The organism is Dactylosporangium sp. CA-152071 (genome assembly GCF_050936335.1).
GTDB classification, from domain to species: Bacteria; Actinomycetota; Actinomycetes; order Mycobacteriales; family Micromonosporaceae; genus Dactylosporangium; species Dactylosporangium maewongense.
In genome coordinates this window covers 3224500-3455185 of sequence record NZ_JBNJMZ010000002.1, presented here as the reverse complement: position 1 = coordinate 3455185, position 230686 = coordinate 3224500, and the positions used below count along the sequence as shown (strand labels likewise).

Annotated in this window: 218 protein-coding genes, 1 tRNA gene and 4 pseudogenes (2 of these 223 running past the window's edge); 138 read left to right on the top strand and 85 right to left on the bottom strand. The window is 69.9% G+C overall.

What is annotated here, in order from left to right; genetic code table 11:
- The 47 genes and pseudogenes from ACQEVZ_RS55610 to ACQEVZ_RS55380 all read left to right on the top strand — a co-directional run.
- A protein-coding gene (locus ACQEVZ_RS55610) for a conjugal transfer protein TrbL family protein (RefSeq protein WP_433384078.1) crosses the window boundary here: on the top strand, positions 1–38 show its final stretch. 949 nt of this gene lie to the left of the window's left edge; 38 of the gene's 987 nt are visible here — the last part of the coding sequence; its start codon lies off the left edge, out of view; the stop codon is at positions 36–38.
- 14 nt (positions 39–52) lie between these two features.
- Positions 53–991: a PrgI family protein gene (locus ACQEVZ_RS55605; protein WP_433384076.1), complete on the top strand. Its 939-nt coding sequence runs from the start codon at positions 53–55 to the stop codon at positions 989–991.
- Positions 988–2778 (top strand): VirB4 family type IV secretion system protein, encoded by a 1791-nt coding sequence (locus ACQEVZ_RS55600; protein ID WP_433384074.1) that lies wholly within the window; start codon positions 988–990, stop codon positions 2776–2778. The genes ACQEVZ_RS55605 and ACQEVZ_RS55600 overlap by 4 nt, the downstream gene beginning before the upstream one ends.
- 10 nt (positions 2779–2788) lie before the next feature.
- Entirely contained in the window at positions 2789–5335 is a 2547-nt protein-coding gene (locus ACQEVZ_RS55595; protein WP_433384072.1) for a type IV secretion system DNA-binding domain-containing protein, read from the top strand.
- Between the two features lie 18 nt (positions 5336–5353).
- Positions 5354–5446: pseudogene (locus ACQEVZ_RS55590) on the top strand (GP88 family protein); the annotation flags it as partial.
- 148 nt (positions 5447–5594) lie between these two features.
- Positions 5595–6731, top strand: a complete 1137-nt coding sequence (locus ACQEVZ_RS55585; RefSeq protein WP_433384070.1) for a replication-relaxation family protein — start codon at positions 5595–5597, stop codon at positions 6729–6731.
- A 218-nt stretch (positions 6732–6949) separates the two neighbouring features.
- A complete protein-coding gene (locus ACQEVZ_RS55580; RefSeq protein WP_433384068.1) occupies positions 6950–7156 on the top strand; it encodes a hypothetical protein in 207 nt (68 codons plus the stop codon).
- 483 nt (positions 7157–7639) lie between these two features.
- Positions 7640–8296, top strand: a complete 657-nt coding sequence (locus tag ACQEVZ_RS55575; protein ID WP_433384066.1) for a hypothetical protein — start codon at positions 7640–7642, stop codon at positions 8294–8296.
- Positions 8297–8389: 93 nt separating this feature from the next.
- Positions 8390–9181, top strand: coding sequence for a GGDEF domain-containing protein (locus tag ACQEVZ_RS55570; RefSeq protein WP_433384064.1), 792 nt, complete (start codon positions 8390–8392; stop codon positions 9179–9181).
- A gap of 44 nt (positions 9182–9225) precedes the next feature.
- Positions 9226–9567, top strand: a complete 342-nt coding sequence (locus ACQEVZ_RS55565) for a hypothetical protein (RefSeq protein WP_433384062.1) — start codon at positions 9226–9228, stop codon at positions 9565–9567.
- Positions 9564–9965, top strand: coding sequence for a hypothetical protein (locus ACQEVZ_RS55560; RefSeq protein ID WP_433384060.1), 402 nt, complete (start codon positions 9564–9566; stop codon positions 9963–9965). Before ACQEVZ_RS55565 ends, ACQEVZ_RS55560 begins: the two co-directional genes overlap by 4 nt.
- A 16-nt stretch (positions 9966–9981) precedes the next feature.
- A complete protein-coding gene (locus ACQEVZ_RS55555; RefSeq protein WP_433384058.1) occupies positions 9982–10521 on the top strand; it encodes a hypothetical protein in 540 nt (179 codons plus the stop codon).
- Between the two features lie 107 nt (positions 10522–10628).
- Positions 10629–11303: a hypothetical protein gene (locus tag ACQEVZ_RS55550; RefSeq protein ID WP_433384056.1), complete on the top strand. Its 675-nt coding sequence runs from the start codon at positions 10629–10631 to the stop codon at positions 11301–11303.
- 251 nt (positions 11304–11554) lie between these two features.
- Positions 11555–12925 (top strand): hypothetical protein, encoded by a 1371-nt coding sequence (locus ACQEVZ_RS55545; RefSeq protein ID WP_433384054.1) that lies wholly within the window; start codon positions 11555–11557, stop codon positions 12923–12925.
- A 124-nt stretch (positions 12926–13049) separates the two neighbouring features.
- Complete coding sequence (locus ACQEVZ_RS55540) at positions 13050–13625, top strand: hypothetical protein (protein ID WP_433384052.1); 576 nt, start codon at positions 13050–13052, stop codon at positions 13623–13625.
- Between the two features lie 217 nt (positions 13626–13842).
- Positions 13843–14265, top strand: coding sequence for a hypothetical protein (locus ACQEVZ_RS55535; RefSeq protein ID WP_433384050.1), 423 nt, complete (start codon positions 13843–13845; stop codon positions 14263–14265).
- 185 nt (positions 14266–14450) lie between these two features.
- Positions 14451–15482 carry an ArdC family protein gene (locus ACQEVZ_RS55530; protein ID WP_433384048.1) on the top strand — a complete coding sequence of 344 codons (1032 nt, stop codon included), beginning with the start codon at positions 14451–14453 and terminating at the stop codon, positions 15480–15482.
- A 166-nt stretch (positions 15483–15648) separates the two neighbouring features.
- Positions 15649–16380 (top strand): hypothetical protein, encoded by a 732-nt coding sequence (locus ACQEVZ_RS55525; protein WP_433384046.1) that lies wholly within the window; start codon positions 15649–15651, stop codon positions 16378–16380.
- Positions 16381–16408: 28 nt separating this feature from the next.
- Positions 16409–17083: a hypothetical protein gene (locus ACQEVZ_RS55520; protein WP_433384044.1), complete on the top strand. Its 675-nt coding sequence runs from the start codon at positions 16409–16411 to the stop codon at positions 17081–17083.
- A gap of 129 nt (positions 17084–17212) precedes the next feature.
- The gene (locus ACQEVZ_RS55515; protein ID WP_433384042.1) at positions 17213–17791 is read left to right on the top strand and encodes an RNA polymerase sigma factor; all 579 of its coding nucleotides are present in this window, start codon (positions 17213–17215) and stop codon (positions 17789–17791) included.
- On the top strand, positions 17788–18192 hold the full coding sequence (locus ACQEVZ_RS55510; RefSeq protein WP_433384040.1) for a hypothetical protein: 405 nt from the start codon (positions 17788–17790) through the stop codon (positions 18190–18192). The genes ACQEVZ_RS55515 and ACQEVZ_RS55510 overlap by 4 nt, the downstream gene beginning before the upstream one ends.
- Positions 18189–18812 (top strand): hypothetical protein, encoded by a 624-nt coding sequence (locus ACQEVZ_RS55505; protein WP_433384038.1) that lies wholly within the window; start codon positions 18189–18191, stop codon positions 18810–18812. Before ACQEVZ_RS55510 ends, ACQEVZ_RS55505 begins: the two co-directional genes overlap by 4 nt.
- A 97-nt stretch (positions 18813–18909) precedes the next feature.
- The gene (locus tag ACQEVZ_RS55500; RefSeq protein WP_433384036.1) at positions 18910–19599 is read left to right on the top strand and encodes a GGDEF domain-containing protein; all 690 of its coding nucleotides are present in this window, start codon (positions 18910–18912) and stop codon (positions 19597–19599) included.
- Complete coding sequence (locus tag ACQEVZ_RS55495) at positions 19596–19892, top strand: hypothetical protein (RefSeq protein ID WP_433384034.1); 297 nt, start codon at positions 19596–19598, stop codon at positions 19890–19892. Before ACQEVZ_RS55500 ends, ACQEVZ_RS55495 begins: the two co-directional genes overlap by 4 nt.
- Complete coding sequence (locus ACQEVZ_RS55490) at positions 19889–20344, top strand: hypothetical protein (RefSeq protein ID WP_433384032.1); 456 nt, start codon at positions 19889–19891, stop codon at positions 20342–20344. The genes ACQEVZ_RS55495 and ACQEVZ_RS55490 overlap by 4 nt, the downstream gene beginning before the upstream one ends.
- Positions 20341–20706 (top strand): hypothetical protein, encoded by a 366-nt coding sequence (locus ACQEVZ_RS55485; RefSeq protein ID WP_433384030.1) that lies wholly within the window; start codon positions 20341–20343, stop codon positions 20704–20706. The genes ACQEVZ_RS55490 and ACQEVZ_RS55485 overlap by 4 nt, the downstream gene beginning before the upstream one ends.
- A 210-nt stretch (positions 20707–20916) precedes the next feature.
- Positions 20917–21495 carry a hypothetical protein gene (locus ACQEVZ_RS55480; protein ID WP_433384028.1) on the top strand — a complete coding sequence of 193 codons (579 nt, stop codon included), beginning with the start codon at positions 20917–20919 and terminating at the stop codon, positions 21493–21495.
- Complete coding sequence (locus ACQEVZ_RS55475) at positions 21492–21878, top strand: hypothetical protein (RefSeq protein WP_433384026.1); 387 nt, start codon at positions 21492–21494, stop codon at positions 21876–21878. The genes ACQEVZ_RS55480 and ACQEVZ_RS55475 overlap by 4 nt, the downstream gene beginning before the upstream one ends.
- Before the next feature lie 286 nt (positions 21879–22164).
- On the top strand, positions 22165–22809 hold the full coding sequence (locus tag ACQEVZ_RS55470) for a hypothetical protein (protein ID WP_433384024.1): 645 nt from the start codon (positions 22165–22167) through the stop codon (positions 22807–22809).
- On the top strand, positions 22806–23045 hold the full coding sequence (locus ACQEVZ_RS55465) for a hypothetical protein (protein ID WP_433384022.1): 240 nt from the start codon (positions 22806–22808) through the stop codon (positions 23043–23045). Before ACQEVZ_RS55470 ends, ACQEVZ_RS55465 begins: the two co-directional genes overlap by 4 nt.
- Positions 23046–23196: 151 nt before the next feature.
- Positions 23197–24318 carry a hypothetical protein gene (locus ACQEVZ_RS55460; RefSeq protein ID WP_433384020.1) on the top strand — a complete coding sequence of 374 codons (1122 nt, stop codon included), beginning with the start codon at positions 23197–23199 and terminating at the stop codon, positions 24316–24318.
- 140 nt (positions 24319–24458) lie between these two features.
- On the top strand, positions 24459–25538 hold the full coding sequence (locus ACQEVZ_RS55455) for a C40 family peptidase (RefSeq protein WP_433384018.1): 1080 nt from the start codon (positions 24459–24461) through the stop codon (positions 25536–25538).
- 191 nt (positions 25539–25729) lie between these two features.
- Entirely contained in the window at positions 25730–26380 is a 651-nt protein-coding gene (locus ACQEVZ_RS55450) for a hypothetical protein (RefSeq protein WP_433384016.1), read from the top strand.
- A 178-nt stretch (positions 26381–26558) separates the two neighbouring features.
- Entirely contained in the window at positions 26559–26927 is a 369-nt protein-coding gene (locus tag ACQEVZ_RS55445) for a hypothetical protein (RefSeq protein WP_433384014.1), read from the top strand.
- 736 nt (positions 26928–27663) lie between these two features.
- Positions 27664–27993 (top strand): hypothetical protein, encoded by a 330-nt coding sequence (locus ACQEVZ_RS55440; RefSeq protein ID WP_433384012.1) that lies wholly within the window; start codon positions 27664–27666, stop codon positions 27991–27993.
- Positions 27990–28274, top strand: coding sequence for a hypothetical protein (locus ACQEVZ_RS55435; protein ID WP_433384010.1), 285 nt, complete (start codon positions 27990–27992; stop codon positions 28272–28274). The genes ACQEVZ_RS55440 and ACQEVZ_RS55435 overlap by 4 nt, the downstream gene beginning before the upstream one ends.
- A complete protein-coding gene (locus ACQEVZ_RS55430) occupies positions 28264–28581 on the top strand; it encodes a hypothetical protein (protein WP_433384008.1) in 318 nt (105 codons plus the stop codon). The genes ACQEVZ_RS55435 and ACQEVZ_RS55430 overlap by 11 nt, the downstream gene beginning before the upstream one ends.
- A gap of 151 nt (positions 28582–28732) precedes the next feature.
- Complete coding sequence (locus ACQEVZ_RS55425; protein ID WP_433384006.1) at positions 28733–29818, top strand: hypothetical protein; 1086 nt, start codon at positions 28733–28735, stop codon at positions 29816–29818.
- A gap of 396 nt (positions 29819–30214) precedes the next feature.
- A complete protein-coding gene (locus tag ACQEVZ_RS55420; protein WP_433384004.1) occupies positions 30215–30763 on the top strand; it encodes a hypothetical protein in 549 nt (182 codons plus the stop codon).
- A 38-nt stretch (positions 30764–30801) separates the two neighbouring features.
- A complete protein-coding gene (locus ACQEVZ_RS55415; RefSeq protein ID WP_433384002.1) occupies positions 30802–31047 on the top strand; it encodes a hypothetical protein in 246 nt (81 codons plus the stop codon).
- 2069 nt (positions 31048–33116) lie between these two features.
- Entirely contained in the window at positions 33117–33257 is a 141-nt protein-coding gene (locus tag ACQEVZ_RS55410) for a hypothetical protein (RefSeq protein WP_433384000.1), read from the top strand.
- 315 nt (positions 33258–33572) lie between these two features.
- A complete protein-coding gene (locus tag ACQEVZ_RS55405) occupies positions 33573–33983 on the top strand; it encodes a hypothetical protein (protein ID WP_433383998.1) in 411 nt (136 codons plus the stop codon).
- A 332-nt stretch (positions 33984–34315) separates the two neighbouring features.
- Positions 34316–36751: a BTAD domain-containing putative transcriptional regulator gene (locus ACQEVZ_RS55400; protein ID WP_433383996.1), complete on the top strand. Its 2436-nt coding sequence runs from the start codon at positions 34316–34318 to the stop codon at positions 36749–36751.
- A gap of 309 nt (positions 36752–37060) precedes the next feature.
- Positions 37061–38752: a hypothetical protein gene (locus ACQEVZ_RS55395; protein WP_433383994.1), complete on the top strand. Its 1692-nt coding sequence runs from the start codon at positions 37061–37063 to the stop codon at positions 38750–38752.
- Between the two features lie 614 nt (positions 38753–39366).
- On the top strand, positions 39367–41055 hold the full coding sequence (locus tag ACQEVZ_RS55390; protein WP_433383992.1) for an N-6 DNA methylase: 1689 nt from the start codon (positions 39367–39369) through the stop codon (positions 41053–41055).
- Positions 41056–41119: 64 nt separating this feature from the next.
- On the top strand, positions 41120–41611 hold the full coding sequence (locus ACQEVZ_RS55385) for a winged helix-turn-helix domain-containing protein (protein WP_433383990.1): 492 nt from the start codon (positions 41120–41122) through the stop codon (positions 41609–41611).
- Positions 41590–42027 (top strand): annotated as a pseudogene (locus ACQEVZ_RS55380) (transposase); the annotation flags it as partial. The gene ACQEVZ_RS55385 and the pseudogene ACQEVZ_RS55380, both read left to right, overlap by 22 nt.
- 42 nt (positions 42028–42069) lie before the next feature.
- Here ACQEVZ_RS55380 and ACQEVZ_RS55375 read toward each other — a convergent pair.
- Both ACQEVZ_RS55375 and ACQEVZ_RS55370 read right to left on the bottom strand, forming a co-directional pair.
- Positions 42070–44241, bottom strand: a complete 2172-nt coding sequence (locus ACQEVZ_RS55375) for a recombinase family protein (protein ID WP_433374136.1) — start codon at positions 44239–44241, stop codon at positions 42070–42072.
- A gap of 328 nt (positions 44242–44569) precedes the next feature.
- Positions 44570–44695 (bottom strand): hypothetical protein, encoded by a 126-nt coding sequence (locus ACQEVZ_RS55370; protein ID WP_433383988.1) that lies wholly within the window; start codon positions 44693–44695, stop codon positions 44570–44572.
- Positions 44696–44744: 49 nt separating this feature from the next.
- Here ACQEVZ_RS55370 and ACQEVZ_RS55365 point away from each other — a divergent pair, with 49 nt between their 5' ends.
- The gene (locus ACQEVZ_RS55365) at positions 44745–45476 is read left to right on the top strand and encodes a hypothetical protein (RefSeq protein ID WP_433383986.1); all 732 of its coding nucleotides are present in this window, start codon (positions 44745–44747) and stop codon (positions 45474–45476) included.
- Positions 45477–45519: 43 nt separating this feature from the next.
- Here the strand turns inward: ACQEVZ_RS55365 and ACQEVZ_RS55360 are convergent, their stop codons facing one another.
- On the bottom strand, positions 45520–46959 hold the full coding sequence (locus ACQEVZ_RS55360; protein WP_433383984.1) for an IS701 family transposase: 1440 nt from the start codon (positions 46957–46959) through the stop codon (positions 45520–45522).
- Between the two features lie 263 nt (positions 46960–47222).
- On the opposite strand from ACQEVZ_RS55360, the gene ACQEVZ_RS55355 reads away from it, so the two are divergent.
- A complete protein-coding gene (locus ACQEVZ_RS55355) occupies positions 47223–48116 on the top strand; it encodes an IS5 family transposase (protein ID WP_433383982.1) in 894 nt (297 codons plus the stop codon).
- A gap of 207 nt (positions 48117–48323) precedes the next feature.
- Here ACQEVZ_RS55355 and ACQEVZ_RS55350 read toward each other — a convergent pair whose 3' ends face one another.
- On the bottom strand, positions 48324–49004 hold the full coding sequence (locus tag ACQEVZ_RS55350) for a transposase (protein ID WP_433377256.1): 681 nt from the start codon (positions 49002–49004) through the stop codon (positions 48324–48326).
- Positions 49005–49552: 548 nt separating this feature from the next.
- A pseudogene (locus ACQEVZ_RS55345) lies at positions 49553–49798 on the bottom strand (transposase); the annotation flags it as partial.
- Between the two features lie 290 nt (positions 49799–50088).
- Between ACQEVZ_RS55345 and ACQEVZ_RS55340 the strand changes: the two are divergent.
- The 8 genes and pseudogenes from ACQEVZ_RS55340 (at position 50089) to ACQEVZ_RS55305 (ending at position 60912) form a co-directional block, all read left to right on the top strand.
- Positions 50089–51339 (top strand): IS4 family transposase, encoded by a 1251-nt coding sequence (locus ACQEVZ_RS55340; RefSeq protein ID WP_433376599.1) that lies wholly within the window; start codon positions 50089–50091, stop codon positions 51337–51339.
- 486 nt (positions 51340–51825) lie between these two features.
- A complete protein-coding gene (locus ACQEVZ_RS55335; protein ID WP_354895541.1) occupies positions 51826–53274 on the top strand; it encodes a carph-isopro domain-containing protein in 1449 nt (482 codons plus the stop codon).
- Positions 53271–53759 (top strand): FAD-dependent oxidoreductase, encoded by a 489-nt coding sequence (locus ACQEVZ_RS55330; RefSeq protein WP_433383980.1) that lies wholly within the window; start codon positions 53271–53273, stop codon positions 53757–53759. The genes ACQEVZ_RS55335 and ACQEVZ_RS55330 overlap by 4 nt, the downstream gene beginning before the upstream one ends.
- Entirely contained in the window at positions 53759–54850 is a 1092-nt protein-coding gene (locus ACQEVZ_RS55325; RefSeq protein WP_433376193.1) for an IS630 family transposase, read from the top strand. Before ACQEVZ_RS55330 ends, ACQEVZ_RS55325 begins: the two co-directional genes overlap by 1 nt.
- Positions 54851–54877: 27 nt before the next feature.
- A pseudogene (locus ACQEVZ_RS55320) lies at positions 54878–55399 on the top strand (FAD-dependent oxidoreductase); the annotation flags it as partial.
- A 284-nt stretch (positions 55400–55683) separates the two neighbouring features.
- Positions 55684–57432 carry a hypothetical protein gene (locus tag ACQEVZ_RS55315; protein ID WP_433383978.1) on the top strand — a complete coding sequence of 583 codons (1749 nt, stop codon included), beginning with the start codon at positions 55684–55686 and terminating at the stop codon, positions 57430–57432.
- Complete coding sequence (locus ACQEVZ_RS55310; protein WP_433383976.1) at positions 57429–59678, top strand: AfsR/SARP family transcriptional regulator; 2250 nt, start codon at positions 57429–57431, stop codon at positions 59676–59678. Before ACQEVZ_RS55315 ends, ACQEVZ_RS55310 begins: the two co-directional genes overlap by 4 nt.
- A 244-nt stretch (positions 59679–59922) precedes the next feature.
- Positions 59923–60912 carry a hypothetical protein gene (locus ACQEVZ_RS55305; RefSeq protein ID WP_433383974.1) on the top strand — a complete coding sequence of 330 codons (990 nt, stop codon included), beginning with the start codon at positions 59923–59925 and terminating at the stop codon, positions 60910–60912.
- Positions 60913–60977: 65 nt separating this feature from the next.
- Here the strand turns inward: ACQEVZ_RS55305 and ACQEVZ_RS55300 are convergent, their stop codons facing one another.
- Positions 60978–61664: a sulfotransferase domain-containing protein gene (locus ACQEVZ_RS55300; protein WP_433383972.1), complete on the bottom strand. Its 687-nt coding sequence runs from the start codon at positions 61662–61664 to the stop codon at positions 60978–60980.
- Between the two features lie 66 nt (positions 61665–61730).
- On the opposite strand from ACQEVZ_RS55300, the gene ACQEVZ_RS55295 reads away from it, so the two are divergent.
- On the top strand, positions 61731–61934 hold the full coding sequence (locus ACQEVZ_RS55295) for a hypothetical protein (RefSeq protein ID WP_433383970.1): 204 nt from the start codon (positions 61731–61733) through the stop codon (positions 61932–61934).
- Between the two features lie 7 nt (positions 61935–61941).
- On the opposite strand, the gene ACQEVZ_RS55290 is transcribed toward ACQEVZ_RS55295, so the two are convergent.
- The 4 genes from ACQEVZ_RS55290 to ACQEVZ_RS55275 all read right to left on the bottom strand — a co-directional run bounded on the left by ACQEVZ_RS55290 (position 61942) and on the right by ACQEVZ_RS55275 (position 67797).
- A complete protein-coding gene (locus ACQEVZ_RS55290; RefSeq protein WP_433383968.1) occupies positions 61942–62736 on the bottom strand; it encodes a hypothetical protein in 795 nt (264 codons plus the stop codon).
- 185 nt (positions 62737–62921) lie between these two features.
- Positions 62922–64358 (bottom strand): IS1380 family transposase, encoded by a 1437-nt coding sequence (locus ACQEVZ_RS55285; RefSeq protein ID WP_433359550.1) that lies wholly within the window; start codon positions 64356–64358, stop codon positions 62922–62924.
- A gap of 298 nt (positions 64359–64656) precedes the next feature.
- On the bottom strand, positions 64657–66093 hold the full coding sequence (locus ACQEVZ_RS55280) for an IS1380 family transposase (protein WP_433359550.1): 1437 nt from the start codon (positions 66091–66093) through the stop codon (positions 64657–64659).
- 270 nt (positions 66094–66363) lie between these two features.
- Entirely contained in the window at positions 66364–67797 is a 1434-nt protein-coding gene (locus tag ACQEVZ_RS55275; protein WP_433383966.1) for an IS1380 family transposase, read from the bottom strand.
- A gap of 1008 nt (positions 67798–68805) precedes the next feature.
- Between ACQEVZ_RS55275 and ACQEVZ_RS55270 the strand changes: the two genes are divergently transcribed.
- From ACQEVZ_RS55270 to ACQEVZ_RS55255, 4 genes are all read left to right on the top strand, one after another.
- On the top strand, positions 68806–69252 hold the full coding sequence (locus ACQEVZ_RS55270) for a hypothetical protein (RefSeq protein WP_433383964.1): 447 nt from the start codon (positions 68806–68808) through the stop codon (positions 69250–69252).
- An 814-nt stretch (positions 69253–70066) separates the two neighbouring features.
- Positions 70067–71383: an ISAs1 family transposase gene (locus tag ACQEVZ_RS55265; protein ID WP_433383962.1), complete on the top strand. Its 1317-nt coding sequence runs from the start codon at positions 70067–70069 to the stop codon at positions 71381–71383.
- Between the two features lie 174 nt (positions 71384–71557).
- Positions 71558–75571 (top strand): OTU domain-containing protein, encoded by a 4014-nt coding sequence (locus ACQEVZ_RS55260; protein ID WP_433383960.1) that lies wholly within the window; start codon positions 71558–71560, stop codon positions 75569–75571.
- 58 nt (positions 75572–75629) lie between these two features.
- Positions 75630–76037, top strand: coding sequence for a hypothetical protein (locus tag ACQEVZ_RS55255; RefSeq protein WP_433383958.1), 408 nt, complete (start codon positions 75630–75632; stop codon positions 76035–76037).
- Between the two features lie 194 nt (positions 76038–76231).
- Here ACQEVZ_RS55255 and ACQEVZ_RS55250 read toward each other — a convergent pair whose 3' ends face one another.
- Complete coding sequence (locus ACQEVZ_RS55250) at positions 76232–77317, bottom strand: ISL3 family transposase (protein WP_433383956.1); 1086 nt, start codon at positions 77315–77317, stop codon at positions 76232–76234.
- A 183-nt stretch (positions 77318–77500) separates the two neighbouring features.
- On the opposite strand from ACQEVZ_RS55250, the gene ACQEVZ_RS55245 reads away from it, so the two are divergent.
- Genes ACQEVZ_RS55245 through ACQEVZ_RS55235 form a run of 3 tightly spaced genes read left to right on the top strand, consistent with a single transcriptional unit; the run spans position 77501 to position 80477 of the window.
- Positions 77501–78577, top strand: coding sequence for a tyrosine-type recombinase/integrase (locus tag ACQEVZ_RS55245; protein WP_433383954.1), 1077 nt, complete (start codon positions 77501–77503; stop codon positions 78575–78577).
- The gene (locus ACQEVZ_RS55240) at positions 78574–78891 is read left to right on the top strand and encodes a helix-turn-helix domain-containing protein (protein WP_433383952.1); all 318 of its coding nucleotides are present in this window, start codon (positions 78574–78576) and stop codon (positions 78889–78891) included. The genes ACQEVZ_RS55245 and ACQEVZ_RS55240 overlap by 4 nt, the downstream gene beginning before the upstream one ends.
- Complete coding sequence (locus ACQEVZ_RS55235) at positions 78891–80477, top strand: integrase (RefSeq protein ID WP_433383950.1); 1587 nt, start codon at positions 78891–78893, stop codon at positions 80475–80477. Before ACQEVZ_RS55240 ends, ACQEVZ_RS55235 begins: the two co-directional genes overlap by 1 nt.
- Before the next feature lie 61 nt (positions 80478–80538).
- On the opposite strand, the gene ACQEVZ_RS55230 is transcribed toward ACQEVZ_RS55235, so the two are convergent.
- Positions 80539–80979, bottom strand: a complete 441-nt coding sequence (locus ACQEVZ_RS55230) for a transposase family protein (protein WP_433386184.1) — start codon at positions 80977–80979, stop codon at positions 80539–80541.
- A 63-nt stretch (positions 80980–81042) separates the two neighbouring features.
- Here ACQEVZ_RS55230 and ACQEVZ_RS55225 point away from each other — a divergent pair, with 63 nt between their 5' ends.
- Positions 81043–81579 (top strand): hypothetical protein, encoded by a 537-nt coding sequence (locus tag ACQEVZ_RS55225; RefSeq protein ID WP_433386246.1) that lies wholly within the window; start codon positions 81043–81045, stop codon positions 81577–81579.
- A gap of 265 nt (positions 81580–81844) precedes the next feature.
- On the opposite strand, the gene ACQEVZ_RS55220 is transcribed toward ACQEVZ_RS55225, so the two are convergent.
- Genes ACQEVZ_RS55220 through ACQEVZ_RS55200 form a run of 5 tightly spaced genes read right to left on the bottom strand, consistent with a single transcriptional unit; the run spans position 81845 to position 85976 of the window.
- The gene (locus tag ACQEVZ_RS55220) at positions 81845–82471 is read right to left on the bottom strand and encodes a hypothetical protein (protein WP_433383948.1); all 627 of its coding nucleotides are present in this window, start codon (positions 82469–82471) and stop codon (positions 81845–81847) included.
- A gap of 7 nt (positions 82472–82478) precedes the next feature.
- Positions 82479–83675: an NUDIX domain-containing protein gene (locus ACQEVZ_RS55215; RefSeq protein ID WP_433383946.1), complete on the bottom strand. Its 1197-nt coding sequence runs from the start codon at positions 83673–83675 to the stop codon at positions 82479–82481.
- Positions 83672–84241, bottom strand: coding sequence for a hypothetical protein (locus ACQEVZ_RS55210; protein WP_433383944.1), 570 nt, complete (start codon positions 84239–84241; stop codon positions 83672–83674). The genes ACQEVZ_RS55215 and ACQEVZ_RS55210 overlap by 4 nt, the downstream gene beginning before the upstream one ends.
- Positions 84238–85176, bottom strand: a complete 939-nt coding sequence (locus ACQEVZ_RS55205) for a hypothetical protein (RefSeq protein ID WP_433383942.1) — start codon at positions 85174–85176, stop codon at positions 84238–84240. Before ACQEVZ_RS55205 ends, ACQEVZ_RS55210 begins: the two co-directional genes overlap by 4 nt.
- The gene (locus ACQEVZ_RS55200) at positions 85173–85976 is read right to left on the bottom strand and encodes a class I SAM-dependent methyltransferase (protein WP_433383940.1); all 804 of its coding nucleotides are present in this window, start codon (positions 85974–85976) and stop codon (positions 85173–85175) included. Before ACQEVZ_RS55200 ends, ACQEVZ_RS55205 begins: the two co-directional genes overlap by 4 nt.
- Before the next feature lie 313 nt (positions 85977–86289).
- Here ACQEVZ_RS55200 and ACQEVZ_RS55195 point away from each other — a divergent pair, with 313 nt between their 5' ends.
- The 3 genes from ACQEVZ_RS55195 (at position 86290) to ACQEVZ_RS55185 (ending at position 89442) form a co-directional block, all read left to right on the top strand.
- Complete coding sequence (locus tag ACQEVZ_RS55195; protein WP_433383938.1) at positions 86290–86649, top strand: GNAT family N-acetyltransferase; 360 nt, start codon at positions 86290–86292, stop codon at positions 86647–86649.
- 202 nt (positions 86650–86851) lie between these two features.
- Positions 86852–87784 (top strand): hypothetical protein, encoded by a 933-nt coding sequence (locus ACQEVZ_RS55190; RefSeq protein WP_433383936.1) that lies wholly within the window; start codon positions 86852–86854, stop codon positions 87782–87784.
- 221 nt (positions 87785–88005) lie between these two features.
- Positions 88006–89442: an IS1380 family transposase gene (locus tag ACQEVZ_RS55185; protein WP_433359550.1), complete on the top strand. Its 1437-nt coding sequence runs from the start codon at positions 88006–88008 to the stop codon at positions 89440–89442.
- Positions 89443–89919: 477 nt separating this feature from the next.
- Here ACQEVZ_RS55185 and ACQEVZ_RS55180 read toward each other — a convergent pair whose 3' ends face one another.
- Positions 89920–90294, bottom strand: coding sequence for a hypothetical protein (locus tag ACQEVZ_RS55180; RefSeq protein WP_433383934.1), 375 nt, complete (start codon positions 90292–90294; stop codon positions 89920–89922).
- 561 nt (positions 90295–90855) lie between these two features.
- On the opposite strand from ACQEVZ_RS55180, the gene ACQEVZ_RS55175 reads away from it, so the two are divergent.
- The 3 genes from ACQEVZ_RS55175 (at position 90856) to ACQEVZ_RS55165 (ending at position 93318) form a co-directional block, all read left to right on the top strand.
- On the top strand, positions 90856–91113 hold the full coding sequence (locus ACQEVZ_RS55175; RefSeq protein WP_433383932.1) for a hypothetical protein: 258 nt from the start codon (positions 90856–90858) through the stop codon (positions 91111–91113).
- 70 nt (positions 91114–91183) lie between these two features.
- Positions 91184–91522, top strand: a complete 339-nt coding sequence (locus ACQEVZ_RS55170; protein WP_433383930.1) for a hypothetical protein — start codon at positions 91184–91186, stop codon at positions 91520–91522.
- Positions 91523–91611: 89 nt separating this feature from the next.
- A complete protein-coding gene (locus tag ACQEVZ_RS55165; protein ID WP_433383928.1) occupies positions 91612–93318 on the top strand; it encodes an MFS transporter in 1707 nt (568 codons plus the stop codon).
- Positions 93319–93507: 189 nt separating this feature from the next.
- Here ACQEVZ_RS55165 and ACQEVZ_RS55160 read toward each other — a convergent pair whose 3' ends face one another.
- The 19 genes from ACQEVZ_RS55160 to ACQEVZ_RS55070 form a co-directional block, all read right to left on the bottom strand.
- On the bottom strand, positions 93508–94122 hold the full coding sequence (locus ACQEVZ_RS55160; protein WP_433383926.1) for a topology modulation protein: 615 nt from the start codon (positions 94120–94122) through the stop codon (positions 93508–93510).
- Positions 94119–94637 (bottom strand): NUDIX domain-containing protein, encoded by a 519-nt coding sequence (locus ACQEVZ_RS55155; protein WP_433383924.1) that lies wholly within the window; start codon positions 94635–94637, stop codon positions 94119–94121. Before ACQEVZ_RS55155 ends, ACQEVZ_RS55160 begins: the two co-directional genes overlap by 4 nt.
- Positions 94624–95226, bottom strand: coding sequence for an NUDIX domain-containing protein (locus tag ACQEVZ_RS55150; RefSeq protein ID WP_433383922.1), 603 nt, complete (start codon positions 95224–95226; stop codon positions 94624–94626). The genes ACQEVZ_RS55155 and ACQEVZ_RS55150 overlap by 14 nt, the downstream gene beginning before the upstream one ends.
- Entirely contained in the window at positions 95223–95771 is a 549-nt protein-coding gene (locus ACQEVZ_RS55145) for a GNAT family N-acetyltransferase (protein WP_433383920.1), read from the bottom strand. The genes ACQEVZ_RS55150 and ACQEVZ_RS55145 overlap by 4 nt, the downstream gene beginning before the upstream one ends.
- Positions 95765–96949, bottom strand: coding sequence for an NUDIX domain-containing protein (locus ACQEVZ_RS55140; RefSeq protein ID WP_433383918.1), 1185 nt, complete (start codon positions 96947–96949; stop codon positions 95765–95767). The genes ACQEVZ_RS55145 and ACQEVZ_RS55140 overlap by 7 nt, the downstream gene beginning before the upstream one ends.
- Positions 96946–98184, bottom strand: a complete 1239-nt coding sequence (gene fxlM / locus ACQEVZ_RS55135) for a methyltransferase, FxLD system (RefSeq protein WP_433383916.1) — start codon at positions 98182–98184, stop codon at positions 96946–96948. Before fxlM ends, ACQEVZ_RS55140 begins: the two co-directional genes overlap by 4 nt.
- 516 nt (positions 98185–98700) lie before the next feature.
- Positions 98701–99861: an MFS transporter gene (locus tag ACQEVZ_RS55130; RefSeq protein WP_433386182.1), complete on the bottom strand. Its 1161-nt coding sequence runs from the start codon at positions 99859–99861 to the stop codon at positions 98701–98703.
- 485 nt (positions 99862–100346) lie between these two features.
- Positions 100347–100883: a DUF6879 family protein gene (locus tag ACQEVZ_RS55125; protein ID WP_433383914.1), complete on the bottom strand. Its 537-nt coding sequence runs from the start codon at positions 100881–100883 to the stop codon at positions 100347–100349.
- A gap of 131 nt (positions 100884–101014) precedes the next feature.
- Positions 101015–101395, bottom strand: a complete 381-nt coding sequence (locus ACQEVZ_RS55120) for a MazG-like family protein (RefSeq protein WP_433383912.1) — start codon at positions 101393–101395, stop codon at positions 101015–101017.
- Positions 101396–101408: 13 nt separating this feature from the next.
- Positions 101409–101906, bottom strand: coding sequence for an AAA family ATPase (locus tag ACQEVZ_RS55115; RefSeq protein WP_433383910.1), 498 nt, complete (start codon positions 101904–101906; stop codon positions 101409–101411).
- Complete coding sequence (locus tag ACQEVZ_RS55110) at positions 101903–102838, bottom strand: nucleoside 2-deoxyribosyltransferase (RefSeq protein WP_433383908.1); 936 nt, start codon at positions 102836–102838, stop codon at positions 101903–101905. The genes ACQEVZ_RS55115 and ACQEVZ_RS55110 overlap by 4 nt, the downstream gene beginning before the upstream one ends.
- A gap of 2 nt (positions 102839–102840) precedes the next feature.
- Complete coding sequence (locus tag ACQEVZ_RS55105; RefSeq protein WP_433383906.1) at positions 102841–103653, bottom strand: PfkB family carbohydrate kinase; 813 nt, start codon at positions 103651–103653, stop codon at positions 102841–102843.
- Positions 103650–104501: a hypothetical protein gene (locus tag ACQEVZ_RS55100; RefSeq protein WP_433383904.1), complete on the bottom strand. Its 852-nt coding sequence runs from the start codon at positions 104499–104501 to the stop codon at positions 103650–103652. Before ACQEVZ_RS55100 ends, ACQEVZ_RS55105 begins: the two co-directional genes overlap by 4 nt.
- A complete protein-coding gene (locus tag ACQEVZ_RS55095) occupies positions 104498–105208 on the bottom strand; it encodes an aspartate/glutamate racemase family protein (protein WP_433383902.1) in 711 nt (236 codons plus the stop codon). Before ACQEVZ_RS55095 ends, ACQEVZ_RS55100 begins: the two co-directional genes overlap by 4 nt.
- Positions 105198–106712, bottom strand: a complete 1515-nt coding sequence (locus ACQEVZ_RS55090; RefSeq protein ID WP_433383900.1) for a radical SAM protein — start codon at positions 106710–106712, stop codon at positions 105198–105200. Before ACQEVZ_RS55090 ends, ACQEVZ_RS55095 begins: the two co-directional genes overlap by 11 nt.
- Positions 106713–106906: 194 nt before the next feature.
- Complete coding sequence (locus tag ACQEVZ_RS55085) at positions 106907–107320, bottom strand: NUDIX hydrolase (RefSeq protein WP_433383898.1); 414 nt, start codon at positions 107318–107320, stop codon at positions 106907–106909.
- Positions 107321–107381: 61 nt separating this feature from the next.
- Positions 107382–108242: a helix-turn-helix domain-containing protein gene (locus ACQEVZ_RS55080; protein ID WP_433383896.1), complete on the bottom strand. Its 861-nt coding sequence runs from the start codon at positions 108240–108242 to the stop codon at positions 107382–107384.
- A gap of 9 nt (positions 108243–108251) precedes the next feature.
- Positions 108252–108770 carry a DUF6879 family protein gene (locus ACQEVZ_RS55075; protein ID WP_433383894.1) on the bottom strand — a complete coding sequence of 173 codons (519 nt, stop codon included), beginning with the start codon at positions 108768–108770 and terminating at the stop codon, positions 108252–108254.
- Positions 108770–109012 carry a hypothetical protein gene (locus ACQEVZ_RS55070; protein ID WP_433383892.1) on the bottom strand — a complete coding sequence of 81 codons (243 nt, stop codon included), beginning with the start codon at positions 109010–109012 and terminating at the stop codon, positions 108770–108772. The genes ACQEVZ_RS55075 and ACQEVZ_RS55070 overlap by 1 nt, the downstream gene beginning before the upstream one ends.
- A gap of 262 nt (positions 109013–109274) precedes the next feature.
- Here ACQEVZ_RS55070 and ACQEVZ_RS55065 point away from each other — a divergent pair, with 262 nt between their 5' ends.
- Positions 109275–110240: a helix-turn-helix domain-containing protein gene (locus ACQEVZ_RS55065; protein ID WP_433383890.1), complete on the top strand. Its 966-nt coding sequence runs from the start codon at positions 109275–109277 to the stop codon at positions 110238–110240.
- On the opposite strand, the gene ACQEVZ_RS55060 is transcribed toward ACQEVZ_RS55065, so the two are convergent.
- Together ACQEVZ_RS55060 and ACQEVZ_RS55055 are read right to left on the bottom strand one after the other, a co-directional pair.
- Complete coding sequence (locus ACQEVZ_RS55060; protein WP_433383888.1) at positions 110237–110632, bottom strand: VOC family protein; 396 nt, start codon at positions 110630–110632, stop codon at positions 110237–110239. The genes ACQEVZ_RS55065 and ACQEVZ_RS55060 overlap by 4 nt on opposite strands.
- Positions 110633–110676: 44 nt before the next feature.
- Positions 110677–111936 (bottom strand): ATP-grasp domain-containing protein, encoded by a 1260-nt coding sequence (locus ACQEVZ_RS55055; RefSeq protein ID WP_433383886.1) that lies wholly within the window; start codon positions 111934–111936, stop codon positions 110677–110679.
- Between the two features lie 48 nt (positions 111937–111984).
- On the opposite strand from ACQEVZ_RS55055, the gene ACQEVZ_RS55050 reads away from it, so the two are divergent.
- Positions 111985–112710, top strand: a complete 726-nt coding sequence (locus ACQEVZ_RS55050) for a DNA alkylation repair protein (protein WP_433383884.1) — start codon at positions 111985–111987, stop codon at positions 112708–112710.
- A gap of 13 nt (positions 112711–112723) precedes the next feature.
- Here the strand turns inward: ACQEVZ_RS55050 and ACQEVZ_RS55045 are convergent, their stop codons facing one another.
- The 7 genes from ACQEVZ_RS55045 to ACQEVZ_RS55015 all read right to left on the bottom strand — a co-directional run bounded on the left by ACQEVZ_RS55045 (position 112724) and on the right by ACQEVZ_RS55015 (position 121824).
- Positions 112724–114154 carry a cation:proton antiporter gene (locus tag ACQEVZ_RS55045; RefSeq protein WP_433383882.1) on the bottom strand — a complete coding sequence of 477 codons (1431 nt, stop codon included), beginning with the start codon at positions 114152–114154 and terminating at the stop codon, positions 112724–112726.
- Positions 114151–115197, bottom strand: coding sequence for a pyridoxal phosphate-dependent aminotransferase (locus ACQEVZ_RS55040; RefSeq protein WP_433383880.1), 1047 nt, complete (start codon positions 115195–115197; stop codon positions 114151–114153). The genes ACQEVZ_RS55045 and ACQEVZ_RS55040 overlap by 4 nt, the downstream gene beginning before the upstream one ends.
- A complete protein-coding gene (locus tag ACQEVZ_RS55035) occupies positions 115194–116273 on the bottom strand; it encodes a hypothetical protein (RefSeq protein WP_433383878.1) in 1080 nt (359 codons plus the stop codon). Before ACQEVZ_RS55035 ends, ACQEVZ_RS55040 begins: the two co-directional genes overlap by 4 nt.
- Positions 116266–117465, bottom strand: a complete 1200-nt coding sequence (locus ACQEVZ_RS55030; RefSeq protein ID WP_433383876.1) for a pyridoxal phosphate-dependent aminotransferase — start codon at positions 117463–117465, stop codon at positions 116266–116268. Before ACQEVZ_RS55030 ends, ACQEVZ_RS55035 begins: the two co-directional genes overlap by 8 nt.
- Positions 117462–118913 carry a coproporphyrinogen-III oxidase family protein gene (locus tag ACQEVZ_RS55025; protein ID WP_433383874.1) on the bottom strand — a complete coding sequence of 484 codons (1452 nt, stop codon included), beginning with the start codon at positions 118911–118913 and terminating at the stop codon, positions 117462–117464. Before ACQEVZ_RS55025 ends, ACQEVZ_RS55030 begins: the two co-directional genes overlap by 4 nt.
- Positions 118914–119536: 623 nt before the next feature.
- On the bottom strand, positions 119537–120454 hold the full coding sequence (locus ACQEVZ_RS55020; protein ID WP_433383872.1) for a phosphotransferase family protein: 918 nt from the start codon (positions 120452–120454) through the stop codon (positions 119537–119539).
- Positions 120451–121824 (bottom strand): tetratricopeptide repeat protein, encoded by a 1374-nt coding sequence (locus ACQEVZ_RS55015; protein ID WP_433383870.1) that lies wholly within the window; start codon positions 121822–121824, stop codon positions 120451–120453. Before ACQEVZ_RS55015 ends, ACQEVZ_RS55020 begins: the two co-directional genes overlap by 4 nt.
- Positions 121825–122163: 339 nt before the next feature.
- Here ACQEVZ_RS55015 and ACQEVZ_RS55010 point away from each other — a divergent pair, with 339 nt between their 5' ends.
- The 19 genes from ACQEVZ_RS55010 to ACQEVZ_RS54920 all read left to right on the top strand — a co-directional run bounded on the left by ACQEVZ_RS55010 (position 122164) and on the right by ACQEVZ_RS54920 (position 143166).
- Entirely contained in the window at positions 122164–123825 is a 1662-nt protein-coding gene (locus ACQEVZ_RS55010) for a helix-turn-helix domain-containing protein (protein WP_433383868.1), read from the top strand.
- Positions 123826–124335: 510 nt separating this feature from the next.
- Positions 124336–126861: a sensor histidine kinase gene (locus ACQEVZ_RS55005; RefSeq protein WP_433383866.1), complete on the top strand. Its 2526-nt coding sequence runs from the start codon at positions 124336–124338 to the stop codon at positions 126859–126861.
- A 26-nt stretch (positions 126862–126887) separates the two neighbouring features.
- Positions 126888–127313: a roadblock/LC7 domain-containing protein gene (locus tag ACQEVZ_RS55000; protein ID WP_433383864.1), complete on the top strand. Its 426-nt coding sequence runs from the start codon at positions 126888–126890 to the stop codon at positions 127311–127313.
- Positions 127314–127390: 77 nt separating this feature from the next.
- Entirely contained in the window at positions 127391–127969 is a 579-nt protein-coding gene (locus ACQEVZ_RS54995) for a GTP-binding protein (protein WP_433386180.1), read from the top strand.
- A gap of 30 nt (positions 127970–127999) precedes the next feature.
- Positions 128000–129208, top strand: coding sequence for an ABC transporter substrate-binding protein (locus tag ACQEVZ_RS54990; RefSeq protein ID WP_433383862.1), 1209 nt, complete (start codon positions 128000–128002; stop codon positions 129206–129208).
- Between the two features lie 58 nt (positions 129209–129266).
- Entirely contained in the window at positions 129267–130148 is an 882-nt protein-coding gene (locus tag ACQEVZ_RS54985; protein ID WP_433383860.1) for an ABC transporter permease subunit, read from the top strand.
- Positions 130145–131146 carry a branched-chain amino acid ABC transporter permease gene (locus tag ACQEVZ_RS54980; protein ID WP_433383858.1) on the top strand — a complete coding sequence of 334 codons (1002 nt, stop codon included), beginning with the start codon at positions 130145–130147 and terminating at the stop codon, positions 131144–131146. The genes ACQEVZ_RS54985 and ACQEVZ_RS54980 overlap by 4 nt, the downstream gene beginning before the upstream one ends.
- Positions 131143–131904: an ABC transporter ATP-binding protein gene (locus tag ACQEVZ_RS54975; RefSeq protein ID WP_433383856.1), complete on the top strand. Its 762-nt coding sequence runs from the start codon at positions 131143–131145 to the stop codon at positions 131902–131904. Before ACQEVZ_RS54980 ends, ACQEVZ_RS54975 begins: the two co-directional genes overlap by 4 nt.
- Before the next feature lie 2 nt (positions 131905–131906).
- Positions 131907–132758, top strand: coding sequence for an ABC transporter ATP-binding protein (locus ACQEVZ_RS54970; RefSeq protein ID WP_433383854.1), 852 nt, complete (start codon positions 131907–131909; stop codon positions 132756–132758).
- Entirely contained in the window at positions 132755–133576 is an 822-nt protein-coding gene (locus ACQEVZ_RS54965) for a class I SAM-dependent methyltransferase (protein WP_433383852.1), read from the top strand. The genes ACQEVZ_RS54970 and ACQEVZ_RS54965 overlap by 4 nt, the downstream gene beginning before the upstream one ends.
- Positions 133577–133899: 323 nt before the next feature.
- Complete coding sequence (locus ACQEVZ_RS54960) at positions 133900–135297, top strand: hypothetical protein (protein ID WP_433383850.1); 1398 nt, start codon at positions 133900–133902, stop codon at positions 135295–135297.
- Positions 135298–135308: 11 nt separating this feature from the next.
- Positions 135309–136232 carry an SAM-dependent methyltransferase gene (locus ACQEVZ_RS54955; protein WP_433383848.1) on the top strand — a complete coding sequence of 308 codons (924 nt, stop codon included), beginning with the start codon at positions 135309–135311 and terminating at the stop codon, positions 136230–136232.
- Positions 136233–136535: 303 nt separating this feature from the next.
- On the top strand, positions 136536–137423 hold the full coding sequence (locus ACQEVZ_RS54950) for a hypothetical protein (RefSeq protein ID WP_433383846.1): 888 nt from the start codon (positions 136536–136538) through the stop codon (positions 137421–137423).
- A gap of 100 nt (positions 137424–137523) precedes the next feature.
- A complete protein-coding gene (locus tag ACQEVZ_RS54945; RefSeq protein WP_433383844.1) occupies positions 137524–138360 on the top strand; it encodes a hypothetical protein in 837 nt (278 codons plus the stop codon).
- Positions 138361–138700: 340 nt separating this feature from the next.
- The gene (locus ACQEVZ_RS54940; RefSeq protein ID WP_433383842.1) at positions 138701–139552 is read left to right on the top strand and encodes an endonuclease/exonuclease/phosphatase family protein; all 852 of its coding nucleotides are present in this window, start codon (positions 138701–138703) and stop codon (positions 139550–139552) included.
- A 227-nt stretch (positions 139553–139779) separates the two neighbouring features.
- A complete protein-coding gene (locus tag ACQEVZ_RS54935; protein WP_433383840.1) occupies positions 139780–140697 on the top strand; it encodes a S1 family peptidase in 918 nt (305 codons plus the stop codon).
- Positions 140698–140880: 183 nt separating this feature from the next.
- Positions 140881–141228, top strand: coding sequence for a histone-like nucleoid-structuring protein Lsr2 (locus ACQEVZ_RS54930; RefSeq protein ID WP_433383838.1), 348 nt, complete (start codon positions 140881–140883; stop codon positions 141226–141228).
- 398 nt (positions 141229–141626) lie between these two features.
- On the top strand, positions 141627–142352 hold the full coding sequence (locus ACQEVZ_RS54925) for a hypothetical protein (RefSeq protein ID WP_433383836.1): 726 nt from the start codon (positions 141627–141629) through the stop codon (positions 142350–142352).
- Between the two features lie 352 nt (positions 142353–142704).
- The gene (locus tag ACQEVZ_RS54920; protein WP_433383834.1) at positions 142705–143166 is read left to right on the top strand and encodes a hypothetical protein; all 462 of its coding nucleotides are present in this window, start codon (positions 142705–142707) and stop codon (positions 143164–143166) included.
- A 60-nt stretch (positions 143167–143226) separates the two neighbouring features.
- On the opposite strand, the gene ACQEVZ_RS54915 is transcribed toward ACQEVZ_RS54920, so the two are convergent.
- The 4 genes from ACQEVZ_RS54915 to ACQEVZ_RS54900 form a co-directional block, all read right to left on the bottom strand.
- Entirely contained in the window at positions 143227–143790 is a 564-nt protein-coding gene (locus ACQEVZ_RS54915; protein ID WP_433383832.1) for a hypothetical protein, read from the bottom strand.
- A 138-nt stretch (positions 143791–143928) separates the two neighbouring features.
- Positions 143929–145338, bottom strand: a complete 1410-nt coding sequence (locus tag ACQEVZ_RS54910; RefSeq protein WP_433383830.1) for a DNA primase family protein — start codon at positions 145336–145338, stop codon at positions 143929–143931.
- A 291-nt stretch (positions 145339–145629) separates the two neighbouring features.
- Positions 145630–146640: a tyrosine-type recombinase/integrase gene (locus tag ACQEVZ_RS54905; protein ID WP_433383828.1), complete on the bottom strand. Its 1011-nt coding sequence runs from the start codon at positions 146638–146640 to the stop codon at positions 145630–145632.
- Between the two features lie 419 nt (positions 146641–147059).
- Positions 147060–148766 (bottom strand): hypothetical protein, encoded by a 1707-nt coding sequence (locus tag ACQEVZ_RS54900; protein ID WP_433383826.1) that lies wholly within the window; start codon positions 148764–148766, stop codon positions 147060–147062.
- A 205-nt stretch (positions 148767–148971) separates the two neighbouring features.
- Here ACQEVZ_RS54900 and ACQEVZ_RS54895 point away from each other — a divergent pair, with 205 nt between their 5' ends.
- On the top strand, positions 148972–152862 hold the full coding sequence (locus ACQEVZ_RS54895) for a hypothetical protein (RefSeq protein WP_433383824.1): 3891 nt from the start codon (positions 148972–148974) through the stop codon (positions 152860–152862).
- Positions 152863–153301: 439 nt separating this feature from the next.
- Here ACQEVZ_RS54895 and ACQEVZ_RS54890 read toward each other — a convergent pair whose 3' ends face one another.
- On the bottom strand, positions 153302–154489 hold the full coding sequence (locus ACQEVZ_RS54890; RefSeq protein WP_433383822.1) for a hypothetical protein: 1188 nt from the start codon (positions 154487–154489) through the stop codon (positions 153302–153304).
- Positions 154490–154819: 330 nt separating this feature from the next.
- On the opposite strand from ACQEVZ_RS54890, the gene ACQEVZ_RS54885 reads away from it, so the two are divergent.
- Both ACQEVZ_RS54885 and ACQEVZ_RS54880 read left to right on the top strand, forming a co-directional pair.
- A complete protein-coding gene (locus ACQEVZ_RS54885; protein WP_433383820.1) occupies positions 154820–155341 on the top strand; it encodes a hypothetical protein in 522 nt (173 codons plus the stop codon).
- Positions 155342–155380: 39 nt separating this feature from the next.
- Positions 155381–156202, top strand: coding sequence for a hypothetical protein (locus tag ACQEVZ_RS54880; RefSeq protein WP_433383818.1), 822 nt, complete (start codon positions 155381–155383; stop codon positions 156200–156202).
- Positions 156203–156251: 49 nt separating this feature from the next.
- On the opposite strand, the gene ACQEVZ_RS54875 is transcribed toward ACQEVZ_RS54880, so the two are convergent.
- From ACQEVZ_RS54875 to ACQEVZ_RS54865, 3 genes are read right to left on the bottom strand one after another with little or no spacing between them, the layout of a single operon-like run.
- Positions 156252–157064, bottom strand: a complete 813-nt coding sequence (locus ACQEVZ_RS54875; protein WP_433376252.1) for an ExeA family protein — start codon at positions 157062–157064, stop codon at positions 156252–156254.
- Complete coding sequence (locus ACQEVZ_RS54870) at positions 157061–158449, bottom strand: DDE-type integrase/transposase/recombinase (RefSeq protein WP_433376255.1); 1389 nt, start codon at positions 158447–158449, stop codon at positions 157061–157063. Before ACQEVZ_RS54870 ends, ACQEVZ_RS54875 begins: the two co-directional genes overlap by 4 nt.
- A 49-nt stretch (positions 158450–158498) precedes the next feature.
- Positions 158499–158711 carry a hypothetical protein gene (locus ACQEVZ_RS54865; RefSeq protein WP_433383816.1) on the bottom strand — a complete coding sequence of 71 codons (213 nt, stop codon included), beginning with the start codon at positions 158709–158711 and terminating at the stop codon, positions 158499–158501.
- Positions 158712–159215: 504 nt separating this feature from the next.
- Between ACQEVZ_RS54865 and ACQEVZ_RS54860 the strand changes: the two genes are divergently transcribed.
- On the top strand, positions 159216–159386 hold the full coding sequence (locus tag ACQEVZ_RS54860) for a hypothetical protein (protein ID WP_433383814.1): 171 nt from the start codon (positions 159216–159218) through the stop codon (positions 159384–159386).
- Between the two features lie 426 nt (positions 159387–159812).
- Positions 159813–159992 carry a hypothetical protein gene (locus ACQEVZ_RS54855; RefSeq protein ID WP_433383812.1) on the top strand — a complete coding sequence of 60 codons (180 nt, stop codon included), beginning with the start codon at positions 159813–159815 and terminating at the stop codon, positions 159990–159992.
- Positions 159993–160152: 160 nt separating this feature from the next.
- Here the strand turns inward: ACQEVZ_RS54855 and ACQEVZ_RS54850 are convergent, their stop codons facing one another.
- Positions 160153–160365 (bottom strand): hypothetical protein, encoded by a 213-nt coding sequence (locus ACQEVZ_RS54850; RefSeq protein WP_433383810.1) that lies wholly within the window; start codon positions 160363–160365, stop codon positions 160153–160155.
- 239 nt (positions 160366–160604) lie between these two features.
- On the opposite strand from ACQEVZ_RS54850, the gene ACQEVZ_RS54845 reads away from it, so the two are divergent.
- Complete coding sequence (locus tag ACQEVZ_RS54845; protein WP_433383808.1) at positions 160605–161144, top strand: hypothetical protein; 540 nt, start codon at positions 160605–160607, stop codon at positions 161142–161144.
- Positions 161145–161493: 349 nt separating this feature from the next.
- On the opposite strand, the gene ACQEVZ_RS54840 is transcribed toward ACQEVZ_RS54845, so the two are convergent.
- The 6 genes from ACQEVZ_RS54840 to ACQEVZ_RS54815 all read right to left on the bottom strand — a co-directional run bounded on the left by ACQEVZ_RS54840 (position 161494) and on the right by ACQEVZ_RS54815 (position 165847).
- Positions 161494–162525, bottom strand: coding sequence for a tyrosine-type recombinase/integrase (locus ACQEVZ_RS54840; protein ID WP_433383806.1), 1032 nt, complete (start codon positions 162523–162525; stop codon positions 161494–161496).
- A gap of 598 nt (positions 162526–163123) precedes the next feature.
- Positions 163124–164149 (bottom strand): tyrosine-type recombinase/integrase, encoded by a 1026-nt coding sequence (locus ACQEVZ_RS54835; protein ID WP_433383804.1) that lies wholly within the window; start codon positions 164147–164149, stop codon positions 163124–163126.
- Entirely contained in the window at positions 164146–164703 is a 558-nt protein-coding gene (locus ACQEVZ_RS54830) for a hypothetical protein (RefSeq protein ID WP_433383802.1), read from the bottom strand. Before ACQEVZ_RS54830 ends, ACQEVZ_RS54835 begins: the two co-directional genes overlap by 4 nt.
- A 33-nt stretch (positions 164704–164736) precedes the next feature.
- Positions 164737–164822: transfer RNA gene (locus ACQEVZ_RS54825), tRNA-Leu, on the bottom strand.
- Positions 164823–165004: 182 nt separating this feature from the next.
- Positions 165005–165151: a GPGG-motif small membrane protein gene (locus ACQEVZ_RS54820; protein WP_169788941.1), complete on the bottom strand. Its 147-nt coding sequence runs from the start codon at positions 165149–165151 to the stop codon at positions 165005–165007.
- Between the two features lie 51 nt (positions 165152–165202).
- Positions 165203–165847, bottom strand: a complete 645-nt coding sequence (locus ACQEVZ_RS54815) for a hemerythrin domain-containing protein (protein WP_360559811.1) — start codon at positions 165845–165847, stop codon at positions 165203–165205.
- A gap of 143 nt (positions 165848–165990) precedes the next feature.
- Between ACQEVZ_RS54815 and ACQEVZ_RS54810 the strand changes: the two genes are divergently transcribed.
- The 4 genes from ACQEVZ_RS54810 (at position 165991) to ACQEVZ_RS54795 (ending at position 170164) form a co-directional block, all read left to right on the top strand.
- Positions 165991–166821 (top strand): SGNH/GDSL hydrolase family protein, encoded by an 831-nt coding sequence (locus tag ACQEVZ_RS54810; RefSeq protein ID WP_433383799.1) that lies wholly within the window; start codon positions 165991–165993, stop codon positions 166819–166821.
- Positions 166822–166904: 83 nt separating this feature from the next.
- The gene (locus ACQEVZ_RS54805; protein WP_344502139.1) at positions 166905–168206 is read left to right on the top strand and encodes a M20/M25/M40 family metallo-hydrolase; all 1302 of its coding nucleotides are present in this window, start codon (positions 166905–166907) and stop codon (positions 168204–168206) included.
- A gap of 43 nt (positions 168207–168249) precedes the next feature.
- Positions 168250–168960 carry a hypothetical protein gene (locus ACQEVZ_RS54800; RefSeq protein ID WP_433383797.1) on the top strand — a complete coding sequence of 237 codons (711 nt, stop codon included), beginning with the start codon at positions 168250–168252 and terminating at the stop codon, positions 168958–168960.
- A 970-nt stretch (positions 168961–169930) separates the two neighbouring features.
- Positions 169931–170164, top strand: a complete 234-nt coding sequence (locus ACQEVZ_RS54795; RefSeq protein ID WP_433383795.1) for a hypothetical protein — start codon at positions 169931–169933, stop codon at positions 170162–170164.
- Between the two features lie 81 nt (positions 170165–170245).
- On the opposite strand, the gene ACQEVZ_RS54790 is transcribed toward ACQEVZ_RS54795, so the two are convergent.
- From ACQEVZ_RS54790 to ACQEVZ_RS54780, 3 genes are read right to left on the bottom strand one after another with little or no spacing between them, the layout of a single operon-like run.
- Positions 170246–170437 carry a DUF5703 family protein gene (locus ACQEVZ_RS54790; protein ID WP_327010753.1) on the bottom strand — a complete coding sequence of 64 codons (192 nt, stop codon included), beginning with the start codon at positions 170435–170437 and terminating at the stop codon, positions 170246–170248.
- Positions 170438–170449: 12 nt separating this feature from the next.
- Positions 170450–171406, bottom strand: coding sequence for a YncE family protein (locus ACQEVZ_RS54785; protein ID WP_433383792.1), 957 nt, complete (start codon positions 171404–171406; stop codon positions 170450–170452).
- A 10-nt stretch (positions 171407–171416) separates the two neighbouring features.
- A complete protein-coding gene (locus tag ACQEVZ_RS54780; protein WP_344502144.1) occupies positions 171417–172388 on the bottom strand; it encodes an aldo/keto reductase in 972 nt (323 codons plus the stop codon).
- Between the two features lie 105 nt (positions 172389–172493).
- Between ACQEVZ_RS54780 and ACQEVZ_RS54775 the strand changes: the two genes are divergently transcribed.
- The 5 genes from ACQEVZ_RS54775 (at position 172494) to mshC (ending at position 177076) form a co-directional block, all read left to right on the top strand.
- Positions 172494–173543 (top strand): LLM class F420-dependent oxidoreductase, encoded by a 1050-nt coding sequence (locus ACQEVZ_RS54775; protein ID WP_433383790.1) that lies wholly within the window; start codon positions 172494–172496, stop codon positions 173541–173543.
- Positions 173540–174238, top strand: a complete 699-nt coding sequence (locus tag ACQEVZ_RS54770; RefSeq protein ID WP_344502146.1) for an MSMEG_4193 family putative phosphomutase — start codon at positions 173540–173542, stop codon at positions 174236–174238. The genes ACQEVZ_RS54775 and ACQEVZ_RS54770 overlap by 4 nt, the downstream gene beginning before the upstream one ends.
- A 140-nt stretch (positions 174239–174378) precedes the next feature.
- A complete protein-coding gene (locus ACQEVZ_RS54765; RefSeq protein WP_344502147.1) occupies positions 174379–174942 on the top strand; it encodes a DUF3090 domain-containing protein in 564 nt (187 codons plus the stop codon).
- Between the two features lie 5 nt (positions 174943–174947).
- Complete coding sequence (locus ACQEVZ_RS54760; protein ID WP_433383787.1) at positions 174948–175751, top strand: SCO1664 family protein; 804 nt, start codon at positions 174948–174950, stop codon at positions 175749–175751.
- Between the two features lie 74 nt (positions 175752–175825).
- Entirely contained in the window at positions 175826–177076 is a 1251-nt protein-coding gene (gene mshC, locus ACQEVZ_RS54755) for a cysteine--1-D-myo-inosityl 2-amino-2-deoxy-alpha-D-glucopyranoside ligase (protein WP_433383785.1), read from the top strand.
- Positions 177077–177587: 511 nt separating this feature from the next.
- On the opposite strand, the gene ACQEVZ_RS54750 is transcribed toward mshC, so the two are convergent.
- Entirely contained in the window at positions 177588–178463 is an 876-nt protein-coding gene (locus tag ACQEVZ_RS54750) for a LysR family transcriptional regulator (RefSeq protein WP_433383783.1), read from the bottom strand.
- A gap of 72 nt (positions 178464–178535) precedes the next feature.
- Here ACQEVZ_RS54750 and ACQEVZ_RS54745 point away from each other — a divergent pair, with 72 nt between their 5' ends.
- The 3 genes from ACQEVZ_RS54745 to mctP all read left to right on the top strand — a co-directional run bounded on the left by ACQEVZ_RS54745 (position 178536) and on the right by mctP (position 181600).
- The gene (locus ACQEVZ_RS54745; protein ID WP_433383781.1) at positions 178536–179462 is read left to right on the top strand and encodes a threonine ammonia-lyase; all 927 of its coding nucleotides are present in this window, start codon (positions 178536–178538) and stop codon (positions 179460–179462) included.
- 254 nt (positions 179463–179716) lie between these two features.
- Positions 179717–179938, top strand: coding sequence for a DUF3311 domain-containing protein (locus tag ACQEVZ_RS54740; RefSeq protein WP_433383779.1), 222 nt, complete (start codon positions 179717–179719; stop codon positions 179936–179938).
- Positions 179939–179944: 6 nt separating this feature from the next.
- Positions 179945–181600 (top strand): monocarboxylate uptake permease MctP, encoded by a 1656-nt coding sequence (gene mctP / locus ACQEVZ_RS54735; protein WP_433383777.1) that lies wholly within the window; start codon positions 179945–179947, stop codon positions 181598–181600.
- A 78-nt stretch (positions 181601–181678) separates the two neighbouring features.
- Here mctP and ACQEVZ_RS54730 read toward each other — a convergent pair whose 3' ends face one another.
- The 3 genes from ACQEVZ_RS54730 to ACQEVZ_RS54720 all read right to left on the bottom strand — a co-directional run bounded on the left by ACQEVZ_RS54730 (position 181679) and on the right by ACQEVZ_RS54720 (position 184288).
- Positions 181679–182776, bottom strand: a complete 1098-nt coding sequence (locus ACQEVZ_RS54730) for a hypothetical protein (RefSeq protein ID WP_433383775.1) — start codon at positions 182774–182776, stop codon at positions 181679–181681.
- On the bottom strand, positions 182712–183302 hold the full coding sequence (locus ACQEVZ_RS54725) for a SigE family RNA polymerase sigma factor (protein WP_433383773.1): 591 nt from the start codon (positions 183300–183302) through the stop codon (positions 182712–182714). The genes ACQEVZ_RS54730 and ACQEVZ_RS54725 overlap by 65 nt, the downstream gene beginning before the upstream one ends.
- Positions 183303–183493: 191 nt before the next feature.
- A complete protein-coding gene (locus tag ACQEVZ_RS54720) occupies positions 183494–184288 on the bottom strand; it encodes a GntR family transcriptional regulator (RefSeq protein WP_344502155.1) in 795 nt (264 codons plus the stop codon).
- A 126-nt stretch (positions 184289–184414) separates the two neighbouring features.
- Between ACQEVZ_RS54720 and ACQEVZ_RS54715 the strand changes: the two genes are divergently transcribed.
- Positions 184415–185629: a pyridoxal phosphate-dependent aminotransferase gene (locus ACQEVZ_RS54715; RefSeq protein ID WP_433383770.1), complete on the top strand. Its 1215-nt coding sequence runs from the start codon at positions 184415–184417 to the stop codon at positions 185627–185629.
- 12 nt (positions 185630–185641) lie between these two features.
- Here ACQEVZ_RS54715 and ACQEVZ_RS54710 read toward each other — a convergent pair whose 3' ends face one another.
- Complete coding sequence (locus ACQEVZ_RS54710; RefSeq protein ID WP_344502157.1) at positions 185642–186526, bottom strand: PAC2 family protein; 885 nt, start codon at positions 186524–186526, stop codon at positions 185642–185644.
- Positions 186527–186630: 104 nt separating this feature from the next.
- On the opposite strand from ACQEVZ_RS54710, the gene ACQEVZ_RS54705 reads away from it, so the two are divergent.
- Together ACQEVZ_RS54705 and ACQEVZ_RS54700 are read left to right on the top strand one after the other, a co-directional pair.
- Positions 186631–187593, top strand: a complete 963-nt coding sequence (locus tag ACQEVZ_RS54705) for a ketopantoate reductase family protein (RefSeq protein ID WP_344502158.1) — start codon at positions 186631–186633, stop codon at positions 187591–187593.
- A gap of 54 nt (positions 187594–187647) precedes the next feature.
- Positions 187648–188283 (top strand): HAD family hydrolase, encoded by a 636-nt coding sequence (locus ACQEVZ_RS54700; protein WP_344502341.1) that lies wholly within the window; start codon positions 187648–187650, stop codon positions 188281–188283.
- A 164-nt stretch (positions 188284–188447) separates the two neighbouring features.
- Here the strand turns inward: ACQEVZ_RS54700 and ACQEVZ_RS54695 are convergent, their stop codons facing one another.
- The 7 genes from ACQEVZ_RS54695 to ACQEVZ_RS54665 all read right to left on the bottom strand — a co-directional run bounded on the left by ACQEVZ_RS54695 (position 188448) and on the right by ACQEVZ_RS54665 (position 199658).
- Positions 188448–191012, bottom strand: coding sequence for an ABC transporter permease (locus ACQEVZ_RS54695; RefSeq protein WP_433383767.1), 2565 nt, complete (start codon positions 191010–191012; stop codon positions 188448–188450).
- Positions 191013–191014: 2 nt separating this feature from the next.
- Positions 191015–191770: an ABC transporter ATP-binding protein gene (locus tag ACQEVZ_RS54690; protein WP_344502160.1), complete on the bottom strand. Its 756-nt coding sequence runs from the start codon at positions 191768–191770 to the stop codon at positions 191015–191017.
- A 224-nt stretch (positions 191771–191994) separates the two neighbouring features.
- Positions 191995–194544 (bottom strand): ABC transporter permease, encoded by a 2550-nt coding sequence (locus ACQEVZ_RS54685; protein WP_433383764.1) that lies wholly within the window; start codon positions 194542–194544, stop codon positions 191995–191997.
- A gap of 3 nt (positions 194545–194547) precedes the next feature.
- Positions 194548–195345, bottom strand: a complete 798-nt coding sequence (locus ACQEVZ_RS54680) for an ABC transporter ATP-binding protein (RefSeq protein WP_433383762.1) — start codon at positions 195343–195345, stop codon at positions 194548–194550.
- A 104-nt stretch (positions 195346–195449) separates the two neighbouring features.
- The gene (locus tag ACQEVZ_RS54675; RefSeq protein WP_425552192.1) at positions 195450–196055 is read right to left on the bottom strand and encodes a response regulator; all 606 of its coding nucleotides are present in this window, start codon (positions 196053–196055) and stop codon (positions 195450–195452) included.
- Between the two features lie 80 nt (positions 196056–196135).
- Positions 196136–197344: a sensor histidine kinase gene (locus ACQEVZ_RS54670; protein WP_354902711.1), complete on the bottom strand. Its 1209-nt coding sequence runs from the start codon at positions 197342–197344 to the stop codon at positions 196136–196138.
- Between the two features lie 1459 nt (positions 197345–198803).
- On the bottom strand, positions 198804–199658 hold the full coding sequence (locus ACQEVZ_RS54665) for a RecB family exonuclease (RefSeq protein WP_433383760.1): 855 nt from the start codon (positions 199656–199658) through the stop codon (positions 198804–198806).
- A gap of 79 nt (positions 199659–199737) precedes the next feature.
- On the opposite strand from ACQEVZ_RS54665, the gene ACQEVZ_RS54660 reads away from it, so the two are divergent.
- From ACQEVZ_RS54660 to ACQEVZ_RS54650, 3 genes are read left to right on the top strand one after another with little or no spacing between them, the layout of a single operon-like run.
- A complete protein-coding gene (locus ACQEVZ_RS54660; protein WP_433383757.1) occupies positions 199738–200940 on the top strand; it encodes a site-2 protease family protein in 1203 nt (400 codons plus the stop codon).
- Positions 200937–201872: a tRNA (adenine-N1)-methyltransferase gene (locus ACQEVZ_RS54655; protein WP_354902713.1), complete on the top strand. Its 936-nt coding sequence runs from the start codon at positions 200937–200939 to the stop codon at positions 201870–201872. Before ACQEVZ_RS54660 ends, ACQEVZ_RS54655 begins: the two co-directional genes overlap by 4 nt.
- Positions 201850–202419 carry a hypothetical protein gene (locus ACQEVZ_RS54650; RefSeq protein WP_033362888.1) on the top strand — a complete coding sequence of 190 codons (570 nt, stop codon included), beginning with the start codon at positions 201850–201852 and terminating at the stop codon, positions 202417–202419. Before ACQEVZ_RS54655 ends, ACQEVZ_RS54650 begins: the two co-directional genes overlap by 23 nt.
- Positions 202420–202423: 4 nt before the next feature.
- Here the strand turns inward: ACQEVZ_RS54650 and ACQEVZ_RS54645 are convergent, their stop codons facing one another.
- Positions 202424–202699 (bottom strand): ferredoxin, encoded by a 276-nt coding sequence (locus tag ACQEVZ_RS54645; RefSeq protein WP_344502167.1) that lies wholly within the window; start codon positions 202697–202699, stop codon positions 202424–202426.
- 146 nt (positions 202700–202845) lie between these two features.
- On the opposite strand from ACQEVZ_RS54645, the gene arc reads away from it, so the two are divergent.
- A complete protein-coding gene (gene arc, locus ACQEVZ_RS54640; protein WP_344502168.1) occupies positions 202846–204612 on the top strand; it encodes a proteasome ATPase in 1767 nt (588 codons plus the stop codon).
- 761 nt (positions 204613–205373) lie between these two features.
- On the opposite strand, the gene ACQEVZ_RS54635 is transcribed toward arc, so the two are convergent.
- A complete protein-coding gene (locus ACQEVZ_RS54635; protein WP_433383754.1) occupies positions 205374–206663 on the bottom strand; it encodes a condensation domain-containing protein in 1290 nt (429 codons plus the stop codon).
- Between the two features lie 107 nt (positions 206664–206770).
- Here ACQEVZ_RS54635 and dop point away from each other — a divergent pair, with 107 nt between their 5' ends.
- The 6 genes from dop to ACQEVZ_RS54605 all read left to right on the top strand — a co-directional run bounded on the left by dop (position 206771) and on the right by ACQEVZ_RS54605 (position 211196).
- Positions 206771–208288, top strand: coding sequence for a depupylase/deamidase Dop (gene dop, locus ACQEVZ_RS54630; protein ID WP_360572679.1), 1518 nt, complete (start codon positions 206771–206773; stop codon positions 208286–208288).
- 45 nt (positions 208289–208333) lie between these two features.
- Complete coding sequence (locus ACQEVZ_RS54625; RefSeq protein WP_033362892.1) at positions 208334–208549, top strand: ubiquitin-like protein Pup; 216 nt, start codon at positions 208334–208336, stop codon at positions 208547–208549.
- 97 nt (positions 208550–208646) lie between these two features.
- Positions 208647–209486: a proteasome subunit beta gene (gene prcB / locus ACQEVZ_RS54620; protein WP_344502173.1), complete on the top strand. Its 840-nt coding sequence runs from the start codon at positions 208647–208649 to the stop codon at positions 209484–209486.
- A gap of 60 nt (positions 209487–209546) precedes the next feature.
- Positions 209547–210395, top strand: coding sequence for a proteasome subunit alpha (prcA, locus tag ACQEVZ_RS54615; protein WP_433383751.1), 849 nt, complete (start codon positions 209547–209549; stop codon positions 210393–210395).
- Between the two features lie 208 nt (positions 210396–210603).
- The gene (locus tag ACQEVZ_RS54610; protein ID WP_360572683.1) at positions 210604–210879 is read left to right on the top strand and encodes a hypothetical protein; all 276 of its coding nucleotides are present in this window, start codon (positions 210604–210606) and stop codon (positions 210877–210879) included.
- Entirely contained in the window at positions 210876–211196 is a 321-nt protein-coding gene (locus ACQEVZ_RS54605; protein ID WP_344502176.1) for a hypothetical protein, read from the top strand. The genes ACQEVZ_RS54610 and ACQEVZ_RS54605 overlap by 4 nt, the downstream gene beginning before the upstream one ends.
- Before the next feature lie 230 nt (positions 211197–211426).
- On the opposite strand, the gene ACQEVZ_RS54600 is transcribed toward ACQEVZ_RS54605, so the two are convergent.
- Genes ACQEVZ_RS54600 through rfbB form a run of 4 tightly spaced genes read right to left on the bottom strand, consistent with a single transcriptional unit; the run spans position 211427 to position 214380 of the window.
- On the bottom strand, positions 211427–212128 hold the full coding sequence (locus ACQEVZ_RS54600) for a glycosyltransferase family 2 protein (protein ID WP_344502177.1): 702 nt from the start codon (positions 212126–212128) through the stop codon (positions 211427–211429).
- On the bottom strand, positions 212115–212525 hold the full coding sequence (locus ACQEVZ_RS54595; protein WP_344502178.1) for a DUF2304 domain-containing protein: 411 nt from the start codon (positions 212523–212525) through the stop codon (positions 212115–212117). Before ACQEVZ_RS54595 ends, ACQEVZ_RS54600 begins: the two co-directional genes overlap by 14 nt.
- The gene (gene rfbD, locus ACQEVZ_RS54590; protein ID WP_344502179.1) at positions 212522–213406 is read right to left on the bottom strand and encodes a dTDP-4-dehydrorhamnose reductase; all 885 of its coding nucleotides are present in this window, start codon (positions 213404–213406) and stop codon (positions 212522–212524) included. The genes ACQEVZ_RS54595 and rfbD overlap by 4 nt, the downstream gene beginning before the upstream one ends.
- Positions 213403–214380, bottom strand: coding sequence for a dTDP-glucose 4,6-dehydratase (gene rfbB / locus ACQEVZ_RS54585; RefSeq protein ID WP_433383748.1), 978 nt, complete (start codon positions 214378–214380; stop codon positions 213403–213405). Before rfbB ends, rfbD begins: the two co-directional genes overlap by 4 nt.
- Before the next feature lie 73 nt (positions 214381–214453).
- Here rfbB and rfbA point away from each other — a divergent pair, with 73 nt between their 5' ends.
- From rfbA to ACQEVZ_RS54560, 5 genes are all read left to right on the top strand, one after another.
- Complete coding sequence (gene rfbA, locus ACQEVZ_RS54580) at positions 214454–215323, top strand: glucose-1-phosphate thymidylyltransferase RfbA (protein WP_344502181.1); 870 nt, start codon at positions 214454–214456, stop codon at positions 215321–215323.
- Positions 215324–215387: 64 nt separating this feature from the next.
- Positions 215388–215987: a dTDP-4-dehydrorhamnose 3,5-epimerase family protein gene (locus tag ACQEVZ_RS54575; protein ID WP_344502182.1), complete on the top strand. Its 600-nt coding sequence runs from the start codon at positions 215388–215390 to the stop codon at positions 215985–215987.
- Between the two features lie 35 nt (positions 215988–216022).
- Complete coding sequence (gene pafA / locus ACQEVZ_RS54570) at positions 216023–217381, top strand: Pup--protein ligase (RefSeq protein ID WP_360572691.1); 1359 nt, start codon at positions 216023–216025, stop codon at positions 217379–217381.
- 25 nt (positions 217382–217406) lie between these two features.
- Positions 217407–217634, top strand: coding sequence for a hypothetical protein (locus ACQEVZ_RS54565; RefSeq protein ID WP_433383745.1), 228 nt, complete (start codon positions 217407–217409; stop codon positions 217632–217634).
- Positions 217631–218296, top strand: coding sequence for a hypothetical protein (locus ACQEVZ_RS54560; protein WP_433383743.1), 666 nt, complete (start codon positions 217631–217633; stop codon positions 218294–218296). The genes ACQEVZ_RS54565 and ACQEVZ_RS54560 overlap by 4 nt, the downstream gene beginning before the upstream one ends.
- On the opposite strand, the gene ACQEVZ_RS54555 is transcribed toward ACQEVZ_RS54560, so the two are convergent.
- The gene (locus ACQEVZ_RS54555; RefSeq protein WP_433383741.1) at positions 218264–219376 is read right to left on the bottom strand and encodes a DUF3866 family protein; all 1113 of its coding nucleotides are present in this window, start codon (positions 219374–219376) and stop codon (positions 218264–218266) included. The genes ACQEVZ_RS54560 and ACQEVZ_RS54555 overlap by 33 nt on opposite strands.
- Before the next feature lie 105 nt (positions 219377–219481).
- Between ACQEVZ_RS54555 and ACQEVZ_RS54550 the strand changes: the two genes are divergently transcribed.
- The 6 genes from ACQEVZ_RS54550 (at position 219482) to ACQEVZ_RS54525 (ending at position 224692) form a co-directional block, all read left to right on the top strand.
- Complete coding sequence (locus ACQEVZ_RS54550; protein WP_433383739.1) at positions 219482–220477, top strand: helix-turn-helix transcriptional regulator; 996 nt, start codon at positions 219482–219484, stop codon at positions 220475–220477.
- On the top strand, positions 220474–221439 hold the full coding sequence (locus tag ACQEVZ_RS54545; RefSeq protein ID WP_433383737.1) for a helix-turn-helix transcriptional regulator: 966 nt from the start codon (positions 220474–220476) through the stop codon (positions 221437–221439). Before ACQEVZ_RS54550 ends, ACQEVZ_RS54545 begins: the two co-directional genes overlap by 4 nt.
- Positions 221440–221460: 21 nt before the next feature.
- Complete coding sequence (locus tag ACQEVZ_RS54540) at positions 221461–221745, top strand: hypothetical protein (RefSeq protein ID WP_344502189.1); 285 nt, start codon at positions 221461–221463, stop codon at positions 221743–221745.
- Positions 221746–221941: 196 nt separating this feature from the next.
- Positions 221942–222208, top strand: a complete 267-nt coding sequence (gene tatA, locus ACQEVZ_RS54535; protein ID WP_344502190.1) for a Sec-independent protein translocase subunit TatA — start codon at positions 221942–221944, stop codon at positions 222206–222208.
- Between the two features lie 83 nt (positions 222209–222291).
- A complete protein-coding gene (gene tatC, locus ACQEVZ_RS54530; protein WP_433386177.1) occupies positions 222292–223194 on the top strand; it encodes a twin-arginine translocase subunit TatC in 903 nt (300 codons plus the stop codon).
- 619 nt (positions 223195–223813) lie between these two features.
- The gene (locus tag ACQEVZ_RS54525; protein ID WP_433383735.1) at positions 223814–224692 is read left to right on the top strand and encodes a diacylglycerol kinase; all 879 of its coding nucleotides are present in this window, start codon (positions 223814–223816) and stop codon (positions 224690–224692) included.
- On the opposite strand, the gene ACQEVZ_RS54520 is transcribed toward ACQEVZ_RS54525, so the two are convergent.
- Both ACQEVZ_RS54520 and ACQEVZ_RS54515 read right to left on the bottom strand, forming a co-directional pair.
- Positions 224689–225063, bottom strand: a complete 375-nt coding sequence (locus ACQEVZ_RS54520; protein WP_344502193.1) for an Hsp20/alpha crystallin family protein — start codon at positions 225061–225063, stop codon at positions 224689–224691. The two genes, ACQEVZ_RS54525 and ACQEVZ_RS54520, sit on opposite strands and share 4 nt — an antisense overlap.
- A 114-nt stretch (positions 225064–225177) precedes the next feature.
- Positions 225178–225918, bottom strand: a complete 741-nt coding sequence (locus ACQEVZ_RS54515) for an HAD family hydrolase (protein WP_344502194.1) — start codon at positions 225916–225918, stop codon at positions 225178–225180.
- A 21-nt stretch (positions 225919–225939) separates the two neighbouring features.
- Between ACQEVZ_RS54515 and ACQEVZ_RS54510 the strand changes: the two genes are divergently transcribed.
- The 3 genes from ACQEVZ_RS54510 to ACQEVZ_RS54500 all read left to right on the top strand — a co-directional run.
- The gene (locus ACQEVZ_RS54510) at positions 225940–228657 is read left to right on the top strand and encodes a DEAD/DEAH box helicase (protein WP_433383732.1); all 2718 of its coding nucleotides are present in this window, start codon (positions 225940–225942) and stop codon (positions 228655–228657) included.
- Positions 228658–228757: 100 nt separating this feature from the next.
- Entirely contained in the window at positions 228758–229672 is a 915-nt protein-coding gene (locus tag ACQEVZ_RS54505; protein WP_433383730.1) for an MHYT domain-containing protein, read from the top strand.
- Between the two features lie 703 nt (positions 229673–230375).
- Positions 230376–230686, top strand: partial view of a glycogen/starch/alpha-glucan phosphorylase gene (locus ACQEVZ_RS54500; RefSeq protein WP_433383728.1) — the start only. Its footprint extends 2170 nt past the window's final position; 311 of the gene's 2481 nt are visible here — the first part of the coding sequence; its start codon is at positions 230376–230378; the stop codon falls past the right edge of the window.

The window sequence follows — 230686 nt, the reverse complement described above, 5'->3', positions numbered from 1 at the left end:
CTAGGCCGGCCGCCAAGGTCGGCTGGCCCACCAAGTAGGAGCTGGGTTTCCCATGCGCAACAACGAACCTGACAGCACACCCAGAGCCCGAATTCCGGCCGACGTCGACACCCCGGACAAGATCGTCTACGGGTTGACGGCCAGGCAGCTGGCGGTCCTCGCGGTCGCCGGGGTCATCGGCTACGGCGTCTTCAAAGCCGTCGGGCATCTGCTGCCGGCGCCCGTGCTGATCGCCGTCCTCACCCCCGTGGCGGGAGCGGCGATCGTGCTGGCGCTCGGCCGCCGCGACGGCCTGTCCATGGACATGTGGCTCCTCGCGGCGATCCGGCACACCCGCCGCCCCCGGCATCTCGCGCCGGCGGCGGGCGGCAAGACGATCCCGGCGCCCGGCTGGGCGCCGGAGGTGCCCGCAGCCACGCCACCGGCGGTGCTGCGGCTACCGGCGAAGGCGATCGCCGAGTCCGGCATCATCGACGCCGGTTCCCACGCCGTCGCGCTCGTCGCGTGCACAACGGTCAACATCAACCTGCGTACCGGCGACGAGCAGGCGGCGCTGCTCGGCGCGTACGGGCGGTGGCTCAACTCCCTCAACGGCCCAGTCCAGGTGGTCATCTCCGCCCAGCGGGTCGACCTGTCCAGCCACGCCCAACGCATCGCCGACGGCGCCGAGACCATCGGCAACCAGGCCCTCGCCGAGGCGGCCCGCGACTACGCCGGTTTCCTCGACGACCTCGCCGCCCGGCGGGATCCGTTGTGGCGCACCGTCACCATCGCCGTCACCGCCGCCGGTGAGAAGGGCCGCGACACCGAAGTGTCGCGACGGGCCGAGCACGCGGCGTCGGCGCTGTCGTCGCTGGGGATCCAGACCGCCGTCCTGGACGGCGGCCGGGTCACCAGCGTCCTGACCACCGCCGTCGACCCCTACACCCCGACCGATGCCAGCTGGCCCCGGTCGCGTCCGGACGCCGTCATCACGAGAGGCACATCATGAACCTGCTGTCCAGAAAGCGAAACGTGAACGTCGACACCGCGAACCCGGCCGATACGGCCGGGCTCGCGGCCGTTCTGGGCCCTGCCGGGGTCCGCGACACCCCCCGATACCTGCAGGTCGGTGACGGGTACGCCGCGACGCTGATCGTCACCGGGTTCCCCGCCGAAGTCGGCCCAGCCTGGCTGGATCCGCTGCTGGCCTGGCCGGGACGCCTCGACGTGGTCATCTACATCGACCCCATGACCCCGCAGGCTGCGGCAGCGCGGCTGCGCCGCCAGCGGGCCCGGTTCGAGTCCAACCGCCGCGCCGACGCCGACAAGGGCCGCCTCGCTGACCCGATGACCGAGGCCGCCGCCGACGACGCGGCCGAGATGGCCGACCGGATCGCCCGCGGCCACTCCCGCATGTTCAGAGTCGGCCTGTACTGCACGGTCCACGCACCGTCGGTCGAGGAACTCGAAGAGGCGGTCGCGCACGTACGGGCCACCGCCGCGTCCGTGTTGCTGGACACCCAACCGGCGACGTTCCGGCAACTGCAGGGCTGGACCAGCACGTTGCCCCTCGCCACCGACAGCCTCGGGATGCGCCGGGTCATGGACACCGACGCCATCGCCTCCGCGTTCCCCCTCGCCAGCTCGGACCTGCCGGCGCCGCTGCCGGGCGAGGCCGGCGACACCGGCGGCATGCTCTACGGCCTCAACCCCGACTCCAATGGGATCGTCTGGTGGGACCGCTGGTCCCAGCACAACCACAACAGCGTCGTCCTCGCCAGAAGCGGTGCCGGGAAGTCGTACTTCATCAAGCTCGAAGTCATCCGGTCCCTCGCCGACGGCGTCCACGTCGCCTGCATCGACCCGGAGGACGAGTACATCCGCCTCGCCGACGCCGTCGGCGGGATCACCATCCAACTCGGCGTCGCCGGGGTCCGGCTCAACCCCCTGGACATCCCGGCCGGTGACCGCCGCGACGACGCCCTCACGAGGCGGGCCTTGTTCGTCCACACCCTGGTCGCGGTGCTGATGGGACAGCAGCCGCCGCCGAGTGAACGGGCGGCCCTGGACAAGGCGATCATCGCCGCGTACGCCGCCGTCGGGATCTCCAACGACCCGGCGACGTGGCGGCGCCGGCCGCCGCTGCTCCGCGACGTCGGCGCCGCCCTCGAAGCGCTCGGCACCGACGCCGGCGACACCCTCGCGGCCAGGCTCACCCCGTGGACGACCGGGTCGTTCCGGGACCTGTTCGACGGGCCGACCACCACCGTGCCGGCCGGGCAGCTGGTCGTGTGGTCCACCCGGCAGCTCGCCGATGAGCTGCGCGCCCCCGGCATGCTCCTGGCCCTGGACGCGATCTGGCGCGAAGTCGACGCCCCCGCTATCCGGGCCGCCAACCCACCGCGGCGCCTGGTCATCGTCGACGAGGCATGGACCCTGCTCCGCGACGGCGAAGGCGCCAAGTTCCTGTTCCGCCTGTCCAAGGCCGCGCGGAAACGGCGGGCCGGGGTCTCGGTCATCACCCAGGACGCCGCTGACCTGCTCGGCTCCGACCTCGGCCAGGCCGTCATCTCCAACGCCGCGACCCAGATCCTGATGCGGCAGTCCCCGCAGGCCATCGACGCCGTCGCCGACGCGTTCGGCCTGACCTCCGGCGAAGCCCGGGTCCTGCTCGCCGCCAGAAGGGGCGAGGGCGTCCTGCTGTCCGGCACCCACCGGGTGTCCTTCCAGGCCGTCGCCTCCAAAAAGGAACACCGCCTCTGCGTAGGTGAACTCGACCTCACCGACGACGAATAAGGGAGCCCACATGTCACCCCAGCACGCGCCCGCGTCTCCACCTGCACCGTCGCCTGTCCAGCCCGGCGGGCTGCCGCCGCTGTCGCAGCACCTCCTCGACGCCGTCACCGATACGGTCGCCTGGTGCGTCGCCCGGCCGTGCCTCGCCGCGATCCTGGTCGTGCTGCTCATCGCCGCCCTGCTCGGCCGGGCGGTCCTCGCCGGCCGCCGGACCACGGCGATGAACGCACACGGGCAGCTGATCACGATCACGCCGCCGCCGGAGGTCGACCCGGCCGGCGCCGCGGTCTTCTGGGCCACCCTCGCCGAGATCACCACCCCCGGCCGGCGCCGCCGCTGGCGCGACGGCCGGTCCCACATCGCCGTGGAATACCGGTGGGCCGGACGGCAGCTCACCATCGCGGTCTGGGTGCCCGGCACCCTGCAGATCGGGCCGATCCAGGCCGCGATCCGCGGCGCCTGGCCCGGCGCGTCCTGCACCGCCGACGACGCCACCACGCCGCTGCCGGCCGGTGGCGTCGCCGTCGGCGGGGCCCTCGCCCCGACCCTGCCGGCCTGGTACCCCCTGGAAACCGACCACGACAACGACCCGATGCGGACCCTCATCGCCGCCGCGAGCGGGCTGCACAACGCCGAAGCCGCGTGCGTGCAGATCCTGGCCCGCCCGGCCAGCACCCGGCAGCTGCGCCGACTGCGCCATGGTGTCGCCGCGCTGCGCACCGGCCACCGCCCCACCAACCTGCTCGACCCGGCCAGCTGGCTGTGGATGGGCCTCAACCTGATGTCGGAACTGCTCGGCCCGACCCGGCGGCCGGCCGCCCGGCCGACCACCGCGGCCACAAACCCGGCGCTGCTGCGGGCCGACCCGCAGCGCGACCGCGACGGCAAAGGCGCCGTCGACAAGCTCGCTGGCCCGCAGTGGGAAGTCGCCATCCGGTACGCCGTCGCCCACGCCAACCCGCGCAACGGCGACACCGACACGCTCATGCCACGCCTCGTCACCCTCACGCACGGTCTCGCGTCCGCGTTCGGGGCGTGGGCCGGCCGCAACCGGCTGCGCCGGCTCACACTGCCCCACCCGCAGGCGGTCCTCGCGTTGCGGCCGCTCCGACGCGGGTTCCTGCTCAACACCGGCGAACTGGCCAGCATCGCCGCGCTCCCGCACGACATTGCCGTCCCCGGCCTGACCCGGGCGCGGGCCAAACCGATGCCGGCCCCGGTCGAGGTGCCGACCGGCGGACGCGGGACGAAGGTCATCGGCAAGGCCGACGTCGGCGGCCACTCGGTGGCCATGGCCATCGCCGACGCCCGCCAGCACACCCACATCCTCGGCAGCACCGGCTCCGGCAAGTCCACCCTGGAACTCAACATGATCATGGATGACATCCGCGCCGGCCGCGGCACGATCGTCATCGACCCGAAAGGCGACCTGGTCACCGACGTCCTCGACCGGATCCCGGCGAACCTGGCCCACAAGGTCGCCATCATCGACCCGGACCAGAACCCGGGCGCGACCCTCAACCCCCTCGCCGGCGACGACCACGACCTGGTCGTGGACAACATCGTGTCGATCTTCTCCAAAATCTTCACCAAGCACTGGGGACCACGGATCGACGACGTGCTGCGGGTGTCGTGCCTGACCCTGCTGCGCAGGGCCAACGCCACGTTGACGCTCGTGCCGCCGCTGCTCAACGACAAGCAGTTTCGGCACGTGTTCACGTCCGACCTCGACGACCCTGAGGGGCTACGAGGGTTCTGGGAGTGGTTCGAGTCAACGCCACCACCACTCCGTGCTCAGGTGATCGGCCCGGTGCTCGCGAGGCTCCGGGCTTTTTTGTTGCGCGACTTCGTCCGTCGCACCCTCGGCACCCCGCAGTCCAGCATCGACATGACCAAGATCCTCGACGGCGGGATCCTCCTGGTCCGGCTGCCGAAAGGTCAGATCGGTGAGGAGACCGCCCGGTTGATGGGTTCGTTCGTGGTCGCCTCGGCGTGGCAGGCGGCCACTGCCCGCGCCCGGCTGCCCGAGGCGAAGCGCCGCGACGCGACGATGTACATCGACGAAGCCCACAACTTCCTGAACCTGCCGGGGTCGGTCGGGGACATGTTGGCCGAGGCCCGGGGCTACCACTTCTCGATGGTCCTCGCCCATCAGAACCTCAGCCAGATGCCACGCGAGACGCAGATGGCGCTGTCCGCCAACGCCCGCAACAAGATTTTCTTCAGCTGCGCACCGGAGGACGCGCATCAGCTCGGCCGGCACACCATGCCCGAACTCGACGAACACGACCTGAGCCACATGGACGCGTTCCGGGCGGCGGCCCGCCTCGTCGTCAACGGGCGGGAGACACCGGCGTTCACGCTGCACACCAACCCGCCACGGCCGGTCGTAGGTGAAGCCCTCGCGGTCCGTCAGGCCGCGGCGGACGCGGTCTCGACCGCACCCAACAAGCCGGCGGCGATCGCCACCCTCGCCGGCGTCGGCCCGAAGCCGGCCGAGCCCGACGAGCCGGAGGAGGCCGACGGCGCGGCCGAGCCCGACAGCGCAGACGAATAGCAGAGGCCCGACGTCGACGGCGCCTGGGTCCGCATCCACGACGCCGGCGACTTCCACTCCGACTTTCCGGCCGCCTGGCTACGCATCTGCCGGGCCCGGCCCGCCGTCACCGCCACGACGCTGCCGCAGCCACCTGTTGGGGCGATCCGGCTCGGCCTCGCCCCGGTCGTGGCCCCGGCCTGGCCTCGGCGCAGCCGTGGTCACCGTACTGCCGGCCCCAGGCCGGCCCACTCACCCAACACCGCAGCTAGGAGCCCTCATGCCTGCATCCGCCGACGCCCGACAGTTCCCTGTAGGGGACCTCTCGGTGGGGAATACTGCTTCCCCAGCTTCATACGGCAGTCCGCCTTCAATCCATCCATCAACTCCCTCTTTCCTGTCTCCCGCCTCCTCGCCTTCTTCGTCCTCCCTTTCTTCTCCTATGTCGTCTCCCTCCGTTCCTTCGCCTCCGCCTGCATCCTCACCGTCAACCGTTCCTTCGTCCTCGCCCACTGCTCCGCCGTCGTCCTCTGCTCACTCCTCTTCCTCCTCGGCCCTTCTCGACATCTCCACCCGTCTTCGTCCTCGCGACTACACCATCGCCCACCTTCTCGATCAACACATCGTGCTCACCACCACCCAGCTCTCCCTCGTCTTCTTCGACAGTCCGACGACCTGCCAACACCGGCTGCACGCGCTTCGCCGGCTCCGCTTCATCGACCGGTTCGTCCGGAACCGACCCGGCGCACCTCGCCCGCTCTGCTGGGTTTCTGGACCGCTGTCCGCCCGCTATGTCGCGCTCTCCGGCGACAACACCCCGCCGACGCTCAAGGCACTGCGGGAACGCCAGGACCGGATCTTCTCCAGCCCCAGGCTGGATCACCTGCTCGGCATCAACGAGTTCTTCATCCAACTGCTCGTGCACGCCCGGCACAACCCGCAGACCCGGCTGGCCCGGTGGTGGTCCGAACGCGACACCAGCGCCGCCTACGGGCGACGAGTCCAGCCCGACGGGCACGGAGTGTGGGTCGACGGCGGACGCAGCGTCGGGTTCTTCCTGGAGTACGACACCGGGACCGAGCCACTCGGAAAGTTGATCGGCAAGATCGCCTCCCACCGCCGGCTGCGCAACGACGGCGGCCCCTCCTACCCGGTCCTGTTCGTCCTGCCCTCCCGGGCACGGGAACAGAACCTGCACCGCCGATTCGCCGAAGGCATGGACGGAGGGGTCGTCGTGGCGACCACCAGCCCGGACAGCGGCACCGATCCCGCCGGCGCCGTATGGCGCCTGGTCGGCAACGGCAGGCACCGGCTGACACTCGCGGACCTGAACAGCTCCCATGGACAGACCGGCCCGATCAATCCAGGGACGCCGACACCCGCCCAGGACCCGCTGCTGGTCCTGGGCGACCGGTAGCACCACCCAACCCACGACCCTGCCCTGTTGGGTGGCGACCCAACAGGGCAGGGGTCGCCACCCAACAGACCGGCCGTGTGCGGGCCACCTGCGCGGCCGTTCACCCAACAGCGCAGGTCAGGGCCGTCGCGGCCCGCGATCCGCCGAGCCCTGTACGCCCCGGCCCTGGTACCGCTCCAACCATCCACCGGCCGTGCCCGTGGCTGTGCGTCGCCGGGATGCTCGCCGGGTTCACCGTCGACGTCACCGACGCCACGTGGCCCGCCTGGTACTTCGTCGTAGACATCGTGCCCGCCATCGGTGACGTGACCTGCTCGGCATCGAAGCCGACGGCCTGCGTATCGAACGCCGCCTGCCCACCCGCAGCCGCGGTTGAGCACCCGGCGAACCCGATGAGCCCAACCCGCCTGGACGTCAGCTGCTGAACCACTGGACCGGTGCTGGCGCACGCACCGCCGGTCGACCAGTCGCGCCGCCCAACACCCGGTTCGGTAAACCAACAGGGCAGACCCGCACCCAACAGGCGGCCACCAACCCGGTCTTCTTCACCGCCGATTCACCCAACAGCCCAGCTCAGCGCCGGTTTCGGTCGGCAGCGCGGTTCGGGTCTGCTGTTGGGTGGCGGGCTTACGGTGAAGGCTCATTCATTGAAACCCCCCAGCTCCACCCACCATCGGGCTCCTCGCCCACGACCGCGGTAGCAACCGCCCACCCGCTTCGGCCGGTCGGCCTGCCACCTCCCGTCGGCGCCACGCCCAACCCGCACCACCCGCGCTTTCCACTGCGCCCCTCCGGTCTACCGGAGCTGCTCCACCCCGCGACACGTGTCGCATCTCCGTCTTTCAGCCCCCTCGTGCTGAGGCGATCCCACACACCCGCGCACCCCTTCACCGAAGGTGACCTTCACCATGCCCGAGACGTCCCGGACCATCGTGTGCCTGCCTCAGGCCACCCCCATCGACACCCTCGAAGCCACCGCCGCCGCGCTCCTGCCCGGCATCTCCTCACCGACTGCGGTGAACCACTTCCGCACCACCCGCCGACTCTTCACCGGCAAACTCCTCAACGCTTCCAAGCACACCGCCGCCGGCGGGCCGCTCGGACTGCTCGACCTCGACGCCATGGCCGCTGCTGGCCGCCTCTCCTACTACCATCGCTACACCGTCTGGCACCGCGTCGTCGCTCAGACGAAGCCCGCCCAGCCGTTCTGGACCTTCTACGACCGTCACGCGGCCGACAAGAAGAAGTACACCCTCACCCAAGCCCAACAGGGCTACCTCGCTCAGCCCCGCATCGCCGCGATGCGTACCTACAACCTCCTGCCCAACCGGGTCATGGATCTGTCCACCAACCACCTGGAGGCCTTCCAAGCCGGGTGCGACACCTACACCCACGTCGGTGGGCTCACGGCCGTACCGGCCAACGCCCTGCTCACCGTCACCGGTAACCACTTCAAACCCACCACCGGCCGGCTGTCGGACCTGCTCACCTACCTCGACCAAGCCCACACCTACCTGCGGACCCTCACCGCCAAACATCAACTCGTTGCCCTCACCGGCAACTGACCCTTCCTCCACGAAAGGCGAACCGGGACCCCCGGTTCGCCTTTCGGCGTCTTCACACCCTTCAACCCCTCAGTGCCAAGGAGCTGCCTGCTCATGTCCACCTTCCGCGACCTCCTCGACCTCATCCCACGACCCGGCCACCGCACCCGACCCCTCACGTACGCCATCTGCGTCCTACTCCTGATGCTGGTGATGATCGCCCTCATCGACCCGTACAGCACGTACGGCACCGTGATCATGGTCGTGCTGGCGATCAGCCAGGTGCTGTTCATCCACGTCAACGCTGCCCGGCGTGACCGCGAACGCGACGCCCGAGAACATGCCCTGCTGGCCGAACTGGCCGAGGCCAACACCGACGGCGTCACCGGCCTGCGCACCCGCCGGTTCATCTACCGGCACCTCGACGCGACCCCCACCGACACCGCGGTCACCGTCGCGTTCTGCGACGCCGACGGTCTCAAGGCCATCAACACCCGGCTCAGCCACGCCGCCGGCGACGGCTACCTCGCCGCCCTGGCCGAACGGCTCGCCCACGCCCTGCTACCCGACGATCTCCTCGTCCGGCTCGGCGGTGACGAGTTCGCCATCGCGACCTCCCAACCACCCCACCAGCTCGCCGCCGCCCTCGCCCGAGCGCTGCAGCACGAAACGGCGCTCATCGCCGGCGAGGCAATGCCGGTCCTGGCGAGCGTCGGCATATTCCCGACCACCGGCGGCGACGCCCACACCGCGCTCGGCTGTGCGGAGGCCGCCATGCGCACCGCGAAACAGCGCCGCAGCTGCATCGAGCACTACGACCCGTGCCGCGACGGGATCCCGCTGCCCCGCGGCGTGCGGCCCGCCGCGCGGCCCCGCGACCAGCAGCCGCAGCCGGCCGACGAGTAGCCACCCTGAACCATCACCGATCCCCAAGGAAGGGACAGCACATCGTGAGCACCATCATCCGCAGCATCGACCGCGGTGTCCGCACCATCGACACCAGCCAGGTCACCATCACCGAACTCGTCTGGGCCGACGGCGGGCGCTCGTTCGAGGCGCACCTGGCCGACGGCACCGACCTCACCGAGGACGGCTGCTTCGACGAGTACCCCACCGACGAGCAGCTGCGCGAGCTGCTCCACCACCGCCCCGGCTGCTGGACCTGCCCCGGCTGCCGCCGCCACATCGACGACACCCAGGCCGACCTGATCGTCGACCACGTCCGCGACTGCGACCTCGTCGACGGCGCCGGCCACTCGATCACACCCACGACCTATGGAGGCCATTCATGAACAGCCCTTCCCACCTGACCACCCTCGACGGTGACGTCCACGTCGTCGACTACTTCGACGTGTATCGCTGTGAGCCGGAAGCGACCTATCCGATCCCGGCGGTCCGCGACGGCGATCCCGTGCTGGAGATCCGGATCGTCGCCGCGGGCGGAGGCAAGATCGGCGCCGTGTATCCGGACAACGGCTGGATCTACGGCGTCTGGCTCGACGGTGCCCTGGTGTGTTCCGGCGCCGACCTGCGCTCCGGCGGCATCGCCCACACCCACCGGCAGATGGCGGCCATCCTCGCCGACTACCTCACCGACGACGCCCCGGCGCTACTGCGTGGACAGGGCGACCGGCTCAGTCAGTGGTCCGACGACGAGCGCCGCGGCACGGAAGGCGGCAGTGATGTCTGACGACCCGGATTCGACCGTGACCGATGACCGCCACCCCGGCTGGCGGGCCCGCGTGGTCCACGACGAGTACGCCGGTGAACCCGACGGTGACGCCCTGGCCCCGGCTCTGGTGACCGCTGCGCGGACGACGCCATACCTGGCCAAGGGCGTGTACGTGCCGCACGCCGCCAACATGATCCTCGCCGCCTGGCACTCACTGGGCCGGGACCTGTTCCAGCGTTACCTGAGGATGTTCCACGGCGTCACGGCGATCGCCGTCGCATTCAACCGGGACACCGACGTGTGGTGCTTCGACACCGCCGACTTCCGGCGCCACGTTGGGATCACCACCACACCGGCGGACCTCGCCAGCGAACGCGCCGAATGGCAGGCGTGGCTGGACGGTGAGGTCTACGGCGTCATCGTCGAGCGGCGCCGGGCCGGCACCACGACCTGGGACGACGGCACCACCGCCGCGGTCGAGCAGTGGCTGGAGGTCGAGTCCGTGTGGGGCATGTACGGCCACGCCTACGCCAGGGAAGAGGCCGCCGACCTGCTGCATACCTGCGCCGCCTGATCGCACCCGGTATCACCCGCGCCGCCGAGCCCTTCGGGCCGGGCGGCTTCTTGCGTTCTACCCCCCGCCCGCGACCGCGGCGGCCAACACGAAAGGAAACCCCGACGATGAACGACAGCGTGATCATCGAACACGGCTACTACCTGATCGACACCACCGCCTGGACCGAGCAGCGCGTCGGACAACCCGACGAGGACCTGACCGCATCGTTGCGGGAGTTCGTCAACCTGGACGTCTTCACCGAGTACCGGTCCGGCATGGACATCTCGGCCCGCATGCAGCTGTGGTGCGCCGCCCGCGACTGGGCGATCGCCGAGGGCGCGCCGATCTACCACGACCACGGTTGCCTGACCTGCCCGGTCAACATCGTGCTGGCCTCCAGCCCGCAGCCCGACGGCGGCGCGTACGCGCTCGTGCAGCAGGAGGGCGACCGGCCGACCGTCTACCTGGACATCACCAGCGACGACGGCTACTGGAACCAGGTCCGCGCCGTGGACATCGTCTGCCCCGAGGGGCACCGATGGACGTGGAACGACGACACCAGCCTGCTCGACGGGAACGGCCACGAGACCACCATCGCCGCCCTGTTCGGCCCTGGCCGGCAAGCACCCTTCACGCCGTGCCGGGACTGCGCCCGCTTCGACGACGGCGCCACCGACGTCATGTGCGACTGCGGTGACTCGGCCGTCATCTACTGCCCGACCTGTGACCGCCGCTGCCGGCTGACCCTCCCCGACGTCCCCACCTACCCGCAGCGCACGCAGGACGGCACCGCCGCCTGATCGGGCGACCGCCTCTCCAGCCGCTCGCAGCGCCCGCTATCCGGCGATGCCCGCCGGGTCGGGAACGCGTGCCGCTCGACGCCGACCACGTCGGCGATCTGCTCAGGCGGTTCTGGTAGCCGACCAGACCGCAACCACCCATCCGCTTGACCTTCCGGGACACCGCGCCAGCCGCGTGCCACACCCCCGGGAGACCGGGGATGGGTATGTCGGCCGGCGCGGTGCCCTGGTGACCTCCGAAGGAGACCACCATGCCCGACACGTCACCGCTGTCCTTCCAGCCGGCCGCGCCGATCGAGTCGCTGCTGGCCACCGTCGCGCTGAACCAGACCGCCTCCGAAGGAATGCGGGCGATGATGGACCGCCAGTCGGAGTTCCCGAGCCCGCTGCAGGCCCAGCTGACCGGTATCGCCCTGGACCCCTACGGACGCCAGGTCGCTGACCAGGCGCTGGACACCTACTGGTCCGACGGACCACGCCGCGAAGCCCTCCTGGGCTCCAGCCGCACCGACCGGGAAATCGTCATCGGCAGTGGGTTCCACGCCGCCGTGTACGCCGCCACCCGAGTCCTCAGCGGCTACCCGAAGCCGCTCGTGCTGGAACGCTCCGACCGCGCCGGCGGCACCTTCGCGATGACCGGCCGGCCGACGTTCAACCTCAACTCCCGCAACCGCCCGGGAAGCGCCGGACTGGCCGGCGACCAGGGCGCGAGCCTGAACTACCTGCCCGGCGCCCCGATCCAGGCCGCGAACGTGTCCATGTCGGAGTTCCAGACCAACACCGACATGGCCTTTGTCATCCGGCTTGCGCTGGCGCAGTACGCCGATGTGGTCACCTCCACCAACGTGCGGGCCGTCACCCAGGACGGCGCAGGAGTGGGAATCGACTTCGAGGACCGCGACTCGATCGGCGCCGGACGGGTCATCGACGCGCGAGGGCTCGGGGACCCCGACCCCCAGAACGCCGCCAACGGCACCACCATCCTCGCCTTCCCGCAGTTCATGCAACGCATGGCCACCCTGTGGCCGCTGCGGGGCGTGCGCCGCGCTGCGGTGGTCGGCGGCGGTGACTCCGCCAAATGCGCGGTCGAATCGTTCCTCGGCGTCGCGCCGCAGCCGTTCATGGCCGCCGCGGCCCTGGACACGGTGGAACGCATCGACTGGTACTCCGACCAGCTGCCCACCACCTGCGACGACTGGCAGGACCAGATCCGTGGCCGATACCAGGCCATCGGCCGCTACCTTCGCGCCGACCGGTTCGGCGTCCGGCGCCTCAACGTGGTGACCCGCAGGGCCCGGCCCGTCGCGCTGCCCGGCATGGCGCTCATCGACGGCCGTACCTACGACCTGGTCATCCTCTGCACCGGCAACCAAGAGACGGACATCGACGGACTCGACCTCGCGTCCTTCGACGAATACTCCCTCCCGGACGGCTCCGTCGTCGCCCGTCAGCACTACAACCTGCCGGCGTTCCGGGTCGGGCCGCACGCCTGCCTGCCCTTCACCCCGCGAGAGCGAGAAGACGGCATCGCCGACATCGCCGCCAACGCCGTGTCGATGTTCCGCACGGCCACCAAGACCGCGGCCCTCGCGGCGACCCTTCGCCCTGTAGCGCAGGACTGACCCCCTCCTGCAAGCAGCGGGCCTACCGGCAGGGCACACGTCCTGGCCTCCCGCTGAATCACCTCGCCGTCCTCCCCGGGTGGCGTGCGCGAGCCCCCTTACAGCCGCAAGGAAGGAACGACCCATGAGCGCTTGGATCGTCGGATCTGATCATCTCGACCTGTTGCTCACCGCCGCGCAGTCCTGGGACCTGCTGAACCGCGACGACGCGGATGAGACCGGCCGGATGCTGTGGCGGGAAAACCTGGACAGCGTCGCCCACCTCTACCCGGCCGACCGCGACGGCGACCGGCCCGGCCCGCTCGACTTCACGGACCGCGACGTCGACGCCTACCACTTCCAGCCGTACCCCGGCCCGGTTGACCCTGAGGTCGTAGGACAGGCTGCGGCGTCACTGGACTACCAGTCCTGTGAACACCCCGGCTGGGAGGCCAGCCCGGCGTGCGCCTTCGTGACCCGCCTCAAGGCTGAGGCCCGCAACCGCACCAGCGCCTACATCGCCGACCACGGGCCGGTCGACCTGGCCCTGCAACCGCCCGGCGACCGCGGCTGGTACGTCATGGTCAATCTGCAGGGTCAGCGTCAGAACGTGTGCAGCGACGGCTGGCATGTCCCCGACCGTGACGTGTTCATCCGCGCCGCAGCGCTCCGCCTCCCGCCGCAGCGTTCCGACGCGCCACCGGCGAGCACCACCAAGTAGGCCGCTGCCGCTCACGCAGATCGCCTGCCGCTGAGTTCGAGCCCACCCGGATCTCGTCGACACCGGCGAACCGACAGCACGCCGGTCTTGATCCACCCGTACTCCGCTCCATCCACGGCCGTTGCCCGGCCGCTCACCCGCGCATCCGCGCAACCCCGGGCACGGCCGAATGGTCGTGCCCGGGTTCTGCCCGCACCACCTGCGAAGGAGCCCTCTCATGAACCTCAATCCATCCACCGTCATGCCGGTCGACCAGCTGCGCATCGGCCAGCCCGTCCACGTCAACTCCCGCACCGCCTGGCTGCCCGCCGTGGTCACCTCCATCGCCCGGACCGCAGTCGGCGTCGAACTGCGCACCCCCGGGGAAACCCCGCTGACCGGTGTCGTGCCGCCGTGGGTGATCCGTCCCGCCGACGGCGTGCGGCTGCTGCCCGTGCAGCGGGCGTCCTCCGGCGACCAGGTCTTCAAGTTCGACGGCACCACCCAAACCGTCGCCGCGCCGGCCTGGGAAGGCCGCGACGGCTGGTGGTTCGTCACCTTCACCGACGGCCACCGCGCCTGCCTACCGGCCGGGACCGTGCTGCGCCTGGTCGACGACACACCGTCAGTCACCGTCAACGGCCAGCCACTCAACTACTGACCGCCCAACCATCCCGCCACAGTCCGGAAGGACATCCAACTGGCCGCCTTCGGCCGGCTAACCCGCTGACCGGCGCCCCGACCCCGGGGTGTCGCGGTCCCACACCTCGTGCCCACGGGCAGGTTGGGGCCGCTGGTCCCAACCTGTCCGCCGCCACGAGGCGGGGAAAAAGGAGGGCCACCCTGATGGCCAAGCAGTCCACCACCCAATCCACCGAGGAACGAGACGAGTTCCTCGCCAAGATCAAAGCCGACTTCGACGAGCGGCTGACCCGGATCGCCGCCGACCCGGCCCAATGGCTGGAGTTCATCGAGCAGGTCGCCGCGTTCGGCGCCCGGTACACCCTCAGCAACCAACTGCTGCTGCTGATGCAGGCCGCAGAGCGCGGCATCGAACCGCAGTTCTTCCTGCCGTACGGCAAGAAAGACAAGTCCACGGGCTGGCTGAAGGAGCAGCGGCAGGTCCGGCTCGGCGAGACCGCCTTCAAGATCTGGGCGCCGATCAAACGTCGACCCAGCGAAGAGGAGGCCGCGAAATGGGAGGCGCAAGGCCGCAAGGTCAGGCGCGACGACCGCGGCCGTCCCGTCGTCCAGGTCGTCGGGTTCCGGCTGGTGAACACGTTCGAGCTGAGCCAGACCGACGGCGCACCGTTCGAAGTTCCCTCGATCCAGCGCACCCGCCGGCTCAAGGCGATCGGCGGTGCCACCGCGCAGCTGCTGACCGGCGAGGACCCCACCGACGCCTACGACGACGTCGTCAAGCTCATCAAGGACGCCGGCTACTCCTTCGAACTGGCACCGCCCGGCAGCCGGTACCTCGGCCAGGCCAACGGCGTCACCGTCACCGGCGCCACCGTCCGCGCGGTGAAGGTCCGCGACGACGTCAGCGGCGCGCAGCGGGTCAAGACGACCGTCCACGAGCTGGCGCACATCCGCTGCGAGCACGCCGACGGCACCCGGCTCGGCGAGGACCTGCACCGGGGCCGCAAGGAGACCGAAGCCGAAAGCGTCGCGCACATCGTGTGCAAGGCGCTGGGGCTCGACACCCAGGCGTACAGCGACGCGTACGTCCTCGGCTGGGCCGACGGTGACCTCGGCCTGGTCAAGGCGTGCGCTGACACCGTGCTGAAGGTGGCCAAGGCCATCCTCGCCGGCCTCACCCCCACGCTCGCCGATACCGGCGAATCCAATGCCGACGACGAGCTGCAGGCGGCCTGACCCACATCGGGTCACCGGCCAGCTGCTGCCGCGGCGTTCCGGTCTGAGGGCCAACCACTTCACCGCAACGGCCGTCCGCGCAGTCCGCGCGGACGGCCGGTTCGCCATGCCCACAACGAAGAAGGGACATCAGATGGGAGCACGCGCCGTCATCGCTATCGATGCAATGATCGGAGCTCAGACCACCGCGCAGCGCTGGTTCCGCTCCGGCTCCGCCAGCCCCGAGTTCCAGGTTCCGCACCTGGCCGACTTCTACACCTGGACCGTCGAGCAGCACCAGCCGCTGACCGTGGCCAGCTACCTGCGGTACGCCGCCGACCATCCGGGTTCCCTGCCCGACGACGAGTCCGCCGATCTGGGTCGCGTACCCGGCGACCTCAGCTACCTCTACCGGTTGACCCTCGACGGGGACCAGCACGGGTTGCACCTGGAGGTCTACGACCTGTCGACGCGTCCGCTGGGCCGCGGGGGCAGGCTCGGCAGGCCGGTCGAATCCCTCACCCAGGCCGACCTGTACGAGGCCGCCGCCCGCTGGTGCGACACGGTCGCGGCGCGGTGCGAGCGGTACGCCGACACCAACGCCGGGATACCGATGCCCGGTGGCGAGCCGCAGATCTGGCTGGATCGGGCCGCCGGCTACCGCCAGCGGCACACCTCGACGCCGATCCACGCGGTCGCCGTGAACCTGGCCGCCGCGTTCCACCCGGCGACGTTCGACGTCGTCCAGCCATCCATCCAGGTCGCCGGGGTGTGGGTGTTCGCCTTCATCAATCCTGACGGCGTTCTGCAGGTCTCGGTGCACCTGGACGAGACCGAGCTGTGGCTGCTGAGCCCGGCCAGCACCGTCCCGATCCGGGTCACCGTCCAGGGCACCGACGTCTTCACCGCCGACGCCTGAGCACCCACCACTCCCACGGAGGTATGACATGACCGACCCCAGGCACCACAAGGAATCCGCGCCGGTATTGGCAACCACCGACAGCGGCGAACCGGTGATCGTCTACGACCCGGCCGCCGCCCGGCAGTGGCTGCTCGACGGCGCCGCCGCCGAGTACGGCATCGACGACACGTTCAGCACCGTCGAACTGAGCATCGTCGCCCGGCTGGAGGAACTGCTGGCCGCGCTCGGATACGACGCCGTTGCCGGCGTCTGGACGATCCGGCTCCCGCTGACGAACGTGCTGATCTGGCGCACCGCCGACGGCGACGGTGTCGACGGCTGCGGCATCGTCACCGCCGACCTGACCATCAACGGCCAGGCGATCCGGCTGGCCACCCGCCACCAGGGCTTCGACGGCTTCACCCAGCACTCCGAGACCAGCGGCATCGAGGCCGCCGTCGAAGCACTCGGCCACGTCGCCGGCCTCGTCAACACAGAAGCCGACCTGCTGCGCGCGGCGCTGACGCCGAAGGGCGTATACACCGTGCTCGGCGTCTGGCAGGAAGACAAGGCGATCCCCGTCGGCGTCATCGCCGGCCGGCACGAGGTGACCGGCGGCGACGACAGCGACGACGAGCAAGGGCTGTGGGCCCTCGCGGTCGAAGCACCCGACGTCGACACCGCCGAGCGGGCCGCCATCGAGGAGATGCACGCCGGCTAACAGCACCGGCGGATCCCGCCACGCACCGCACCACTTTTTGGCCGTTGCCCGGCCACCTCGCGCATCCGCGCACCGGGCACGGCTATCAGGCCGTGCCCGGACCCATCCCCGTTTCAGGGAGGCTCCGACATGGCACCCAGCACCACCACGCCCGCCCGCCCCGACCGGCGGCGCACCGCCACCAGCCCGCAGGCCGTGGCCTTGCTCCACGAAGCCCAGGCCGGCAGCAGCGACGCGTTCGCCGAGCTGTACCACACCTACCGCGACCTGATCACCCGGTACGTGTGGGTCCGTGTCCACCACCGCGACGCCGTCGACGACCTGGTCCACGACACCTTCGTTGACGCTCTCGCCAAGCTCGCCACCGCCGACGACGACGTGGTGTCGTGGCTGCTGCGGCTGGCGTCGCACGCCTGCTACCGCCACATGTGGGCCAACCGCCGGCACATCCGGGCCGCCTACGAGCTGCACGCGCAGCCCCTCCCCACGGCCGCGCCGGCGCCCGACAGCCAGCGGATCAACCTCCTCGCCGCGCTGATCGCCGCCGCGCCGCTCACCGACAACCAGCGCCAAGCCCTCCAGCTGCGCCTGGACGGCTACTCCCGCGAAGTCGCCGCGACCGAGATGGACCGCACCCGCAACGCGGTGCGGTGGCTGGAAGCCGAAGCCGTCCGCCGGCTGCGCAGCATCGCGGACGGTGCGCTGTGACCACACCCACCCCAGCAGCCGACCCGTCGGACGTCGCTGGAATGGAGCTGCACCGGCTGTGCACGTTCGAGCTTGATCTCACCTGCGGGCACTGCGTCACGGTCAGCCGTAACGGCTGGTACCCGGTGTCGGTCTCCTGCTGCGACCGGCTCGGCGGGTCCTGGTTCGACGGCCGTTACTACGCCTTCTCCTCCGACGTCGAGTACGTCCGGTGCCTGTCGGAGCGCTACGAGCACCGACCGCCCGGCGCCTGGCGCGAACCCACCGTCCTGGTGGCCCGCCGGCCCCGGACGGACGACCCGTTCACACCGGTGCACACCTGGCAGTCCGCCAGCGCTGGCCGTTTCCCTGTCCGGGTCGGCGGCCCGTACAACACCCCCCACCTCGAAGGAGCATCGTGACCAACGAATCCCTGACCGTGGGGCAGATCTTCGCCTCCCACACCGACCGGCTGCCCGCCGTGAAACTGCCCGACCTGCCCCGCAGCGGCATCCTCGTCGGCCAGGACAGCAGCGGCCACATCGAACTGGCCGGCGACAGCGTGATCCTGCCCGTCGACCCCGACACCCGCGCCGAGCTGATCACCGACCCGGTCACCCGAGCATGGCTGCTCACCGAGGCGTTCGCCCGCACCCGGCGCACCTACCTGTGGGCCGTCGGGGAACTCGCCACCGAGCGTCAGCACGTCCAGGACGCCCGCCAGGACCGCGAACGGCTCCTCGGTGACGTCCGTGCGTTCCTGGTCGAGCGGGTCCGCGACGGGCAGCTCGACCAGCAGGACGCCAACGCCTTCCTGCGCCGCCACCACCTGCCGGCGTACGCGCCTCGGCTGCGGGTGGCCTACACCGTCACCGGCGAGTTCGAGATCGACGGCGAGCACGACCCCGAAGACGGCCGGCTCGACCACCTCATCGCCGTCGACCTCGACGGGATCACCAACGTCGACCGGGGCACTGAACGCCACCAGGTCCAGGTCACCTCGACGCGCATCGACGTCGACCACCGTCCCGGGCACGCCTGAACCCCAGGCGCCACCCATCGACGAGGTGAGGGCAGCCGGCGGCTACCGGCTGCCCTCGCACACCTCCAGCCTCACGGAGAGGAGGTGTGGGCATCCAGTGTCCACCCTTCAGATCGTCCTGCTCGTCCTCGCCTCGGCCAGCACCGCCGGCCTCGCGTGGACGCTGCACCGCAACACCGTGCTGCGCCGACGCCACGACCGCGCGCTGTACCTGGCCTCCCACGACCGGCTGACCGGACTACGGACCCGCGCGGTGCTGCTGGCCGACCTCACCCGGCTGCACGCCGCCGGCCGGCCGATCCTGCTCGCGATCGTCAACGTCGACCAGTTCGCCCAGATCAACCGCTGGTGCGGGTACCGCGGCGGCGACCAGCTGCTGACCCTGCTCGCCGGCGTCACCCAGCACCAGGCATCGCTGCACCGCGGCGCCGCGTACCGACTCGGCCGCGACGAAATGGCTGTGCTCTGGCCCGACCAGACGGCCGCCGACAGCGACGCACTCACCGCGGCCCTGCTCGCGGCGCTCAACCGGCCGGTGGAGGTGGCGCTGTCCCGGCACAGCATCGACGTCGGCGTGACGGCGTCGATGGGCCTGGCCGCGATCACCGGCCGGGGAACCCCGCCGGGGCCAATCGTGCTGGGCCGCGCCAACACGGCGCTGCAGGTCGCCAAACGCACCCGAGGGGTCGCCGTCCTGTGGCAGCCCGGCATGCCCGTTCTCGAACGCCGCCGCACCGCCGCGGACACGGCCGGCGACGACACCCACCGAGAGGAAAGCCAGTCATGAACAAGCCCAAGCTATCGGCCCTGCGACACCTGACGTCCGTGTTCGGCGACCAAACCCGGGTCGAACACCTCGCGGCGGCGCTGCGCACGGCCGCCGAGCACCACACCGAACTGGCCGAGCACCTGCGCACCCGCCGGGACGCCGGGCACTTCAACGGACCCAACTCCCTCATCTCCCACGACGGCGCGCAGATGCTCGCCGACGACCACGACCGTCGCGCGGGCACCTACACCGAACTGGCCGACCTCGTGCACACGGCGCTGGAAGCCCACGACGAGGAAGGCCCCCGATGAACGCCTCCACCGCGTGGACCATCGCGGTCGCCGACACCGCCAACCTCGGCCACCCGTCGCCGGCGTACGTCGTCACCGCCGCCGGGCGCGCTGAGGCAATCGAGTCCGTGACCGCCCAGCACACCGCGACCACCCACATCCCGGCCGACCGGGTCCTCATCGTCGACGCCCGTCCGGGCACCCCACCCGCCGACGCGTGCGACGGTTGGTCGGACCTGCGCGGCGTCACAGCGCTGCGGATCGTCGTGGAACCCGGCGACGTCCGGCGGCTCGCCCGGCTGCGGCTTCGGCTGCGGCGCTGGCAGGCAGCCATGCACGTCCACGCGCAGCAGCAGAACATCGACAGCGCCGCCGAGATCCCACCGCCGGCGTGGCACGAGTACCTCGACGAAGCCGAGGCGATCACCGAAACCCTGGCAGCGCTGCTGCTGGCCGACCGGGGGCGCTCATGACGACGCTGCCGCCGCTGGTGCCGATCCCGACCACCGTCAACGGCTACCCGGTGATCACGGCCATCCGCGAACAGGAACGCGACCAGTCGTGGGTCGTCATCTGCCGCCGCACCGAGCGGGCAGCCCACTTCGGTGACCAGCCGCTGTACGTCGTCTGGCACGTCCGGCATGCCGACGGGGCCTACCACGCCGAGAACGGCGACTACGGCCCCCACCACGGCCTGACCTGGGTCCAGGCGCAGCGATCACTGCACCGACGAGCGGATCTGAGCACGTACGGACCGCCGCCGCCCCCGGCCGCCGGCAGCGCCGCCGACGGTGAGCACACCGGGTCCCGCACCGAGGGACACCGTCCCGCCTGACCGGCAGCCCAGCCCACAGCCCGGCCCCGCCGTCGGCGCGGCTGGGCTGTTCGCTGCCCGAACATCCCACGCCCCAGACCCGGGGCGCCATCTGGAGAGGACCACGATGAGCGACCTGCCTGCCCTGCTCGATGAGGGCACCGATCACACCGCCACCACCTGCCTGGCGTGCGGCGCCACCGCCCAGATCGGCCACCTGCCGATCTGCTCGTGGAAACGCTGAGCGCCGACACCAGCCGCACCTGGCTGATCTCCGGCCTGCAGCACAACCTCACCCCGGCACGTCGGCTCCGGTTCTCCGAGCAGATCCCGCAGCTGCGCTGGGTGCGGCCGGTCGACCAGCCGAGCCTGCCGTTCTCCACCGGGGCGCTGATCAACGAGATCGTGCCGCGGATGGGCATCGGCCGGCACGTCGCCGCGATCGGGTACAACGCCCTCGCCACGGTGCCGGTCACCGACTGCGGCTGCACCGATGTGTGGCGCTGCCGCTGCGACTTCGAGGGCCACCGGTTCCAGTTCGCGCACGCCGACCTGTGGCCGGACTACAGCCTGCTCGGGCTCAAGGTCCGCTACCAGACCAGCTGGTCGCACATGTGGCTGCTCGACAACGGACTCGGCGCCATCTGGGTCGCCGAAGACGTCACCACCATTGCGGCGGCGACGAGCCCGATCACCCGCCGCTGCTACCTGGGCTGGTGCGACACCTGCCCCGGACAGGCCACAGCCGCACCCGACGCGCAGCCGGCGCCGTGCACCTGCCCCTGCCACCACCAAGGAGACCCGCAGTGAACACCGAACCCGCACCAGACACGCTGGTCGTTGCCGCCGTTGAGCGGCCCGACCCGCCGCGCCACGACGCCCAGCAGACCGAGCACGCCTACCAGGCCTACGTGGCGTGCTTCATCGACGCCACCCAGGCGCTGCTGCACCTGAGCCACAACGCCGGCATTGCCGTGGCGTACATGGACCGCGGCTACATCGAAGCCGACCGGGGCGCTCCGCTCACCGATGAGCAGTGGCAGGAGATCCAGTTCCGGCTGGAGACCTACGACGATCACGTCTCCTACACCGACTCCAACTCCCTCTACCTCGACCAGATCTTCGCCAGCGCCGACATCCCGCGCTGGCCCGACGACAACACCGCCGGCGGTGACAAAACCATGGAGCCGTAACCGCTCCGCGCCGAACCGGGTGACCATCCGGTCGCCGTCTGCTCTGCGACTCACACCGGCGCCGCTCCTCGGATCGCCTGACGTCGCCGCGACTTTCGCGACGCTCGTCGGCACATCGCCGCAGGTCGCCTTGACGTCGCCGCGACTTCGCGACCCATCCTGCAGCGTCGGCGACTCCGCCCGACGCTTCCACGCACCGACGCCGCGAGCAGCGCACCCCGCACCCGGCGTCGGCCGGTTGTGGCTGCCCGCGGCGTCGGTGCCAACCGATCAGGAGGCAACACCGATGCCCAGCACTTCGAAGCCGGCGGTCACCCTGCACCACCGGACCTTCACCATCGACGCACAGTCGTGGACCGCCGCCTACACCACCGCACGGGTCGCCGACCTCGACGACGCGCTGCTGTCGTTCGACGATGCCCTGCACGACCACGTGCGACGCCTCGACCGGCTCACCGTCGCCACGCTGTTCATCCGCGCCCGCTGCGGCGCGCTGTGGTCGCATCAGCCGCACACGGGCATCTTCGACACCCGCGACGGCGCCGACGACCCCCTGGCCGTCCGGTTCAACCGAGAGTTCGTCGCTGTCGGGTTCACCGACCCCCGACACGGCGACTGCGTCATCGTCATGGACGCGACCTTCCACGGCTACCACCTACCGGTCACCTATCAGCAGCGTCCGGGCGTCGACTGGCGTTGGCTGCATGCGGTCACCCTGCGGCGCCCGGCGCGGCACCGGTGGTTGCTCGACCGCGGCCTGCTCTACAACGCCGACGACAGCCGGCTGCCGCTGTACTGCCGCGATGACCAGTTCATCGACGATCCGGCCGGCACCCGGCTGCGGTGCCCGTCCTGCGGGGCGGCCACCGAACTGACGCTGCTGCCCCTCGCCGTGGACGCCATCGTCCCGACCGGGGACTCGGCGCCGTGACCGGGACGAACCGTGACGGCCGGCCGCGGCTGGCTGACGGGGCGCTGGCCCCGCTGCTGCTCGACCACATGAACACCTACGCCGGCCGGGACTTCAGCCCCTACGACCTGGCCAAGGCGCTCGGCCGCTCCCACGGGGCGATCCGGACCCGGCTGCTGGCGCTCGCCGACACCGGCGAGGTCGTCCGCACCCGCATCCGGCCGGCCCGGTTCCGGACCGCACGCCCCACTTCCTGATCCCGTCACCGGCGGCACGTCACCGTGCCCGCCGCAGCGGGACGCCCACGCCCATCCGGCCAGCGTCCCGCTTGGGGCGCTGGCCTGCGTCCACGCAGGAGGAACCCATGTACTCCAGCAGTCCCCGCCACCGCCGCCCGGCAGGTGCGCCGTGAAAGCCAACGCCAACGCCAGCACCGCTGAGCACAGCACAGCCGCGGAGAAAGCGGCCTGGATCTTCTACGTCATCGCCGCGGCCGGATCGACGATCGGCCAGATCTGGGTCGGCGTCGTCACCCCGCCGTGGCCCGACAGCTTCCCCTGGTGGCTACGGGCGATCCTCGTCCTGCCGTTCGCGGTCGTCATCGACCTCGGCGGCGTGGTCACCAGCGCGTTCGCCGACGCCCGGCAGCGCCTCGGCGAGCCGGCCACGATGTGGCGGATCCTGTCGGCCGGCTCCGTCACCGTCGGTGTCGCCATCAACATCATCGGTCACCACGACGTGCTGTACCTGGCCGCCGTGTTCGGCGGCCTCGGCGTGTTCGCGTACAGCATCTGGCTCGGGCACAGTGCCGCCCGCCGCCGTGACGCGCTGCGGGCCGCCGGGAAACTCGCCGACACCGCCCCCGACTTCGGGTTCGCCCAGCGCCGGCGTGAACCCGAGGTCACCCGCCGCGCCTCGGCGCTCGCGGTCGAGCACGGCTACGGCGTGCACGAATCGCTGACGGTCGCCCGGCAGCAGTTGCGTGTCGAACGGCGCAACGCCGCCCTCGCCGCGCACATCGAGAAGCACATGCGGGCCCAGCACGAAGATCCGGTGCTCGCCTCGATCGCGGTGACGACGGCCGACATCGACGCCGTGGCAACCCGGCTGATGGAGCTGTTCGACGCCGAGGCGTGGGCCCAGTCCCTCAGCGTTCAGCTGGTGCCGCCGTCCGTGGCCGGAGTGGTCGAGCCGCCGCCGGTCGCCGACGACCACCCCGAGCGCGCACCCAGGCCCGCTCCCGGGCCCGAGGTCGTGCTGCCGCCCGCGGATGTGCTCAAGCGGGTGCCGACCAAGCAGGCCGAGTACGACCGGTGGCGGCAGTTGTGGGCGGAGCTCGTCGCCGAGCCCGACGTCGACAACAAGGTGTTCGCCGACCGGCACGGAATCTCGGTCCGGCAGGTCCAGTGGATCCGCGCCGTCGGCGTGACCCGACTGCTGGACTCGCCCATCCCGCCGGCCGGGCGCTTGGTCCAGCTCGCGCAGCTGGCCCAGTCCAACGGTCACGCACCCCTGGAAACCGTCTCGTAAACCTCCACCGCGGGTGGGTCACATCGCCGTGACCCACCCGCGGCCCGTCGAGGCGCCCGAGACCGCTCAGCCCCATGGCAACCCGCTGTGGCACCACCTCGAAGGGACACCATCGTGAACAGCACCATCGGAGGCCGGACGTGACCGGCCGCGCCGTCAAGGCGCTCATCGCCATCGTGCTCGGCATCGGCGTCTGCTGCGTCGGCGGGCTCATGGGTCTCAGCGGTGCCGCATCAGCCTGCACCCCGACGATCAACCCCGGCTCCGCCGCCTCGGCGACCGCGCTGCCGGGCACGTCGACCGCCACCGCACCGCCGTCGGACCTGACCGGCTACGACCGCGAGCAACTGTCCAACGCGGCGACCATCGCCGCGGTCGGTACCGGCCGGGGTATCCCCACCCGGGGCCTGGTCATCGCGGTGGCCACCGCGATCCAGGAATCGTCGCTGCGCAACCTCGGCGACCTCGGCGACCACGACTCCCTCGGACTGTTCCAGCAACGTCCCAGCCAGGGATGGGGGACCCCGGAACAGCTCCGCGATCCCGTCTACGCCTCCAACAAGTTCTTCGACAAGCTCCTGACCGTCCCGAACTGGGAACAGCTGCCTCTCACCGAGGCGGCGCAGGCGGTCCAGCGCAGTGCCTACCCCGACGCCTACGCGAAGTGGGAGGTCGACGCCGCAGCCCTGGTCGGCGTTTCCTACGGCATGTACGGCGGCTGCACCGACGGCGACGGCATGTCCGGCGACGGGGCAGCGCTACCCGCCGACTTTGCCCTTCCCGCCAACACACCGGACGCGGTGGCGCTTGCCATCTTCTGGGCGTTCGAGCAGCTGGGCACGCCCTACACGTTCGGTGGCTCGTGCACCGAACCGCATTCCGGCGACCCGTCCAAGCAGTGCGACTGCTCCAGCCTGATGCAACAGGCGTACCGCAACGGTGGGATCAGCCTGCCCCGGGTCACCGACGACCAACAGCACGTCGGCATCCAGGTCGCCGGAGTCGCCGACCTGCTGCCCGGGGACCTGATCTTCATCCCAGGGTCGGACGGCACAATGTCCGACCCCGGCCACGTCGGCATGTACATCGGCGGCGGCCTGCTCATCCAGGCCCCGCACACCGGCGACGTCGTCAAACTGTCGCAGGTCTCCGCCTGGCGCCAAATCGCGACGATCCGCCGGGTGGTCACCTGGCCGCCGCCGGCGGTCGCCGCCACCTGATCGCACACCCGCAGGGAACAGCTGGCCGGCTACCAGCCGTCAGCGGCATCCGCACGCTGCGGTAGCTCCACCCGGCGCGCACCAATCGCGCCACCACGCAAGAACCCACCACGGGCGTCGCACGCCACCCCCGCCCGTGGTGGGCCGGCGGCACGTGCGTCACCCGTCCACTATGGACGGAGCAAATGCTGATGACCAAATCCCGCACCAAGAGCAGCACATCACCGCTGCACGACCGCAACGAACACACCTCCGGCTCAGACGTGGCCTCTCTGGTCGCCACGACCATGTCCGATCTCGGGGGGCTGTTCTCGGCGATGGACTGGGCCGAGGACGAGATCAAGCGAGCGACTCGCCGGCACCCCGACCAGGCCGACATGCTGTACCACGCGTTCAGCCTCGTCCAGCCGCGCGACATCGGCACGGGCATGGGCGCCGAGTTCGTCTACCGCGCCCACGTCCGCGAGCTGCTGGAGCGCATCGCGGCCGGCGCCGACACCCGCATCCCCACCGCAGCGGAGCTATGCCTGGTCTGCACCCAGGTCAGCCTGCAGGTACCGCTGCACGGTGCGCTCGCCGGCCTCTACTTCCGCATGTGGCTGCGAGCGTTCCCAGACCGCCCGATCGCCTCGGACCAGGCTGCCGAGCAGGTGCACTACGAGCGGCTGCACGGCACGCAGATCGACGAGTACGAGGCGATGCTGCGCCGTAAGGCGGCCGATCCGAACCGTCTCCTGGCCGACATCGACTGCGCCGGCCGGCACCACGGCAAGGACGTCACCTGCCGGTACGCGACACCCCCGGACACCGGCCAGGAGGACCGGCAGGTCACGTCAGCCTGACCCGGGATCGACCACAACACGCCCGGCCGACGTCGGAGCAGCCGCCGACGGCCAGCGCGCGGGCACCCACCCCGCCGACCCGGTGAGGCCCTACGCCCCGACGGAGCGACCGCCTACGCGGCTACTCGCACCACCACGCCTACCGACGCACACATCACCGACAGAGAGGCAACCGCGCATGTTCAACCAGCTCGATCCCGCCGTCGTCCGGCACTGCGTCTTCATCGCGCAGCAGGACACCCTGACCCTCATTGACGACCGCACCGCGAAGCAGATCGCCGACGCCTACACCTGGTCCTGGGTCACCTGCTGGTTCGCCGGTGAGGGCGAGATCGGCCACGCGATCATGGGCGAGGCGTTCTACCTCGACCCCGCCGGCCGCCTCATGCACGCCCTGTTCGGCTGGTGGCACCGGTCCGCCGACACCCCGGACGGCACCGAATACGCGCCGGACGAGGTCCACGTCGTCACCGCCATGCAGAACTACCTTATCGACCGGGTGCGCCACAGCGCCCTCGGCCCGGTCCAGGGATGGCGACAGCTGTAACACCACTGTGGCCCCGCTCGTGGGCCGCGCGGACGTCTGCATCGACATCCCGGCCCGCGCGCCTTCGACGCTCACCGTCTCCGCCCCGGTCCTCGACGTGCCAACGGGCATGTCGATCCGCATCACCATCGGAAAGGCAGCCCATGTTCCATACCAAGTTCCCCGCGAAGGCGTTCGACGCGCAGGGACAGCACACCGGCCCCGGGCCCTGGCTCGACCTGCTCCGCGAAGCCAACGGCGTTCACCACGGACTCTTCGGTGAGCCCGACTCGGTCGGCCCGTGGTGGGCCGGCGGCTCCGTCGAGGTGTACGCCCACGCCAGGGTGATCCACCACCTCGACGACTCGGCTCCGTGGTCGCGCTCGACGAGCTGGGCGACCAGGTCCTCACCGCGGCAGACACGATGCTCCGGGCCAGGCAAGCCGAAGGTCGCTGACACAAACCAGCGCAACGATGATCCGCCCGGATCTGACGACGGTCCGCTGAACCGGCAGATCGCGCCCGCCTGGTCCAGGCAGCCGACATCGCCGCGCGATACCGGCCGAGCCGCACGCACACGTGGCCCTGCTCCTTCGCGCCTGACGCGTACGCCTGCAACTCCGCCGGCGTAGCCGCGCCACACAATCCCCGCTTGGGGCAACCGCCATCAGGTGGCCCGCCCGAACGGGGCGGCCACTCCATGCGCGGTTGCCCCGAGCGCCAGGCCCCTCAGGGCCACGCCTCGGAAGGAACGCACGTGAGCGACGAAGCCAGCACCACACCCCGGACCGCCGATCGGGAGCCACCAACACTCGCGAGCGAGCACCAGTCTGTCGCCGCTGAGGGAACCTGGGCGCCCATGTTCAGCGCTCAGCAGGTGACCGACGCGCTCAACCGCGCGGCCGACGACATTCTCGACGCGGTAGACGCCGGCGACGAAGGCCTGCGCGACGCGATGAACCTTGTGGTCAACGCGACCGCCGCCTACCTGACCGGTCAGGCGCACAACCTTCTGGAGGTTGTGCGGCAGGGCTACGAGAACGACTACCCGACCGTTCTGAGCTGGATCGAGGTGGCGGTCCGATGAGTCGGTGGGAGGAACAGTCCGACCGACGGCGCGCCGCGATCAATGCGGTCCTCGACTCGCAACGCGGCGCCGAATATCTGCACTACGCCGACGCTGATCGCGGTTTTGCCGCGTGGCTTCTGGTTGCCGACGTCACCTGCGCCCAGCAGTTCGCACTGTCGATCTTCGATCTCGCCGACTGGTCCTGGCGCGATGCCTACGACGCGGGCGAGCGGCCCGGGACCGCGCTGCGTCACGCGTTGGAAGCCGATGACGTCGTCGGGATCCACGATGGCGAATAGCCGCCGCTCCCGCAACGCCCGGCATGTCGTGGAAGTCAACGAAGTTCTGGTATTCGCCACCCGTCGCGGCAGCGACTGGTGGGTGTGGTTCCTCATTGCGCACCGCAACACCGGTCGCATCACCGACGTTGCGGTGAGCCTCGGCGGGGCCATCTGCCACGTCGCCTGTGACAGCCGTGAAGACGCCCAATGGCTTGCCACGGCCATGGTCGAGGAGCACGGACTACCCAAAGCGGCCGTGAAGGCGCGTTCACTCCAAGACCGCCAGGCACCCGCGCCGTCCGCCGCCAAGCCCGAGGACCGGTAACACCAGACGCCGGTTACCGGCCCGAGCACCATTCGGCCGCCGCGCTCGCCCGCCGATCGCGTTCGCGGCGCACTGACAGCAGCCGGCCACCCTCGAACTGTCGCCCAGGCCACCGCAGCGCGCGGCGGCCCCTTCAGCACAAGGAGCAACCATGTCCCATCCACCGTCCGGCAACGTCCCCGACGGGCACTCCCACGAGCTGAGCTACCTGCATCCCGACCGGTTGCGGATCGGCGGGGTCGGAGTCTTCGCCGGCGACTGGGCCTGGGTCGACGGACCGAACGGACCACGTATTCCGGTCGGGTTCGTCGGCACCTTCATCGACACGCAGAACGGCTCGGCCGTGTTCGCCTGTACCCGCGACGTCGCGGAGGCGATCGTCGCCGAGCAGCACCGCCTACGGGGCCAGGAACGCAACCGGCTCGCCGATCTCGGGTTGACCGGCGAAGAACTGGACACGCAGGTCGATGACATCCCACCGATGCACTTCGACGGCGATGAACTCGTCGTCGACGAACGCCGCAACCACGGCGAGGACGACGGCGAGACACGGATCGGGCCCGGCGACGACGGACGGTACGTCCTCGACGGCTGGTCATGGACCGCTGTCGACCCGACCGCCTGCGACCGCATCGCCGGCACCATTCCGGTCTACGGTCAGCACCAGGAGTTCGTCATGCTGACCCACTCGCCGATGCGCGCACCGCACGATCGTCTCACCGTGACCGCGGTGCGCTACCTGGAGACCCATGGCGGCGTCGCCTACACCGCCGACGTGACCCTCGATGGCCTGCCAGCAGGCACGATCGAGAACGCCGGCCACGGCGGAGCGACCATGTTCCGGCCCCGCGGCAACCGATTCGGTTGGCGCGACCTGGAACAGTTCGTCGCCGGATGCCGGTGGCAGGGCATGCCGGCGGACGAGGAACAGGTCGTCCAGGCGCTCGTCAACGAGCACGAGATCGGTGACGCGACTGCTGCCGCCGACGCGCTCGGGCGCCGACTGATCCGACTGCTCGACGACCACGCCAACATCGCGGCCACCTTCACCACCGAACGGATACCCGCGAGCGTCGCCGCACGCCATGCGTGGGCGGCTCGCCTCACCGCGACCGAAGGCCCCCACCATCCGTATCTGGCCGTGTTCCGGTGGCAGTTCTGGACCGGTCGTCACTGGACCGACCTCGCTCTTCCCATCAGCACCGCACACACCAACTGGCAGGACGCCGCCGAATGAACGGTTCCACCGTCCGCATTCCCGCGTCGGCGAGCATCGAGCGTGGCCGGTGGCGTCCGCGGACGCCACCGGCGCGGACCGAACACCGCGAAGGCCGCTGACGGCACCAGCCGACGACGACCCGCCCGGCGCTGACGTCGGCACGCTGACATCGCAGATCGACCCCGGTCGCCTCCGCAGGGCCGGCATCACCGCGCACGACCGCAGCGCCTGACACAACCATCACCGCGTCTCGGCACGTGCACCTGCGCCGGATGACGCCACACCAGCACCACCACTCCACTCGGGGGGAACCGCCATCAGGTGGCCGCCCCGAACGGGGCGAGCGCATCTGCGTAGCGGTTCCCCCCGAGTGCCATGCCCGCCAGACGGGCGCACCTCGGAAGGGAAACGCACGTGAGCAACGAACCCATCGGCGAACACGAGCCGATCGACTGGCACGCCGCAGCGGCCCGCCAGCAGCAGCACAACCTCGCACTGATCCGCACCGCCCTCGGCGACGTCGGCGACCTCGACCAGAACGAGCAGCAGTTCATCGCCCAGATCGCCTGGAACGGCGGACACCTCGAACTCGCCTCCCTGCTACGCAAAGCCCGACAGGCGACCCAGATCGCACCGACCGAGCCGGCCGCCGACGTACCGGCAGACACCGCCGACCAGGTCGTCGGCGAGCATGACGCCCCGGCCGGCGACACCACTGCGGACGGAGACGAACTCGACGCCTGGCTGCGCGAATACCGCACCTTCGACGGCGTCGCGGTAACGGTGGGCCTGCTGGTCTGGACCAACGAGGCCCGGCAGGGCGAGGTCACCAAGGTCGCCGACTGGCCCGGCGACGTCGGCCGTGAGCACGACGTCTGGCACGAGGTGACCTACCCCGACGGTCGCCGGGTGCACATGAACCGCGAACGGATGTCCACCCGCGACCCGTTCGGAAACGCCTGATGGCCGCCCGTGGCGCGAAGCCCACAAACTCCGCGTGGGTGACGCACTACACCTTCGTCCGCGACTGGCACTACAGCGACGACGACGCGGCCGTGATCGCGGTCAAGGCCGACCTGTCGCTCGACGACCCGTACGCCGACGCCGAGACACGGGCCTTCGCTGCCGGCGATGAGCACTGGGCGGCCTGGCTGGCCGGCGACTCGTTCGAGAACGCCACCTTTCTCGTGCTCGTCGCCTTCATCGACCTGACCGACCACGTCGAGATCGCCCTCCTTCGGGCCTGACCGACCGTCGGACCAGCAACCACGTCAGCTCGGCCGGTGGAAGGTCCGCGACCCGTGTCGCCGGTCCAGCGGCCGAGCTGCGCCCTCTGCACACACGAACGTGAAGGAGTAACGCACGCCATGAGGACCATCCGCGCGCTGTACTTCAGCGCCACCATCATCACCCTCGTCGGCACCGACACCAACGCCTACGGCGAGCCGTGCGAACCCGGCCAGGGCTACAACGAGCAGTCCGGTCACTGGTGCCCGGACCGGTCCTACTGGACCGTGTCCGCCGACCGCAGCCAGGCCCGACCCGACATCTACCCCGAGCGCGGGCCACGGGCCCCGGGCCAATGGCTCGCCGACCGGCTCACGGCCCGGCTCGGCACCCCAGAAACCCTCGACGGCCACACCTTCTACGGCGCCCGGCAGGCCATCCACCCGGGGCGTCTCACCGGCCCCCGATCGGAGGTGCCCGGTCTCCTGTTCGGCTCCGGCACCCTGCTCGGCGACGCCATCGCCGCCAGCCGGCTGCGCTGCGCCCCGGTGGGGCCTGCGCACCCTGAACGCGGCCGGACACGCGCACGGGTTCACCGACAGCGAGATCGCCGACGCCGCCGAGCTGCTCGGCCTTGCCACTGGCGACGCACCGGCCATCGAACCCCGATCCGACGGCCGCTGACCTCTCCACACCTTCCGTGGGCGCAGGCCCCGAGCAGTCCAGCTAGGCCCCTGGTGGCTGCTGGCCGCCGAGCCGCCCTCCGACCGGAATCATCCCGGCAGCCGGCAGCCGCCTGCCCGCCGTCAACCCCGAGGATTGGACACCCGATGCGACTACTCCTCGCCACCCCCACCGTGGGCGCGAAGGTACAACAGATCGAGGCCGACCGGCACCGGTTTCGGCTGGCACACGATGCACCCGACGACGCACGTCGTCACCGTCGACGGCGACCGGCTGCGCTACCAACTCCACGCCCGCCCGACAGCCTCGCCCACGGCGAACCCGCCCACGACCAGATCACCGCATACACAGCAGTCGCCGGCGGGCTGTCGATACCCGGAGAGCCGGTCGCCGTGACCTACACCGCCGAGCCGCACAGCGGCCCGGCACCATACGGCGCCCCCGAACCGGCTCCACCCAGCGCAGCGTCGCCGGCCCGACGATCCCAACACGTCCCTGGTAGGCGAGCGGCTGGACACTCGCTTACCAGGTGACCACGCGGAGCGTTCGCCGTTTGACCGGCAGGAAAACGCCCGCCGCGCCGGCTCTCCGCCTGCCGGAGCCGTCGGTGGCCAGCCCGGCCGTCACCGTCGGCTCCGTCGTTCCGCGGCCCCCCACCCAGCGGTATTCAAGCGACGTGCCCGCTAGGCACGACCGGCGTCTTTTTGGCACCCAAGAACGTTACTCAGTGTCATGGACCAGCTACTACGCTTGGTTTGGTGTGGCGCGCATCGACGGCGAAGTCCTAGCGCATGGCAACGCTGTGGCCACTGCGCGGCGGTCATCGGCGGTGGCGACGCTGCCAAGTGCGCTGTCGAGTCGTTCCTGGGTATCGCGCCGCAGCCGTACCTGGCCGCGGCGGCCCTGGACCATGTGGAACGCATCGACTGATACCCCGACGAACTGCCCACCACCTGCGACAGCCGGCGGGACCATGTCCGTGGCCGGTACCAGGCGATCGGCCGCTCCCTGCGCCCCGACCGTTTCGGGGTACGACGACTCAACGTGATGGCGCGCCGGACGCGGCCTGTGCCGCTGCCTGGCACGACCCTCATCGACGGACGCACCTACGATCTTGTCATCGTCTGCACCGGCAACCGGGAGACGAGCATCCCGGGCTCGAGTTCGCGTCCTTCGACGAGTACCCGGTCGCTGATGGGACCGTCGCGGCCCGTCGGCACTTCACCCTGCCGGCGTTTCGGGTCGGGCCGCACGCACGCCTGCCGTTCACCCGGCAGGAGCGCGAAGACGGCATCGCCGACATCACCGCCAACGCGGTCTCGATGTTCCGCACCGCGACCAAGACGGCCGTCCTGGCGGCAACCCTGTCGCCCGTGACACAACCTTGACCCAGGCTTCCTACCTGGTGCCATCGCCGCGACCGGCACGCCGTCGACGACCGCCGACCGGCGTCGACCGCTGCTTCGAGGACGACGGCGACGACACCGGCATCGAGGGCGGCACCGGCATGACCGGTGACGCCGGCAGCGGCAGCGCCGTCCAGTAGCGGGCCTGCGGGCGCCGCAACCGCAAGCAACCAGGACCCTCAAGGGCATCGCCGGCTTCGGTCGCCCTTGACGGGCGCCGGTCGGCGATGCACGTGCGCAGTGGACGGAGTACGGTCCTATGACCCACACCGCGACCTCCACGGGCCGCCAGCCTGATCCGGCCGCCCTCATCGAGGCAGAAACCGGTTCGTTGTTCGCCGCGATGGGCTGGGCGGACGACGAGATCGCTGCGGCCGGCTGGCGCTACCCCGCCCAGGCCGACCTGCTGCGCCACGCGTTCAGCGTGCTGACACCCCCGCCATGCCGGGCCCGGCATGGGCACCGAGTTCGTCTACTGCGGCCACGTCCGGGAACTGCTCGGGCGGGTCGCCGCCGGCGCGGACCTGCGGCCCGCGACCGAGATCTGCCTGACGTTGTCGGAGGTCAGCGCGCAGGCCCCGATGCACGGCCCGGGGGCAGGCTTGTACGTGCGCATGTGGCTCGCGGCGTTCCCCGACGGCCCAGTCACCGCCGACCAGGCCGACAACCAGCGCCACTATGAGCACCTGCACGGCCCGCAGATCGACGAGCTCGAAACGACGATGCGCCGCAAGGGCCGCCGTCCCCGATCGGCGGCTCGGCAACATCGAGTGCACCGGTCGTCATCACGGCACGGACGTCGCCTGCCGCTTCGCCGCCGGCTGACACCGCGGATCTCGGTCCGCTCGACCCTGCCAACCCTGTAGGGGCCGGCCGACGATCGGTTTGACGGTGTCCGGTCGGCGCTCGGCAAGGGCGGCCGTCCGCCATGCGACGCGACCCCCCGGGTCGATCCGACCCCTCGCGCGGACCGGCAGGCACGGACGCCGCCAATGTGATCGACGCCTGGGGTGCACTGTGACCTGCGGTGTTACCGCTGTGATCCGTGTGACTTGCTGTTACTGCGACTTCGGCCCTCTGACGGCCGGATCCGACTTACGGTGTTCATGTTTGTCGATTCGTACCGATGGACGGGAGATCACTCGCGATGGCTCGTCATTCTTCGATGGCCGGCGTTGCCGTCAGTCTGGGGTTCGCTATGACCGTTCGTGTGCTGCGGTGGCTCGCCGCAGCATTAGCCTTGTTCACCGGTCTGGTCTGCCTACCTGGCCTGCTCTTGACCGTGCAGTCCGCGCTGTGGAGCAATCTCGACCGGGCCGAGATCATGCAGCAGCCGCTGTCCACGGCCACGGTGGTGCTGGCCGCAGTGGGCGCGGGTTGGCTGTTGTGGGGTTGGCTGCTCACCGCAACGATCCTGGATGTTGTCGCGGTGCTGCGGGGCGTCGGTGCTGTCCGGGCGCGGCTGCCGGTGCCGCTGCATCATGCGGTGAGCGCCGTTGCCGGCGGCGCGGCGATGCTGCTGCAACCGTCCGCTGCGCTGGCTACCGGGGCTGGGCCGCTCGCCGGCGACACGGCGGGGCACGTGTCGGTGCAGGCGACGTATCCGGCGGCGTCGCCGCCGGCAGCCGCCGTCATCGTGGATGGCGACGGCCTCGTGCTGGTCGGGTCCGATGCCGCTGGTGGACCGGCGCTGCAACCGCGGTCCTACACGGTGCGCCGCGGGGACACGCTGACTCGGATCGCCGCCCGGCAGATCGGTGACGCGAACCGGTGGCCGGAGATCTTCACACTCAACCGAGGCGTGCACTTCGACAGGGTCGGCGGGACGTTCACCAATCCGAATCTGATCTACCCGGGGTGGACCCTGCGGCTGCCCGGCGTCGATCCTGCTGTGCCGGTCCCGACCGAATCCGCTCCCTCACCGGGAACGTCGGCGGCGTCCTCAGGCGAGCAGATCAGCCCCGCGATGGCGGCGAGCGCGTCACCGGTTGCCACGCCGGCCGCATCCACCGTGTCAGGTCCGGCTGCGGCGACCGCATCAGACCCGGACTCGGACTCGGATGGAGCCGACGCCCTGCCGTGGCTGCTGCTGGCGGGCGGGGCCGCAGCGGTGGGAGCAGCAGCGTTCCGGCGTCAGCGGTCACAGCCACGACGCACCAGCACGCCGGCCGGAGCATCACGTCCGGCCAGGACGTCCGCCCGGAACGCCGGCCCCTGCGGACACCGCCCGACCCGCGATCGCGACGCTCCCGCCGCCGGCCGGTCCGCCGCGGTCGCCGACGCCGCAACGGACCTGCCACCCGCCCCGGTCGCCAACGACACGCACCGCATCGTGGCGGCACCATCGCCGACGCCAGGCGACACCACGGACCGCGTCGTTGCCGTACGGGCCCGAATCGGCGCGCTGCTGGAGGACCGGCACAGCAATACGGCGATCGTCATCTGCGCTGACACGCTCGCCGCGCTCGCGCCGGACGTGCCGCCCCGGGCGGGTTTGACGGTCACCGGCACCCTGGCCGAGGCGATCCGGCTGCTGGAGACCGAGGTGCTGCACCGCACGCGGCTCCTCGTCGAACACGACGTCGCCGACATCGCTGACCTCGACGGGTCTGTCGGCGTCGCCGCCGATGGTGCCGCGGCCGGGCTACCGGCCGTCACGTTCATCGTGCAGCCATCCGACGAGCACCTGCGGGCGAGGATCACCGCGCTGCTCGGCCAAGGCGAACACCTCGGCATCGACGGCATCGTGCTCGACATGCCGTCCGGCATCGTCGCACCCGACGCCGACCCCGGCAGCGGTCACCGCGACATCACCCACGACCAGCCTCCACCACCGGCGACCAGACCGGGCCCGCATCCGACCAAGGTGCGGATCCGGGTCTTCGGCACCATCGCGGTCCTGCACGCCGACGACCGGACCGTCAACGGCCTGCGCAGCCATGCCCGTGAGCTGCTGACGTATCTGACAGTCCACCGCACCGGCGCGGCGCTATCGGACATCATGGAAGCGATCTGGCCCGACGCCACCGTCTCCCGCGCCGAGGAACGCCTGTCCACCGTGGTCTGGAACCTGCGGCACAGCATCCGCACCGCCGCCGGCGATCACAGCGTGCAACCGGTCATCAACACCGGCGGCCGGTACCACCTCAACCCGAACCTCCTCGACATCGACGCCTGGCGGCTCGACGACGCCCTGTCCGCCGCACGGCACCACCCGACCGGACAGCAGACGGCGCTCCAGGCGGCGCTGCGGACGGCGGTGGCGGCGCACACCGGCGACCTCGCCGGTGACCTGCCGTACGGGTGGATCGAGGCGGACCATCACGCCTGCCGGCAGCAGGGCATCACCGCCCGCCGGCAGCTCGCCGAACTCGTCAGGACCAGCGATCCCGGCGAGGCAGCCGATCTGCTCGACCAGGCCGCGGACCTCCAACCGGCCGACGATGCACTGGCCCGCGATGCCATCACCGCCCTCGCCCACGCCGGCGACACCGAACGGGTCACCGCTCGGTGGGAACGACTCCGGTCCGCGCTCGCCGACATCGGGGAACATCCAGAAGCAGCGTCCGTCGCCCTCTACACACAGCTCCAAGGCCGTTCCACCACCTCGACGGGCAGGCAACGCCATGCCTGACGCAACAACGTGCACCCACGGCACGAACCGTCCAACGCCCACGCCCGGCACGCGGCGCCGTACCGCTCCCCCGGCACTCTCCCGGCAGACCGCCCGGATCCACCTTCCGCATCCCGAGGTGCACCGACGGACACGCCCCGACGTGGCAGCCACCACGCCTGCCCGGCACCGCCTGCCTCAACGGTCGGCATCGGGCACCGCCACCGACACGCCGCGCACGCCGCCACGGCGAAGCCTCCCAGCCACCGCCACGGCGGTCGCAGCCGACCAGCCGGATACGGTCGGGTCGAGCAGCGTCGGGCACCTCCGATGATCGTCGTGTTGGAGCCGGAACTGCTGGCGCAGCTGCAGCGGCTCGACGCCCGGGCCAACACCACCACCGCGGAGAACCTCGACGACGAGCTCGCCGCCGCGGTCCGCCGAGCCGCGCGGATGCGGCGGCTCTTCTACGCCGTGGTCCTCGTCGTGGCCCTGTACGGAGCCGCGACCGGCGCCGTCGCCACCTTCCATCTGCCGTGGTGGATCGCGGTCGGTGGAGTCGTCGCGCTGGAACTCGGTGGAGTCGTGTTCCTCAACGACGCCGACACCCGCCGACGACTCGGCGAACACGCACACCTGTCCCGGCTCGTCGGCGGTGTCATCGCCGGCGCGGCCGCCACGTTCAACGCCGCCACCCACGACAGCGCGCTCCTCGGCGGGTTCTTCGCCCTGATGAGCGGCCTCGGGTTCGTCAGCTGGTGGATCGATGTGGAGAACCAGCGCCGCGACCGGCTCCGCGCCCGCGGCCAGCTGCCGCCACCCGCACCGAGATACGAGCTGTGGGGCCACTCGATCCGCCACCCGATCATCACTGCCAGAGCACGCAGTCTCGCCAAGGCCCATCCGGAACTCGGCCTGTACGGATCGCTCGAGGCCGCGCTGATCGTCAGACGACGCGAGCGGCGCAACACGGCACTCGCCGACGTACTGCGGGCCCGCATCCGCAACGCTGTCGGCGATGACCTGGCCGCCATCGCCACATCCACCTTCGACGTCGACGAAATCGCCCGGCGGCTCAGCGCGGACCCAGACTATGACGGCTTCACCGCGCTGCTGGCCACCGAGCTCACCGCGGAACGGATCCTGCAGGGCCGCGACGATCACATTGCAGAGAGCGTCCACGAACCACTCGGTCGCAACCGTCGTTCGGCAACCCCTGCGCTCCGCCCGACTCACGCAGATGACCATGGGGAGGACAGCGCGCGTACCGCGACCCACCAAGCACGGCGCAGGTCAACCCGACCACCGGCGAACGCTCAACCGTCACGGGTCGCAGAACCCCGACGTCTGTCGGCACCGCTGCCGAAGCCTGCAGCACCGTCCGGAATAGCTGCATCCCGAGCCCTTAAGGCAACACCGTTCGTCACCGTTGACGGTGCGGGCCCAGCAGGGCCCGTCGAAGGACTCGCCGCCGCAGACGAGCGCCCTGGCGCCAAGGCCGATCGGCAAACCAGCGACACCGGCCATCCGACCCGCGGGACCGTCCAGGTCAAGATGATCGACGGCCCGATGATCGTCGGCAACGACGGACGGCCCGTTCGGGGACTTCGCGCCAAAAGCCTCGAACTGTTGGCGTTTCTCGTCGTGCACCGGTCCGGCGCGGCCATCACCGAGATCCTCGACGCCGTGTGGCAAGGCGTGCCAGCCGAGAAAGCCAGCCAACGGCTGTCGACAGTCGTCAGCAACCTCCGCAACGCCATGCGGGAGGTACTGAGGACCGGGACACCCACACAGGTCGCTGGCCCAGCGGCGCCAGAACCGATCATCAACACCGGCGGCCGCTACCACCTCAACCGGGAGGTCGTCATCGTCGACCACTGGGAACTGATCGACGCAACGAGACCAACGGATGTCGAAATGATCGGTAGCAGCCTCGGCCTCACAGACGGAGACGCACTCCGCCTTGCTGACAGCCTCGAATACCCATGGCTGAGGCAGGCGAGACCGCAAGCAGACTCTTAATCTGCGGGTTGTAGGTTCAAGTCCTACGCGGCGTACAGCATGAAACAGGCCACGACCTGGGGCAACGTCCCGATGTCGTGGCCTGTTTGCTATCCACAGTAGACACTCGTGTGATCCGCGTGTGATCTGCAACCAGCGGAACATGCCGCTACCGGGGGACATCAGGCGACACCGGACGCCCAGTTGCGTCAGTTACGTAAGTTCGTCGGGGCCATTGCGGGCGCCGTGCGCCGGGGTCGTTGAGGGAGAAGCCGCAGGCGCAGTCGAGGGCGTTACGGCGATGCCGACCGAGGAGCCGTTGGGCAGGCGAAACCGGTCTGGAGGCGCACGTCCACCGCGGACCTCCTTAGGATCGAATCGGCGACCGGGTCAGCGAAACGCGAACCGGCTTCTACTGGTCGCCGGTGACCCGCTACCGGTGACCCCGGTCCGGCGCGGTAGCGGCCCGTAACGCGGGGTAGCCGTCAGATTGGTAGCGCCCGGGTGATCAACATCCCTCAGGACGAGCGTCCCTGTTCACGCTGCCGTGCGAGCAAAGTTGATCGGGTTCGACCGCCCTCCTAAGGTTACGCTCGGGGTTTGCGCTGTGCAACCACGTAAGTCGAAGGCGGGCTATGCGCAAGTTGACGTTGCCGCAGCTGGAGCGGCATTTGTTCGCGGCTGCGGACATTCTCCGCGGCAAAATGGACGCCTCGGAATTCAAGGAATATATCTTCGGAATGCTGTTCCTGAAGCGTTCCTCCGATGTCTTCGAGGCGGCCCGCAAGCAGGTGCTGGACCGGGAGGAGAAAGCCGGCCGGTCAGTGGAGCAGGCCACGCTGCGCGCAGACTCCCCAGACAGCTACACGACGACGTTCTTCGTCCCGGAGCCCGCGCGCTGGGAGACGTTACGCAAGCTGCACGCCAACGTCGGAAGCGGACTCAACAAGGCGCTCGCCTCGCTGGAGGAGCACAACCCCGCACTCGCCGGGGTGCTCCAGCACATCGATTTCAACCGCACGGTCGGGCAATCCACGATCCCCGACAAGAAGCTGCGGGACTTGATCACGCACTTCAACCGCTACGAGTTGCGCAACGAGGACTTCGAGTTCCCGGACCTACTGGGAGCGGCGTACGAGTACCTGATCGGGGAGTTTGCGGACTCGGCGGGCAAGAAGGGCGGCGAGTTCTACACGCCCCGATCTGTTGTACGCATGATGGTGCGGCTGGTCAAGCCCCAGCAACGGATGAGCGTCTATGACCCGTGTTCCGGCTCGGGCGGTATGTTGATCCACGCCAAGGAGTTCGTCGAGGAACACGGCGGCGACCCGCGCGACCTGGACCTGTGCGGGCAGGAATACAACGGCGGTGTCTGGGCGATCTCGAAGATGAACCTACTGCTGCACGGCATCCCCGACGCCGACATCCGCAACGGGGACACCCTCGCCGAACCCCTGCACCCCGAGGGCGGATACCTGAAGACGTTCGACCGGGTGCTGTCCAACCCTCCATTCTCGCTGAACTACAGCAGGGAGGGGATGGAGCATCCGGAGCGGTTTCGCTGGGGCTGGGCTCCGGAGGGCGGCAAGAAGGCCGACCTGATGTTCGCCCAACACATGGTGTCGGTGTTGAAGACGGGCGGGATCGCTGCGACGGTCATGCCGCACGGCGTGCTGTTCCGGGGTGGCGCGGAGCGGGTGATTCGAACCGCGATGCTGGACGACGACATCATCGAGGCCGTGATCGGCCTGCCGCCGAACCTGTTCTATGGCACCGGCATCCCCGCCTGCGTGCTCGTATTACGAGCGCCCAATTCGAAGCCCGCTGGCCGGGCCGGACGGGTCCTGTTCATCAACGCCGACGCCGAGTTCCAGACCGGGCGGGCGCAGAACTACGTGCTGCCCGAGCACATCGAGAAGATCGTCGCCACATTCGAGGAGTTCGCCGACGTGTCCGGCTATGCCCGGGTCGTCACCCGTGCTGAGCTGACGGAGAACGACGACAACCTCAACATCCGCCGGTACGCCGACAATGCCCCGCCGCCGGAGCCGCACGATGTGCGGGCCCACCTGCTCGGTGGCGTACCGAGGGCGGAAGTCGCGGCCAAGGCGGACCTCTTCGGGGCCTACGGCCTGGACCCGGCGCGGGCCTTCACCGACCGGGACAACGCTTACCTCGACTTCGCGCCGGGCGTCAAGCGCGCGTCGCTGGCCGCGCTGATCACTGAAGATCCGGGGGTACGCGCACGCGAGCGCATCATGCATGAGGCGCTCGACGCCTGGTGGGCGGATCACCAGAAGCTGCTACAGATCTTGAAAGTCTAGGTTGATCGATGGCTGGTCGGCGTGTCGCCGTGACATCGTTCGATGGGTTTTGTAGGCCTGATGGATGAGATACCCGGATGGTGGCGGTCTGTCCGCGCAGCAGCGGGCGAAGCGGGAGCAGGTGCGGCTGCAGGCGGCGGAGTGGTTCGCCGAGGAGGTGCCGGTAGCGGAGGTGGCGGCGCGGTTGCGGGTGTCGCAGACGGCCGTGTTCGGCTGGCGCCAGCGGTGGCGGCGAGGTGGAGTACAGGCCCTCGCTTCGAAAGGGCCTGGTGGCAACCGGTGCCGGCTGAACGGTTCGCAACGACGGCGGCTCGCCGACGCTCTGGATGAGGGCCCAGCGGTGCACGGATTCGACGCTGATCAGCGATGGACCCTCGCGCGGGTGTCGGATCTGATCGCCCGGATGTTCCGCACCCGATACACCCTGCGCGGCACCGCGTACCTGTTGCACCGCATGGGTTTCAGCGTTCAAGTGCCGAAGCACCGGCCGGTCGAGCGGGACGAGGACGCGGTCGTGACGTGGCGGCGGGAGGTATGGCCGGCGGGAAAACGGTAGCGGCGCAGCGCGACGCATGGCTCGTCTTCGAAGACGAAGCGGGTCAGACGCTGCGCCCACCGAAGGTGCGCACCTGGGGACGCCGCGGCCACACACCGGTGGTTCCCGTATCGGGCAAGGGATCCGGGCGGGTCTCGATCGCCGGCCTCGTCTGTGTCAAACCCGGCCACCGGTCCCGGTTCATCTACCGCACCATGCTGCACCGCGGCCGGCGCGGCGAGCGGCGCAGCTTCGCCGAGACCGACTACATCCGCCTGCTCGACGCCGCGCACCAGCAACTCGGCGGCCCGATCGTGCTGTGCTGGGACAACCTCAACACGCATGTCAGCGCCGCGATGCGGCAACTCATCGCAGCCAGGGACTGGCTCCACGTCATCCGGCTGCCCGCCTACGCACCAGACCTCAACCCCACCGAGATGGGGTTGTCTCAGTGCGAGTGTTGTAGGTCTCGCTATGCATCAGGGCTGGCCTCCTCGTTCGTCTGGCGTGTGGGTTGGGTTGACTGGGTTGGCTCGGTCGAGCCAGTGGCGGCGGTTGTGATAGCCGGCGGGGAGTTGGTGCAGTGTCCGGAGCCGTTGCACCTCGGCCTGGTCGGCGGTGATGACCCACCGGTAGGGCGGGCGGGTGTCCTGCCGGCCGTTGATCCAGCCCCGTCGTAGCCAGGTGAACAGGGTGGCCATCGGCATACCGATCTCGGCGGCGAGGGTGGACAGCCACCACTGGTCGCCGGCGAGTTCGCCGTGGTCGGTGCGCCGGTCGGTGTCGAGGCCGGGGCGGATGCCGAGACGGCGGATCAGGTGCTGGATCTCGCCTGGGTTGAAGCGTTCGCCGCCGTGGGGCGGGCGCAGCCCATCCGCGGCCAGAGCCGCCGAGATCGCGGCGCTGGTCAGCCCCTGACCGGCCAGGTCTCGGATCCGGTCGACCAGCCGCGGGTAGTAGGACAGCTGATCGATGTGGGCGACCGGCCGGGTCAGGTCGGCGTCGGTGTGCGCGCCGCCGGCCCAGACCACGGTGACGTGGACCCGCTCGCTGGCCCCCTCAGCGGTGACCCGGACGCCGTCGATGATGGTGCGCAGCAGCGTTTTGCGGTCGGTGTGGGTGGTGGTTGACGCGTCCCACAGTGCCGGGATGTCGGTGGCCAGGGCGCGGATCTGGGTGAGTTCGGTGGCCGTCAACCGGGCGGGGCGGGCCTGCTGGTGCCGCTCGTATTCGTCGGCCAGTCGTGCGTGCGCGGCCAGGGTGTCTTCCCAGTCGCGTTCCAGTTGCCGCACGACGAGGCGGTTTTCCGGCTCGGCCAGTTGGTAGCAGCGCCGCGCCCGGTCGCAGGCGGTCGCCGCGCGTTCCAGGCGCTGCCGCCAGATCCGGTCGACCTCGGTGCGGTGCGCCTCGATCTGCGTCGCCGCGGTCACCGACAGCTCCAACGCGGCCGGGGCCAACGCCGACAACGCCTGGGCAACGACGTAGTCGTCGAGGAAGGCACCGGCCATCTGCTGGCACAGCGGCTCGCCGTAGGTGTGGCGGCGGTGGGTGCAGGCGTAGCGGTGGATGCCGCCGTGCTGGTTGGCTTCGTAGATGGTCTGCATCCGCCGCCCGCAGATACCGCAGATCACCAGCCCGGCCAGCAGACCAGGCCCGTCGCGGGGCGCCCCGACCGCGTCGGCGGTGGCCCGGTTGGCGGCCAGCCGGGCCAGGTTCCGCTCGTACTGCTCGACGCTGATGTAGGCCGGCAGCGCGTCCTCGATGCGCACCAGCCACTGCTCGGCGTCGAGCCGGCGCACCCGGACCGCCTCGCCGCTGCGGTACCGCCGTCCCGGATCGGTGCGGCTGCGCCCGTAGGCGTAGATCCCGGCATAGGCCGGGTTGCGCAGCATGTTGCTCAACCCCTGCTGGTGCGGCGGCCGCCAGACCAGCCCGCCCTGGTCCGGGCCACTGCGCTGCCGCATCCCGATCTGCACCTGGTGCTCGACCAGGAACCGCAGCACCGCATGCACCGTGCCCAACCGCTCAAACAGCGCGAACACCAGGCGGATCACGGCCTGCACCTGCTCATCGGGGTCGAAAGCGACCTCACCACCGGCCCGACGGACATACCCGGCCGGCAGCGGGACCGCCAACGCGCCCCGGCTGGCCTTGGCCAGCCGACCCGACGCCATCCGCTGCTTGATCAGATGCAGCTCGACCTGCGTCATCGTGCCCTTCAACCCGAGCAAGAGCCGATCGTTGTACCAATTCGGATCGTAGACGCCATCACCGTCGGCCAGCAGCGCCCCAGCCAGGCAACACAACTCGATCAACTGATACCAGTCCTGCCCAGCCCGGGCCAGCCGGGACATGTCCAGACCCAGCACCAGGCCGACATGCCCCATGGTGATCTCCGCGACCAGCCGGGCGAACCCCGGCCGCGCCGCCGCGTTGGCCGCCGACCGCCCCAGATCCTCGTCGATCACCAGCACCCGCGAGGCCGGCCACCCCAACGCCGTCGCCCGCTCGACCAGGCCGTACTGCAACCGCGTCGACTCGCCGTGGTCGAGCACCTGCTGCCGGGAAGACTGCCGGACATACACCACCGCCAGCCGATCGTGGTGCCGACCCTCGATCTTCTCCTGGCCACATTCACGCAGCGGCATCATGATCACCGCCGTTCCCGCTGACCACCGGGCCAGGCGCAGCCGCCGCTCGCTCCAGCAGCATGCTCAGGGTCCGCAGCGCATCCCGCCGGTTCCTCTGCGGCAACCACCCCCACAGCCCCGCCGCCGGGATCCCCGTCAACGTGCGGATCTGGGGAGGGTATCCATGCGTGCGCCGTCCATGACACGCCGCCTTCGTCCAGGTCGCGCGCCCGCAGCCGCTCGACCAACCTGGCCAGCCGAAGCAGGCCCTCACTACCGATGATCGGCGTGCTCACACCCACTTGTCCAACGATCCTCGCACTGTGACAAGCCGACTGAGGGCGTGTGGTCACACCTCAAACGCAGCATCGGCAACCTCGCCATCCATGGCGTCGGGCAGCTCCATACCATCATCAAGAACCGGCTCAAAAGCATCCAGTACCGGCCCGACCTGATCAACGGCTTCCTCGCCCACGCCGGACTGACCCTCGACCCCGACTCAACCTAGCCATTCAAGATCTGTAGTGGACCTGCCCGGCACCGGGCGGCTGATGGCGACGCGTACTGAGCTGCTGGAGTCGTTCGGCGTGGCGCTGCTGCCGGCCGGACTACTCGACTGCTACCAGGTCGCGGGAGTCATCGTGCGCTGGTGGGAAGCGAACCAGTTCGATCTACGCACGCACGCCACGCACGGCTTCGGCGGCGTCATCGACGGTTGGGTCACCACGATCGAAACCGCAATCGAGGACGAGACCGCCAAGACCAACCCGTTGGACCACAAGCTGGTGCCCGCGCTCGTGCCCAGCTATGTGGAGCAACTCGGTTTGCTGGACGCGAAGATCACCGAACTGGACACCCAGATCAAGGCAGCGACCGCTGGCGGCGACGACGAGGACGAAGCCGCCGAGGAGGAGCCTGAGGAGACTCTCAGCCCAGAGGAGCTGAAGCGGATCAAGGGTGAACTGGCGAAGGCCAAGAAGCAGCAGAAGGCGATGAAACAGCAGCTCATCGCGACGCTGGATATGGCCCGGGTAACGCTCAGCCAGGAGCAGGAGCACGAGTTGGTACTCGGGCTGTGGCGACAGGACCTGGCCAGTCAGCTCGACGCGTATGTGGTCGCGCATCGGCGCAAACTCATCGCCGCCCTGGAAAACTGGTGGAATAAATACGCCGTCTCGCTTTCCCAACTCGAAGCCCAGCGCGACGAAGCAACCGCCAAACTCGCCTCATACCTCAAGGACCTCGGCTATGCGTAACTGGGCGCTTCCGCAAAATTGGGATCTGGTGCCCTTGGCATCCCTAGCGGTAGTTTGTTAGCTCAGGTGGTACAGGTACAGGGGTTGTCCACTTGCGACGGCGTCGAGGAGTGCCTGGAGCTCGGCGGGTGGGGGCCTGTTCGACCACGCCCGCCAACAGCGCCGCAACATGATCCAGGGAACGAGCCAGCCGCGGACCTCCCGGATGGTTCGGGGCCAGCACAGGGCTGCCGACGGCCTGCCGGGTGCGGGTCCCCCTCTCTCGAGCACCGGGATCAGGGGGTGGTGCTGCTGGCTGTGACGGTGCTCGATCTGCTAACCAGGCATCCCAGCAGAAGCAAAACGCGCAGTTGACCAGGGTCTGATGGCGACGGATGGCGGTGTCGGAACGGGCTTGGAAATCGGCCCACCCGAGTTCGTCCTTGACCTGCTTGTAGCCCTGCTCGATCCAGTGCCGGATCCCATAGATCCACACGATCTCCGCCAGGTCCGCGGGTGGATGAGGGCTGTCGACAGCCCGGGGGCCGCCGAGTCGAGGCAGATCGGTGGCCAGATACCAGGTGGCCTTCTCCGGCAGGGTGGCCGGGTCGGCGGTGGCCACGACCAGCCGGGTCGTCCCGTCCGGCCCCCACCAGCCCAGCCGCGCCTCGGCGGCCCACCACGTCTGGGTATGCCCGTCGCGGAACGTCCGGGGCGCCGGCGTCCAGTCGCCCGGCTCTTCGGGACTGTTCCAGGCCAGGTCGCGGGCAGCGTCGACGGGGGTGTACGCCTGGTCTGCGTAGGCCCATGTCCCCCGGTGCGGTTTGAGGGCCATGACGAATGGCAGTCCCGCCGCGCGGAGGTCGGCCCGGAAGCCGTCCTGGTCGCCGTAGGCACAGTCGGCGGCCACCGCGCGGAAGACCACGCCCGACTGACGGGCTTGCACGGCCAGGTCGGCAGCGATCTGCAGCTTGGTGCGGAAGTCTGGGTCGTGCTTGCCTTTCGGGAAGTGGTGCGCGGGGGTGTAGGGCACCGCATGCAGCGGGTAGTACAGCCGCTCGTCGGCCCACAGGGTGGTCACGGTGACGATCCCGCGGTCGGTCTTGCCATAGCGGCCCAGCCACTGGTTGCCCACATGCGCGGTGGCGGTACCGTCCTTGCGGTCACCGGAATCGTCGACGACCAGCACCCCACCGGCATGCGGCGCGGTGGCGGGATCAGCCAGCAGCAACTCCACCCGCCGGGCGTTGACCTGCTCATGGTCCCAGGTGGACTCCGACAGGAAGAACTGCAGCCGTTGTACCGCCGGATGCTGAGCCCCGATGACCGGCTCAGCCCCGGCCAGACAGGTCAACGTCTTGTTCCGGTCACGCGGCGCGAGCAGCCCGGTCAGGTACTCACGAAACCCCCGACGCTGGGCCAGCCTGCCGAACAGATCATCGAAGCGGGCAGCGTAGCCCTCCAACGAACCCGGCGCCGGTGGACACCGACGACGCACAGTCATCGCTCACACCTCAGCAAACCTACAAAAGTCCGAACACTTCACGGCTATTACTGCCCAGAAGCCGCAGGCAACAAACTACCGCTAGCTGGTCTGGACTGTTCGCCGCCCACAGCTAACGCAGGAACGGCGAACAGGGCCCCTAGGGCGCGTTTCATAAGTGGGTGCCTGCGCGGGGTGAAGTCACGGCGTGGCGGTGATCGATAATTGAAGAGGTCTCCGGTAGATGGTTCAGCGACCAAGCAGAACTGCATACCGGAGACCTCGTGGCCACCTTATCGGTGACGAGGCGGCACGACCTGACCGACGCGCAGTGGGCGGCGCTTGAGCCGCTGCTACCTGCCGCGCCGGTGCGGGGTCGTCCGCCGAAGTGGACAAGACGACAGCTCATCGACGCGATCCGGTGGCGGATCCGGGTCGGGTCGCCGTGGCGGGACGTACCAGCCGAGTACGCACCCTGGCAGACCGTCTACGGACTGTTCCGCCGCTGGCAGCGGGACGGCACCTGGGCCGCGGTCCTGGCCGCGGCGCAGAGTGTCGCGGACGCGGACGGCCGCATCGTCTGGGACGTCAGCATCGACTCCACGACCAGCCGCGCCCATCAGCATGCCGCCGGCGCCCGCCACGACGGGCACCTGCAGAAGGAACCACCCGGCGGCGTCCACGACGAACCCGCCGACCACGCACTCGGCCGCTCCCGCGGCGGCCTGACCACCAAGACCCATCTGGCCTGCGAGCAAGGCCAGAAAGTCCTGGCCTTTACCGTCACCGCCGGTCAACGCGGCGACAGCCCGCAGTTCATCCCCGTCCTGGGCAACATCCGAGTCGCCCGACCCGGAGGCGGACGTCCCCGGACCCGCCCGGACCTGGTCCTGGCGGACAAGGCCTACACCTCCAAAGGCAACCGGCAGCACCTGCGTTCCCGCGGGATCAAAGCCTGCATCCCCAGCAAGAGCGACCAGGACGCCCACCGCAAAGCCAAAGGATCAAAAGGCGGTAGACCGCCAGCGTTCGACCCGATCGTCTACCGGCAACGCCACGCCGTCGAATGCGGCATCAACCGCCTCAAACGACACCACGGCGTCGCCACCCGGTACGACAAACTCGCCGTCCGCTACCAGGCAGTCCTCACCATCACCATCATCACCGAATGGCTCTGACCGGGTTTATGAAACGCGCCCTAGGTGACTGGTGTTAAACGATGGTCTGGCCCTGCGGGCCAGACCATCGTTTGTTTGGTTGGGGGTGTGGGGTGTTGAGGGGCCGGTGGCAGGTGTGGGTGTGGAAGTTTGTTGCTGGGTTGGGGTTGTGGGGTTTGTGGCGCCTTGGACTGCTGTGGCGTGGGTGGTGGGTCTGCTGTGTTGTGGTCAGGCGGTGGTGAGGGTCCTGCCTCGGGTGGTGTGGGTGAGGCCGAGGGTGGCGAGTCTGGCGAGGTTGACTGCGGCGGCGAGGAGGTTGAAGTCGGCGGCGATGCGGATGCGTCCGCGCATGCGGGCGCGTCGTCCGCCGTGGCGGCGGCGCATGAGGTGCGCGATTTTGCGTTCGACTTTGGGTCTGGTGGCGCGGTAGTCGGCCTTCCAGGCGGGGTCTTGTTGGCGGGTGCGGGCGGCGGTGAGGCGGGTCTCGTGGTGGCCGATGGTGATGCTGCGGCCGGTCTTGGAGTCGGTGCACTGCCCGCGGAGTGGGCAGGTGGCGCAGGCAGCGCCGAAGTCGGCCTTGCCGGCGTGCCGGGGGTGGTCCTTGACCTTCCGGATCGTTCTGACGGTCCCGTTGGGGCAGGTGACCCGCTGTTCGTCGAGGTCGATGTCGAAGCGGTCCTTGGTGAACTTCCCGGCGGGTGCGACGGGTGGCTGGACCTTGGTCTTGGCGTCGATCCCGGCGCGGTCGAGCCGGTCGAGGATCTCTCCGGCGCCGTAGGCGGCATCGCCATAGACCGCGGCGGTGCCGTCATCAGGTCCGTCGGCGGGGTCGGTGAGGTCGGTGATGAGGTCGGCGACGGGGTCGACGTCGCCGGTGTTGCCGGCGGTGACCGCGGTTGCGGTGACGATTTCGCTGTCGGGGTCGACAGCGACGTGGCCTTGTAGCCGTCGAAGCCGCGGTGGTTGGTCTTGTGTCCGTGCCGGGCCTCGGGATCGACGGTGGAGATGACCCGGTCCGCGGCGACCTTCCGCGCGATCCGCAGTGTGCCGTCCGGCCCGGTTTCCAGGTCCTGGCCCAGCACCGTGGCGAGCAGCCGCATCGCCTGGGTGACCGGCTCGGGAAGGTCGTCGCGGCCGTCCAGCGCGGCCAGGAGCGCGTGGCCGTCCCGGGCGCGGGAGTCGATCAGGACTTCCCGGGCGGGTTTGTCGTCCCAGTCGATCAGCGGTTTGCCGGAACTGGTGTAGTCGTCACCGCTGCCCAGCCTGGCCAGGACGGCCCGTAACGGCTGGACCAACTCGGGGCCGGCGACGCTGAGCAGACCGCGGATCGCGGAACGGATCAGTGTGATCGTGTCCATCGTGGCGACCGCGTCATACAACGGCGTGGAATCAAGGACTCTGCGCCGCCCGATCAGCCCGGCGTTGCGGGCCGCGGCGAGGGCCACCTCGAAGATCCGGTCCGGGCGGCTCGAACGGCGCAGCCGTTCCCGCATGTCGACCAGGACGGTGTGCGCGAACCCGACCCGGCCTGCACCGTCCCAGCCACCGACCCCGGCGGCATACCGCCAGCGGGCGTCGAACGTGAACCGGTCCACCGCCTCCCGATCCGACAAGCCTTCCAGCCGTTGCAGGACCATCACCGCCGCGACCACCGACGGTGGCACCGACCGGCGACCGACCGGCGCGAACAGATCGGCGAACATCCCGTCCGGAAACAGCGCGTCACGATGTTCGTGCAGAAAAGCGAAGATCGAGTTCGTCGGCAACGTCTCCCCGCAGAACCGGGACACCGCATCCAGCAGATCCAACTGCTGCGAAGCCCTTCCCAACGCCATCACGACATACTACCTGAAATAGATACAAAACGATGGTCTGACCCGCAGGGCCAGACCATCGTTTAACACCAGTCACCTAGAACCAATGCCGTTCAGATAGGCCGTGTGTTGAGGTCAGCGTGGTGAGCTGACGTCGATGGTGGTGGCCGGTACGGTGGCTGGCCGTGACGTCATCGGTGGCAGAGGCGGGACCGCGGGGTCGGCTGACCGACCATATCGAGTTGGGTGTGCTGTCGGCCCGGTTCGGTCGTGACCTCCTCGAAGAGGTCCTCAACCGGACCGGTCGGCGGGAGCAGCGGTCCCGGCGGCTGCCGGCGCACGTGATGATCCGGTATGTCATCGCGATGGGGTTGTTCTCGGCCGAGTCGTATGACGAGGTGATGCGCCGGCTGGTCGGGAATCTGCGCAGGCTCGGTTCCTGGAACGACGGATGGCAGGTCCCGGTGAAATCGGCGATCACCCAGGCGCGGCAGCGGCTCGGGCCGGAACCGGTGCAGGCGCTGTTCGAGCGGGCGGCGGTGCCTCTGGCGGGGCCGGGGACGAAAGGCGCCTGGCTGGGCCGGCGCAGGTTGATGGCGATCGACGCGACCAGTTTCGATGTCGCCGACACTCCGGACAATGTGGAACGGTTCGGTCGGATGGGGTCGGGGCCGAAAGCGTCGGCGTATCCGAAACTGCACGTCGCCGCCCTCGCGGAGTGCGGCAGTCACGCGGTGGTCGGTGCGGTGCTGGGCGGCTGCCGGACCGGGGAACGGACCCTGGCCGCCGGTCTGACCCGGACGGTCGGTCCCGGGATGCTGGTGATGGCCGATGCCGGCCTGTACTCCTACGAACTGTTCACCGCGTTCGCCGCGACCGGCGCGGACCTGGTCTGGCGGATCGGGGCATCGGTGTCGGTCGGGCACCTGCGCTGGCTGCCGGACGGCTCCTACCAGGCGCTGATCTACGCCCCCGGCCTGACCGCGGCCCGCCGGGCCCGGCTCGCCGAAGACGCCACCGCCGGCCGGGACATCCCACCCGCACTGGCACGACACGTCCGGGTGGTCGAGTACACGGTCCCGGACCGCAATCCCGACGGCGACCTGATTGTCGTGATCACCACCGTCACCGACCCCCACGACATCCCCGCCGTCGAACTGGCCGAGGCGTATCACCAGCGCTGGGAGGAGGAATCCGCCCTCGACGAGATCAAAACCGACCTGCGAGGGCCCGGCGGAATCCTCCGGTCGAAGACCCCGGACCTGGTCGAACAACAACTCTGGGGCCTCCTGCTGGCCCACTACGCCATCCGCGCGCTGCTGCTGGAGGCCGCCGACCCCGCCGGCTACGACCCCGACCGGATGTCATTCGTCAAAGGCCTCCGAGTCGTGCGCCGCCAGGTCACCGACCAGGCGGCTATCACCCCCTGAACACCTTTCCGCAGCCCTCGGCGACGCGCTCGACGAAATCCGGGCCCAACCCAACCCACCACGCCGCGAACGGACCTGCCCCCGCGTCATCAAACGCGCCCGGCACAACTCCTACCGCGTCAAACGACCAACCGACCGGACCACCCGCCACCCCGGACCACCAACACCACTACTGGCCTGCCCCGACGGCCTTATCTGAACGGCATTGCCCCTAGAACCGTCAAACGCGCTCAACGTCTGACGTCCGCATCGTTCGCAGTTGCAATGGCAGTCACGCACATGAGACTGGCGGCGCATCGTACGAACCTCACGTCACCACTTCCCACGCTGTTGTGCAGATTGGTAGTGCCGATGGCTTGTTCAGCACACCTCGCCGTTCGCGATGCCGGAACGTCATCAGACCGTCAAAAACGTCAATCAGATGCACATGGCGGCGAACACAATCAGCTAACCTTGCGTTGCCCTGCGACAGCCCAAGGAGCAGCCTTGCCAGCGCCGTCAGATCGCACCAATCCCGCCCTCGCTGCGCGTCTGAGCGAAGCTGGTTTGACGCCACGAGCGCTGGCGCGCGAACTTAACCGGCTTCTGGGTGTGGGCACCCTGGCTGAGACCGCGCCGTACTACTGGCGCGATGCCGGCGGCGTTCCTCGCACCCCCCTGCCCGCTCTGACCGCGTACGTCGTCTCCCGCCGGCTTGGCAAAATCGTCACTGCTAGTGACCTTTGGCCCGGGCGAAGCGAGGTCGGTGATGGCACACTGATACTCGACGCCAGCGCGGGCATGACCGGACCGTGGTCGCTCACGAGCACGATGCTGATCGCGGAAGACTGGCTGTTGGGTGGGCTAATGGACCGCAGGATGTTCCTATCCGTGTCGGGGGCTGCCCTCACACGAGCGGTAGGGATTTACCTCGACACCCAGGGCGGCGAGGCGCCTACTACCCTTCCTGCCGCCGCATCGGTTGACGATCCACTTGTCGATCAGATCGAGGAGATCGTGCCTCGTTTGCAGGTTCTCGACGACGAACAGGGTGGCGGGACCGGCCTCAACTACGTCGATGCCCAGATGCGAGCGGTCCTGTTAGTGCTCCGCGACGGTGCCCACTCAGACGGCGTGCGCCGACGGCTGCTCTATGCAGTTGCCGACCTGGCGCAGCTTGCAGGCTGGAAGGCGATCGATGCGGCTCGGCCTGGGCTAGCTCAGCGGTACTTGTTCACCGGGCTCCGCGCCGCACATGAAGCAGGATATCGCGCAATGGAGGCGCACATCCTCGCAGATCTCTCGTTCCAGGCAGCTTCACTTGGCGACACCTCCGATGGCGTAGCGCTCGGAGAAGCTGCTCGACGGATCTCGGAGCGGTCCGCCGAGAGCGTCCGGGCATCGGTGCAGTCAAGACTCTCGTATGCATACGCCGCTGCCGGACGTCTAGATGACTGCGAACGAAGCTGGAAGCGTTCACATGACCACCTCGCCCAACGCCAAGTCGAGCGCGATCCTCCTTGGATGTACTACCTCACGGCCAACCACCTCGATTGCCAAGCCGGATACGCCATGGTGCTCGCCGGGCGGCAATCAGTCGCTGCTGGAGACGGCGCAAGCGGACGCGCACAGCTTCGTCACGGTGCAGCGCTCCTGCGAAAAGGCGCCTACGCTCGTAAACCTGACCTCCCATACCAGCGCCGCGCGCTGTACGAAGGTGCATGGCTGGCCCTTGCCTACACTGCTCACGGCAAGCTGGACGACGCCTGCGAGGTAACAGAGCTAGCGCTTCCTCGCCTCGACCGGGTGCGCTCGCCACGCAGTACAGCGCTCCTCGGCGTTCTAGCAACCGAACTTCGCCGAAGGAAGCGCAACCACACCGTCGCGGACCTATTGCCCAAGTTGGAGACGGCGCTGAGCAACCAAGCAGTCCAACGTCTAACGTCACTCTCGTGAACGAGGCGAAGCCAGACGCGATCGTGATCGGCGCTGGCGTGTCCGGGCTGACCACAGCAATGTGCCTCGCCGAGGCCGGCACCCGCGTCGCTATCTGGACCTCTGAGCCCACCGAGGCAACAACATCGATGGCGGCTGGAGCGATGTGGGGCCCGTATCACGTCGAGCCACTCGACATGGTGACGGCCTGGAGTTCCGTCACGCTCGAAGCGTTGCAAGAACTTGCAACGCAAACCGGTGCAGGCGTACGGCTGGTCCCCGGCGTTGAAGCAGCACGCCATGAGGTCGACCCACCGTCGTGGGGCAATCAGCTCGACGGGTTCCGAATGTGCGACCGCAGTGAACTGCCACCGGGATTTTCAACAGGATGGCGATACACAGCGCCGCTCGTCGACATGTCGATGTACCTCACATATCTCCGGCGACGACTAGTGTCACGTGATGCTGGTTGCGTTATGTCGGGTCGGTCGTTGATCCTGGTGTGATGCTGACCGAGGGCCAGACCGCGGAGTTGCGGGCGGTGATCAACAGCCGGGACGTGCCGGCGGTGGTGGCGACCCGGGCGCGGATCGTGTTGTGGATGGCGGAGGGCCGGCGCCGTAAGGACGTCGCCGGGTTGGCCGGGGTGTCACTGCCCACTGTGGACCGTTGGGTACAGCGGTACGCGGACAACGGTCTGGCCGGTCTGGAAGACGGCTCCCACGCCGCGCCGCGGGAGCAGGTCCCGGCCGCGGTGAGGGCCCGGGTCCTGGCGCTGACCCGTGCCACACCGCCGGTGGAGACCGGGTTGTCGCACTGGTCGTCCCGGCAACTGGCCGCATACCTCAAACGGGCCGAGGGCGTGTCGGTGTCCTGGCACTACGTCGCGAAACTGTGGCGGGACAACAAGCTGCAGCCGCACCGGCAGGGCACCTTCAAGCTGTCGAGGGACCCCCGCTTCGCCGAGAAGGTCGCCGACATCGTCGGGCTCTACCTCGACCCGCCCGGCGGCGCGGTCGTCCTGTCGATCGACGAAAAGACCCAAGTCCAAGCTCTGGACCGGACCCAGCCGTTGCTGCCGCTGGACTTCGGGGTGACCGAGCAACGCACCCACGACTACCGACGGCACGGCATCACCAACCTGTTCGCCGCCCTGGACGTCGCCACCGGGCAGGTCACCGCCGACTGCCAGCCCGTCCGCGACGGCGCCCGGTTCCTGGCCTTCCTGCGCAAAGCCGTGAAACCCCATGCCGGCAAAGAGATCCACGTGGTGCTGGACAACCTGTCCACCCACGGCACCCCCGAGGTCCGGGCCTGGCTGGCCGCACACCCGAACGTCACGTTCCACTACACCCCGACCGGCAGCAGCTGGCTGAACATGATCGAGATCTGGTTCGGACTCATCACCCGCCAGTCCATCCGCCGCGGCACGTTCACCTCGGTCAACGCCCTCATCGTCCGCATCCGCGACTACGTCGCGCACTGGAACGCCGAAGCCAAGCCATTCACCTGGACCGCCACCGCCGACGAGATCCTCGCCAAGGTCCGCTGGGTCCAGGCCAGCGTCAAACAACTCGTCGAGAACAACGCGAAGTAACGACACCAGAATCACGCGACACTAGATGCCAACGGTGTCCAGATCCATCGGCAACGTGTAGCAGCGTTAGTGGAGATGGTTGGCAAAGCGGACGTCATCGTCAACTGTGCCGGCCTCGGCGCACGCGACCTGGTTCCCGACCCCGGCGTCTTCCCCGTCCGCGGGCAGATCGTTGTCGTCAAGAACCCAGGCATCACAGAGTTCTTCTCGGAAGACACGGGAGCGGGCGAAGACCTCCTTCACTACTACCCACACCAAAACACGGTCGTGCTGGGTGGAACCGCCCAGCCGGGTAGCTGGAACCCCAACTCCGATCCTGAGACCGCCGCGGCGATCGTCCGTCGATGCGCAGAGGTTGAACCAAGCTTGGGGGGTGCGGAAATCATCGCGCACCGTGTCGGACTTCGACCAACGCGTAGCCGAGTCCGAGTCGACAGCGAACAGCTGAACGGAACTCGAATAGTCCACAACTACGGCCATGGCGGCGCCGGGGTAACCCTCTCCTGGGGATGTGCAATGACCGCAACAAAGCTCGCGTTGGCCGCCTGACACTCATTGGAGCCGGCTCGTTCAAGGCCGCTCCCGCCTCGTGGATCAATGGGGTGTCCTCATTGCGCTGGAGCACGAGGCGGCTCGGCGCCCTGGGTGCGGTGGAGTACTCAAAGACCGAGCCACAGCTACTCATCTTCGGCTGTATGTGACGTCCAGGTCACCTTCGGTTGACAAATACAGTTAAGAATTCCAATGTGTCGATTGGCGATAAGGTCCGGCTTGGGCTGGACTTCGGGCCATCTCGGTTGCGGGCTGCGGTTGCTTGGCCGGATGGCACTGCGATGGTGCTTCCGTTGGCTGGGGTCGGCTGGCTCGACACCAGCGCGCTGGCCGATGCTGGCTTGGCCGCGGCCGCGGCGGCGCGGACGCGGGTGCGAGGTGAGGGTTCGGGCCGCGGCAAGGAAGGCACCCAGCCGCAACCGAATGAATCTGCGGTGGTGGCGTTGTTTCGGCAGGTTGCGTCGGCAGCGCGGCAGGCTGTTGGTGGCGATGTCGATGTGGTGACGCTTGCGGTTCCGGCTGGATGGAGTTCCCGGCGCGCGGCGGCATTGCGTGATGCGTGTCAGCGCGCTGGGCTGGGTGTCGGGAAGCTGGTAACCGCGCCAGTGGCGGTGGGCTGGCATCTGCTCGCTGGTGGTGTCCAGTTGCCGGCGGGCGCTTCGGTTCTGGTGTGTCAGGTTGGGCAGGACGACTGCACCGCAACGGTGCTACGCCGGACCGAGACCGGCTTCGAGGGCCTGTCCAGTGTGGATTCCTCGACGGTGGCCGCTGGGATGGCTGGTCCGGGAGCCGACGTTCTTGATGCTCATGGCGTCATTGGAGCTGGCGTGTCCGTGGGTGATGTCGCTGTTCGTGCTGTTGTTGGTGCGCAGTTGCCCTTGGGGTCGCTCGGGTTGGTGTGCGCGGTCGGCTCGGTAGCGGACAGCCCGCAGGTTGCTGAGGATCTCGCGCGGGCGACGGGTGTGGCGCCGAAGGTGGTGGCGGAGGCTGATCTGGCGGTGGTGTTGGGGGCGGTGCAGGCGCCGACGTCGGCGCCTGTGGTGGATGCGGCGCCGGAGGTTGGCTGGTTGGACTTGATGGCCGCGATGGTGCCGGTGGTGTGGTCGGTGGTGCTGTTCTGGCAGGTCCTTGCTGGTGGTGAGCGGTACGGGCTGCGGGAGAAGGTGTTTGACCGGGGGATGGTGCTTGCCGCGTGGGGTGGGCTCGCGGTGGCTGCGCAGCTCGGGATGGTAGCGGTGGTGGGCGGGTTGGCGGTGACGACCGCATTGCGTGGTGGTGCTGGAGAGGCTGGAGGTGGTGGCACGGCCTTGGTCGGCTGGGTGCGGCATCGGCTGCTCGCGCTGGCGTTGGTGGGTGGCGCGGCGGGTGGGCTGCTGGTGGCAGCGGTGTTCGCGATGATCGCGGCCGGATACTTCGATCTGGATGTGGGGCCGTTGCTGCGGTGGTCGGTGTTGCCGGTCCTGCCGACTGCGGTGGTCGTGATGATCCTTGCGTTGGTGGTGTGGCGTCGGCCGGAACCGCCTGGCGGGTCGTGGTTGACGTGGCTGCGGTTTCCGCCAGCGGTGACGATGTTGGCCGGCGCAGGTGCGTTGCTGGTGTCGTTCGATGAGCACGGCAGCCCGTTGGTGTTGAATCTGCTCGCTTGGCAGTTGGAGCAGTGGTTCCCGACGACCGGCGTGGAGATCATCGGCCCTGTCGGGCGGCTGGGCGGGGCGTGTATCGGCGCGGCGGTGGGCCTGCTCGTCGTACGCCGAGTCCTGCACCGCCTGCTGGTGGCGGTGCCATTGGCGCTGCTGGTCGCTGGGACGCTGGTCTGGCGGATCACTGGGACGGTCGCCGTCGGGTTCTCGCTCGCTGTCGCTGGTTGGTGGGCAGCCCGGACAGCGTGGCTGCTGCTACGGCCGAAGCTGCTCACCCCGCCGCCGGAGCCGGCTGAGCAACCACACCCGAGCAATGTAGGCCAGCCTGGTTGGGCGAACGACGGTTCTGGTTCGGGCTTGCCGTCTCACGGCGCAGGGGGCGGCTGGTGATCGGTCGGCTGTTCCGCAGCGTCGTCTCTGGGCTCGGGTTGCTGCTCGTGCTCGCCGGGTTGCCGGCGGGGCTGGTGATGGTGCAGCGGGCGGCGCAGTGGGATTGGCGGCAGGTTGTCGTGGATCCGCTGTCGGAGGGCGGCGCGGTGGCGGCGGTCGTCACCGCGGGGTGGTTGCTGTGGCTGGCCCTGCTGTGGATGGTCGTGCTCGATGCCGTTGACACCGTCCGGCGTGTTGGGCGGGCTCCTCGACTTCCGGTGCCGCTGCATGCCGCAGTGACCGCACTGGTCAGCGGGGTCCTGCTGGCGGTCGAGGCGGCCCGGGGCGGTGGCACTACAGGTCCGGCAGATCATGATGTGCGCGCCTCAACCGCTGCAGTCGCGCCACAGGCCGTTCACGGACCTCGTGACGCAGGAGGCGTTGTCCCGGCGGCCGGCGAGGGTGCCGCGGCCCGCTCGGTGTTGGCGGTTATGGGTGTGGAGGTGCCGGGTGGGTGGCTGCCGGTGCCGGTCGCTGCTGCCATCACCGCGGCGGCAACGCTCGTGTGGGCGCAACGGCGTCGCCAGTACCTACCGCAACCTCCTGGCAGGTGGCGTCGCCACGATGAGGACCTGGCACCGTTGCCGCCCGCGGTGGACCGCATCGCCCGGCTGACCCGCTCAGCGATGGAGGCCGACGCCAACCACACTGCAACGGCCTCGGACGACGTCGACGTGCTGGAACCGGACGCAGTGAGGGTGTGGTCGGTCGAGGAGATGCTGCCGCCCGCCGGCGTCGCTCTCGTCGGGCCAGGCGCAGACGACGCCGCCCGCGGCCTCCTGATCGCTGTCACCATCGGGCAGACCGCCAGCACGGAGGTGCTGGTTTCAGAACGCCTGTGGCGGGCGCTGCTCGGCGCCGACACCGAGGCCAATAATTCCGGACCAGTTCAGGTCGTCGCCGACGACGCGCGGCGGCCGGCCTCGTCAGCACCCAAGAGTTCAGGAGCAACCACGATCGTCGTCCTTGCCGACGCGGCAACGGCGAGCATGCCAGTCCAACCAAGGAGCCCGGCAGCAGGTGACGACGCCACAGTCCGGACCGTCATGATCGGCACGGCGGCAAGTCTGCCCACGTGGCATGTGGCTAGCGACGGTCGACTACACGCGGTGGCTGGGCCTACGCCGGTCCCCGGCCGGCTGCCCGTGCTGAACCTGCCCACGGCACGCACGTTGCTCGGCGCACTCGGCGTCACAACACCCATCGTCGGGAACCTCGATGCTCCAATCGACGGCCCTGTCCAGCCCTCCGATCAACAGCACAGCAGCCACGCCATGCCCGGCACCTGGTCAGCAGACACCTCGAGTAGCCACCCGACAGGCATACCTGCCGGTGGGTCGCACCCGCTGTCGTGGCCAGAGCCCCCGCCGGAGGAAGCCGATCAGCCGCGGCGGCTCCTGGTCCGCGTCCTCGGTGTCCCTGCGATCCTGATGCCGCACCCGGACGGCAGCCACAGCCCGGTGCAGATCCGCCGGTCCGCTGGCCAACAGATGCTTGTACTGCTCGCCGTGCACCGCGCCGGGCTGAGCGCGGCAGATCTGAAAGAATCGGTTTGGCCGGATACCCCCAGCCGCGCTGCGCACCGCAGCTTCCAGACCACCATGTCCGAGCTCCGCCGCACCCTGCACGACGCCGCCCACGTTCCCGTGCTCCTGCAACGCCAGCGACGCGGCGACCCCACCGGGGCGTGGTACCGCCTCGACACCAGCACCGTCCAGGTTGACCTCTGGCGACTCCAAGCCCAGCTTAATGCGGCGGCAGCCACCATCGATGCGGTCCACCGCCGCCAGCTGCTCACCGAAGTCGTTGGCCTCTGCCGCGCCGATGCGTCCGGTGAACTCGCGCGGGGTTGGGATTACGAGTGGCTTGCCGCCGTCCGGGAGCACGTCACCCGCCATCAGATCGACGTGCTCACCCACCTCGCCGAAACCGAGCCCGACCCGTCGACGGCAATCCAGCTCCTGCGGCAGGCGCTGCACGTGTCCCCGACGAACGAGGCCGTCCACCGCAGGCTGATGACCCTGCACGCAGCCGCCGGCGACAGCACCGCAATGCGCCGCGCCGCCGCCACCTACACCGAGCACCTCGCCGAGCATCACCTCCCGCAGGACCCGACGACCGTGCACCCGCTCGACACACCGCGCCCGGCACAGGCGGCACGACACGGTCCGTCCGCATCCACGAGGAACGAGCATGCAGACCCCTGACCAGCAACAACACGCGGCACCCCCCGGCCAGGACCACACCGCCGATCAGTCGACCACATCCGCCCACGGAGACGGAGCCTCAGCCACCAACCGCGCGACTCTCACCGTGCTGGTCGCCTTCGGCACGCCACGCGCTGCGCAGATCCGGCCCGGTCAACGCGTCCGGCTTCCCCGACTGCCCGACACGCAACGCCCGCCGGTTGTCGCGCCGTCACGGGGGCCCGCGGCACGGACCCGGCGCCGTGTGCTGCAGGCCGGAGCCCTCGTCGTCGCGGTCGTCATCGGAGTTGTCGCCGTCATCGCTTTCCTCAGCACGTCCGGACCCGGCCCGCAGGCCCTCGTCCGCGACTTCTTCAGCCAGCTGACCGCCCGCGACACCAGCCGGCTCCCCGCCGCCGCACCCTGCTCGATGAACCCGCTGTGCCAGCCGGCGGCGCTGCGGACCAGCTACCAACCACCGGAGCGTCTGCGCATCGACAGCGACGTCTCGCAGACACCGTCATCGTCCAGGTCTGGGGCGAAGCAGCGGTACCTCGAGATCTCCTACGACGTCGACGGACAACACCTGACCGACACCGTCACCGTGCGGTACAAGCGCACCGGCCTCTTCAGCGGCTTCTGGTCCATCTCCGAACTGCCAGGCTCCACCATCACCATGCCCAAACCCGCAATCGCCACCGTCACCCTCGCCGCCGCCGAACTCGACAAGGCGAACCCCGACGAGCCGTGGACATTCTGGGCGCCGCCCGGCCGCTACACCGCCACCAGACCCGGCACCGCACTCTACGAACCCGCCGAAGCCACCGCCGTCGTCTCCGATACCCCAGTCACTATCGACCTGCCTGCCACTCTCAAACCAGCCCTCACCACCAACGTCGAGCAGCAACTCCGCGACCGCATCGACGCCTGCGCAGCGCAGCGCGTGTTCAAACCCGACACCGACGTGACCTCACCCAACCTGCACACCTGCCCGATGGTGCACCTCACCCCGTACACGATCACCACCGACCCGCAATGGACCGTACAGCGGTACCCCACCATCCGACTCGACACCCGCCCCGACGGCATCGTCACCGTCACCACCATCACGCCCGGCAAGGTCACCATCCACTACCAATGGACGCTGTCCATCCTCGAACCCCGCGACTGGAACACCGTCGACGCCACCTACGACCTCAACGTCGACGGATTCCTCCGCGACGTCGACGGCAAGACCGAATGGATTGCGGGCTAACCTTTGGCAGGCGACGCCCAGACAGTGATTGCGTTACCGTCGCTGTCAGATCCGAACGACTAAGGTCAGCAGCCTGCAATTGCACGGATCGCCTCAGCGCCTGCCGCGCATGCCCGACGCAGGGCTGCATATTCAGCCGCAGGAAGATTGACGGCATTGCCAGCTTGATGATTCGAAAGAAGACTCGAGGAGCGTTCGATCCATCCTGTTGTTGGTGCCGCTCCAATGAAGTCGACCATTCGCTCCAGCTGGAACGCGGGGTTAGCTACCAGAGCTTCGTAGGAAACGTGCAGCACGGAATCCTGTCCGAATTCCTGGAGCTGGCGCACTCCCTCGCACACCAACTCCGACCAGAGCAAGCCAAACGATTCAATTGAAATTGATTCGTCGAACAGTAGTTCCTTCGAGTAATGATGCCCTGCCGCCATTGCCAAGCCCGCCGGAAGCATCGGTGCATGTGCTGCGGTTAGGTCGAAGTCGTCGATACCCAACAACTGTGATGCCATCCTGCGGAGCATCAGACATCGAAACCCGGCATGGCGACTCATCGAGAGTGCGCAGTCAGGCCCATTACGGTAGAGATGGATGTACCTACCCTCGGGAAACGTACGTCGAAGATGAGTCAGCCAACGGTAGGAGTAGCCAGATCGCTCTACGGTTATGCGTCCACCGAAGTGTTGGGCCAGCCAATTGAAAAGACTGAGATAATGACTACGTAGATCCCGTGTTGGCCATCGATAGACGTCACCCATCAGAGCTACCTGCAGGCGCTCGTCCGTGACCTCGCACGCAGCCTGCACAGCCTGCGGACACACCGGATGACGATTGAATCCGAAGGATTCGTTGCGCCGGATCTACCGCTCGCTCTTCAAACGCTGCTACGGGAAGTGGCCGCGCCGCCGACCCCGCCCGTCGAAGACGAATGGGGTACTAAGGCATTGCAACAGGAGCAGGTCGCGGTCGACGAAATGCTGCTGTTCCTGAGAGAAGTGCAGGGTGGAGGAAAGCAAGAGGACCGGTAGAACTTTGTTACTCGGTCATGGCGTCTGCGGCCCCTGGTTCCGTAGCGAAGCGGAAGCCGATCTCCTCGATACCTCTGGGGTCAGGGTCGCCTCGTTCAACCAGTTCCCGGATGATCAGGCTACGCAACGCGGCCCGTAGCTGCGCCATCGTCAGTCGAGGCTTGTCATCGTGCGAACCGTCGGAGTCGCTGGTCACCAGCGCAGCGCCGAACGCGTCCTGGACAAACGTCACATTGCGTTTCCCCGCGTGCAGGTAGCCGGATCGCAGCTGGTAGGCGTACTTGAAGGCGGCCTTAACCTTATTCTGGTCGTCTCCGAACTCTGGTCCCCGCGGACGCGGGTCTGACCACGATCCTTCGATGGGGCGCGCGCCGGCTGGATCCGCGAACACGCCCCACTCGTACGACCGGACCGGTTCCGACCAGAAGCCCTCGTGCAACCGAGTGCTCGCGTAGGTTGCGAAGGTCTCGGCAAGTTTGATCTGCTGGTCCTTCATTAGGCGAGTGCGCAACGCCGAGGCCTGCTCCTCGCCGAGCCGGTGCTTAGCAATGAAATTTTCCCAGCCCTTTGATTTGTCCCAATCTTGCCACTCGCTCGGCGGGTTGCCGAATCGTTGGGCGAGGCACTCGATACCGCCGACAGCGAGTGCATAGGCGCCAGCGAGATCTCGCGTCATCAGCAATGCGGCACAGTAATGCATGTGGATGGCAGCGCTCAACGCCGCCATGTCGTCCTCTGGGAGACTGGTCAGCCGGGCGACCACTTCGCGAAATCGCGGATCGATTTCCTTCCATGCTGGCATAGGTGCACTTAGCCCTGATCCACCGATGAGGTTTCGATGCTCGGCTGGTCTGAGTTCATGATCTTGGGTGTTGGTCGGGCGCGTGGGGGTGACCGGCCGGGTTGCCGGTGCGCTCCGTGTCTCGGTGGGGTCTGTCGTTGTGGGGTGGCCGGCGTCGGCTGCGAGTGACTGTCCTGTGTGGATGGTCAGGTGGGTGGGGCGTGCGCGGTGGTGAACAGTCGTAGCCAGTTGTGTTGCCAGGGCCAGTGTTGCGGTAGGTGGATGGTGACCTCGCGGGCGTGTCGGCTGATCCGGCCGGCGACGTTGATCAGGTGTCGGCGGATGGTGGCGGCGCGGGCTGTGGCGTGGGGTCGTCCGGCCAGGGTGGCGGCGGTGCGGGTGAGGTTGTGGGCGATGGCGATGCAGGTCAGCCAGGCGTTGTTGGCGGTGAACCGGCCGGAGGGTAGATGGGCGAGGGGTCCGTCGATGAGTTCGGCGAAGACCTGTTCGATGATGGCGTGGCCGCGGTGCTGGGCTTCGGCCTGGACGAGCACGTAGGGGCTGTCGGTGAACGCGGCGTGGTACCGCCACACGGTGAACAGCTCACCTTGACCATCCACTGTGGACTTGTTCAGGTCTGGGACGCGACGCGCGATGAGCCGGGCGGTGACTTCGTGGCGGGTGCCTTCGAACGCGGTGTAGGTGGTCTCGGCGATCTGTGCGCGGGAGATGAACCGCTGCTGGTCCTCATCCCAGACCGGTTGCGGGTAGCGGATCTCGGTCCAGGCGTCCTCGTCGATCGCGGTGATCGCCGCGCGGACCTTGGCGTCGATGCGGACCGTGACGGAGAACCGCACCCTGGCCCGGCGGCAGGCGGTGATCACCGTGCGGGAGTAGAACGCCGAGTCCGCACGGACCATGATCTCAGCCGCCACCGTTGCGGCTGTCGTCGCGGCGGTGGCGGGTTGGGCTGCTTGGGCTGCCAGGACCGCTTTGGTGGTGGCGACGGCCTCGGCGATCAGCGATGCCGCTCCGCGGGCTGAGCCGGCGTTGCCGGCGCGCAGCTGGGTCGCGGCGATCACCGGCGCCGCGTCCGGGGTGCTGATCGTGGCCACCAGGGGGTTCAGGCCACGCAGCAGCACCTGGTAGCCGCCGACCTTGGCGTGACCGAACCCGGCGCCCTGCTTCTGCTTGCCGTACACCCTGCGCAGCAGCGAGTCGACGTCGACGAACGTGACCGCGCCGGCGCTGGGCAGCAACCGGGCCTGTCCGGCCATCCGGACCAGGAACTGCCGCGACGCTGCCTGCAACTGCCGGACGTGGCCATGGGTGAACGTCCGCAGGAACGACCCCAGCGTCGAGGGCGCATACACCCCGTCGAACAGCAGCGGCATCCCACCGTGACGCAACACGTCCAGATCGTCGATCGAGTCCGCACCGGTCACCATGCCCGCCACGATCGCAGCGACCTTCCCCGCCGCGTTGGACCCCTTGTCCGTTGGCACACGCAGCCGAGCAGCCACGATGCCGTGCAGGTCACACCGCTGGGCGAGGGTCATCACCGGCTCCACACCAGCGCACGACACCAGATTCGGATCATCAAACGATGCGCGCACCCGCGTCGCGCCGTGCGATATTCTCACCTCGACGGTGCCCTCTCGAACCGGACGATGGAAGCCTCAAGAACCTCTATCTTTCCAGCTCGCGAGGGCATCGTCGCGCCCGGCCCATCACGGTCACATCAATTCGTCGGTGGATCAGGGCTTAGCCCTGATCCACCGATGAGGTTTCGATGCTCGGCTGGTCTGAGTTCATGATCTTGGGTGTTGGTCGGGCGCGTGGGGGTGACCGGCCGGGTTGCCGGTGCGCTCCGTGTCTCGGTGGGGTCTGTCGTTGTGGGGTGGCCGGCGTCGGCTGCGAGTGACTGTCCTGTGTGGATGGTCAGGTGGGTGGGGCGTGCGCGGTGGTGAACAGTCGTAGCCAGTTGTGTTGCCAGGGCCAGTGTTGCGGTAGGTGGATGGTGACCTCGCGGGCGTGTCGGCTGATCCGGCCGGCGACGTTGATCAGGTGTCGGCGGATGGTGGCGGCGCGGGCTGTGGCGTGGGGTCGTCCGGCCAGGGTGGCGGCGGTGCGGGTGAGGTTGTGGGCGATGGCGATGCAGGTCAGCCAGGCGTTGTTGGCGGTGAACCGGCCGGAGGGTAGATGGGCGAGGGGTCCGTCGATGAGTTCGGCGAAGACCTGTTCGATGATGGCGTGGCCGCGGTGCTGGGCTTCGGCCTGGACGAGCACGTAGGGGCTGTCGGTGAACGCGGCGTGGTACCGCCACACGGTGAACAGCTCACCTTGACCATCCACTGTGGACTTGTTCAGGTCTGGGACGCGACGCGCGATGAGCCGGGCGGTGACTTCGTGGCGGGTGCCTTCGAACGCGGTGTAGGTGGTCTCGGCGATCTGTGCGCGGGAGATGAACCGCTGCTGGTCCTCATCCCAGACCGGTTGCGGGTAGCGGATCTCGGTCCAGGCGTCCTCGTCGATCGCGGTGATCGCCGCGCGGACCTTGGCGTCGATGCGGACCGTGACGGAGAACCGCACCCTGGCCCGGCGGCAGGCGGTGATCACCGTGCGGGAGTAGAACGCCGAGTCCGCACGGACCATGATCTCAGCCGCCACCGTTGCGGCTGTCGTCGCGGCGGTGGCGGGTTGGGCTGCTTGGGCTGCCAGGACCGCTTTGGTGGTGGCGACGGCCTCGGCGATCAGCGATGCCGCTCCGCGGGCTGAGCCGGCGTTGCCGGCGCGCAGCTGGGTCGCGGCGATCACCGGCGCCGCGTCCGGGGTGCTGATCGTGGCCACCAGGGGGTTCAGGCCACGCAGCAGCACCTGGTAGCCGCCGACCTTGGCGTGACCGAACCCGGCGCCCTGCTTCTGCTTGCCGTACACCCTGCGCAGCAGCGAGTCGACGTCGACGAACGTGACCGCGCCGGCGCTGGGCAGCAACCGGGCCTGTCCGGCCATCCGGACCAGGAACTGCCGCGACGCTGCCTGCAACTGCCGGACGTGGCCATGGGTGAACGTCCGCAGGAACGACCCCAGCGTCGAGGGCGCATACACCCCGTCGAACAGCAGCGGCATCCCACCGTGACGCAACACGTCCAGATCGTCGATCGAGTCCGCACCGGTCACCATGCCCGCCACGATCGCAGCGACCTTCCCCGCCGCGTTGGACCCCTTGTCCGTTGGCACACGCAGCCGAGCAGCCACGATGCCGTGCAGGTCACACCGCTGGGCGAGGGTCATCACCGGCTCCACACCAGCGCACGACACCAGATTCGGATCATCAAACGATGCGCGCACCCGCGTCGCGCCGTGCGATATTCTCACCTCGACGGTGCCCTCTCGAACCGGACGATGGAAGCCTCAAGAACCTCTATCTTTCCAGCTCGCGAGGGCATCGTCGCGCCCGGCCCATCACGGTCACATCAATTCGTCGGTGGATCAGGGCTTAGCCTCGGTCTTTCGTTACCAGTCGATCATGGCGACTGAGGCCGGTTTGTTGATCTTTGTTCGGGTCGCGGGTCGTGCGGGCGTGCCGAGGTCCCGGCGCGTTGGCCGGTTTCCTCCGTGCGGTGTCGACGCGATCGGGTGTGGGTGTCAGCCGGTCGGGCGTGGTAGCTCGTTGAGGCGGGTGAACGCGGTGGTCAGATCTGTTGCCCAGGGCCAGGTCTCGGCGATGCGGAGTCGGGTTCGGCGGGCGGTGCGGGTGAGGCGTGCGGCGACGTGCAGGAGCCGGTAGCGCAGCTTCTTGGGTTCGGCGGTGGCGAGTTCACCGTCCAGGAGCAGCATCTGGGTCCATGCGATCAGGTCGATGCCGGTGAGGGCGAGTTCCAGCCACGCGGCGTTGATCGCGAAGACCCGGGACGGGAACCGGCCGAAGCCGGTGTCCTTGCCGGTGCGGATGCGGTCCTCGACCCGGGCGTGGGCGCGGTGGCGGGCTTCCAGGTACTGGATCGAGCCGCCGGTGGGGTCGCCGGGTGGGGTGTCGGTGGCTGTCACCTGGTGGCGCATGCCCTCGATGGTGTCGAACAGCGACAGTTGGGCGCCGGGGTGCGGCCGTTCCCGGCGGACGATGAACCGGGTCCCGGCCGGGTAGCCGTCGTCAGGGACCAGACCGGTCAGTTCGCAGACCTCCGCGCCGTCGCGGGGTTCGCCGTCGCTGTCCAGTGCCGGTACCCATTGCAGGTGCTGTTTGGCGGTCAGGATCGCCTGACGGATCGGTTCGGTGATCGCGACGCCGACGGAGAACCGGGCGTCCAGGCCGCGCTCGCGCAGGCCGCGGATGTGGGCGAGGAGGCCGTGAGTGCAGCCGGCGGAGTCCGACCGGATCAGGATCGGTGTGCCGTGCCGCAGCTGGTCGGGGATCTGTGCCAGGGCTTCGTCCAGGACGGTGACGTGGTCGGCGGTGGTGTTCGACCCGGCCCGACCTTCGCGCAGCATCCCGGACAGCGCCTCACGGGTGTTGTCCAGGAAGCAGAACAACGGATGGTAGCCAAACGTCCGTTTCCACCTCGGGGTCGCCGCTTCCTTCTCCGAGTGGCACAGCACGATGGACGCGTCCAGATCCAGGACCAGACCAGGGACCGTCCGACCCGCCGCCGACGCCTCGGGCAGACCGCCGCGGGTCTCGATCCGTTGCGCCCACGCCAGTTCCCGAGCCTGGGCACGGGCGTCGCGGAGCCGGCCGAGGACCGTATCGTCCATGTCGGACAGCAGCCGCCACGCGGTCGGGTCCGACGCCACCGGCCCGAACAGGTCCGCCTGATCCCGCAGCACCGCCAGATCCGAGATCGCCTCACCGCCGTCGGCGAGCATCACCGCCAGATCCACCGCGACCCGGCCCGGGTCATGCACACCGCGCCGCTGCCGCAACCCGGCCAAGGCATCACCACACGCCGCGGTCAAGCCGGTCACCTCAGCAACGTCGGCGAGGAGCCGTGCGCCGGCGTGACCGACCACGCCACGCCCGTCAGCACTCACGATGATCTTCGGACGCGATCCGGTAGCCTTCACTCGGCAGGTGCCTTCCATGGCGGACGATCAGGGCCTTCGACAAGCCAGATCATCCCAGATGGCAGGCACCTTCCTCATTTCCGATCATGAACCACGGGCAGGCTTGCTGAAAGACCCGGGTTAGTGTCGAATCGACCTGACCCGTTACCGGAATCGCGAAAGGGTGCTCTTGCCCCTCCACATGTACGAAGACTTCCGGGGCGACCTGGCATCGACGGTCGGTAACGAGAGTGAACAACGCTCCCAGCATAGCTGCGCGTCCATGCGCATCGAAGCGGGCGTCTGGCTCAGACGTGATGAACCCCAGTAGCGTCACGGCCGAGGCGTCCTCTCCCGGAACCTGCAATTGGCTCTGGGGATGGGCAGCGACCAGTCCATCGCCGGAGGCTGGCTGTAGCCCAGGGTGCACCATCCGGAGCTGCTCGAACGTTGGCCTCACACCGAGAGGATGGTTCCGGAGACCGTCAATCCATGCCCGCAGGCGGCCAGCGCCAGTGGGGTCTTCATCCGGAATGTTCACCACGGCCTCCTCGTTGAGATCACCCGGCCAGAACATGCCTGTGCTGGCCCGATATCTACGGGTGCCGACACCATCGCTGATCGGCGCGGTTTATCATCACACGAGTCTGGGCTGCAGGTGACGTGACCTTCCGAGATGCGAATCGTTGTGCGCAGAATTCAGGAGTAGCCGTCGTGTCCCGAAGTCCCAGGGCTGCTGCACTCGGCTTAAGGTTCTGCCTGTTTCTGGCGAAGCGCATCGGACGCACTTGTCGTGCAGAGATGTGCTGGGCGCTCGTCGCTTCGTGGTTACCCGCGTGCTGGGCAGCGCGAACTGACCATCGAGTGCGCCATAACCGACTGTGCTGGCGCCGCTGTTTGTTCCGCAGTATCGAGGGAGCTGCCGCCGGAAGAGGTGATCGAGTCAGCTGCGGCCCGGCTGCGGCCGACGATCCTCAGCGAGAACCAGACCAGCGCGGAGGCGAACAGCGAGGTCGAGCCGACGACTGAGTGTGCGAGACTCAACGCATGAGCGACATGATCACGTGGGTAGAGCCACAGATGACGATCCTTCGCGGCAGGCTCAGGCCCAACTTTGCCGATGACGACCGTTTCAATGCCGCGTGGTGGGGACAGAACGCAGGCATCGGGCCGCCTGCTCATCAGTGGCGTTCGTACATCCGACGGGGCGAGGAGGCTGCCCGACTTCTTCTCAGTTTCAGTTTTCGCACCCACTCGCTCGATTCGGCCGAGCGGGCTCTGATGATCTGGAGCTTTGAGGTTCGGCAAGATCTGCGCTGCAGTGGAAGCTATGTGGGCACAAATATCATCAATCAGCTCGTAGACGAGTACCGCGATCGAGAGATCTATATTGGATCATCTCCTAGTTCCGCGACCTTCTGGGCGAGGTTCGGATGGCCCATGTGTGACTGCGATGAATGCGAGGGTCGCGGCTTCATCGTTCACCGGCCCTGATGTTCCATGCTGGACACGAGGGCCTCGCCGAGCAGGTTCCCGTTAGTACCCTGGCCGACATCGGTCACGTCGCATGAGGCCCCGATCCCCGAGTCTCGGCTGCACTGCCTCACGCTGCTCGCTGGCTGACTTTAATTTCGGTCTTTCACTCCTGAGTCTCGTTCCGAACTGTTTGGGAGGCTGAGTTCTGTTGGTCGCATGGAAGGGTTCCCGTGTCCGCGCACGGACAGCGCCTATTTCCGCGCCTACCAAAGATGAAGATGACGACGCCGATTACTGCGATACAACGAACCCGGAACTCGCACCGCTCGGCCCGCGCATGGATTCGCTGTGGACAGTTCCGTCGTCGTGGCGCCCGTCCTGCTGGGCGCCTGGTCCGGAGCCTCGTTGACCGCCGCTGGACAATTCGCGATGTGGTGGTTGTTTCCGCAGGGCTTGACATCACCAGGGCCGGCGCCCCGCACGCCAGGACCGGTTCCGTCCTTGCTCACAACCGAATGGTTCGCCGCGACCTACACCACCGTCGTCTGACGGCCGTCCTGTCCAGCCGCCAACCTCTCGACTACGGGCCACTCTTCCCGTCAGGCCGAGCGCTCGCTCATCGGAACCTGTCAAGTCAACTGAGACAGTTTCTTGATTTTGTTTAGCTTTGTGCTGGTGGAAGGTTGGTCGCCGCCCACGGCCCCGGCGTTGTTCCGGCTTGAGGTGTTCTGTCCGTGTTGAGGATCGGACAGGGCGGGAGTTGTGGGACGAGCGCGACTTCTGATGATCTTTTGGGTGTCTAGTCCTGAAGATCATCCGTGGAGTCGCGCTCGTGTCGTCATCTTCCCTGATCGACCCTGTTGTTGGCCACCTTGCTGATCTGGCGTTGTGGGAGGCCGAACTCGCCGCGGACCGGGACGGCGTCGATCCGTTGTCGGTGGCGTCGCCGCTGGTGCAGCGGTTGCGGCAGGTGCCGGACCCGCGCCGGTTACGAGGGCTTCGCCATCCGCTGCTGGTGGTTCTGGTCCTGACCGCGTGCGCGACGCTGGTGGCGGGCAACGACTGCGTGACGGCGATCCGGCAGTGGGCGGCGCGGACCCCGCAGGATGTCCTGCACCGTCTCGGAGCTCGGCGTAACCCGCTGACCGGCCGGTACCTGGTGCCCAGCGAACGCACCTTCCGGCGGGTCCTGGCCGGCCTGGACGGTGACGCCCTGGATGCGGCGACCTGCGGCTACGCCGCCGACGTGGTGCGTGGTGACGCCCCGCCTCCGGTGATTGCCGCCACCGCTGACGAACCGGCCGAGCGTGAGCAGCGCCGCGCCGCGGTCCGGGCGGTAACCCACCCGGCGCCGGCAGGGCTGCTGCCCGCGGTCGCGATCGACGGGAAGCTCTTGCACGGCACCCGCACCGAAGCTGGGCAGGTGTTCCTGGTCGCCGCGGTCACCCACGAGCGCGGGGTGATCCTGGGTCAGCGCCAGGTCGGCGACAAGCGAGGCGAGACCACCGTGATCCCCGACCTGCTCGCACCCCTGGACGTGGCCGGCATGCTGCTGACCCTCGACGCGCTGCACACGACGAAGCAGACCGCCCGGCTGATCACCGGACCGCTGAACGCCCACTACCTGCTGATCCTGAAGGGTAACCAGCCCCTCGCGCTGCAGGCCGCGCAAGCGCTGCTATCCGGCACCGACACCGAGTTCGCCGACCGCACCAGCGTCACCGACGATCGGGGACACGGACGTACCGAACGCCGGACCCTACGCGTCGCACTCTGCCACGACACGGTGTTCCCCGGCGCCCGGCAAGTCTTCCGGCTACGCCGCGACACCGGCGGCCTCGACGGCGTACGCACCAGCAAAGAAATCATCCACGGCATCGTCAGCCTCGACGCAGAGCAGGCCACCCCGGCACACCTCAACCACTACGCGAGAGGGCACTGGACTGTCGAGGACCGTCTACATCGGACCCGGGACGTGACCTTCCATGAGGACGACTCCCAGCTCAGAACCGGCACCGCACCACGCGCTGCGGCCACCTTCCGCAACCTGGCCCTGAACACCTTCCGCCTCGCCGGACGCGCCAACATCGCCCACGCCCGCCGCGACCTACACGACCGCACCGACACCTTCGCCGTCTACGGCATCTAACAAACCGTGATCAAAACCGACAAAGAAGAACAACGCCGGGGCCCAAGGTCCCCTGAATGGGGTCGGGGTTGGTTCTGGTGAGGGATGTGTGGTTGTCGATGGTTGTGGGGGTAGTTTGGGGGGATGTCGCAGCCGGGTTTTTGGGATTTTGATGGTTTGTCGTCCGGGTTTGATGTGGACGGGCTGGCGATGGCGATGGATGGGCTCGTGGTGGATGGGCTCGTGGTGGATGGGCTTGATGTGGGTGCTGGTGGTGGTGTGCCGGTCCCGGTGGGTGTGGTGCTCGCTGGGGGTGGTGTTGGTGGGGTGGTTTCCGGGGTTGGGGTGGGTGGGTGGGCGGGTGCGGGTTCTGTTGCCGTGTCTGCTGGGGGGTTTGTGTCGTTGTCGCCTCCTGCTGATGCCGCGTTCGGTGTCGGTTTTGTGGACGGTGACGGGTGGCTGGAGGTTGCCGGGCAGTCGATCTTTCTGGGGGCGGGTGATGGTGGTGTGGCCCCGTTGGGGCAGGTCTGGTTTTGGCATGACCGCACGACGGTGTGGGTGCAGTGGACTGGCGGGCTGCAGATGTACGGCAGGTTCCCTGCAGAGCTCACCGATGCGCAGTGGGACCAGGCGGTTGTTGCAGGGCCGTTGTGGGTTGCCGGGCTGGCTGACGAGGTGTTTGAGCGTTGGGCGGATGAGTGGTTCGAGCGTGTGGGTGAGGTGCCCGCGGATGGGGATTGTTTCTTTCACACGCTGCTTGCTGTGCTGCCTGCCGAGTTTTGGCGGGACAGGCTTGGGATCGACGGTTCGGTGGTTGGGTTGCGGGGTTGGTTGGCCGATCGGCTCACGGAGGATCTCAATTCGGGGGATAGTTGGTTCGCGCCGTTCTTGACGGTTCCTGAGGATGTGTTTGGTTGGGGGGATGCCGAGTGGTTGGCTCTTCGGAATGGGTGGGTCCGTCAGATCCGTGAGCCTGGGCAGTGGAACAACCAGATCGGCGATCTTGCCGCTCACCTGTTCGTGCGGTCGACGGGAGTTCCGCTGCACGTGTACATGCCCGGGTGGGCGGTTCCCATTGATCCGCCCGGGTTGCCGGTCGGGTTCCCGGGCTGGCGCAACGAGCGTGTCCCGGTCGTGCTGCACCGCCAGCACTGGCAGGCTGTCAGGTACCGCCGGGACCGGCAGCCACCCGCCGGGGGCTGGGCCGCGCTCCAACTGCCGGACATCCCCGACTTCCGGCGAGCCTGGCACGCCAGCGGCCAGCCCTCCCCATTCCACAGCGTCCCCACCAACCCCACCACCACCAACCCCACCACCACCAGCGACCCCGCCATCAGCGACCCCGCCAGCACTGGGCTGGGTGGGGGTGATTTCCTGTCGGCGGTGCTCGCGGCGGCTCCGGTCGAGGTCCAGCAGGCCCTCGGGATCGACCGTGTCCCTACCGTCTCGACGGTTGAGTCCTGGCTGGCCGGCCTGCTCATGGGCGATCTCACCTCGGCGGAGGCCGGCGGTCAGAGCTGGTCTTCCGGCGTGTTCGTCGATCGGGACGGCGCTGCCGAGCCGGACGTGCCGCAGCAGCGGTTGATCGACTGGATCCTGACGGGTCAGGCGAACATGGCCACAGCAGACCCAGCGGCAGCGGGCTCGGCGGCAGATGTGTTCGTGCGGTATTTCGTCACCGTATCGGGCCTGCCGGTGCAGGTCACCGACGAAGGTGGGAACGTAACCCACATCGATCCGGCCGGGTTCGTGACCGACCCGACGCACCCACGGATACGGCTCTACCGCTGGACCGACGGCCGCTACCAAGCACTCCCGAGCGGATGGTCATCGTTGCCCCCCAACGACGCGGTCACCGGCTTCGGCGCGGTCTCGAAGAGCGGGGACCTGGGGATTGCCGGAAGGCACATCCCTGTGGGGGTTGATGTCGTTCGGGGCCTCCCGGACGACGGTAGGGGGGTCAAGTATTCGTTTACCCGGGACAGACTGTGGCTGGAGAGGCTCTTCGACGGACAGAAATTTGCAAGGCTATTCAGCCCACCGTTCACTGACGTGGAGTTGCACGACGCGCGGACTCGTGCGAATCGTGCGCCGCAGGTCGAGAGTGGATGGTCTTCGCAGCCTCCCAGCGACGCGGTCACCGGCGTCGGCACGATCTCGAAGCGCGGGAACCTGGGGATTGCCGGAAGGCAGATCCCTGTGGGGGGTGATGTCGTTCGGGGCCTCCCGGACGACAAAAGGCGGGTCAAGTATTCGGTTACCCGGGACAGACTGTGGCTGGAGAGGCTCTTCGACGGACAGAAATTTGCAAGGCTATTCAGCCCACCGTTCACTGACGCGGAGTTGCACAACGCGCGGACTCGTGCGAATCGTGCGCCGCAGGTCGAGAGTGGATGGTCTTCGCAGCCTCCCAGCGACGCGGTCACCGGCATCGGCACGGTCACGAAGAGCGGGGAGCTGTGGATTGCCGCAAGGCACATCCCTGTGGGGGTTGATGTCGTTCGGGGCCTCCCGGACGACAAAAGGCGGGTCAAGTATTCGGTTACCCGGGACGGACTGTGGCTGGAGAGGCTCTCCGACGGACAGAAATTTGCAAGGCGAATCAGCCCACCGCTCACTGACGCGGAGTTGCACGACGCGCGGACTCGTGCGAATCGTGCGCCGAAGGTCGAGAGTGGATGGTCTTCGCAGCCCCCCAGCGACGCGGTCACCGGCATCGGCACGATCACGACGAAAGGGCACCTGGGGATTGCCGGAAAGCACATCTACCTGGGGGTTGATGTCGTTCGAGACCTCCCGGACGACAAAAGGCGGGTCAAGTATTCGTTTACCCGGGACGGACTGTGGCTGGAGAGGCTCTTCGACGGACAGAGATTTGAAATGCTAATCAGCCAACCGTTCACTGACGCGGAGTTGCCCAACGCGCGGACTCGTGCGAATCGTGCGAATCGTGCGCCGAAGGTCGAGAGTGGATGGTCTTCGCAGCCCCCCAGCGACGCGGTCACCGGTGTCGGCACGCTCTCGACGAAAGGGCAGCTGGGGATTGCCGGAAGGCAGATCTCTGTGGGGGTTGATGTCGTTCGGGGCCTCCCGGACGACAAAAGGCGGGTCAAGTATTCGGTTACCCAGGACGGACTGTGGCTGGAGAGGCTCTTCGACGGACAGAAATTTGCAAGGCGAATCAGCCAACCGTTCACTGACGCGGAGTTGCACGACGCGCGGACTCGTGCGAATCGTGCGCCGCAGGTCGGGAGTGGATGGTCTTCGGAGCCTCCCCCGGATGCCGTCGAGCACACCGGCACCGTCACGAACCACGGGTCGCTGCGGGTCGGCAGAAGGATGTTCTATTTGGGGAAGGCTGTCGTCCCCCGAGATGCCTCGAAGGACGAGAGGCAGGCCAAATGTTGGTATACCGGTACTGAGCTATGGGTGCAGATGATTGAGGGCGGACACCGAGTGCAGGTCTCACTCGGTGGGCCGCTCGCTGATCCAGCCTGGGGCGGGGCGTCGGTGGGTGGGGGTGGGCTGGGTCGGGTGGGGGCGTTGCCGTTGCCGCAGTTGATGGACAGCGACGGCGGTGAGGAGTCGGAGTTGCAGCAGTGGCTGGCCATCGACGCGGTAGCGGATCCGGCGGCGTCGTGGGCTGCCTTCGACGCTGTCAGGGACTACCTCACCAGTGATGCGGCGGGTCATGCGCTGGATGCGTTGATCGCCGCCGTCTGGCCGGGCGGCGACCGGTTGTGGACGGATCGGGCGTTGCTGGCGCTGGCCCGGCAGGGGCAGGTGGACTTCGGATACCAGTATCTACTGTCCGGTGATCGCAGCGTGGCGCCCTTGCTGAGGGTGGCCGGGCCGGAACAGTTGTGGGCGTGGGCGGATCTGGTACGCAGCGCTGGGTTCGGGGAAGGGCGGGCCACACTGCTGGAAGCAGTCGCCTCAGCACTGATACCCGGAACCACCGAGTCAGTGACAGCCCGGCTGGCCGCCTCACGCGGTGAGATTGACGTGCAGGAGCGGATAGCCGGAACCACCGAGTCAGTGACAGCCCGGCTGGCCGCCTCACGCGGTGAGATTGACGTGCATGAGCGGATAGCCGTGGTACACGCCCTGTCCGCAATAGCAGCGGCGGTTTCCCCACAACTCCGGACTGCTCTCAACAAGGTAGCGACCACCCTACTCGGATGCCCCCTCCCTGTCACGCTGATGTGAGACAGCCCGTCTACCAGGGGATACTCTTCCTGGACAGTTGCGAGGAGAGATCATCAGCATGACGTCGAAGCCCCACGAGAACCCGGATCCGGACGCTCGACCCCAGCGGCGGACATTCACCGCAGAGTTCAAAGCGCGGATCCTGGCCGAGTACGACGCGGCGCCGGATGCGGCGGCTCGTGGGGCGATCCTGCGCCGGGAACGGCTCTACGGGTCACACATTCTCGACTGGCGCAAGGCCCGGGATGCCGGAGCCGCGGCTGGCCTGACGGACCGGCGGCAATCGGCTGCGCGGGCAGCGAAGAAGGCCGAGAACGCCGAACTTGCCCGCCTTCAGCGGGAGAACGCTCGGCTGCAGGCCAAGCTGGCCAAGACCGAGACCGCCCTGTCGATCATGGGAAAAGTTCCTTCGCTGCTCTTTGAGCGGGCCCGTTCCGGGCTGAAAATGATCGCGGCCGCTCGCTGACGCCGTGTGCGCTTGGTCTTCGAGGCCGTGGAAAAGTCGGGTGTGGGGAGCTGCGTCATGGGCCCTTCATTGTTGCTTCGAGCACGCGGATCAGCTTCGCTTTCGTTTCCAGCAGCTCCCGCGGGCGGCCGCCCTGTGTCGTCGCTCACGGAATTCGGCTCTGGCACTCATTCGGTGATCGGCGGATGGGGATGTCAGTGCTGGGCGAGGATACGTTTGCGGAGCAGGTCGAGGTTGGCGCGGCCGTACATGGCGCGTTTGATGGCCTTGGCTCTGGTGACGGCGCCTTCGACTGCTCCTGAGCTGTGGGGCAGGGTGAGGCCGTTGGTGATGGCGTCCTGGTCGCGGCGCATGCCGATGGCGAGGGATCGCAGTGCGGGAAGGTCGTCGCCCTCGATCGTGGTGAGCCAGCGTTCGAGGTTGCCGCCTTGCCGTCCGGTCATCATGACGGCGAAGGCGCGCACGTATTCGGCGGTGCGGTCGAGTTCGGGGCAGCGGTCCCGGATCTGGCGAAGATAGGCGCGGTCGGCATCCGTGAGCCGGTCAGGTCTGGTCATGATCCATCGGGTCGCGTGGCGCGGCTTGATCGGGCGTGGCCCGGGTTGCGGGATGTGGTGGTGGCCGCGGAACTGGTGCAGGAAGCGTCGGACGGTCAGCTTGCCGCCGCGGTAGCCCTGCTCGAGCAGTTCCCGGAACAGCGCTGCGGCGTCGGTCTGGCCGTGGTTCCAGCGTTCGATCAGGTAGGCCTTGAACGGGTCGAGTTTGGTCACCCGGTGCGTGGCCTTGAACAGCAGCTCGTCGAGGCTTTCGGCGCGGGCGAACCGTCTGACCGTTCCCCGCTCCAGGTTGAGCTCCCGGCAGATCGCGCTGAGGGACTTGCCTTGGGCCAGCAGCGTCTGCACTGCGGCGTAGCGTTCCTGAGTTCGGGTGACCAGGCGCCGTTCGCGGCCGTGGACGTCGCGGACGCCGTCAGGCGCAAGTGCGGTCTGCACGGGTGCCGGTTCGGGCTGCTCCTCGGCGGCGGGTTCGGGCGGGTGCAAGCAGGCCCGGTGGGCCAGTACCGTCTTCTCGACGGCCTCGCCGAGGTTGGCCCACAGGTGGTAGCGGTCGGCGACCTGGATCGCGTTCGGGGCGCCGGCTCGGGCGCCGATCGCGTAGTTGCCGCCGCGGTCGCGGCAGATGACACGCACGCCAGGATGCTGGCGCAGCCAGTCGGCGAACGCGTCCGCGCTGCGGTCGGGCAGCACGTCGATCGGCCGGTGCGTCGCCATATCGAGCATAAGAAACAACCCTGGGGTTCCCGGGTGTGCTGGCCAGTACTGGAGTCCGTTGCAGGTCGCTGACGTGGTCTTCTGTCACCTGGTTGTCTCGTCGTCGGCGAGTTGACGTTACTTCAGAAATCTTGAGTCGTTGTCGTCTGCGGTGACCGGTTTGCGGTCGCGGTGAAGGCGAGGAGACTCGGGTTGAGGTTGGCGGCGGTCCGGGATCTGCGCGATGCGCGGCGACCGGCGACGGCCGAGCAGATCGCCGACTTCGAGACCGATGTGCTGGCCGGGTTCGTGCTGGCGCGGTCCTCGGCGGGGCTGTCGGACTCGACGATCCGTGGCGATGTCGGGCATCTGGAGCAGGTTCGGACCTGGCTCGGCCGGCCGTTGTGGGACATGCAGCCGGCGGACGCCGACGCGTATTTCGGCCGGGTGATCCGCGACGCAGCCAAGGGGACACGTCTGGCGCGGGCACAGACGCTCAAGACGTACTTCGCGTTCCTGGAGTTGCGGCACAAGGTCGAGATCCATCAGATGACCGGTCGGGTGGTCGAGTGCCCGATCGACGAGCTGAACCGGCCCCGCGGCGGGGTGGAGAGCAGGCTGCGGATTCCACCGTCGGAGGCCGAGATGGGCCGGTTGTTCGGTGGCTGGCGGGACGAACTCGCGACATGCCGGAAGTTCGCGCCGACGGCCCGCAACTACGCGGCGGCACGGTTGATGTCGGAGATCGGGCTGCGCGTGAACGAGGCCCGCCAGCTGGACCTGCACGACATCAAGTGGGACCTGGGCCGGTTCGGCAAGGTCCACGTCCGCTACGGCAAGGGCAAACGCGGCTCCGGGCCGCGGGAACGGATCGTGCCGCTGGTCAACAACGCGGGACGGACGTTGCGCTGGTTCATCGAGGACGTGTGGGGACACTTCGACGACGATCACGCCCGGCCGGGCGCGCCGTTGTTCCCGTCCGAACGCCGCAACACCGACGGCAGCTGCGCCCGCGTCGGCGACGACGCCCTGCGGGTGGGACTCGCCGACGCCGCGGCTCGGCACCTTCCACAGTGGACGGATGCGCTCACCCCGCACGTGTTGCGGCATTTCTGCGCGTCTCAGCTATATCAGGGTGGACTGGATCTGGTGTCGATCCAGGAGGTGCTCGGCCACTCCTGGATCGCGACCACCATGCACTACATCCACGTCCACCGGACGCACGTCGAGGACGCCTGGGTTGCGGGACAGCAACGCGCGGCCGACCGGCTGAAAGGACTGCTGCAGTGAAATGGAACCTGCGCCTGGCCGCGGCCCAGCGCGGCGTCTGGAAAGCCAGCGAGCTGCAACAGATGCTCGCCGAACGTGGTCTGGTCATCTCCGCCGGGAAGATGTCCGGCCTGTGGTCGGGCAACCCGGCCAGCATCAAGCTCGACGACCTCGACGTCATCTGCGCCGTGCTCGGCTGCGGCGTTGCCGATGTCCTCATCCCGGAGCCGGACAAGGTCCGCCAGCCCGACGCCGCCCCGGGCCGCATCGCCGCAGTGGCTGGGACCCGGGTGACCCCACGGCGTCGTGACGGCCGATCGCTGCCGCCGGCCTGATGGGCGGGATCTCGCCGCACAAGGCAGCCGCCAGTTGCGCCGAGTGCTTCGCCTGGGGTGTCCTGCCCGGCTCGTGCTGCCGCGCCTGCTACACCTTCCGCGGGCTGCATGATCGCGGCGAGTGCAGCGCATGCCGCCGTGTCGTCCCGGTCAACAAGGGCTACTGCCGGCTGTGCTGGCTGCAGGCCCTGCACGATGCGAAGGCGGCCGGCCACACGCACGTCTCGGCGCCGTTTCTGCACGCCGTGCGCCATCAGCAGTTGTTCTTCGCCCGGATGCACCGGGACTTCTACCGACTGCCGGGACGCGAGCGTCTCGGCAAACGCGGGCGCCGCGCCGCACCGGCACCGGCCGCCGCACCCGAACGGCCGGCAGCGAGCTGGGTGCAGCTGCGCCTGCCCTTTCACAGCGGCCGTGACTTCGTCGGTTTCGACCGCCGCCGTCATGCCGACCTGACCAACCCCGCTCTGGTGCAAGCCCGCCACATCGCGCAGGCCCTGGCGGCGTCCCGCGGCTGGAGCCGATGGGTCGCGAAAGACGTCGACCGAGCCTTGGTCATCCTGCTGTCCGGCCACAACGGCGACGACCGGCTCCGCTACACCGAACTGGCCCCGGCACTGCGCCTGCGCGGGCTGACGATCGAGCGCACCATCGACGTCCTCGACCGGGCGGGGCTGTTCCACGACGACAAACCCGCAGCATTCGACGCGTGGCTCGACCGCAAACTCGGCGCGCTCCCCCCGGCCATCCGAACCACCGTCGAGGCATGGCTGCGAACGCTCCGCGACGGCGGCCCACGCACCCGCGCCCGCAACCCCGAAACCGCCTGGAGCTACCTCAACGCCATCAGGCCGCTGCTGCTGCACTGGTCGGATCAGCACGCACACCTGCGCGAGGTGACCCGCCAGGACGTCCTCGACGCCACCGCCACGCTGCACGGCAGCAAGCGGCACATCACGCTCAGCATCCTGCGCTCGCTGTTCCGGCACGCCAAGAAGACCGGCACGATCTTCCGTGATCCCACGACCCGCATCCGGCCAACCCGGGTCGAGCCCACCGCGATCCTGCCCCTGCAACCAGCCGATATCCACGAAGCGATCAACGCAGCGACAACACCGGCCTACCGCGTCGCCGTCGTCCTGGCCACGGTGCACGCCGCCCGCTCCAAAGACATCCTCACCCTGCGCCTCGACGACGTCGACATCGGCAACCGTCGTCTCGTCCTCGCCGGCCGCGTCCGCCCGCTCGACAACCTCACCCGCGACACGATCCTCGAGTGGCTCGAGCAGCGCCGAACCCGATGGCCGAACACCGCTAACCCGCACCTGCTCATCAACCGCATCACCGCGCTGGAAACCGGACCGGTCAGCAGAGTCTGGATCACCCGCGCCTTCTGGGGGCTCACCGCCACCCTCGAACGACTTCACACCGACCGCCAACTCGAAGAAGCCCTCGTCCACGGCCCCGACCCGCTCCACCTCACCGCCGTGTTCGGCATCCACGAGAACACCGCCATCCGATACGCCCACGCCGCACGACAAATCCTCGAACAAGGCGCCGAGCAGCACGACACCGGTTCGCCATGAACACAAGGCCACACCACACCGCCCGGCCTTCGAACACCCTCGGGTTCCCGATGAACAACGCTCAGTCGAGCTGAACCCACGGCGGAGGGATGGTCGCGTAGTTCTGACCTTTCTTGATCGCGAAGTCGTCGACGCCAAGCACCTCCGGCGCCTGGACTGGGCGGTCTGGGATGCGGCGGATGATACGCAGCAACGTCATCCGGTTGACCGGGACTTCGAGCGCGTCGGTCATCCGCGCACCCGGCCGGCCGCCCAGCGCCAAAGCGATAGTCTCCAGGACGCCGCCGGCCAACTGGGTCCGACGTGCATACCGTGAAGCCAGGCCGCTCTGCTCGGCGAAGATCTTCCGGTCGCAGCTGGCATCGGTGCAGAAGAACCTGCGCACCATCAGCCGGATCAGCACCCGACGCCCAGCAATCGCCAGATCGGCCAACCGACGCCGATACCGGCTATGCACCCTCACAGACGTCCCGCGGCAGCTCGGGCACGATGCCGCCGACACGACGCACCGCGCCTCCACATGAACGCTCGACTCCGCCAACACAACCCGGTCCACCACAACGCCATGCAGATGCGGGAACAACGCGCCAACAAGCTCCACAAGGGAACGATCAAACCATCAAGATCAGTCGATCACCGGATGAGTGCCAGAGCCGAATTCCGTGAGCGACGACAGTTCGCTGCGCTGGACGTGCGGAGCGGGGACCGAGCCATACGACTGATCGACGACTCCGCGGTGCGCACGGCCCGCGAGCGGGTCGACGAACTCCGCGACCTCGCCAGGCGAGTGGGCGCGAACGCCGACGACGCGGTGCGCCGTGTCGGCTACCGGGAGATCGTCGAGGCCGCCGGCGCGGCGTTGGCCCCGGGCTCACCGGCCACCGTGTTTGTGTGGAGCCTGTGCAGCGGCATCACGCACGGGGACTTCTGGACCACCTTGAATGCCGCCGAGCGGGTCGAACTCCCGGGTGCGCCGGCGGGGATGGTGTCGTTCAAAGTCACAGCGGACGTCGAGAAGCTGAGGTTCGCGACAGATGTCGCCGTGAATATGACCCTGCTGGGCTGGCGCCTGCATGACGAACGATCCCGTGCGCCGTACTGAGGTGTCTGACCAGACCTGTCATCAGGTGACGCCGTCGAGCGCAGGGGCGACGACGATCGGTCCGGCGTGCATGCTCGACCGGGCGATCGGCATGGAGTCCGGCAGAACCAATATCCGGATCGAGCACGTCGCCCAAGCGCAGCGCCCGCACGCCGCCGAACCGAACGTCGCCGTATTCCTGCAGCACGGCCTGGTCCATCACTCGCCGGCACCCGGCGATATCCCGGAGCTTCCAAGGCGCTCGAGGGCGATGCGCTCGTCGGCGTCACTTGACGTCCTGGATGGCAGCAGCTGCGGCGGCGACGGTTTCGCCGAGTTCAGCGTCGGCGGCGAGGACGAGTTGTGCGGCGCCGGTGGGAAAGGTGTCGGCCCGGAACTCGCGGAGAAAGGTGTGGAGGTACCGCAGGTAGGCGGCGTCGCGGCGTTCGTGATCGGTGAGGCGGTCCATGATCTCGTCGTAGGTGGTGGTGGCGAGCTCGATCGACAGACACGGCCGGGTGGCGGTGAGGCGACGGACGGCCGTGCCGAGTTCGACGGCGAGCTCGTCGGCCGCGCCGGGTGGGCCGGGCTGCGAGTTGGTGGCGAGGTGGGCTCGGGCGGAGGCGGCGACGGTCCGCGGGCCGCGGTCGACGAGCACGACCTCGTGTGGGCTGCTGAGCCGTTGGAGTGCGTTGATCCGGGCGTGTTGGGCGGTCAGTAGGTCAGCGGCGACGGCTGCGGCGGGTGTGGTGGTGACCCAGGTGCGGAAGGCGTCGGGGGTGGGGACGGCGGGCAGGTACGTCCACAGCGGTGGGGCGGTGATCGTGGCGTGGGTCGGCAGCTGCTGGACGAGGTGGTTGATCAGCGTGGTCTTGCCGGTGCCGTCGACTCCTTCGACGAAGACGACCACCATCGTCGGCTCACCCGGTTGCCGCTGGCTGGTGGAGCCGGCGGATGAGGTCGTCGATGGCTGCGGCGGCGTGGCCGGCCAGTTGCTCGGCGGTGTCGAGGTCGGGTGCTCCGCCGCGCCGGAAGGCGTCGTAGTCACGAAGAAGATGGGTGATGCGGGCGCCGGGATGGTGGCGGTCCAGGACGTCGACGAGCGCGGGCAGGCGGAGGTCGGCCTGCTCGTCGATGGTGAGGGCGGCGAGGCGGGCGGCGCTGCAGGTGACGGACAGGATGCGGCGGGCCCGGTCGCGGCGGGCGGGGATGCCGCTCGCGGGTTGGGCGGCGCGGTCGGCGGCGAACGTGTGCAGGTCCGTGAGCGCGGCGTGAGGGTCGGGTTCGGCGGGTGGCGGCTGGGTGGTGGGTGCGGCGCCGGCGATGACCGCGACGTCGACGCCGATGCGGCGCAGCGCGGTCTGCAGTTTCGTGTCGTGGAGCGGCCCGGCGGGCGGGACGCGCCGGCCGGTGTCGTCGGCGACGTGCAGCGAGATCGGCGCGCCGAGGCGGGTGGCGGTGCCGGTGACGAGCCCGGTGAGGGTGGCGGTGAGGTCGTCGTTGCGGGGGAGGCCGTAGGCGATGAGGTCGATGTCGCTCCAGCCGTCGACGAAGTCGCCGCGGGCGGCGGAGCCGCAGACGGCGATCCCTGCGGTGGGGTGTGGGTCGAGCAGTGGCTGCGCGGCGGCGGCGATGTCGCGGACGGCGGCGTCGAGCACGGTGCTGAACGGCAGCGGGCCGTTGCCGCGCCACCTGGCGATGGTCGCGGCGCGGTCGAGGAAGGCGACGAATCCGGGGTGGCTTGCCGTGGTGGCGGCGTCGGCCGGGGTGTGCCAGCGGGCCTCGGTGAACCCTTCCCCGGCCGCTGCGGTGGCGGTGGTGTTGTCGGTGGTGAGCAGGAACCAGTCGACGGTCTTGGCTGCCGGGACGGCGTCGTGGTCGGTGAACTGGTAGGACTCGCGGCCGAGGTAGCCGGCGTACCGCAGTCCGGTCAGGCCGGCTTCTTCGGTGACTTCGCGCAGGGCTGCCGCGAGGGGTGCCTCGCCTGGTTCGAGCCGGCCTTTCGGCGCCACGGTCTGTCGCTCGCCGTTGGCGCGGGTCTGGTCGAGCATCAGCAGCCGGGGGTCGGTGACGCCGGTGGCGACGACGGCTCCGGCAGAGGCGTACAGGCGGGTCATCTGGTTCCTTCGGGACGGGTCAGCTGGTCGAGGATCGATGCGAGTTGCTGGAGGTAGTCGTCGCGGTTGGTGTCGTTGTTGATCCAGTGCTCGGCGATGGCGCGCCACCGGTCGAGCTGTTCGGTGACGCGTTTGCGGGCGTCCTTGGCATCCAGCATGCTCGCCGCGTCCGCGAGGTCCAGGTGCCGGTCCGCGGCGAGCCGCTGGAGCCTGACCGCGCGGGGGGCGGTGATGAACACGATCCGACATGGGGCCGGCCACGCCGTTCGGGCCGCTTCGGCGAGGCTCGTGTCGATGAAGCTCTCGACGAGCACCGCCCGCCGGTCGGCGGGGATGTCGATGGTGAGGAGCCGGTCGATGAACTCGCTGTGGTCGAACCCTTCCCGCATCGGTACGCCCTCGTGGACGGCGGGCACGCCGGAGGTGAGGCAGGTCAGGATCGTGCGGATCTTCACCCGGTGGACGCCGCGGGCGGCGAGGTAGGCACCGGCGGTCGATTTGCCGGACTCGCTGGTCCCGGCGAGCAGCAGCAGCGGCGGGCGCAGGTCGTTCTGTGACGTCCTCATGGCGTCACCGTCGCAAGGGCGGCGCTGGCCGCGGTGACACTTGCGGGCAGGTCGGCTGGCGCGCCGATCCCGACCCGGTACGCGGGCACGGCCGCGAGCTGGCGCAGCACGCCGCCGGTTCCTTCGGCCGGGAGCGGCTGGTGCGCGAGCGGCCGTCCGGTCGGATCGACCACGTCCTGGACGCCGGTGAAGATCGAGACATGGTCGAGGGCCGGATTCGCGAGTTTGGCGAGGTGATCGGTGACCGCGGAGCGCAGCAGCAGCCGCGCATGGGCCTCGCCGACCGGCTCGACCTGGCCGGCTGGGATGCCGCGGTCGGGGATGAGGATCAGCCGCAGCGGCGCGTCGTGCGGTGCTGTCGCCGCCACGTCGCGCAGGTCGTCCGGGTACCGCAGCCGCGTCGCGCCGAGCGACGGCGCCGTGTAGGGCGCCATGTCCGCCCGCACATGCCACGGCAGCGTCGGCGCCGCCGACAGCAGCAGATCGCTTCGCGTCGTGTGCGTGAACGCGAACTCGTCCACCAGCAGGTGGCCGTGGTCGCGGGCCAGGGCCAGGGCGAGAGACGTCTTGCCCTGGCCGAGGCCACCGTCGAGGACCGCTACCCCCGCACCGCCGGCGACCGTGAACACGCTGCCGTGCAGCAGCGCGTGGCTGCCCGCCGCCCGTTCCAGATAGGCGACCCCGCGGGTGACCGCCTGCAGCACCCCGATCAGGACGGTGTGCTCCACCGCACCGGCCGGAGGGGTCAAGGTGATCAGCCGACGATCGTCGTCGACGACAAGACGCGCGCCGCCGGCGCGGCGTACCAGCACCCGGTGGGTCGGCCCGCCGGCGCTGCCGGCGTCGGTGATCCGGTGCACGAAGTCGGCGACCGGACCGTCCTCGACGTCGATGCCAGCGGTGAACGCGCCGAGCCGGAGCCGCCGCATGGTCACGCCACGTCCGGCTTGGTGAGCACGAGCCACATCGAGTAGGCACCGTGCCGGGCCCGGACCGGCGTGGACGAGCCGGACAGCAGCCCACGTTCGCTGGTGACGGTTGTGAAGGCACCCAGGTCGCAGGCGGCGGCGAGTTGCCGGAGTTCCCGGGCGGTGGTCAGGTGGGCGTAGCCGGGCGCCGCGCCGCTGGCCTTGTTCGCCAGGTACAGGATGTCGCGGTCCGGCAGCGGCAGCGACCGGCCTCCGCCCCACCGGCGCACGGCGCGCGCGAGCTGCTCGAGCAGGTTCGCGGCGCGGATCAGACCGAACCGCCCCCGGAAGTACCAGTTGAACGCCTCGACGAGCACGGTTCCGCCGGGCGCGCAGACTCGCCACAGTTCGCGCAGCGTTGCCAGGCGCTCCTGCGGCGTCGGCAGCGCGTTGAACGAGAACCGCAGACACCAGACCTGGTCGAAGCTCCCGTCCGGGAACGGCAGGTCGGTCATGCTCGCGCAGACGTACCCGACGCTCGGTGCCGCCGCACGGGCCGCCGCGAGCGCAGCCCCGTTGACGTCGACACCGACGATGTCTCCACCCCGCGCAGCGACCGCCCCGGTGACCCGCCCGGCGCCGCAGCCGACGTCGAGGATCCGGGCGCCGACGCCGAACCGGGTCAACAGCCGCTCCTCGCACGGGCGCAGCGGCGCATGCTGGTAGAAGCCCGTCTCACCGGCGTAGTGCACGCCGTTCAAGGCGCGGATCATCGATCCGTACCCGGCCGCTGCAAGCTGCGGATCGAGCGTCAGGACGGGTGTCATCCCTCGATCACCAGACCGGGCAGGTACGATGCTGGAGGCGCGTTCTCAACGACGCCACCTCTCTGTAGTCGTCCGACAACGTTGAGATGCTAGTCGATGTCGGCGTCGACGCCCACCGGAATCGGCCGTCGCGGCCGGACTGATGCAGTCGCGATCCTGATCGTGGTCATGTGACTTTGCGCGTTAGTTGACGGCGAATTTGCACGCTAGTTGGCGGACGCTGGCGCCTGCACGAGTTCAGCGATCCGGCCCGTCCGCCGCGACGGTGAGTGGGCGGCATGACCGGTCATGGCTGCCGATACCCTAGGCCGCCATGACCTCTGAACCAGCGGCCCGCGAGTGGTGGACCGAGGACGCCATGGACGCCCCCAACCTCCTGGTGATCAAGGTCGGTCCGTCCGGGCAGCGGGCCAGGCGGGCTCGCGCGACCCTGCAACCGGACGCCTCCGACGAGCATTTGTGGCACCTGCGAAACGTCGCCACCGACACGGGCTTCGAACGACAGGGCTGGGGCCGGCACTTGCTGGAGGCCGTGCGCGCATGGGCCGCTCCCGGCGGGTTCACTGTCCGGACGCTCGGCGCGACCAATGAAGCGGACGGGTTCTACGTTGCGTGCGGGTGCCGGCTGGACGACGACGTCGACGAGTACATCGTCGCCGGCCCGGGTCTGTAGCCATGACGCGGTCAGGTGCGACGACAGGCTGGCCGCAGGGCCGGCAAAGGCGCGTACCCAGAGCTCGCTTGCGGGGGTCCGGACCAATCCGGCGGGCATGTCGTCGATGGGCTTCCCGTACGGTTGGTTCCGCCGGGAAGAGGCCCACCGCTCGTCGTAAAACTGGCGGCGCTCCGCTGCCCTCGGCTCGTAGGCTTCCCGAGTGAATGCCGACCAGTTCATCGCCTCGGCGCAGGAGCACGGCCAAGACGCCTTTCGCAACAAGGCTCAAGGGCGTGCCGGTGCCGCCGCTCTCCACCTCGGTGTCATGCTCGAGCACCTCGCCAAGGCGTATCTGGTCCGGCAGAACCCCGCCTACATCGTCGATGCCAGGACCTTCGACAATCTCCTGGCCGTGGGCGGCCACGCAAGGCACCTCAAGCCCAATTACAGGCTTAAGACGATCACCGCCCGGGAAGCCCTCAGGCGATTCGCGCAGATGAACCCGCCGTTCCAGGTGACCGCGGGCCTTGACCTGGTCATTGACGCCCGAGACGGCGCCGCGCACGCGGGCGACCGCGCCGAGGACGTGGATCAAATCTTCCACGCCGCGGTGTCCGCAGCCCAGAAGCTGCTCATGGCGGTGAGTCACGACGAGTCGGCGTTCTGGTCTGACTATGCCGAAACAGTGAAAACGATCTTGAATCGGCATAGCGACAAGGTCCGCGCGTCCGTCCAACTGCGCATCGACCAAGCCGCCCGCGACTACAAACAGCGCTTCGGCACCCAGGACGCTGAGACGACCGCGATGATCGCGGCCGCACTCGACGTTGCGTCGTCGGCCGCGGACGTTGATGAATCCGCCCGTGCAGCCTGCCCAGCGTGTGGACACGCCGGACTCGTCCAAGGCCAAGTCGATGTCCACTGGGACGCCGACTACGAGAGCGACTTCGACGGTTCGTACCTCAGCGCCGTCTACGGCACGCTCGTTCTCTACCCGAGCAGATTCCGTTGTCCGTGTTGCCAACTCCAGCTCGATGGTGACGAACTCGCCGTTGTCCCTGCCCTAGCCGATTCGCGGGAGCTGCGGGACCTAACGGACGAGGAGATCGCCGACTACCACACCGATCCCGACGTTGACCGTAAAGATCGCTGACGACAGCCACACGTCCGCCGACGTCTGCTGCGCCGACCAGCCCGTTGCCCGCCGACCGCTCGGGAGATGCAGCGGTCCGCGATCGCCGATAGTCGGCTAAGCCCTGATCCACCGACGAATTGATGTGACCGTGATGGGCCGGGCGCGACGATGCCCTCGCGAGCTGGAAAGATAGAGGTTCTTGAGGCTTCCATCGTCCGGTTCGAGAGGGCACCGTCGAGGTGAGAATATCGCACGGCGCGACGCGGGTGCGCGCATCGTTTGATGATCCGAATCTGGTGTCGTGCGCTGGTGTGGAGCCGGTGATGACCCTCGCCCAGCGGTGTGACCTGCACGGCATCGTGGCTGCTCGGCTGCGTGTGCCAACGGACAAGGGGTCCAACGCGGCGGGGAAGGTCGCTGCGATCGTGGCGGGCATGGTGACCGGTGCGGACTCGATCGACGATCTGGACGTGTTGCGTCACGGTGGGATGCCGCTGCTGTTCGACGGGGTGTATGCGCCCTCGACGCTGGGGTCGTTCCTGCGGACGTTCACCCATGGCCACGTCCGGCAGTTGCAGGCAGCGTCGCGGCAGTTCCTGGTCCGGATGGCCGGACAGGCCCGGTTGCTGCCCAGCGCCGGCGCGGTCACGTTCGTCGACGTCGACTCGCTGCTGCGCAGGGTGTACGGCAAGCAGAAGCAGGGCGCCGGGTTCGGTCACGCCAAGGTCGGCGGCTACCAGGTGCTGCTGCGTGGCCTGAACCCCCTGGTGGCCACGATCAGCACCCCGGACGCGGCGCCGGTGATCGCCGCGACCCAGCTGCGCGCCGGCAACGCCGGCTCAGCCCGCGGAGCGGCATCGCTGATCGCCGAGGCCGTCGCCACCACCAAAGCGGTCCTGGCAGCCCAAGCAGCCCAACCCGCCACCGCCGCGACGACAGCCGCAACGGTGGCGGCTGAGATCATGGTCCGTGCGGACTCGGCGTTCTACTCCCGCACGGTGATCACCGCCTGCCGCCGGGCCAGGGTGCGGTTCTCCGTCACGGTCCGCATCGACGCCAAGGTCCGCGCGGCGATCACCGCGATCGACGAGGACGCCTGGACCGAGATCCGCTACCCGCAACCGGTCTGGGATGAGGACCAGCAGCGGTTCATCTCCCGCGCACAGATCGCCGAGACCACCTACACCGCGTTCGAAGGCACCCGCCACGAAGTCACCGCCCGGCTCATCGCGCGTCGCGTCCCAGACCTGAACAAGTCCACAGTGGATGGTCAAGGTGAGCTGTTCACCGTGTGGCGGTACCACGCCGCGTTCACCGACAGCCCCTACGTGCTCGTCCAGGCCGAAGCCCAGCACCGCGGCCACGCCATCATCGAACAGGTCTTCGCCGAACTCATCGACGGACCCCTCGCCCATCTACCCTCCGGCCGGTTCACCGCCAACAACGCCTGGCTGACCTGCATCGCCATCGCCCACAACCTCACCCGCACCGCCGCCACCCTGGCCGGACGACCCCACGCCACAGCCCGCGCCGCCACCATCCGCCGACACCTGATCAACGTCGCCGGCCGGATCAGCCGACACGCCCGCGAGGTCACCATCCACCTACCGCAACACTGGCCCTGGCAACACAACTGGCTACGACTGTTCACCACCGCGCACGCCCCACCCACCTGACCATCCACACAGGACAGTCACTCGCAGCCGACGCCGGCCACCCCACAACGACAGACCCCACCGAGACACGGAGCGCACCGGCAACCCGGCCGGTCACCCCCACGCGCCCGACCAACACCCAAGATCATGAACTCAGACCAGCCGAGCATCGAAACCTCATCGGTGGATCAGGGCTAAGCAGCCGACCAGTCCGCCAACTCCGGTGGACTACATCCGCCAACTAGCGTGGACAGTCACACTTGATCGTTGTGACTTTGCACGATTGCTGGCGGAGATTTGCGCGTGACTTGGCGAACTCAAGCGGTGCGGATGCGGGGTCTGAGCGTTGCCAAGGTAGATCGGCGCTTGTGTCGTAACCCGGCGGGCCGAGCCGCTGCGATCTTGCACGCGCCACCTGCACACCCACGTAGTGGACGCGGTCCCCGACCGGAGCCATCACCTTCACCCTGCCGGGCGGTTCGAACGGCGTTTCACCGGTCAGAGGGTGTAGGTCGGCTGCTGGCCGGAGCCGTAGATCCAGCGGTCGCCTTCGGCCGGCGTGGGAGTGCTGCCCCAGCACGTGTAGCTCAGCACCACGTGTGCCTTGCCGCCGCCCGAGGGGACGCCGGTGACGTTCACGTAGGCCACGCCGGTGGTGCTGCCGCGCCACGATCCGCCGATGTAGGGGCCCTGGTCGGTGCCGGTGATGTCGACGCCGTTGAGGCTTCGCAGGCCGAAGGACTTGGGGCAGTGCCACGAGCCGACCCGGAATCCAACGGTCTGGGTCGACGCCATGGCTGGGGAGGCGATGAGCAGCTGCGCCGCGGCAGCGACTGCGCCGACGACGACGACGCTGATGAGCTTGCGGTTCATGTCCGGTCTCCAGTCGACGGCGAAATGGGGCGACGCGGGCCAAAGCGGCCGACGACGCACGTGCCTTCGCCAGTATGGATCGGCCGCCTCCCGACCGTATCGAGCGAGTGGATGCCGAAGACGAGCATGCTGACCCTTGCGTTCCACCAGGCAGACCCGCGCTGTCGACAAGCGGCGTAACCCCAGCGAGTGAGAGCCAGTTAGGCGCCGCAGGGCAACTAGAAGTTGTCCGGAAACGCGAGGCCGCCCACAGCAACCTCGAAGACTGGTCACAGTGCTGCTGCAGAATCTGTTGCCAGCCCAGCCGCCAGCTCACGTGCATAAACTCCGCCAACTATCGCGCAAAGTCACAGGTCATAGTTTCGGCGTGTCGGCCAACCCGTCCGGCGTGTCGTACGGATGTTCGACATTGGGTTGTGTTGGTGCTGTCGGTGTCGCACGTGGCGGCCTACGGTGCCCGTGACGTCGGCCGGTTAGCGGCCGACACGAGTTCGGGGGTGTGCGATGTCGGGCGTGGTGCCACGGGCGCGACAGCGGCGGACGACGGGTTACACGGTGGAGGTGCGGGTCGCTGGCGAGGCGGGGGTGCTGAGCACCGGCTACGCCGACGAGGGCACCCTGCGCCGGTTGGATCTGCGGGTCGGGGTCCACGGGTCGCACCTGTCCGGGCTCGCGGAAGCGATCGCTGTGGCGGTCACGGTGGGCCTGCAGCACGGTGCGCCCGCCGCCGAGTACGTGTCCGTGCTCCGGCTGGCGGTCGATCCCGGCTCGGCGGAGCCGGTCGCGCTGGACCTGCTCACCGCCGGTGCCGGCCGCTGACACCGAACCCGGCCGTTTCAGGGTGCCGACCGCCGTGACGGCGAGGTTCGCTCACGGTTCTGTGGATGCGGTGCAGGCGCTGAACGTGGGCACGATGAGCCGCGGCTGGCGGGTGATCGTCAGCTGCGGTTCGGCGGCGGTGAAGGAGGTCCTGGATGTCGACGTGACCGCCGTGCGCCGGGAGGTCGCCGCGTGCCGGGCCCCTGCGGCGTTGGGGCTACCGGTTCCCGGGCCGGTGACGGCGGACGACGGTGCGCACGTCTTGGAGGACGGCGGTGCGGCGTCCACCGCCGCCCGCCGGGTCGACGGCGTCAGCCGATCGGGTGCGGACCTGGGCGCGGACGAGGCATGGCACGCGGGGTCGCGGACGCGCCGGGACGAGGTACGACAGGCGCTGCCGTGCAGGTGACCCGACCGGGTCCGCCCTCGGGGCCAGCCACCGACGCCGCGGACGGCAGGTGGGTGCGCGATTGGCGGTGGCTGTGGCGAGCGTATGCGGTGAGCGAGGCCGGCACCGCGGTCGGCGCGGGTGCGCTGCCGCTGCTCGCGGTCCTGGTCCTGGACGCGACGGAGCTGCAGGTGTCGCTGCTCGCCGCGGTGTCCGGGGTGGCCGCTGCACTCGCGGTGCTGCCGCTGGCGCCGTGGGTCGAGCGGCACCGCAAACGCCCGGCGATGATCGCCGCCGACCTGGCGAGGTTCGTCGTGCTGGGCAGCGTTCCCGTCGCTGTGGCGGCCGGTCGGTTGACGTACGGGCAGCTGCTGCTGGTCGCGTCGGTGCAGACCGCGGCGTCGATGGTGTTCAACGCCGCCGGCGGCGCCCATCTTAAGCAGCTCGTCCCGGCCGGGTGGCGGCCGCGGGCGGCGAGCCGGTTCGAGACGACGATGTGGACTGCGACGTTCACCGGCCCGCCGGTCGGTGGGCTGCTGCTGGCATGGATCGGGCCGGCCGCGACCGTCACTGTCGACGCCGTGACCTTCCTTGGCTCCGCGGCCGGCATCCGCAGGCTGCGGACCCCCGAACCAGTACCAGCCGCAGCGCTGCCGGACGGCGCAGGGAATGCCAGGATCGGTGTGGCCGGGTGGGCGCGGCAGATGGCGGGCGGTTGGCGGTACATCGCCGCGCATCGGGTGCTGCGGGCGTTGTACGCCAACGCGATGGTGTTCGGTGGCGCGCTGATGGCGGCCGTGCCGCTGACGACCGTGCTGATGCTGCGGGACCTCGGGTTCACTCCATGGCAGTACGGCCTCGCGCTCGGCCTGCCCGCCGCCGGCGGCATCGCCGGCTCCCTGGCCGCACCGAGGCTGCTGACCCGGTGGCCGCTGCCGACCGTTTTGCTCGCCACCGGCGCCGCCCGCGCCGCCTGGCTCGGCGCGATCCCGCTCGCACCGCCCGGGACGGCCGGACTGGTCGTAATCGTGACGGCGGACACGCTGCTGCTCGCCTGCGCCGGCGCCTTCAACCCGCTGTTCGCCACGTACCGGATGCAGGCCACCACCGACGAGTACATGACCCGCGTCATCACCGCCTGGTCGGTCAGCTCCAAGACGATCCAGCCGATCTGCATCGTCGCCGGCGGGGTGATCGCCGCAGCGACCAGCCCGCGCACCGCGATCGCGGTCGCCGCTGCCGCGGTCGCCGCGTCCGCGCTGCTACTGCCGTGGCGGGCGATTCACCACCCGGCAGCCAACGGCCACGTGACCGACCGGTCAGGCGATCACCCTGCCAGCCACGACAACGAACAGCCCGATGCCGTCGAAGACCGAGGAGCCACACTGATGTCCACCACTGCCAGCACCAACGGGCTTCGGATCCGCACCGGCAGCTGCCTGTGCGGGAAGATCCGTTTCACCGTCACTGGGACACCCGACTACCCGCACGTGTGCAGCTGCCCGCACTGTCAGAAGCGCGCTGGCGGGCCGCTGCAGTCGTGGGTCGGGTTCCCGCTGCAAGGGCTGCAGTGGACCGGAGACGGCGGCGAACCGACCTGGTACGCGACGTACCCCGAACAGACGAAACGTGGATTCTGCCCCGTCTGCGGCAGCCACCTCGCGGCGCTCGACGACGGCGACACCACCATCGGCATCAACGTGACCGCGCTGGACGACCAGGCCGGCGAGGACCTGGTCCCGGTCAACCAGTCGTTCCGCGGTCACGCGGTCGCCTGGCTGCAGCAGGTACCCGACACCCAGCACAGCACCGGCTGACCCGGCGGAACCCGGCACCGCTCTCCAGCCACCAACCGGCGGCGACGCCCAGAAGCAGCGGAGCCTCGCGTACCGCCGCACATGAGCACAGGCCGGATGCCTCCAGGGTCCGCCGCGTTGCGGGTGTGCTGCACCCATCGATGCCGAGGCGGGCGACTGGCGGCAACCAACCCTCCAGCCGGGACGTCGTCAGCCGTCTGTCGGGTCGTGGCCGAGGCGCGCGATGAGCTGGTCGGCCTGGCGGCGGCTGGTCACCTCGATCAGCGTGGCGTGCGGGCCGTGCTCGGCGATGCAGGCCCGGACGCGCGGGGCGAAGCGGCGACGGAAGGACAGCACATACCGCAGGACGGCGATGGTGATGCGATCGTACACGCCGTCGGCGTGCTGGCCGCCGCGGTAGCGCAGCCGGCGGACGAGGATGCCGGACAGGCAGACCAGCGGCGGCAGGTCCAGGAAGATGATCGTGTCCGCGGCGGCGAACCGGATCGGCATGGACGCCAGGGAGTTGCCGTCGATGATCCACCGTTCGCCCGCAATGACTGCCTGTTGCGCGGCGACGAACTGCGGTTCCGGCACCACCTGCCAGCAGCTGTCGTACCGCAACGCATCGAGGTGAGTGACGGGGAGGTCGAGGTGCGTGCTGAGCCGGTTGGCCAGGACCGTTTTGCCGGCGCCGCCGGAACCGACGATCGCGATCCGCTGCACGAATCTGCCACCGGCCTGCTGGGAGCCCAGGACGGGCCCGCAGCCAGTGTCAGCCAGCACGGCGAAGCCATCGTCCTCGGCCGTCTGCGCGTCGGTCACCGCTCGGCCGTGGTCGGTGCAGGCCAGCTCGGCCAGTCCATGGACGCGTACCGGCGGCCGGTGCGGTACAGCTCGATGCCGATGGCGGTGTAGCGCAGCAGCGGTGCCGGCAGCGCGTCCTGTGGCGCCCACAGCAGCTGCGCGCATTTGTCCGGCTCGGTGATGACTGGTTCGCCGTGCCGGGCCGGGTCGGCCTCGAGGTGGAAGAACACGCCGACGCGGGGTGTGCTGTCGGGCGGGTACCAGTGCGTCAACGCGACCATCTGCAACTCGTTCGGGGGCAGCCGCAGGCCGGTCTCCTCGAACGCCTCACGGGCCATCCCGTGTTCGAGGGCCTCGCCAGGCACGAGTTTGCCCGACGGGGTGTCCCAGGTGCCGGCGGCGAACCCGCCCTGCCGCAGCCCGACGAGCAGGTCAGGGCCGCGGGTGTAGAGCAGCAGCAGGTCCACTGGCACGCCGAACCCGGGTGCGGTCTGGGCGTCTGCGGGGTGCTCGACGTCGTCAGGTTGCCGCATGAGGGCTCCGTTCGTCGAGGAGGCGTCCGAGTTTGTCCAGCAGGCGGTGCATGTGCGGGTCGGTCCGGTCGGCAGACCACGCCGCGACGGTCGTGCGGGCGAACCAGCCGGCGTCGGTGAACTCGCCGGGGTCCGCACGGATCGTGGCGGCAGGGTCGACGGCGATGATGTGCCACAGGGTGCAGTCAGTGTGCTGCCCGGGGCCGACGGTCCGGGTGACAGTGAGGAAGCACGGAAGACCGTCCGGGGTGAGCGGGTGCGGCCGGGCGGTGACGGCCAGTTCCTCTTCGGCCTCCCGCACGACGGTCTCCCATGGCGTCTCGCCCGGTTCGACATGCCCGCCGGGCGGCAGCCATAGTCCCGCCTTGCGGTGTGCGACGAGGAACAGCCGGTCGTTGCGTGCGTCGTACGGCAGGAAGTAGGTGACGAGGTGCTGTGCTGGCTGGTCGGGCGGCACCTGCCGGTACAGTTCGCTGCCGCTCTCGATCCAGGCGAGCACGTACGCGCGGTCGGCGGTCTCCCGCTCGTCGTGCGGCACCAGCGCGGCCACCAGGTCCCGCAGTGTCTCCCGCTCCGCCGCCGCCGTCATCGGTCCATCGCCTCTTCCTGGTCTGCGTTGTTCGTTCGCCGGACGTCGGTGTCCGTCGGTGTGAGGTCGAGCTGGAAGACCGGCCGGTCCCGGCCTGGGCCCTTGAAATCCCGGATCACCTGGATGCCGTCGACCGTGTAGTCGCCGGGCAGGTTCCGGAATCCCAACTGTGTCCACGCGGCGAGTGCCGCGGCGTTGCCCGGGGCGCAGGTCAGCGTGAGCCTGTCGCAGCCCCACGCCCGTGCCTGCGCAGCGACCGACGCCAGCAGCGCCCGGGCCACACCGGCGCGGCGATGGTCGGGACGGACGGCGACGTCCTGGACGTAGACGGTGCCGGGTTCCACCTGGCTCCGCATCGCGATCACTGCCCCGACCATCCGCCCGTCCGTGGTGTCGCCGTCAACGGCGACGGGGCAGGTGGCGGCGAACAGGTGCGCGTAGAGCCAGTAGTCGGAAGCGCCGCGGACCGTGACGTACGGTGCGCCAAGCCGCATCAGCGCCACGAGGTCGTCGAGGCGGTCGGCGCGCAGCGGCTCGATCAACATTCCGTCGCCCCGATCTGGGAGATCGGGTAGACCCGCATCACGACACCGGCGTCCTGCAGTTCCCGCTCGAAGTCGGCGGGGTCGTTGGCCGCGACCCCGGCGTCATTGAGGATGCGTCGCACCGTCGGATGCGGCCGGACCCGGCTCGGCTCGGCCAGCACCACGGCGTCCACGTGGTGCCCGCCCGCCCCGACGCGGACCGCGCCGGAGTGGGCGAGGAACGCGAACATCAGGAACCGGTAGCCGGCGCCGTCCGGGCCGTGCCCGCTGATGTCGTACACGCCGGTCGGGGTGAGCGCGTCAACGTCAACGCCGGCCTCCTCGCGGGCCTCGCGGCGAGCGGCGTCCTCAAACGCCTCGCCGGGTTCGACCTTCCCGCCGGGCAGTAGCAGCGATCCGGCGTACGGACCCCGCTGCTGCCGGACGAACACCACCTGGCCGTCCCCGGCCGGGACGATCGCCAGCGCCGCCACGACCAGAGGCGCAGCGGTCTGCCCGGCGGGCGCGGGACCGCCGCCCACGGCGAGGCCCTCAGCCGGGTGTGGTGCCGGCGCTGCGGCCTTCTCTGCGCAGCGGGGACAGGTGACCGGGCACGGAGCAAGGGGCGCCGCAGCTGTGAGGGCGCTGCGGTGCAGGATCGTGGTCACGGTGTCCTCAAGCGTCGAGTCGGCGCCGATGACGTGCTCACCGGCGACGCCGAGCACGTCCCGCTCGTGATACCAGCCGGTCATGTCCGCCGCCGTGAACCCGACCGTGTACCCGGGCGCGGCAGCGCGAGCCTGGTGGCGGCGCAACGTCTCCGCCAAGGGGATGTCGAGGTAGAAGACATGACTCGGCCCTGGGTGCTCGGCGACCGGCTGCCGGAGCACGGCGCCGTGGTGCACGGCGGAGAGAATGCCTTCGAGGACCACGTGGTAGCCGAGCCGCAATGCGCTGAGGACGGTGTCGGCGATGAACTGCGGCGCGACCGGATCGAAGTCCGGGTGTTCATGTTCGCGCAGGACGATCCGGCGATGCTCGTCCTGCTCGATCAGCGCGCAGCCACGGCCGTACCGGGCACGGACCTCCCGCGCGATGGTGCTCTTGCCGCTGCCGGAGTTGCCGCGGACAACGACCAGGACGGGGAAGTGCGGGGAATTTCCTTGGATGCAAGCAGCAGCGGCTTCAGCGGCTGTCATCGGCCGGCACCTGGCCAGGTGAGCGCGATCCGGGTGTGCCGGCGCTGCACGACCAGCCGCAGATGGTCCGGGTCTGTGCTCGGCAGCGCGACGAGGGCGGGATGTACGGTTATGGCCGGGCCGGTGCCGGTGCGGTGGTGCTGGGCCCAGTCGGCTGTGAGGTCGACGAGGTCCTGGGTGAGTGCGACGGCGTCGGGTCCGAAGCCGTGCGCGCCGCATTGCCAGAGGTCGCCTTCGTCGTGGCGGCGGATGGCGAGGTAGGCGAGGCTGTCGCTGGTGAGCAGGGTGGGGCAGAAGAACCGGTCCTGCGGGTCGAGCAGCCCGGCGGTGCGCTGCCGGTCGACGGTGAAGATGCCGTAGGGGCGGGGTTGGCTGGCCAGCCAGAGGTGCAGCGAGTCGAACGAGGCGTCCATCGGCAGCATCACCGGTGACCACGCGTCGGTCCGTGGCCCGTCAAGGGCGGCGCGCAGCGCGTCTGCGTCGATCTGGGTGGTTGGGTCGTCCAGGCCGAGGACCGCGTCCTCGCCCCGCAGCGGTATCCGCCGGATCGGATCGCGGCCGTTGCCCTGCATCGGCACGAATCCGCACTGGAACGGCCCTGTCGCGGCCAGCAGGTCGCCGTCACGTTCCAGGGTCAGGCTGCGGGTGTGGGCGCGCATCCGCACCGGCGCGACTAGTCTCCCGCCAGCGGCGAGCTGGTCGGTCCAGGCGGGCGGTACGTCGCTGGTCTCGACCGTCACCAGCACGACGTCGTAGGGGCCGTCGGCGGCGTAGCCGTGCTCGCCGTCGCTGTGGACGACCTGCACGTGTGGGTAGCCGGCCGTGGTGAGCGCTGACTGGGCGGCGGCGACGACGTCGGCGTCGATGTCGAGGCTCACCACGTGACCGGTGGGGCCGACGAGTTCGGCGATCAGTGCGGCGTTGCAACCTCCGGAGCCGATCTCCAGTACCCGCGATCCCGGGCCGATCCGGGCCTGTTCCAGCATCCGCGCCTGGAGCCAGGCCGCGGACACCGAGCTCATGGCTCGGCCGTCGGGCTGCCGTTTGGTGATGACGGCGTTGTACGCGCCGTACACGTCGGTGAGGTCCGTGCCTGGCGGGGTGAACCGTTCGCGGGGTACCGCCAGCATGGCGCGTGCGACGGCGTCGGTGGTGATCGCGCCGTCTGCGGTCAGCTGTGCGACGAGACGCTGCCGGAGTTCGGCGGCGGACGATGCGGCGACTTCGGTTGTCAAGGCGAGGTCCTTCCAGGGTGAAACGTGATGTCTTGGAAGCTGGTGGTGGCGTCCATGCGCTGATCGCCGCTCCGAGAGGGCTGGGCTGCCCTCAGGCGTCGTTGCAGCGTGCACGGCGCGGGCCGTGGCGGCGGTGTTCCACGGTCGACGCACCGGCTCGCCGCTGATGACGTCGCCGGCTGGGTGCCGCTGGCCTGCCGGGGCGCGAGCGCAAGATCGCATCCTGGCCGGTCAATCTCCCGCTCATGCGACATCGACTCCTCCGTGGACCGGCAGTCGTCGGTAGGTTAGGCACCGACGAGTCACGGTGACAGCGCACACGCCGGGCCGCATCGAACATGTGTCCAACACGCCGGACCGTTCCGGCGACACGCCGGAACGACAACCGGCGGGCAGGCGGGCACCAATCGGTGGTGGTCCTGGTAGCCGCGCAGCGAGCTTCGACATCCTGGCCGTTTGTCGGACGGCGGGCCTCGCGGTCGCGGCGAGCGGTGCATCGCGATACGGCATCGGCAGTCATCGCGGCTCTGGGTCGCGCTTGGATGACGTCGGCGTAGCGGGCTGGAAGGCTTGCCTGCAGAGCAGGACGGCCGCCGACACGAGGACACCGCCGACGGCTGCGACGAGCGGCAGGCTGGTGAGGTGGCCTGCTGCGACGATGAGGGAGCCGACGGCGGAGCCGGCTACGACGCCGAGCTGGAAGGCGATGCCGGAGACGGCGTTGACGGTGTCGGTGTGTGGTCCGGTAGTGTGCCGGAGCGCGACGAGGGATGTCAGCACGGCCAGGGCGGCGAACGAGGCGCCCCATGCCACCACGAGCCCCAGTCCGACGCTCGGCAGGTGCAGCGCAGGTGTGAGCCAGATGCCGGTCAGCGCGAGCGTGAACGCGGCAGCGGCCACTGCGGTTGCGGCACGGGGGCGTCGGTCGACGAACCGACCCGCGACCGAACTGGCCGCGACCGCTGCAGCACCGTACCCGAGCAGCAGCCATGCGAGATCAATGCCGTGGACGTCCAGACGTCCGGCGACGTACGGGGCGAGGAACGTGAACGCGACGAAGTGCGCGGCCGAGACCGTCAGGGTGACGGCGAGGACAACCGCAAGGGCGGGGCGGCGCAGCACCGTGACCAGGCTGGGCCCGTCGTGTTGCCGTTCGTGGCCCGGCACCGCGGGAAGCAGTAGTGACGCTGCACCGGCCAGCAGCAACGCCGATACGGCGAGCACGACCACGGTGGTGCGCCATCCAGCTGCCTGACCGAGGTAGGTGGCCAGCGGCGTCCCGGCGACCAGCGCGGAAGCGCTACCGACCATGACCCGCGCGCCGGCGCGACCTTGCACCGCGGGCTCGGCGAGACGGATCGCGGTCGGGACGGCCACCGCGAACAGCAGACCGTGGCCGAGCGCGGCGATCGCGCGCGCGGCGGCGAAGACCGCGATGTGCCCGGCCGCCGCCGCGGCCAGGTGCCCGCCACCGAACACGAGCAGGCTGGTCACCAGGATCGCCCGCCGGTCCAGGCGGGCCGTCCAATGGGCCAGCGGAACCGACGACAGCCCGGCGACGAAAGCGTAGCCACTGATAGCGAATCCCACTTGATCATCGGTGGCGTGCAGCCGGGCGGCGATCTCGCGGACCAGACCGAACGGGGTCGTCTCACCGGTCACCACCAGAAACGCCATCACGGCCAGCACCGCGATCGCATGCCGAGGCCCGCCGAGGACGGATGTGCGCGGGGATGCGATGGGCGCGTGCGCCACGACGCCTACCTGGGCCCGCTAGCGACGGATACCGCCGCCTCGAGATGCGTCGCGAAGAGCCCGCCGTGCCGGGTGCCGGTGGTGCGATCGTCGCCGTGCTCCTCCAGTCCGGAGGGGAACTCACGCGGCCGCGCGCTGCATCGGGGGAACGGAAAGCCTGGCACGGTTCGAACCTAACCGGGATGGTTGTTGGCCGGCGGCGCTCAGCCGGGTACACCTTGACGGGACCGAAGGTGTACCCGAGCCGCCTTTCGGCTGCATCCGGGCCGGTGATCGCGACGGTGTGGTGTACCCGCCAAGCCGTGCGGCAGTGACTACCCGGCTACATGCGAGCACCTCTGCGCTGAGCCGTCATGCGGATTTGGCGGAGCCGGAAACGCAGTTCTACGCGGGCCTGGGCGCGCGTCCTAACCGGGTCGGTACTCACCGGCTGAGATGCCGCTGGCCCAGACCGCTGCGAACGTATCCAAGCAGCGCTGGACAGTCGCAGCGTCTTCGGTGATCTCGAACGCGGTGTTGGTGCCGTCGCCGGCGTAGTGCAGGAACATCGCCACGCGATCGTCGAAGACGTAGAAGTCCCCGGCGCCGGGAAGCAAGACATCGATCAGCTGGCGGCGACCTACGTAGCGGATATCCTCGCCGGCCTCGACGAACCGCTCGACGTGATTGAACGTCCACCGTTGGTAGTCGCTGAGCGGCTCGGACACCACTCTGGCGCGGCGGCACGTTCGTCCAGCGGCGCGGTGGCCGCGCAGCATCTCCAGCCACCATCCGAGCCAACCGTAGTCGTCGGTCTCACCGCGTCGCCACTTGGCCATGTGCGGCAGCTCCACCTCGGTCCCGTACGCGTCGCGGGTCTCCAGGTGGACGAATGAAGCGGTGATGCCGCGGCACAGCGTGTTTAGGTCCTCGTAGCTGGCCGGTCGAAGGGGCGTCGCGGTCACGGTTGCTGACCGAATGGCAGCCGGTCGGGAATCTCCACGCTTGTCGCTCCCTAGGCATCGATCATGCTTGTGGCACGTGCGGACTCTACGGTCGCCGATCTCGGGCGCCCGCCGATGCGGCCATGGGGCGATCAGCCTTCAGCGACGCGATGCATGGTGCCGCTGGCAGGGTCGCGTTCGTATCGGCGTGCCGCGTTCTTGTGCAGTTTGCGTTCGATCTCCGACTGCAGGTCACACCCGGTCATCTCGGCGAGGCTGAACAGGAAGAGTGCCACGTCAGCGAGTTCTTCACCGAGCTCAGGCTGCTGCCGACGCCAGGCGTTGAACGCTTCTGCGAGTTCGCCGTGCAGCAGACCGAACTCCAGCGCTACATCGGTGGTGTTGAAGCCCTTGGCTTGCTTGTTCTCCCAGGCCAGCTTCTGGGCTGCTCGGACGTCCAAGGATCCTCCGTTCGCCGGGCGCGACAGGAGGAGTTTAGTGGTGCCGCGCGGCGGCGCCGACCAGAGCCGCATGTGACCTTGGAGTTCACTCGAGTGGGTCGGTAACCGTGCAGACTCGGATGACCGTGAGGTGGTTGCTGAGGTCGTCGATAACGGCGTCGTAGCGGTCGAGGAGGTGCTGGAGTTGGTCGAGGCTCGGTACGTGTTCGCGTTGGCGGGCGCGGAGCCGGGACTGGAGGACGGCTGGATTGGCGGTGAGGTGGACGAGGACGCCGCCGTGCTCGGCGACGAGCGCGGCCAGTTGACGGCTTTGTTCGATGGTGAGCCGGCTGGTACTACGCAAGATCGGCCCGTACACCAGCTCGCTGACGAAGGCCCGGTCGAGCACCCGTCGACCTGGCGCGGTCACAAGGCCGTGGTAGCGGGCGGCGAGATCGACGGTGCTCGGGGTGGCGGGGGAATGGATGACGATGTAGCCATAGAACTCCGCGAGCCTGGCGGCCGTGGTGCTCTTGCCGACGCCGTCGCAACCTTCCAGCAGAACAAGGCGGTATCCGGCGAGGCGATCCGTGATCGCGGTCACGAACGGCGGCCTGTGGGCTCGCGCCAGGCGAGCTCGTGACGCTGGTCGGCGGCATACTGGATCATGAGATTGCGGTAGTTCGGCTCCCGCCCGTCGGCGAACGTCCATCCGCCTGCGTTGGTGAGGACGATGATTCGTCGGCCGGTGGCCCGGCTCGCGCCGATCATGATTGCCGCGCCCGGCGGGGTCTCGGGTCCGCGGACATCCACGAGCAGGGTGCCGGCGCGGTGGAGCGCATCCCAGTCGTTGCGGGCGCTGGCCGACGGGTCCGCGCTGGCACCGTGCCGGGATGCGCTGACGGTGTTCGCCACCGGGATGCCGGCGATGGTTGTCGCTCTTGCGGTGTCGCACGGCGCGTATGGGTTCGGCTCGTAGAACGCGGTGGTTGGGTCCCCGGCCGGGCGTGTGCCGGCGGGAAGTCGGATGGTGCCGACCAGGGCGTCGACGGCGCGGTCGACCGCAGCCTGCAACTGGTCGTCGTTGCGGCTCATGTACGTGGTGAAACGGTTTCGGCCCGCCCGCAACGGTCCGAGCCGGGGCGCCCGGATGATCTGCGGTGCGACCAGCTGCAGCAGCGGGTCAGGAAACGCGAGTTCAGGCCCTTGCTCGCTGCCGCCGTATGTCTGGAAGTCGGTGGTGAGCACGACAACGGGCACGCCGCGGTGCGCGGCGTAGCCGATCTCCATGCAGACGCCGTCGTCGAGGCTTGGTCCGTGCAGGATGGCCAGCATGCCGTCGAGGTGATCGAGGCGTTCGCGGTCGAGCTCGTACAGGCGGCGGCCTTTGACGTCGGCGTGGAGGTTCTCCTCGTCGGTGTCGCAGAACGGTAGGAAGATCTGGTCCTCGCCGATTCGGTCAGCGAGCGCGGCGGCGGCGAGGCCGCCGATCCGGCGGTCGTGCGCGGCGAACAGCCGGTGCGCGACGTAGTACATGCTCAACCTCTCTCGCCCGGGTCGGGGCGTGGTGCGGCGATGTGCTCGGACGCGGCGGAGACGGCACGGAGCAGCGCGTCCGCGTCGGTATGGCCTGCGTGGCACCCGGCCAGAAAGTCTCCGATGAGGGTGTCGCCCGCTCCGGTGGGGTCGGCCGCCGTGGTAGCGGGCGGGGTGACGGTGGCGGTGACGGCTCCGTGCCGGTAGCACACGGCGCGGCGCGGGCCGTCGGTGACGACCAGCAGCGGTAGCCGGTCAGGCGAGATGACACCGACGAGGATGGCGTGCTCGGCGGCGTTGACGAAGACGCCGCTGGTGGCCGGGAGCCAGGCCACGGTCAACGGGATGAGGTTTTCGGCGCTGCTGGCGAAGAAGTCCACGCTGACCTGGACACCGGGGGTGTGGAGCAGCGCGCCGAGCACGGTGTCCGGGTCGAGCGGGCGGCGGCATGACACATGCCATCGCCGGAAGCGGGGCGCGAGGGACAAGACGTGGACGGTGAGCGCGGCGGCGGCTCCGACGTGGCTCTCGACCCTGTGCACCTGGTCGTCGGCGTCGTAGTGCAGGTCGAACCGGGCTGACGGCCCCGCCTCGGTTCGGACGTGGTCGAGTACGAGGTGATCAGCGGCCTGCCGGGAGAGTTCGGCGGTGAGGTCGGCGCCGATGACCGCGATCGGCGCGGCGGCCATGCCGGCGCGGGCGGCGCCTTGGGCAATGTGCCAGGCAGCGCCGCCGACGAACGCGCGGCTGGGTTTGCGCGGGTGGCTGGTGCGGATGTGGGCAACGTTGCCGGCAACGGCGAGCACACCGGTCATGGCCGGCGTGCCTGATGCCCGCAGCCGATGACCGTTGTGCAGACGGGGCGGCGCTGGCAGACGTCGGGGTGGGGCCGATTGAGGTAGCGGCGCTTGAAGTAGATCAGGACGAGGTGCACCCACCACGTCGGTGCTACCCCGTCCGGCAACGTCACGGCGTGCTGCTTGGCGGCGATCAGGTCGCGGTAGTCGGCGGCGCGGGCTGCGACGGCGTCCTGCAGCACGCGGCGCATGTGCTCGTGGGCGATCGGCCCGCTGGGTAGCGGCAGGCCTAGGACGGGTGCGAGGTGGGCGACCATGCCGCTGTCGACCGGGATGATCCCGCAGTGGTAGCCGCGGGCGTACAGGGCCGCGCACTGCGCGACCTTGTACGACGCCTGCCGGACCTTGGCCGCGAAGGCGGCGATGAACGCGTTTGCCGGCATCGCCTGCGGATCGACGCCGGCGGCGGTGTAGCCGTTGAGAAACTCGTCCAGGGACCGCAGGTAGGTGATCCTTGCCTCAGGCAGGCCGAGCGGGGTGACGAGGCCGGTGAGCTCGTCGTCCGCCATGCCCGTCAGGGTGTCGAAGGAGCGGGCGTCGGCGTCGGCGATGACGCGCGCGTACGTGCTGATCATGTTGTAGGAGACGCGGGTGCTCCAGCCGGCGGCGAGCATCCGCATCCGGGGATCGGCGATGGTGATCGGCCACCACCGGTTGTTGTCGTGGTTGGCCTCTACGTCGGCGCGCACGTCGTCGAGGTCGGCGGCGCGGTCGACGAGCCGGAACAGTCGCCGCCGAAGCGCCGCGGGCCGCACGTGCGGGGCGGATCGGGGCGCCGGGGCGGTCCGGGTGGACGGTCTGCTCATCGCTGCTGCGCCGTTCGGGCGATCTGGATGGCCTGCCAGGCCAGGGCCAGGTTGGACGAGAGCGCCGGGATGCCGAGCTGCGCTTCGAGGTCGGGCAGCACGCCGAGGGTCGGCCAGGCAGTGCAGGACAGCACGAGCGCGTCGGCGTTCGCTCGCGCCGCGGCGGGCAGCCGATCGACGAGACCGCGGAGGTCGTCGGCGGTGATGGCGGTGTAGTCGCGCAGCACGTCCAGGTCCAGACAGGACTCTGCGACAACTTCGACGCCGTGTGCCGCGAATGCCTCGACTTCCCGTGCGGTCCACGCCGTCGGGTATGGCGTGGCCAGGACGATCCGCGGTGCGTGCAGCCGGCGCAGCCCGGCCAGCAGCGCCTCGAACGCGCCGACGAGCTCGGCGGTGCCCGGTGCCGCCGGCGTGGTGAACCCGATCGTCGTGCAGCCCAGCAGGACCCCGGCCAGGTCGAGCCGGGCGAACTGGGCGAGCGCGGCCGGGACACCGGCCGTGAGCTGTTGCAGGAACGCATCGGACTCGCGGTACCGTTCGGCGGGCACGATCCGCGCGTAGTGCAACACGACCGGCTCACCGCACAGTTGCGGCAGCTCGCTCTCGATCATCGTGTTCGCCCACGGCACCAGCACGCCCACATGCGCGCAGTCCTCGACGGCTGCGAAGTCCCGGTGGACCTCTGCGAGGACGCTACGTAGCATCACGGGCTCCGTAGATGAACCGCGGAGCGTGCCCGGTGACGGTCAGGTCGGCCAGCGTGTAGCGGCGGACGGTCGTGTCGCGCTCCACCACCTGGATCGGGTAGGAACCCAACCGCCGGTACCAGGTGCCGCGGCCGGTGGTGAAGAACGCGTGCAGGCCCTGCAGGCGGGTGCCGAGCGGGTACACCCGCTGCTTCATCGGCTCGTCCCACGTGCCGTCAAGGTCGGCCTTCCAGGACGGGAAGTGCTCCAGTGACGGCGGCGGGTCCGCCTCGTGCAGCGCAGCGAGGGGGGTGCCGGGGTAGACGCGGGCCTGCCGGACGTTGGTGCGGTGGCATAGCAGCCCGACGTCGAACAGCTCCTGCAGACCGAGCAGGTTCGCCGCGTGCGTGCGGTGCGTCTCGCCGGGCAGTCCGTAGATCAGGTTGATCCCCGGCAGCAGTCGCGGGAACCCGCTCGCCGCCCGGTCGGCACCGGCCTCGTTCACGTGCTCGACCGCGCGGCGCAGGATCTGCGGCGTGCACGTCAGCGCGTTGCGCGCGACGACGACCGGGTCGAACGTCTCCATCCCCATCGGCGCACAGTTGCCGTCGGTGCAGTAGTCCGCGACGAGCTGGGCGATCTTCCGGCCGGCCGGGGAGGCGACCGCGAGGGGGTCGGCGTTGTCGATGTGCAGGACCTCCAGGTCCGGGCACCGCGTCCGGATCTCCGACAGCAGCCGCTCGATCCCGCCGATGTCCCGGTTCAGGTAGGAGAAGAAGCAGGTCTGCTGACCGAGCCGGAAGTGCCGGACACCAGCCTCGTACAGGTCCTCGACCTCGGCCAGGACGTCCTCAACCGGACGGAAGACCACGGCGGGGGACTTGAACGGCTCCACGCAGAACGAGCAGAAGTGCTTGCGGGTGCAGCCGCGGTACAGCTCGATCTCCGCCACCGGTGTCCACCCGAGCTGCTCGACCAGGGCGGCGTAGCCACCACGATCGGCGGCGAGCTGCTCGTACGCCGCCGGCGCGGTGCTGCCGATGGCGAGGTCGGCCGAAGTGACGGTGTGGGTGTGCAGCACGTCGAAGAGTCCGAGGAACGGCGTCCGGTTTGCAACGGCGTGGCCGGCCATCGGCCCGAACAAGACCCGCCGGCCGCGGGTCACCGCAACCGCACGAGCGATCTCCTCGATCGAGCCGTTCACCGCGTGCAGATGTACGGACGGAACCGCATCACCGGCCACAACCACCACGGTCTGCGCGTCCCGCAGCAGCCGCAGCGCGTCGGCGCGGTTCACCGTGTCCGAGTACGTATGGGCATCCGACAACGGTGGCTCCGTTAGCGGCACGCCGCCGTTCAGCGCCCACCGCACATCATCGATCGTCAGGTACCGCACCCGGCCCGCGCCGGCTTGACGGGACAGGCCCGAGAACGCCTGCCGGACGTACGACGACAGGTAGGGCGGAACGCCGAGCCCGCTCGGCTCGACGGTGAAGCAATCCAATACGACAGCCTCGACCATGACCACTCCCCAGGACGTAGGCCAGCACCCGAGGGATGGTGGCCTTCGGTAACAGGTTGTGGACGGAATGTAACCCGGCGGTTGGTTCGCATCGACGAATCCAACTGGTACAGGTTGGAACGTTCCCTGTTGTACCCAGGTGTATCCGCTGCCAGGCCACCTAATGCGCGAGACCTGTTGAGGGCCGACACGTTCTAGTCGTGCACCTCAACGTTGAGACGGCTATACCAATCTAGGATCGATCGACGGTACCCGACTGGCATGTGCAGCGCGGCGACCTCGTCTTGTCTGAAGAGCCCGGCGTCCCTGTGTTCAGAGCTGACACGGACTTGAGGGTCGGCATCGACGCTGCAACCGTACGTCACGATCAGCACGTCGACGCCGTCGCGGATGTGGTACTGCCAGCAATCCAAGATCGCTCCGACAGTGACCGTCCAGCCGGTCTCCTCGGCGACCTCCCGCACGACGCACGCCATCGGGTCTTCGCCCAGTTCGAGCTTGCCGCCGGGCAGTTCCCACTCATCACGTTCGTTGCGAAGCAGCAAGACCCGCCCAGCGGTGATGCAGACCCCTTTGACCGATACGGGGAAGGCGTGCGGTCGATACATGACCCCTCCGGATGTGCTGCCCGCGAATGAGCACGATGGGGCTGCTCGCCCACTGCGCGGGTCAGGTCGACATGGTCGGCTGTTGGAGCAGCTCGTCGCGGGCACGGCCGATGAGCGCCTTCGCCTGGCGACCGAAGACCGCGGTTCCTCGCATCCGCTCGAAGGTCGCAACGTAGAGGGCGACCTCTTCGGGGCGGGTGATGTCCAAGCCTGTGGTCAACGTCTCGACTTGGACGAGGGACTCATCGAAGATCCAGAATGAGGTCTGGTTGTGTCCGTCGAGGCCGGTAGTAGTGGGGATCAGCCCCAGCGAGACCCGCGGCAGGCGCATGACCTCCGCGAGGCGGTCCAACTGATCCAGCATGGCCGGTGGCGACGGGACCCTGCTGTAGAGCACCTGCTCCGCGAGCAAGAAGATGAATCGACGCTGGCCGAGGCGAAGTATGCGTTGACGATCCATGCGGATCGCATTTGCTGCCTCGGTGTCGTCCTCGGGCAGCGCCATCAGGTTTCGCCAGTGCGCCATGACGGCCATTGAATATGCCTCGGTCTGGATGGGGCCGGGGATGATCCAGTGTTCGTGAACGCGGAAGAGGGTGGTGCGCTCGTAGAGGGCAACCCACGGTTCTTGAAGTTGGCGCAGCCCTCGCCGCGCTGCGTGGCGGTAGTCGCGGTACAGCGTGTCCACGGCGCGCATCTGCGCGATGAGGTCGGCGACTTGGGCGTCTGCGTTGCAAGCCGTTGCCCATGCCCGGATGTCCGCATCGGAAAGACTCTGTCCGCCATGCTCAACGCGGGAGACCTTGGTGTAGTGGAAGCCGGTGGCTTCGGCGAGCTGCCGTCCCGAGAGGCCCGCGTCGAGGCGGATCTCCCGGAGACGGTTGCCGAACGCTTCCCGGGCTCGCTGCTGTGTGCTGGACACGAACGTCGGTCAGTCGGGCTTGTACTCGTGATGCGGGATGCCGATACGCCACACGGCCTCGAACGCGGCAGAACACAGGTCGATGTCGTGCGGGTCCGTGCTGGTCGTGAAGTCGATATTGCGACCGTTGCCTGCGTAGTGGTGGAAGATCACGAGCCGCCGATCGAGCATCCAGAAGTCGTTGCCCGGGAAGGCGATCGACGACACCAGGCGACGGGGTACCCAGCGGTGCTCCTCGCCGGCGTCCTCGCTGGCCCCGAAGACGATGTATGCCCAGCGCTGGTAGTCCGACAGCGGTTCCGAGACCACGTGGGCTCGGCGCAGCGTCTTGCCTTCGGCGACGAAGCCTCGGACGTCATCGCACCAGGGTTGCATGAACGCGAGGTCTGTCGGCTCGCCTGCTGCCCAGGCGGCGAGGTGCGGCAGTTCAACCTCAGTGCCGTACGCGTCGCGCATCTCCAGATGCACCGACTCCGCATCGAAGTGCCTGATCGCCTCCTCGAACTCGGCAACGGTCAGACGGGCCATCAGTCTCCTTCCGCGAAGAACGGAACCATCCTGTCCGGGATCTCGACGCAGGTCTCACCCACAGGGATGCCCATCTCTGCGAGCACCTCGGGGTCTGTCACGACCCAGCCTTGCACGATCCAGCTGCCCCGGTCCGTCTTGTACAACGTCGGCGAGTTGGTCGGCGCAGACTCCGGATCTGCTGCAATCAACTTAATCCGCACTGGGTCCTCCTGTCCCGATGAGTGCACGATGTTGCGCACGCCAACCAGTCTCCTGGGGCTATCAACGGCCGTCAACGTCCCGCGTTGTCCGTTTCGCCATCGAGCCGTAGGGCGCACATGCCACGAGCGCTATGGCCGAGGCACGCGTTGACCGGGGCAGGGCGGAATGCTGCAACTCTCCGCAACAACCTGGACCGGGCCGGCCAGACACTCCTAGCGTTGGCTCGGCCACGGCGGGAAGCAATGCCTTCGGGCGAGCCCGTCCGCTGCAGGTACATCGCGTCCGAGATGGGGGAGAATCGTGGCATCCGGCGTTGTCGCATACGACTCGCCCCAACCCGCCGGCGTTGTCTCCTTCGGCAATCAACTGCGGCAGGCACGGCGCCGGCAGCAATGGAGCCAACGTCAACTCGGTGTTGAGATGTACTTCAGCCGTGAATACGTGGCATTGGTTGAGCGGGGTCTTCGCGCACCGAGCGCGGCGTTCGTCCAACGAGCAGAAGCCGCCCTGAACGCAGATGGCGAACTCCAGCAGGCCTACGACGCGATTCGCCGACCTCGCGCGCACGGCGCTCGGCCACATACATTGAGGCGTCCGACGGCTGGCCACCGCGGGAAGATCGGAACTGCGGCTCGACATCTTCGTACCGTCACCCTGGAGACGGCCGCTGGAGAGCTGTCTCCGGCCTGGTTAACGGCAGTTGACGACCTGCAGGGCTTACTTCGGGACGAGCTCTGCCCAGTCGAAGCTGACAATGACGTCACTGCGCTGGAGCGGCGGTGCGCAGATCTTGGCGCTGCCGCTGGCCACACGATCGGTTGGGTGGACGTGCTGTCATCGTCAGCGCTCGGCGCCGCCGACGCCGGTGCGCTACTGCGACGGCCGCTGGCGATGAACCACGCCGAGCGAGTCTCGGCCGTTCTGGCTGTCTTCGCCGCGCTGACCGCAGACGCACTGCTGATGCTGGGGCACCGCGACCGAGCTGCTGAGTGGTACCAGCTCGCAGCTCCTGAACATCGCCAGCCGTCAACGACGACGACTGGCAATGAAAGCGATTCCCCCGACACTGCCGCGCCCGCTTCACTCGATCGTGGCGCCTCCCTGGTCGAGCCAGGTAGTGGGTCGGTGCCACCACGCTGGCCAGGCCCAACCGTTCGTCATCGAACGCCGAAACCACGCGCAGCGAGACCGGCCCATGCTGCGGCGCGACTGCATGCGCGTCCGTCCCGTCCGCGCCGACGGGACGGACGCGCGCCCCCTGCTTAGGACTTCGGGATGTTGACGACCTCGAACCGGGATCCGTCAGGGTCCTCGACGAAAGCGGCGAAGTACCCGTCGGCGTACTCGGGATACGTGCGCGGTGCGTGGACGACCGTGCCGCCGCTGGCAGCTGCTGCCTGGTAGGCGGCGTCGACGGCCGCAGCGTCGTCGACCTGGAACGCGAGGTGCTGCAGTCCCGGCCTGCCGTGTGCGTGACGTGCGGTGTCGTTGCCTTCGACCAGGTAGACGAGGATCTCTGGGCCGTCGGCGAGGTAGATGAGGGGGCTTTCGAGGCCGCCGCTGCGGTGGTAGCCGAGTTCGGCGAGGAATGGGTCGTAGAAGGCGGCGCTTGCGACGAGGTCTGTTGCGGTGAGCGCGAGGTGATGCAGGCGGGTCATCGGTGTGCTCCCTGGTGAACGCGGTTCGGCTGGTCGGTGCAGGGCTAGGGCGTGGTGTAGCCGTACGGTGCAACGAGCGATTGGAGACGTTTGCTGGCTTCGGTCGGGGTGGCTGCGGCGACGCCGATGGAGAGCCCGGCGTCGGGTCGGTAGACCTGATCGTCGAGCTCGGCCGTGTTGAGGTGCCAGCCGATGACGGCCGGGTCGTGGCGGAGGTGGTGGGCGAGGTCGGCCTGTTCGGCGAGGTCGACGGCGTCGCGTCGCTCGTCGGCGAGGTAGCAGCATGCGATGGCGGCGGCTGCGAACCTGGGTGTGCGGCTGCGGATGACGTCGGCCGGCAGGGGGCGGCCGAGGGAGGCGGCGAGGTGGACGGCGCGGGGGTCGGTGCCGGTGAGGGCCTGGACGGCGTGGGAGACGAGCCCTGAGCCGGGCCGGACGCCGATGTCCAGGACGTGCCAGACGCCGTCGTGGAGCCGCAGTTCGGTGTGCAGGGTGCCGTCGTGCAGTTGGAGGGTGGCCACGATGCCGGCGGTGACGGCGGGTAGGCCGGGAAGGGCGGCGACGATCTGCGGCTGGACGGGTGGGGTGAGCATGATCTGGTCGACGAACGGCTCTTGCCGGGTGGCGGTGCACTTTTCGTGGACGACGGCGTGCCTGACGTTGCCGGCGCAGACGATGGCGTCGACGCTGATCTCGAGTGCGTCGTCACCGCCGAGGTAGGGACAGGCAATCGTCGGTACGCTGCTGTCGATGTGGCCGAGCGCGCGGAGCCGCTGGTAGACGGCGATGTTCTCTCCGATGGTGAGGTCGGTCCGGTAGCGGAAGACGCCGCGGGAGCCGGCACCGGTTGCGGGCTTGAGGATCAGTGCCGCGCCGAACCGGTCCAGAGCGGAGGTGAGGAGGTCATGGTCGAGCGGGCCGGTGAGGTGCGGCGGCGCGGGGACGCCGTTGGCGGTGAGCGTGGTGTACAGCGCGGCTTTATCGGTGACGAGCTGTCGGGCGGCTGCGAGGGGGAAGGCCGGGTTGAGGGCGGCGAGGGCGACGGTCCACCAGTCGTCGAAGCCGACGACTCCGGCGAGCGGACGGCCGTTGTGGTGGGCGAGCATGTCCAGGAGCTGCTGGGCGGCGTGTGGCAGGCCGGCCTCGACGGGGATCAGGTGGTCGGGCCCGAGCTGTCGGAGGTGCACGCCGCCGGCGAGGAGTTCGGTCATGGTGGCGGCAGGGTGCAGGTCGCCGTAGACGGCGTAGACGGGGATGCCGGCCCCGGCTCGGGGTCCGGTCAGGTCGAGAGCGGTGCCGGCCACAGTGGTGCCTCCCTGAGGTTCGGTCGGGTGAAAGGTACGGTCCACGAGGTGAAGGACGAGCCAGCGACCACGGATGCGGTCAGCGGACAGTCGGCCGATGGAGGCGCGGCTGCGGCGGCGCTGGCTGCCGAGATTCGCGCTGGCGTGCGTGGGCATGCTGACACGGCGTACGTGCCGGGTACGGTCGCTGCCCGTAGCCCTGGTAAGCCGGTGCTCGGCGTGCGGATTCCGTTGCTGCGGGCCGCGGTCCACGCAGCGGCGCGGCCGCCATCGCCGCGCCATGGGGGGCCTGACGCGGGCATGGTGCGGGCCGCGGCGACGGTGCTGTGGCACGGCACGGCGCACGAGGATGAGCTGGCGGCATGCATGCTGCTGCGCCGGACGGCGGTGGCGCCGACTGCGGCGATGGTGCGCGACTGGGCTCCGCTGCTCGACAACTGGCTGTCCGTCGACGAGTTCGGCGGGGTGCTCGGTGCTGCGGTGCAGGCCGAGGCCCTGCTCGTGGAGGATCTGGGTTGGCTGGCTGTGTCAGCGTCGGATTGGCAGCGGCGGCTGTTCCTGGTCATGTTGATCGCGCCGGTGTGTGCCGGGCTCGATCCGGTCGCGGTGCCGGGCCTGGTCGGGGTGCTGCCGGATCCTGCGAAGCCGGTGCGGAAGGCGGCTGTCTGGCTGGTGAGTGCCGTGCTGAAGCGGCGGCCGGACGCCGCCGGGCAGTTCCAGCGCGTACTCGGCGCGGCGGGACCGCGTCCGCTGCTGCGGCTCGTCGACAGGTAACCGCTGCGGCTGCTCACGCCGCCTCCGCAAAGCGGTCTGGCACGCGCCCGGCATCTGGGGCTGGCACGTCACCGCGCGCGATGTGCCGGACGCCGAGCAGGTCGAGCAGCGGCCCGGTCGCGGCGGTGGTGAGGACCGCCATCACGACGAACACGGTGAACGTGGTGCCGTCGATGATGCCCGCAGTGCGGCCGATGTTGAGCAGGACGAGCTCGGTGACGCCGCGGCAGTTCAGCAGCACGCCGAGGACCGTCGCGTCGCGCCAGGCGAGACCGATCACGCGTCCGGCCGCGACACCGGAGAGCAGCTTCCCGGCGACGGCGGTGACGAGGACCAGGCCGGCCAAGGCGACGACGGGGCCGGTGGTGAGCAGGTCGAGACGGGTATGCGCGGCGATCGCGACGAAGAAGAGGGGCAGCAGCCAGTCGGCGGCCCCGCCGGCAATGGCCACGACCCGCCGTACCGCCGCGGCCTGCCGCGGGAGGGTAAGCCCGGCGAGGAACGCGCCGATGATGGCGTGCAGCCCGAGCTGTTCGGTGGCGGCCGCGCAGCCGAGCACGATACACAGCAGCAGCGCCGGCCGGACCGGCGAGACGCCACGATCTGCGGCCAGCATCCGCGACGCAAGCGGCCGCAGCAGCCACCACACGGCGGCGATGAAGCCGGCCGCGGCGGCGAGCCGCAGCCCGGTGGCGGCCAGCGACCCGGCCCGGACGAGGCACAGGGTGACGGCGAGCAGCGCCCAGATGGTGGCGTCGGCGACCGCGGCGGCGGTGGTGGCGAGGGCGCCGAGCGGGCTGGTCAGCAGCCGCCGTTCGGCCAGGATGTGCGCGAGGACCGGCAGGGCGGTCGCGCTCATCGCGAGACCGACGAACAGCGCGTGCGGGATCGTTCCGACGCCGGGCGGCGCGGCGAGCACGGTGACGGCGACCGCGGCCCCGCCGAGCAGCGGCACCGCGACCGTGGTGTGCCCGGCGAGCAGCGCCGCGCCGCGGGTCGCGCTGGCCGTCGAACGGGCCAGGTCGTGGCCGATGCGGAACACGAACAACAGGACGCCGAGCTGTGCGAGGACCTCCACGGCCGCGGCGGCACCGCCGGCCCGCAGCCACCCGCCGGCCGCCGGCGCTACCTGCCCGAGAGCGGACGGGCCGAGCAGCAGGCCCACGGCGGCGTGCCCGATGACCCGAGGCTGGCGCAGCCGGGCGGCGACGCTCCCGCCGAGGTGCGTCACGGCGACGAGGAGCGCCACCACCGCGAGGATGTGCGGCACGTCCAGCCCACCGGGCGCCGAGACAGGCGCTGCGGCTGGGTGCCGGCCGTCCTGAGCGCCAGCCTGGGCGCCGGTCTGGGACAGCGTGACGGCGAACGCGGATCCGGTGACCGCTACGACGGCGGCGAGGACCAGGTAGGCCAGGCCGACACGGCGCTGGTTGGGTGCGGTCACAGGCTGGCCAGTCGCTTCGCAGCCCGGTCGATGACGTCGCCGGGTTGGGCGAAGCAGATCCGGACCGTGTCAGCTGCGCCGCCGAACACCGTCCCTGGCAGCCCGACGATGTGCGCGGCGCGCAGCCGGGCCGCGGCGTTCCGGCCGGTCAGCGTCTGCAGGAGCAGGTGGGTGCCTGCGGTCCCCGCGCCGGCGACGAGGCGGAGGTGCTGCGCGCCGGCGACGGCGTCGATGATCCGGTCCCGGTCCGCGGCGATACCGTGCGCGCGCTGGGCGAGTTCCGGCATCGTGGCGGGGTCGGTGAGGATCTCGGCGGCGAGGTGCTGGCTGAGCCGGCTCGCCGACATCGACAGGTGCGTTTTCATGGTGACGACGGCGTCGGCGAGGGCACGGTTGCGGGTGATGAGGCAGCCGATCCGGATCCCGGGCAGGCGCAGCAGTTTCGACAGGGAGAAGACCACCACCCCGGTGGCGGTGAGCCGCCGCCGGATACCTGCGAGGTCGTCGAGTGAGAAGGCGGTGTGTGAGACGTCCCAGATCGTCCAGCCGTTTCCGGGTGCGGCAAGCGTGGTGACGACGCCGGTCGGGTTGTGCGGTGAGCAGATCAGCATCGGCGTCCCGGCGTCGCGGTGTGGCAGCACCGCGGGCACCGGATACCAGATCGGTTGCAGGCCGAGCAGCCTCGCCAGTTGCGCGAAGCCGGGGAACGCCGGGGCCGGCAGCAGGATGGAGGTGCCGGGATCGGTGGTGCAGGCCAGTGCCAGATGCAGGGCTTCACTGCCTCCGGTGGTGACGATGACGTCGCCCGGTTCAATGCCGAACAGCTCTGCCACGGCGTTGCGCAGCGACCAGTCCCCGGCGACGTCGCCGTAGCCGAGCGTCAGCGCCGGGCTCGGCCGGGCGCGCTGCATCACGGCGGCGGTGACGCGCAGCTGCGGCGAGCCGTCACCACGCAGATCCAGGTCACCTGCCCCGACCGGGAAGTCGTCGTAGCGGTGCGCGGCGATCCGGCCGGCGCGGTGACTCACCCGTGACGGGGTCACGCGACCACCGGCGCGGCCTCGGCCAGCCACCCCGCGCGCAGGCCGTCGACGTGCAGCGACGGCACCCGGCCGTAGGCCGCGACCAGCCACAACGCCGCCAGTTGCAGGTCGATGCCGTCTTCGGCGGCGAACGTCCGCAGCGCCTGCTCCTCGACGGGCGTCAGGTTCAGTACGCCGCAGACCATCGGCACCAGGTCCGGCACCGGCCGGTCGGCCAGCTCGGCGAGCTGCTCGCGGTGGGACAGGAACAGCTCCAGCCGGCCGGTGAGCTGTTCTCCAGGGAAGCGGTGGCGGGCGAGGACCAGTTCCGCGGACAGGTTCCCGCCGCCGCGGCCGAGGCCGAGGACAGACACGTCCAGCCACCGTGCGCCGGCCGCGACCGCTGCGAGGGCGTTGGCGTAGCCGAAGCTGAGGAAATCGTGGGCGTGGAACCCGACCGGCACGTCGGTGACGGCTCGGACGGCCGCGACAAACCCCGTCACCTGGGTCGGGTCGAGCGCGCCGCAGGTGTCGGCGACGTAGAGCACGTCTGGTTCCGTGGCGTTGGCGATCCGCGCGGCGTGCTCGGCCAGCTCACCGGGCCGGTACCGGGAGGCGAGGGCGATGTTGACGGACACCCGCAGTCCGGCGTCGTGCGCCCGGGCCGCGAGCCGGGCGATCGGATCGAGCCAGTCGGGGTGGTAGACCAACCGGAGCAGATCCAGACCCGCGTCGGCGTAGGCGTCCACGTCCAGACCGCCGTTGCCGTTGCCGCTGTCGAGGGCGGTGGGGTGCACCATCGCGGCGAGGCGAACGCCGTCGAACCGTGCGGCGGCGAGGTGCTCCGGGCGCAGGTGCGCGCCGACGCCGGCGACGGCGACGCCGTGCTCGAGCGGTACCCCGCCGAGATAGCCCAGCTCGTCGACGTCGACGCCGACCGGGCCGACGGCGGGCGGGTGGGTCATGAGCACGTCGGAGGGCCAGTGGAAGTCGGTCTCGAACCCGCCGTCGCGCAACGTCACGTCCAGCAGGTGCACACCGGGCAGCGTCCCGGTGGCGGGTTCGGCGACATCGTGGCGGTCGAAGTGGTCACGCATCGGTGCCTCGCAACGCCGCGAAGGCTGCTGCTGCCGCCTCGGCTGGTTCCAGGCCGGCGCGGGCTGCGCACAGCCGGACCCTTCCTGGCGAGCCGAAGCCGTCGCCGGGCGTCAGCGACGCCGCTGCGTGGCTCGGCGCGTCGTGCAGGACGCCGGGGTGCTCGAGGTCGCGGTTGCACCAGATGTAGAGACTGCCGTGGGACAGCACGATCACCCCGAGGTCGACCAGGTGCTTCACGGTCTCGGTGCGGACCCGGTCGACATCCAGGCGGACCTCGGTCAGCCAGTCCGTGGCGGTGGGGCTGGACAGCAGCTGGTGGGCGAGTCGTTGGTCGACCGTGCTGGTGCCGGACGCGTACGTGCCGCGGAACGCGCTGAGGTTGCCGATGACGTCGGGATGTCCGACGAGGAACCCGACCCGCAGGCCGGCGGTCGTCAGCCATTTCGACGTCGAGTCGACGATGAGGTGCCGGCGCGGGTCGTACGCCGGCGCGAATATCGCAGACACCGGGTCGGGTCCGAACCAGCGGTACACCTCGTCGGACAACACCGCCAGTTCGAGCTCGGACGCGGTGGCGAGGAGCTGGTTGAGCGACGCCTGGTCGATCGTGACCCCGGTGGGGTTGTGCGGGTAGTTCAGCACCAGCACACTCGGCCGCTGCTGGCCCTGCACCAATGTCCGGAGCAGGCCCGGATCGGCGGCGAAAGCCGCTGGGCTGTACGGCATGACCGGCACGTCGAACCCAGCTGCCCAGATCCGGTACGGCTCCCAGCCCGGCTGGGGTAGCAGCAGTCCGTGACCGCCGTGCTCGTTGAGAAGGTGCCGCAGCGCGAGCGCTGCGGCCTCCTTCCCACCGGCGGTGACCAGGACCTGATTGGGGTCCCCGGTGGCGGTGCCAGCCGGCCGCGGTGAGGCGAGGTCCCGCGCGGACGCTCCGGCCAACAGGTGCTGCAGGAACGCTGCTCGCAGCCCCAGGTCCCCGGCCGGGTGGCCGTAGCCGATCAGGTCGAGGTCGGCGACCGCCGTGCCGAGTTCAGCACGCACCGGCTCTGGCAGCGGGTAGCGGGCCTCGCCGGCGGCGAGGTCGACGCCGCCCGCCGTGCGGTTGGTCAGGCCGGGCCGCGGAGATCGGCGGGCGTAGCCGCTGTCGTGCAGCGCGCCGAATGTCCGGCGCCAGGCGGAATCGATCATTGGGGCACCACCGTGAGAGAGCGTCGCGTGGTGGCGGCACCGGGCAGCGCGTTGAGCGCGCCGAGCCGGCCTCGACCTGCAGCGCCGGCGACCCAGTCCAGGTTGTCGACATCGCCGACCTGCTCGTCCAACCGGGCCACCATCCGGTGGTAGAGCCGCTGCTGCGGGTCGGTGAAGAAGGAGCCCATCAGGCCGCTGTAGACCAGCTTTCCGGGCTCGGTCAGGCGCAGCACGGTCCCGTCGACGGCGGCGAGGCCCTCTGCGACCAGCGCGTCGATCCGAGGCAGTAGCGCCTCCTCCAGCGACAGCACCGCCAGATCGGCCAGGTCGAAGGTCAGCCGCTTCGGCCAGAAGACCAGGCCCTTCTCGTAGGCGTGGTACGGCATCGACGCGGCCACCGGCAGCTCACCCGCGCCGGCTCGCTGCACGTAGGTGCGCTCGTCGGCGTCGTTGTAGTACGCCAGACCGCGCATCACCGAGTACGCGCCGGTCCCGACGCCGACGGCCTCGTCGCGGTACCCGCCGTACAGGGTGCCGAACATGTACTTGGTGGGCGGGGCGGTCGGGTCGCCGAAGCAGTACATGTTCTGCTCGCCCATGACGCCCATGAGCTCGGCCCGGGCAGCGTGGAACATCGCTGCCCGCTCGGCCATGCCGGCCGGTCGCGGCAGCACACCACGGCGGATCTGGTCCATCCAGCCCGGCAGCGTCATCACATAGTCGACCGGGTAGACCGACACGCTGCCGATCCCGCACCTCGCGGCGACCTGGGCGTCCAGCAGGGCGGCGTCGCGGTCCTGGCCAGGGAAGCCGACCATGATGTCCAGGTTGGTGTTCGTGAAGTACTTCGTCGACCATCCGATCGCGGCGTACACCTGATCGAGGCTCGCGGTGAGGTTGACCATGCCGCGGGTGTTGGGTTCGAACGTCTGCACCCCGAAGCTCACGCGGGTGACGCCGAGTTCAGCGAGTGCCTGGAACTTGGCTTCGTCGACGCTCTTCGCCTCGAACTCGAACGAGATCTCCGCGTCCGCGGCGATTGAGAACGCGTCGCGGATCACACCGATCAGCTCGGCGATCTGCTCGACGGTCAGCACCGACGGTGTTCCGCCGCCGATGTACACCGCGTCGAGCGTCCACTGGCCGATCCGCCGGGTCGCGGCGACGGTCCGCAGTTCCGTGTGCAGTGCTGCCAGGTAGGCGGCGACCCGATCGGCGCTGGCGTTGCCCGACTTTACGAATGGGCAGAACGTGCAGAGCGTGTCGCAGAACGGGACGTGCACGTACAGCGCCTTGTTGCCCGGGTGCGGGTCGCCGGGGAACGTGAGGTTCTCCGCGCCGAGCAGCGCCCGGACCAGAGCTTGGTGGTCGCCGGTGTACTGCTGGTCGAAGAACGGGTAGGTGAAGGATTCGAACGGCAACAACGGCGCGAGCGGCGACCGGACCATTGGGGAACACCTCGATCGAGTTCGGCGGCGTCGGCCGCGCACAGAGGACTGGATGGGGGCGGCCTGCCGCACGTAGCGATCGTGCCGGCAGGCCGCAGGAAGCTAGCGTCACGCGCTAGCGGACGATCACGCGCCGCCGACGACCCACTTCGTCACGAAACTCACCTCCCTCGAAGCTGCATTGATCGCTGAACGGCGGACGTTCGACGTGCGCGGGCGGCCGGTCGAGCTTCACGCTGCAAGGACTGCACAGCGCGCGAAGCCGGGCTGACAACCGGCGTCGTTGGCGGTGACACGCCTCGGCCGGATCGCTGAGGGATGACGTACTCCCGCTGTCCCGTCGCGGTCGATCGCCTGCCGTTGAGTGACGACCGTAGGCGGCGCAGCGGACGCGGGTGAAGACGTCAGCGTGGTACAGAGCGCTGACACCCAGGCTTGTACCCATCGAGGCAGGCGAATTGGCCATTCAGCTTCACTGCGATGTGCGTGAAGCTCAGGGCATACGTCGGGCGGGCAGGTCCGTCTCGAGGCGGCGCAACGGTCACGGAGTTGGTGTTTCCTCATGACGGCGGCGGATCAGGGCGCGTGCTTGCGTGTGTCGCGCCTAGCGCCAGCTGCAGAGGTCAGCTGTAGGTGGTCCATTTCGCTGCGGTGTTGCCGCTTCGAATGCTGTCGAAGCGGAGGCGCCACTGCTCACGGATTCGTAAATTGGTGTTCAGGATCGGCAGGACACTCGTGATGAGTTTCAGTTCACGGATCTGCCGCAGCACCGGAAATCCGTCCCAGCGCAAGATGTCGAAACCGTAGTCTGCGGCCAGCACATCATGGGCGTCGCCCGGGTAGTCGAACCGAAGCTTGCCCACCGCGACGGGCGTCAGATCCCATTCGCGTGGTCCGATAGCGGTGGAATCGAAGTCGCAGATAATTGGCCCGCTCGGGCTCATCAAGATGTTTCCGCTGAATATGTCACCGTGGATGACGCCGGCGGGCAGCACGAAGTCGACGTTGCCTAGGTCGCGCTCAGCGGAGTCAGCCAGCTGCTCCAGGAACGCGAGCTCGTCCGTGGTCAGGCCGTCGGCGTCGTGAATACGCTGCCGGATTTCAATGAAGGGATTCCATGTGGGCAGCTCGAACGGAGGTGCTGGCAGCGCCTCGAACATGCGGATGGTCGCGGCAAGGTCATGACCTGACGGCCTAACGCCGGTCTCGACCACAGCGTGCCAGGCGGTGACCAGGTGGCCATTTGCAGTGATCGGCTGCTGGATGCCGTCCAGCAGCCGAACCGCCGGCTGATGTCGTTCCTCCAGCCACTGTGCCACGCGAACGATCTTCGGCGCTCGGCTGCGCATCGCCTGCGAGCCGGCGATGCGCAGCACAATCCGCTCCTTGGCGAGTCGGAAGACGGCGTTGTTGGTGAACTTGATCAGAGTGGCGTCGCGCACGTCGAGGTCAAGGTGACGACCCACAGCCTGGATGACTGCATCCAGGGTCTGAGGCGTTAATCGATCATGCTGCTCAGGATCGTGTTCGCTGGAAGTCATACCTTTCGCAGCGTAGCAATCCGGGTGCCGAGGTCGCGAACGTCGGAGGCGCCCGGGTGGGCTGCAGCCTCGGCGGCCAACGGCTCGAGCCGATCGATGGTGCGCACCGACCGTACCTGTTCTGCAAGGTCGGCTGCCTGATGTCCTGCCGCCACGCCCTCTGCGAGGTTGCCCAGCCGGAGGTGCACGGTGGCGAGGGCGGTCAGCTCGAAGGTGCGGCTGCGTGTCTCGGCTTCGCCGCGGAGGCTCAGGCATGCGGTGAGCGAACCCACAGCCTCGTGCAGATGATGCTCTTTGCGGTCGCGCGGCAGAGCGGCATGCACCATGCCGGTCAAGGCGGTCAAGTCCGCCTCACCGAAGAAGCGGACCCAGATCGGGGCGGATGCGAGGTCTGCACGGCCGAACTCGTCCCGTGCGCGATTGATGGACTTCGCGGCCTGGCCGGCGTCGCCGAGTAGGCCATATGTCCAAGCCTCGTTCGCGCAAAGCAATGCCACGGTCAGGTCGCTTCCAGAATCCTGTGCTGCGATCTGGCCGAGTTGGAAGAACCGCAGCGCTTGTTGCAGCAGCCCGCGGTGCAGATGGAGGCGACCCATCCGGTAGAGGACGTTGGCGACGAGTGAAGAGTCCTCGGCGTATCGCGCCTGCTCAAGGGCCCGCGCGAAGTGGCTACGGGCAGCGGAGTACAAGCCAACGTCGAAGGACGTCCATCCGGCGAGGTTGTGCAGGTCGGCAAGTGCCTGGTGGAGTCGGCGCTCAACATCCTGTCCTCGGTCGGCCGTCAACAGTCGTTGTGCCCACATGACCTGGGCGACTACCGCATCGCGGCACGCCCCGCCCCCAAAGCGGTAGTCCAGGACCCGCATGGTGGCAGTGACGTGCTCGATGTTCTCGACGTCGGCGACGCCGACTCGGTCCGGAACTGGACTGCGGCCCGACTCGACGGGTTGCCACCACCGCGCGGCATCGTGGACCGCAGCGCCCATGGTCACGTTCGCGGCGTGGGCCAGCAGTTGCCGGACCTCTTCGCGTTCATCGGCGGCTGATGAGCAGGTAGCGCCAACGAGATCGAGCACGTCGGCGGCTGTCGCGTCGTAGGCCAGCCCCATGTAGCCGCGCGGCACACCGAGGCCGTCAGCGATGCGGGCCAGAAGGTCGTACGAGGTGATGCGACGCCCGGTATGCAGCACCGAGTAGATCTCCGACGGCGCCTGGCCGGTCATTGCACCGATCGCTCGATGGGAGAACCCGGCATGGTTCAGCCGCGCGTACACCGTCTTGAGATCGTGACGCGCGAGGGCGACACGCATCGCAGGGTGCTCCAGCACCGGTGAGGGAACCTTGAGCCGCGCAGCGCCATCAACGGACATCACCGCTCCTAATGTTGCCGGGCGTGTCCGTACGGTAACCGCTCCGGTACGGAAACTGAAGCTCGCCGGATGGCCTTTACCACTTCACGAGGCTCCGGACGAGCTCATCGTCTCGTACGCGAGCCGGATGGGTGACTAGCGGGACTAGTCGGCCTAACTAGCCGCTCACCGAGCCAGCGCGTCCGCATACATGCGCTGCTTGGGTGCAGGAGCGGTCCTATCGCAAGCTCTCGATGGATGTGACGTACCGCGCTCGGTGGAACGCAACCCGTGAGCAGCCTGCCTGGTCCGCGGCAGTCCACAACGCGGCCGAGAACGCCAGCTCCGGGAGGTGAATCAATGCAACGAGCGCCTGTGTCGACGTGTGGCGGTGGCCCGCCGCATCCCATTGGCGTGCCGACGGCTTGGCTCTCTGCCCCGCCGATCACGCGCGCGGCGATCTCTCCTTTCAATCCGAGCTCGCCGCAGGTGAAGCCGGCAACGTCGACTGCGCGGGCTCAATCTGCGCAAGCTCGCTTCGCGGCCGAGCTGCGGCGCCGTCGAAGAGTCGCTGGGTGTTCTCAACGTCTCGTTGGCAAGGCGGCGTACGCCAGTCGTGAGTGGGTGTCCAAGATAGAAGCTGGTCGTCGTTGGCCCGGCCGTCAGTTCGCCGAAGCTGCAGACCGTCTCCTCGGCGCCGGCGCCGAGCTGCTGCAACTCTGGGCCGAGGGCGACGCGGAACGCATTGCGGACCGGCGCCAGCGCGCGACCATTGAACGGCTCGGAAAGCTCCAAGAATTGACAGACGCGCGCGGCGATCAACCGATTCGGCAAATGCTTGGCAGCGTCAATGAGCGCGTTGCAGCTGCCCCGGATCTTCTGCTTGCGTTGATGAATGCGCTGACCCGAATCGTCGTTGACGGAGTCGACGACGGCGAGATCGTCCGGCAGGTCGGCGATCTGGAACGCCGAGCGCTCCTGCGCGAATCCAGCAGCGAAACACGACCGGCCCTCGTGTATCTGGCGTTCGACCTCGCCGATGCCGCGGATCTGCTCGACCGGGCCCGAGACGAGCGGCTGCGAGCGCGGCTGATCCGATTGATCAATCGCTTGCTGCAGTCGCTGGCTACCAGCGCGATCCGGATGGACGAAGGGCTCGACCGATCGACATGGTCGACGCATGCGATCCGCACGCTCGTCGACGGCGCACCATATCCAGCCGACGGGGCAGGCCCAGACCGAGACACCGCGCCGTCCGCACGCACGCCGCGGTGTATCGAGCGTCCACCCAACCGCGCGGCATCGCCGACAAGAAACACGGGGAACGACGCTCCGGCATTCACGCCGCTGGGCACGCCAGTATCTGCAAACAGACGGTCGCGCGGAGACAACGGCGCTGGCCGACTGCAGCCGCGTACCGATCGAGGCGAACTGGCCGGCCACTCAGGAGACGCACCGGCTCGGAACATCGAGATGCAGGCGGACAGTTGCTCGGTCGCCCAGCTCGCGCTGAACCACCGTCTAACAGAGCAGCCACACCGTGGTACGGCTGGCTACGTAGGCGCTCCGAGAGGCACGTGTCGACCATCCAGGCGCGCCCCGTGGGCGCGGTGCGATGCCCAGCCAAACGGCCTTAATGGTCACCATCGGCCAGAGCCAGCGGTCCAACGCGGCTGTGAACCACGACGTCGAACAACCAATGGTGGTCGGGTACAACCGGCGTGCGGGAGCGCTGTACCACGCCGCACCCTTTCGTGCCTGGTCGAGATCTGCGGGAATGAATGCGATCAAGGCCGTGGCGCGGCATTTGAGACGTCCGCCGGCTGCCGTTCGCAGAAAGCTGCGGTGGCCGGCGGCACCAGCCGTGATCCGCCCACGTCGGGCCGGCGGTCGAGATACGGGAACACCGGTCAAGCGGGCTGCGCGAACGGCCTGGGCAGTTTGCTCCGTCGGGGCACAGGGGGGAGGCGAGGGTGGCTACGTCCACCGGGACGAGCGGCGAGGACCGTGCGCTGGCGGTGATGGGCTCCGCGCTGCGGGACCGGCACCGAGCTGTTGCGGGCGGTGCTTGCGCGGCTGGTTGTCGACAGCAGGCGCCGTGCGCGGGTCAGCGGCTCGGGTCGTATGCGCTGCAGGCGGCGGGCCGGCCTTGGCATGAGCAGTTCTCGGCCCGGATCGACGTGCTGACGAGCGGGTTCCCGGCATGACGGTTGAGAAGCGACAGGCCAGGCTGACCGACGAGGCCAGCTCGGTCGACCACGGCCGCTCCGCTGACGCCGCCCAGGCTCCGGGTGTTGCGGCGACACAGGGTGTGGTGGGGCGCGCTCCGGCTTGGGGCTCGCTTGCAGCGCAGGCGACTGACCCCGTTCGCGGCGGCGTGATCGACGAGTGCTCCACGATCGGCGTGGATCTGAAGCCGCGACCGGTCCGGCTGCAGGGCGGCGGGTCGGCCGACCGGACCGCTGCTACATGCACGGCTGTGCGGCGCTCTGCCCGACGTCCGCGCTTTGCGCCGGTGAGGAGTCGGCGAGCATGAAGATCACTGGGAAGCTGATGGTGCTGGTCGTGGTCCCGTTGGTCGCTGTGGTGGCCTTCGCCGGGTTGGCGTTGGTGTCCGCGGGCGGGCAGGCGTTGCGGGCTGACCGGCTGCGGTCGCTGGTCGTTGCCGGTGAGGCTGCCGGGGATCTTGTGTCGCGGTTGCAGGCGGAGCGGGTGGCTGCGGTTGAGGCGTTGGTCAGCCGGCCTGCCGGGGCTGTTGACGCCTACCTGCAGAAGGCCACGGCGACGGATGCGGCGGCTGCGCGGTTCCGTGTGGCGCAGTCGCAGCTGTCTGAGGTGCCGGGCGGCGTGCAGCGGTTGCTGGACCGGGTTGACGGCGGGATCGGACAGCTTGCCGCGCTGCGGGCGCGGGTGTCTTCGGGCAAGGGTGCGGCGTCGGCGTTGGTGTTCGCGTACCGGATCTTGATTGCTGACCTTGTCTCCTACCGCGAGTCGATGGCGCAGGCCGGCGGCGCCCCGGCGGACATCGCTGACCGCATCCGCGCGGCGGCGGCCCTGTCCAGGGCGGTGGAGTTCGTCGGGTTGCAGCAGGTGACGGCGCTGCGGGCGACGGAGTCTGAGCAGCTGACACCGGCGGCGTATCAGGACATCACCGCTGCGCGGACCGGGTATGCCGAGGCGGCGCTGACGTTCGACGCGTTGGCGGCTCCCCGGTGGCTGGATTGGCTGGACGGGGCGCTGACCGGCGATGCCGTGGTCGCCGCGCAGCGCTTGGAGGACACCGTCGCCCGGATCCGTCCGGGTGCCCGGCTGGGGCTGGACCGTGCTGGGTGGACGTCGGCGATGAGCGCCCGGATCGAGCAGCTGCACCAGGTGGAGGTCCGCATCGACGCGGAGCTCGTCGCGGACGTGACCCGGCTGCGTGATCAGCAGCGGTTGGTGACTGTGGTGGAGTTCGCGGCGGTGCTAGCCGCGGTGGCGGCGGTGATCGGGTTGGCGTTGTGGCTCGGCCGGCCGATGATCCGTGGTCTGCGACGGCTGCGGGACACCGCCCGGCGGGTGGCGAGCCAGACGCTGCCCGCGGAGGTGGCCCGGCTGGACGACCACGAGGTGCTGGGCGGGTTGACTCCCGAGCAGTTCGCCGACAGCACACCTGCCCCGATGGAGGTGCGGGGCCGCGACGAGCTGGCCGAGGTCGGTGCGGCGTTCAACGCGGTGCACCGTGAGGCGGTCCGGGTGGCCGCCGAACAGGCAGCCACCCGGGTCGGTATCGCCGCCATGTTTGAGAGCCTGGCCCGCCGTGGACAGGGACTGACCGGGCGGTTGACCGCCGAGCTGGATCGGCAGGAGCGCGGCGAGGAGGACCCGGATCGGCTGGCGCAGATGTTCCGCCTGGATCATCTGGCCGCCCTGCTCACCCGGACCAATGAAAGCCTCCTGGTGTTGGGTGGTGGCGCGTCGGCGCGTCCCCGCCGCCAGGACGAGCCGGTGCTCGACGTGCTGCGCGCCGCGCAGGGCCAGGTCGAGCAGTACACGCGGATCGAGTTCGGGTTCACCGATGACCTGGTCGCCATCCGGGCCGCGGCGGTGGACGACCTGGTGAAGCTCCTCGCCGAGTTGATGGACAACGGCTGCAGCTACTCCCAGGCGGTGGTCACCGTATCAGCCAGGGTGCTCACCGACCGCATGGTCATCCAGATCGTCGACACCGGCATCGGCATCGACGCCCACCGGCTGCGCACATTCAACGAGCGCCTCGCGTCCGACCGCGGCCCGCTGGACCTGGCGGCGGTGCGGGCGATGGGCCTGACCGTGGTCGGTCGGCTCGCCGCCCGCCACCGGATCCGGGTGGAGCTCCGCCCGGGCCGGTCCGGCACCATCGCAGACGTCACCGTCCCGGCGCACGTGTTCACCGTGGACACCACGCCCCGGCGGGCGCTGGACACCGGTCATGCACCGGTCGCAGCCCTCACCGGTGCTCGCGCCAGCGAGGGTCTGGGTGCTGGACCAGGTTCGGGCCCTCAGCGGCGGGAACCGAGCGCGCCACCAGCGGCGCCGCTGTTCCAGGTCGACGGACCGGCGGCAGTGCCGCAGCCCCGATTGTCCACCTGGCCTCCGAGCATCTCCATGGCCGGGTCTGGACCGGCAGCAGCCGATATCGATGACACGGTGGAGACACGCCTGCCGATCTTCGAAGCGGTCAAGGGCAGCTGGTTCGTCTCCGCTCCGGCGTCGCCCGCGACCTGGCCCGTGGACGCCAGCGGCGAGGTGGTGACACAGCCGGCCGAACCGTGGCAGATGCCGGCGGATACCGGCTGGCAGGCCGCTGCGGCGGCGGCCCAGCCGGCGGTCGCTGCGACCACCAGTACGGGCCTGCCCCAGCGGCACCCGATGGCCAACCTGGTGCCGGGCAGCGTCGAGCAGGGCGGCCAGCCTGCGGCGCCAGCGGCGGAGTACCGCGACCCGAAGGCCGTGGCCGCGAGCCTGGCCGCCTACGGCCGCGGCCTGGCCCGCAACAGCCGGGCCGAGGCGCACAGCCGCACGACGTCGAACGTTTGACAGCCGAATCCTTTGAGGAGCGAACCGTGGTGACCGTCGATGTGAACTTCCTCTTGAACGACTTCGCCGACCGGGTGCCGAAGGTCACGCACATCGTGGCCGTGTCGGCCGATGGGCTGCTCGTCGCCCGGAACCACGGCCTGCCCAGAGACGCTGCGGAACGGCTGGCCGCGATCGCATCCGGTCTGGTCGCGCTGCTGCACGGCGCGGCAACCAACCTGGAAGCCGGACAGGTGGTGTCCAACCTGACCGAGATGACCGGCGGGCTCATGTTCACCATGTCGGTGTCCACCGGCGCGCTGCTCGCCCTCGCCGCCCCCGGATGCGACATCGGGCAGGTGGGCCACGAACTGGCCGACCTGATCAACCGGGTCGGACCCGCGTTGCGCCCGCAGGTGCGAGCTGACGCGCTGACCGCGTCCATGCTCACCGCCTCCGGGCTGACCGGATAGAGGCGGGCGTGGCAGCCACAGCAACGCCGTCCGTCACCCAGGCGGCAGCGACGTCCGATGCCAGCGGGAAGCGGCGGATGTCGGTGAAGATCGTGATCGCGGGCGGGTTCGGCGTGGGGAAGACCACGATGGTGGCCTCGGTGTCGGAGATCGACCCGGTCAGCACCGAGGTCGTGATGACCGCGGCCAGCCGGGCGCCGGACGACACCAGCGCGGTGCCGGCCAAGACGGCGACCACGGTGGCGATGGACTTCGGCCGCATCACCCTGCCCGCCGACCCCGGCGGGCTCGGCGGCGTAGCCCTGTTCCTGTTCGGCGTACCGGGTCAGCAGCGGTTCTGGTTCATGTGGGACTCGGCCTGCCGCGGCGCGCTCGGCGCGATCGTCCTGGTCGACGTGCGGCGGCTGGCCGACAGCTTCGGCCCGATCGACTACTTCGAGCGGGCCGGGCTGCCGTTTGTGGTGGTCGTCAACCAGTTCGACGGCGCCCCCGAGCACCCCGAAGCGGAGCTCCGTGAAGCGCTCGCGCTGCCTGCGTCGGTGCCGGTACTGGCCTGCGACGCCCGCCACCGCGAAGGCGCCAAACAGGTCTTGATCACCCTCGTCGAGCACCTGCTGGCCCGGCGGCTCCGACCGCCCGGCACCGGTGCCCGGTAAGCCCCACCAACCCCTCTCAGGAGCAGACACATGCAGCAACGACGAACGCGGCACCTGCCGACCCAGTTGACCCGGTCGACCCGGTCGGCCTGGGTCCTCGCGGCGTGCCTGGCGATGACCGGCTGCGGCGGCAGCAACGCCGGCGACGCCGGCACCGACACGGTGAAGGTCGGGTTCGTGGGCAGCCTGTCCGGGACCTACCAGGACGTCGGGCAGGAGATGCGCGACGGGTTCCAGCTGTACCTGGACACCCACGACGGCCGGTTCGGCGGGCGGAAGGTCGACCTCGTCGTCGCCGACGAGGGCAACGGCGCCGCCACCGCCCTGCCCGCGGCCACCCGCCTGGTCAAGGACGAGCACGTCGCGGCACTGACCGGGATCGTGGCGTCCGGGTCGTACCTGGCCATCTCCGCGCTCGCCACCGAACACAAGATCCCGCTGATCGGGTCCAACGGCCGACCGGACACCGACAACGCCGACTGGCTGTGGACGACCAGCTTCCGGTCCCCGGACCCGGGCACCGCGATCGCCCCCTACATCAAGGAGCACGTGGACGGGCCGGTGTGGGCGATCGGCCCGGACTACAAGGGCGGCTACGACCAGGTCGGCGGGTTCACCGACACGTACACGAAGCTCGGCGGGAAACTCGCCAACCCGGGCGGCAAACCGACCTGGACACCGTTCCCGGACACGCCGAACTACCTGCCGTACCTGTCGCAGATCGCCAAGTCCGACGCCAAGGCGGTCTACGCCTTCTTCGGCGGCGCGAACGCCGTCGGGTTCGTCACCCAGTACCGGCAGTCCGACGCGAGGAACCTGCCGCTGTACGGGGCGTTCCTGACCGAGGGTCCCGTGCTGCAGCAGCAGGGCGCGGCAGCCGAAGGCATCTGGAACGTCCTCAACTACAGCCCCGACCTGGACAACGCCGCGAACCGCACGTTCATTGCCGACTGGACGACCCGCCACGCGGACCGGTCACCGACCACGTACGCGATGGCCGCCTACGACGCCGCCGCCGTCCTCGACAAGGCGATCGCCAAGATCAGCGGCAAGGTCACGGCGGTGAAGATCAACGAGGCGATCGGTCAGCTCGGGCAGATCGACAGCCCGCGCGGCAGCTGGCAGTTCAGCCCCAAGAACCACACCCCGATCCAGCACTGGTACCTGCGTGTGGTCCGCCGCGACGGCACCCAGCTGGCCAACCGCGTCGTGCAGGACCTGGCCACCGTCGGCGCCTGACAGCCCCTCCATCCCCCTTCACCCCTTCCGAGTTTGTCGGCGAGAGGACGAACCTGCCGTGGGCCCGCTCAATGCCCTCGATGCCTACCTGATCCCGGTCATCGACGGGGTCGCCTACGGGCTGCTGCTGTTCACCCTGGCAGCCCCCTTGACCCTGGTGCTCGGGGCCGGTGGGGTGCTGAACCTGGCCCACGGCAGCCTCTACGCCCTCGGCGCCTACGCCGCCGCGCTCATCAGCGACGGCTCCTGGACCAGCCTCGCCCTCGCCGCGGCCGCCGGCACCCTCGCCGGCGCGGCCGGTGGCGGGCTGCTGTCCACGGCCCTCATCCCGGTCACCAGCCGGGGACACCTGACGCAGGCGCTGCTCACCTTCGGCGTCGCGCTCGTCGCCGGCGCCGCGCTCGTCCTGACCTTCGGCCCGGACAACCTGCGCCCCACCGTCCCAGCCGGGCTGGACACCACCGTCAGCCTGGCAGGGCACCGATACCCGGCATACCGGCTGGCGTTCATCGCCATCGCGGCCGCCCTCGCTGCAGGCGGCTGGCTGGTCCTGGCCCGCAGCCGGGCCGGGGCACGGCTGCGGGCCATGGTCGACGACCCGCAGATGCTCGCCTGCCTGGGCACCAACCCCCGCACCGTCCTCGCCGCGGTCCTCACCGCCGGCGGTGCCCTCGCCGGACTCACCGGCGTGCTCGGCGCGCCGATCATCGGCCCAGGCCCGGGCACCGCGGACACGGTGCTGCTGCTGTCACTGGTGATCGTCGTGGTCGGTGGGCTCGGCTCGGTCGGCGGCGCGGTCGCCGCCGCCGTCGGGGTCGGACAGGTGCAGAGCCTCGGCGTCGTCCTCGCCCCGGCGTGGACGCCGTACCTGCTGTTCGCCGCGATGGCTATCGCGCTGCTGCTGCGGCGCCAGCCGCTGCCGGCCGGGAGGAACGCATGAGCCGCACCGGGCGCGACGTGCTGCGCCGTGGCAGCGGCCTGCCCGCAGCGGCGTGGGGGCTGGCGGCAACGGCCGCCCTCGCGATGGCCGGGTTCCTCGCCGACCCGTACACGCTGAGCGCCTGGACCCGGATCCTCAGCCTCGGCCTGCTCGCCGTCAGCGTCGCCGTCCTGGCCGGCACGGCTGGGCTGCCCAGCCTCGGGCAGGTCGCCCCGTACGCCGTCGGCGCCTACACCACCGCGATCCTGGCCCGCCACGGCATCACCACCGGCCCGGTCCAGCTCGCCGCCGCCGCTACCGCCGCGGCCATGTTCTGCCTGCCCATCGGCGTGGCCGTGGCCCGGACCCGCGGGATCACGTTCCTGATGGCCACCCTCGCCGTGGGGGAGCTGACGGCGGTCGCGGCCGGGCAGTGGACGACGGTCACCGGTGGCACCGACGGCCTGGCCGGCATCCCCGCCACCCGGCCGTGGTGGGGTGCTGCTCCGCTGGTCGAGGACCGGGCCGTCTACGGCTACGCCCTCACCGTCGCCGTGGCGGTGACCGCCGCCGTGTGGTGGACGCTGCGGGCACCGGCTGGGCTGCTGCTGCACGGGTGCCGCGACCACGAGACGCGGATGCGGGCCAGCGGCCACCCCGTCACCCGGTACCTCGTCGCCGCCTACGTCGGCGCCGGTGCGGTCGCCGGGATCGGCGGCGCGCTGCTGGTCACCGGACAACGCTACGTCTCACCCGGCGACGTCGGGTTCGAGATGTCCGCGCTGGTGCTGCTCGCCGTGACCATCGGTGGTGGCAGGTCCCTCGGCGGCGCTCTCGCCGCGGTCGCCCTGGTCGCCCTCGTGCGGGACTGGGCCGCCGCCACCGTGCCCGGCCGCGGCCCGCTGCTGCTCGGTGCGTTGTTCATCGCCGCCGTGTATGTGCTCCCCGACGGTCTGGCCGGGCTCGGCCGACGCCGCCGGCCGCGTCCGCCGGTCGAGGCGGAGGTGCCGTCGTCATGACCATCAAGTCCGGGCCGCAGCTGTCCGCGCGAGGGCTGACCCGCCGATACGGTCCCTTCCTCGCCGTCGATGACGTGGACCTCGACCTCGCGGCCGGGGACCGGCACGCGCTGATCGGGCCCAACGGCGCCGGGAAGAGCACCCTGCTGAACCTCCTCGCCGGCACTATCCGGCCCACCGCCGGGCAGGTCGTCCTCGCCGGGCGGGACATCACCCGCGCCGGTCCGGGCCGCCGCGCCCGGCTCGGCATCGCCCGCACCTTCCAGACCCCCGCCGTCCTCGAGTCGCTCACCGCGCTGGACAACCTGGTCGTCGCCGCGTGGCGGCACACCGGCACCCACACCGCGTGGCGGTCCGCCAGGCGCCGCGCACTCGCCGCCCGCGGCCTGCACCGCCTCGACGAGGTCGGCCTCGGCGCCCACGCCCACACCCCGGCAGGCGAGCTCTCCCACGGGCAACGCCGCATGCTGGAGATCGCCGGAGCACTCGCTGCCAACCCGGCCGTGCTGCTGCTCGACGAACCCGCCGCCGGCCTCGCCGAACACGACCTGACCCTGCTGCTGGACGCGTTGAGGCGGCTGCCGGCACAGACCGCGGTGCTACTCGTGGAACACAACCAGGACGTGGTCACCGCCCTCGCGGACACCGTGACCGTCCTGCACCGCGGCCGGGTCCTGGCCACCGGCACCCCCGATGCCATCCACACCCACCCGGCGGTCGCTGAGGTCTACCTCGGCACCCCCCACGGGACGGTGTGAGCATGCGCCTGTCCCTGGAGCAGGTCAGCGCCGGCTACGGCGGCGGCGTGGTCGTGCACCGCATCGACCTGTCCGTCCCGGCCGGGACCGTCCACGCCGTCGTCGGGCACAACGGCGCCGGCAAGACTACCCTGCTGCACACCATCGCCGGGCTGATCTCGCCGGCCACCGGCCGGATCCGCCTCGACGGCACCGACCTCACCCGGCAGCCCGCCCACCGGCGGACTCGAGCCGGCATCGGCTACGTGCCGCAAGGCCGTCGGGTGTTCGCCTCGCTCACCGTCGCCGATCACCTCGCGATCGCTCAACGCCACACCGCCACCGGGGCCTCGACTGCGGCCGTGTGGACCCGGGACCGGGTCCTGGAGCTCCTGCCGCACCTGGCCAGCCGGCTCCGGCACCGCGGCGCGCACCTGTCCGGCGGAGAACAGCAGATGCTCGCCATCGCCCGAGCCCTGCTCACCCAACCGGCGCTGCTGCTGCTCGACGAACCCACCGAAGGGTTCGCCCCCGCCATTACGGAGCAGATCAGCCGCACCATCACCACCCTCGCTGGCGACGGCCTCGCCGTCCTGCTCGCCACCCCGCAACCCGACTTCGCCCGCACGGTCGCCGAACAGGCCAGTGCGCTGACCGCAGGTCGGGTCACCGCCTACCTCGACGCAGCCATCATCCGCGGCGACCCCGACCGGCTACGTACGGCACTCGCCCTCGGCGGCGCCGGCACCGCCGCCGGGACGGCTGTTGCGGCAACTCTCGACCAGCGGCCGGGACGGGCCGCTGTCTGGATCGACACCCTCGCAGACCCAAGCACCGCAACCACAGCACCAACCGCGACAGGAGGACCTTCGTGAGCAGCACCATCGTCACCGACGGCGTCGAGGGCCGCGCCGCCTACGCGCTGGACAACAGCGCAGACTATGCGGCCGAACGGCTCATCGCACTGGACCACTTCCTTGACCCGATCACCCGCCGCGTCATCGACGAACTGCCCCTGCACCCCGGGAACCGGTGTCTGGAGATCGGCCCTGGCAGCGGCTCGATCGCCGGCTACCTGGCCGGCCGGGTCGGCCCCACCGGCCAGGTCGCCGCGGTCGACGTCGACCTCAGCCGACTCACCTCGGGCGCCGACCTCGACGTCTTCCAGCACGACATCCGCGACGGGCTGCCACTGGAAGGGCCGTTCAACCTCATCCACGCCCGGCTGGTGCTGGTGCACCTGCCGGAACGCAACGACGTGCTCCGCACCCTCACCGACGCCCTCGCCCCCGGCGGGTGGCTGGTCCTCGGCGACTTCGGCGACACGCCCATGACCGTCTACAGCAGCCCCAGCGACAGCGACACCGAGCTGTACACCCGCGTCGTCTACGCGCTGCAACACGTCCTGGAAAGCCACGGCGTCGACATGGCCTGGGCCGACGCCACCCACACCGCCATGCGCGACGCCGGCCTCCGCAACGTCTACGCCGTCGATCACGCGGAAAGCTGGTACGGCGGCAGCACCGGCATCCGCATGCACCACGCCAACACATCCCAGACGCAGGACGAGCTGCTCCTGCACGGCATCACCACCGCCGACCTGGACCGCTTCCACGCGCTGGTCGCCGATCCCAGCTTCGTCGTCCGCTCCTACCGGTTCGTGTGCACCCGCGGGCAACGACCGCCCAAGTAGACGCCCAAGCGCCGGCACCGCCATCCGCGCATCCCGCGCGCCGGATGACTCGATCGTTCCGGCCCCCAGCCGCCGTGCCGCCGCCTGCATCCCCGTTGGCGGCGGCGGACAGCTCAACCCCACTCGACGCGAACTGCCGACCCAGACGTGGAAGCGACCGTGACCTTCAACCCAGCCGACCGGCCAACCGCCGTCCCGGCCACAACCAGCGCCGGGGCCCGCCCACCGGCCGGGCGCGCCGGCCCGCTCGCGACAGCGTGGCGCCGTGCCAGGGTCGGCGCGCCGATGATCGTTGCGGTCGACGGAGCAGCGGCGGGCCGTCGGTGAGCATGGTCCACCTGGAACCGGGCGGGGCCCATCGTGCCGACCTGGGCGGGACATTAGCGAGCGACGACGCCACGGGTGGCGGCCGTCACGCGGCACCGGAAACCCCGACCGAGCTGGTGAATCACGCCGGTGCGCGGCTGGCAGCGTACGACTTCGACGGCGCCTATCAACTGCTCATCGAGTTTCGCTCGTGGCTCAAACACGGCGTGCCGGTCGAGTTCGTCGACGCGGTCGACGCCACCCGGATGCTCGCGGAAACGCTGCTCGCCCTCGGCCACGTCGAGCTCGCCGCCGACGTGCTCACCGACCTCGCCACCTGGCCCGGCCTCGGCCCCTACCAGTCCGCCATGCTCACCCTGACCGAGGCACGGCTGCTGGTGGCGCAGCACCGGCTCGACGACGCAGCGGCCCGCTACCGCGACATCATCGACTGCGGCAGGGGCGGGCCGGAACCGATCCGCTGGCCGGTGCTGCTGGCGACCGCCGGTGCCGCCTCGCTCAACGCCGCGCAGGGACGGCCAGCAACGGCCGAACCGGCCCTCACCACGGCCTACACCCGCCTCGTCGACGAGTACGGCCACGGCCACACCGACGTGATCCGCGTCGGCGTCGACCTGGCCGAACTCCGCATCCAGGTCGGCGGACACCACGCCGCCAGACAGCTCACAGCACAGCTGACCGCCGAAGCCCACGCCTGCCTCGGCCGGCAGCATCCACTGGTCACCCAGCTAAATACCCTTACCGGCCGGCTCGCCGCGACCCGTCACGCCGGGCAGCCGCGACCGGCCGTGACAGCCACCCGACCGGCCGCGCCGAGACCAGCAAGTCCTGCCGGCAGCATAGGACGGCGGGAGCCCGGCCGCCGGTCCGTGCGGTACTGGACGCTGGTCGGAGCCGTCATGTGTCTGGCCGCGGCGTCCGCGACCGCGGTCACCGTGGCCGTCATCAACGACCTGGTGCCCGCTGGTGAACCGGCCCGCAGCAGGGCAACCGTACCGGCGGCCACCCGCATCCCGTGGACCTCCGCAGGGCACGGCACGCCGCAGCTGCTGCCGCCCGGCCACGTGCGGATCGTGCGCGACTCCGGCACGACGATCGACCTCACCTGGACCGACCCCAGCGGCGGAACCCGGCCCACCATCGTGTTCCTCACCCAGGACAACGCACCAGAGCGAGTCGCCGCGACCGTCCAGGCAGCAGCCACCCGGCGCCAGCTCACCGGCCTTGACCCGAAGGTCCGCCGGTACTGCATCAGCGTCGCCGTTGCCTACGGCCCCACCGCCGTCGTGCGCGCCGCCGAGGTGTGTACCAGCAGACCTGCATCGAGCCCCACCCAGCCCCGCGCCGCCCGACGCAGCGCCGGGCGCGGCGCGACCACCGGCCCCACCTTGTGACAGGACAAGCCATGACGACCCGTTCACCGCACGACTCCGTCACCGACCCGGCCCTTGAGACTCCAGGGGCGCTCCCACGGATCGACACGACCGTCGCGCACCCGGCGCGACGCTACAACTACTGGCTGGGCGGCAAGGACCACTTCGCTGCCGACCGCGAGTCCGGCGACCTGATCGCAGCGACGTTCCCGGGCGTGCGCGAAGCCGCGCAGCAGAACCGCGCGTTCGTGCGCCGCGCCGTCACCTTCCTGGCCGGGACCGCCGACATCCGGCAGTTCATCGACCTCGGCGTCGGCATCCCCCTGCCACCGAACACCCACGAGACCGTGCAGGAGATCGACCCGACCGGCCGAGTCGTGTATGTCGACAACGATCCGATCGTGCTCACCCACGCCCGCGCCCTGCTCACCAGCCACCCCAAAGGCAAGACCGCATACCTCGACGCCGACCTGCGTGACCCCGCCTCGATCCTGCACCACCCGGACCTGCGCGGCACCCTCGACCTGCGCCAGCCGGTAGGGCTGCTGCTCGCCGCCGTCCTGCACTTCCTCAGCGACGACGAGGCAACCCACGCCGTCCACGAGCTCCTCCGCGCGCTGGCCCCCGGCAGCTACGTCGTGCTCAGCCACGGCACCACCGACTTCTGGCCCGCCGACCGCGCCGTCCTCGTGCCGGGCCTGCAGCGCAGCACAGAGACACCGTACCGGCCACGCACAGGGCGGCAGATCGCCGGGTTCGTCGCAGGTCTCCAGCTCGTCGACGCCGATCCGGCGGTACCCGAGCCGGCCGCGTCCACCACCACCCTGATCGAGGACGACGGCTCACAGCTGGTGTCGGTCTTCCGGTGGCGGCCAGACGGCACGGACGCAGCGCAGCCACGTGACGACGAGGTGGCCTGCTACGGCGTCGTGGCCCGCACCATCGCCACCGGCTGAAACGGCGGCGTAGGCCCGCACCGCCAGCGACGCAGGCGGGCATCGCACCACGGGCAACCCCATGAACAGTGCGCCGACGCAGTCGACCCGCCGGCCACGCTGGCACTGCCGCTCGCGGGCGCGTCTGCACCGCCCGCCCTTCATCGACACGAACGGTCCGCAGCAGCCGGACCGGAACTCATCAGGAGACCGATGGAACACCCCGACAGCACAACCGAAAGCCGAGAAACTGTCGGCGGCGGAGAACCTGCTTCCCCTGCGACCCGATCCACCCGACGCCCCCGGATGCGTCGGCTGCTCGCCATGACCGCCGCCGCGGGGGCGGTCCTCACCGTCATCACCGGTGCCGCGGTGGCTGTCGCGGGATCGGGCAGCCACACCCCGTCGAGCGCCGTCCAGGCGACGCCGGCGCCGACCCCCACCGCATCGCTCGCATCCCCTCAGGCTGCCAAGACCAGCGGTCCTGTTGTCGTCGGCGACGCGAAGGCGCTGCTGGAGCGGTTCGCCGACGACCTGCGCAACGCCCCTGCCGATCCGGCCCGCGCCCGATTCGAGTACCTCAGCCTGCGGATCTGGGACTCGTTCGCCGCACCGCCCGCACCCTCGTCGGACACCGCCGCGGCGCCGGTCAGGCGGACCCAACTGTGGACGTCCGGCCGCGGCAGCACCCGCGCCGTCGAACTCGACGAGAGCCACGGCTGCCAGCTGCTGCGCGACGAGACCGGCACCGAACCCGGGCCGTTCGACGGGCCAGTGCCCAGCGACCCAGACGCCGTCCGCCGGCACATCCTGCACGAACCGCAGCCGCCCGGCACCTTCGTCGACGTCTTCGGACAGATCGCCGAGTTTTCCAGCCAGCGGTTCGTACCCGTGGCCACCCGCCAAGGCGTCCTGCGGATGCTCGCCCGCCAACCCGGCATCAACGTGCAACCGCAGGCCACCGACCGGGCCGGGCGGATCGGGATCGCGGTGACCTGGACGTACCAGCCGCCGATGCCGTTCACCGTCGCCAAGACACTTATCTTCGACCCGCGGACAGGGCAGCTCCTGGCCAGCCACAGCCAAGCCCACCGCCGCCCGGACGCGACAACGCCACCGGACCCAACCGATCACTACGAGATCTACCTGCTGATCCTGACCAGCACCTACACCCCGGACGTGCACACTCCCGCAGTCGGCTGCGCCGGATGACCGCGCAGCACCCCCGGATCGGCACCGGCGCCGTCCCGGCACACCCGATGCACGTCCAGGCCACGTCTTGCGATGGACGACCGCGGCGTTGGAGGGCTCGATGAGCCCGGTCGAGCCGGCCCCGCCCGAGCAGCCGTTCGACATGACAGACCTGGCCGCCGCGGTGTTCCGGTGCAGCGCGGCGCCGCCGAGCGACGCGCCCGCCTCGCTCAAGCACATGCTCGGCGCCGTCGAGCGCACGATCACCGACGCGCCGACCCTGCTGCGACGAGACCCCATCACAGCCGGCGACGATCCGGCACTCATCGGCCAGGCCGTGTTCCTGAGCCGGGCCGTCCACGCCGGCGAATACAGCGACCAAGGGGACCGGGTCGACCTCGACGCCATCCTGGCCTGGGCGCGCTACGCCGACGCCGCCAGCCAGCGCCTGTACGGAGCTGACAGCGGCGAAGCGATCGAAGCCGCCGAGGCGCTGGTCGAGCTCCTCGCCGACCGCCGCGCGTTCGAAGAAGCACTGACCGTCCAGCGCCGGGCCACCGTCGCCCGCCTGCAGCAGCCCGACGCCTGGCGCGCAGCGCTCGCCGTTGTCCGCACGGCCGAGCTGCTCCAATGCGTCGGCCGCTGCGCCGAGTCGGTCGACGTCCTCACCGCACTCTGGCGCGGATGGCAGCAGCGCAACCCTCGCGGCAACCGCCGTGACCTCAAGGTGATCATGCCGCTGGTCGTGATGCTCGCCGTCTGCGGCCGCACTGACACTGCCTTGCACCGCCTGAACGACGCTGCACCCTGCCGCCCGCCGGAACCGAGGCGCGACCTGATCAACGTCTGGTTCCCGTACGGCACGACCATCGGGCCGCGCCGGGCCGAGCACGCCCCGCACTGCACATGGCCGACTGCCGAGCCCGACATCGACTGGGAAGCGGTGCTCCAGCCATGACCCCTCCCGCCACGCGCACCCGTCGGGCCGTCCGGCGCACGAGAACCGGAAGCGTTCTGCGTCCATGCCACCTGCGCCGCACGCGATGCGCCGAGCGACCTGCAGAACGTTCCTTGTTGGCATCCGCGCAGCACCCACACTCCGCGGGGCCGGCCGCTGTGCCGGTCGACGTGCCAGCTGGCGTGCCGGAGCGGCCGCACGCCGTCCAGCGCCCGCCGCGCCGCGCCGTCACCGAGCAGGCGATCAGCGTTCGTCCCCGGGTGGAGCCCGCTCGGCCTGCTGGCAGCACCAGCCCGGTCGATGACCGGCCCTCCAACCTCACAGGAAGGCGCCGCAACCGATGCACATCCGCGTCGTAGCGCAGAACCTGGGCAACGGCGGCCTGCGTGACAGCGAAGGCAACCCAGAGGACCGGTGGCCGGCACTGGCTGAACGTCTCCGCACCGCACAGCCTGACGTGCTGCTGCTCAACGAAGCACGCGGCTGGACCGAGCACGGACACCGCCAGCTCGGCCGCGCCCAACGCGACCTGGGCATGTACGCCGCACCGCTGCCCCCATCGAAAACCGGCATGCGCACAGCGATCCTGTTCCGCCCGGACACCCTCGGCTGGTGGACCCACACCAACGACGCCGTGAGCCAGGAAACCACCCACGGGTTCGTCATCGCCGCCTTCCCGATCCCCGGCCTACCGGCCCCGATCACCTTCGCCGCCGCGCACCTGGACCCGTACCTCGGCGACAAGGCGCTCTACGAGGCGAAACTCATCGCCACCGCCGCCTACCGGTACGGGCCGTACGCCGTCATCGGCGGCGACATGAACTTCCCACCAGAAGACGGACCCGACCCCGACTACGACCAGATGCGGCCCTACAACCTCGCCGCCCGCACCCTCCTCACCGACCCCGGCACAGCCCTGCGGCCAGACCGCCGAGCAGCGCAGATGCTGCACAAGTGCGGCTACCTCGACGCCGCCTTGCACCTGCACCGGCGCACCAGCGACGCGCAGCTGTTGCGGCGCACCGGCAGCGACGACCGCATCGACCGCATCCACCTGTCCAGCGCCTTCGGCGACGCGATCAGCAACTACCAGCTGCTGGACCTACCGGCCGGCGCCAGCGACCACCACGGCGTCGCCGTGGACATCGACACCGACGCCATCGACCGAAACACCTTGTGGACATACCGATAGCAGCCCCATCGGATCGGCCTCGAATGCCGAGCACGACATCGGCGCGCTCCACCGGCAGCGAGGGACGCCCCGGGAACAGGCCGAGACGTCCGCTGAAGATGACGACGCCTCACCGTCACGCGGCGCGCCGCCCATCACCAGGCCCGCCGCCGCTGGCACCCATGCACCGGGCGCGACCGAGCGCCCGGGTCCGAGAACATCCCGTCACCGCACCACGAAAGGACTCGATGAACCACGCCCTCCTGCGACGGCTGACCGTCGCAGCGACCGCGTTCGCAGTCACCGCAGCCGGCGCTGTCGCCCCGGCTGAACCCGCCGCAGCGATCGTCGGCGGGCAGGACGCCACCCAGTCCTACCCCGGCACCACCGTCGTGCAGGTCCTCCACCCCGGAATCGGCACCGCCCTGTGCGGCGGCGCGCTGATCCAGCCGGACGTGGTCCTCACCGCGGCACACTGCGTCAGCGACGACGCCGCAGCACCCAAACCGTTGCCGGTCCCCGCTGCCTACATCACCGTGCGGATCGGCAGCACGGACCGCACCACCGGCGGGCAGATCGCCACCGGCCGCACGGTGTTCCTCCCGGCGGGCTGGGCCTGGGCCTCGAACTGGCCCGACCCGGTGTCCGACTACGCCCTGATCGAACTCGACCGGCCGGTCCTGGCGCCGCTCATGCCCCTCTCCCTCCGGCCGGCCGGTGTCGGCGACGCCGTCCGGCTGCTCGGCTGGGGCCTCACCGAGTACCCACCGACCGCCGGCCCCCCGGCGCTGCTGCAGCAGCAGGACACCGTGCGGCTGCCCGCCACCGCCTGCAACGGCGGGTTCATCAGCGACGACGAAGCCTGCTACGGCGGCGGCGCCTGCTACGGCGACTCCGGCAGCCCCGCCGTCCGCAGCAGCATCAGCACCGCCGCCAGCCGGGGGGCGCGCTGGTCGCAGGTCGGCATCGCCAGCCGCGAAACCAGCACCGAGCAGCCGTGCGCCGCACCGACCGTCTACACCGACCTCACCGCGATCCGGGTGCGGCTCTGGATCGGCACCACCATCCGGCACCGGACCGCTGAGGCGTGCACCTGCCCGCCGGCCGTCATGAGCCCAGAGACCCGCGGCCGCATCGACCGACTCAAGCCGCAGATCGTGCCGTAACACACGGCAGCGACCGGACGGTCAAGCACACCCGGGGTGCCGGCCAGCGATCAGCCCTCGCTGGCCGGCGCTCCACCGGCAGGCAGTCCGGCGACGCGCCCGCGGCGATCAACGCGAAGCGCGACCAACACCCCCGGCGCGTCGGAGCCTCAGGCACGGCGCCCCTGAGCTGAAGGGCACCTCATGGCGAGGCGCAGCATCCAGGTCCTCGTCGACGACCTCGACGGAGGCGCCGCAGACGAAACCGTCCGCTTCGCGCTGGACGGCACCCTCTACGAGATCGACCTCAACAGCACCAACGCGGCGAAGCTGCGAGCCGCCGTCGGACCATTTCTGCAGGCGGCGACCCCGATCCGGCGCAACCCCAGCAAGGCCGCTCCCAACACCGGTCGACACCGCGACGGTCCGGATATCCGCGCCTGGGCCCGCGCTGCCGGCTACGAGCTCCGCGACCGGGGACGGATCTCCAACCCCGTCCTCGCGGCCTACCACGCGGCCACTGCCGGTGACCCAGCCGACGCACAACCCTGACACACCACCGACGGCAGCACTCTCCCCTCCACCAACAGCCCCTGACCACGAAGGCCACAATGAACCCGCAGCCAGGTACACCATCGGAACCCGCAGACCCGACCAAGCGCACCGCTGACCACCCACCGGCACCACCTGCACCGCCAACCTCAGGTGCAGCGCGGCTCAACACGCCGAAGACGTCCGCCGGAAGGCATCGCCTCGTTGTTGCGGCCAGCAGCGCGGCGGTCCTGCTCATCGCCGCCGTCGCAGTAGCCATCACGACCCGCCCGAGCCAGCCCAACCCAGCCGCGCAGGCGCAACCGGGCACACCGACACCCACCGCGGCCGCGTCACCGTCAGCCGCCGGACCGGCCTGGTTCGACGTACCGGGCCTGGACGTCGCCCAGCGGCTCGCCATGTTCGCTGAGCAACTCGCCGACGCCGATGCCGACGCGTCGACCGGCCGGTATACGTGCCGGCGGATGCAGAGCTGGGGGCGCGCCACCACGGCCGTGCACCGCGACGACACCACCATCTGCCGCGACGACACCGACGGGTCGGGACTCGAGTTCGGCCGGGTCCTGCCGAACCGGCCGGGGCTGCTGCCGCTGCCCGACGGCTCCGACCGGCCGGAGTTCGCCACCGCGCCCCTGCACGTCCAGCACTACGCCAGCGGCCAACTGCAGCTGATGGTGCCCGAGCCGGTGCCGACCGACCGGGTCGCGCTGACCAACGCGGTACTGATGCAGCACCCCGAAGACCTCGCCGAAGCCGGCCAAGCGTGGCTCGTGCGGCAGCTCATGAACCTGTGGATGGAGCAGTACCTCGACCGTGCGCACCGCGCTGCCGCGCTGCGCGTCCTCGCCGACGTCCAGGGCCTCGTCTTCGCCGGGCCGATGAACGATCTCGCCGGCCGCAGCGGCATGGCGTTCACCTTCACCGACCCCAACGGCGTCTACACGATCATCTTCAACCATCGGACCGGGCAGGTGCTGGCCTTCAGCGAAGTCGTCCCGCAGGACCGGAAGCTCAAGACGATCCGGCCGGGCCTGTTCGGGCTTCGGCTGCTGCTAGACCTACGCCATCAGGCGCTACTGCCGGAACCGAGCGCACCACCCAGCGCGGGACCCGCCGTCGCGTAGTCCTGCCCGGCCGCGGTCGGGCACGCCCGAGCACAGGCACGACCTCGCAGGTCGCCGCTCGCGCGTGCCCGGCTCGACGGTGACCGGGACGGTAGAGAGCAGAGCACGGCGGGCCGCGGCGCATGGTCGTCGGATGGTGTCCAGCCTTGCAGGCCGGTGGCTGCGAACCACGCAGCCCGCGTTCCAGCGCCGAATTCGGCCGGACCGTGCCCGGACGGCGAGCCTGCCCAAGGGCGGTGCATGGCGGCAGCCGACACGATCGGGTGAGCCTGCTGGTGGGAGAAAGCCCGGCACGGAAGGATCGGTACCCCGGCGGAAGGACGGTCCTTTGCGCGTCGTCTATGGCTACGTCATGAGTACCTACGACTTCGACAGCACGGACGGCACCCGGCAACTGCTCGACGCCATCCGCGACGAGGCGGGCATTCCCCGCGACGAATGGTCGCCCGCCGACCCGGACGCGGCGCTCGCCGCATTGGGCGTGCACGTCGTCGACGCCCCCGAGGACGACTACGCGACGTACGAGAGGTTCGTGGTGGCGACCGCGCCGATCGACGTGCCGGACAGCGACCCGGAACTACTCCCGGCGCCAGCGGTGCCGTGGCTCGACTGGGCGCGTAACACGCTCAGATTGCCGGAAAATGCCGACGTGGACGGACCGCGCTGGTTCGACGTCGCCGAGGAGCTCGCTGGCGCTGCCATGCCCCCGCCGGTGGCGTTGATCGCGCTGCCGGGCGGGCGGCGGGCTGCGCCACCACCGTCCGGTGCCAGTGGTTCGATTCCCGGCTTGGCTCAGGCTCCGTCCGGTCGTTAGCGGTACCGCGGCCCAGCTCGCCGCCCCCGACGCACATGGCACCCGCGCCCAGGCAGCTGCCTAGTCCGTCTCCGAGCTGTCTCGTCGTCCGAGCCTGCGAAGAGCCAACCCGGCCGAGGTTACGAGGTTCGCGACCATGGCCACGATGCCCACGAACAGGGCCGCGGAGGCGACGCCGCCGAACCGATGACCAAAACCGTACAGAGCGGCGGAGTGTGCGGCAGCCGCGGCAGGCATGGGCGGCGCGGTGATCGCCGCTACGGCCGACCATGCCAGCTGGAGCAGCAGCACAGCGGTCAGGATCCCGATCGCTCGCCGCCACACCGGCCGGAACGCGAGATTGCCCATCCGCACGAACAACAGCGCAGCCGCGTTGACGAAGACGACGTCATGCGCACGGCTTCGCGGCACCTGCTGCCAGCGGCGGATCCCGGCGGCGAACCGGCGGTCGATCCACGTCGTGAGCGCGCCCTGGGCCTGGTACCCAGCCCACCAGCCGGCGGCGGCGACGGTGAGCACGGCGAGGAAGCTGACGGAGTAGTCGATCGCGGCAGCCACCTGCCGTGCTGCGGCTGGGGCGGCGCCGACCGTCTGTTCGACGCAGACGCGGACGAGCACGGCCAACGTGGTGGCGATGACCCCGCGGACGACGAGCGACCCACCTGACTGTGTTGGACTCACCTGGCCTCCTCCGTCGTACAGCATCATCTGTGTCGTGCGGCATCGCGTCGGCGCGCTACCGCGTCGTGCGGTGGACGCCGGTCAGAACATCGGCTCGCCGCCGGGCCGGGGTCGCTGCCGCTCGGGTTCCGCGTGCAGAGCGATGCCTTCATACCGGCGGACACCTTTGCCGCCACGCCCCGACGTCACACCAAGCCGGTGCAGCCGTTGGCTGAGCACCTTCGGTGTGACCGGCGCGTCTCCGTTGTCCGCGCACCACCGCTCGTATGCGGCGCGCAGCACCCCGACAGCCACCTGCACGCCTGGCTTGCCGGCGGCGAGGTCGCAGCACTCGGCGACGAACCCGGCGACGCTGTCCTGGTCGCGGGCGTACGCGGCGGTCGCCGCCCGGACGCTGTCCGGCTCGCCGGTTCCGTCGCGCAGGTAGGCGACGGCGCCCTGCACGATCCACGCCAGGATCGCCGGCGCTTCCTGCTGCAGCCGCTCGGGCAGGTGCGGGTCCTGCCGGTCCTGCGGCACGGAGTGCGTGAACGGCAGCAGTCGCAGCCGCCGCCAGAACGCCGGCCCGCCCGACGTGGCGACCGGCCGGTGGTTGCCCAGCAGGAACAGCGAGTGCGACGGCCGGTAGGAGAACCAGTTGCCGTGCATGAACCTCGCCGGGATGATGTCGGGACTGGTGAGGAGCTTGACCCTGGCTTCGGCGAACCGCTGGCCCTCGTCGAGCTCGGAGCACACGACCAGGCGGGCCCCGGCCAGCTGCGCCAGCTCGGTCGGGTGATCCGCGTGCTGCCGTTGCAGCAGCAGCTCCGGCGACGCGGCGATCGCATACCCGGTCGTGCCGATGCCGAGGGCGTGCATGATCGCGCCGAACAGCGTGGACTTGCCGTCCGCGCCTTCGCCGTGCGCGAACGGAAGGATCTGCTCCAGCACGGTGCCGATCGCGGCGGCGCCGACCAGCCGCTGCACGTACGTCCGCAGACCGACGTCGTCGCCGAACGTCTCGTCCAGGAACCGGTCGAACACGACACCGCGACGGTCGAAGTCAGGGCCGACGCTCGTCGCGCGGGTGTGCAGGTGTGAGCGGTCCGCCGCACCCAGCAGACCAGTGCGCAGGTCGACGATGCCGTCCGGGGTGTTCAGCTCGTACGGGTGGGCGTCGAGCTCGTCGAGGGCGACCGTGACGGTGGGGGAGGTCCGGGCCAGCCGGGTGACGCCGGCGACACCGGACGCGGAGCGCGCCTTGCCGTGAAAGCGGGCCCACCGGCCGGACTTCGGCAGCTGCCGGGCCAGCCGCAGCACGTACTGCCAGTGCAGGTCCGCCTCGTCCCACACCCACCGGTACCGCGCCCACCGCAGCCAGCGCCCGGACGACGGGCAGTACCGCAGCTCGCTGCCGTGCTGCGCCAGGAACGCCTGCGCGAGCCCGTCCTCGGTCGGCCCCCACTCCGCCGGCGCGACAGCTGCGGCCGAACCTTCGCCGCCATCAGGCAACGCTGTGCTCCTCCCCGTGGCCCGCAGCGACCCGCGCCGTGACACCGCGTGCGGAGGCGTCTCGGCCACAGTTGACCGGCTGATCCGGGGCCGGTCCGGGCGTGCGCGACGTGCCGGTGATCACCATCACCCCGGATGGGCGTGGTGGTGATCGCCGTTCAGGTCAACACCGTACGAGCGCATCGCCGCCGCCGCGAGCCTCTACCGGAACCCCACACCCGATGACACGCCAGCTCGGCAGACCGCTGCGGCGTTGGTGCTGCGGGCGGCTCCGTCCGTGTCGCTGATGGACTATGCGACGTCCAGGTATGTGACCAGGGCGTAGGCCGGAGCACGGTCGAGTCGGACACCGCCGTGGTCGTAGCGGCGCACGACGCGGACGTCAGCCTGACCGAGCTGGTCCTGAACGTCCTCCAGTGCGACTCCCGCCGCACGCGCCAGGGTGGAGCACGTGTGCCGCAGGACGTGCGGTCCGAGCCACGCCTGCACACCGATGCCGGGACCGAACCGGCACAGCAGCCGCGCCACTGTCCCCCGATCGAGCCGGCCTCCAGACGCCGTGACGAACAACGGCCGCCCGTTGCCCGGCCCGCCAGCCCGGCCAGCCCGGACCGGCAGCCGCGTCCGACGCAACTCCGGGCGCTGCAGCAGGTACCGCTCGAGGCGGACCCACACCGGATCGGGGATCACCACCAACAGGTCACGTTCGCCCTTGATGACGAGGCGCAGCACCCGATGACCGTCGTGTGTGCCGATCCCCTCGACGTCGGCGGCGATCAGCTCACTGACCCTGAGACCGGTGAAGACCAGCACCCAGACGATCGCGGCCGTCCGAGCAGCCTGCCGTTCATGATCACGATCCGCCGCGTGCAGCAACTGCCTGGTCTGCTGCCGGGACAGCGCGAACGTCGATGGGCTGTGCCGCTCCACCCGCGGGCGTCGATGCCGTTCCAACAAGGCGGGATTCGGGCGGGCGAAGTGGCCCATGGTCGTGAGCCACTCGTAGAACGACTTGACTGCCGCCAACCGTCGAGCCCTGGTCGACTTTGCCGCCCGGTCGGTCTCCATGACGCGTAGCCAGCCGATCGCGTGCTTGCGCTCCACACTGTGCAGCGGGTCGACGGCGCTGGCGGCCAGGAATCGCAGCCACTGGTCGATGTCGAGGCGATACGCGCCGCGGGTGTTCTCCGATCCGAACTCCAGCAGCCACTCGTCACGCAACGCGTAAAGGTCCTGCCCGCCGGCCACCTCGTGCGCGGCGCCGGCGGGGAGCAGGAGCTCGCCCGTCAGGGGCGCCGTCATCGCCGGCGTCCCGGCAACGGATCCTCGATGGTGTTCGTGACGCGGCTACAGTCCGCGGCGACTACCCAGTGCACGACTCGCCCTCCCCGGCGGTGATCACGCTGCGATCAGTGCACCAGGAACCGTACGCGCAGGGTATGACAATTTCCGCGAACTGCACGCCGTCGTAGCGTTCGAGCTGGCGGCTGGCCGGGTTCCGTCCCGGCCAGCCGCAGAGCGTGGCACCAGCGACAAACTCAGTGCGAGGTTCGGTTGTTCCGGCCGTAAGGTCACGCCGCTCCTGCCGGGTTCACGCAACGTGCGATAAAGGTCGGGATCGCCTCTCCGAGGACGGCTACCAGGCGGATGGCAATGCCTGCGAGGCCGGTGGTGAGTGCGGCGCGCTTGCTGGTCGAGGGCGCGCCGGGCCGCCACGTGGTCTACGTTGCTCCGGGAAACGGGACGGCGGCGACGATTGCAGTTGGTGTAGAACCCGGCACAATCCGTAGCTTGCCGTTGCCGGCGACTGACTCGGCGACACGTGCCGATTGGTACAGAATTCGGCGTTCCGCGAGCAGCGGAAGCTGGCGGCCGTCGATCCGCACGGTCAGCTGATTGGTGAACATCAGCACGAACTCTGGCTGGTCGGGCACGTTCTCTGGGGGCGTTTCAGCCAAGACGACCTCTGACCACGTAGTCGTTTCCTGATGTCCCTGCAGAAGCCGACCGACGTGCAGAATCTCGGCGATCTGATCGGCTGGAGTGCTGTTGAGGTCCGGGATGCTGATCCGATCGAAGGTGTGCCGCTGAATGGCTGCCAAGGCATCGAGCAGTACCAGATGCTGGCGGGCGGCCTCTGCGGTCGTAGCGTCGTCATCGAGCGGCCAGCCAGCCGTGACTGCGGGCCCGTCCCGTAGGCCGAGGACAAGGCGCGTGCCCGGCACCATCGCCGCCGTCATCCGCACCGCCGGGACCGCATCGGCAGGCGTAAGCCCAGTGGTCGGCTGAATCCGAATTCGCACCTCGTCAACCCCGTCCGGGCTGTTCATGAAGAACTGGAATTCCAGAACCCCGCTGCGGTCGTGACCAGACAGCCACCAGCCTCGCCCCGCTGAGGCAGCAGCAGTTCGGACGTTGACGAGGTCAAGCGCATGAGCCACGTCGCCGTCCGCCGTGACCAGCCGTGCCTCCAGGTCGGGGCGAGCCGATTCGGCCTGCGACAGCGGCAGTACTGTGAGGGTTCCCGGACCGGTTGGTATCCGCAAGCCGGGCGGCCCGGTGAGGGTCTGCACCGTGCCGGGAATGTCGCGGAACGGGGCTCCGAACCGGTGAAACTCCTCGATAGCAGTGAGCTCGGATGAGCCTTCCTCAGCCTCCAGCAGCAGCCGAGACCCGATCGGGCTCAGCTCAAGGGCCTGCGGAAACCGCGGCACAAGACGCAGGACCTGGTACCGACCCGCATCCAACTGCGTCCACTGTTCGAACGCGGCGCGGGACTCACGCGCCATGACCTGCTCAATCGGTTCGTCATCCACTTTCCCGTGGCGGACCTCGATCTCATAGACGTAGAACGGGTCCACCTCGCCCAGCGACCTCGCCAGGCTGGCCGAGCGGGCCGACACCGCGTCCAACAGGTCATCACCAGCCGCAGCCCGCGGTACGTCGCGGCCACCCTGCAGCGCGTCGGCCATGAGCCGCTGAAGGCGCTCGCCGCCGTCCCCGAAGAAGTACTCGACCAACGACGGGTACTGCGCTGCCAGGCCGTCCAACTGGGCCCGCCCGATCCAGGACACATCGACGTCATGACCGCGTGTGAGTTCCTCCAGCCATGCGAGCTGTTCCCGCGTCGGGTCCCACGGGCACGCCAGAGCCCAGGAACGCACCGGCATGACTGGCAGCGTCTTCGCCACGAACGTCGTCCACGACTTCTCGACCTGACGGCGCTGCGTGGATGTCAACCGACTTGCGAACCGCTTCACCTGCACATGGTCGTAGCCCCCGGATACCCGCAACTGGACGTCGCGGCCGCCATCGCCGCTCGACGGCGTTATCCGGTTGCCGGCACCGTTGTGGTGGATCAGCAGCAGAGCCGCGACGAACTCCTCAACCGCCTCACCGGAAGCGCGCTCCCAGTTCACCGTTGCCATCCCACCAGCAAAGCACACCTGCATCCGGCATCGCCGCGACGAGGCGGCCACGGGGCGAAGGCATCGCTGCCGACACGCCCGTTAACCGCCCGGACCCCGACGGGCATCGCTGGATCGTCGTGCTCGACGCGGCGACGGACGCGCCCCGCACGGTGAGCCGTCGACTCGCGGAATGGGATCGGGCGTAGCATGACGTTGCCTATCCGTGGTCATGCTGATCTTGTTGGAGCTAGTCCGGAACACGTACCAGGTGAACACACCTCACGCAGGTCGGTGGTCGACCGTTGACGAGCTGGCGCGGGCCGCTCGTCAGTCCATCCGCCGTTTCGAGCGGATCAGCTGCCTCGATGCGCTGTATGACGTGTCGTGGGCTTCAGCGCGGCTGCTTCCGAGCCTCTCGTTTCTCCTTGGGCAGGCATTCGCCGGGGAGGCGGCCGGGGAGCGTCGAGCTCGACCCGAGGATGTTGCAGACTGGCTGCAGACCATCCAGCGGCGGGTGCCGATCGTCGAGGACTATCAGCAGGCAGAACGCCTCGACCCGGACCTGCTCGTGCACGTCCTGTGGGACGAGCGGCTGTGGCCGCTACATCCGGGCGCGCTGAACGACCCGGAACGAACGATCGAGCAGCTGCGCCGCTACGCCGTCGCTGCCGACCCTGTGCTCGTCCCGGTGCTGGGATTCGGCATCGCCGATGTGGTCACGATCGGTCTGCGGGCTATGGCGGTGCAGCGAGCCTTCCGGGCAGATCGGACGGATCGCCGCGACGGGATACCCGGCAGTGAAGACGACGCGCAGTCTCAGCCGACGTCGGGGTCATTGATCGAGTTCTGCCGGCAAGTCGATGCGGAGGGGACGCCGACCTGGCTGCGCTCCCCGGGAGGGCTGCCTGTCGACGATCGGCTGCGGGCAGCGGTGGCCTGGTGCTCCCGGGACGCCGACGATGTCGCCCGCAGCACGTGGATGCTGGACGGCGCGCTGCTCGTCCAGGTTCAGGATGCTGTGCTCCCGGTCCCGGCAGTACTGGTGCTCGACGCCCTGGCGACGACCGGTACGCAGCTGATGAGCCTGGCGGGCAAGACGAGCGGAGCTACGGCGTCGCATCTGTTGGATGTGGCCGAGCTGGCATTCGTGAGCAGCGGGCGTGGCCTGGCGACGCATTTCGTCGGCCCGGTGCAGTGCGCTCGGTCAGGCAGGCTGACCGGAGCGATGTTCCCCGCGAGCCGGCGACTCGTCGCCGTCCAGGTCGTCGTCGGCACGAACGAACGCGAAACCGCGCGGGAAGCCGACCGCGCGCGCCGCCGGCTGGCCGCGGTCAAGGTCGGCGAAACCCTGACGATGGACGTCAGCGCGGCGAACGCCGCGCGACTAGCACCTGTGATGACACCGGCTGGCCCGCTCATGCCCGGCGCAACGGCGACGACCGCGGTGATCGCTGGCAGCACGGTGATCCGCCGGGTGGTCGTCATCGACGGACCGTGGAGCCCACCGGACAAGATCCGGCCCGGCACACTCCTCATCACGCTGGACGACTGGCGGCAGATCACCGCCAGCATCGGAGGTGATCACGAAGAGTTCTGGGCATTCCTGGACGAGCTTGCGGAACTGCCCGGGCTACGGATGATCGAAGGCGCGACACCGTCAACGCTGTGGGACACGTTCCAGCGTCAAGGCGTGCTGTTCGAACCCGGCATGCGCCTGCACCAGCCTGGACCTGACGCCGCCGACCGATGGGGACGCCGTGCAGCACACGACCCGTACGAGATCGTGCTGCGGTGTGTCGGCCTGCCCGGGCTGGGTGACTGGCCGTTTGTGGCGCCCCCGGTCGACGGTTGCCTCACCGTCGGCAAGACCACCCCGTACGAACACGCGGTCATCAACGCCGACCCGCCGCTCGTGTTCGTCGTGGACGCGGACAACGCCGAGCATCGCCAGTGGACCCAGCTACTCGGCGACGCGGTCCGCGCCGGGCTGACCGAGCTGGCGGCGGCGCCGGCCGGCGACCTTGCCTCCGGGTGGCGCGCTTGGGCCAGCGCTATCCCGGGCCCGATCCGGATCGGCTTCCACGCCGGGCAGCTGGGCGCGCTGCAGGCAGTGAAGCTGGTCTTCTTCGACGGGGTCAACGTCGTTCTCGGCTACGCACCCCCCGAGCACCTGACCGTCACACCGTCCTTGCTGCACCAGCAGCTCGGCGAGGCGCTCTGGTGCCTGCTGGTCACTACGATCGCCGCCCGGGACCAGCACAGCACCGGTAGCCAGATCGTGAACGCCACCACGGCGGTCACCGACAACGACGACGCGCGTCAGGCCGGCGAACTATTTCAGCAGGCGTGGGCGCAGCTACCCGTCGCAATGGCCTTCCACAGAACGTCGTCTGCGCGGCGCCCACCCACCCGGGCCGTTGCCGCCACCCTGAGCGAAGGTGCCGGTGCACGAGCGCGGCGCTCCATCACCCACCACCTGAGTACTCGGATCCGGCTGAACACCCCGATTGTCGAGCTTGACCAGGCGCTCCTCGACCCGGTTGCCGCCGGAATCGTGGAGTTGCTCCGCAGCGAACTCGCGCAGTTCGCCGCCGCCACAGCGCTGCGCACGGCGGCAGTCGCCGTCGAGCGTCTCTGGGCCACCCGGCTGCGGACGGACGACGACCGGGTACTGCGACGTGCCCACGGTTTCCCCACAGACGCCGCCGTTGACGACGAGGCAATCACGAATGGCGTGGCCACCCGGGCGGCTGATCTGCTGACCGAGGCCATTGTTGGGCACTGCCCCGCCGCCGGGCTGCCCATGGACCACCGTGACTGGCATCGATTGTTCAACCTCGCGGGTGGGCTGGTTCGCGTGATCGGCCATCGCGACCAGGCACGCGCCGGTGTCAGCTCCGACGGCCACGCCGACGCCTCAGACCGCGACCTGCCGTTCTACCTCGAGCGCTATATCGCCGACACCCGCTACACCCACGACGCTCGCCAAGGCCGAGCACTGCTGAGCGCTACTGAACCCGGGCTAGTCTCACCGGCAGAGCACGACGGCGGGGCCTTCGTGTCGTGGACCGACATCATGCGGGAACGGCTCCAGGCCTCGCGGAAGTCACCGATGCATCAGCAGGCAACCAATGCAGCACTGGCAGCCGAGGCCACGCTCACGACAGGGTTTGGCACCGGCCTTGACGAGATTTTCGCCGTCCTCGCCCTCGCAGCCGACTGGGACACCGGCGACGAAACCGCCGAGGTTCGTGTTACCGAACTCGTCGAAGCTGTTCGCAGCTGGTCAGGCCTGCGGCCAGATCGGCTCGGCGGAGCGGTCGACCTGTTGACCCTGCATGCCGATGTTGCGGCTCGGATCACGATCGGCGGCCCTCCGTCCCCGCTTGGTGAACGTCTCTCTGGCCGGCCCTTGCTGCAGGTACCCGGCGAGCCGGGCGTCTTGCTGGTGATGCCCCGGCGAGTGGCCCGTGCGGGCGAGCTCCTTCTTGCTCACGTGCAGGTGGCCAGCCTGCCCTGGCCGGACGCGCCGCCGGCGGTGATCCGGGCCTTCAAGCACTGGGAGCAGAGCGAGCAGAAGGCCTTCGAAGCAGATATTGAACGCGAAGCCAAGGCTCCAGACCGAGTCGTGATTCCCCGCCTCAAGAAGGAACGGGCTGCGAAGTGGGGCATCACCATCCCCGGCGAAATCGACCTCGTCGTGATCGACGCCGACCGGCGCCGAGTGTTCGTCATCGAGGCAAAGGCCGGACACGTCGCCACCGACATGGAGCGGCTGCTATACGACATCATCGACTATCACGGCACGCCGGACTCGGGCCATGACCGTTGGACGGGCATCCGCTCCCCGCGCAGCGGCCCCTACCTGCCAAAACTTTTGAACAAAGCCGATGCGATCCGACGCCAACTCGAAGCGCTGCTCAGCGCGCACTACCTGAGCAGCGAGGTCGATGCCGACGCGTGGCGTGTCATCGCAATGGTGGTCACCCCCGGCCCGATTCCTGCGGCCTACGTGCCACAACCGCTGGTCCCGTTCGCCACTATCGACTGTCTGTCACAGATTCTGGCGGATCCCGCAACGCCCGCTCCTGGTGCCCACGTTCGATACACATGACGGCGAACCTGGGTCCAGCTGGATGACGAGCGTGCCGCATGCGGTGCCAACCGGCGATCACCGGCACCCACGGACCTCGCCGTCACCCGTTCGGACCGGCGGTCCGCCGGGCTGCCGTTCGGAAGTTGTCGGCGTAGGCGGGGCACCGGCGGCCATCCCGGCTCAAGTGGTCACGGAGCCTCACGTTGCCGGAGCATCGCCGCGATGATTTCGTCGGTCAATGGCTTGCCCTGCTTGTCGACGATCTGCCCCATCGTGGCCGGCTGAACTTCTATGCGGAGAATTGCACGTTCTGTCGGGGTGAACGATCCTCGCCCGAAGGTTGTTGCTGTTCAGTGGCCTTGTCCGCCGAGTTAATCTGTTGCAGCCGGTGTGGTACAGGTGCAGGGTCCGCCGGTCGCAAGCCGTGTGGCGCAGGCGCTGAGTGCGCGCGCCTGCGTTAGGCGGTGTGGCGGGCGACGAGCCGATCAAAGAAGGTATCGAGGCGGAGTGTGGTAGCGGGGGCGTTGACGAGTTCTGTGCCGCCGAAGCGGTAGACCTCGTAGCCGGCGAGTCGCAGTTCGCGGTCCTCGGCCATCATCTCGGCGTATCGCTGTGGGCTGGCGCGGCCATCGTCGTCGGCGTAGTGCTGCCGGCCGTCGCATTCGATCACCACTCGAGCGCGGTGCGGCAGCAGCATCAGGAAGTCCATTCGCTGGCGTGGCAGGGGCGCTTCGCCGGGTGGGTAGTGGCTGCGCAGGTGGGGGTCGTAGTGCAGGTAGACCTGCGGGATCAGCGCCGGGATGTCGGGGCCAAGACGCACGTACCGGTTGGTGTAGGTGTGCAGAACTCGCCGTTCGGCGTCGTTGTCGCCGAGTGAGCTGTCCAGGCGGCGGTAGAGGCTGAGGGAGACCGTCTCGGCCGGTGCGTCTGTCATGCCGTGCAGGTCGGCCCACCAGTTGGTCAGGTCGGTCCAGGTCAGGCCGCGGGCGGGTAGTGGCCGGTCGTACATCAGGCAGTTCTGCGCGTGTCGGGTGAGGCGCAGGTCGTTGTTGATTGCATCGGCGATCACGAGGTCGGGCTTTGGGCCGATGGCGGCGAAGATGAGGTTCTTCATTGTGCCGGGAACGCCGGCGCCGATACGGCGGGCGGCGAAGACCGGGGCGCTGCTGATGGCGTCGACCTGAACCAGTTCGTAGCCGTCGTGGATGAGAGTACTGTTGAGGAATCCGCGCAGGCGCTCGACCTCGGCGAGGTCGGTGCGCACGGCGGGGTGCAGCATCTCGGCGAGGAATCGCAGCAGCATGTCGTCGCTTTCGGTCAGACCGAACCGCTCATCAGTGAAGATCCAGTCTTCGTCCCAGTCGTCGTTGGCCCAGCGGTGCTGGACGATGTCCTGGAATGCGGTGGTGTACCGGGTGTCGCTACTCGGCAGCTGCTCCAAGGCGTAGAGCCGGGCGAGGAAGTCGGTCTCCGGCAGGGCACCGCTCCAGAACGTGTGTTGGTCCGTCAGGAACACACGTTGGTTCGTCGATGTTGCTCGGCCGCAGACCTGGGGCAGGCCCTCCAGGAGACGGCGCCGCGTGACGTCGGTGATGAAGTTGACCGTGGCGATCGCGATCTCCGGGCAGGGTGTCGGGAAGGCCACCAGCCAGCGGCCTAGGTGATGTCTTATCGCCTGCGGGGTCTGCTGTCCAACGTGGGCTGGTGCTGTCAGGCATCCTCCGTGCCCGGCCTCCGGATCAGGCCGGCGCGCTCGGCAACCGGGTACGGGCCACCGGAGAGCGGAACCCTGCTGCGAAACCGTTCGACGGGCACGAGCGATCCGCCTCGGCTGCCCGGCAGCCGGAAGTTGCGGCGCAGGGCCGAAAGGGTGGAGGTGGCGCCGAGCGGCAGGAGGGCTCCCATCTTATCGACGTGCGGGGCTTGCTGTACCAGGCGATACCGAGCTGGGTATCTCTGGCCGTAGCATCTGGCCGTGGACTCCACCGTCATCGTTGCGCTTGCGGGTTTCGCCACGACAGCAGCGACGGCCGGGGTTGTCCCCGTGCTACTAGCGCGCCGAACGGAGCGGGCGGCAGCTGCTGGTCGTCTCCACGAGCGACAGCTCGCTGATCAGGCGAACATACGTGAGCGCCAGATGGCCGCCTACGTTGCGGCAAGCGCGTACGTCCACGCGGTGCAGGATCGCCTTGACGACCTCACGACGCCAATCCACGCCCGCAGCGGCAGACCCCTGCCGGCCACGCCGAACACTGCCCTCGTCACCAGCGAACTACGACTGCTGGCCCCTTGGCCACTGTTCGAGAGCTGGCAGACGCTAATGAACGCTTACAACCTGATGAGCTTCGTCCTTGGTGAAGAGGGACCGACCGGCGAACATGGGGAGTTCCACATCGATGAGGACGCCTCGGAGGCCGTCCGAGTACAACAAGCCATCGACTCAGTAACACGGCAACTGCGCTCGGCTGTAGGCGCGGACCCGCCGGGCGGCGAATAGCGATTGCCTCACCTGAGACACCGTCCATAGCCTTGCGACATGAGCCAGGCGACGGCAGATACGGCAGAGCAGCGAGACCTTCGGCAGCTGCTACAGATCCTCGACAAGATCGAGCCATGGATCGCCGCCGTCAGCTCCAACGACCGGCCGACCGGCATCTGGACCCCTCAACCCCGCAGCCCGCTGTCGACCGACGATGCACGTACCCACCCGTACCAGGTCAGCCACCGGGCATGGGCGGCGCTGACCGCCGCGGTCGACTTCCTTCACTGCTTCAAGCGAAGCCTCCTCCAGAGCGTCACCGAAGACACGGTGAACGTCCGTCTGCACTCGTACGCTCAGACGAGCCTGCTCCGAGGCGCTATTGAGAACGCCGCCGTCGCTGTCTGCCTCCTCGCGCGGTCCCGTGCGGAGCGCATCACCACCCGTCTTCAGCTCGAATGGAAGGAGCTGAAGTCCGTTTATGCCCTGCGGAAACTGGCGGGTGTCGAACCGGAGTTCACGATCGACGAACGACGGATCCGTTTAGAGAGGCTGCTCCTTGGCGCTGGCCTTCCAGCCACGATTGCACTTGAGGCCAGTGACGAGATGAAGCTCAGAGCTGCTCGCGCCGCCCTTCGGGACTGCGACTATGTGATGCTCGTCCGTCGCGCCGGCGAACTGACCAACGGAGCGGGTGCTGTGCTCTGCGAAGCGTGCTGGCGGATGTGCAGTGGGCTCGCGCATGGCGACATGGCTGCAACCCTGGGGTTGTTGCCCGGCGTTTTCAATGAGGACGTAGCCGTCGTTCGTGGTGAGGACGGGCGGGCAGAGAAACGCCCCGCCAGCGGTTGCTGGGCGGGGCGTTGGTCATCGCGGTGACGTGCTGCTGATCGTGGTGATGTTGTCATGCTCGCGGTGCCGGATCGGGCTATTCGGTCATGACTTCGCTGATCGCGGCGCGGGTGGAGGATTCGTCGACGATGGCTTTGCCGTCGGCGAACGCGGCGATGAGGGCTTGGACGGCGAGGTTGTTGACGGCGCGGGGGTAGCCGCGGCTGGATTGGTGGATCGCGGTTGCGGCGTCGTCGGAGAACAAGGGGTCGTCGCGGCCGGCGAGGCGCAGGTGATGGCGGAGGTAGGCGGTGGTTTCCTGGCTGGTCATGCCGGGCATGGCGTAGCGCAGGCCGATGCGCTGGTCGAGGGCGGCCAGGACGCCGAGTTTGATGCGTCGGCGCAGGGTGGGTTGGCCGATGAGGAGGCAGGCGAAGGGTGACCAGCGGTCGAGGTCGTGGTTGGTGAGCATGCGGATGCCTTCGAGTTGGTCGTGGTTGAGGAGGTGGGCTTCGTCGATGACGAGGACGGGGGTGCGGCCGCGTTCGGCGTGTTCGCCGGCAAGGGCTTCGGCGGCTTGGGGGACGAGGATGGCCATGTGTGGGTGCGGGACGCCGCCGAGGGCGGTGACGATGGCGTGGTGGATGCCGCGGGCGCCGATGGTGGGGTTGCCGAGGTAGATGATGGTGTGACGGACCTGGTCGAGGGCGGCGAGGGCGGCGCGGACGGCGACGGTTTTGCCGGCGCCGACTTCGCCGGTGATGACGCCGAGGACGCGTTGTTCGACGCACCAGTTGATCCGGGCGACGGCCTCGGCGTGGGCGGCGTGCCGGTGCAGCATGCCCGGTGCCAGGTCACGACCGAACGGCATCCGGGTGAAGCCGTGGTGTGCTTGCAGACGGTCGATCATCGGGTGGTCTCCTCTCCGGGCGTGCTGGTCGGCGTGCTGGGGCCGGTCCGTTGCCCGGTCAGGGCGGTGTAGTTGACCCGGTCGGCCAGTTCGGCCTGGTGGGTGGCGTCGATGAGCTTGAGGTAACCGATCCCCGACGCCGCTGGTGCCGGGTCGGGGGTTTCGGGTTTGGCCTTGGGGTGGGCGTGTCGGCCAATGCGGTGCGGGATGGCCAGCCCGACCGGCTTGCCCTGCAGCCGGACCTCGATGCTGGTCGGGTCGAACGGGTCGAACACGAGCTCGACCCGCCGGCCGGCCAGGCCGCCATCGACCTGGTAGGTGTTGCCGTGCAGGGAGACGGTGCCGGTCTTGGTAACCGTGCGGGCGGCTTCCCAGAGGAACGCCTCGCGCAGCGCGGCCGGGCTGGGCAGCCGAGGCGGGTCACCGGCCTGCCAGCGGTCCAGGGGTGTCTGCCCGGTCTCCGAATGCGTGCGGCGGTGGTACTCGGTCTCGGCCCAGGCGGTGAACAACCGGTTGAGGCTGACCAGATCCGGCACCAGCAGTTCACTGTCCGGTGTGGACAGTTCGACGAGGAACTGTTCACGCACCCGCCGGAAGAACCGTTCGATCTTCCCACGGCCCTGTGGACGGCCCGGGGTGGAGTGCACCAGCTTGATGCCCAGCTTGGCGCAGGCCCGCAGCAGCCACGCGTCGACGAACGCGCTGCCGTTGTCGACGTAGACCCCGGCGGGCACTCCGCGCGAAGCCAGGGCCGGGCGCAGCGCGGCCGCGAGGCGCACGGTGTCCTCGGCGAACCCGAACCGGTGCCCGACCAGCAGCCGGCTGTGATCGTCGAGGAACGCGAACAGGTAGGTCTTGCGCCCGGCGATGACCGGGCCGTGCAGGGCGTCGCCGACCCACAACTCGTTGGGGTGGCTGGCTTCGAACCGGCCGAACACCACGGTCTGCGGCGCCGGGCCGACCAGTTCGAGCCGGTTGAGATGGCGCAGCACCGTGGACTCCGACGGCGCCCAGCCCAGATGCTTGTGCAGGATTCGGGCCACCTGCGCCGCGGTGCGGCCCGGGTTCTCCCGCTTGAGTGCCGCAGCCATGTCCAGGATCTCGGCCGGAGTGCGCGGGGTCGCCTGCCGGGGACTGGGCACCAGGGCGTCGAACCCGCCCCGCCGCCACGCCGTGATCCACCGGTCCAGGGTCGCCCGGGCCACCCGCACCGGCGTCCCGAACGGCCCCGGATGCTCCCGCTCGGCGAGCTGGCGCACCATCCGCCCGCGCTGGCGGGTGGAATACGCCGGGTCGGCAGCCTCCCGGATCAACTGATAGCGCCACAACGCAATCTGCCGGGCGCGGTCGGCCCGCACCCGGACCTCGTCATCAACGGTCGTCAACAACAGCCTCCTCAACACTCGAAGATCGGCAAATGTTGAGGGTTGCCGGTCACACGGCCGCCGACCAGGGCGAACTCGTGTTGATCCACTCCAGCGGCCGATCCGGTGGCCAGTCCGGCGACAACAACCGGCCACCGGACACCGCGCCGGCGACCTGCCACGCCGTCACCATGCGTAGCGCGAACCGGTCGGCCACCGCCCGCGCCGCGGCCTCGATCGCGGCCACGGCATCGGCGAACACCGTCGCGGCCGCACCAGCCACCGCCGGCCCGCCTCACCCCGGATCAGACGCCGCCTCGCCCACCCCCACCCGGTCAACCGGCCCTGACAACCCGGACAACACAGCCCACCCGCCCCGAGCTGCCGTTCGACCCCAGCCGGGTCGTCGTTTACCGTCATCACCAAGGTGCCTCCGCACCGAAGCGGCCCTCCCGAGCGCCTGGCCAAAGGAACACCGGGAGGGCCGCTGCCTGCAGCAACGTCCTCACGGTGATGACGCGCACGAACAAGCGCAACCCCTCCGGGCTGCACCACAGACATCCTCAAGATCAATGACGGACAAGAGCAAACTCGTCGTCACCTTCGGTGACGGCTAACAGGGGTTCCTCGGCAAGGAGTTCGTCGAACAGACAAAGCCGGGCATCAACCTCATGCGACTTTCGGCGCCCGTGCAGTTGCTGTACATGTCCGCGCTAGTGGCCGTTGCCCTGACCGGCTACGCGTTCAGCCGATACCAGTCCATGATCCACGCTCCCTACTAGGCAGTGTGTCGAAGTCGGTCGTGGGTCTGACCTGGCTTGACGGGTTTGGGTGGCTCACCGCCGACCAGCTGGACGAGCTGCGCGCCGCCGCCGAACGGATTCAGATCGTCGGCGCACGCTACCCCGCGGCCCAGGACGCCATGACCAATCGCGGCGCGCCCCTGCCCACCGCATAACGCTGCGGGCCCCACGACAGCAACAGTCGACGATGCGGCCGGCTCATCCCGGAGACCTGGACCCACGCGGACCGGCTGAGCGCCGTGCGGGGCTGCGGTCGACGCTGCAGGTCAGCGGCTGACCGTCATCTGCTCCACAGACGGTCAGCCGGGGTCGGTCTACACTGGTAGTACATCTGGATACGAGCGCTAGACCGAGAAGGTCGTCTACCGGCATCGCAACATCATTTTGTCGGGTCCCGTCATGGGCAACGAGACGGCGGGGGTAGGTCGAACGGTGACCTGGCGACATGCCGATCCGAGCAGAGACGAGTCCACAACGGGCTCTCTTTGATCTCGGATCCGCGAGCTGTCTCGGAGCGCATCATGTTTCGTCGTCCGCCCGTCCCGTTGGTCTCTGGGTTGTCCCTCATCGCTGTTCCGGGGGTGGCGGGCATCTTGCCCGGCGTCCCGGCGTGGGCGTTCGTGCTGTTGATCGTGCTGACCGCCATCGTCGGCGTGCTCCAGATCGTCTTCCCGCAGCGGTCCGAGGATCGCCTGGCGTGGTGGCAGGGCTGGTGGAACCGGCCGGTGGGGCCCGGCCGCGACGAGGACCAGCAGCGCTGAATGGCATGAATCGGTGCTGTCGGAAGTTCTCAACACCGCCGACGGCACCGATTCAGTGACTCGGTCGGCCCGCCGACCAACTCGGCCCGGACGTTGCCGCCGCGACGTCGCCGTGCTCGTGCCGTGCAGGGGTTCTGGTGATTGTCGCCGACGCTGCCACTCAGACCGAGCGCCGGTTCAGATTCACGATCAGCTCACGGTTGGCTGCGCGGGCCGCGTCGAGTTTCTGGCCTCGCTCGTCGAGCTGATGCTCAAGATGGAAAAGTTGCTGTTCGAGGCGGGTGATGCGTCGCTGCAGTTCCTTGATGTCTGGGGAAGCACCGAGACCGGCTTGCCGCCAAGCGTGCTCGCCGAGCGACAGTCTCTGCTCCAACTGGCGTATGTGGCTGGCCTGGCGGGTGAGCTGTCCTTGGGCGTTGCTCAGATCGGCCTGCAGCGACGCCCGGCTAGGCCCAGGCTGGGGCGACATCGCCGCATCGGTGCGGAGAGGTTGGGTAGGCGAAGGCCGTCTGCCGCCCTCGACGCGACCGGCAAGGATGCCCGCCGCGCAACCGCCGGGCCTCGGTGGCGGGCGCGACGCGGCGCGCCGACTGGCGGTGCTATGTAGGGGCTGTGGTCGGTTGGTCGGTCAGTCCGCGCGGCCGCATCGGCGCGAACCTGACCGTGCCCACTGGTGAGGAACTGCTCGTGCTGTTCCCCCTCGACGCCGGCGTCATCACGGCCCCGCCGGTCGGTGTGGTCACCGCCGCTGACCCAGGCGCCGTCCTCCGGCTCGGCCTGCACACCGGCGGCGCCGACCGGATGCCCGGCCTGCGGCTCGCCGGCAACGTCACCGCTGTGCCCCGTCGCCGTTCGTTGGTCCGTGCTGCAAGTCTTCCGATTCAGCCTGAGAGTGCGCGGCGGCGCGACTCAGGCATCGATGCGCTCGTGTGCGATCCGTTCGAAAGCGGTAGTCGCTTTGGTAGTAGACGAGGTCGTGATTCTGGGCGGATCTCACCGGATCCCAAGAGCTCCCGCGGACGTCTTCGCAGTTCAACATGCGTTCAGATCCGGCAGGAGCCCTCGGTATCCCGGCGAGGGGGCACCTTGAAATCGGACGGTTGTGGGTTTTCGACTTGGACAGGTCTGGCGCCCGCGCATGTGATCGACTGAACGTCTCGGTGGCAATTGGGTTGGTTCACGATGCGTCGAACGGTGCGTCGCAGATCTTTTGCGAGTAGCTCTCGGAGTACTGAACGGAGTTCAAGATCGGCAACCTGGATAAGTACCGATGAGCGCTCGCACCACCGTGCGACGGACGCGGGGTGTTCGTCTGCGGCGAGCGTTCGCATCTCCTCGCTGCTGAGGACTGCCGGATCCGGAACCGGAGAAGATCCTGCCCAGTCGGCGAGATGTGTACCCTGGTCGACGACGCGCTTCGCGCGACGAGATCCACGACGGACTCGTGCAGGAACCTGTGAGCGCGGTTCGCGCGAAGGCGCACAGCGGACGCGCGAGCCCTTCAACTCCCTGAGTTCGAAAGCGGATGCGGTTCGCCCGTGAGTGCAGCGGTCGCGGTGGCGACCTCATGGATGTCAGCCTTGACGTAGGTGGACGTCGTGCCGGCATCGCTCCGGCCGGTGTGGCCAGCAAATGCGCGTGCAATGGCGTATCCCAGGCTGCGCTCCACCCAGGTCAGCGTCGTGTGCCTGAGCCAGTGCGTACTGACGCCTTGCGACGCGACCCAGGGCAGATGCTGGCCGACGCGCTGCCAGATGTAGTCGTACCGCCTGCGGGTGATCGGCTGACCATTGCGGTATCGCAACAGCTGCTCGGCGGGAGTACCGCCACGTTGCCGACTGTGCTCAATCAGATGCTGCATGAGCGTTGGCGAGACCAGCTGCCATCGAACGGTCTCACCCTTCTCGCGGAGCCTGATCAGGCACTGCTCGACGTCAAGGTCGATGGGCCGAAGTGCCAAGGCCCCGCCGCGGCGGCAGGCCGTCTCGATATGCAGGCGCATCAACAGCGTGTCGAGCTCAGGGTCGTTGCCCGTAGCGCAAACGACGCCAGCGATCTGTGTCAGCTGCGCGTCGGTCAGCGCCCGACGAGTGCTTTCGAGGCGTCGAGGTTTGGGCACGCGAAGAGCCGGGTTCGCCGACTCCGGCAGCAGGCCATCGTCAATTGCGTGGCGGTAGAGGCAGCGGAGCGCGGCGATCATGTGCTCAGCGGCGCTGCGGCCGGACCGGGAGTTGCTGCGGACAACTGCGGCGCTTCGTGTGGATTCGACAATCTGCTTGATCTCCGTTGCGGTCGGCTCGTCGAGGCGGCGTTGCCCCCAGTGGGCCCTGACCCGTCGCCAGTAGGTGAGGTACGCCCGACGTGTGCCAGCTGGCACGGCAGTCTCGATCGTGTCGATGTACTCGTCGAACGTCGGCACGACCTTCTGCGTGGCTCCGGCGAGCAGGTCCTCAGCGGAAATGCCCAGCCGCGCCAGCAGGAGGCGAACTGTCTCAACGTCGAGTCCGCTAGGCGGTGCAACACCGCCCGTCACGATGCAGGGGCCGCATCGTCAGGTGCACCGGACCGTGTCAGCAAGCTGGTCACGGTCGCCATCGGATACACGAGCAACAGGTTCTGGTCGGGCTGGGCCATAACCAGCACACGGTCGCTGCAGGCGACCCCAAGTTGCCGTTGAGCGGCGGCGGGGATGCGAACATATCCACGCGCCGCCACGGTCAGCTGGCCACCGTCCGCAGCCACGACCCGTCCAATGCCCGCGTGCACGGCAATGTCTAGCCGGTCGCCGGGCTTCCAGCCCAGCAGGCGGACCGTCGATCGGTCGGCGAGCCGCCCGGAGTCGTCAACTGTCGTGATCGAGCAGTACGGGGCAGGGACTGCACGCAACGCTCGAATAGTCGGCATGGGCAGCCCACGAGCGGCTCGGGACAGGTGGACGCCGCTGCCCGCAACATGCGTTCCATCCATCGCAACCACAGCTCCCCCCAAGCATGATCATCACGTCCCTGCACGGCACGGACAATTCATCCTGCCGCTGCTCGTGCCTCGAAAACGAGGTGTCACCGGGTGTGGGATGTCGCCACGACATGAGGGGTGCGGACGGCCTACCGCCGGCCGCACCCCTCGTGCACCTACTGCATTGGATGCGGCTCACCGGTCAACGCGGCGAGCGCCGCGGCGACTTCGCTGAGCTTCGCCCGCACATAACGGGCGGTCGTGCCAGCGTCGCTGCTGCCGTCGGCGTGGCCGGCGTAGGCCTGGGCGATCGCGTAGCCGAAGTTTCGTTCAACCCAGGTCAGCGTCGTGTGCCGCAGCCAGTGGGCGCTGATCTGCTGCGTCGCCACCCATGGCAGCATCCGCCCCAGCCTCGTGAAGAGGTGGTCATAACGGCGACGGGTGACCGGTCTCCCGTTGAGGTACCGCAACAATTGCTGGTCGCCGACCGCACCGCGTTCGCTGGCGTGCTGCTGCAGGTAGCACATGAGGGTGGGGGAGACCGGCTGCCACCGTTCCGTCTCGCCCTTCTCGCGGAGCCGGACCAGGCACTGCTCCTCGTCCAGGTCGATCAGCCGCAACGCCAGAGCGCCGCCGCGCCGACAGGCTGTCTCCGTATGCAGCCGCAGCACCAGGGCGTCCAGGTCTGGATCGTTGCCGCTGGACGCCGCGGCCTCGTTGAGTTCGGCAAGCCTGACGTCGGCCACAGCACCCCGTGTACTAGGCAGCCGGCGTGGTTTCGCCACCTTTGAAGCTGGGTTCTCGTCCTGGGTGAGGTATCCGTCGTCGATGGCGTGGTTGTAGAGGCAGCGCATCGCCGCGATGAGGTTCTCCGCCGATCCTCGGCCGGAGCGGGCATTGCGACGGATCACACGGTTCGCCTTGACGTACTCCACCAGGGCACTGATGTCGGACGCCTTCACGTCGTCCATCCGGCGCTCGCCCCATTGCTGCTCGATGCGATTCCAGTAGGTCTTGTACGCCCGTGACGTTCCGGCGGTAACCGCGGCGCGGACCACCGGTAGGTACTCCGTGAAGGTCGGCACCTCTCGCCGCTCTGGCGCCGCCTGCATGAGGTCCGTAGGCGACACTCCGAGCCGGGCCAGCAGCATCCGCGCGGCCTCGATGTCGGCCTCACGGCCAGCCGTTGTCTCGGCCGTCACGGTGTTGCCTCCTGAAGCCGTGCGGTCAACAACCCGTCGACCAGTTCCTCGAGTACCACAGGCGGGTGCACGACGAGCAGCCCATTGACCGGGTCGGCCGCCAGCAGCACCCGGTCACCAAGCGGAAGACGGCAGCGCTGCCGCGCCGTCACGGGTATCCGGACATATCCAGGCGACCTGAACTGGAACACGCCATGCTCGTCGGCGGTGATGAGGACCAGGCCGCCGCACGTGCGGATGTCCAGCTGGATCCCCGTCTTCCAGCCGAGGGCTACGAACAGGGTGCTGTCGGCAATCCGCCCGTTCGTGTCGATCGTGGCGAGGCCGAACCGGAGCGTTCCGGCGGGCCGTTTCGCCAGATTGGCCAAGGGCAGCGGTCCACGCGACCGGGTCGGGGCGGCCGCCTGCGGGACCACCGCACGTGTGTACGGCTGTACGGAGGGAATGATCGGCCGGATCGGGCTAGCGGTCATGTAGACCACCCAGCCCGAGCCGAACGGTCGAGAAGATCCGGCAGAGATGCCGTGGTCGCGTGTTCGATTGCGCTCGAACACGCGACTCTCAAAAGCGGCGTGTGCGCCGAGTTCTGGTGTCGAAGGGGGGACTTGAACCCCCACGCCCTTGCGGGCACTAGCACCTCAAGCTAGCGCGTCTGCCATTCCGCCACTTCGACTTGCTCCGACCATCCTACCCGGTCGCTTTCTCACCGCCCGGATGGCCGACGGAGACGTTACACGGTCTACGCGGATCTTGGCGAATCGGGGGGTGCGACACGCGAAAGGCCCCGGCGGAGGGGGGAACCGCCGGGGCCCTTTTCGCCTGGGGTGGCCGGTGGGGGGTGCCGGCCGCCCGACGTCAAACGTTGAAGATGCTCACGCCGCCCGGGCCTACGAGCAGGGCGACGACGATGAGGATGATGCCCCACAGGATCTGCCGGCGGAGGAGAGCGACGACGCCGGCGATGCCGATGAGCACCGCGATGATCCACAGAACAGTAGCCATGATGGTCTGGTACCTCCGGGGAGAGATCGATAAACGTATTCAGCCGGCCGGTCAGCCAGCCAGGTCCTCGGGCCAGGTGGTGCGGCGGGTGAGGACGTCGCGGACCTTGTCGACGACGGCGACGGCCGGGTCGACGAGCTTGTTGAGCGGTGGTTTGGCCGGGGTGTTGGGGTGGGGCCGGGTGGGTGCGGCGCCGCGGGCGATCAGGACGCGGTTGCCGAGCCGGACGAGCTCGGTGTCGCTGCACTGTTCGCGGAGACGGGGGAACACCCCCTTGCCGGTGCGGTCCGCATGCGAGCGGACGTGGGTGGCGACCGCTTCCAGCGCGTCGTGGTACGCGGCACCGGCGGCAGCGGGGGTCGCGTGCAGCCGCTGCAGGGCGAGGAGCAGCTCCGCGTCCGCGGCGACCTCCTGCGAGGCGATCGGGTCGCCGTCGGGCAGGACGGCCTTGACCGTCGGGTAGAGGTACTGCTCCTCGGCGGACAGGTGTCGCGCGAGCGTCGCCACCAGTACGTCCTCGATGTCCTGAGGCCTTGCCTTCTCCTGCTCGTCGGGGGTCGCGAGCCGGTCGCAGAGCTGGGCGAGCTGCTGGTGGTCCTCGTCGAGGAGGTCGAGCATGCTCGGTCCGCCGAAGACGACCTCGTCGTCCTCGATGCCCGGCACCGGCGGTAGCGGCGGCAGCGGTGCGGCACTCACGTGCGCCTCCTCGATCGTTTGTTGTCGTTGCCGCGTCGGTACCCGAGGCGCGACTTCTTGAAACGAGTGGTTACCGGCCAGTACGCTCCCATGTACCGCCTTCGATGGAAGCCGGCCGCCACCTGCTACGGAAAGGGGCCGCCATGTCCCTCACCAGGCGGGGACTGACCGTCCTCGCCGCCACCCTGGTCGTGCTGCTGGGAGCCACCGCTCCCGCGTACGCCGCAGCCGGGCCGCCACCCGGATCGATCGCCAGCATGGGCGACTCCATCACCCGCGGGTTCAACGCGTGCGGATGGTTCGCCGACTGCCCGTCCCGCTCGTTCAGCACGGGCAGCACAGCCTCCGTCAACAGCCACTTCCTGCGGATCCGCGCGGTGAACCCGGCGATCGACGGCCACTCGTACAATGACGGCAAAAGCGGGGCGAAAGCCGCTGACATGCCAGGTCAGGCCCAGACCGCCGTCTCGCAGCGTGTCGCCTACGTCACGATCCTCATCGGCGCCAACGACGCCTGCACCTCGTCGGAGTCGACGATGACCAGCGTGGCCGCGTTCCGGGCGTCGCTGGACGCGGCCCTCGGCACGCTGAAGGCCGGCCTGCCCGACGCGAAGGTGCTGCTCATCAGCGTGCCCGACCTGAAGCGGCTCTGGCAGGTCGGCAAGGACACCTCCGGGGCGCGCACGGCCTGGGGCCTGTTCGGCATCTGCCAGTCGATGCTGGCCAACCCGACGTCGACCGCGTCGGCCGACGCCGCGCGGCGCGACCGCGTCCGGCAGCGGGTCGCCGACTTCAACGGCCAGCTGGCGTCGGCCTGCGCGGCGTACGGCGCCAACTGCAAGTACGACGGCGGCGCCGTCTTCGGCTACCCGTTCCAGCTGTCGCAGATCTCGACCTGGGACTATTTCCACCCCAACGCGTCGGGGCAGGCGGTGCTCGCTTCGGTGAGCTACGCGGCCGGTTTCGGCTGGTGAAGTCCGTGTGGTCCGGTGACGCTTCGTGGTAGCCCACCGGACCACCCGCCGAAATTGTCACAGGCGCCTGGTATGACTTCTTCATGGACGCCACCGACGAGGTCATCGAGCTCTGCCGCGACCTGCTGCGCATCGACACCACCAACACGGGCGACCTGGAGACGAGCGCCGGGGAGCGGCTCGCCGCGGAGTATGTCGCCGAGAAGCTCGCCGAGGTCGGCCTCGATCCGCAGATCCACGAGAGCGCGCCCGGCCGGGCCAGCGTCGTCGCCCGCTTCGAGGGCAGCGACCCGACGCGTGACGCGCTGCTGATCCACGGACACCTCGACGTCGTGCCCGCCGACGCCTCCGAGTGGTCCGTCGACCCGTTCGGCGGTGAGATCAAGGACGGCTACCTGTGGGGGCGGGGCGCCGTCGACATGAAGGACTTCGACGCGATGGTCCTGGCGCTTGTACGGCAGATGCGCCGCGAGGGCCGCAAGCCACCGCGGGACGTGGTGCTCGCCTTCGTCGCCGACGAGGAGGCCGGCAGCACCTATGGCGCGCAGTATCTCGTCGAGAAGCACCCGCACTACTTCGACGGGGTGACCGAGGCGGTCGGCGAGGTCGGCGGCTTCTCCGTCAGCGTCGGCGGCGACCAGCGCCTCTACCTGATCGAGACCGCGCAGAAGGGCATCGACTGGCTGCGGCTGCACGCCAAGGGGCGCCCCGGGCACGGCTCGATGATCAACGACGACAACGCGGTGACCGCGGTCGCCGAGGCCGTCGCGCGGGTCGGCCGGCACCGCTTCCCGGTGATCATGACGCCGACCGTGCGCGCGTTCCTGGAGCAGGTGTCGGAGATCCTCGGCATCGAGCTCGACCTCGACGACCCCGAGCGGGCCGTGGAGAAGATCGGGCCGATCGCGATGATCATCGGCGCGACCCTGCGCAACACGGCCAACCCGACCCGCCTCGCCGCCGGGTACAAGGACAACGTGATCCCCGGCCGCGCGTCCGCCACCATCGACTGCCGCACCCTGCCCGGGCAGTCGGAGCTGTTCGAGCAGCAGCTGCGCGAGCTCGTCGGCCCCGACATCGAGCTGGAGTACATTCACCGCCAGGCCGCGCTGGAGACCACCTTCGACGGCGCCCTCGTCGACGCGATGACGGCTGCGCTCAAGGCGGAGGACCCCGGCGCGTTGCCCGTGCCGTACATGCTCAGCGGCGGCACGGACGCCAAGCAGTTCGACAAGCTCGGCATCCGCTGCTTCGGGTTCTCACCCGTGCGGCTGCCCGCCGACCTGAACTTCGGCGCGTTGTTCCACGGCATTGACGAGCGCATTCCCCTGGAGGGACTACAGTTCGGCGTGCGAGTCCTCGACAGGTTCCTGCAGCAATCCTGATCAACCCGACCGTCCCACCACCGATATCAGGGGGAGTCCCATCATGACCGACCGGCACGCGGAGCTTGACGCCGCGCTCGAGCGCGTGATCACGGCGGCCCGCGACCACCTTGCCGCGGTCAAGGCCGCCGACGGGCGGGCCGACGACGACGAGGTGTGGCGCGCCTATGTCGAGCTCAACAACGCCTCCAACGGCTACGACGAGCTCCTGCTCGACGCCTTCGGCGAGGTCACCCCGTGGGACGTCGAGGCCATCGACCCCGACGAGGCGGACCGCCAGTTCGGCGTCGGCATCGGCGGCGTCGACGGCACCGAGGCCGAAGACCCGCACCCGCAGATCATCTCCGTCCGACAGCGCCGCGACTACCGCGTCCCCAGCGTCGCGGCCCTGCTCCGCCTCGCCGACGCCGCCCGCCGCACCAACCCCGGCGACGGCGACACCGCCTCCGTCGAGACGGTCGGCGAGGCTGTCCTCGAGCTGATGCAGGCCGGCGACGGCTCGCTCGGCGCCCTCGACATCCCCGAGCTGGAGTCCCTCGACGGCGTGGTCGTCGTCGCCGAGGTGGCCACCCCGCTCGACCCCGAGGCGTATGAGGACAACGACGGCACCGGCCCCTTCGCCGTCGGCGCCGAGGACCGCGTCGTCGACCGCCTCGACGAGCACGCGTTCGTCGAGCTGGACGAGGACCTCGACGAGGACGAGCCCGCCACGGGCGACGCCTCCGACAAGAACACCGAGTCGGCCGACCGCTGACCGACCGCCGCAGCCGGGGCCCGCACCTGCCGTGCCGGCCCGGCCGCGGCCGTCAGCCCGCGGCCGTCGGCCGCATCTCGTCGCTGGTGCCGTCGCTCCAGACCACGTAACGGGTCCGGCGGCGACGCCTCCGAACCAGACCACCAAGCCCGCCGCCCGCCGATGACCACGACCCGCTCCGCTGCTCATGGCCGCCGGCCTTCGACCGGGGCGGTGCGGGTCCGGCGGTGGGGGCCACGGGCGAATCTGGTCGGCCCTCACCGTCCTCGATGGGCGGAGTTGGGTGCTGTCCGCGTGCGGGTTCGCCGATCCATGTGGGTGACAGGTCAGTCCAGCACGGGGGTGGGGTTCTTCCGCCCGCCTGGGGACCGGGCGCCAGGTGGCGTGGTCACCGTCCGTGCCGTGGTTGCGGTGATGTTTCCCGGCGGCTGTTCTTGGATGGTCGGGCGCTGTTGAGGCTGTTGCTCGATGCTGCGCGCCGGTGACCAGTGCGCAGCAGTTCGATCGCTGGCGCCGGTGTTGCCGGGCGTTGGTTGCGCGGCCAGGGCGTGTGATCGAAGTCGTGTGGTGGTCGTCCGGGCGGCCCGGGGTGTCCTTCGATCATGGTGGCGGGTGGTTGCGGTCCGTGCCGGGGTTGCGGTGATGTTCGCCGGCGGCTGTTCTCGGATGGTCGGGTGCTGTCGAGGGTGTCGCTCGATGCTGCGTGCCGGTGACCAGTGCGCATCGGTTCGATCGCCGGTCCTGGCGGTGGTTGTGCAGGTGGGGCTTGTGATCGAAGTCGGGTGGTGGCCGTCCGGGCGGCCGGAGGTGGCCTTCGATCATGGGGGTGGGGTGCTGTCGGTCGTTGGGTGGGTCTGGGGCTGCGAGGATTGACGGGTGGTGGCTGAGTGGGATGTGTGGGATCGGCGGAGTGAGGCGATCACCGGGATGCTCCGGGCGGGGGATGGCTGTGCCGCCGTCGAGAGCGGTGATGGTCTCGGCGCTGGGGGAGGCGCGGCGGGCGGTGCGGGAGCGCCGGGAGCGGGAGCTAGAGCTGGGCGAGTGGCTGGACGGGGAGGTCCGGCTGCGGGGAATCCGGGAGAACGCGGCCGTGCTGGCCGTGCTTGAGGTGCCGGAGTGGCGGGACGGGGCCGTGGCCAGGTATCGCGGGGCGCATCCTGAGCGGGCGGGGGTCCTCGAGGCGGTGCTGGCCGTCATCGGTTAGGCGCCCGTTGTTCACCGGCCGTGGGTGGTCGGCGTGCGGCTGGGGCGCGCACGATGAGGGTGGATCGGTGGGACCGCGGGCCTACGTGCTGAGGCCGGGCATGGCGTCGCTGGTGAGTTTGCGGCGGAGCATGACCTGGCGGGTGCCGTCCGCGTAGAGGCGGACCCTGGCCAGCTCCCAGCCGCCGTATTCGGCCTGGATCGTCAGCTGTGCGTTGGCGGTGAGCCGGTCGACGTTCGACGGCAGCCGCAACGGCACGTATTCGTAGTCCATGAACCGATATTGCTACGGCGAAATGCGCTGCACCAGCCCTTCAGCCGACCCGGCGACGGCGATCGTGCCGGTGGAGGGGTCGGCGGCGACGGCGATCGGCAGGCGGACGGTAGGGTGGCGCGCGACCTCGCGGGGAGTGCCGCCGCTCAGGTCGTAGCCGACCAGCTCGTTACGTTGGGTGACTGTGACCCACAACGTGGAGCGGGCGAAGGTGAGTGCGTACGGGCCGCCGGGGACGGGGTAGCGCTGGCGCAGGAGGAGCGGGCCGGTCTCGAAGACCAGGAGTTCGCCGTCGCGGGCGTCGAGGACCACGAACCTGCCGGTGTCGTCGGTGGTGACGGTGACGGCGCCGTCGCCGGCGCGGAGGCCTTCGCGGCGGGTGCCGGAGGTGGCGTCGTACACGGTGAGTGACGTCTCGGCGGGGTCCAGGACGCCGATGAGGTCGCCGGTGAGGGCCACGCTGCCGGGGCGGCCGCCGGTGTGGATGGTGCGGGTGACGGCGCCGGTGGGGGAGAGGATGATCACGTCGCCGAGGGTGGGGACGGTGACCGCGGTCCAGCCGGACGGGTGCACGGCGAGGGCGGTGCCGGGAGCCGGGAGCTCCCAGCGGTCCGTGGTGCCGCCACCGCCGCCGACGGTCACCACGGTGCTGCCCGCCACGGCGCGGAAGCCGCCGGACGGAAGGGCCACCACGGCTCGTACAGGAGCCGACGTGGGCAACAGCGCAGTGCCTGAGGTGTCCAGAACGGCGAGGCCGGACGGCAGCCCGACGGCTGTCCGTGACCCGGAGACGGCGACGGCGGAGGCGGGTCCGCCGGCCGGGGCGACGGTCCCGGCGGGTGAGACGGACGGTGCCGGCGCCCAGGTGGGGGTCGGGACCGTCGCGTCCGGGTGGCTGACCGGGGCCCCGGAGTCGCACGCGGCGAGGAGCGCTACCAGTACCAGGGACGACAACGCGGATCGGATCATGATCTGCTGATTATGTCTGCCGCTCGGGATAGCCCGACGTCGGAGCCGACACGTCGTCGAGGGCGGCGCGGATCTCGCGGGGCAGCTCGATCTCCTCGGTCTGCAGCGCGCCGAGGAGCTGGCCGACGGTGCGGGCGCCGAGGACGGGGGCGACGACGCCCGGCCGGTCGCGCACCCACGCGAGCGCGACCTCCAGCGGCGACACGCCGAGGCCGCCGGCGGCGGTGGCGACCGCCTCGACGATGCCGGCGCAGCGGTCGTCGAGGTACGGGGCGACGAACCGCTCGAAGTGCGGCGACGCGGCGCGCGAGTCGGCGGGGACGCCGCCGCGGTACTTGCCGGTGAGGACGCCGCGGCCGAGGGGCGACCAGGGCAGCAGGCCGATGCCGAGCGCGGAGCAGGCGGGGATCACCTCGCGCTCGATGCCGCGCTCGAGCAGCGAGTACTCGACCTGCGTGGAGACCAGCGGGGCGCGGCCGGGCCAGGCGGCCTGCCAGGTGGCGGCGCGGGCGGTCTGCCAGCCGGAGAAGTTGGACACACCCGCGTAGCGCGCGCGGCCGGTCTGCACGGCGGTGTCGAGCGCGCTGAGGGTCTCCTCGAGGGGCGTGTCGGGGTCGTACCCGTGGACCTGCCACAGGTCGACGTGGTCGGTCCCGAGGCGTTCGAGGGAGGTGTCGAGGGCGCGCAGCAGGTGGCTGCGGGAGCCGTCGCGGCGGCGCGCCATGCCGGGTCGCAGGCCGGCCTTCGTGGCGATGACCAGCTCTTCGCGGGGCACGAGCCGGCCGACCAGGGCGCCGATCACCGACTCCGCCTCGCCGTCGGCGTAGACGTCGGCGGTGTCCAGCAGCGTGCCGCCCGCGTCGCGGAACGTCTTGAGCTGGGCGGCCGCATCGTCGGCGTCGGTGTCACGGCCCCAGGTCATGGTGCCGAGGGCCAGCCGGGATACCGCCAGCCCGCTACGGCCGAGCGGTCGCTGCTGCATAGGTGGAACGATACGGCCGGATCCCACCGAAGGCGGGTAGGTGGGCCCCCCGCTACCCTTGGTGCCGCCCGTGCAGGGTCGCGCGGGGGATCCTGGGAGGCAGTTGTGCGGCTCGCGTTGAACCTCGGATATCTCGCGGCGTGGAATGAACCGGCCGGGCACCTGGCCCTCGCGCAGGAGGCCGACCGCCTCGGTTTCTCCTGCGTATGGGTGGCGGAGGCGTACGGGTCGGACGCCCCGTCGATGCTCGCGTGGTTCGCGGGCCAGACGGAGCGCATCGAGCTGGGCTCCGCGGTGTTCCAGATCCCGGCCCGGACGCCGGCGATGGCGGCGATGACCGCGGCGACGATCGACAAGCTGTCCGGCGGCCGGTTCCGGCTCGGTCTCGGCGTGTCGGGCCCGCAGGTGTCCGAGGGGTGGCACGGCGTCCGGTTCGGCAGGCCGCTGCAGCGCACCCGCGAGTACATCGACATCGTCAACCTCGCGCTGACCCGCAAGACGGTCGCCTACGACGGGCAGCACTACCAGCTGCCGCTGCCTGACGGCCCCGGCAAGGCGCTCAAGCTGACCCTGCACCCGACCCGCGACCACGTCCCGGTGTACCTCGCCGCGGTCGGGCCGAAGAACCTGGAGCTCGCCGGCGAGGTCGCCGACGGGTGGCTGGCGATCTTCTTCTCGCCCGAGTTCGCCGCGGAGTCGCTGAAGCCGATCGAGGCGGGCCGGGCCAAGGCCGGCAAGACGCTCGACGGTTTCGAGATCTGCGCCGGTGTACCGGTGGTCGTCGGCGACGACCCGCAGATGTGCGCGGAGCTGGTGCGGCAGTACGCGGCGCTGTACGTGGGCGGGATGGGCAGCCGCGAGCAGAACTTCTACAACGCGCTCGCCACGCGGATGGGGTACGGCGACGCGGCCCGCGAGGTGCAGGACCTGTACCTGGCGAAGAAGCACCGCGAGGCGGCCGCGGCGATCCCGTTCGAGTTCATCGACCGCACGTCGCTGATCGGGCCCGTCGAGCGGATCGCGGAGCGGCTCAAGGCCTACAAGGAGGCCGGTGTCACCGAGCTGGCGGCGCTGCTCTTCGGCGACCACGAGCACGGCACGCAGACCATGCGGCAGCTGATGCGCGCGTACGAGATGGCAGGCTTGTCCGCGTGACGACACTGCTCCTGCTCCGGCACGGCCGGACCAACACCAACGCCAGCGGGGTGCTCGCCGGCCACCAGCCCGTCGGGCTCGACGAGGTCGGGCAGGCGCAGGCGCTGGCGGTCGGGGAGCGGCTCGCCGCGGCGAAGCTGCCCCTGGCGGCGGTGGTGTCCAGCCCGTTGCCGCGCTGCCGGGAGACGCTGTCGCTGGCTCTTCCCGACTTTTCCGACATTTCGGTGGATGAGGGGATCGTTGAGTGCCGGTACGGTGACTGGACCGGCCGGCCGCTCAAGGAGCTCGCCAAGGAGCCGCTGTGGGCGACGGTGCAGGCGCACCCGTCCGCGGCGGTGTTCCCCGGACCCGACGGCGAGTCGATGGCCGTGATGTCGGCCCGTGCGATCGCCGCCATCCGTACGTGGGACGCCAAGCTCACCGAGTCGCACGGCGCGGACGCGGTCTGGCTCGCGTGCAGCCACGGCGACATCATCAAGGCGATCGTCGCCGACGCGCTCGGCATGCACCTGGACCTGTTCCAGCGCATCGCCGTCGAGCCCGCGTCGGTCACGGTGATCCGGTACACCCCGCTGCGGTCCTTCGTCCTGCGGCTGAACGACACCGGTGGAGACCTGTCGCCGTTCGTCCCCAAGATCGACGAGGAGCCGACGTCGGATGCCGCCGTCGGGGGCGGTTCGGGCGGTTCTGTGTGATCTTGCCGCCTGGCGTGAGCGCTGACCGAAGCATGCGGATAGAGTTCTAGCATGAGCGGTCCGGAGCGTCGCGGACGAGCCGCGAACCAGCGGCTCAGGTTGCGCTCACGCCGGCGCCGGAGCGCAGCGGAGGTGACGGTGTGAGCCACCAGGTGTATGCATTTGAGCCGCCCGAGCGGTTTGTCGCGGGGACCGTGGGCGCGCCGGGGGAGCGGACCTTCTTCCTGCAGGCGCGCGGCGGGGGGCGGCTGGTCAGCGTCGCCCTCGAGAAGGTGCAGGTGACCCTCCTGGCCGAGAAGCTCGAGGAGCTCCTGCTGGAGGCGCAGCGCCGCTTCGGCGTCGACCTGCCCGAGACCGCGGCCGTCGACACCAGCGACAACGAGCCGCTCGACACGCCCCTCGACGAGGAGTTCCGGGTCGGCACGCTCGGCCTCGCCTTCGACGTCGACACCGCGACCGTGGTCATCGAGGCCATCGCGGTCGGCGAGGAGGAGGCCGAGGAGGCCGAGGACGAGGACGACGACGAGCTCAGCAGCGCCGACCGGGACCGGCTGCGGGTCCGGCTGACGCCGCAGGCGACCCGCGCGTTCATCGACCGGGCCAAGCGGGTCGTCGCGTCCGGACGGCCGCCCTGCCCGCTGTGCGGCCAGCCCCTCGACGCCCGCGGGCACCTCTGCCCGCGTCACAACGGCTACCGCCGGTAGACGCCGTGCCGGCATTGCCCCAGGACGAGGCGCTGGAGCTGCTCCGCCACGGCACCATGGAGATCGAAGGCCGGCTGATGGACGCGTCCAACGCGACCCTGCGGGCCGTCATCACGCACGGGTCGACCGTCGCCAGGTGCGTGTACAAACCCGTCAGCGGCGAGCGGCCGCTGTGGGACTTCCCCGACGGCACCCTCGCCGGCCGTGAGTACGCGGCCTGGCTGCTGTCCGAGGCCACCGGCTGGTCCGTGGTCCCGCCGACCGTCCTGCGCGACGGGCCTCTCGGCACCGGCATGGTCCAGCTGTGGATCGACGACGAGCTGCAGACCGACGACGCGATCCTCGGCTTCGTGCCCGCCGCCAAGGTCCCACGTACGTGGAAACGCATCCTCAGCGCGCGCGACGAGCGCGGGCGCCCGTTCGTCCTCGCCCACGACGACGACCCCCGGCTCGCGCGGATGGCGGTCTTCGACGCCGTCGCCAACAACGCCGACCGCAAGGGCGGGCACATCATCGACACCGTCGACGGCCGCGTGTACGGCGTCGACCACGGCATCTGCTTCCACGGCGAGGACAAGCTGCGCACCATCCTGTGGGGCTGGGCCGGCGAGCCGCTGCCCGACGAGGCGATCGAGGTGCTGGAGAAGCTGCGCGCCCAGTACACCGCCGGGCTCGCCGAGTCGCTCTCGGACCACCTGACCGCGGCCGAGGTCGGCACCGTCGCGCTGCGGATCACCCAGCTGCTGCAGGAGAAGCGGTATCCGGCCCCCGACGAGGACCGCCACGCCATTCCGTGGCCGCCGATGTAAGGCCCTGTCTACGCTAGGTTCGTCACACCGGTTTCCCCGATGTTTCGGTCGTACCCCGCGGATAGTCTTGGCGGATGGACTCATGGTCGGCACCGGCGGTGCCCACGCTGCCCCGCACCGCTGCCGGTGCGACCACCCTCGCCCTGTTCGACTCCGCCCGCCGCGAGATCGCGCCGGTGCGGATCGAGGGCAGGCCCGCCACCATGTATGTCTGCGGCATCACCCCCTATGACGCCACCCACCTCGGCCACGCCGCCACGATGCTCGCGTTCGACCTGGCCAACCGGGTCTGGCGCGACGCCGGCCACGAGGTCGACTATGTCCAGAACGTCACCGACATCGACGACCCGCTGCTGGAGCGCGCCGCCCGCGACGGCGAGGACTGGGTCGTGCTCGCGATGCGCGAGACCGCCCTCTTCCGCGAGGACATGGAGGCGCTGCGGATCATCCCGCCGAAGCGCTACGTCGGCGCCGTCGAGTCCATCCCGCAGATCGCGCGCAAGGTGTCCGGGCTGATCGCGAGCGGCCACGCGTATGCGCTGGAGGACGGCACCGGCGACGTCTACTTCAGCGTCGCGACCGCCCCCGGCTTCGGTAGCGAGTCCAACCTGTCCCGCACCGAGATGCTCCGCCTCGCCGCCGAGCGCGGCGGCGACCCGCAGCGCCCCGGCAAGCGCGACCCGCTCGACCCGCTGCTCTGGCGCGGCCTGCGCGAGGGCGAGCCCGCGTGGGACGGCGGCGACCTCGGCCCCGGCCGCCCCGGCTGGCACATCGAGTGCGCCGTCATCGCCCAGAGCCTCCTCGGCGACACCATCGACGTCCAGGGCGGCGGCAACGACCTGCTCTTCCCGCACCACGAGTGCTCCGCGGCCCACGCCGAGGCCCTCAGCGGCAAGACCCCCTTCGCCACGCACTACGTGCACGCGGGCATGATCGGCCTCGACGGCGACAAGATGTCCAAGAGCCAGGGCAACCTCGTCTTCGTCTCCCGCCTCCGCGGCGACGGCGTCGACCCGATGGCGGTCCGCCTCGCCCTCCTCGCCGACCACTACCGCAACGACCGCCAGTGGACCGACGACGTCCTCAAGACCGGCCAGCAGCGCCTCTCCCGCTGGCGCTCCGCCGCCAAGGCCTCCATCGGCCCGTCCGGCATCGAGCTGCTCGACCAGCTCCGCGAGCGCCTCGCCGACGACCTCGACACGCCGGGCGCCCTGGCCGCCGTCGACGCCTGGGTTGACGCCACCCTGGCCGACGCCGGCGACGACCGCGACGCCCCCGCCGTGCTGCGCCTCGCCGTCGACGCCCTGCTGGGCATCAAGTTGTAACCGGTTCCCACCGCCGGCGCGCCGCCGGGCATCAAGCCCGGGCCCGCGTCGTTGAACCGTTGAAGGAATTGCGCGGGCGGGCAGGCCTGATCGCCGCGCCCGGGTCCGTCGGACGCCCCGGGTCGCCGCCCGGCGGAGGCCCCCGCCCGCGCTGCTTCACCTCCGTGCCCCGGCCGGGCTACGTCATGAACGGTCGCGAGGGCGCATGGTCGCTCGTTGCCTGCCTGCCGGAACGGTGCGGGGGCGTGGCGGGCCACCGGGTCTGCCGGTCCCCTCTCATCGCCGCAGGTAACGGGCCGGTCTGTGGCCTCTGAGCGCCAAACGACGGGGGAGCCAGAGCAGACCGGTTTCGGAGTCGTCGAGGTGCGGCAAGTGTTCGAGGTCTGCGCGGCGGACGTTGCAGACCGTGAACAGCGCCGTGCGGTGACCAGCACCAAGGTCCACGACCGGTCCGAAGAACTTGCCGACGGCTTCCGTTGTACGGCAGGCCCGCCACTGGTGGCCCGAGCGGCTATGCGGGCGGCCCGGTGGCCAGGAGGGCGGCGAGCAGGGCGGCGGGGGCGGGCGGGTCCGGGGGCGTGCCGTAGAGGGCGGCGGTCACGCGGCGGCCCGGGCCGGGGAGTGGCTGCGCCCGGACGCCCGCCGAGCGGTGTGCGCGCAGCGCCAGGTCCGGCAGGATCGTGACGCCCAGGCCGGCGGCGACCAGGGCCTGCACGGCGACGTAGTCGTCGGTGGTGAAGGCGATCTCTGGCGTGAACCCGGCCGCCGCGCACCGCCGCACGAGGCTCGTCCGGCAGCGTTCGCAGCCGCCGATCCAGCGGGCGCCGGCGAGGCCGGCCAGGTCGCGGGTCTCGGCGAGGCCGGTGACGAGGTGCAGCGGCTCGTCGAACAGCGGGGTCAGCCGGACGCCGTCGTCCGGGACCGGGTCGCCGCCGGCGTAGTCGAAGACGACCGCCAGGTCGACCTCGCCGGCCTTGAGCAGCCGCAGGGCCTCCGGCGGCTCGGCCTCCACCAGGCTCAGCGCGACGCCCGGGTGCGACGCGGCGAAGCGGGCGGCGGCGAGCGGCACGAACGACCCCAGCGCCGACGGGAACGCGGCGAGCCGCACCCGGCCGGACGTCAGGCCGGTCAGCGACTCGAGCTCGGCCTCGGCGGCGTCGAGCCGGCCCAGGATCTCCTCGGCGCGCTCGGCGAGGAGCCGGCCGGCGGGCGTGAGGCGCACGCCGCGGCCGACGCGCTGCACGAGACACGCGCCCGTCTCGGCCTCGAGGCGCGACAGGTGGTGGCTGACCGACGGCTGGGCGTAGTGCAGCGCCTCGGCGGCGGCGGTGACCGAGCCGTGCCGGGCGACCGCGGCGAGCACCCGTAGGCGCGTCACGTCAAGCATAGATCCCACCTATGAGTTTCCGAGAAACTCGGCATTGGATTTATATATGGTACCGGCACCAAGTTGGAGCCCATGGTGAGTCTCAACGATGTGCTGGGTGCCCGGCGGGTGCTCGACCCGCACCTCCCGGCAACGCCGTCCTGGTCGTATCCGCTGCTGGACGAGGTCGCGGGCCGCCGGGTGGTGGTCAAGCACGAGAACGCGCAGCCGACCGGCGCGTTCAAGGTCCGCGGTGCGCTCAACCTCATGGCCGGCCTGGACGCGGGGGAACCCGTCGTCACGTACTCGACCGGCAACCACGCCCGGTCGATCGCGTACGCCGCCCGCGCGTTCGGCGTCCCGGCGCACGTCGTGATGCCGGCCGGGGCCGCGGAGTTCAAGATCCGTGCGGTGCGGGCGCTCGGCGCGACCGTGACGCCGCACGGGGCGAACATGGCCGAGGCGGAGGCGCACGCCGAGGCGCACGCCAGGACGGTCGGCGGGCGGCTGGTCAGCCCGGGCGACGAGCCGGCCGTGATCGCGGGCGTCGGGACCGCCTACCTGGAGCTGTTCGAACGGCACCCGGACCTCGACACGGTGGTGGTGCCGGTCGGCAGCGGTACAGGAGCGGCCGCCGCCTGCGTGGTCGCCGCCGCCGTCGCGCCCGGCTGCCGGGTCGTCGGCGTGCAGTCCAGCGCCGCGCCGGCCGCGCACGACTCGTGGCGGTCCGGTGCCTGTGTGCGGCGGGACAACCGGACCAGGGTCGACGGGCTGGCGACGGGGCGCGGGTTCGAGCTGCCGCAGAAGATCCTGCGGGACCTGCTGGCCGACTTCGTGCTCGTCGACGACGACGCGATCGACGCCGCCCGGCGGGTGCTGTCCGGCAGCGCGCACACCCAGGCGGAAGGCGCCGGCGCCGCCGCCCTGGCCGCGGTCCTCGCCCGGCCCGACCTGATGGGGGAGCGGGTCGCGGTGATCCTGACCGGCGGCAACGCCACGCCCGCCGAACTGGCGCGATGACCGCCCGCCCGCGCCGGGCACACAGAAAAGGCCCGCGGAAGGGGCCCGCGAGAGGCACACGGAAGGGCGCCGCGGAAGGGCCGCAGGGACCGAACAGGACCCCGTTGGTGTGATCCAGGACACCGTCCGGCGCGCGGAACCGACCGTTCGCCGATCCGTGACCCCACCGGTCAGCGGCCGGGACGCCGATCAGGTTACGTCGATCTACCTGGCCGCCCGCCAGGCGCGCACAACCCTCGTGAAGGAGGTAGGCCGTGACCGGTCCCGAACTCCCCGACACCCCCCGGGCCGCGGACAAGAGCCCGTGGAACTGGCTGTTGTTCATCCCGATCGTGCTGCCGCTGGTCACCGTCTGGTACAACGCCGACAGTCCCCGCCTGCTCGGCTTCCCCCGGTTCTACTGGATGCAACTGGCCATCATCGCCGTCGGCGTCGGCACCACGACGCTGGTCTACCAGATGACGAAGCGGCGGTGACCGGCGATGTGGCGTGACCATCAGGTCGAGATCGCGATCTTCGTCATCCTGTTCGTCGGGGTGAGCGTGGTCGGCTTCGTCGCCGCCCGCTGGCGCCGCCCGGACAACCTCAACCACCTCGACGAGTGGGGACTCGGCGGCCGCAACTTCGGCGGCTGGATCACCTGGTTCCTCGTCGGCGGTGACCTGTACACCGCCTACACGTTCGTCGCCGTCCCGGCGCTGCTGTTCGCGGCCGGCGCGGCCGGCTTCTTCGCCGTGCCGTACACCGTCATCATCTATCCGCTCGTGTTCCTGGTCCTGGTGCGGATGTGGTCCGTGTCGCACCGGCACGGGTTCGTGACGCCGGCCGACTTCGTGCGGGCCCGGTTCCAGTCACCGACGCTCGCGCTGCTGATCGCGGTCACCGGGATCGTGGCGACCATGCCGTACATCGCGCTGCAGCTCGTCGGCATCGAGTCCGTGCTCAAGACGATGGGGGTGACCGGTGAGGGCGCGATCGCCCGGCACCTGCCGATCATCGTCGCGTTCGCGATCCTCGCCGCCTACACCTACTCCAGCGGCCTGCGGGCGCCGGCGCTCATCGCGTTCGTCAAGGACACCCTGATCTACGTCGTCATCCTCGTCGCGGTGTTCTACCTGCCGTACAAGCTCGGCGGCTGGGGTGCGATCTTCGACGCCGCCGACGCGAAGTTCGACAAGACCCCGGCGGCGACCGACGGCATCCTCCTCAACGCCAACAACCAGCTGCAGTACATCACCCTCGCCCTCGGCTCCGCGCTCGCGCTGTTCCTCTACCCGCACAGCCTCACGGGTGTACTGGCGAGCAGGAACCGCGACGTGATCAAGCGGAACATGTCGGCGCTGCCGGCGTACTCGCTGCTGCTGGGCCTCATCGCGCTGCTCGGGTACGCCGCGATCGCCGCCGGTGTCACCCCGCTGAAGAACCCGAACGGCACCAACGACAACAACACCGTCGTGCCGATGCTGTTCGACAAGCTCTTCCCCGACTGGTTCGCCGGCATCGCGTACGCCGCGATCGGCATCGGCGCGCTCGTCCCCGCCGCCATCATGTCGATCGCCGCCGCGAACCTGTTCACCCGCAACGTGTACCGCGAATACCTGAAGCGCGACGCCACCCCGCACCAGGAGGCGACCGTGTCGAAGGTGACGTCGCTGCTGGTCAAGGTCGGTGCGCTGGTCTTCGTCGTCTTCGTCGACCCGCAGTTCTCCATCGACCTGCAGCTCATCGGCGGCGTCATCATCCTGCAGACCCTGCCGGCGGTCGCGCTGGGCCTGTTCACCAGGTGGTTCCACCGCGGCGCGCTGATCGGCGGGTGGGTCGCCGGGATGGGCCTCGGCATGTGGATGCTGTACCAGATCCCGAACGCCGCCACGAAGCGCGCCCACTTCGGCGGCTCGGCGTTCCCGTTGAAGGAGTTCGGTTTCGACTCCGCGAAGACGATCTACGTCGGTTTCGTCGCGGTCGCGGTCAACCTGATCGTCGCGGCGCTGCTCACGCTGATCCTGCGGGCCGCGTCGGTCACCGACGGCGGCGACGACACCAGCGCGGCGGACTACTTCGCCGACGAGGGCGACCCGCGCGTCGACGCCGCCCGCCCGGCCACCAAGCCGGAGGTCGCCCCCGACCCGATCACCTGACCGATCACCTGAACAACGCCCGGGAACGATGACGGCCACCCACCGACCGGTGGGTGGCCGTCGCCGTCGTCAGGCACGTCAGGCCGGCACGGGCGTCCAGGTGCGCTCGTTCTTCACGTCGGCGAGGGTGGCGCCGTCGAGGACCTTCGTCATCTCCGTGTCGGTCAGCCGTCCGCCGCTGCTGACCTGGATGTTCACGCCGCCGACCCACCGGTTGCAGAAGCCGTTGCCGCAGGTCACGCCCGGCGAGGGCGGCTGGTTGGAGTTGGCGGCCGGCACGACGTACACCACGAAGCTGCCCTTCGGGTCGGCGCCGTCCTCACCGCCGAACGGCGCGGTCAGGCCGGTCGTCGGCAGGGCCGGGTTGCTGAACAGCAGGCCCGCGTAGTCGCCGTCGCGGGCGGCGGCGATCCCGTTGAGCCCCGTCATGGCGTGCATCGACGCTTCCTGCAGGCGGTATCCGGCCGGCACGTAGCCCAGCTTCACCGGTGCCTTCACCGGCACCGGCGTCTGGCCGCGCAGCCCGGCGGCGAGGTCGCGCAGGTCCTTCGCCGACGGGTACGCGGCGTCGTCGGAGCTGGCCTGGATCACCGCCCACGCATCCGTGTTGTACTGCCACGCCAGCGTCCGCCGCGTCGCCCAGCCGAGGTACGGGCCGCCGGCCTCCAGCCCGGGCCGCCCGCCGACGGTCACCGGCTGCGTGCCGGTCAGCTTCGACGGGTCGTACGCGCCGGCCCGGTACACGGTCAGGTACGCGTACAGCTTCTTGCCGTCCTGCGCCGGCGCGTTCGGGTCGGCGGCCTTGTCGGTGGTGGTCAGCCCGTCCGCGTACACGGAGGCGAGCTGGTACGCCGTCGACACGTCGACCGGCTGCGCCACCCGCAGCTTCCCGACCTTGTAACCACCGAACGTGAACGTGAACGGCTCCGCCGTCGCGGGCACCGGCTGGTTGTTCTCCGGGGCACCCATCTGGAGCTGTGCCTCCTCGCCGCCCCGTCCGAGGGCGGGCACGGCGACGGCGGCGGCGATCACCCCCAGTACCGCGGCCGCGGCGGCACCGGTCGCCATCCGGCGGCGGCGCTGGACCCGCCGGCCCGCCGCCAGGATCTGGTCAGCGTCGTGCCGCAGCGGCGGTGGCTCTGACGTCGCCAGCTCCACCAGGTCCTGCATCTGCATTGGTCCACTCTCCGAGTTCAGACGGTTCATCCAAGACCACGCCTCCGGCGGCGAGGGCCGCCCGGAGATTCGCCAGACCTCTGGTCGTCTGGCTCCTGACCGATGCGGCCCGGATCCCGAGCACCTCCGCGGCCTCCTCGGCCGTCATGCCCAGGTAGTACCGCAGCACCAGCACCGCCCGCTGCCGGACGGGCACCGCCTGCAGCGCCCTGCGCACGGTCAGGCGTTCGTCGGAGACACCGCTGGGATCGGCCTGCGCGACGTCCGGCACCTGGTCGCCGGCGGATCGTTCCCGCCGCCACCACGGCCGCCGGGTCTCGTCGATCGCTGCCCGCACGACCATCGTCTGCGCGTACAGGTCCGGTCGGTCGAGCCGCGACCAGCGCGGATACAACTTGGCCAGGGCGTTGGCGACGGCGTCCTCCGCCGAGTGCCAGTCCCCGCACGTGACGTATGCCAGGTTTCGCAGCGCCGCCATCCGCGCCGCCACGAACTCCCGGAACCCGTCCGGATCCTCTGCCTTCAAAGGGCCGCTCCCTCCGCCGCGGATAGAACGGTCCCCGCCCACCCGAACGCTGCACGCCCGCCGGAACTTTTCTCGGATGTGCGGTCGCAAGTGTGCCGGACCGGCCTGACCTGCGGCGTCGCATCGGGAGCCGGTCGTCGTGCGACGACCGGCTGCGGCGGTGGGGGGACCGGCGGAGGGGCCGGGTGGGGCTAGCCGAGGGCCAGGTCGGGCTCGTCGGTGGGGAGGCCGGGGCGGACGCCGGGGATCTTGTACTCCTCGGTCAGCGAGGTCATCGGGCCCGGCCAGGCGGCCTGGGCGACCTCGATCGGCTTGTGCTCGGCGTCGTACGCGATGTGCAGCAGCACCAGGACGGGCGTGTCGGGGCGGATCTGCAGCAGCTCCGCCTCCTCGCGGGTGGGGAGGCGGGCGCTGACCTGGTCGCGGGCGCTCGTGTAGCGGCGGCCCGTCTCGGCCTCGACCTCCTGGTACAGCGGGCGGTCGAACACGTCGGGGCGCTCGATGGACGTGCCGCGGACGTCGGCGGGGCGGAACCAGGAGGCGCCGACCTCGACCGGGGCGTCGCCGGTGCGGACGAGGTGGCGGCGGACGAGCAGGTGGACGCCGACGTCGATGCCGAAGGCCTCGGCGACGTCCGGGGGGCAGGGCATGGCGCCGACCTGCATCAGGTGCTGGCGGTAGCGGGCGGCGAGCTCGGCGTGGTAGCCGCGCTCCGCGCCGTAGCGCCCGCGGGAGAGCCGGTTCATCCGGCGCTTCGTGCCGCGGACGAACGTCCCCGAACCGGGGCGGGTGATCAGCAGGCCCTCGATCCGCAGCTGGTCGATGGTGCGCTGGACGGTCTGCTTGGCGACCCCGAACTGGGTGGCGAGCGACGGGATCGACGGCAGTCGCTCACCGGGGGCCCAGTCGCCACGGTGGATCCGGGCCCGGAGCTGCGCGGCGATCTGCCGGTGCGGGAACTCCGCGGCCCCAGGGTTGATGGTCATACCTAGAAGGCTAGCCTCCTAGGATGCTCTACGCAAGGCGAACCGGGTCACGACAGGCGGCACAACTTCGCCACATCCTGGGAACTGGCTACTGAAGCATGGGAGCGGGGCTCGTACTGTGGCTGCATGCAGGTGACTCAGTCCGCGAAGCTGGCCAACGTCTGTTACGACATCCGCGGACCGGTCATGGCCGCCGCCAAGCAGATGGAGGCCGAAGGCCACCACATCCTGAAGCTCAACATCGGCAACCCGGCGCCATTCGGGTTCGATGCGCCGGAGGAGATCCTCCAGGACGTCATCCTGAACCTGCCCTCCGCCCACGGCTACGGCGACTCCAAGGGCCTGCTGTCGGCCCGGCGCGCGGTCGTGCAGTACTACCAGCAGAAGCAGGTCTACGGCGTCGACATCGAGGACGTGTACCTCGGCAACGGCGTCTCCGAGCTCATCGTGATGGCGCTGCAGGCGCTGCTCGACAACGGCGACGAGGTGCTGATCCCCTCGCCGGACTACCCGCTGTGGACCGCGTCGGTCAGCCTGTGCGGCGGGCGGGCCGTGCACTACATCTGCGACGAGACCAACGACTGGATGCCGGACGTCGACGACATCGCCAAGAAGGTCACGCCGCGCACCAAGGCGATCGTCGTCATCAACCCCAACAACCCGACCGGCGCGGTGTACTCGCGGGAGATGATCGAGCGGATCACCGAGGTCGCCCGCAGGCACAACCTGCTGGTCTTCTCCGACGAGATCTACGACAAGATCCTCTACGACGACACGACGCACGTGTCGACGGCCGCGGTCGCGCCGGACCTGCTGACGCTCACGTTCAACGGGCTCTCCAAGGCGTACCGGGTGGCGGGCTTCCGCACCGGCTGGCTGGTGCTGTCCGGGCCGAAGCAGCACGCGACCAGCTACATCGAGGGCCTGGACATCCTCGCCAACATGCGGCTGTGCCCCAACGTGCCGACGCAGCACGCCGTGCAGACGGCGCTCGGCGGGTACCAGAGCATCAACGACCTCATCCTGCCCGGGGGCAGGCTGCTCGCCCAGCGTGACACCGCGTGGCGGATGCTGAACGAGATCCCGGGCGTGTCGTGCACGAAGCCGCAGGGCGCGCTCTACATGTTCCCGCGCATCGACCCCGAGGTGCACCCGATCAAGGACGACCTGCAGTTCGCGCTCGACCTGCTCCGCAAGGAGAAGCTCATGGTCGTGCAGGGCACCGGGTTCAACTGGCACAATCCGGACCACTTCCGGATCGTGACGCTGCCGCGGGTGTCCGACCTGGAGGACGCGATCGGGCGGATCGGCCGCTTCCTCAGCACCTACCGCCAGGTCTGACGAACGTAGCCGCTACCAAGCGCCCGTCGCGGAAGGGCCGGCCTGGCCCCCGCGGCGGCGCAGGTACTTCTCGAACTCCTGCGCGATCTCGTCGCCCGACAGCGGCTGCAGACCGGCGTCGCCGGAGCGCTCCTCCAGCTCGCGGACATACTCGGCGAGCTCGGCGTCCTGCTCGGCGGCCTGCTTGAGCCGCTCCTCCCACTCCGAGGACTCCTTCGCCAGGTCGCCGGTCGGCACCGGCAGGTCCAGGACCTCCTCGACGCGGTGCAGCAGCGCGAGGGTCGCCTTCGGGCACGGCGGGTTGTTGGCGTAGTGCGGCACGTGCACCCAGAAGGACACGGCCTCCAGGTCGGCGCGGGCGCACGCGTCGTGCAGGACCCCCACGATGCCGGTCGGTCCCTCGTACCGCGTGGGCGTCAGGCCGAGCCGCTCGCCGGCGTCGCCGGTGGTGGCGCCGCGGGGCGCGGAGCCGCTGACGGGCAGCGGGCGGGTGTATGGGACGTCGGCGAGCAGGGCGCCGAGCAGCACGATCCGGCTCACCTCGAGGCTGTGGCAGACCTCGAGGACCTGCTCGCAGAACGTGCGCCACCGCATGCTGGGCTCGATCCCGCGGATGAGGACGATGTCACGCTCCGCATCGGGCGGCGTGGCCACCGAGAAGCGGGTGGTGGGCCACTCGATGCGGCGGGTCTCGCCCTCGGACATCATCACCGTCGGCCGGTTGACCTGGAAGTCGTAGAAGTCCTCCGGGTCGAGCGAGGCGATGGGCTCGGCGCCCCATTCCTGTTCGAGGTGCTCGACGACGGCGGTCGACGCGTCGGCAGCGTCGTTCCACCCTTCGAACGCGGCAATCGCGACAGGGGAGCGCAGCACGGGCAGGCCGTCGAACTCGGTCACGGTCCCAGCCTACGTTGGACACCGCCGGATGGCTTGCCGGCCGCGCCAGGGTGTCGATTTTCAAGATCACGTCCGGTCCGGCCGGCGGCGAATACTCTGGGTCGATGCGATGGCTGATGTACGGGGCGGGTGCGGTCGGCGGTGTGGTCGCGGGCCGGCTGGCGATGGCCGGGCACGACGTGGCGGTCGTCGCGCGGGGCGCGCACCTGGCGGCGATCCGCCGCGACGGGTTGACGCTGCGCCAGCCGTCGGGTGACACGGTCGTCAAGCTCGACGCGGTCGAGCACCCGGGGGACACGCACAAGGACGTCGTCGTGCTCGGCATGAAGAGCATGGACACCGCGGCCGCGCTGGTCGCCCTCGAAGGGTTCGACGGGCCGGTCGTGTGCCTGCAGAACGGGGTCGCCAACGAGCGTGCCGCCCTGCGGCACTTCGCCCGCGTGTACGGCGTCCACGTGATCCTGCCCGGCAGCCACCTGGAGCCCGGCGTGGTGACCGCGCACTGCGCCCCGGTCCCCGGCATCCTCGACCTCGGCCGCTTCCCGTCCGGCAGCGACGCGACCGCGCAGGCCCTGGCCCGTGACCTGGAGTCGGCCGGGTTCGTGTCGCAGCCGCGGCCGGACATCATGCGCTGGAAGTACCGCAAGCTGCTGATGAACCTCGGCAACGCCGTGGAGGCGCTGTGCGGCCGGGTCGACGGCGTCGACGAGGCGGCCGAGCCGGTCCGGGCGGAGGGCGAGGCGGTGCTGCGGCACGCGGGGATCGACGTGGCGTCCGCGGCGGAGGACCGGGAGCGCCGCGGCGACATCATGCGCTGGCCCGGGGGCGTGGGGCGGGCCGGCGGGTCGTCGTGGCAGAGCCTGGCCAGGGGCACCGGCACCGTGGAGGCCGACTACCTCAACGGCGAGATCGTGCTGCTCGGCCGCCTGCACGGGGTGCCGACCCCGGCGAACGAGACGGCGCGGCGGCTCGTGCAGCGGGCGGCCCGGTCGGGCGCACGGCCGGGCTCGATGACGCCGGCGGAGTTTCTGCACGCCGTGAGCTTGAGCACGAACGACGGACGGTGACCGCCCCGCTCAGGCAGGATCCGTCAGGTGGCTTCTGACGACCGGCTCGCGGCCGTGCTCTTCGACATGGACGGCACCCTCGTCGACAGTGAGAAGGTGTGGTCCGTCGGCCTGACCGAGCTCGCCGCGCACTACGGCGGTGAACTGTCCGCGCAGGCCAGGCACGCGATGGTCGGCAGCAACATGACCGACTCGATGCGGCTGCTGCACGCCGACCTCGGCCTACCGGCCAGCATCAGCACCGACGCGAGCGTCCGGTGGCTGGAGGCGCGGGTGAAGGAGCTCTTCCACGGTGGCGTCGAGTGGCGTCCCGGCGCGAAGGAGCTGCTCGCCGCGCTGCGTGCGGAGGGTGTACCGCTCGCGCTGGTCACCGCCACGCACCGGCACCTGGTGGACGTGGCCCTGCTGACGATCGGGGCGGACAACTTCGACGCGGTCGTCGCCGGCGACGAGGTGGACCAGACGAAGCCGCACCCGATGCCGTACCTGACGGCGGCGCGGCTCGTCGGGGCGGTCGCGATGGACTGCGTCGCGGTGGAGGACTCGCCGAACGGCGTGCGCAGCGCCCGGGCCGCCGGCTGCGCGGTCCTCGCCGTGCCGTGCGAGGTCGACCTGGACCCCACCGGCGTGACCCTCGTCGAGTCCCTGCTCGACGTCGACGTCGCGTACCTGCGCAAACTGGTCGCATAGCGGCGCGCGCCGGCGGCGGGACGGCGTCCGGTCTTCGGTCGCCTGGCGAGGTCGCGGATCACTGTGCGGACCGGTCGCGCCGCGGGTGTCCGTACCGACGCGGAAACCGGAAACGGAGAAGGGGCGCCTCCCCGAGAAGGCGCCCCTTGGTCCGTGCGACGTGGTCAGTCGTGCGCGATCGCCTGCAGGACGTTGACCCGCGAGGCCCGGATCGACGGCAGGATCGCCGCGAGGACCCCGACCAGGGCGGCGAGCAGCAGGTACGTCGCCATCTGCGTCCACGGGAAGGCCATCTTCGAGAAGCCGTCGTCCTTCAGCGCCCGGACCACGGCCGCGCCGAGGCCGGTGCCGACCGCGAGGCCGAGCAGCGCGCCGAACGTGGAGATGACGACCGCCTCGACGGTGACCATCCGCATCGTCTGCGCCCTGCGCATCCCGATGGCGCGGAGCAGCCCGAGCTCGCGGGTCCGCTCCAGCACCGACAGGGCGAGGGTGTTGACGATGCCGAGGACCGCGATGAGGATCGCCAGCGCCAGCAGGATCTGGATCATGGTGAGCAGCTGGTCGAACTGCGCGGACTGCGCGTCGACGAACTCGGCCCGGTTCGCGACCGACACCTCCGGGTTGTCGACGAGCAGCTGGTCGACCTGCCGCTGGATGTCGGCGACCGCGGTGCCCTCGGTGACCCTGATGTAGCCCCAGGACGGCTGGGGACTGCGGAAGTCCTTCACCACGTCACCGGAGACGATGGTGCCGCCCATGACGTCGCTGCGCTTGTACAGGCCGACGACGGTGACCGTGTGCGGCGCGCCGCGGCTGAACTGGATCGTCATCGTCGAGCCGAGCTTCAGGCCGCGCTTCTGCGCGTTCTCGGTGTCCACGACGGCCTGGTTCGGGCCGGTCCAGTTGAGCGTGCCCTCGGTCGGGGTCATCTTGAACATGCCGGCGTAGGCGGCCATGTCGGATGTTGCGGAGATGCCGGTGCCGCCGCCGCCCTCCAGCTGCCCGAAGTCCCAGTACTCGCTGGCGGTGCTGGCCACGCCGGGCAGCTTCGCCGCGGCGTCCATCACGGCCGGGTCGAACTTCGCCGGCCCGTTGTCGTCGCCGTCGCCGGAGATGATCAGGTCGACGGTGACCTGGGTCGCGGCCTGCGACGACAGGCTCTGCTTCGCCGAGGCGAGGATGACGTTGACGCCGGTGATCAGGGCGAGGCCGACCATGAGCGCGGCCGCGGTGATCGCGGTGCGCCGCGGGTTGCGGCCCGAGTTGAGCCGGCCCAGCTTGCCCGGCACCGACCAGGAGAACAACCGGCCGAGCAGCGCGACCACCGGCCGGGCCAGCAGCGGCGTGAGCAGCGCGACGCCGATGAAGCTGATCAGGACGCCGCCGAGGATGAGCCACAGCGTGTTGTCGCCCTGACCGGCGAGGCCGAGGCCGAGCATGGTGCCGCCGGCCGCGCCGATGAGGGCGCCGCTGACGGTGAGCTTGGTCAGCGGGCGGTCCGGGGTCGCGACCTCCTGCAGCGCCGCGATCGGCGGGATGCGGGAGGCGCGCAGCGCCGGCAGGACCGCGGCGACGACCGTCACCAGCAGACCGACGACGAACGCGCTGATCACGGCGGCGGCGGGCACGCCGACGCTGGCGAGGGCGACGCCGCTGACGTTGCCGAACACCCAGGCGAGCAGGACACCGACGCCGACGCCGGCGGCGAGGCCCAGGACCGAGGCGATGAGCCCGATCGCGACCGCCTCGATGATCACCGAGCCGAGCGTCTGGCCGCGGCTGCCGCCGAGGGCCCGCATCAGCGCCAGCTCACGCGTCCGCTGCGCGACGATGATCGAGAATGTGTTGAGGATGAGGAACGTGCCGACGAACAGGGCGACACCCGCGAAGCCGATCAGGACGTTGTTGAAGAACGACAGCCCCTCCCGGAAGTCCTTCGTCGTCTCGTCCTGCAGCTGCTTGCCGGTCTTGACCTGGAACCCGCCGGCCTGGCCGCTCTCGCCGCCGAGCGCGGCGGCGACGTCGGCGCGCAGCTGGTCGTGGCTGACGCCGGGCGCGGCGGTGACCTTGATCGAGCTGTACACGTCCTTCTCGCCGAGCATCAGCTCCTGCGCGACCGGCGTGGTGAAGAAGACCTCGAGCGAGCCGCCGAGGGAGTCGCGGTCGCCGCTGTAGCCGACGATGCCGACGAGCTTGAACACCTTCTTGCCGGGCTGCAGCGTCAGTACGCCGACGTCGTCGCCGACCTTGACGCCGGCGGCCTTCGCCGTGGTCGCGTTGACCACGATCTCGTCGTCGGCCTGCGGGCCGCGGCCCTCCCGCAGCTGCATCAGGTCGGACGTGCCGACCCAGTTCTCGCCGAGGCGCGGCGGGCCGAACGTGGTGACGACCTTGCCGTTCTTGCCGATGACACGGGCGCCGTCGGCGTTGGCCTCACCGACGACCTTCGCGACGCCGGGCACGTTCTTCAGCTTGTCCAGCGTCGCCGCCGGGATGTTCGACGCCTGCGACGGTCCCATGTCCTGGCCGTCGACCTTCGGCTTCTGGGTCACCTGGACGTCGGTGTCCTCGAACACCGACGCGAACAGGCTGTCGAACGAGCGACCCATCGTGTCGGTGAGCACGAACGCCCCCGACACGAACATCACCCCCAGCACGACGGCCAGCCCGGACAGGACCAGCCGCAGCTTGCGGGAGAGCAGGCTCTTCAGTGTGGCGCGCAGCATCGTCAGGCCGCCTTGTCGAGACGCTTGAGACGGTCGAGGACGGCGTCGGCGGTCGGCGCGTACAGCTCGTCGACGATGTGCCCGTCGGCGAGGAACACGACCCGGTCGGCGTACGAGGCGGCGTTGGGGTCGTGGGTGACCATGACGATGGTCTGGCCGAAGTCGCGGACCGAGTTGCGCAGGAACGCGAGGACCTCGGCGCCGGACCGCGAGTCGAGGTTGCCGGTCGGCTCGTCGGCGAAGATGACCTCCGGCCGGGACACGAGCGCCCGCGCGCACGCGACCCGCTGCTGCTGGCCGCCGGACAGCTGGCTCGGCCGGTGCTTGAGCCGGTCCCGCAGGCCGACGGTCTCGATCACGGTGTTGTACCAGGCGGCGTCCGGCTTCCTGCCCGAGATCGACAGCGGCAGCAGGATGTTCTCCTCGGCGGTCAGCGTCGGCAGCAGGTTGAACTGCTGGAAGATGAACCCGACCTTCGTGCGGCGCAGGTTCGTCAGGCCCCGGTCCGACAGGCCGGTGATCTTCGAGTCGCCGATGTAGACCTCGCCGCGCGACACGGCGTCGAGCCCGGCCAGGCAGTGCATGAGCGTCGACTTGCCCGAGCCCGACGGGCCCATGATCGCGGTGAACCGGCCCTTCTCGAGCTCCACGGAAACGCCGCCGAGCGCGTTGACCTGCGCCTCGCCCGTGCCGTAGACCTTCCAGACGTCGACCGCCTTCGCGGCCACCTCGGTGCGCGTCGCAACCGATGCAGTCATGATTCCCCCTGGTGAATGGTGTGCCTTCATCCTCGGGGCGGTTCCGGCTCGTCTCGTCCGCCCGCAGGGCGACCCGACCACCGGTTTTGGGCGGGGGTTTGGCCCGGAGCGGAAATCAGGGTCAACCCCTAGCCCGCCTTTCTCAGCCTTCACAGAAAGGGCTCCGGAAAAGCGGAAAAGCCGGTCGGGGGAGACCCCCGACCGGCTTTTGTCAGCGCTGGTGCCTATTCATACGCGATGGCGTTGAGCACGTTGAGGCGCACCGCCCGGATCGCGGGGATCAGGCCGGCGACCGCGCCGACGACGAGCGCCCCGATGATGTAGGCGATCATGTACCCCCAGGGCAGCGTGACCGCGCCGAAGCCGATCACCGACTTGAGGGCGGTGACCGTCGCCGCGCCGAGCCCGACCCCGACGACGAGCCCGAGCACCGTGCCGAACAGCGTGATCACCACGGACTCGATCGTCACCATCGACCACGTCTGCCGGCGCCGCAGGCCGATCGCCCGCAGCATCCCCAGCTCCCTGGTCCGCTCGATCACCGACAGCAGCAGCGTGTTGATGACCCCGAGCACCGAGATGCCCAGCGCGATGAACAGCAGCACCTGCACGATGACCAGCGCCACGTCGAACTGCTGCCGGCTGGAGCCGACGAGCTCGTCCTTCGTCTGGACGCTGACCTCGGGGTTGTTCTTCAGCACCCCTTCGACCGCGGCCTTCGCGTCGGCGATCGTGACCCCGTCCTTGACCTTGACCATGGCCTGGATCGGCTGCGGGAACGCGAACCCGGTCTGCGCGTCGGCGTTGGAGATGACGACGCCGTTGCCGTTGCTGGTCGAGTTGCTGATCCCGACCATCGTCAGCGTCTTCGTCTGCCCCTTCGCGAACGTCACCGTGATGGTGGTGCCGACCGTGTACTTGCGGTCCTTCGCGGTCTTCTCGTCGGTGGTGAACTCGCCGCTGGCGAGGCGGTCGATCCGGCCCGCGACCGGCCGCAGCTTCAGGACGGTGATCGCGGCCGACGAGTCGTCGTAGGCGAACACGAAGTCCTGCTTGCCGTTGACCTGCACGCCGTCGTAGGTCACGGCGGCGACCGTCTGCGCCTGCGGCAGCGCCTTGATCTGCGTGAGCTCGTCGGGCTGGATGACCGGCGGCACGTCGGACGTCTGCTGCCCGTAGACGACGAGGTCGGCCTGCAGGTCCTTCTCCACCGACTCGCCGATCGCCGTCGACAGCGACGAGAAGATCGTCGAGATCATCGTGATGATCGCGATGCCGATCATGACCGCGCCGGCCGTGATCGCGGTGCGCCGCGGGTTGCGCGACGAGTTACGCCGCCCAAGCCTGCCCGGCACCGAGAAGGAGAACACCGCGCCGAGCCCGGCGACCAGCGGCCGGCTGACCATCGGCGCGAGCAGCGCCACACCGATCAGCGTCAGCAGCACCCCGCCGAACACCAGCAGCAGCGTCGCGTCGCCGGCGCCGGCCAGGCCCCACGACAGCGAGCCGACACCGACCGCGGTGACGACGGCACCGGCGATGGTGATGCCGGTCAGCGGCTTGTCCGTCGTCGCCGCGTCCCGCATCGCCGCGATCGGCGCGACCCGGGCCGCCTTGATCGCCGGCAGCACCGCCGAGATCATCGTGACCAGGATGCCGATCGTGAACGACGTCACGATCGCGGCCACCGGCAGCCCCAGGCCCGCGGACTCCATGTTGGCCAGGGCGGTGAACGCGCTCGCCCCGACCGCGCCGAGCCCCATGCCGACCAGGAACCCGAACAGCGACCCGACGACGCCGATGAGCAGCGCCTCCAGCAGCACCGACCGGATGATCTGCCAGCGGCTCGCGCCCATCGCCCGCAGCAGCGCCAGCTCCCGCGTCCGCTGCGACACGATGATCGAGAACGTGTTGAGGATCAGGAACACGCCGACGAGCAGCGCGATCGTGCCGAACCCGAGGAAGAAGTAGTTGAAGTACTTCAGCAGCCCCCGGATCGCCTCGCTGGACGCCTTCGACAGCTCCTCACCGGTCTGCACGGTGAACGTGGGGCCGAGCGCCGCCTTGATGTTGTCGCGCAGCTGGTTGTCGGTGACGCCCGAGTTGCCCTTGACGTCGATGACGTTGAACACGTCCGGCTCGCCGAGCATCACCTTCTGCGCGGTCGCCTCGGTGAACAGCACCGTCGTCTCGCCGGCCATCGAGTCGCGGCCGCCCGCGTACTGCATGATGCCGGTGATCTTGTAGGTCTTGCGGGCCTCGGCGCGGGCGATGATGTCGACGGAGTCGCCGACGGCGAACTTCCCCAGCTTCGCCAGCCCGTTGTTGATGACGATCTCGTCCGCGGCCGCCGGCGCCTTCCCGGCGATCAGCTTCGTCAGCTCGTCCTCGCCGGTCCAGCTGCCGCCGAACTGCCCGGACTGGCTGATGACCACCTTGCCGTTCTTGCCGACGACGCGGGCGCCGGTGACGAACACCTGGCCGGTCGCCGAGCGCACCCCGTCGACCTTCTCGACCCGCGCCACCTCGTCGGCCGGGATCGGCAGGATCGCCTGGCTGTTGCCGGACGACTCGTCGGCCGTCTGCGACTTCGCCGACACCTGCACGTCGGTGTAGCTGTAGATGTTGGAGAACACGTTGTCGAACGTGCGGCCCAGCGTGTCGGTGAGCACCAGCGACCCCGACACGAACATGACCGACAGCACCACGGCGAGGGTCGACAGGATCAGCCGGAGCTTGCGCGCCAGCAGGCTCTTGAGCGTCGCGCGCAGCACGGCTCAGCCCGCCTGCGGCGCGTCGGTGGCGCTCTCGACCCTGTTTTCCAGGTGGGCGTCCAGGCCCTTGAGCTTGTCCAGCACCGCGTCGGCGCTCGGGGAGCGCAGCTCGTCGACGACCCGGCCGTCGGCCAGGAAGATGACCCGGTCGGCGTAGGAGGCCGCATTCGGGTCGTGCGTCACCATGACGATCGTCTGCCCGAACTCGCGCACCGAGTTGCGCAGGAACGACAGCACCTCCGCCCCCGACCGCGAGTCGAGGTTGCCCGTCGGCTCGTCGGCGAAGATGACCTCCGGCCGCGCCACCAGCGCCCGCGCGCACGCGACACGCTGCTGCTGGCCGCCGGACAGCTGGCTCGGCCGGTGCTTCAGCCGGTCCCGCAGCCCCACCGTCTCGATCACCGTGTCATACCACTTCGGGTCGGCCTTGCGCCCGGCGATCGACAGCGGCAGCAGGATGTTCTCCTCCGCCGTCAGCGTCGGCAGCAGGTTGAACTGCTGAAAGATGAACCCGACCTTGGTCCTGCGCAGGTTGGTCAGATCCCCGTCGGACATCCCCGTGAGCCGGGTGTCACCGACGAAGATCTCACCGCGCGTCACCGAGTCGAGCCCGGCGAGCGTGTGCATCAACGTCGACTTGCCGGACCCGGACGGGCCCATGATCGCGGTGAACTGCCCGCGCTCCAACTCGACGCTCACCCCGTGCAGCGCGATGACCTGGGCCTCGCCGCTGCCGTACACCTTCCACACGTCCACCGCGCGGGCGGCGACCGCCTGCCCGGTCGTGACTGTCGTGGTCACGCTCGATCCCCCTCTGGTTTCGTGAATGCACTCACGCTACGGGGTGATCGTGGGTGTGCCGTCCTCCCGGGGTGCCGGTCGGGGGTACTCCTTGGGAAGGAGACCTATGATCCCGGTCGGACCAGACCCGTCTCGTACGCGAGGACGACGGCCTGGACGCGGTCCCTGAGGCCGAGCTTCGTCAGCACGTGCCCGACGTGCGTCTTCACCGTCGTCTCGCTCACCGACAGCGCCCGCGCGATCTCCGAGTTCGACAGCCCCCGCGCCAGCTGCACCAGGACCTCCCGCTCCCGGTCCGTCAGCACCCGCAGGTCCCGCGGCGGCTCCGCGTCCGGGTCCGGCAGCGCGTCGGCGAACTTGTCCAGCAGCCGCTTCAGGATCCGCGGCGCGACGACCGCCTCACCGGCCGCCACCGTCCGGATCGCGGTGACCAGGTCGTCGGCGGGCACGTCCTTCGCCAGGAACCCGCTCGCGCCGGCCCGCAGCGCGCCCACCACGTACTCGTCGAGGTCGAACGTGGTCAGGATCAGCACACGCACGGGCAGCTTCGCCTCGACGATCGCCCGCGTCGCCGCCACGCCGTCCATGCGGGGCATCCGGATGTCCATCAGCACCACGTCGGGCAGCAGCCGCCGGGCCAGCTCGATCGCCTCGACGCCGTCACCCGCCTCCGCGACGATGTCGAGGTCCGCCTCGCCGCCGAGCACCATCCTGAACCCGGTGCGCAGCAGCGGCTGGTCGTCCACGAGCAGGAGCCGGATAGGCCTCTCGTTCAAGCTCTGCGCCTTTCCTATGCGGGCAGCCGTTCCACGCTGTCCGCATGCTGTTCGATGGGGATCCTCGCGTGCACACGGTAACCCCCGCCGGGCCGCGGCCCGGTGCGCAGCGTCCCCCCGTACAACATGACCCGCTCCCGCATGCCCAGCAGTCCGTGCCCGATCGCGGCGGTGCCCAGCTGCGGCCCGCGTCCGGTGTCGCACACCTCCACGACCACGTCCGAGCGGCTGAACACCATCCTCACCTCGACCGTCGCCGCGCCGGCGTGCTTCAACGCGTTCGTCAGCGCCTCCTGCACGATCCGGTAGATCGTCAGCGCGATGCCCGGGTCCAGCTGCCCCGGCACGCCCTCCACCCGCAGCACCGCCTGCAGACCGGCCTCCCGGATCTGCTCCACCAGCCCCTCCACGCCGGCGAGCCCCGGCTGCGGCGCCAGCTCACCGGCCGGCTCCGCCTCCGTGCGCAGCACCGTCAGCAGCCGCCGCATCTCCCGTAACGCGGTCCGGCCGGTCTCCTCGATCGTCGCGAGCGCTTCGTCCGCGGCGCCCGGATCCCGCTGCAGCATCCGCCGCGACCCGGTCGCGAGGACCCCCATCACGCTCACGTGGTGCGCCACGACGTCGTGCAGCTCCCGCGCGATCCGCCGCCGCTCGTCGGCCACCGCCTGCTCCGTCAGCGCCCGCTGGCTCGTCTCCGCCGTCCTCGCCCGATCCTCCAGCGCCGCCACATACGCCCGCCGTGTCGCCATCATCCGCCCGACCGTGAAGCACACCGCCGCGCTCATCGCGTTGAACAGCAGGAAGACCTGGGGCGTCAGCCCGAGCGGCTCGTCATTGGTGCGCCCCAGCACCGTCGCCAGCACCATCCCCGGCGCCCAGATCAGCAGCCCGGCCGCGATCGCCCGCCGCAACGGCAGATACGCCGCCGCCGTGTACGTGAGGACGATCACGGCGAACCCGCCGTACATCACCGGCAGCACCCCGAGGAACGGCACCACGGTGTGCGCCGCCGTGAACCACACCGCCCCCCACAGCCACCGCCGCCGCACCGCCACCGCCAGCAACCCGACCGTGTCGAACGTCACCTGCAGGGCCAGGTTGCCGGCATCGAGCACCTGCTCCGCGAGCGCCGTCGAACTCCCGCCGACCACAGCGAGCACGACCGCGAGCACGATGTCCTGCACCAACGGGTCCGCTCGGCGGCTCAGCACGCGCTTCAGCACTCTTCGTACGCTATCGGCTCCAACCCTGGTTGGATTCGTCGCCGCGTCCGACCCGCGCCTCCTGCTTGAGGATGAGACGCCTGTCCCCCCACCTACGGCGACGCGACGTCCGCGCCCGCGTGATCCAAGGCCGGATCTGGTCGTCCCGGCGGCCAGAACTGTCCTTGGATCAATCAGCCGCACGGCACTGGCACCCGACCCCCCGCGGCAACTCGAGCGCTGACGGATGCGAGGTTCGTGATTGGAGATCGAAGGCCGGTTCTGGTCGTGCTGGCGGCCGGGCCTGTCCTTCGATCAATCAGGCCGGGGCTCGCAGCGGCATGGCACCCGGCTGGCACACGGCGCCTCCGGCAACTCGAGGCCGATCCGCGTGTCGACGGCGGTCGGGTCCGGTGCCGGGCCCGGGTTGGGCGCCGGAGCGGGGCCCGCCCCGGCCTGCCGCGGTGGCACGGTCAGCGGCTCGTCGAGCACGGACCGGGCGGCCGGGCTGGGATACGGACCCCGGCCACTCGGACGCGTCGCCGGGCTGCTCGCCGAGACGACCGAAGCCGGCCGGCTGACCGCGGCGGACTGCTGGCCGAGACGCGTGCGATGCTCACTCCCGTGCCATGCCCCTGCCCGCGCCGTGCGGTGCCGGGTCGCACCTGCGCCGCGCCCGGCAGGACCGCCAACATCTGATCCACGACCGGGCTGCGGTTTGCCCACCGCATTCACCGGCTGCGCCCGACCCACGATCGCGACGGTCCGAACTCGCCCTGCCGCCCCAGCGTCGCGCGGTGCCCGTGCCGTGTCGCGCCCACTCCTGCTCAGTGTCCGCACCCGCGCAGTGCCGCGTCCGCACCCGCGTAGGCCCCCGCATCCGGCCCACAGTCGACCCGGGCCGTGTCTGTGCCGCGTCCGCGCCGTGGCCACACCCGTGCACCGCGCGTGCCCGCACTTCGGCCAGGCTCACGGGACGAGCTAGGTCATTGTGCCGGGTGGCACCCGTCGCCGGGCGGCACTGGGCCCGCCGCACCGGCCTGACGGAGTGAGCCTTCAGCGCATCGCGCGGCGCTCGGACCCTGCCATCCCGCACCGCGTCCGGTCTCGATCCGGCCCGTGCCGGTTCCGGGCGAGTCGAGCGACACGCTGCCCGTCCCGCTCCATGTCACGCCCGTGCCCGCCTGCACCCGGCGCCGCCCCGGCACCGCGTGGTGCCCGGGTCGTGCTGCGCCGTGCCCGCGGGAGGACCTGGGGCTGTGCCGACGCACCAAGTCACCGCGCCGGGTGGCCCCCCTCACGGGACGGCGCTGGACTCACCGCGCCGGCCTGACGGCGTGGGCCCTGAGCGGTGCGCGTCGACCTTGTCGCCCCGCACCGCGTCCGGGTTCGATCCGGTGGCGTGCCGTCCGCGTCGTGCCGGCCCCGAACGGGTCGACCGACACACCGCGCCGGGCCGAACCGGGAGCAACGGCAAGGGTCACTCGTCGCGGCCCACGGCGGGCTCCTCCTCCGTCGACAAGGGCAGCGCGGCAGCCGTCGCCGGCTCGGGGAACGGCGGCGGCGTCCCGCCGAACGCCGGGCACAGCGCCTGGTGGGCGCACCAGCCGCACAGCCGGCTCGGCTGGGCCCTGAAGTCGCGCTCGGCGGTCGCCCGCTCGATCGCCTGCCACAGGGCCAGCAGCGTCCGCTCGAACCTGGCCAGCTCGTCGGCGTCGGGGGAGAAGTCGCAGACCTCGCGGTCCTTGAGGTACATGAGGCGTAACACGCGGGGCACCACGCCGCGGGTCCGCCACAGGACCAGCGCGTAGAACTTCAGCTGGAACATGGCGCGCGCCTCGAAGGCCTCACGGGGCGCGCCGCCGGTCTTGTAGTCCACGACGCGGAGGTCGCCGGCGGGGGAGACGTCGAGGCGGTCGATGTAGCCGCGGATGACGAGCTTGCCGTCGACCTCGGCCTGGACGAACGCCTCCCGCTCCGCGGGCTCCAGCCGGTTGGGGTCCTCCACTGCGAAGTAGCCACCGAGCAGCTCGCGGCTGGACTCCAGGAACGCCTCCGTGTCCGCGAACAGGTCGGCGAGGCCCTCCTCGGTCTCCACGAGGCGCCGCCACTGCGGCGCGACGAGGGCGGCGGCCCGCTCGGGAGTGCGGCTGCCGCTCGGCTCCTCGAACAGCGCCTCCAGCACGGCGTGCACGAGCGTCCCTCGCATCTGGTCGGGCGTCGGGCGCTCGGGAAGCCTGTCGATGCTGCGGAACCGGTACAGCAGCGGACACGTCTTGAAGTCCGCGGCGCGCGACGGCGACAACGTAGGCAGGGTGGTGATGGTCTCCGTCATGCGTGGAAGGTTAGGCCACGGGTACGACAGTTTTCGCGGACCGACCCCTCGGCGCGGACTACACGTAGCATCATGGGCAATGGACGACTACCGCTCGGCACCCGCGCCGGCGTCGTCGGCTGCCCGAACCCGGCCGCCGGAGCGCGGCTCCGGGATCCCGCTGGGGCGGCTGTTCGGCGTCCCGATCTTCCTCGCCCCGTCCTGGTTGCTGCTCGCCGCGCTGATCACGCTGACGTATAGCCAGTTCCTGTCGGCGCAGCGGACGCTGCCGATGACGACCGGGTTCGTGCTGGGCTTCGGGTTCGTGGTGTGCCTGTTGCTGTCGGTGCTGCTGCACGAGCTCGGCCACGCGGTGACGAGCCGGCACAGCGGGATCGGTGTGAGCGGTATCACGCTGGAGATGCTCGGCGGCTACACGGAGATGGAGCGGGAGGCGCCGCGGCCGGGCGTGGAGCTGTTCGTGTCGCTCGCCGGGCCGGCCGTGTCGCTGCTGCTGGGACTGCTGGCGGGCGGCGTCGCGCTGGTGCTGCCGGCGCACAGCCTGGCCGAGACGTTCGCGTTCCAGCTGGCACTGAGCAACATCGTGGTGGCCGTGTTCAACGCGCTGCCCGGCCTGCCGCTGGACGGTGGGCGGGCGCTGCAGGCCCTCGTCTGGAAGATCAGCGGTGACCCGAATCTCGGCCGGCGGGTCGCCGGCTGGTCGGGGCGGCTGGTCGCGGTCGCCACCGCCACCACCGTGGTCGTGCTGTACTCCCAGGGCGTCCTCGACAGGATCTTCGGCCTGCTCTTCACGCTGCTGGTCAGCATCACGATGTGGGTCGGCGCCGGTCAGGCGATCCGGCACGGGCGGGTCGCGTCGAGCCTGCCGCCGTTCAACGCGCGGGAGCTGGCCAGGCCGGTGATCCCCGTCGCCGCGGCCACGCCGCTGGCGGAGGCGGAGCGGATCGCCCAGCAGAGCGGCGGCCAGCCACTCGCCGTCGTGGACGGGGCCGGGGCGATGCTCGGGTTCGTGCACGGCGCCTCGGCACGGGCGGTCCCGGCGGAGCGCCGGCCGTGGGTGCCGATCGGCGACGTCACCCGCCGGATCGACGAGCACCACGTCCTGGCAGGGGATCTGCGGGGCACCGACCTGCTGCACGCCATCCGGGACGACCCGGGCGGCGACTACCTGGTGGTCTCGGGTGAGGATGTGCACGGCGTCCTGCGCGGCGCCGAGCTGCTCTCGTTGCTCGAAACACGCAGATCCACCAGCAGGCCCACCAGCAGAAGGAATCGCACGTGACTGTGTCCCTCGACCTCCCCACCACCCGCCGGGGACCCTTCCAGCCGGGTGACCGGGTCCAGTTGACCGACCCCAAGGGGCGGATGCACACGATCGTGCTCGAACCGGGCAAGGAGTTCCACACCCACCGCGGCGCCCTCCCGCACGACGACCTGATCGGCTCGCCCGACGGCAGCGTCGTGACGAGCGCCGGCGGCACGGCGTATCTCGCGCTGCGGCCGCTGCTGTCGGACTACGTGCTGTCCATGCCCCGCGGCGCCCAGGTCATCTACCCGAAGGACGCCGCGCAGATCGTCGCCATGGGCGACATCTTCCCCGGTGCCCGGGTCCTGGAGGCCGGGGCCGGCTCCGGCGCCCTGACCTGCTCGCTGCTGCGGGCGGTCGGACCGAGCGGCAGCGTCACGTCGTACGAGATGCGCGAAGACTTCGCAGCGATCGCCAGGCGCAACGTCGAGGCCTTCCTCGGCGGGCCCCAGGCGGGGTGGACCTTGCGGGTAGGTGACGTAGCGGGCTGCGAAGATGTCGGTTTTGATCGGATAATCCTAGACATGTTGACCCCGTGGGAGATCCTGCCGCTCGTGTCACGGGCGCTGATCCCCGGCGGGGTGTTCATCGGCTATGTGGCGACCACGCCGCAGCTGTCCGAGCTGGTGGAGGCGCTGCGCGAGGACGGCGGCTACACGGAGCCCCGGGCTTGGGAGAGCCTGGTGCGTGACTGGCACGTCGAGGGTCTCGCGGTGCGGCCCGATCACAGGATGATCGCGCACACCGCGTTCCTCGTCAGTGCCCGGAAGCTGGCGCCGGGGGTGACGGCGCCGCCGCGGCGCCGCAAGCCGAGCAAGGGCGCCGAAGCGTATGCGGCGCGGCGGTTGGCAGCCGCCGCGGTCGCACGGGAGGAGGAGGCAAAGGATGAGCCGTCCGAGCTTCAGTGACCTACCTGCCGTATTTCCGGACTGGTCGCCCTATCCGGACCTCGAGTCGGCGGCCAGGGCATACCTGCGGGACCCGGACATCGCGCTCGACGCGATGGCCGGCGTCCTGCGCGGGCAGAGTGTGCTCGGTTTCACGCTCGAGCGGTTCGTCAACGACGTCAACGGGGTCTGGCAGGAGGTCGTCGTCTGCGACGGCACCCGGCTCATCCTGTGGCACGGCGAGGACATCCCGCCCGAGGAGGCGCCGCCGGGCTCGATGACGTCGTCGCTGCGGGTCGTGGCGCTGTCGGCGGTGACCGAGGTCGGCTGCCGCCGCCGGCTCAGCCGCAACCCCAACGGGCACGCGAGAGTGGACAGCGTCGATGTCTACCTGCTGCTGACCTCGCTCGACGAGGCGAACGTCGCCGCCGAGGAGGCCGGCTCGGTCATCCGCCACGACGCGTTGCGCTTCGGTAAAACTCTCGACGACGGCGGCGCCGGACAGATCGCCCGTTTGGAGGAGTTTGCCCGGCTGGTCTCTTCTCTCGTGGGCAAGCCGATGCTGTGAGGAATCAGTCGGCGTTGGGTCCGGCGACGGGCACGTCGTCGGCCGCCCGGTGCACGTGGATGCAGTCGCCGGGGCACTCCTTGGCCGCGTCGATGACCTCGAGCCGGAGGTGTTCGGGCACGTCGACGCGGGTGCCGGGGGCCAGCTGAAGCTCGCCGTCGGTCCCCTTCACATAGGCCAGACCATCGACGTCGAACTCGAATACCTCAGGCGCGTACTGCACACACAGGCCGTCACCGGTGCACAGGTCCTGGTCAACCCACACCTCAAGAGCGCTCACGCTGCAACATTACAGGGCTGGTGGAAAGCGCCTCCAGGCCGCACGATTTGTAAAAGCCCTGTGGCGCACGGGTTCGAAGGGGCCCAGACCGGCGAACAGCAGTTAGTGTTAGAGCACAACGTTCAAAGCCCCCGGGGAGGTGGGACGTGGCACGCAGCGACGACGCGGAGACGCGCGCCGCACGATGGGAGAAGGACGCCCACGATCTCTCCACGCAGGTCGCTTTCCTCCAGGAGGAACTCGCCCTGGTGCGGCGCAAGCTGACGGAAACCCCGCGACACGTGCGACAGCTCGAGGAGCGGCTTGCCGCAGCGCAGGCGCAGATTGCCCGGCTGACCGAAAACAACGAGCGGCTCGTGGCCACCCTCAAGGAGGCCCGCGCCCAGATCGTGACGCTGAAGGAGGAAGTTGACCGCCTGGCACAGCCGCCGAGCGGTTACGGCGTCTTCCTCGCCCGCCACGAAGACGGTTCCGTTGACGTCTTCACCGGTGGGCGCAAGCTGCGCGTGGCAGTTTCCCCGGCCATCGAGGTCGAGGAGCTGCGCCGAGGCCAGGAGGTCCTGCTCAACGACGCCCTGAACATCGTCGACGCGCTCGGGTTCGAGCGGGCCGGCGAGGTCGTCATGTTGAAGGAGATCCTGGAAGGTGGTGACCGCGCCCTCGTCATCTCGCACGCCGACGAGGAGCGGATCGTCCACCTGGCCGACACCCTCGCCGAAGCGCCGTTGCGCGCCGGCGACTCGCTCATGATCGAGCCCCGCTCGGCGTATGCCTACGAGCGGATCCCGAAGAGCGAGGTTGAGGAGCTGGTGCTGGAGGAGGTGCCCGACGTCGACTACACCGACATCGGCGGCCTCTTCTCGCAGATCGAGCAGATCCGCGACGCCGTGGAGCTGCCGTTCCTGCACGCTGAGCTGTTCCGCGAGCACCTGTTGCGTCCGCCGAAAGGCGTCCTGCTCTACGGCCCTCCCGGCTGTGGCAAGACGCTGATCGCCAAGGCGGTCGCCAACTCGCTGGCGAAGAAGATCGCCGAGCGACGCGGCGAGGAGCGCAGGACCAGCTACTTCCTCAACATCAAGGGTCCCGAGCTGCTCAACAAGTATGTCGGCGAGACCGAGCGGCACATCCGGCTGATCTTCCAGCGCGCCCGTGAGAAGGCGAGCGAGGGCACCCCGGTCATCGTGTTCTTCGACGAGATGGACTCGGTGTTCCGGACCCGCGGCTCGGGCGTCTCCTCCGACGTCGAAAACACGATCGTGCCTCAGCTGCTGAGCGAGATCGACGGCGTCGAGGGCCTGGAAAACGTCATCGTCATCGGCGCGTCCAACCGGGAAGACATGATCGACCCGGCGATCCTGCGCCCCGGCCGACTCGATGTGAAGATCAAGATCGAGCGACCGGACGCCGAGGCGGCCAAGGACATCTTCTCCAAGTACATCCTCACCACCGTCCCGCTGCACAAGGACGACATCGCCGAGCACGACAACTCGCCCGAGGCGACGGTCGCGGCGATGATCGACGCGGTGGTCCTGCGGATGTACTCCGAGACCGAGGAGAACCGGTTCCTCGAGGTGACCTACGCCAACGGCGACAAGGAGGTCCTGTACTTCAAGGACTTCAACTCCGGCGCGATGATCCAGAACATCGTCGACCGGGCCAAGAAGATGGCGATCAAGGACTTCCTCAGCAACGGCCAGAAGGGCATGCGCCTCCAGCACCTGCTCGACTCCTGCGTTGACGAGTTCCGCGAGAACGAGGACCTTCCCAACACCACCAACCCCGACGACTGGGCCCGCATCTCCGGCAAGAAGGGCGAGCGGATCGTCTACATCCGCACGCTCGTCTCCGGCGGCAAGGGCGCGGAGGCCGGCCGGTCCATAGAGACCGCGACCAACACCGGCCAATATCTGTAACACCGCGACACCGGCGGGCGGCGACCTCGGCAGAGGCGCCGCCCGCTTCGCATGACCCCAGCGGCGCACCAGCAGCGCCCCAGGAGCCAGAGCCAAGAGCCAAGTGCCAAGCTCATGGCTCCGGTCCGTCGTGGGCAGGCCGTTGCTCCCGTCAGCCAACGGTCGGGCCTTGGCGGCCCTCCCTGCACGTCCGCGTGTAGTTGCGCAGACCGCGGCGCCGGCCGGGGCGCCTCCGCGCCCCGTCCGGCCAAGGCCGCGACGCGACCGTCCCGGCCGCGAACAACCAACGCCCAGCCGACCGCCCCCAGCACCCCGTCGGTCAGGACGCCTGCGGGGTTACCCGTGTCAGCGACGCCCTCGCCGCCGGGTGGCCGCGGGCGACGGCAGGTCGGTCGGTGGCGCGTAGAGCCGTGTCGGTCTGGACGGCCCGCGGGGTCGCCTGCGCCGCCGACACTCTCGCCGCCGAAAGCCGGTGGACGACCGCTGCTCAGCTGGCGGCTCGCAGCGCTGCGCCGGTCAGGAAGGGCCTGCTGGGTCGTCCGCGCCGATGACGGCCACCGCCGCCGGAGAGACCGCGGGCAACCACTGCCCAGCCGGCCGCTTGCAGCACCCCGCCGGTCAGGACGGCCGTCAGTACCGGCGACGCCTCCGCTGCTGGGAGGTCGTGGTCAACCGCTACCCAGCCGGCGGCTCGCAGCGCCCGTGTGAGAGAGCGGGGCGTCAGTACCGGCGACGCCGCCGCTGACGAGAGGCAACCCTGGTCAGCCTATGGCTTGGAGTGCGGCGTCGGTCAGGACGGTCTCGAGGGTTGTCAGTACCGTGGACGCCTCCGCCAGGGAGAGGTGGTGGGTGTCGGCGTAGCAGGTGAGCGCGGTGGCCGGGCCGGCGTCGTCGGCGTGCACGAACAGGCGGCTCGACGGGGTGTCCTTGAACGGCGTCCAGTCGAGGGTCCGGCGGGTCACGACCTCCCGCAGCGAGCCCCGCGCCGGCGGCAGGACGGGGCCGCGGCGGTCGTTGAGGTGGAAGTCGACCCGAAACTGCGGGCCGCGCTCCGCCGCGATCCGCGCGACCAGGGACTCCTTCGACGCCGTGTCGTAGTACGCGTGCTTGTAGGCGGTCGTGGCCGCTCGCTGGGCGCCCGCCACGACCTGCTCGAACGTGGCGTCGGCGACGTCGACGAGGCACAGGCCAGGCTGGGCGACCGGCGCGACCACGTCCGCCAGCCCGGGGCGGAAGCGGTTGCTGGTCACCAGCAGCACCGGCACCGGGTCGACGCCCGCGCAGCGGCGCACCGCGACCGCGAACCCGGCGAGCAGCGTGGTGGAGGGGTCCGCGCCGGTCCGGTCCGCGAGGACCCGCGTGGCGAGGGGGATCGCGGGGGAGACCAGGCGGCCCTTCCAGTGCCGGGGCCGCTCCCGCCGCAGGGACGAGCGGGGCCACGGCGGCGGCATCGCGCGCAGGACCCGCTCCCAGTGCCGCAGCGCGCTGCGGCTCTGCCGCGCGCCGGCGTCCGACGCCTGCCAGCCGGCCTGTTCGAGGGGCTGCATGCCGCTGACGGGCTCCTGGACCCTCGCGGCGACCTCCCGCAGCATCACCGCGGCCCCGGAGCGGTCCATCGCGATGTGCCAGATCACGGCGCACAGGTGGGTGAGGCGGCCGGCATGGCGCACGACACCCATCCGGATCGGCCAGTCGCTGGTGAAGTCGACGGGTTCGTGGCGGAACCGGTCGAGCATCCGGCCCGCCTCGGCCTCGGCGTCGGCCTCGGTGTCCAGGACCTCCAGCGTGGCGGTGCCGCCGGCCGCGACGACCTGCCGGGGCGTCCCGTCGCCGGCGAACCGCAGCCGCGTGCGCAGCACCTGGTAGCGGCCCATGAGGTACCGCAGCTCGGCCGCGACGTCCTCGACGGACCGGCCAGGGGGCAGCGGTGTCACCCCGCCGAGCGGCAGCTGCTCGCCGAACCTGGTCATCGACGCCCAGATGTCCCGCTGCCCCCATGACAGGGGCGCCTCACCCGCGCCTGCACCCTCGAAGGCGACCAAGATTCGCATCCGTGGATGTTACGGGCGGCGACGGCTTCACAACAATCGGACATCATGCAAACCTGGCGCGCCGCGGTGGAGGCAGACTGTCGTACCTTGCGACTAGGGTTGTGGGCATGAGTGTGCGGCGCGTGATGGGCACTGAGGTCGAATACGGCGTGTCGGTGCCCGGCCAGCCGGGAGCCAACCCGATGGTGACGTCATCCCAGGTGGTCAACGCTTATGGCGCACGACCCGAGCTCACGAAGGGCGGCCGGGCCCGGTGGGACTACGAGGAGGAGTCCCCGCTGCGCGACGCGCGCGGTTTCACCTACTCGGGTGCCCTCTACGACCCGGCGGAGGCCCTCGCGGACGAGGACCTCGGCCTGGCCAACGTGATACTGACCAATGGTGCGCGGCTCTACGTGGACCACGCGCACCCCGAATACTCCACGCCCGAGTGCACCAACCCGCGTGACATCGTGCTGTGGGACAAGGCCGGCGAGCGGGTGATGGCCGAGGCGTCCCGCCGCGCGGCCACGATCCCGGGGACGCTGCCGATCCATCTGTACAAGAACAACACCGACAACAAGGGCGCCAGCTACGGCACGCATGAGAACTACCTCATGCGGCGGCAGACCCCGTTCGCCGACATCGTCATGCACCTCACCCCGTTCTTCGTCACCCGGCAGATCGTGTGCGGGGCGGGCCGGGTCGGCATCGGGCAGGACGGGTCCGGCCCCGGCTTCCAGATCTCCCAGCGGGCCGACTTCTTCGAGGTCGAGGTCGGCCTGGAGACCACGCTGAAGCGGCCGATCATCAACACCCGCGACGAGCCGCACTCCGACGCCGACAAGTACCGGCGGCTGCACGTCATCATCGGCGACGCCAACCTGTCGGAGATCTCCACCTACCTCAAGGTCGGCACGACGTCGCTCATCCTGGCGATGATCGAGGACAAGGCGCTGCCGGGCGACCTCGGCATCGCCGACCCGGTGACCGAGCTCAAGGCGGTCAGCCACGACCCGTCGCTGAAGCACCTGATCCGTATGCGCGACGGCCGGCGGCTGAGCGCGCTGGACATCCAGTGGGCGTTCTATGAGCGGGCCCGCGCCTACGTGGACTCCCGGCAGGGGTCCGATGTCGACGAGCAGACCGCCGACGTGCTCGAGCGCTGGGAGAGCGTGCTGGACCGGCTCGGCCGCGACCCGATGCTGTGCGCCGGCGAGCTCGACTGGGTCGCCAAGCTCCGCCTCCTGGAGGGCTACCGCGAGCGCGAGTCGCTGGGCTGGTCCTCGCACAAGCTGCAGCTGGTCGACCTGCAGTATTCCGACGTCCGCGCGGAGAAGGGCCTCTATCAGCGGCTGGTCGCCCGTGGGTCGATGCAGACGCTGTTCACCGAGGACGAGATCCAGCGCGCGATCGTCGAGCCGCCGGACGACACCCGGGCCTACTTCCGCGGCCGGTGCCTGGCGAAATACCCCGCCGAGGTGGTTGCGGCGAGCTGGGACTCCGTCATCTTCGACGTGGGCAGGGAGTCGCTGGTGCGGGTGCCGATGATGGAGCCCGAACGAGGGACCAAGAAGCACGTTGGTGCACTGTTCGACAAATGCCCGAGCGCGAAGGATCTGCTCGAAGCGATCACTTCCGGGTAAGTTCGATGCAGCGGTTGTTTGGTGGTCCCCCGAGGAGGATGAGACATGGCGACGAGGGATACGGGCGGGCAGTCCCAATCCGGTAAGTCGCGGCGCGACGAGGAAGAGGACGTCGCCGCGCCCGAGGTCAACCCTGAGACAGCCGAGCGGGTCGAGCAGCTTGGCGAGGACGTCGACGACCTCCTCGACGAGATCGACTCGGTGCTCGAGGAGAACGCCGAAGAGTTCGTCCGCGGATACGTGCAAAAGGGCGGCCAGTAGCCGTCACTGAGAAGGCCCCGTCGGTCCGGACGCATCCGGGCCGACGGGCGTATTGTTTGGTCAACTACAGTCGATCATCCTTGTGAAGGGAGCTCCGTTGCCGACGGGTCTTGACCACTCTGGGCGTCTGCCGGCCGCGTTCCACGCCGCGGGGACCTCGTCGTTCAGCGAGTTCCTGTCGGCCGTCGCGCCCGAGATGCTCCCGGGTCGCCGGCCGCTGCCGCCCGGCATGGCCGCCGACGTGAGCGCGCACGCGACCACGATCGTCGCCATCACCTGTGCCGACGGTGTGCTCATGGGCGGCGACCGGCGCGCGACGATGGGCAACCTCATCGCCCAGCGCGACATCGAGAAGGTCTTCGCCGCCGACGCCTACTCGCTGGTCGGCATGGCCGGCACCGCCGGGTTCGGCCTGGAGATGATGCGCCTGTTCCAGGTCGAGCTGGAGCACTACGAGAAGATCGAGAGCTCGATGCTCTCGCTGGAGGGCAAGGCCAACCGCCTCGCCACCATGGTCCGCAACAACCTGGGCGCCGCGATGCAGGGCCTGGCCGTGGTGCCGCTGTTCGCCGGGTTCGACGTCGACGCCAAGTCCGTCGACAAGGCCGGGCGCATCTTCAGCTTCGACGTCGCCGGCGGCGTCTACGAGGAGCGCGGCTACGACTCGATCGGCTCGGGTTCGCTGTTCGCGAAGTCGTCGATGAAGAAGCGGTACAAGCCCGGCATCACCACCGCCGAGGCCGTGAAGATCGCCGTCGAGGCGCTCTACGACGCCGCCGACGACGACACCGCGACCGGCGGCCCCGACCTGCTGCGCGGCATCTTCCCGGTCATCATGACGGCCACCGTCGAGGGCACCCACCGGCTCACCGACGAGGAGACCCGCGCGGTCGCCGAGGCCGTCATCGCCGAGCGCGCCGACAACCCGGGCGTCTGAGCCCTCCGTCCCCCCGCCCCCACGTCAGCAAGCTCCCACGTCAGAAGGAGAACCCGCCCCGTGGCCATGCAGTTCTACGCCTCGCCCGAGCAGATCATGCGGGATCGCTCGGAATACGCGCGCAAAGGCATCGCGCGCGGTCGCAGCGTCGTGGTGCTCAGCTACGAGGGCGGCGTCCTCTTCGTCGCGGAGAACCTGTCGACCGCCCTGCACAAGGTCAGCGAGATCTACGACAGGATCGGCTTCGCCGCCGTCGGCCGCTACCCCGAGTTCGAGAACCTGCGCTCGGCCGGCGTCCGGCTCGCCGACCTGCACGGCTACTCCTACGGCCGCCGCGACGTCACCGGGCGCCAGGTCGCCAACGCCTACGCCCGCACCCTCGGCGCCATCTTCACCCAGGAGCAGAAGCCGTACGAGGTCGAGATCTGCGTCGCCGAGGTGGGCGCCACCGCCGACGACGACGAGCTCTACCGCATCACGTACGACGGCTCCGTCCAGGACGAGCCCGGCCTCGTCACCATGGGCGGCCAGTCCGACACCATCTCCGGCGCCGTGAAAACCCGCCTGCGGCCCGACCAGACGCTCGCTGAAGCCCTGAAGCTCGCGGTCGAGGGTCTCGGCAGCGTCGGCGGCGAGGGCGGCCAGCCGAGGAAGCTGGCGGCCAACCAGCTCGAGGTCGCCGTCCTGGACCGGCACCGCCCGGGCCGCACGTTCCGCCGGCTGACGGGCCTCGCCCTCACCGCCATCCTGGACGACCCGGCGAAGGCCGAGTCGGTCGAGGAGGGCCTGGAGGACAAGCCCCAGCCGCCGGCCTCCCCGAGCACCCCCGCCGACAACGCCAGCGGCCCCGCCCCGGAGACGGAGACGGAGACGGAGACGGAGACGGAGACGGACAAGCCCACCTCCTGACCGGCCGACGTCCAGCCGTACCACCGCGCGAGCCTCCTCCGGGAGGCTCGCGCGTTGTCGTTCCGGGCACATGCCGCACCGGCGTTCTTGATCGAGTAGCGGATCCGGCTACGTGGACGACCGGATCCGCGATTCGATCAACTGGCGGCCGGAGACGCCACGGGTGGGGGCGTGGACGGAAGTCTGACGGGCGTCGTACATTGGAGGCATGCCGTACCGCTGGTGGCCGGCGACGCTGGCGGCGCTGGTCGGGATCACCGACGTCGAGGTGCTGCAGGCGCTGAACGCCGACCGGCGGCGGCCGCTGCCGGGCTTCGCGTTGGGGATTCCGGCGCTCAGCATCTGGGCGCGGACCGAGGCGGGCCGGGCGCTGATCGTCGTGGTGAAGCAGGAAGGCCAGTTCAGCTGGGGGATTCTCGGAGCGCGGGACATGACCCCTGACGAGCTCGCCGAGTTCGAGAAATGGGAGGCGAGCGCAGCATGAGCACCGATCCGCTCAGCGAGCAGCAGATGGACGCCATGGTGGCGGCGGTCGCGGCAGGGGAGTTCACGTTCGACCGGGGGGCGCCGACGCCGGCGCTGCCACCGAAGCCGGACGCGGAGGTCATGGCCGTCTACTCGATGCGCCTGCCGTCGGACGTGGCGCAGCGCCTGGCCGCGGTGGCGAAGAGCAAGGGCGTGAAGCCGTCGACGTTGATGCGGCAGTACGTCGAATGGTGCCTGGCCACCGAGGTCAACGACCGGCCGATCTCGCTCACCGACGCACTGCGCGCCCTGACCCAGCTGCGCCCGGCCGCGTAAAGCCCCGCGGCGGAAACCGGCCGGCCGCGGAACCTCGGCAGCCGCGGAGAACCCGGTGGCGGTACACCCGCCGGCAGCACGGCCGACAGTGATGGAGCCGGCCGCGGTACACCAGGCGGCAATGCACCCTGCGGCAGGAACGGCACCAGGCCCGCGGCGGGGAGACCCGGCAGCGGGCGAGCCGGCCGCCTGAAGAGACTGCAGAGCCAGGCGGCCGGGACGCGGCGACGTCAGGTGCGGATCAGGGCCAGGAGCAGCACGATGCCCGCGCGGCCCAGGTAGATCGTGGACTTCATCGGCGAGGCGCTCGGGGTGCCCGCCATCCGGGGGCGCATCGCCACCGGGATCTGGGTGATCCGGTAGCCGGAGCGGGCGACCCGGACGAGGACCTCGATCGTGTCGCCCAGGTACTCCGCCGGGTACCAGTGGGCGAAGAACTCGATCAGCTTGCGGTTGCAGGCCCGGTGGCCGGACGTGGTGTCGCTGAGCTTCGTGCGGGCCAGCCGGGACAGCACCGCCGAGAGCATCCGCATCGCCCACTTGCGCGGGCCGGTGACGCTGTAGCCGCCCTCGCCCGCGAACCGGGCGCCGATGACCAGATCGTGCTCGTCGAGCGCGTCGACGAGCTTCGGGATGTACCGCGGGTCGTGCTGCCCGTCGGCGTCGACCTGGATGGCGACGTCGTAGCCGTGGTCGCGGGCATACCGGTAGCCGGTGCGCATCGCCCCGCCGACGCCCAGGTTGAACGGCAGCCGGGCCACGATCGCGCCGGCCGAGGCGGCCCGCACGGCGGTGTCGTCGGAGGAGCCGTCGTCGACCACGATGATGTCGACGCCGGGCAGCTCGCCGCGGACCTCGGCGACGACGTCGGCGATGGAGCCGGCCTCGTTCCAGGCCGGGACGATGATCAGGACCTTCTTACCGTTGATCATCAGAGGCCCCAGCGGGAAGGTCCGAGGACGGGGACAGGGGGGCCGGCACGGCGGACGATTCGCGGGGGCGGCCGAGCTCGCTGCGCAGCAGGGCCAGGTCCTCGGCCAGGGTCCGGGTCTCCTCCTCCAGGCGGCTCACCTCCCAGCTGAGGTGCACCGTGACCATGAGCAGGAACACGATGCCGAGGAAGAGCACGAGGCTCACCCCGGACTTGATGCCGAGCGCCTCGGCCACGTTGTTGATGATGGGCGGGAAGAACGCCATCGGCAGGATCACGATGCTGACGGCCAGCCAGAGGATCGCGTACTTCTCCTGCAGCTGGCGCCGCCGCAGCAGCTCGACCATGAAGGCGAGGACCGCCAGGGCGGTCACGCCCGTGACGATGATGAGCTTCACGCCGCACCCCCACTGCCGACGGCGCCCACGCCCGCCGCGAACGCGGGCTCGCGCAGCGCCTCGGCCAGCATGCTATGCCAGTCCCGCATCGGCGCCATCCCCGCGACGGCCCACCGGTCGTGGCCGAGGACGCTGTACGAGGGCCGCGCGGCCGGCGTCACGTAGGCCGCGCTGGTCGTCCGCCGGACCCGCGCGGGGTCGAGCCCGCACAGCTCGAACACCGCCTGCGCCAGCCCGTGCCACGTGGTCTGCCCCGACGCCGTGCCGTGGTAGATCCCGGCGGGGGCGGCGGAGTCGGCGAGCTCGACGAGCCGGACCGCCAGGTCCCGCGACCAGGTCGGCTGGCCGACCTGGTCGTCGACCACGTCCAGGAAGTCGCGGGTGGCGGCGAGGCGCAGCATCGTCTTGACGAAGTTGCGGCCCTGCGCGCCGTAGAGCCAGGCGGTGCGCACCACGTACCCGGAGTCGGGCAGCGTGGTCAGCACGCTGGTCTCGCCGAAGAGCTTGCTGTGCCCGTAGGCGTTCAGCGGCTCGGTCGGCGCGTCCTCGGCGTACGGCGACGTCCCGGCACCGTTGAACACGTAGTCGGTCGAGACGTGCACGAGCCGCGCACCGTAGGCGCGGCACGCCTGGGCGAGCACCGTCACGCCCGTGCCGTTGACGGCGAGCGCGGACTCGTAGGCGCTCTCCGCGCCGTCCACGTCGGTCCACGCCGCCGCGTTGAACACCACGTCGTGGCCGTCGACCAGGGCGTGGACCGCGTGCGGGTCGGTGATGTCCAGGTCGGCGCGCTTCAACGCGGTCACCGCCCGGCCGTCCAGCGCCGCCAGGAGGTCCTGGCCGAGCATCCCGCCGGCGCCGGTGACCAGGTAACGGGTCACAGCGCCGCGCGCGTCTTCAGGGGCTCCCACCAGGAGCGGTTCTCCTTGTACCAGGCCACCGTCGCCGTGATGCCGTCCTCGAACGTGACGGCCGGCTCGTAGCCCAGCTCGTTGCTGATCTTCTCGTGGCTCAGCGAGTAGCGCCGGTCGTGGCCCTTGCGGTCCTCGACGGGACGCACCGCGGACCAGTCGCGGCCGGTCGCCTCGAGGAGCACCTCGGTCAGCTCCTTGTTGGTCAGTTCGCGCCCGCCGCCGATGTTGTACACCTCGCCGGCGCGGCCCTTCTCCAGCGCGAGCTGGATGCCGGCGCAGTGGTCGGAGACGTGCAGCCAGTCGCGGATGTTGCCGCCGTCACCGTACAGCGGGACCTGCTGGCCGTCGATGAGGTTGGTGACGAAAAGAGGGATGACCTTTTCGGGGAACTGGTAATGGCCGTAGTTGTTGGAGCAGCGGGTGACCACGACCTCCATCCCGTGGGTGCGGTGGTAGGCGAGCACCAGCAGGTCCGAGCCCGCCTTCGAGGCCGAGTACGGCGAGTTCGGCTGCAGCGGCCACTCCTCCGTCCACGAGCCCTCGTCGATCGACCCGTACACCTCGTCGGTCGAGACGTGCAGGAAGCGGCCGACACCCGCGCGGCGCGCCGCGTCGAGCAGGACCTGGGTGCCGATGACGTTGGTGGTCACGAACGGCCCGGCGCCGAGGATCGACCGGTCGACGTGCGACTCCGCGGCGAAGTGCACGACGGCGTCGTGGCCGGGCATGAGCTGCTCCACCAGGTCGGCGTCGCAGATGTCACCCTCGACAAAGTCGAACGAACCGGCCACGGATGCCAGATTGTCCCGATTGCCGGAATAGGTGAGCTTGTCGAGCACGGTCACGGCCGCGCCGGCATAGGCCGGGTAACCGCCTCCGAGGAGGGTGCGGACGTAGTGGGAGCCGATGAACCCGGCACCGCCGGTGACGAGGATTCTCACGGGATCGGGAGTCTAGTGCACCCACCTGGACGCTGAGTCGACCGAGGGTGTCGACTACCCGTAAGGTGGCCGGGTGCGTGGCATTATCCTCGCCGGTGGCACCGGCTCCCGCCTCTGGCCGCTGACAAAAGCGGTGTCGAAGCAGCTCATGCCCGTCTTCGACAAACCGATGATCTACTACCCGCTGACCACGTTGGTGATGGCCGGGGTCCGCGAGATCCTCGTCATCACCACCCCCGAAGACCAGGATCAGTTCCAGCGACTGCTCGGCGACGGCACCCAGTGGGGCCTCGAGATCAGTTACGCGGCGCAACCGCGCCCCGAGGGGCTCGCCCAGGCGTTCATCATCGGCGCCGACTTCATCGGCGACGACACCGTCGCGCTGGTGCTCGGCGACAACATCTTCCACGGCGCGCTGCTGGGCCAGCGCCTCGCCGACAACGCCGAGCTCAAGGGCGGGCGGGTGTTCGCCTACCCGGTGGCCAACCCGCAGGACTACGGCGTCGTGGAGTTCGACGCCGACGGCAAGGTGCTGTCGATCGAGGAGAAGCCAGCACGCCCGAAGTCGCGGTACGCGGTGCCTGGTCTGTACTTTTACGACAACCGGGTGGTGCAGATCGCCCGGGAGCTCAAGCCCAGCGACCGCGGCGAGCTGGAGATCACCGCGGTCAACGCCGCGTACCTCGAACGCGACGAATTGCACGTGGCAATCCTGGATCGCGGCACGGCGTGGCTGGATACGGGTACGTTCAACACGATGGTCCAGGCCGCCGAGTTCGTCCGGGTGATCGAGGAGCGGCAGGGCCTGAAAATCGGCTGCGTCGAAGAGGTCGTCTGGCGAGCGGGCTTCATCGATGACGCACAGCTGCGGGCATTGGCGGAGCCGTTGCGCAAGAGTGGCTACGGCGATTACCTGATCCATTTGCTCGATTGGGAAGCCTGACCGCCGCCCGCACAATGAGCCGACCGAGCCAGCCAACGACACTGCGACGGGTGGGGCCGCACACGTGAAGTTCCGTCAGCTTTCGATCGCCGGTGCCTGGGAGATCACCCCGGTGCTGCACGGCGATCCCCGTGGGTTGTTCCTGGAGTTCTACCGGTTCGAGCAGCTCAGTGCCGAGGTCGGCCACCCGTTGCGGCTGGCGCAGGGCAACGTGTCGGTCTCCGGGCGGGGGGTCGTGCGCGGTATCCACTTCGCCGACGTGCCGCCCGGACAGGCCAAGTACGTCACCTGCACCAGGGGCGCCGTGCTGGACGTCGTCGTCGACATCCGGGTCGGATCCCCGACATTCGGCCGGTGGGAGGGCGTGCAGCTCGACGACGTCGACCGCCGCGCCCTCTACCTGAGCGAGGGTCTGGGGCACGGGTTCTGCGCGCTCACCGACGACGCGACGATCACCTACCTGTGCTCGGAGACCTACAACCCGACGGGGGAGCACGGCATCCACCCGCTCGACCCGGATCTCGGCATCGTCTGGCCCGTCGACGAGCCGCAGCTGTCCGCCAGGGACGCCGTGGCGCCGTCGTTCGCGCAGATGCGGGCCGAGGGACGGCTGCCGGACTTCGTCACCTGCGAGGCGTATACACAAAGTCTGCGGGCGCAATAGGGTCACAACGGCGCTCAGGCGGCTAATGTTCCTACATGGACCGGCGAATTTTCGGCCTTGAGACCGAATACGGGGTCACGTGCACCTATCGGGGACAGCGCCGCCTGTCGCCTGACGAGGTCGCCCGCTATCTGTTCCGGCGCGTCGTGTCGTGGGGCCGTTCCAGCAACGTGTTCCTGCGCAACGGCGCGCGCCTCTACCTGGATGTCGGCTCCCACCCGGAATACGCGACGCCCGAGTGCGACTCGGTGCCCGACCTGGTCACCCACGACCGGGCCGGCGAGCGGATCCTCGAAGGCCTGCTGGTCGACGCCGAGCGCCGGCTGCACGACGAGGGGATCGCGGGCGAGATCTACCTGTTCAAGAACAACACCGACTCCGCCGGCAACTCGTATGGCTGCCACGAGAACTACCTGGTCAGCCGGCACGGCGAGTTCGGACGTCTCGCCGACATCCTGATCCCGTTCCTGGTCACCCGCCAGCTCATCTGCGGCGCCGGCAAGGTGCTGCAGACCCCGCGCGGCGCCGTGTACTGCCTGTCGCAGCGCGCCGAGCACATCTGGGAGGGCGTCTCCTCGGCGACCACCCGGTCCCGCCCGATCATCAACACCCGCGACGAGCCGCACGCCGACGCCGAGCGCTACCGGCGGCTGCACGTCATCGTCGGCGACTCGAACATGAACGAGGTCACCACGCTGCTCAAGGTCGGCACCGCCGACATCGTGCTGCGGATGATCGAGGCCGGCGTCGCCATGCGCGACCTCTCGCTGGAGAACCCGATCCGCGCCATCCGGGAGGTGTCCCACGACATCACCGGCCGCCGCCGGGTCCGCCTCGCCAGCGGCAAGGAGGTCAGCGCGCTGGAGATCCAGCAGGAGTACTTCGACAAGGCCACCGAGTTCCTCGACCGGCGCGGCGCCGACGCGCCGACCAAGCGGGTCATGGAGCTGTGGGGGCGGGTGCTCAACGCGGTCGAGACCGGCAACCTCAAGGGTGTCGAGCGCGAGATCGACTGGGTGACCAAGCTCGGCCTGATCGAGCGCTACCAGACCAAGCACGACCTGCCGCTGTCGCACCCGCGGGTCGCGCAGATGGATCTGGCGTATCACGACCTGCGCCGCGGACGGGGCCTCTACGGCCTGCTCGAGCGCCGCGGGAAGGTCGACCGCGTCTCCAGCGACCTGGACATCTTCGAGGCGAAGGAGACCCCGCCGCAGACCACGCGGGCCCGCCTGCGGGGTGAGTTCATCCGGCACGCGCAGGAGCGCCGCCGCGACTTCACCGTCGACTGGGTCCACCTGAAGCTCAACGACCAGGCGCAGCGCACCGTGCTGTGCAAGGACCCGTTCCGGGCCTACGACGAGCGCGTCGACCGACTGATCGCCAGTATGTGAACGTTGGGTTAGGCTGGCCGGCGCTATGGATGACAACCCCGCCGGTCAGCCCGCCCCTTCGGAGGACCCGAAGCCGAAGGCGAGCGAAAACCCGGACAAGCCGCGGTCCAACCGTCACGGTCGCCGGCTGCAGCGCATCCGCGAGGAGATCGAGCGCAACCGGACCGACGGCCCGGCCATCCCGACCTGGGTCCTGGCGCTCACCCTGGTGCTCATCATCGCCGTCATGACCGCCCTGGTGGTGTACTCGTGAGCGGCCAGCGGAGCGTCTCGGGCCGCGAGCCGGGGTTGCAGGGTTCGGTCGCGGTGGCGCCGGAGCGCAGCGGAGGCGGCGCCGTGAAGCGGCTGCTCACGGCCGGGGCGATCTGCATTCTGCTGGCCGGCTGCACGGACGACGGCGAGCGCCGCACTCCGCTGCCCGCCGTCCCGACGTCCGGCGGCGAGGCGTCCGCGCTGCCCCTGCCGTCCCCGTCGCTGCCCCCGGTGGTCGTCTCCGACGGCTGCCAGGGCCTGATCACCCCCGCCCAGGTGCAGAAGTCGACCGGGCTGTCCGTGCAGGCGAGCGCCGGTGACGGCGCGGCCGCCGTCGCGCAGTACGGCCAGGCCGTGCAGAGCCTCGGCCTCAACGCCCAGGCCCGGATGTGCCCCTTCGGCAACGGTGGCGGCGACCAGGTCACGATCGTCGCGCTCACGTTCCCCGACGCGGCCCAGTCGCAGAAGCTCTGGACGACGATCAAGTCCCTCGAGGCCGTCGGCGGCGTCGGCGAGGCCGCACTCAGCGACAAGTCCAAGACGCTGCTCGCCCGCCGCGGCAAGGCGATCGTCGCGGTCTACCTGGTGGTCGCCGCGGCCCCGGAGGCCAACCACCTGAGCCAGCTGCAGTCAGTCGCCAACGCCGCCCTCGCCAAGGCCTGACGGCAGGCTCTGGGCCGCCGCCCGTCCGGCCGCCGCCGCGGCGAGGAAGTAGGCGCGGTCCTCCTCGTACCGGCGACCCATCGTCGACAGCCGCACCGGCAGCGCCAGCAGGGCGGGCTCCAGGTCCTCGGCCACGGGCGTGACGATGCGGTGCGGTGGACACAGCGGCCGCAGCTGCTCGTGTACGACCAGCGCGAGGTCGGCCTCCAGGTCCGACGGCACGACGAGGTCGGCCGGCGCGAGCGCGACCCGCCCGAATGCGGTCAGGCTGTGGTGCGACACCCCGCGGTGCCGGGGCCGGGGGTCCGCGCCGGAGATGCGGGGCGCGGCGACCGGCCGGCCGCCCAGCGCCGCGACCGCGTTGACGGCCTCGCCCGCGGCGACCCCGGAGAAGCCCCACGACGTGCCGGTGCCCAGGTTGCCGGGGCCCTGCGTGACGATGGCCAGGTCGGCGCCGAGCCCGTGGCGGGCGGCGAGCAGGCCGCTGTGCACGTTGGTCGACTCCAGGTCGCCGCCGAACGCCTGGCCGGTGGTGACCGTGCCGGCGAGCAGCGGGCGCAGGGCGTCGACGGTGCGGGAGAACCAGGCGGGCAGCGCGCCGCCGTCGGTCATCACGTACGCGACCTTCGCCGAAGGCCGGTCGGCGTGGACGCCGGCGAGGATGGCGGGGAGCGCGGAGTGCAGGTCTGCGATCACCACCGGCATTCCGGAGATGTCGGAACTGTTGACCAGTGCGTCGCGAAGCGGCGAGGCCTCCTCGTCGGCGGCCAGGACGACCGCCTGCAGCGGCGTGTAGCGCGCCTTGACCACGTGGCCGGGGGCGTCCACGTCGTCCGGCAGCCGGTCCGGGATCGCGACGACCAGGGCGTACCCGCCGGTGCCGAGACCCAGGGCGAGCGCGTTGACGTTCAGCAGCACCCGGTCACCGACCTGCGGCGTGCCCACCAGGGCCGGGTAGGCGAGGGCCCGGACCCGCTCCGGGTCGTCCGGCCGGCGCGCCTCGAGGGCCACCTCCACCTCGACGCTGCCGTGCCACGATGTACGGGGCGCGACGACCGTCCCCCAGCGCCAGCGGATCATCGGGACAACCTACCGTGTCTGCGCGCCGTGACCGCGTCGTGACGTAACGAACCGTCACCGCGTGGGCGACGCCGCACGGGCGTTCGGGCTGGTAGGTTCGCTGGCGTGTCGCGGACCCGAACCGAGCGCCTGGTCAATCTGGTGATCTGCCTGCTCTCGACACGCCGCTTCCTGACCGCCGGTCAGATCGCCTCCATCGTGCCCGGTTACGAGCACGACCCGGAGGACGAGCGCGACCACGAGGCGTTCCAGCGCAAGTTCGAGCGGGACAAGGCCGAGCTGCGCGAGCTCGGCGTGCCCCTGGAGATCGGCACGCCCTCCGTGTGGGACAACGAGCCCGGCTACCGCATCGCCCGTCGCGAGTATGCGCTGCCCGACATCCCCCTGGAGCCCGACGAGGCGGCGGCCGTCGGCATCGCCGCGCGGCTGTGGCAGCAGACCGGCCTCGCCGCCGCCGCGTCGTCCGGCCTGGCGAAGCTGCGCGCCGGCGGCATCGACGTCGACCCGCACGCCACCCTCGGCGTCGAGGCGGTCGTCACCGTCGACCCGGCCTTCGAGCCGCTCACCGCCGCCGTCCGCGACCGGCAGGCGGTCACGTTCGACTACCACGTGCCCGAGCGCGACACGGCCCGCGCCCGCAAGCTGCAGCCGTGGGGCGTCGTCTGCTGGCGCGGCCGGTGGTATGTCGTCGGCCACGACCTGGAGCGCGGGGCGGAGCGGTGCTTCCGGCTGTCCCGGATCGTCTCCGGCGTCCGGAGAGTGGGCCGGCGCGGCGCGTACGAGCCGCCGAAGGTCGACCTGATCGCCTACGTCGCGAAGACGAGCGGCCCGGTCGAGCGCACCATCCGGGCGACCGTCCTGGTGCGGCCCGGCCGCGCGGCGGGCGTGCGCCGCTGGGCGGAGTCGTGCGTGGCCACACCGGAGGGCGACCGGCTCACGCTGCGCTACGCCGACATCGACTTCTTCGCCGGCTGGCTGGTCGGGTATGGCGCCGACGTCGTGGTGCTCGACCCGCCGCCGCTGCGCGACGAGGTCGTCAAGCGCCTCAAGGAGATCGTCGCTGGCGCACCTTCCGAGGCCCGCGCGGAGGTTGCGGTATGACCACGTCCGTCGACCGGCTCGGCCGGTTGCTCAACCTGGTGCCCTACCTGCAGGCCCGGCCGGGGATCACCCTCGCCGAGGCGGCCGCCGACCACGACATCACCGAGCGCCAGCTGCGCGAGGACCTCGAGCTGCTGTGGCTGTGCGGCCTGCCGGGCTACGGTCCCGGTGACCTGATCGACATGGCGTTCATCGGCGACGGCGTCACCGTCATGTACGACGCCGGCATCGACCGCCCGCTGCGCCTCACGCCGGACGAGGCCCTCGCGCTCATCGTCGCGCTCCGCATGCTCGCCGAGACCCCTGGCGTCGGCGAGCGCGACGGCGTCCACCGGGCCCTGGCGAAGATCGAGCACGCGGCCGGCGACCTCGCCGACGCGGCCGTGGCGGTCCGTCTCCCCGGCAACGCCGACCGCCTCGAGGAGCTGCGCGGCGCCGTCGACCGCCGGCACGCGCTGCGGATCACGTACTACACCGCGACCCGCGACGAGACGACCGAGCGCGTCGTCGACCCGATGCGGGTCCTCGTCGTCGGCCGCTGGGCCTACCTGGAGGCGTGGTGCCGCCGCGCCCAGGCGGTGCGGCTCTTCCGGGTCGACCGGATCGACGCCTCCACCGAGCTGGACGAGCCCGCCCGCGTGCCGGTGCAGGCGCAGCCGACCGACACGCGCGCCGGCACCCTCTTCCGGCCCACGTCCGACCTGCCGCTCATCACGCTGCGGGTGGGCCGCGGCGCGCGGTGGATCACCGAGCAGTACCCGTGCGAGGAGGTCGTGCGGGGTCCGGGCGAGCACTGGACGGTCTCGCTGCGCGCCTCCGACCTGGACTGGGCCCGGCGGATGGTGCTCGGGCTGGGCGCCGAGGTGTCGGTCGTGTCGCCGCCGGAGCTGGTCGCGTCGGTGGCCGCCACGGCGCGCGCCGCGCTCGCCGCCTACGACGCGCCCATCCCGGCACTGCCGTAGCTGGTGGTTTAAGGTCGGTGGGTGCTCTGGTGGATCTCGGGTGGCATCGTCCTGGTCGCGCTGATCGTCCTCATCGCCGTGGTGATGTCGACGGCCGGTCGCTTGCGTCAGTTCGGTAACACCGCGCAGTCCCTGCAGCGCAGGCTCCTCGACGGCGAGAAGCGACTCCAGCCCCACCTGGCCCGCCTGCAGCAGACCGCCGAGGCGATGCAGCCCCGCCTGGCCGCCATGCAGGAGCAGGCGTTGGTCATCCAGGCGCGCCGCGGCGAGCTCGAAGACGCTGACCAGCGCCCCGCCGCTCGCTAACAGTTAAGAAACCTTGCGGATCAACTGGGCAAATAGCACCTTTGTCCGGACGGATGGTTGACGATCGGGCAGTTCAGCGTCAACACTCGTCAGGACTTCAGCGGCCGGACCCCTTCCCGCAACCCGGCCTCTGCCCGTCACCCGAAGTGACCAGTACGATGGGTCGGGCAGCATAAAGACAGTGAGGTGGCTTCACATGGGTGCACTCAAGCCGTGGCACATCATCGTGCTGGTGGTGGTGCTGATCCTTCTGTTCGGCGCCAAGCGTCTGCCTGACGCGGCGCGGTCGCTGGGTCGATCGCTGAGGATCATCAAGGCCGAGACCAAGGGTCTCGCCGAGGACAACGTCGACGCCAAGGCCGAGGCCCAGTCGGGTCGCGCGCCGCTGCAGGGCACGATCGACGACAACCGGCCGTCGCCCGCGCCGACCGTCGACCCCGTCAACCGCGTCCCCGAGCGCTGAGGCACTCGAGCGTCGTGAGCATCCTCGCCAGGCGGCGCCAGGACCGGGCACCGTCGCAGTTCGAACGCGCCGCAGACGGCTCCATGACCCTCATGGAGCACCTGCGGGAGCTGCGCAACCGCCTGTTCAAAGCCTGTCTCGGCCTCGTTCTCGGGTTCGGCGTCGGCTACTGGCTCTCCGATCCTGCGATCATCAAGGTCCAGGATCCCGTCTGCGACGTGATGAAGTCGCGCGGCCGCACATGCGACTTCGTGCAGCTGGGCGTGGCGGACTTCTTCCTGCTTGAGCTGAAGGTCGGCCTGTGGCTCGGCCTGATCATCACGGCGCCGTGGTGGATGTACCAGCTGTGGGCCTTCATCGCTCCCGGCCTGCACAAGCATGAGCGCAAGTACGCCTACATCTTCATCTCGATCGCGGCGCCGCTGTTCGCGCTCGGCGCGTTCCTCGCCTGGTTCGCTCTCGGCCACGGCCTGCAGTATCTGCTGCCGGATGAGAACGTCGTCCACACCTCGCTGGACATCACGCGCTACGTCAACTTCATCACCACGGGCATGGTCGTCTTTGGCGTCGCGTTCGAGTTCCCGCTCATCGCGATGATGCTCAACTTCGCCGGCGTGCTCAGCGGGCGGAAGCTGCTCAGCTGGTGGCGGGCCGTCGTCTTCATCTTCTTCGCCTTCGCCGCGGTCGCCACCCCGACCCCGGACCCCTTCACCATGTCGGGGCTGGCCGTCGCCATGTCGCTGCTGTACTTCGGTGCGGTCGGCGTCGCCCTGCTCAACGACAGGCGCAAGGGTCGCAACCAGTCGATCTACGCCGACGTCGCCGACGACGAGATCTCCTCGATCGACGACCTCGCGCCGGAGCCGGTCGCCGCGGCCACCTCAGTCGGCGGCTACGACCCGATCGAGGCACCCACCCCGGTGGACGGCCCGACGCCGGTCGAGCGTCCGAGGTCCCTCGACAGCCGGTACGACGACATCACCTGACCCACCCGCTCAGTCCCGACGCCCGCCGCGCATCAGCCGGCGGGCGTCGTGCTGTCCGCGCCGGGGACCCGGTGCACGAAGTCTTCCGGATCACGAGAAGCGCAGGCCCCAGCTCCGGTCGGCGTGTGCTTCGGCCGGCCTCTGGTCCGGTGTGCCCACGGCCGGCCGGCGCCTGGTTCGGCCGGCCGTGGGCTTCGGCCCGGCGCGCACGCCGCGGGCGCAGCCCCGGTGTGGTTCCCGGTGGGCGGGGAAGGCCCTGGCATCCTCGCGTGGACATCGGGCCGCTCGCCAATCCGAGGGCGGCGGGCCGGACTGCTGCCTGAGGCCGCCGGGGTCGACTTGCGGCATGCGTGCCTGGAGTGCAGGCGCGGCCGTTTCCGGCTGTCCACTGCCGAGTTGGAAACCTGCTGAGGAGACGACGCGAGTGGCCAGTCGCCGCGCTCACCGTCCGGCCCGGACGGTGAGCAACCACCGGATGCGGCGCGCACGCGCCGCTTGCCCTGCCACGCGCCTCAGCGCGGGCAGTGCGTCGCGGAGCGGCGCATTGGGGTGCGGGTGAGAATCCCCGCCGGGCCCCGCCGCGACAGCGGTGGGGGAGTCACCGCCTAGCATCCGTGCGATGGACATCGCGTTGCTCGCCAATCCGACCGCCGGTAAAGGGCGGCGGGCCGGACTGCTGCCTGAGGTCGTGGCGCGGCTCAAAGCCGGTGGGCACGCGGTCGACGTGGTCACCGCGACCAGCCGGGACGGCATGGTGGAGCAGGGCAAGGCGGCCGTCCTGAGCGGCCGGGCCGTGGTCGCGATGGGCGGGGACGGCACGGTGCACCTCGGGCTGCAGGCGGTGGCCGCGACGGGGGCGCCGTTCGGGATCGTGCCCGCCGGGACCGGCAACGACTTCGCGGTCCGGCTCGGGCTGCCCGGGGACACGCTGCGGGCGGCCGAGGCGATCGCGGCAAGCACGACCACGAGGAGCGTGGACCTCGCGCGGGTCGAGGGGGCCGACGGGACCACGGCGTGGTTCGGGGCGGTCATGGCGGCCGGGTTCGACGCGTTCGTCAACGAGCGGGCCAACCGCATGCGCTGGCCGCGTGGTCCCCAGCGGTACAACCTGGCGATCGTCGAGGAGTTGCTGGCGTTGCGCAGCAGGTCGTACACCATGCGGATCGACGACGAGGAGAGCGTCTTCGACTCGGTGCTGGTCGCGATCGGCAACACCGAGAGTTACGGCGGTGGCTTCCGGATCGTGCCCGGAGCCGACCCCACCGACGGGCTGCTGGACGTGGTCGTCGCCGAGCCGCTCAACCGGCGCACGTTGATGCGGCTGCGGCCCAGGGTGTTCAAGGGGACGCACGTGCACGACCCGCGGGTCAGGACGTTCCGGGCGCGCAGGATCGAGCTGGCCGCGGAGGGGGTCACGGCGTACGCCGACGGGGAGCGGATCTGCCCGCTCCCCGTCACGGTCGAGTGCGTGCCCGGTGCCCTGCGGCTGATCGTCTAGGCGGCGTTGTGGATGCGGACGGTGACGCCGTTCGCGGACGGGGTGGTGGAGACGTCCGACTCGGTCACGCCGTCGGGCAGCGAGAAGCTGCGGCTGAACGAGCTGGAGCTGGACGAGCTCGACGAGAACGTCGCGCCGCCCTCCTCGTGGTGCGACGAGGTGCTCGTGCCGCCGCCGCCCTTGATGGTGAGGCGGCCGCCGGAGACCTGGACGTCGACGTTGCTCGGGTCGACGCCGTCGACGGTGATGACGAGGTCGTCGCCCTCGGTCGTGGTGGAGACGGAGGCGGAATGGGCGCGCGAAGCGGCGTGGTCGACCTCGGACTCGATGCGGGCAAGAGCTTCTGACGGGTTCCAACGGCCTAACGGCATGATGATCCTCCGGAAGGAAGGTAGTCGACGTATCCCCTGCACTGTGGCCGCCTGGCCGGGAGCCGACAAGCGCACAGGCGGTCTTGCGACAATGGTGCCCAACGGCCGCAAGGTTTAAAGCAGGCGCAGCACCGCGCCCAGGCCGTGAACTTTGCCCGGGTCACTCTCCGGGATGACGAGGACGCTGCAGCCCGCCGCGGCGGCGCCGGCGTCGGCGGGCGAGTCGCCCACCATCAGGGTCCGCTCCGGGTCGGTGCGCAGCGCCGCGCAGGCCTTCCAGAAGATGGCGGGATCCGGTTTGCAGCGGCCCACCTCGTACGAGAGGACGAACTCGTCGACCAGGTCGGCGAAGCCCAGCTGGCCGGCCAGGTCGCGCAGGTCGAAGCCGATGTTGGAGACGACCGCGACCGGCACGCCACGCGCCCGCAGCGCCTGGAGGGTCGGGACGGTGTCGGCGTACAGCTGCCAGCCGTCGGCGATGAGCAGCCGGTCGTAGAGGGCCTGGGCGAGGTCGGCGTCGACGGTCGCGGCCAGCCCTTCGTATGCGGCCCGGTGCGCGGCGACGGACAGGTCCCGGTCGGCCCACACCTCGGCGAGGTGCGCCGGCACGCGGTGCGGCTTCGGCCCGCCGGCCCGCCCGGCCGTCATCAGCCGGTCGGCGAGGACCGTGGCCTTCCCACGGTCCAGGGTGGTGCCGAGGCTCGAAGCCGCCGCCGTCACCCACCTGACGGGGTCCTCCACCTGCGCGATCGTCCCGTGGAAGTCCAGGAGCACGGCCTCGACGGGCCGCCATGTACTTGGTGGTTCAGCGCTTTCCGGCACGCCAGCACGATACCCATGAGCGGATCCGGGCATCTTTCGCCTAGCCTTGGGGTCATGAACACCCCCGCCGAGCGGTACGAAGCGGCGCAAAGGCGGGCTCAGCGTCCTGCCCTGACCGAGTTCGTCGATGAGCTGGACTTCACCCTCGACGACTTCCAGGCCGAGGCCTGTGACGCGCTGGAGCGCGGCACGGGCGTGCTGGTGTGCGCGCCGACCGGTGCCGGCAAGACCGTCGTCGGGGAGTTCGCCGTCCACCTGGCGCTGCGGCAGGGGCGCAAGTGCTTTTACACGACGCCGATCAAGGCGCTGTCGAACCAGAAGTACAACGACCTCGTGCAGCGGTACGGCGCCGAGCGCGTCGGCCTGCTCACCGGCGACAACGCGATCAACGGTGACGCCCCGGTCGTCGTGATGACCACCGAGGTCCTGCGCAACATGCTGTACGCGGGCTCGGCGACCCTCGAAGGCCTCTCCTTCGTCGTCATGGACGAGGTGCACTACCTCGCCGACCGGTTCCGCGGCGCCGTGTGGGAAGAGGTGATCATCCACCTGCCCGACTCGGTGACCCTCGTCTCGCTGTCGGCGACCGTGTCCAACGCGGAGGAGTTCGCCGACTGGCTCGTCACCGTGCGGGGCGAGACCACGGTCGTGGTGAGCGAGCACCGGCCCGTGCCGCTGTGGCAGCACATGCTCATCGAGCGGCGGATGTTCGACCTCTTCCACGACGCCGAGGCCGCGCAGAAGCACGACGTGCATCCGGAGCTGCTGCGGCACCACCGGGAGATGCTCCGCCGTGTCGAGATGGCCGGCCCGCGGGGCGGGCGGCGCAAGGGCCCCTACCGGCCCGAGATCGTCGAGCGCCTGGACCGTGAGGGCCTGCTGCCGGCGATCCTGTTCATCTTCAGCCGCGCCGGCTGCGACGCCGCCGTCCAGCAGTGCCTCGCCGCCGGGCTGCGGCTCACCGCGCCCGACGAGCGGGTCGAGATCCGGACCATCGTCGAGTCGCGCACCAAGCACATCCCGAGCGAGGACCTGCAGGTCCTCGGGTACTGGGAGTGGCTCGACGGCCTCGAGCGGGGCCTCGCCGCGCACCACGCCGGGATGCTGCCCGCGTTCAAGGAGGTCGTCGAGGAGCTGTTCGTCCGCGGCCTCGTCAAGGCCGTCTTCGCCACGGAGACCCTGGCGCTGGGCATCAACATGCCCGCCCGGTGCGTGGTCCTGGAGCGGCTGGTCAAGTACAACGGCGAGGCACACGTCGACCTGACGCCGGGGGAGTACACGCAGCTGACCGGCCGCGCCGGGCGCCGCGGGATCGACGTGGAGGGCCACGCCGTCGTCGTGTGGGCGCCGGAGCTCGACCCGCGGCACGTGGCGGGGCTCGCGTCCACCCGGACGTATCCGCTGAAGTCCAGCTTCCGGCCGTCGTACAACATGGCCGTGAACCTCGTCGGCAGCGTCGGCATCGCCGCCGCCCGCGAGCTGCTCGAGAGCTCGTTCGCCCAGTTCCAGGCGGACCGTTCGGTGGTCGGGCTGGCCCGGCAGGTGCAGCGCAACGTCGACTCGATCGCCACGTACGGCGCCGAGACCGCCTGCCACCTCGGCGACTTCGACGAGTACTTCGGCTACCGGGTCGCGATCGCCGACCGGGAGCGGGCGATCGCCCGCCAGGGCGCCCAGCAGCGCCGCGCCGCCGCCCTGGAGTCCCTGGAGCGGCTGCGCCCCGGCGACGTCGTCCGGGTGCCCACCGGCCGCCGCGCGGGCCTCGCGATCATCATCGACCCGGGCGTCGGCGGGCGTGGTTTCGGCGAGCCCCGGCCGCTCGTGCTCACCGAGGACCGCTGGGCCGGCCGGATCTCCGGCGCCGACTTCACTTCGGCCGTCGAGTCCCTCGGCCGGGTCAGGGTCCCGAAGCAGTTCAACTACCGCTCGGCCCAGGACCGCCGGGACCTCGCCGCACAGCTGCGCCGCCTCTCGCTGGAGCCGGCTTCCCGCGGGCGGCGGTCCCGCAACCCGTCCGCCGTCGACGACCACGAGCTCGACCAGCTGCGCGCCTCGATGCGCCGGCACCCGTGCCACCAGTGCCCGGAGCGGGAGGAGCACGCCCGCTGGGCCGAGCGGCGCTGGCGCCTGGAGCGCGACACCGAGGCGCTGCGCGGCAAGGTCGCCAACCGCACCGGCTCCCTCGCCCGCACGTTCGACCGTGTCTGTGGCCTGCTCACCGACCGCGAATACCTCTCCGCCGCCGGCACCGTCACCGACGCCGGCCGGATGCTCGCCAGGATCTGGTCCGAGACCGACCTGCTCGTCGCCGAGTGCCTGCGCACCGGCGTCTGGGACAGGCTCGGCGCCGCCGACCTCGCCGCCGCCGCCAGCGTCCTGGTGTACGAGGCCCGCCGCGAGTCCGACGACCGCGCCTCCATCCCGCGCGGCGACGTCTCCGAGGCCATCGACGCCACCTTGAAGCTGTGGTCGGAGCTGCGCGAGGACGAGGACTCGCGGGGTCTTCAGCTCACCCGGGAGCTGGATCTCGGCTTCGTCTGGCCGGTGTACCGGTGGGCCCGCGGCGAGAGCCTCACGAAGGTGCTCGGCAGCGTGCACGGACTGGAGGGCGACATGCCGGCGGGCGACTTCGTGCGCTGGTCCCGCCAGGTGCTCGACCTGCTCGGCCAGCTCGCCGAAGCGCCGGGCGCCTCGGACGCCGTGCGGCGCACCGCCAGGCAGGCGATGGCCGCCATGACGCGAGGAGTTCTCGCGTACAGCGTCATCGCGTAGTCACCCACCGAGTTTTCATCGGAGCGGATTAGAAAAAATCGTTCGGATCCGCAATGATGCTTTTCGCCGGGGGGCCAGTCCCGGCGCGGAAGGAAGCATCGTGGGAGAGCTGCATCATTTCACGTACGGGCTGATCACCCCGATCTTCGCGTACGCGATGTCGTTCCTTGGTTCCCTCCTCGGCCTGGTGAGCACCGCCAGAGCCCGGGCGGCCACCGACACCCGCCGCCGGGCGTGGCTGCTGGTGCTCGCGGCCTGGGCCATCGGCGGCACCGGCATCTGGGTCATGCACTTCATGGCGATGATCGGCTTCAGCGTCAGCGGCTCCCCGCTGCGCTACGACGTCCCGATCACCGTCGCGAGCTTCTTCATCGCCGTCATCACCGTCGGCCTCGGGCTCTTCATCGTCGGCCTCGGCAAGCCCGCCATGTGGAAGGTGCTCGTCGGCGGCCCGATCACCGGCGTGTCCGTCGCCTTCATGCACTACACCGGCATGGCCGCGATGCGGATCAACGGCTCCTTCGACTACAAGAGCAACCTGTACCTGGCGTCCTACGCGATCGCGGTCGTCGCCGCCACCGTCGCCCTCTGGTTCACCATCGTGGTCCGCGGCATCCCCGCGACGATCGCCGCGGCGGCCGTCATGGGCGTCGCCGTCTGCGGCATGCACTACACCGGCATGGCGGCCATGCACGTCAACCTCACCACCGACAACCTGGCCACGATCCCCGGCGTCGACGTCAACTGGTTCCTCGCCCCGATCGTCCTCTTCGTCCTGGTCGTGGTCATCGCCCTCGCCAGCGCCGTCATGGCCGTCCCCTCGGAGCGCGAGCAGGCCGAGGCCGCCGCCGTCCGCGACAAGATCGCCGCCGGCGACGCCCTCCGCTCCGCCACGGCCGGCCCCGTCTTCGGCGGCGGCTCCGCCGCGGGCCCGACGGCCCCCGGCGCCGGCCAGGCCTTCTCCGCCCGCGCCGCCAACGGCATCGCCGACGCCCGCCGCCAACGCGGCCGCTGACCGCTCCGCTCCCTTCCGCCGCTTCTTCCTTCCGCTGCCGCTCGACGGGTCGTTTCTCGCCCCGTCCGGGCGGCAGCGTCGTTCCCGTCCCGCCGATCGCCCCGTTGCCATGACCACCGACCCGATCTGGACGTCGGCCTCCGCCCTTCCGCAGCTGGCGGCCGGTCAGGTCTGCGCTCGCCCTTCTGGCCGTACGCGAGCTGGCGTGACCGCCGCTGTCACCTCCCTTGGTGATCGAAGTCGCGTGGCGGTCGTCCGGGCGACCAGAGCTGTCCTTCGATCATGGTGGTGGCCAGGTCTCGTAGTCATCGTCTGTGCTGTGGTTGCGGTGGTGGTTCTCGGCCGGCGTGCTTGCGTGGGCTGGCGCTGTCGAGGGTGTCGTTCGGGTGGTTCCACGTCACCGATGGGTGTAGAGCGAAGTCCATCGATGGCTCGGGCGGGTGGGGGTGGGGGTGGGGGTGATTCTCATGATCCGGAAGAGTTTGTGTGGCTATGGCGACCAGAAGTTTTCCGGATCATGGGGTATGTGGGCACGTCGATCGGTGGACTGGGTGGTACCAGGGTTGTGTGCGTGATCCGGATGGACGTGTGTGGCTGGGGTGGCGTGAGGGGTTCCGGGGCGCCGGGTGAGGGTGGGAGGGGACGGGGAGAAAAGTTGGGGAGACGGTGGGTCGGGGATGAGCGGCTGGCGGATACTTGGCGGGTGACCGAGGCGCGGCCCCGACCCAGGCGCACTGTTGGCGACTCGCTCGAGGAGTTCGAGCGGGACCTGATCTCCAACCTGTACTACCAGCGTGGGACGACGATCGAGTCGGCGAGTGGGCCTGACGGGTACCACACGCTGGCCGTGACCGTGCGGGACAGGCTGGTGGACAGGTATGCGAGGACGGCGGCGGCGCATTACGCGGCCAATCCGCGGTTCGTGTACTACCTGTCGGCGGAGTACCTGCTGGGGCGGCAGCTCAGGCAGAACCTGCTGTACACGGACACGGAGCGGTGGGTCAGGCCGATCGC

Coding starts and splice junctions, on each gene's coding strand:
- ACQEVZ_RS55605 (WP_433384076.1), top strand. CDS start 53: ATGCGCAACAACGAACCTGACAGCACACCCAGAGCCCGAATTCCGGCC.
- ACQEVZ_RS55600 (WP_433384074.1), top strand. CDS start 988: ATGAACCTGCTGTCCAGAAAGCGAAACGTGAACGTCGACACCGCGAAC.
- ACQEVZ_RS55595 (WP_433384072.1), top strand. CDS start 2,789: ATGTCACCCCAGCACGCGCCCGCGTCTCCACCTGCACCGTCGCCTGTC.
- ACQEVZ_RS55585 (WP_433384070.1), top strand. CDS start 5,595: ATGCCTGCATCCGCCGACGCCCGACAGTTCCCTGTAGGGGACCTCTCG.
- ACQEVZ_RS55580 (WP_433384068.1), top strand. CDS start 6,950: ATGCTCGCCGGGTTCACCGTCGACGTCACCGACGCCACGTGGCCCGCC.
- ACQEVZ_RS55575 (WP_433384066.1), top strand. CDS start 7,640: ATGCCCGAGACGTCCCGGACCATCGTGTGCCTGCCTCAGGCCACCCCC.
- ACQEVZ_RS55570 (WP_433384064.1), top strand. CDS start 8,390: ATGTCCACCTTCCGCGACCTCCTCGACCTCATCCCACGACCCGGCCAC.
- ACQEVZ_RS55560 (WP_433384060.1), top strand. CDS start 9,564: ATGAACAGCCCTTCCCACCTGACCACCCTCGACGGTGACGTCCACGTC.
- ACQEVZ_RS55550 (WP_433384056.1), top strand. CDS start 10,629: ATGAACGACAGCGTGATCATCGAACACGGCTACTACCTGATCGACACC.
- ACQEVZ_RS55545 (WP_433384054.1), top strand. CDS start 11,555: ATGCCCGACACGTCACCGCTGTCCTTCCAGCCGGCCGCGCCGATCGAG.
- ACQEVZ_RS55540 (WP_433384052.1), top strand. CDS start 13,050: ATGAGCGCTTGGATCGTCGGATCTGATCATCTCGACCTGTTGCTCACC.
- ACQEVZ_RS55535 (WP_433384050.1), top strand. CDS start 13,843: ATGAACCTCAATCCATCCACCGTCATGCCGGTCGACCAGCTGCGCATC.
- ACQEVZ_RS55530 (WP_433384048.1), top strand. CDS start 14,451: ATGGCCAAGCAGTCCACCACCCAATCCACCGAGGAACGAGACGAGTTC.
- ACQEVZ_RS55525 (WP_433384046.1), top strand. CDS start 15,649: ATGATCGGAGCTCAGACCACCGCGCAGCGCTGGTTCCGCTCCGGCTCC.
- ACQEVZ_RS55520 (WP_433384044.1), top strand. CDS start 16,409: ATGACCGACCCCAGGCACCACAAGGAATCCGCGCCGGTATTGGCAACC.
- ACQEVZ_RS55515 (WP_433384042.1), top strand. CDS start 17,213: ATGGCACCCAGCACCACCACGCCCGCCCGCCCCGACCGGCGGCGCACC.
- ACQEVZ_RS55495 (WP_433384034.1), top strand. CDS start 19,596: ATGAACAAGCCCAAGCTATCGGCCCTGCGACACCTGACGTCCGTGTTC.
- ACQEVZ_RS55490 (WP_433384032.1), top strand. CDS start 19,889: ATGAACGCCTCCACCGCGTGGACCATCGCGGTCGCCGACACCGCCAAC.
- ACQEVZ_RS55485 (WP_433384030.1), top strand. CDS start 20,341: ATGACGACGCTGCCGCCGCTGGTGCCGATCCCGACCACCGTCAACGGC.
- ACQEVZ_RS55470 (WP_433384024.1), top strand. CDS start 22,165: ATGCCCAGCACTTCGAAGCCGGCGGTCACCCTGCACCACCGGACCTTC.
- ACQEVZ_RS55450 (WP_433384016.1), top strand. CDS start 25,730: ATGACCAAATCCCGCACCAAGAGCAGCACATCACCGCTGCACGACCGC.
- ACQEVZ_RS55445 (WP_433384014.1), top strand. CDS start 26,559: ATGTTCAACCAGCTCGATCCCGCCGTCGTCCGGCACTGCGTCTTCATC.
- ACQEVZ_RS55435 (WP_433384010.1), top strand. CDS start 27,990: ATGAGTCGGTGGGAGGAACAGTCCGACCGACGGCGCGCCGCGATCAAT.
- ACQEVZ_RS55430 (WP_433384008.1), top strand. CDS start 28,264: ATGGCGAATAGCCGCCGCTCCCGCAACGCCCGGCATGTCGTGGAAGTC.
- ACQEVZ_RS55425 (WP_433384006.1), top strand. CDS start 28,733: ATGTCCCATCCACCGTCCGGCAACGTCCCCGACGGGCACTCCCACGAG.
- ACQEVZ_RS55405 (WP_433383998.1), top strand. CDS start 33,573: ATGGGCACCGAGTTCGTCTACTGCGGCCACGTCCGGGAACTGCTCGGG.
- ACQEVZ_RS55400 (WP_433383996.1), top strand. CDS start 34,316: ATGACCGTTCGTGTGCTGCGGTGGCTCGCCGCAGCATTAGCCTTGTTC.
- ACQEVZ_RS55395 (WP_433383994.1), top strand. CDS start 37,061: ATGATCGTCGTGTTGGAGCCGGAACTGCTGGCGCAGCTGCAGCGGCTC.
- ACQEVZ_RS55390 (WP_433383992.1), top strand. CDS start 39,367: ATGCGCAAGTTGACGTTGCCGCAGCTGGAGCGGCATTTGTTCGCGGCT.
- ACQEVZ_RS55385 (WP_433383990.1), top strand. CDS start 41,120: ATGAGATACCCGGATGGTGGCGGTCTGTCCGCGCAGCAGCGGGCGAAG.
- ACQEVZ_RS55375 (WP_433374136.1), bottom strand. CDS start 44,241: ATGATGCCGCTGCGTGAATGTGGCCAGGAGAAGATCGAGGGTCGGCAC.
- ACQEVZ_RS55360 (WP_433383984.1), bottom strand. CDS start 46,959: ATGACTGTGCGTCGTCGGTGTCCACCGGCGCCGGGTTCGTTGGAGGGC.
- ACQEVZ_RS55325 (WP_433376193.1), top strand. CDS start 53,759: ATGCTGACCGAGGGCCAGACCGCGGAGTTGCGGGCGGTGATCAACAGC.
- ACQEVZ_RS55315 (WP_433383978.1), top strand. CDS start 55,684: ATGGTGCTTCCGTTGGCTGGGGTCGGCTGGCTCGACACCAGCGCGCTG.
- ACQEVZ_RS55300 (WP_433383972.1), bottom strand. CDS start 61,664: ATGGGTGACGTCTATCGATGGCCAACACGGGATCTACGTAGTCATTAT.
- ACQEVZ_RS55295 (WP_433383970.1), top strand. CDS start 61,731: ATGACGATTGAATCCGAAGGATTCGTTGCGCCGGATCTACCGCTCGCT.
- ACQEVZ_RS55290 (WP_433383968.1), bottom strand. CDS start 62,736: ATGCCAGCATGGAAGGAAATCGATCCGCGATTTCGCGAAGTGGTCGCC.
- ACQEVZ_RS55275 (WP_433383966.1), bottom strand. CDS start 67,797: ATGGAAGGCACCTGCCGAGTGAAGGCTACCGGATCGCGTCCGAAGATC.
- ACQEVZ_RS55270 (WP_433383964.1), top strand. CDS start 68,806: ATGAGCGACATGATCACGTGGGTAGAGCCACAGATGACGATCCTTCGC.
- ACQEVZ_RS55255 (WP_433383958.1), top strand. CDS start 75,630: ATGACGTCGAAGCCCCACGAGAACCCGGATCCGGACGCTCGACCCCAG.
- ACQEVZ_RS55250 (WP_433383956.1), bottom strand. CDS start 77,317: ATGCTCGATATGGCGACGCACCGGCCGATCGACGTGCTGCCCGACCGC.
- ACQEVZ_RS55235 (WP_433383950.1), top strand. CDS start 78,891: ATGGGCGGGATCTCGCCGCACAAGGCAGCCGCCAGTTGCGCCGAGTGC.
- ACQEVZ_RS55225 (WP_433386246.1), top strand. CDS start 81,043: ATGCAGATGCGGGAACAACGCGCCAACAAGCTCCACAAGGGAACGATC.
- ACQEVZ_RS55220 (WP_433383948.1), bottom strand. CDS start 82,471: ATGGTGGTCGTCTTCGTCGAAGGAGTCGACGGCACCGGCAAGACCACG.
- ACQEVZ_RS55215 (WP_433383946.1), bottom strand. CDS start 83,675: ATGACCCGCCTGTACGCCTCTGCCGGAGCCGTCGTCGCCACCGGCGTC.
- ACQEVZ_RS55210 (WP_433383944.1), bottom strand. CDS start 84,241: ATGAGGACGTCACAGAACGACCTGCGCCCGCCGCTGCTGCTGCTCGCC.
- ACQEVZ_RS55200 (WP_433383940.1), bottom strand. CDS start 85,976: ATGACACCCGTCCTGACGCTCGATCCGCAGCTTGCAGCGGCCGGGTAC.
- ACQEVZ_RS55195 (WP_433383938.1), top strand. CDS start 86,290: ATGACCTCTGAACCAGCGGCCCGCGAGTGGTGGACCGAGGACGCCATG.
- ACQEVZ_RS55180 (WP_433383934.1), bottom strand. CDS start 90,294: ATGAACCGCAAGCTCATCAGCGTCGTCGTCGTCGGCGCAGTCGCTGCC.
- ACQEVZ_RS55155 (WP_433383924.1), bottom strand. CDS start 94,637: ATGCGGCAACCTGACGACGTCGAGCACCCCGCAGACGCCCAGACCGCA.
- ACQEVZ_RS55150 (WP_433383922.1), bottom strand. CDS start 95,226: ATGACGGCGGCGGCGGAGCGGGAGACACTGCGGGACCTGGTGGCCGCG.
- ACQEVZ_RS55145 (WP_433383920.1), bottom strand. CDS start 95,771: ATGTTGATCGAGCCGCTGCGCGCCGACCGCCTCGACGACCTCGTGGCG.
- ACQEVZ_RS55140 (WP_433383918.1), bottom strand. CDS start 96,949: ATGACAGCCGCTGAAGCCGCTGCTGCTTGCATCCAAGGAAATTCCCCG.
- ACQEVZ_RS55130 (WP_433386182.1), bottom strand. CDS start 99,861: ATGGCGTTTCTGGTGGTGACCGGTGAGACGACCCCGTTCGGTCTGGTC.
- ACQEVZ_RS55120 (WP_433383912.1), bottom strand. CDS start 101,395: ATGCGGCTCTGGTCGGCGCCGCCGCGCGGCACCACTAAACTCCTCCTG.
- ACQEVZ_RS55110 (WP_433383908.1), bottom strand. CDS start 102,838: ATGTACTACGTCGCGCACCGGCTGTTCGCCGCGCACGACCGCCGGATC.
- ACQEVZ_RS55105 (WP_433383906.1), bottom strand. CDS start 103,653: ATGACCGGTGTGCTCGCCGTTGCCGGCAACGTTGCCCACATCCGCACC.
- ACQEVZ_RS55100 (WP_433383904.1), bottom strand. CDS start 104,501: ATGAGCAGACCGTCCACCCGGACCGCCCCGGCGCCCCGATCCGCCCCG.
- ACQEVZ_RS55095 (WP_433383902.1), bottom strand. CDS start 105,208: ATGCTACGTAGCGTCCTCGCAGAGGTCCACCGGGACTTCGCAGCCGTC.
- ACQEVZ_RS55090 (WP_433383900.1), bottom strand. CDS start 106,712: ATGGTCGAGGCTGTCGTATTGGATTGCTTCACCGTCGAGCCGAGCGGG.
- ACQEVZ_RS55085 (WP_433383898.1), bottom strand. CDS start 107,320: ATGTATCGACCGCACGCCTTCCCCGTATCGGTCAAAGGGGTCTGCATC.
- ACQEVZ_RS55075 (WP_433383894.1), bottom strand. CDS start 108,770: ATGGCCCGTCTGACCGTTGCCGAGTTCGAGGAGGCGATCAGGCACTTC.
- ACQEVZ_RS55060 (WP_433383888.1), bottom strand. CDS start 110,632: ATGACCCGCCTGCATCACCTCGCGCTCACCGCAACAGACCTCGTCGCA.
- ACQEVZ_RS55035 (WP_433383878.1), bottom strand. CDS start 116,273: ATGCGTGACCACTTCGACCGCCACGATGTCGCCGAACCCGCCACCGGG.
- ACQEVZ_RS55030 (WP_433383876.1), bottom strand. CDS start 117,465: ATGATCGATTCCGCCTGGCGCCGGACATTCGGCGCGCTGCACGACAGC.
- ACQEVZ_RS55025 (WP_433383874.1), bottom strand. CDS start 118,913: ATGGTCCGGTCGCCGCTCGCGCCGTTGTTGCCGTTCGAATCCTTCACC.
- ACQEVZ_RS55020 (WP_433383872.1), bottom strand. CDS start 120,454: ATGACTTCCAGCGAACACGATCCTGAGCAGCATGATCGATTAACGCCT.
- ACQEVZ_RS55015 (WP_433383870.1), bottom strand. CDS start 121,824: ATGTCCGTTGATGGCGCTGCGCGGCTCAAGGTTCCCTCACCGGTGCTG.
- ACQEVZ_RS55010 (WP_433383868.1), top strand. CDS start 122,164: ATGCAACGAGCGCCTGTGTCGACGTGTGGCGGTGGCCCGCCGCATCCC.
- ACQEVZ_RS55005 (WP_433383866.1), top strand. CDS start 124,336: ATGAAGATCACTGGGAAGCTGATGGTGCTGGTCGTGGTCCCGTTGGTC.
- ACQEVZ_RS54995 (WP_433386180.1), top strand. CDS start 127,391: ATGTCGGTGAAGATCGTGATCGCGGGCGGGTTCGGCGTGGGGAAGACC.
- ACQEVZ_RS54990 (WP_433383862.1), top strand. CDS start 128,000: ATGCAGCAACGACGAACGCGGCACCTGCCGACCCAGTTGACCCGGTCG.
- ACQEVZ_RS54980 (WP_433383858.1), top strand. CDS start 130,145: ATGAGCCGCACCGGGCGCGACGTGCTGCGCCGTGGCAGCGGCCTGCCC.
- ACQEVZ_RS54975 (WP_433383856.1), top strand. CDS start 131,143: ATGACCATCAAGTCCGGGCCGCAGCTGTCCGCGCGAGGGCTGACCCGC.
- ACQEVZ_RS54970 (WP_433383854.1), top strand. CDS start 131,907: ATGCGCCTGTCCCTGGAGCAGGTCAGCGCCGGCTACGGCGGCGGCGTG.
- ACQEVZ_RS54955 (WP_433383848.1), top strand. CDS start 135,309: ATGACGACCCGTTCACCGCACGACTCCGTCACCGACCCGGCCCTTGAG.
- ACQEVZ_RS54950 (WP_433383846.1), top strand. CDS start 136,536: ATGACCGCCGCCGCGGGGGCGGTCCTCACCGTCATCACCGGTGCCGCG.
- ACQEVZ_RS54945 (WP_433383844.1), top strand. CDS start 137,524: ATGAGCCCGGTCGAGCCGGCCCCGCCCGAGCAGCCGTTCGACATGACA.
- ACQEVZ_RS54940 (WP_433383842.1), top strand. CDS start 138,701: ATGCACATCCGCGTCGTAGCGCAGAACCTGGGCAACGGCGGCCTGCGT.
- ACQEVZ_RS54935 (WP_433383840.1), top strand. CDS start 139,780: ATGAACCACGCCCTCCTGCGACGGCTGACCGTCGCAGCGACCGCGTTC.
- ACQEVZ_RS54930 (WP_433383838.1), top strand. CDS start 140,881: ATGGCGAGGCGCAGCATCCAGGTCCTCGTCGACGACCTCGACGGAGGC.
- ACQEVZ_RS54925 (WP_433383836.1), top strand. CDS start 141,627: ATGTTCGCTGAGCAACTCGCCGACGCCGATGCCGACGCGTCGACCGGC.
- ACQEVZ_RS54920 (WP_433383834.1), top strand. CDS start 142,705: ATGAGTACCTACGACTTCGACAGCACGGACGGCACCCGGCAACTGCTC.
- ACQEVZ_RS54905 (WP_433383828.1), bottom strand. CDS start 146,640: ATGACGGCGCCCCTGACGGGCGAGCTCCTGCTCCCCGCCGGCGCCGCG.
- ACQEVZ_RS54900 (WP_433383826.1), bottom strand. CDS start 148,766: ATGGCAACGGTGAACTGGGAGCGCGCTTCCGGTGAGGCGGTTGAGGAG.
- ACQEVZ_RS54880 (WP_433383818.1), top strand. CDS start 155,381: ATGAGCCAGGCGACGGCAGATACGGCAGAGCAGCGAGACCTTCGGCAG.
- ACQEVZ_RS54875 (WP_433376252.1), bottom strand. CDS start 157,064: ATGATCGACCGTCTGCAAGCACACCACGGCTTCACCCGGATGCCGTTC.
- ACQEVZ_RS54820 (WP_169788941.1), bottom strand. CDS start 165,151: ATGGCTACTGTTCTGTGGATCATCGCGGTGCTCATCGGCATCGCCGGC.
- ACQEVZ_RS54810 (WP_433383799.1), top strand. CDS start 165,991: ATGTCCCTCACCAGGCGGGGACTGACCGTCCTCGCCGCCACCCTGGTC.
- ACQEVZ_RS54805 (WP_344502139.1), top strand. CDS start 166,905: ATGGACGCCACCGACGAGGTCATCGAGCTCTGCCGCGACCTGCTGCGC.
- ACQEVZ_RS54800 (WP_433383797.1), top strand. CDS start 168,250: ATGACCGACCGGCACGCGGAGCTTGACGCCGCGCTCGAGCGCGTGATC.
- ACQEVZ_RS54795 (WP_433383795.1), top strand. CDS start 169,931: ATGGTCTCGGCGCTGGGGGAGGCGCGGCGGGCGGTGCGGGAGCGCCGG.
- ACQEVZ_RS54790 (WP_327010753.1), bottom strand. CDS start 170,437: ATGGACTACGAATACGTGCCGTTGCGGCTGCCGTCGAACGTCGACCGG.
- ACQEVZ_RS54785 (WP_433383792.1), bottom strand. CDS start 171,406: ATGATCCGATCCGCGTTGTCGTCCCTGGTACTGGTAGCGCTCCTCGCC.
- ACQEVZ_RS54780 (WP_344502144.1), bottom strand. CDS start 172,388: ATGCAGCAGCGACCGCTCGGCCGTAGCGGGCTGGCGGTATCCCGGCTG.
- mshC (WP_433383785.1), top strand. CDS start 175,826: ATGGACTCATGGTCGGCACCGGCGGTGCCCACGCTGCCCCGCACCGCT.
- ACQEVZ_RS54750 (WP_433383783.1), bottom strand. CDS start 178,463: ATGCTTGACGTGACGCGCCTACGGGTGCTCGCCGCGGTCGCCCGGCAC.
- ACQEVZ_RS54745 (WP_433383781.1), top strand. CDS start 178,536: ATGGTGAGTCTCAACGATGTGCTGGGTGCCCGGCGGGTGCTCGACCCG.
- mctP (WP_433383777.1), top strand. CDS start 179,945: ATGTGGCGTGACCATCAGGTCGAGATCGCGATCTTCGTCATCCTGTTC.
- ACQEVZ_RS54730 (WP_433383775.1), bottom strand. CDS start 182,776: ATGCAGATGCAGGACCTGGTGGAGCTGGCGACGTCAGAGCCACCGCCG.
- ACQEVZ_RS54720 (WP_344502155.1), bottom strand. CDS start 184,288: ATGACCATCAACCCTGGGGCCGCGGAGTTCCCGCACCGGCAGATCGCC.
- ACQEVZ_RS54715 (WP_433383770.1), top strand. CDS start 184,415: ATGCAGGTGACTCAGTCCGCGAAGCTGGCCAACGTCTGTTACGACATC.
- ACQEVZ_RS54705 (WP_344502158.1), top strand. CDS start 186,631: ATGCGATGGCTGATGTACGGGGCGGGTGCGGTCGGCGGTGTGGTCGCG.
- ACQEVZ_RS54695 (WP_433383767.1), bottom strand. CDS start 191,012: ATGCTGCGCGCCACACTGAAGAGCCTGCTCTCCCGCAAGCTGCGGCTG.
- ACQEVZ_RS54690 (WP_344502160.1), bottom strand. CDS start 191,770: ATGACTGCATCGGTTGCGACGCGCACCGAGGTGGCCGCGAAGGCGGTC.
- ACQEVZ_RS54675 (WP_425552192.1), bottom strand. CDS start 196,055: ATGGTGCTCGGCGGCGAGGCGGACCTCGACATCGTCGCGGAGGCGGGT.
- ACQEVZ_RS54665 (WP_433383760.1), bottom strand. CDS start 199,658: ATGACGGAGACCATCACCACCCTGCCTACGTTGTCGCCGTCGCGCGCC.
- ACQEVZ_RS54660 (WP_433383757.1), top strand. CDS start 199,738: ATGGACGACTACCGCTCGGCACCCGCGCCGGCGTCGTCGGCTGCCCGA.
- ACQEVZ_RS54650 (WP_033362888.1), top strand. CDS start 201,850: ATGAGCCGTCCGAGCTTCAGTGACCTACCTGCCGTATTTCCGGACTGG.
- ACQEVZ_RS54635 (WP_433383754.1), bottom strand. CDS start 206,663: ATGCGAATCTTGGTCGCCTTCGAGGGTGCAGGCGCGGGTGAGGCGCCC.
- dop (WP_360572679.1), top strand. CDS start 206,771: ATGAGTGTGCGGCGCGTGATGGGCACTGAGGTCGAATACGGCGTGTCG.
- ACQEVZ_RS54625 (WP_033362892.1), top strand. CDS start 208,334: ATGGCGACGAGGGATACGGGCGGGCAGTCCCAATCCGGTAAGTCGCGG.
- ACQEVZ_RS54610 (WP_360572683.1), top strand. CDS start 210,604: ATGCCGTACCGCTGGTGGCCGGCGACGCTGGCGGCGCTGGTCGGGATC.
- ACQEVZ_RS54605 (WP_344502176.1), top strand. CDS start 210,876: ATGAGCACCGATCCGCTCAGCGAGCAGCAGATGGACGCCATGGTGGCG.
- ACQEVZ_RS54600 (WP_344502177.1), bottom strand. CDS start 212,128: ATGATCAACGGTAAGAAGGTCCTGATCATCGTCCCGGCCTGGAACGAG.
- pafA (WP_360572691.1), top strand. CDS start 216,023: ATGGACCGGCGAATTTTCGGCCTTGAGACCGAATACGGGGTCACGTGC.
- ACQEVZ_RS54565 (WP_433383745.1), top strand. CDS start 217,407: ATGGATGACAACCCCGCCGGTCAGCCCGCCCCTTCGGAGGACCCGAAG.
- ACQEVZ_RS54555 (WP_433383741.1), bottom strand. CDS start 219,376: ATGATCCGCTGGCGCTGGGGGACGGTCGTCGCGCCCCGTACATCGTGG.
- ACQEVZ_RS54545 (WP_433383737.1), top strand. CDS start 220,474: ATGACCACGTCCGTCGACCGGCTCGGCCGGTTGCTCAACCTGGTGCCC.
- tatA (WP_344502190.1), top strand. CDS start 221,942: ATGGGTGCACTCAAGCCGTGGCACATCATCGTGCTGGTGGTGGTGCTG.
- tatC (WP_433386177.1), top strand. CDS start 222,292: ATGACCCTCATGGAGCACCTGCGGGAGCTGCGCAACCGCCTGTTCAAA.
- ACQEVZ_RS54525 (WP_433383735.1), top strand. CDS start 223,814: ATGGACATCGCGTTGCTCGCCAATCCGACCGCCGGTAAAGGGCGGCGG.
- ACQEVZ_RS54520 (WP_344502193.1), bottom strand. CDS start 225,063: ATGCCGTTAGGCCGTTGGAACCCGTCAGAAGCTCTTGCCCGCATCGAG.
- ACQEVZ_RS54515 (WP_344502194.1), bottom strand. CDS start 225,918: ATGCCCGGATCCGCTCATGGGTATCGTGCTGGCGTGCCGGAAAGCGCT.
- ACQEVZ_RS54510 (WP_433383732.1), top strand. CDS start 225,940: ATGAACACCCCCGCCGAGCGGTACGAAGCGGCGCAAAGGCGGGCTCAG.